Source organism: Pseudomonas sp. GW823-FHT06B06 (genome assembly GCF_058795195.1).
Window position 1 is genome coordinate 1 of record NZ_JBXAHO010000007.1, and the last position, 227,183, is coordinate 227,183.

Sequence of the window (227,183 nt, forward strand, 5' to 3'; positions counted from 1 at the left end):
ACTTCAACCACTTGCGCTTCAGATCTCTCATCAGCGGGAGGCGAATTCTACAGCGTTACACGCTGTTGTCAACACCTCTTTTTCAACTTCCTTGGCGCTTCGATGAACTGAAGCAACCTGCTGCCGAAAACTGCGTAACTCATTGTTTACCAAGGAGTTTTCCGTTTCGACTGCGCCGGAAGTGGGGCGAATTATAGGCCCCTGAAATCCGTCGTCAACCCTTTGTTACAGGTTTATTCAGATTTGAGCGTAATACGCGCAAATGCCTTCTTGCCGGCCTGGCAAACGTGGGTCGCTCCCAGTACGTATATAAAGGAGCGATCGACCACCTCGCCATCGATACGCACACCACCGGAACCGAGCAGATCACGCGCCACAGCCGAGTTCTTCACCAGGCCAGCCTTATTAAGGACGGCGGCGATCGGCATATCTTCGGCTGCAGTCAATTCGATTTCAGGCAGATCGTCCGGCAGCTCGCCATCCTTCATACGATTACCTGCCGCACGATGAGCGTTGGCCGCAGCCTCCTCACCATGGAAGCGGGCAACGATCTCTTCAGCCAGCTTGATCTTGATGTCACGCGGGTTGGCACCCGCCTCGACATCGGAACGGAAGGCATTGATCTCATCCATGGAACGGAAGCTGAGCAGCTCGAAGTAACGCCACATCAACGCATCCGGAATGGAGACCAGCTTGCTGTACATCACTCCCGGCGCCTCCTGGATACCGACATAGTTGCCCAGGGACTTGGACATCTTCTTCACGCCATCCAGACCTTCAAGCAGGGGCATGGTCAGAATGCACTGGGCTTCCTGGCCGTAACCACGCTGCAACTCACGCCCCATCAACAGGTTGAACTTCTGATCGGTGCCGCCGAGCTCAACATCCGCGCGCAACGCGACCGAGTCGTAACCCTGGACCAGCGGATAAAGGAACTCATGGATGGCGATCGGCTGATTGGTCGTGTAGCGCTTGTCGAAGTCATCGCGCTCGAGCATGCGAGCCACGGTGTACTGCGAAGTCAGGCGGATGAAGTCGGCGGGACCCATCTGATCCATCCAGGTGGAGTTGAATGCCACTTCAGTCCTGGCCGGATCGAGAATCTTGAACACCTGGGACTTGTAGGTCTCGGCATTTTCGAGAACCTGCTCACGAGTCAGCGGAGGACGCGTTGCACTCTTGCCGCTCGGATCGCCAATCATCCCGGTGAAGTCGCCAATCAGGAAGATCACCTGGTGACCCAACTCCTGGAACTGGCGCAGCTTATTGATAAGCACGGTGTGGCCCAGGTGCAAGTCCGGGGCGGTCGGATCGAAGCCGGCCTTGATACGTAGCGGTTGGCCACGCTTGAGTTTTTCGATCAGCTCGGACTCGACCAACAGTTCTTCCGCACCACGTTTAATCAGCGCTAGCTGCTCTTCAACCGACTTCATAACAGACCCGCAAGGCTCGAATTCAAAGGGGACCAACCATACAAGATCGCGCGTCAAATACAAAGTTCGGCCGGCACAATGACGCCAATCCGCTGACAGAGCGTCCACGGACTTGCTTCAGGGATGATTTGGTTATATTTTATACAGTTATTTCATCTTCATCATGTCATTCATCTTTTCCAATTCATCTTTTTCAAAGTCAAAACACTACTTATGACCAAAGAATCGTCTAAAGCGCCACCGCTTTACCCGAAAACCCACCTGCTCGCAGCCAGTGGCATCGCCGCCCTGCTGAGCCTGGCGCTTCTGGTATTTCCTTCCAGTGATGTAGAAGCCAAAAAGACAACCCTGAGCCTTGAACTGGAAAGCCCTGCCGAACAACTGACACAAGAACAAGACGCTGCCCACGCCGTCCAAGCCACAAATGAGCCGGTCGAGTCTCCTTTTGCACAGATCGAAGACAGCCCCCAGGAGCCGCAGGAAACTGCTCAAGCGGCTCCCGCTCCTGCAGCGGTACCTGCACCGGTTGCAGAAGAAAAGAAGGCGCCAAGTCACAGGGAAGTGATCGTCAGCAAAGGCGATACGCTCTCCACGCTGTTCGCAAAAGTCGGCCTTCCAGCCACTTCAGTGCATGACTTGCTGGCCAGCGACAAACAGGCCAAGCAGTTCAGTCAGCTCAAGCATGGGCAGAAACTCGAATTCGAACTGGGTCCGGACGGCCAGCTGACCAGCCTGCATAGCAAGGTCAGCGACCTCGAAACCATCACCCTGACCAAGAACGACAAGGGTTACAGCTTCAACCGCACGACCGCCAAGCCCACCGTGCGTTCCGCCTACGTACATGGCGTGATCAACAGCTCGTTGTCACAGTCCGCTGCGCGTGCAGGCCTGTCGCATAGCCTGACCATGGACATGGCCAGCGTGTTTGGCTACGACGTCGACTTTGCCCAGGATATTCGCCAGGGCGACCAGTTCGACGTGATCTATGAACAGAAAGTGGTCAACGGCAAAGCGGTCGGCAACGGTCCGATCCTGTCCGCACGCTTCACCAACCGCGGCAAGACCTACACCGCCGTGCGCTATACCGACAAGCAAGGCAACAGCAGCTATTACACGGCTGATGGCAACAGCATGCGCAAGGCATTCATCCGCACCCCGGTGGATTTCGCCCGCATCAGCTCGAAATTCTCCATGGGCCGCAAACACCCGATCCTGAATAAGATCCGCGCCCACAAAGGCGTGGACTACGCGGCACCGCGTGGTACGCCAATCAAGGCGGCTGGTGATGGTAAAGTACTACTGGCAGGTCGCCGCGGCGGTTACGGCAACACGGTCATTCTGCAGCACGGCAATACCTACCGCACGCTGTACGGCCACATGCAAGGCTTCGCCAAAGGCGTCAAGACCGGAGGAACAGTCAAGCAAGGCCAGGTCATCGGCTACATCGGTACTACCGGCCTTTCCACTGGCCCGCATTTGCATTACGAATTCCAGGTCAATGGCGTACACGTCGATCCGCTGGGCCAGAAAGTAGCGATGGCCGATCCGATTTCCAAAGCTGAACGCGCACGCTTCCTGGCGCAGAGCCAACCACTGATGGCCCGCATGGACCAGGAAAGAGCCACCCAGCTAGCTTCGGCCAAGCGCTAGGCCATGGCGCTCTATATAGGTGTGATGTCCGGGACCAGCCTTGATGGCCTGGACATAGCGCTGATCGAGCAAGCCCCGGCGATCAGGCTGATTGCCACCCACTACATCCCGATGCCCGACTCACTGCGCGCCGAGCTGCTTGGCTTGTGCGCCAGCGGTCCGGACGAGATCGCCCGCTCCGCCATTGCCCAACAGAACTGGGTGAAACTGGCAGCGCAGGGTGTTAACGCCCTCCTTGCCCAGCAGCACCTCAAGCCTGACGACATTCGCGCGATTGGCAGTCACGGCCAGACCATTCGCCATGAACCCGCACGCGGCTTCACGGTGCAAATCGGTAATCCGGCCCTGCTGACCGAGCTGACCGGCATCACGGTGGTCAGTGATTTCCGCAGCCGCGACGTTGCCGCTGGCGGGCAAGGCGCACCGCTGGTTCCAGCCTTTCACGAAGCACTTTTTGAAGAGCAGCCTGGCAACCGCGCCGTGCTGAACGTGGGTGGTTTCAGCAACCTCAGCCTGATTGAACCCGGCAAGCCTGTCGCAGGTTTCGACTGCGGCCCGGGAAACGTGTTGCTGGACGCCTGGATTCAGCAACGGCGCGGGGACAACTTTGACCGTGATGGCCAATGGGCTGCCAGCGGCAAAGTCGAACCAGTACTGTTGAAGGCACTGCTCAGCGACCCCTTCTTTGTAACAAAGGGTCCGAAGAGTACCGGCCGCGAAGTCTTCAACCTGCCATGGCTGACCCGGCATCTGGCAGCGCTGCCAGCCTTCGCGGCCGAGGACGTCCAGGCAACGCTGCTGGAACTGACGGCATTGACCATCGTCGAATCGCTGCGCAGTGCCCAGGCCGATACTCAGGAGCTGCTGGTCTGCGGTGGGGGCGCGCACAATGCTGCACTCATGAAGCGCCTGGCCAGCCTGCTACCAGATGCGACCGTCAGCAGCACCGCCACTCACGGCGTAGACCCTGACTGGGTCGAAGCCATGGCTTTCGCCTGGTTGGCTCACTGCTGCCTGGAAGGTATCGCGGCCAATCGCCCGAGCGTCACCGGTGCCCGTGGGCTGCGCGTACTTGGCGCCATCTACCCTGCATAGTTAAATGCCGGACAGCAAAACGCCGCAGGGCCCTGAGGCCATGCGGCGTTTTGATGATTCAGATGCGCTGATCAGATCGAGAACGAAGAGCCACAGCCACAGGTGGTGGTAGCGTTCGGGTTCTTGATGACGAAACGCGAGCCTTCCAGACCTTCCTGATAATCCACCTCGGCTCCTGCCAGGTACTGGAAGCTCATCGGATCGACAACCAGACTCACACCTTCGCGCTCAACGATGGTGTCGTCATTGGCCACTTCCTCATCAAAAGTGAAGCCGTACTGAAAACCTGAACAACCGCCGCCCGTAACGAATACGCGCAGCTTCAAGCGATCATTCCCCTCTTCATCGACCAGGCTCTTCACCTTGTGCGCGGCACCGTGGGTGAATTGCAAAGCCGTGGGGGTGAAGGATTCGACGCTCATGCTGACTATCTCCCGGCGTTAAGCCGTCATATTGCGTGATGACGCGCATTATCCGCTTCTCCTAGAAAAGCGGTCAACTATTGTTATGGTATATCAAGCAACCCAGTCGCTCGGCCGGAAATGCAAAAAGGCCCGTTCAACGGGCCTTTTGCTGAGTGCAATATAGCCTTACGGCAACATGCCCGCGTGGGACAAGCCCAGACGTTCGTCCAGCCCGAACAGGATGTTCATGTTCTGCACGGCCTGACCCGACGCGCCTTTGACCAGGTTGTCGATCACCGACAGCACGACCACCAGATCGCCGTCCTGAGGGCGGTGCACGGCAATACGGCACACGTTGGCGCCTCGCACGCTGCGGGTTTCCGGATGGCTGCCGGCAGGCATGACATCGACGAACGGTTCGTTCGCATAACGTTTTTCAAACAGCGCCTGCAGGTCCACCGAGCGATCCACGACGGTCGCGTAGAGCGTGGAGTGGATGCCACGGATCATCGGGGTCAGGTGCGGCACGAAGGTCAGGCCAACGTCCTTGCCCGCCGCACGACGCAAACCCTGGCGAATTTCCGGCAGGTGGCGATGCCCTTTGACTGCGTAAGCCTTCATGCTTTCCGATGTCTCGGAGTACAGCGAACCCACAGCAGCACCACGACCGGCACCGCTGACGCCGGACTTGCAGTCGGCGATCAGGCGCGAAGCATCGGCCAGGCCCGCTTCGAGCAATGGCAGGAAACCCAACTGCGTAGCGGTCGGATAGCAACCCGGCACAGCGATCAGGCGCGCCTTCTTGATCTGCTCGCGATTGACTTCCGGCAGGCCATAGACCGCTTCATCCAACAGTTCAGGAGCACCGTGTGGCTGGCCGTACCATTTCGCCCACTCATCAGCGTCTTGCAGACGGAAGTCCGCAGACAGGTCGATGACCTTGGTGCCGGCTGCCAGCAATTCACCCGCCAGGGCATGCGCTACGCCGTGAGGGGTGGCAAAGAACACCACGTCGCAAGCGCCCAGGGTCTTGATGTCCGGGACACTGAACGCCAGGCCGTCGTAGTGGCCTCGCAGGTTCGGGTACATGTCGGCCACGGCCAGGCCGGCCTCGGATCGGGAAGTGATCACCACCACTTCAGCTTGCGGATGTTGTGCCAACAGACGCAACAGTTCGACACCGGTGTAACCCGTGCCGCCGACGATACCGACCTTGACCATAAACCTGCCCTCAACGAACCCACTGGAAAGCCGTCGATAATAGGGCCCGTATCGTCCTGCGACAACCGGCAACGTGACGTGCGGGACCGCAAGCCTCTACTATCCGGACTACCGTGAACCTGGGAATAACCAAAAATGCTTTATCTGTGGCTCAAAGCTTTCCACATCATCAGCGTCGTGTGCTGGTTTGCCGGCCTGTTCTACCTGCCGCGCCTGTTCGTCTACCACGCCCAAAGCGAAGACACCATCAGCAAGGAGCGCTTCAGCATCATGGAGCGCAAGTTGTACCGGGGCATCATGGGACCGGCGATGATCGCCACGCTGATCTTCGGTGGCTGGCTCATCTACCTCAATCCAGGCATCTTCAGCCAGGGTGGCTGGATACACGCCAAACTGACCTTGGTCGTGTTGCTGATCGGCTACCACCATATGTGCGGCGCGCAGGTAAAGCGCTTTGCCCGTGGCGAAAATACCCGCAGCCATGTCTTTTATCGCTGGTTCAATGAAGTGCCGGTTCTGATATTGCTGGCGATCGTAATTCTGGTCGTCGTTCGGCCGTTCTAAATCCAATAGTTATCACTCACCGGGGTACTTCAAATGTCGCTGCCCGCTCTGCTTGAACAACGCTTGCGCTTGCCCGTAGTGGCCGCGCCGATGTTCCTGATTTCCAACCCGCAACTGGTGCTTGCCTGCTGTCGCAACGGCGTAGTGGGCAGTTTTCCAGCGCTGAATCAACGCGAGAGCAGTGGTTTCAAGGCTTGGCTGGAGGAAATCGAGGCGCAGCTGGCGACTCTGGAAAACCCTGCGCCCTACGCGGTGAACCTGATTGTGCACAACAGCAATCCGCGCTTGCAGGCGGACCTGGATATCTGCATCGAACACGAAGTGCCGATCGTGATCACCAGCCTCGGCGCCGTTAAGGAAGTAGTCGATGCGGTCCACGGCTATGGCGGCCTGGTTTTCCATGATGTGACGACCCGTCGTCATGCCGAGAAAGCCGCCGAGGCGGGTGTGGACGGGCTGATTGCCGTCGCAGCGGGTGCCGGCGGACATGCTGGCACCTGGAGCCCGTTCTCGCTGATCGCCGAAATCCGCCAGTTTTTCGACAAGACGCTACTGCTGGCCGGGTGCCTGAACCACGGCCACGAAATTCTCGCAGCACAATTGCTCGGTGCGGACCTGGCCTACTTCGGCACACGATTTATCGGTACCACTGAAAGTCACGCGCCTGACGCCTACAAAGAGATGCTGCTGACGTCCAGAGCCGCCGATATCATCCATACTCCAGCAGTGTCGGGGGTACCGGCAAGCTTCATGCGCCAAAGCCTGGAGGCCGCCGGATTCGACACGGCAGCGCTGCAAAACAAGGGAGAGGTCAATTTCGGCTCCAAACTCAAACCCATCAGCGATGAAGCCAAAGCCTGGAAAACTGTGTGGTCCGCGGGCCAGGGCGTCGGTGAAATCGATGACTTGCCAAGCGTCGAACAATTGATCGCACGTCTCGACGCCGAGTACCGCAAGGCACAGGAGCAAGCAGAGCAACTGCGCCAACACTGGCCGCGCTGAGCAACCACTCAAGCAGCGGCTGGCCATTCGTATCGATGACTTGCGACAAGGACGCCTGGGCAATGAGCGAAAACCATTACAAGATCGTGTTTGACGGCACTTTGTTGCCGGGGGTTGATATCAACACGGCTAAACTCAATCTCGCTGCGCTGTTCAAGAGCGACGTCAGCGCCATCGAGCGCCTGTTCAATGGTCGACCGATAGCATTAAAGAGCGACCTGTCACAGGCTGATGCACAGGCCTATCTTCAAGCCCTGAGGAATACGGGTGTCGATGCCCGGATCGAGGCGCAACCTACGATCGAGCTAGACCTGGCCGATGTTCACGATCCTGTCTCTGCAGCGCAGCCGCAGTCCCCGTATTCGCCACCACAGGCAAGCCTTGGCGAAAGACAGCCGGAATTCGCCGCACTCAAACCCTTCGCCGTCGAAGGTCGCATCGGGCGCCTGCGTTTTCTGGCGTGGACGATGGTGCTGAGCCTGGTGACCCTTCCCGTTGTCGGCGTGTTTGCGCTCATCGGCCTGGGCCTGGTCAGTGGCGACTCCACCACCGGACTGATCATCGGCGGCATCTTCGCCTTCTTCCTGTTCTTGGCGTTCGTGGTGATCAGTGTTCTGTTCACCATTCAGCGTTTGCACGATATAGGCTGGTCGGGCTGGCTCTGGCTCCTGAACCTGGTTCCGTTCGTAGGCAGTTTCTTCCCGCTGGTGATCATGGTCATGCCAGGCAACATCGGCGCGAACCGCTATGGCCCGCCTCCCCCGCCCAACAGCACGGCGGTCAAGGTTTTGTGCGCGTTGTGGATTGTGTTTATCGGGTTATTTACCGTCGGTGCAATGGTGGGTGGAATCTCGGCAATCCAGCAAGAGTATGAAGACACCCTCGAAAGCAGCTACCAAAGCAGCTCGATGAGCACTGACGAAATCGATGTCGAAGTCGAACCGCAAGCAAATTCGCCAGCCGAGGCAGCCGAAGAAGCCCCGCCCCCTGTAGACTCTGCGAAAGAATGAACAGCGCTCCCCGCCCGTGACACCTGCGTCGCGGCGCGGAGCTGTTGCGATGGAGAATGGCATGACCCGTTACGCTCTGATCACTGGCGCTTCCAGCGGCATCGGCCTGGCGATGGCTGAAGCGCTGGCCCGGCGCGGCCGCAGCCTGATTCTGGTGGCTCGACAGCGTGATCAGCTGGAAAGCATTGCGATTGAACTGACCCAACGTTTTGGCGTGGAAGTGTTGTTCCGTGCCTGCGATCTGGGCGAGCCACTGCGCCTGTCGGGCTTCCTGCTGGAACTGGAGGAAGGTGACCGGCAAATCGACCTGCTGGTCAACTGCGCCGGCATTGGCACTTGCGGCCCGTTCCTGGCTCAAGACTGGATGACCGAACAGGATTTGATTGAAGTGAACATTCTGGCACTCACTCGCCTGTGCCATGCCATCGGTAACAGCATGGCGTTACAGGGTGGCGGTCAAATTCTGAACGTCGCTTCGGTCGCGGCGTTCCAGCCCGGGCCGTGGATGAGCACTTACTACGCGAGCAAGGCCTATGTACTGCACTTTTCCGAAGCCCTGCGCGTCGAGCTGAAAAAATGCGCGGTCAAGGTCTCGGTGCTCTGCCCCGGCCCGACTCGCACGGCGTTTTTCCGCACCGCGCAACTGAACGACGACAAACTGTCCAACAGTAAAATGCTGATGAGTCCGGAGGAAGTCGCGCTCTATACCGTGCGAGCCCTGGAGAAAAATCGCGCAATCATTATTCCGGGGCGACGCAACCGCTGGTTCGCCACCCTGCCCCGGTTCGGCTCGCGCTGGCTGATCAGGACGATCACCGGCATGGTCATCAAGGCTCACTGCCCGCGCTGAAGGTAAAACACTGGGCGGGTACACCCGGCATGGGTACACTCGGGCCAGCCCAAACAACGGAGAAAACAGCTGTGGATACTCTGTTCACCAAGATCATCAACCGGGAAATCCCGGCGAAGATCATTTACGAGGACGACCAGGTACTGGCCTTCCACGATATCGCCCCGCAGGCACCGGTGCACTTCCTGGTGGTCCCGAAGAAGCCGGTACGTACCCTGAACGACCTGACCGAGGACGACAAGGCCCTGGCTGGACACATCCTGTTCACCGCCCAGCGCCTGGCCCTGGAACTGGGTTGCGAAAAAGGTTTCCGAGTTGTCATGAACTGCAATGAAGAAGGTGGGCAGACTGTCTATCACATTCATATGCATGTACTGGGACAGCGTCAGATGCACTGGCCGCCGGGCTGATTCAATACACACTCCCGTAGGAGCCAGGCTTGCCGGCGATGACGTCATTGAGATCGCCATCGCCGGCAAGCCTGGGTCCTACAAGGCGAGCCTGCGTCGAAATGACCCAACGCAAACCTTCCCCGGCCGATTGGGTTAAACTGGCCGCCGAGATTCCTCCGGAGGTCAGCATGACTACCCAACGTCACTACTCGCCAATTGATCGCCTTCTGCTGCAAGCCGATGCCGCGATGCGGACCCTGCTGCCCTTCAGCGGCCAGCCCTACCGTCCGTCGCCGGCCATTGTACAGCCCGATGCGAAATTGAGCGATGAAGACACTCGCCACGTTGCCGGGCTGATGCGCATCAACCATACCGGTGAAGTCTGCGCCCAAGCGCTGTACCAAGGGCAGGCCCTGACTGCCAAGCTGCCGCAAGTGCGCATCGCGATGGAGCACGCCGCCGAAGAAGAAGTCGACCATTTGGCGTGGTGTGAGCAACGCATCCATCAATTGGGTAGCCACACCAGCATTCTCAATCCGCTGTTTTATGGAATGTCATTTGGGATAGGCGCTGTTGCAGGCCTGATCAGCGACAAAGTCAGCCTGGGTTTTGTCGCAGCGACAGAAGATCAGGTGTGCAAGCACTTGAATGAACACCTGGAGCAACTGCCGGCCGAGGATGAAAAATCCCGGGCGATTCTCGAGCAGATGCGCATCGATGAAGAACAGCATGCCGAAAGCGCACTGGAGGCTGGCGGCTTTCGCTTTCCGGCACCGGTAAAGTTCGGGATGAGCTTGATGGCCAAGGTCATGACCAAGAGTACTTATCGGATCTGACCGGCTACACCGGAAACAAAAAAGGCGACGGCCCTGAGGCAGTCGCCTTTTTTTGATCTCGATTCAACCCAGCTCGATGATCTCGTAGTCGTGGGTGATCTCTACACCTGCCGCACCGAGCATGATCGAAGCCGAGCAATACTTTTCAGCGGACAGTTCGATAGCCCGCTTGACCTGCGCTTCCTTCAGGCCACGCCCCTTGACCACAAAATGCATGTGGATCTTGGTGAAAACCTTCGGATCTTCAGTCGCACGCTCAGCTTCAAGGAACGCCTCGCAGCTCTCGACCGCCTGACGGGACTTCTTGAGGATGCTGACCACATCGAAATTGCTGCAACCGCCGACACCCAGCAGGAGCATTTCCATCGGCCGGACACCCAGGTTACGGCCGCCGGCATCGGGCGGACCGTCCATGACCACGACATGACCGCTGCCGGATTCGCCGAGGAACATGGCTTCGCCAGCCCATTGGATGCGTGCCTTCATCGCCAAGACTCCACTGTCTAAAAAAGGGTCGCCAGCTTAGCACAGGCCCCTTGGTTGACAGTGATTGGCGTCCTAGGACATAACCATCAGCGCTGTAGGTAAAATCTCGAATATTGCAAGAAGTGTCTGGTAAGCTGGCGCCAATTCGCTGGCGCTTGGCCAGCTGAGCCGCAATGTCCGCAATTCATAAAAACCCAACACACCGTGCAGTCTTTTCGGGATACAACCATGGTTGCTATTGCCCCCACCCTCAAGATGAAAAACCTCGACAAGCTGTTGATGCATTGCCAGCGCCGTCGCTATCAGGCCAAGAGCAACATCATTTGCGCCGGTGACCGCTCGGAGACGCTGTTCTTCATCATCAAGGGTTCGGTCACCATCCTGATCGAAGACGACGACGGTCGGGAAATGATCATCGCCTACCTGAACGCCGGGGATTTTTTCGGTGAGTTGGGTCTGTTTGAGCAGGCCGGCCACGAACAGGAACGCAGTGCCTGGGTGCGGGCCAAGGTCGAATGCGAAGTGGCAGAAATCAGCTACGCGAAATTCCGCGAATTGTCTCAGCAGGATCCGGACATTCTTTACGTACTAAGCGGACAGATCGCACAACGCCTGCGCAACACCACCCGCAAGGTCGGTGACCTGGCGTTTTTCGACGTCACCGGTCGCGTCGCCCGCTGCCTGCTTGAACTGTGCAAGCAGCCAGATGCCATGACCCATCCCGATGGCATGCAGATCAAGGTGACCCGTCAGGAAATCGGACGGATCGTTGGCTGCTCCCGGGAGATGGTCGGACGTGTGCTCAAGGATCTGGAGGAGCGCAACCTGGTGGATGTCAAAGGCAAGACCATGGTGGTCTTCGGTACGCGCTGAGCACGTAAATCTAGCCGTTGAACATGTGCCCAAGCATTCGACGGTAGAGTTCATCAAGACGTTCCAGCGCATCCGGCGCGGTGAACTTCTCATGCAAGGCGATGTGGCTTTCTGCCCGCACCCGTTGCTCCAGACCGCAGGCCTCATTAAAGCGATTGACCGCCGCGACCATCGATTCGCGCTCGTTATCCAGCAACATCGCACCATGAACCAGCCCTACTGGACGCTGACCACCTTGGCTCTGGCGCCAGCGCTGGGCAGTACCAACCATCTTGCGCCCATCCAGATTGACGTTGAAGCGGCCATCACAGAAGGCACCGTCGATTTCGCCCAGGGACGAAGTGCCCCCCAGCTCATCCAGCAACTGGCAGATCGGATCACATAGACGCCGGTAGCCGGTCTCGATACGGTTCAGATCCCCTTCGCTACGCGGTGGCGCGTAAACCAGAGCGATGTTGAGGGTTGTCGCTGATTGCGGAACGGGTTCACCACCGGTATCGCGCAACAGCACCGGCCAGCCTGCAGCGGCGGAGACTTCGCAGGCGTGTTCGAAACCTGGCAAGCGATTCAAGCGGCGCGGCATTACCAATGCCTGGTCGCTGGGCTGCCAGAACAGCAGCCCAAATTCCGCGTCGCCAGCACAGACCGAGGCCAGCAGATCCTGCTCGGCCTGAAGGCCGCCTTCGATGGTCAGAGAAACAGGTGAGGTCACAAGGTACTCCGTAAGACAAAAAGTCTGTGGTGTTTCTTATGCCGCTATCGCGAGCAGGCTCGCTCCCACAGTTGATTGTGGTTACCCTCAAACCCTGTAGGAGCAAGCTTGCTCGCGATGCTTTTCAGTCGAGAGTCGAACCGCTGACAGGAATGCCGCGCTCAGGGAAGAACAGTCGTTGCAGTTCAGTGCCCGGATTTTCGGCGCGCATGAACGCCTCGCCAACCAGGAACGCGTAGACATCGCTGATTTCCATCAACTCGACATCGGCGCGATTGAGGATGCCGCTTTCAGTGATCACCAGACGATCTCGCGGGATACGCGGCAACAGGTCGAGGGTAGTTTCCAGGCTAACCTCGAAGGTGTGCAGGTTGCGGTTGTTGATGCCGACCAGCGGCGTGTCGAGGGTTTTCAAGGCCCGCTCCAGCTCATCGCCATCGTGGACTTCCACCAGCACATCAAGGTTGACGCTTTTGGCCACGGCCGCCAGCTCGGCCATTTTCACGTCGTCCAGCGCGGAGACGATCAACAGCACGCAGTCGGCGCCAAGGGCACGGGCTTCGACGATCTGGTACGGATCGATCATGAAGTCCTTGCGAATGACCGGCAGTGTGCACGCCGCGCGGGCCTGCTGCAGGTACAGGTCAGCGCCCTGGAAATAATCAATATCGGTAAGCACCGACAGACAGGTCGCGCCGCCCTTCTCGTAGCTCTTGGCAATATCGGCAGGAACGAAGTTCTCGCGGATCACGCCTTTGCTCGGCGAAGCCTTCTTGATTTCAGCAATGACTGCAGGCTCTTTCAGCTTGGCCTGAGCCAGCAAAGCCTTGGCAAAACCACGGGGTGCATCGGCCGCCTTGGCCAGACTTTCCAGCTCGGCGAGGCTGACGCGAGCGCTACGCTCGACAACTTCCTCGGCTTTGCGCGCCAGAATGTTTTCCAAAACCGTCGGTACACTCATCCCTCATTCTCCACTTTGAATACCGCGGTAAACGCACCCAGTTCCTCGAGTTTTTCCCGAGCAAGGCCGGTGTGCAGCGCATCGTGCGCCAAGGCAACGCCTTCTTTCAGGCTGCTGGCATGGTCAGCCGCGTACAGCGCGGCACCAGCATTGAGCATGATCATCTCGGCAGCTTTCTGACCGTTTTCGGTCTTTCGCTTGCCCAGGGCGTCGCGAATCAGCTCCAGGGAGGCCGCCGGGCTTTCCACCGCCAGGCCATGCAGGCTCTGGCTTTTCATGCCCAGGTCTTCCGGTTCGACCCAATATTCAGTGATCTGATCGTTTTTCAGTTCCGCGACAAAGGTCGGTGCTGCCAGGCTGAATTCGTCCAGACCATCCTTCGAATGCACCACCAGCACATGTTTGCTGCCCAAACGCTGCAACACTTCAGCAAGCGGCCGGCACAACGCCTGGGTGAATACACCCACTACCTGATGTTTCACACCGGCCGGATTCGTAAGCGGGCCAAGCATGTTGAACAGAGTGCGCAAGCCAAGCTCCTTGCGCGGGCCGGCGGCATATTTCATGGCACTGTGATGAGTCTGGGCAAACATGAAGCCGATGCCGACGTTATCGATGCAGCGCGCCACCTGGACCGGGGTCAGGTTCAGGTAGATGCCGGCTGCCTCCAGCAAATCGGCACTGCCGCTTTTACCCGAGACCGCGCGGTTGCCGTGCTTGGCCACCGTGCAACCGGCCGCCGCGACCACAAAGGATGACGCAGTCGACACGTTGAAGATGTTGGCACCGTCACCGCCAGTACCGACCACATCGACCACGCCGTCGAGGGTCTTGAGTTCGACCGTGTCTGCCAGTTCACGCATGACCGACACCGCGCCGACGATTTCGTCGATGCTTTCGCTCTTCATGCGCATGGCCATCATGAACGCGCCGATCTGCGCGTCCGTGCATTGCCCGGTCATGATTTCGCGCATCACGTCGCGCATTTCATCGGTGCTGAGGTCGAGCTGTTCGACGATACGGCCCAGGGCTGTCTTGATGTTCATGAAAGGTCCTTAGCGCGTGCCGCCGGTTTGTTTGAGGAAGTTAGCGAACAACTCGTGTCCCTGTTCGGTAAGAATCGACTCAGGGTGGAACTGCACGCCTTCGATGTTCAGGGTCTTGTGGCGCAGGCCCATGATCTCGTCGACCGAACCATCTTCCAGTTGGGTCCAGGCGGTCAGCTCGAGGCAATCAGGCAGGGTTTCGCGCTTGACGATCAATGAATGATAGCGGGTAACCGTCAGCGGCATGTTCAGGCCTTCGAAGACACCTTTGTCTTCATGGAACACCGGGCTGGTCTTGCCGTGCATGACCTGGCGCGCGCGAACCACATCGCCACCAAAGGCCTGGCCGATGGACTGATGGCCCAGGCAGACACCGAGGATCGGCAGTTTGCCGGCGAAATGCTTGATCACATCAATCGAGACGCCGGCTTCAGTTGGAGTGCAAGGACCGGGAGAAACGACGATGCGCTCAGGATTGAGGGCTTCGATTTCGGCGACGGTAAGTTCATCGTTGCGCACGACTTTGACCTGGGAGCCCAGCTCACCAAGGTATTGCACAACGTTGTAGGTAAAAGAGTCGTAGTTATCGATCATCAGCAACATGGCGTTAAGAACCTCTTGAATTCACTGACTTGATTCAGCCTTCGAATGATTTACCCGCAGCGTCCTGCACTTTGGCGGACGCTGGATTCGCGCAGCAAAGCGGTGTGTCTGACGGGTAAAGAAGGCAAAGCGGTAAAGATCCGGTCGGGCCGGCAGAAGGATTCAGGCGCGCCAACGCCAGCGGGCGTGTGCCTTGATGACTTGATCCAGGAGTTTGCTGACGATCAACACGGGGAAGGTCTCATTTATACGTCTTGGCACAGTAACTTAGCTGGGCAGAGCGTGCAATATGGGGCGATCGAAGCAAGTGAAACATTCGGCAAGTTCGCGCCGAATGGCATGAGGCTCTATAGTTTTTTGGCACTGTCGTTTACCCCACTAAAACAAGAAACAAACGGACTTGCTCATGATCAGACAGACGCTGTTTGCACCGCTTGCCGGTTGCTTGCTCGCCTTGGCTTACGCTCAGGCGATTGCGGCGCCCAATCCTTACTCCAACTTCATCGTCTTCGGTGACAGCCTCAACGATGCGGGGCAGTTTACCGACGCGGGCGGCCCTCCCGGTTCGACTCTGCGCTTCACCAACCGGGTAGGGCCGACTTATCAGGACGGCAGTGGCGAAGTCTATTCCGCCAACTCAACCCAGTTGCTCGGGGGCAGGCTTGGCTTCTCAGCGGACCAGACTGCCGCTTCGACTTCAGCCGCACGCGCCGTCCAGGGCCTGCCAGACGGTAACAACTGGGCCGTCGGCGGCTACCGCACCGACCAGATCCTCGATTCAATCACCACGTTATCCGCCACCGGCGAACGTGCACGAGCGGGCTATTTGCCGACCAACAACTTCCGCGCCGATCCGAACGCGCTGTATTACCTCTCCGGCGGCGGTAACGACTTTCTTCAGGGACGTGTGCAAAGTGGCGCCCAGGCGAATGCCGCGGCGGACCGACTGGCCAACAGCGTTCAGGTTCTGCAAACAGCCGGCGCCCGCTACATCATGGTCTGGCTGTTGCCTGACCTGGGCTTGACCCCTGCCATCAATGGCAGCCCTCTGCAGGGACCGACCTCGCAACTGAGCGCGGCCTTCAACCGGCAACTGGTCACTCGACTGGCGGGCATCGATGCCGAAATCATCCCGCTGAACATTCCACTGTTGCTGCAGGAAACCTTCGCCGATCCCGCGCGATTCGGTTTTGCCACCGGGCAGAACCTGACCGCGACTTGCTTCAGCGGCGACGGCTGCACCGAAAACGCCGCCTTTGGCATCAACAGCGCCACCCCCGACCCCAGCAAGCTGGTTTATAACGACGGGGTTCATCCGACCGAAGCCGGGCAAAAGCTGGTGTCCGACTACGCCTATTCCTTACTCGCTGCACCCTGGGAACTGACGCTGCTGCCGGAAATGGCCCACGCCACGCTACGCGCGCATCAGGATGAACTGCGCAGCCAATGGCAATCCGACTGGGAAAGCTGGCAGGCGGTCGGCCAATGGCGGGCCATTGTGGCCGGGGGCGGCCAGCACCTCGATGTGGACCATCAAAGCAGCGGCGCCGATGCCGATGGCAACGGCTACAGCTTGAACATTGGCGGCAGCTATCGCCTCAATGAAGCCTGGCGAGTAGGTGTGGCGGCAGGCTTCTATCGTCAGAATCTGGAGGCAGGCAATAACGATTCGGACTACAAGCTCAACAGCTACCTGGCCACGGCATTCGCCCAATTCCAGCAGAACCGGTGGTGGGCCGATGCCGCATTGACCGGCGGCAAGCTGGATTACGACAATCTCAAACGCAAATTTGATCTAGGCGCGGGTGAGGGTGCGGAGAAAGGCGACACCGATGGCTATCTCTGGGCATTCAGCACACGCCTGGGCTATGACATTGCGCAGCCGGGCAGTGAATGGCACCTGTCGCCGTTCATCAGTGCCGATTACGCCAAAGTGGAAGTCGACGGTTATTCGGAAAATACCAGTCGCTCCACGGCGCTGACCTTTGATGATCAGAAACGCGATTCGAAACGTCTCGGTGCCGGGCTTCAGGGTAAGTATCAGATCACCTCGCAGACCCAGGTGTTTGGCGAATATGCCTACGAGCGTGAGTATGAAGATGACGTACAGAAGGTGAACATCGCCCTCAATAGCTTGCCGTCACTCGATTTCACGCTTGCTGGCTATACACCGCAGAGCCACTTGAACCGCGTGAGCCTGGGGATCAGCCACAAGTTGACGGCCGATCTTGCGCTGCGTGGCGGGTATACGTTGCGCAAGGATGATGACTTTACCCAGCAAGGGATTTCCGTTGGGGTTGCGCTGGACTTCTGATCAAGCAAACAGCCAACATAAAAAACGCGGCGCCTTTACGGGCGCCGCGTTTTTTTTATGCTGGTGAAGCCATTGTGGGAGCGAGCCTGCTCGCGATAGCGGTGGATCAGGCTAAATCAAAGTTGGCTGTGCCGGCTCCTTCGCGAGCAGGCTCGCTCCCACATTGTTAGTGGCGAATTCAGGCGTCCGGGGTTTGTTCCGCCAGGGCCACTGCACGGAACATCGCGCGGCGTTTATTCAGGGTTTCTTCCCATTCCAGCGCCGGCACCGAGTCGGCAACGATGCCGCCACCGGCCTGCACATGCAGCTCGCCGTTCTTGATCACCGCCGTACGGATCGCAATGGCGGTGTCCATGTTGCCGTTCCAGGCGAAGTAGCCGACGGCGCCGCCGTAGACACCGCGCTTGACCGGTTCCAATTCGTCGATGATTTCCATCGCACGGATCTTCGGTGCGCCAGACAAGGTGCCCGCCGGCAGAATCGCCCGCAGTGCGTCCATCGCCGTCAGGCCGGCCTTCAGTTGGCCGGTGACGTTGGACACGATGTGCATCACGTTGGAGTAACGCTCGATGACCATTTTCTCGGTGAGTTTCACCGAACCGATTTCCGATACGCGACCCGTGTCGTTACGACCGAGGTCGATCAGCATCAGGTGCTCGGCAATTTCCTTGTCGTCCGACAGCAGGTCCTTTTCCAGTGCCACATCGGCCTCTTCGTTGGCCCCGCGTGGACGGGTGCCGGCGATCGGGCGCACGGTGATCAGATTGTCTTCGACCCGCACCAGCACTTCTGGCGAACTGCCGACGACATGGAAGTCGCCGAAGTTGAAGAAGTACATGTAAGGCGTCGGGTTGAAGCAGCGCAGCGCTCGGTAAAGATCGATGGGGGCTGCCTTGAAGTCGATCGACATACGCTGGGACGGCACGACCTGCATGCAGTCACCGGCCAGGATGTATTCCTTGATGGTGTCGACGGCTTTTTCGTAATCGTTCTGGGTGAAACTGGAACGGAACACCGGATCGGCTGACTGCTGCTTGCTGAAGTCCAGGCCACGGCGCGGGGTAATTGGCTGACGGAGTTTTTCCAGCAACTCTTCCAAGCGCGTGCGGCCTTGCTCGAAGGCGTCTTCCTGGGCCGGATCGGCCAGGACGATTGCATGCATCTTGCCGGCGAGGTTATCGAACACCACCACCGCGTCGGACACCATCAGCAGAATGTCCGGCACGCCCAACGGGTCCGGGTTCGGGCATTTGCCCAGACGCTTTTCCACATAACGCACGCAGTCATAACCGAAGTAGCCCACCAGGCCGCCGTTGAAGCGCGGCAGACCGGCAATCGTCGGCACGTTGTAACGGGCCTTGAAGGTTTCGACGAAGGCCAGTGGGTCTGCTACATCGTGGCTTTCAGTCTCGACACCGTCGATGGTCACGCTGACGTGATGGTCGTGCACCCGCAGCACAGTGCGGCACGGCAGGCCGATGATCGAGTAACGACCCCACTTCTCGCCACCCTGCACGGACTCCAGCAAATAGGAGTTGGGCTCGTCGGCCAGTTTCAGGTAGATCGATAGCGGCGTATCGAAGTCGGCCAGGGTTTCGCAAGCAAGCGGGATGCGGTTATAGCCGGCAGCGGCCAAACGCAGGAATTCTTCGCGGATCATGAGGTGCCTCGTGGCTTGAGGGTCAAACAGTCAGGTATGCAAACGCGCCGGACAACCGGCAAGGATCAGTCAGGCGCGCCAACGCCAGCGGGCCAGGGCCTTGATGACTTTCATCCAGAGTTTGCGAGTGACCACCACGATGGCGTTTCCAGAAGGGGGTTGGACAGCGTCGGCCAACGTTATCTCAGCGGCCGGGTCCAGGCAACCGCGAATTAGCTTGCGCAGGTCGTCGATCACCAACGCCGGTGACTCTTCGGCAATCGGCCGGCCGTGGTTGTAGCCGTAGCTCAAGGCCACGCACTTGACCCCCGCCGCTTTCGCCGCCTGCACATCACTGCGCGAGTCGCCGACAAACAAGGATTGCGAGGCCGGGATATTGGCCATCTTCATTACGAAAAACAGCGCAGCCGGGTCGGGTTTTTTCTGTGGCAGGGTGTCGCCGCCAATGATCCACTTGAAATATCGGCCGATTTTCATCTGATCCAGCAGCGGCGCGACGAAGCGCTCCGGCTTGTTGGTAATCAGCGCCATCTCGACGCCCTGCTTTTGCAGCCATTTAAGGGTATCGCGCACACCGGGGTAGACCACGGTCAACCCATGGCTATCGGCATACGCCTGCATGAAAATCTCCAGCGCGCTGTCAGCCTCGGCGTCATCGACCTTCGAGTGGTCGATACCGCCGGCCAGGGCACGGCGCACCAGCACCGGCGCGCCATTACCCACCCATTCACGCACCGCTTCGATACCGGCCGGTGCTCGACCGAGCTTGAGCAGCATCTTGTCCACCGCCACCGCCAGGTCCGGGACCGAGTCGACCAAGGTGCCATCCAGGTCGAACATCACCAGTCGAGGCAGGGTTCCGGGAAACAGCTGCTCAAAGCCACTCATGGGCGGGCCAGCGCCAGTTCGGAACGCATTTTTTCAATCACTTCCTGGTAGTTCGGTGCATTGAAGATCGCCGAACCAGCAACGAAGGTATCAGCACCTGCCGCAGCGATTTCACGAATGTTGTTCACGTTGACGCCACCGTCGATTTCCAGGCGAATGTCACGACCCGACGCGTCGATCAGCGCCCGCGCCTCACGCAGCTTGTCAAGGGTGCCAGGGATGAACTTTTGCCCGCCAAAGCCCGGGTTGACGCTCATCAGCAGGATCATGTCGACCTTGTCCATCACGTACTTGAGCACGTCCAGCGGCGTTGCCGGGTTGAACACCAGGCCCGACTTGCAACCGCCCTCACGGATCAGTTGCAGGGAGCGGTCGATGTGCTGGGTAGCCTCCGGGTGGAAGGTGATGTAGGTCGCGCCGGCTTCGATGAAGTCACCGACGATGCGGTCCACCGGGCTGACCATCAGGTGCGCGTCGATCGGCGCGGTCACGCCGTACTTGCGCAGCGCCGAGCAGACCATCGGGCCGATGGTCAGGTTCGGCACGTAGTGGTTGTCCATGACATCGAAGTGCACGAAGTCGGCGCCGGCGGCCAGGACGTTGTCCACTTCTTCGCCCAGGCGGGCGAAGTCGGCGGAAAGAATCGACGGAGCAATTACGAAGGGCTGCATGACGCACCTTTTCTGAGCAGAATCACGATGGCGCGCATTGTATACCTCATGCTTTGGCCCGCGCACCGAAAGCGCGATGATCAGTAGGCCGCCCGGTAGATTTTCTCGATATCGACAGCACTCAACCGGCGCGGATTGTTGCGCATCAGGCGCTCGATCCCCGCTGCCTCCACGGCCATCGCCGCAATCGCATCCTCGGGAACCCCGACACTGCGCAGGCCTTGGGGGATTTCCACCGCCGCGCACAACGCGGTCATGGCCTCTACAGCTTTGTCGGCCGCTTCATTGGCGCTCAGATGAGCCGTCCTCACCCCCATGGCTTCGGCGATATCCTGCATGCGTTCAATGCAGGCCATCTTGTTCCAGGTCATGACATGGGACAGCAGCAAGGCATTGCTCACGCCATGGGCGATATTGAAGCGCCCTCCCAAGGGATACGCCAGCGCATGCACCGCACCCACCCCGGCATTACCGAATGCCATGCCCGCCATCAGGCTCGCGGTGGCCATGTCTTCACGGGCCTGCAGGTTGGACGGGTTGGCGTAGGCCTTGGGCAGCGCCTTGGCGATCAGTTTTATGGCGCCGATGGCCAGGGCGTCGGTAATCGGCGAGGCATTGACCGACAGATAGGATTCGATGGCATGCACCAGCGCATCGACGCCGCTGGCCGCCGTGACCCCGCGCGGACAAGTCAGCGTCATCTGCGGGCTTACCAATGCCACGTCCGGCAACAAGTAATCGCTGACGATGCCTTTCTTCAACTGCGCGACCTTGTCGGAAAGGATCGCCACGTTGGTGACTTCCGAACCGGTGCCGGCCGTGGTGGGGATGGCGATCAGTGGCGGGCCTTTGCGTGGCACCTGGTCAACCCCGAACAAATCTTCGAGGGCGCCGTGGTAACCGGCGTAGGCCGCCACGCTTTTAGCGATGTCGATGGCACTCCCACCGCCCAGGCCAATCAAGCCGTCATGCCCCCCATCGCGATAAACGCGCATGCAGTCTTCGACGATGGCGATTTCCGGGTCCGGCAACACCCGGTCAAAAATCTCATAAGTGCGCCCCCCAAGCTGGGCCAGCGCCAGCTCTACCGTGCCGGACTTGACCAAGGCAGCGTCGGTGACGATCAGCGGGTGGTCGATGTCCAGGCGCATCAGCTCGACGGACAACTGCTCGATGGCCGCTGCGCCGGTGATCAGTTTGTGGGCGATCTTGAAGGAGGAAAGACTCATGTGCGCAGCCTCTTATGGATGTGGGAGCTGGGCACAAGAGTAGCTGGGGTTTGAGGGTTGGCTGATATTCAGGTAGTGAATGAACCATGCTCGCGAATCAGCACAAAAACAACGGTGGGAGCGAGCCTGCTCGCGAAGACGGCTGAGTGCTCGACATTTGAGTCGACTGACACTCCGCTTTCGCGAGCAGGCTCGCTCCCACAGTGGATCGGTGTGAAGTTTTAGACCTGCGCAGTACGCAGTTTCTCGCTGCGCCCACGCAGCCACTCCAGGGTCAGGAGCAGGATCACCGAGAAGGCGATCAGCAGCGTCGCGGCGGCGGCGATGGTCGGGCTGAGGTTTTCGCGGATGCCGCTGAACATCTGCCGTGGCAAAGTCGCTTGCTCGGGGCCGGCGAGGAACAGCGTCACCACCACCTCATCGAAGGAAGTGGCGAAGGCAAACAAAGCACCGGAAATCACCCCGGGCGCAATCAACGGCAAAGTCACCCGACGGAACGCCGTCAGCGGCGAAGCGCCGAGGCTGGCCGCCGCGCGCACCAGGTTCTGGTTAAACCCTTGCAAAGTCGCCGACACGGTGATGATCACGAACGGCACGCCCAACACCGCATGCACCACAATCAGCGAAAAGAAGCTGTTGCCCAGGCCCAACGGCGCAAAGAACAGATAGCTGGCCACACCAATGATCACCACGGGCACCACCATCGGCGAAATGACCAGCGCCATCACCAGCGGTTTACCGGGGAAGTCGCCACGGGTCAGGCCGATGGCCGCCAGCGTACCGAACACCATGGCCAGCACCGTAGCGGCCGGCGCGACGATGATGCTGTTCTTCAGGGCGCGCATCCATTCCGCCGAGGCGAAAAAGTCGTGATACCACTGCAGCGAGAAGCCTTGCAGCGGGTACACCAGGAAACTGCCGGAGTTGAACGACAGCGGGATGATCACCAGCACCGGCAGGATCAGGAACAACAGAATCAAGCCGCAGAGAATCCGCAAGCTGTAGAACCACACCCGCTCGATGGGCGACATATAAGGACTCAGCATTTCATTCTCCCCTTAGCTCAGGCGCAGGCGACTGGCGCCCACCAGCCAGCTGTAAATCAGATAAAGCACCACGGTCGCCAGGAGCAACAGGCCACCGAGTGCGGTCGCCATGCCCCAGTTGATGCTGGTGTTGGTGTAGAAGGCGACGAAGTAGCTGACCATCTGATCGTTCGGGCTGCCCAGCAACGCCGGGGTGATGTAGTAGCCGATGGCGAGGATGAACACCAACAGGCAACCGGCGCCGACACCGGCATAGGTTTGCGGGAAGTACACCCGCCAGAAGCTGGCGAATGGATGGCACCCCAGGGAAATCGCCGCACGCATGTAGGTCGGCGAGATGCCTTTCATCACGCTGTAGATCGGCAGGATCATGAACGGCAGCAGGATGTGCACCATCGAGATGTAGACACCGACGCGGTTGAACACCAGCTCCAGCGGCTTATCAATGATGCCCATGGCCATCAGGCCGCTGTTGATCAAGCCACCCGATTGCAGCAATACGATCCACGCGGCAACCCGAACCAGGATCGAGGTCCAGAACGGTAGCAGCACCAGAATCATCAGCAGGTTGCTCTGGCGCGATGGCAGGTTCGCCAACAGGTAAGCCAGGGGATACGCGAGTACCAGGCAGATCACGGTGATGATCAGGCCCATCCAGAAAGTTCGGGCAAAGATGTCGAGGTAGATCGCCTGGTCCGGGGTGGCCGGGGCGATTTCGCCGAGGTCGTCGATGCGGTGATCGACCGCGGCCAGCAGATAGTACGGCGTAATGTTGCTGGTATTGCGGCGTACGGCTTGCCAGTAGGCCGGGTCACCCCAGCGCTCGTCGAGACCTTCCAGCGCTTCTTTATAAGAGGCCGGTTCAGCGGCGAACGGCAAGGCGCGGGCGGTTTTGGTCAGCAGGCTACGATAGCCGGCCAACTCCATGTTCAAGCGCTTGGACAAATCGCCCAGGGTCTGATTCTTGCGCGCTTCGGCGAGGTCTTCGCTGGCCGCCTTGTAGACCGGTTCGGCAGGCAGGCCTCGGCCGTCCCAACTGGCGATGGCCGCCACGGTGCGCGGCATGCCACCGACCACTTCCGGGTTACCCACGCTTTTGTAGAGCAGCGCCACGATTGGCACCAGGAACACCAGCAACAGGAACAGCACCAGCGGCGCGATCAACGCCTGGGCCTTCCAGCGGTTGACCCGCTCGGCGTGCTTGAGCCGCTGCTTCAAGGTGGGGTCAGTGCCCGCGTTCACGGGAACGGCGATAGCCATGGCGTACTCCGGAAATCTTTGGATGGGCGGCATCAAACAGCGCGATGCCGCATTACATCAATGTTCTTGAACCATTCACTGGCCCCTGTAGGAGCTGGCGCAGCCTGCGATCTTTTGGCGGCTTAGAGACCGCTGAAGATCAAAAGATCGCAGCCTTCGGCAGCTCCTACAGCGTAAGCCCGCGCTGCGGTCTTACTTCGCAGCCCAGGAATTGAAGCGCTGTTCCAGTTGCTCGCCGTTGTCAGCCCAGAAGCTGACGTCGATCTGTACCTGGTTGGCGATGTTTTCCGGGGTGGTCGGCATGTCCTTCAGGACATCCTTGGCCAGCAACGGTACGGCCTGGGTATTGGCTGGGCCGTAGGCGATGTTTTCCGAGTAGGTCTTCTGCTGCTGTGGTTGTACCGAGAAGGCGATGAATTTCTTCGCCGCTTCTGCACGCTTGGCATCCAGACCTTTTGGAATGGCCCATGCGTCGAAGTCGTAGATTCCGCCGTTCCACACCACTTTCAGGTTGCTTTCTTTCTGCACGGCGGCGATGCGGCCGTTGTAGGCCGAGCTCATGACCACGTCACCGGAAGCGAGGTATTGCGGCGGTTGTGCGCCAGCTTCCCACCACTGGATGTTGGGCTTGAGTTCGTCGAGTTTCTTGAACGCGCGATCCTGTCCATCTTTACCGGCCAGCACTTTATAGACGTCTTTTGGCGCAACGCCGTCAGCCATCAGTGCGAACTCCAGGGTGTACTTGGCGCCTTTACGCAGGCCTCGCTTGCCTGGGAATTGCTTGGTGTCCCAGAAATCCGCCCAGCTGGTCGGCGCGGTTTTCAGCTTGTCGGCGTTGTAGGCCAACACGGTCGACCACACGAAGAAACCTACGCCGCATGGCTGGATAGCGCCTTTGACGTAGTCTTCGGTCTTGCCGAACAGGGCCGGGTCGAGTTGCTCGAACATGTCTTCGTCGCAACCACGGGACAGTTCTGGTGATTCGACTTCTACCAGATCCCAGGACACGCTCTTGGTGTCGACCATGGCCTTGACCTTGGCCATCTCACCGTTGTATTCGCCCGCCACGATCTTGCCGTTGCCTGCCGCTTCCCACGGTGCGTAGAAGGCTTTGACCTGCGCCGCCTTGTTCGCCCCGCCAAAGGACACCACGGTCAGGTCCGGGCCAGCTGCCATTGCGCTTGCTGCCCCCATCATGCCCAGTGCCAGAGCGGTGAATTTCAGGGATCTCAACATTTATTGTTCTCTCCACGTGCAGGGTTTGTGTTGTTGAAGCCGGGGCGATCAGTTCGCCTCTAGAATGGGATCGAGCGCGCGAACGTGTTCGACCTGCCAGCCAAGCGGAACCACGTCACCGACCGCGAGCGCAGGATCGAGCTCGGCAATCGGTTGTTTCACGAAGAAGTCGGTCTTGCCACAGACCTCCAGGCGAACCCGGACGTGGTCGCCCAGATAGATGAATTCCGCTACCCGTCCCGAGAAGCGGTTGATGCAAGACTCGCTGGAGCCATTGAGACTCACGCGTTCCGGGCGAATGGACAAGGTCACCGGTTCACCGGTCTTGCCGACGTTCACCGCCAGGGCTTCAACTTTTTCACCACGGCCCAGTTCGACCACGCAACGGTCGCCGGTCTGGCTGTGCAGACGGCCGTTAAGACGGTTGTTTTCGCCAATGAAGTTGGCGACGAAGGTGTTTTTCGGCTCTTCATACAACGTACGTGGAGGCGCGATCTGCTGGATCTCGCCCTGATGGAAAACGGCCACACGATCGGACATGGTCAGGGCTTCGCCCTGGTCGTGGGTCACGTAGACCACGGTCACACCCAGACGCTGGTGCAGGTGCTTGATTTCCATCTGCATGTGTTCGCGCAACTGTTTATCCAGTGCGCCGAGGGGTTCGTCCATCAGCACCAGTTGCGGCTCGAACACCAGTGCGCGGGCCAGCGCCACGCGCTGCTGCTGGCCACCGGACAGTTGTGCCGGATAACGCTGGGCAAAGGCATCGAGCTGCACCATGCACAGGACTTTCTTGACCTTATCGCTGACGTCGCTTTTGTTCAGCCCGCGCACAGTCAGAGGGAACGCCAGGTTCTCGGCAACCGTCATGTGCGGGAACAACGCATAGTTCTGGAAGACCATGCCGATGTCACGCTTGTGCGGCGGCACGTTGTTGATGGCGCGTCCGGCCAGCAGGATCTCACCTGCTGTCGGAGTTTCGAAACCGGCGAGCATCATCAGACTGGTGGTTTTGCCGGAGCCTGAGGGGCCGAGCAAGGTGAGGAATTCGCCTTTGCGAATGTCCAGGTTGAGGTCCTTGACGATCAGGTTCTCGCCATCGTAGCTCTTCTGCACTCCACGAAAGCTGACCAGAACATCATTGGCCCCTGCGCTTGAATCGACCTGGCTCATACCCACACCTTTGTTGTTGATGACTGCTGTGGACTAAGCCTAGTGGACGCTGGGACCTGCGCAAATCGGGGGGCAAGAGAGAATCGCCTCAGCCATATGGAAGGCTGGGGGTAGGGATTGCCCTACAAGGATGGCGCGCTTTGGCAAGCGCAGCGGCGAGCGGTGAGCTGCACGCCGCAAGAACGAGCAATAGCGGTTGATCAGGCATGTCGCAAATGGACATGGCGACGCGCGCAGGGGGTGGGGGTGTTTTTCAGAGGAGCTTGTGTTCCATCGCGTACTTCACCAGCTCCGCCAGCGAGGTGATATTGAGTTTCTGCATCAACCGCGCCTTGTGGGTACTGATGGTTTTGCTACTCAACGCCAGTTGCTGGGCAATGTCGTTGACGTTGGCGCCCTGGGCCAGGCGTTCGAACACCGAAAACTCACGCTCCGAGAGCAGTGAGTGCAGCGGCCGCGAATCGGTCAGGCCGACTTCGAAGACCATTCGGTCGGCCAGGTCCGGATCGATATAGCGCCCTCCCGCTGCCACCCGGCGGATGGCCGTCAGCAACAGCGCCGGATCACTGTCCTTGGTGGCATAGCCTGCCGCACCGACTTTCAAGGCCCGTGCCGCCATTTGTGCCTCGTCATGCATCGACAACACCAGGATCACCGGCGGATTGTTCAAGGCACGGATCCGCGGGATCGCCTCAAGGCCGTTGACACCCGGCATGGAGATATCCAGCAGCACCACTTCGCAGGGCACATGCCGCAAGGTTTCGAGCAGCTGTTCGCCATTGCTCGCCTCCCCCACCACCAGCAGGTCCTTGGCCAGGCCGATCAATTGCTTGATGCCTTCGCGGACAATGGTGTGGTCTTCGGCAACCAGTACACGGATCACTTACGTCTCCTTATCCAAGGGTACTCGCACAGTCAGGGTCGTGCCCTCACCCGGCTCACTCTCAAGGGACAGTTGCCCGCCCATGATCAACACCCGCTCGCGCATGCCGACCAACCCAAAGGATGTTGGCCTGCCGCTTTCGGCGACAAATCCTACGCCATCATCGCTGACGGTCAGGCACAACTCGTCGCCTTCAAGAGTAAGTGTCAGTTCGACAGTATGCGCCTGGGCGTGGCGCATGACATTGGTCAGCGCTTCCTGAAGTATACGAAACAGGCCGATGGCCTTGGCATCACTGAGCACGGGCAAGTTTTCCGGCACCTGTACCAGGCACGGAATCTGCGTACGCGCCTCAAACCGGCGTGCCTGCCATTCGATGGCCGAGGCTATCCCGGCATCGAGGATCGGTGGCCGCAACGCCGTCGCCACATCGCGTACCAGCTGGAACAGCTGTGCGATCAAACGCTTCATGCTGTTCAGGCGCTCGTTCAATCCGGGGTCGAGTTGCGCATAAGCCAGCTCGCACATGGACGTTTCCAGCTTGAGCACCGTCAACATCTGGCCCAATTCGTCGTGAACTTCCCGGGCAATGCGCGCCTTCTCCTCTTCGCGCACGCTTTCAAGGTGCGCCGACAATTCGCGCAGTTGCTCACGCGAGCTCGCCAGTTCCAGTTCGATGCGCTTGCTCTCGCTGATGTCCCAGACAATGCCATCCCAAACGTAGGCGCCGCCCTCGAGTCGACGGGTTATCGCCTTGATTTCCGCCCAGCGTTGTTCCCCCTGACGCGTAAGGATCCGCCCTTGCCAGGACCAGTCGCTGTCAGTGTCCAGCGCACGATCCTGGGTCTGGTGATAGCTGGCCTTGTCGTCCGGATGCACCAGGCTGCGCAGGCCTTTGTCACGATGGGCCAGGGTCGCTGGCGAGTAACCCACCAGGCTCTCGCTGCCCTCACTGATGTAGGCAAAGTCGATCTGGCCGGTCACCGGCGCCCGTTCCAGGCGAAAGACCAGGCCCGGCACATTCGCCGCGATCCCTTGCAAGCGTGCTTCACTTTCCTGCAACGCCGCCAGGGCGCGACGACGTTCAGTGACATCGGTCAGGTAGACCACCAGGTACTCGCCATCGCGAAAGCGCAAAAAACTCAGGGAGACATCGGCCGGCAGGATGCTGCCATCGGCCCGCAGGCAATTGGATTCAAAACTTTGCGGCGCGTCGTCGCTGGCCCTGGCGCGCTTCCACAGGTTCAACCAGCGATCCATGTGCAGTTCGGGTTCGAACTCGATCAATGGCCGGTCGATAATCCCTCCGGGCGGATAGCCCAGCATGGTTTCGGCAGCGCGGTTGGCGTAGCGCACGTGGCTGTCCCAATTCACCCAGAGAATGCCGACGGTACTCTGGTCGATGGAAAACTGCGTGAGCCGCAGGGCCTCTTCACTGGCGGCACGCAGGGCAATGTCTGCCTGCGCCGCCGCCAGTCGTTGCTCCAGACTGTGCTGCTGGCGTCGTTGCCAGAACACGATGGCCATGGCGCTGAGCGCCAGTACCAACAGCAGCAGGCAGAGGTTTTGCCAGAATCCCGGGGATTCGGTGAGCCGCGGGTACTTGGGTTGCAGCCACTGGTTGTGCAGCGCCTCCAGGTCCTTCGCCGGGATCGCCCGCAGCGCGCTTTCGACAATGCCGGCCAGCTCCGGCAGGTCGCGACGCGTGGCCACCCGCAGCAGCTGTGGCAAGCCGATATCACCGACCACCACCAGCCCGGAGAACTCAGGTTCAACGGACAGGCGCCCCAATTGTGCCTCGTCGACCACCGCGTAGGCGGCTTGCTGGCTTAGCAACAGTTGCAAGGCCTGGCGTTCGGCCGGTACACCCTGCAGGTTCAAATGCGGATAGTTTCCACGCAGGTAGTCGGCGGTGGCACTGGGCATGCGCACGGCGACGCGGGTTTGGCTGTCGAGTTTTTCCAGCTCAACCGCCCCAGTGCTTTTCTGGTCGCTGACCACCAGCTGTGGCACCCGCATATACGGATCGGAAAACTGCCAGAGGCGCAGGCCGCCAGGAGTCTGGGTCAGCCCCGGGGCGAGATCGATTTCGCCGGCGCGAGCGGCCGCCTCCAATTGCTCGAGATCGGGAAAGTTGCGCCAGCTCAGTTCGACCTTGAGCGACTTGGCCAGCCACTTCATCAGCTCGACATTGACCCCGGACAGGCGCTGCAAGCGGCGGTCGTACTGGGCGTAGGGCGCTTGCAACACCAGTCCCACCCGCAAATCGCCCTGCTGCGCCAACCACTGTTGCTGGCCTACCGACAATGGCGCGACATGCGCCGGTGGCGCGGCCGCCGCCCAGCCCATCAAGGGCAACCACAAACAGCCGATAACCCACAGGCAGCGAAAACGCATCATCGAACTCTCACACACTGACAAAAACTGACCAACCCATTAGGCTGCCGGAATAACTTCTGGCCTGGAATATCCAATGCTCCCTGTCTACCGCCTGGCACTGCCAGCATTGTGCCTGTCGCTGGTCCTGCCATGGGCTTTTTCCGTTGAAGCAGCCGACCCGACGCCTGCCGCGGCAGAACCCCCCTCCGAAACAAAACCACTCGAACGCCAGCCGTTGCCTGAGCGTAGTCAGGAAGAAGCCATTGCACTGGAGCGAAAAATTCCGCGCCAGGAACAACAGCAATTGCAAGCAGGCTCCGATACGTTCCTGGCCCTGTGGAAGGCGGCCAATACCGCCGACCCCAAAGGTGCGGTCATTATCATTCCTGGCGCTGGCGAAACCGTTGACTGGCCGCAAGCAATCGGCCCGCTGCGCCGCCAATTACCGGATGCCCAATGGAGCAGCCTGAGTATCACCCTGCCTGATTTGCAAAGCGAAGCCATGACACCGCGCGGGGTGCAAGCCACTCCAGCAGCCAAAGCGCCAGACGTCGGCAGCAAAGACTCGACCACCGCAGCGCCCATCGAACAGGCCGCGGGCGGCGAAGCCGAGGTGGCGGACAAGGCCGTCGCCGAAACGCCTGACGAGCAGAGCAAGGCTGACGCCGAGCGAATCTTCGCCCGCATCGACGCAGCCATCGCTTTTGCTGAACAGCAAAGTGCTCGCAGCATGGTGCTGCTGGGGCATGGTACGGGCGCCTATTGGGCTGCGCGGTATTTGAGCGAGAGGCAGACGGCGCAGGTCGAGCGCTTCGTCATGGTCGCCGCGCAGACACCGAACACCGCGGCCCCTGAACTGGACGAACTCGCGCCAACCCTCAAGCTGCCCACCGTCGACTTCTTCTATATGGACAAGCCGCTGGACCGCAACGCGGCGCTGGCCCGCCTGCAGGCCAGCAAACGCCTGAAGACTTCGGCCTTCAGCCAGGTCTCGCTCAAGGCTTTGCCAGGTAATAACAAGGCACAACAGGAACAATTGGTACGCCGGGTGCGGGGCTGGTTGAATCCGCAGAATGCGTCGAACTGATGGACTGAGTCGCCCCATTTTCGGGGCGACGCAACGCTTCGCTGCTAACGAAAGTCCCGCCGTTGACGAATCAACGTATAGGCGTTGTGCAGCTCGCGCGTCTTATCGGTGGCCTCTCGAACCTGCGACGCCGTTGCACCACTGCCGGCAATCTTGTCCGGGTGATGACGACTGAGCAGGCGTCGATAGGCGCGCTTGATCTGGGCGGGCTCACTGGTGGCAGTTACACCCAACAGCCGCAAAGCGTCCTGATAGGTTGTCACGCTGCTGACCAACGGACGATGCTGTGGCTCGTAATCGGCCGCCAACGCCCTGACCTGCCGTTCGGACCACCCCAGCCAATTACCCCACTGAAAGAGCAGCTCACGCTCGCGATTGCCCGCATGCCCATCAGCCCAAACCATCCGCCAACAAGCGCGCAAGACCCCTTCTGCCGCATAGGGTTGAGACCTTAGCCTGCGCAAATGGCCACGCAACCGGTCACTGCCCGACTTGCCACGATTGAACGCGGCAATCGCCCGGCGCTGTGCCGATTCGGACATTTCCAAGGCACGCATCTCCGCGCGAGCCTGCTGGATATGCCCCTCCACGACCCGTCCATCACACTTGGCCAGGCGTCCCAGCAACACAAACAACAATTCGTCGTTGCGCAGGACAGGTCGCCCCCCGAGCTTTTCGCGCAAATGCGCCAGGCTTTGCAGGTGCAGGTGCCGATCCAGCACCTGCCCCAACAAGGCGCCAAGCATGGCTCCCGGAATGCTGGCGATGGCAAAGCCCACTCCGGTTCCGATCAGCGTCCCTGGCCACAGCATGTCAGCGGCTCGCTTCGATCAGGGTTTCAACTTCGGCCAGGCGCTCGTGAGTGCCGACATCGACCCAATGCCCTCTCAGGCGTTCGCCGCTCACTAGCCCGTCTGCCATGGCCTTGCGCAATAGCGGCGCGAGCTTGAACGCTCCTGCCGAGCAACCATCGAACAACTGTGGATGCAGCACGGCGATACCGCTGTAGGTCAGGGTTGCGGTGTCCGGCTGACCGTCCCGGACCTGGCCGTCGCTCAGGCTGAAGTCTCCGGCGAGATGATGGGGTGGGTTGTCGGCCAGCACCAGATGCGCCAGCCCGGTAATGGGTTGATGCAGCACGCTGAAGTCGTAGTCGGTCCAGATGTCACCGTTGACCACCAGGAAAGCTTCGTCACCCAACAAAGGCAAGGCGCGGAAGATTCCGCCACCGGTCTCCAGGGGTTCACCTTCGGCCGAGTAGCGAATGCTCACGCCGTAGCGCGAGCCATCGCCCAGATAGTCTTCGATCTGCTGGCCCAGCCAGGCATGATTGATCACGATCTCGGTAAAACCTGCCGCCGCCAGGGCTCGCAGGTGATACTCGATCAGCGGCACGCCACCGGCGCGCACCAGCGGCTTGGGCGTGGTCAGGGTCAAGGGACGCATGCGCTCGCCCTTGCCTGCCGCCAGAATCATCGCCTTCATGCGGTCACTCCGGCACGCAGGCTGGCCAGCAATACATCCAGCCCAGCCAGTTCAGGACGACGCGCAATCACTGCATCTATATAGGCAAAGAAGCGTGGTACATCGCCCAGGTAGCGCGGTTTGCCGTCGCGGTGGCAAATGCGGGCGAAGATACCGATCACTTTCAAGTGACGCTGCACGCCCATCAGGTCGCTGGCGCGCAGGAAGTCTTCGAAGTCTGGCTGCACCGGAATGTCCAGCGCAGCCGCTTGCTGCCAGTAATTTTCCAGCCAGCCGCGCACGCGCTCCTCGGGCCAACTGAGGAAGGCATCCTTGAACAGGCAGGTTACGTCGTAGGTGACAGGACCATAGACGGCGTCCTGGAAATCCAACACGCCCGGGTTGGGTTCGCTGAGCATCAGGTTACGTGGCATGTAGTCGCGATGCACCAGGACCTTCGGCTGGGCCAGGGCACTGTCGATCAACAGATCGCTGACCTGCTGCCAGAGCACTTGCTGCGCCGCATCAAACTCGACGCCCAACTCATGCTTGACGTACCACTCGGGAAACAATTGCAGCTCGCGTCGCAACAGCGCCACGTCGTAACTCGGCAATGGCGCAACCATCGGCAATTGCTGGAACGCCAGTAGCGCTTGCAGGGCATCGTTGAACAAATCGTCGGCGTTTTCGCTGTCGATCACGTCCAGGTAGGTCTGGTTGCCCAGGTCATTGAGCAAAAGAAATCCGCGCTCAAGGTCTTCGGCGTAGATTTTCGGCACATTTATCCCGGATTTCGCCAGCAGAAAAGCGATATCCACGAAAGGCTTGCAGTTTTCCTGGGGCGGAGGTGCGTCCATCACGATCAAGCTTTGACCTGCACCCTCCCACCGAAAATAGCGCCGAAAACTCGCGTCGCTGCTTGCCGCAGTCAACGTGGCCGGGGGTACGGCACCCCATCCATGTTGTGCAAAAAGAATTGCCAATTGCTCATCGAGCCAAACTTTCAGGTGTTGCAAACGTATATCTTGGTCAGGCATTGCAAGGGTCTCCGACGGCGCTAGCCGTCAAGCGGGTCATGCTTTATTATCCAGCATCTTTTTCAGACCATCGAGAGGCGTGCGGCCCACACCGCGGGCAGATGGCACGCAGGAAGCCCGGACTATTAAGATGGCATTGAAATCCCCCGCGTTTCGTAAAAAATTTCCGTTGTTGATGACCGGCAGTTTGCTGGCTCTGCAACCCTTGGCCAGCCCTTTCGTGGTCGCCGCGGAACAGTATGACTGCTCGGTCTCCGCTTCGGGTGCCTGGAATTGTGCGCCAAAATCGCCGGCGGCTGCATTGCCACCGCGTCCAGTCCACGAGGGCAGCGCAGTCTCCGCCACCGGCGAGTCACCCGCCGAAACGGGCGCCAGCGAAGACACGGGGGCCAAACCTGCACTGGTCACCGAATCCAAAGGCCGTGGCCTGAAGTCGCGTAGCGCAGACTACAGCCACCTCGACTGGGTTCCGCGCGAGCAGCTCACTGCAGCACAATTGGCTGAAACCGGTCCTTATTGCTCTGGTTCCTATATCGAACCGATTCGTCCTGGCATGAATGACAAGACGAATAAAAGTGACGCCCCGACCTTTGTCGGCGCCAAAGCCTCCCGCTACAAGCAGGATGAGCAGGTCGCCAGCCTGGCCGGTGACGTGGTCATGCGCCAGGGCAGCATGCAGGTCGAAGCCGATGAAGCCAACCTTTACCAGGCCGAGAGCCGTGGCGAGCTAAGCGGCAACGTGCGCATTCGCGACAACGGTGCACTGATCGTAGGTGACCACGCCGACGTGCAGCTCGATACCGGTGAAGCCAAGATCGACAACGCCGAATACGTGATGCACAAATCGCGTATCCGCGGTAACGCGCTGTACGCCAAGCGTGCCGAGAACGCGATCATCCGCCTCAAGGATGGCACGTACACCACGTGCGAACCGAACAGCAACGCCTGGCAACTCAAGGGTAACAACATCACCTTGAACCCGGCGACCGGCTTCGGCACCGCGACCAACGTGACACTGCGGGTCAAGGACATTCCGGTCCTGTACACGCCGTATATCTACTTCCCGATCGACGACCGCCGTCAATCCGGCTTCCTGCCGCCGACCATCGGCACCGGCACCGATACCGGTTTCCTGCTGGTTACGCCGTACTACTTCAACCTGGCACCAAACTACGATGCCACGTTGTACCCACGCTACATGAGCGATCGCGGCCTGTTGATGGAAGGCGAATTCCGCTACCTGACCAAGTCCAGCGAAGGTCAGTTCGGCGCGGCGTACCTGAACGACGAGAACGACGATCGTAAGCTGCAGACCGATTACGATAAAACCCGCTACATGTACAACTGGCAGCACAAGGGTGGTCTTGATTCGCGTGTCCTGACCCAGGTCGATTACACCAAGATCAGCGACCCTTATTACTTCCAGGATCTGCAGACCGACCAGATTGGCGTGAAGAGCGCCGACTACGTCAACCAGCAGGGTGTTGTTACCTACCGTGGCGACAGTTACACCGCCCGCGTGAATGCCCAGGCCTATCAACTGGCGACTGTGTCGAACATCACTCCGTACGACCGTTTGCCGCAGATCACCTTCAACGGTGCGCTACCGGATCGTCCAGGTGGTCTGAATTTCACGTATGACACTGAGCTTGTGCGGTTCGATCGGGATTTGAAGAACGGCGACTACACCGATGAAGACGGCAATGTTGAGCCGCGCCTCGACCAAAACGTTCAAGGCCTGGCCCGTGCCAATGGCGATCGCCTCAACCTTGCGCCAGCGGTCAGCTTCCCGATGGAGGCGAGCTACGGCTTCCTGACGCCTAAACTCAAGTACCAGTACACGCAGTACCAACTGGACCTGGACAGCATCGGCAAAAGCCAGATTGCCGCGCAGAGTGCAGAACAGGACCGGCTCAATGGCACGTTCGACAGCAACCAGAACCGTGGTGTGCCAATCGCCAGCATCGACAGCGGCCTGTATTTCGATCGCAAGACCAACTGGTTTGGCAAGAACTATAACCAGACCCTCGAACCACGCCTGTTCTACCTCTACGTACCCGAGAAGGACCAGGAAGACATTCCGGTATTCGACACCAGCGAATACACCTTCAGCTATGCATCGCTGTTCCGTGACAACCGTTTCTCTGGCTCCGATCGTGTCGGCGACGAGAACAAACTGTCCCTGGGCGTGACCAGTCGCTGGATCGAAGAAAACGGCTTCGAACGCCAACGCATCAGCGTCGGCCAGGCCCTCTACTTCAAGGACCGCGAAGTCCAGCTGCCGGGCATCGATGCAAAAACCCGCGAAGATGCGCACTCTGACGTCTCTCCTTATGCGCTGGAGTACGAATACCGCTGGAACCGCGACTGGCGGACCACGGCCGACTACAACTGGGACCCGGACAGCCGCAGCCCTCGTTCGGGCAGCGCGATGTTCCACTACCAGCCTGAGGACAACCCGAACAAGGTCATCAACGCCGGCTATCGCTATCGCAATGACCAGGTTCGTTACGACCAGAACTCCGGTACATGGCAGGTCGGCGGCGGTGACTATGGCACCCCGGGCCAACCTGGCTACGTGAAGGACTACTACAAGATCGAACAGCACGACTTCTCGGTGATCTGGCCTGTCGTGCCGCAATGGAACGTCATCAGCCGCTGGCAGTACGACTACAACCGCAACCGTACCCTGGAAGCCTTCGGTGGCTTCGAGTACGACAACTGCTGCTGGAAACTGCGCCTGATCAACCGTTACTGGGTCGATTATGACGAAACCAGTCAAGACGCCCCGGAAAACGAAAAAGGCGACCATGGCGTCTTCCTCCAAATTGTTCTGAAGGGACTCGGCGGCCTCACTGGCTCCAAAGTAGAGAGTTTCCTCGACAAAGGCATCCAAGGTTATCGTGAACGTGAAGACCAAGCTTTCTGATTGTCTGCGCCCGCTGTTGCTGGGCGCGCTGTTCCTGGGTACCGCGGCCAACGCCGCGGTACAGTCCATCGATAAAGTGGTGGCCATTGTCGACAACGACGTGGTCATGCAGAGCCAACTGGACCAACGGGTCCATGAAGTCCAGCAAACCATCGCCAAGCGCGGCACCGCCGTGCCACCGGCCAGCGTATTGGAGCAACAGGTGCTTGAGCGCCTGATCGTCGAGAACCTGCAACTGCAGATCGGCGAGCGCTCCGGCATCCGCATTACCGATGAAGAACTGAACCAGGCCGTCGGCACGATTGCCCAGCGCAACAACATGTCGGTCGAGCAGTTCCGCGCCGCCCTGACGCGTGACGGCCTGTCCTACGACGACGCACGTGACCAGATTCGCCGCGAAATGGTCATCAGCCGTGTGCGTCAGCGCCGCGTCGCCGAACGCATCCAGGTCTCCGAACAGGAAGTGAAGAACTTCCTGGCCTCGGATCTTGGCAAAATGCAGCTGTCCGAAGAATTCCGCCTGGCCAACATCCTGATTCCTACGCCGGAAAGCGCCAACTCCGACGCCATCCAGAATGCCGCCAAGCAGGCCGACGCGGTTTACCAGCAGCTCAAGCAAGGCGCTGACTTCGGTCAGCTGGCAATCGCCAAGTCCGCCAGCGAAACCGCACTGGAAGGTGGCGACATGGGCTGGCGTAAAGCCGCTCAACTGCCGCCACCCTTCGATCGCCTGCTGAGCACCATGGCTGTGGGCGACATCACCCAACCGATGCGCACGCCGGGGGGCTTCATCATCCTGAAGATCACCGACAAGCGTGGCGGTGAGGCGCAAGTGCGTGACGAAGTGCACGTACGCCACATCCTGGTCAAACCAAGCCCAATCCGTGACGAAGCAAAGACCAAGGCCCTGGCCGAGTCGCTCTACGCCCGCATCGAAGCAGGCGAAGATTTCGGCGAACTGGCGAAAAGCTTCTCGGAAGATCCGGGTTCCGCCCTCAATGGCGGCGACCTGAACTGGATCGACCCGAATGTACTGGTTCCGGAGTTCCGCGAAGTGATGGCCAAGACCCCGCAAGGTCAGCTGTCCAAGCCATTCCAGACCCAATACGGCTGGCACGTGCTGGAAGTCCTTGGTCGTCGCGCCACCGACAGCACGACCCAGGCTCGCGAACAGCAAGCAATGACCGTGCTGCGTAATCGCAAGTACGACGAAGAGCTGCAAACCTGGCTGCGTCAGATCCGTGACGAAGCGTATGTGGAAATCAAACTCCCTGGCGCCGACCAGGCAGCACAGTGAAACCCAAGCGTTTCGCGCTGACACCCGGCGAACCGGCCGGCATAGGTCCCGACCTGTGCCTGCTGCTCGCCGCGCACGCCCAGCCACACCCCCTGATAGCCATTACCAGCCGCGACCTGCTCCTTGAGCGGGCCGCGCAGTTGGGCGTGGCTGTCGATGTGCTGCCCGTCACGCCGGACAACTGGCCGGATGCTCCCGCTCCCGCCAACAGCCTGTATGTGTGGGATACACCGCTCAATGCCAAGGTGGTCGCCGGGCAACTGGACAAGGCCAACGCCGCTTTCGTCCTGGAAACCCTCACCCGCGCTGGTCAGGGCTGCCTGGACGGGCATTTTGCCGGCATGATCACCGCTCCGGTGCACAAAGGCGTAATCAATGAATCCGGTATCGCTTTTTCCGGGCACACGGAATTCCTCGCCGACCTGACCCATACCGCGCAAGTGGTCATGATGCTCGCCACCCGTGGTCTGCGCGTGGCGCTGGTCACCACCCACCTGCCGCTGCGCGAGATTGCCGATGCGATCACGCCGGAGCGTCTGGAGCGGGTGACGCGAATCCTGCACACCGACCTGAAAGAAAAATTCGGCATCGCCCAGCCACGCATCCTGGTCTGTGGGCTCAACCCCCATGCCGGTGAAGGCGGACACCTGGGCCATGAAGAAATCGATATCATCGAACCCACACTAGAGCGCCTTCGCGGCGAAGGCATGGACCTACGCGGCCCGCTGCCCGCCGACACTCTGTTTACCCCCAAATATCTGGAGCACTGCGATGCAGTGCTGGCGATGTACCACGACCAGGGCCTGCCTGTGCTGAAATACAAAGGCTTTGGCGCAGCAGTCAATGTGACTCTCGGCTTGCCGATCATCCGCACTTCGGTCGACCACGGCACCGCCCTGGACCTGGCCGGTAGCGGCAAGATCGACACCGGCAGCCTGCAAGTCGCCCTGGAAACCGCCTACCAGATGGCCGAGACCCGTTTATGACCGAGCAATACCAACACAAGGCGCGCAAGCGCTTTGGCCAGAACTTTCTGCACGACGCCGGCGTTATCGACCGCATCCTGCGCTCCATCCATGCCAAGACCGAAGACCGCCTACTGGAAATCGGCCCTGGCCAAGGCGCGCTGACCCAGGGCCTGCTCAGCAGCGGCGCCCAGCTCGACGTTGTGGAACTGGACAAGGACCTGATCCCGATCCTCAACCAGCAGTTCGCTGGCAAGAGCAACTTCAACCTGCATCAGGGTGATGCGCTGAAGTTCGATTTCACCAGTTTGAATGCGGCACCTGGCAGCCTGCGCGTAGTCGGCAACCTGCCATATAACATCTCTACACCGCTGATTTTCCACCTGCTGCACAACGCCCACCTGATTCGCGACATGCACTTCATGCTGCAAAAAGAAGTGGTCGAGCGTCTGGCGGCAGGGCCTGGCGGCGGTGATTGGGGCCGGCTGTCGATCATGGTCCAGTACCACTGCCGGGTCGAGCATCTGTTCAACGTAGGTCCTGGCGCGTTCAACCCGCCACCAAAAGTCGACTCGGCCATCGTGCGCCTGGTGCCCCATGCAGTACTGCCGCACCCGGCCAAGGATCACCGCCTGCTTGAGCGCGTAGTGCGCGAGGCTTTCAACCAGCGCCGCAAGACCCTGCGCAACACCCTCAAGCTACTGCTGAGCAACGCCGAAATCGAAGCCGCTGGCGTCGATGGCAGCTTGCGTCCCGAGCAGCTCGATCTGGCGGCGTTCGTACGCCTTGCTGACAAGCTCAGCGAACAAGTCCTACAGAAAGCCGCGGACGCCTGACAGAACTGAAGCGTTATCGGGTAGGACACCAGCGCCCATGTCTGGTTTACTATCCGATACCTGGCCTAGACTGACTTATCAGCTACGTCCCGCGTTCCGCTTCGTTTTTAAGGCCCTTTGCATGTCCGATCCTCGTTATCAGGTCGACGTCAGCGTCGTCACCCGCTATCTGGCAGAACAATCGCAACCCGAGCAAGAGCGTTTTGCCTTCGCGTACACCATCACCGTGCGAAATAACGGCCTGCTACCGGCCCAACTGTTATCACGGCATTGGGTCATCACCGATGGCGATGGGCATGTCGAGGAAGTTCGCGGTGAGGGCGTAGTTGGCCAGCAACCGCTGATCGAACCGGGTAAGAGCCATACCTACAGCAGCGGCACTGTCATGACATCCAAGGTCGGCACCATGCAAGGCACCTACGAGATGCGCGCCGACGACGGCAAGCATTTCGAGGCCATCATCGCCCCATTCCGCCTGGCGGTCCCCGGAGCCTTGCACTGATGGCAACCTATGCCGTCGGCGACCTGCAAGGCTGCCTCGATGCCTTGCAATGCCTGCTCAGAAAGGTTGCCTTCGACCCGGCAACAGATCGTCTGTGGCTGGTAGGCGACCTGGTCAACCGCGGCCCGCAGTCGCTGGAAACCCTGCGCTTCCTCTATAGCATCCGTCACTCACTGGTGTGCGTACTCGGCAACCACGACCTGCACCTGCTGGCAGCCGGCAAGAATATCGAGCGCCTGAAGAAAGCCGACACCCTGCGCGAGATTATCGAAGCCCCGGATAGCGCCGAGTTGCTGGAATGGCTGCGCCAGCAAAAACTCATGCACTACGACGAGCAGCGCAACGTGGCGATGGTACATGCTGGCATTCCGCCGCAATGGTCGCTGCGCAAAGCACTGAAATGCGCGGCCGAAGTCGAGACGGCCCTGCGCGATGACAACCTGCTGCCGCCATACCTCGATGGCATGTACGGTAACGATCCGGCGAAATGGGACAGTGACCTCAAGGGCGTCACGCGCCTGCGGGTGATTACCAACTATTTCACGCGCATGCGCTTCTGTACGGCCGAGGGCAAACTCGATCTGAAGAGCAAGGAAGGCCTGGGCACGGCACCTGCAGGCTACAAGCCGTGGTTCCAGCACAAGGAACGCAAGACCAGGGACGTAAAGATCATCTTCGGCCACTGGGCAGCACTGGAAGGCAAGATCCAGGAGCCGGGCATCTCGGCCCTCGACACTGGCTGTGTCTGGGGCGGTGCCCTGACCCTGATGAATGTCGACACGGGTGAACGCCTGGCCTGCAAATGCGACGAACACGGCCATACCGCCGAGCCGCCAGTCGCCCCACAGATTTCCGAACCATCGCCAGCCAGCGCCCCGCGCTAGACTGCACTTTCTGCCGAGCCACAGGAGCCCGCCATGAGCGAATTCAAACGTATCCCCCCGGAACAGGCCCAGGCCCTGCGAGAACAGGGCGCAGTGGTGGTCGACGTCCGTGACCCTGCAACCTTCGCCGCCCTGCACATCAGCGGCTCGAAGCATCTGGACAACCACTCCCTGCACGCCTTCATCCAGGGTGCTGATCTGGACGCGCCTACCGTGGTGGTTTGTTATCACGGCAACTCCAGCCAGGGTGCCGCCGCCTACCTGGTCAGCCAGGGTTTTTCCGACGTCTACAGCATGGACGGCGGATTCGAGCTATGGCGTACGACTTATCCTTCAGAAACAGCGCAAGGCACCACCGAATAATTTTTTTGTCATGCGCAAGGCCCCGCCCCCCGCGGGCTAGCGCGGTGGCAGACGAACGGTCTGCCACAACTAATTACGTATCTCGCCTTTACCTCCCAAATTCCCAACTATCCTTAAGCGCAGGCCATCCAAAACAGGGGAGAGCCGGTACACCGGCGCACGGGTCATCGGGAGTAGCTTTCGGGGTAGTCAGCTCCGAAAGAGTTCTGGGGGGTAAACAGCGACCGCCTGTTCGGTTGCTGCCAGCATCGACTGAGTGATCCGGCGTCGGCTCCACGTATCGAGCGAGGTGACGTCATGAGTATCTTTAGCCACTTCCAACAACGTTTCGAGTCCACACGCCAGGAAGAACTCTCTCTGCAAGAGTATCTGGAGTTGTGCAAAAAGGACCGTAGCGCCTACGTTTCCGCAGCCGAGCGTCTGTTGCTGGCCATCGGTGAACCGGAGCTGCTCGACACCTCGACCAACTCGAGGCTGTCGCGAATCTTCTCCAACAAGGTAATCCGTCGCTACCCGGCCTTTGAGGACTTCCACGGGATGGAAGAATGCATCGACCAGATCGTGTCGTATTTCCGCCATGCCGCCCAAGGCCTGGAAGAGAAGAAACAGATCCTTTACCTGCTCGGCCCCGTCGGCGGCGGTAAGTCGTCCCTGGCCGAAAAACTCAAACAACTGATGGAAAAAGTGCCCTTCTACGCGATCAAGGGCTCGCCAGTATTCGAATCGCCCCTGGGTCTGTTCAACGCCACTGAAGATGGCGCGATCCTCGAGGAAGACTTCGGCATCCCACGGCGCTACCTCAACACCATCATGTCGCCATGGGCCACCAAGCGCCTGGCCGAATTCGGCGGCGACATCAGCCAGTTCCGCGTGGTCAAGCTCTATCCGTCGATCCTGAATCAGATCGCCGTGGCCAAGACCGAGCCGGGAGATGAAAACAACCAGGACATCTCGGCACTGGTGGGCAAGGTCGATATCCGCAAACTGGAAGAATTCCCGCAGAACGACGCCGACGCCTACAGCTATTCGGGCGCACTGTGCCGGGCCAACCAGGGCCTGATGGAGTTCGTCGAAATGTTCAAGGCCCCGATCAAGGTACTGCACCCCTTGCTGACGGCCACCCAGGAAGGCAACTACAACAGCACCGAAGGCCTCGGGGCGATTCCGTTTACCGGGATCCTGCTGGCCCACTCCAACGAATCGGAATGGCATACCTTCCGTAACAACAAGAACAACGAAGCGTTCATCGACCGGATCTACATCGTCAAGGTGCCGTACTGCCTGCGGGTCAGCGACGAAGTGAAGATCTACGACAAGTTGCTGTTCAACAGCTCGCTGGCCAAGGCCCATTGCGCGCCCGACACCTTGAAAATGCTCGCCCAGTTCACCGTGTTGTCACGCCTGAAGGAGCCGGAAAACTCCAACATTTACTCCAAGATGCGTGTGTATGACGGCGAAAACCTCAAGGACACCGATCCGAAGGCCAAGTCGATCCAGGAATATCGTGACAACGCCGGCGTCGATGAAGGCATGAACGGCCTGTCCACCCGCTTCGCGTTCAAGATCCTTTCCAAGGTCTTCAACTTCGATCCCCACGAAATCGCTGCCAACCCGGTGCACCTGCTCTACGTGCTGGAGCAACAGATCGAACAGGAACAGTTCCAGGCCGAAACCCGCGAACGCTACCTGCGCTTCCTAAAGGAGTACCTGGCACCGCGGTACATCGAATTTATCGGCAAGGAGATCCAGACCGCCTACCTCGAGTCCTACAGCGAGTACGGCCAGAACATCTTCGATCGTTATGTGCTGTACGCGGATTTCTGGATTCAGGACCAGGAGTACCGAGACCCGGAAACCGGCGAGATCCTCAACCGCGTAGCATTGAACGAAGAGTTGGAGAAAATCGAAAAACCGGCCGGCATCAGCAATCCGAAGGATTTCCGCAACGAAATCGTCAACTTCGTGCTGCGTGCCCGTGCCAACAACAACGGCAAGAACCCGACCTGGCTCAGCTACGAAAAACTGCGGGTGGTCATCGAGAAGAAAATGTTCTCCAACACCGAAGACCTGCTGCCAGTTATCAGCTTCAACGCCAAGGCCAGCAAAGAGGACCAGCAGAAACACAACGACTTCGTCACACGGATGGTCGAGCGGGGTTACACCGACAAACAGGTACGGCTGCTGTCCGAGTGGTACCTGCGGGTCAGAAAATCACAATAACCCGCTGCCGGTCAGACCGGTTGTCGTCAGCCAGAGACCTGTGCGTGCTTTTTCTGATACACAGGCCTCTGGAAGGTGTTCGAAAGTCGGTAGCGAGTTCAGGCAGCATCCAAAGCGCTTGGGGGAGCGTTGAATATCCCCTGGCTCTCGGTCCGATGCTGCATCACCGCTCGCCCCTTTCAGGACAGCTTCTAAGGAGCAGTCATGAGCTATGTGATCGACCGACGTCTCAATGGCAAGAACAAGAGCACGGTAAACCGCCAACGGTTTCTGCGGCGTTACCGTGATCACATCAAAAAGGCTGTCGAAGAGGCGGTCAGCCGGCGCTCCATTACCGATATGGAACACGGCGAGCAAATCAGTATCCCGGGGCGCGACATCGATGAACCGGTGCTTCACCATGGTCGCGGTGGCAAACAGACCATCGTGCACCCGGGCAACAAGGAATTCACCAGCGGCGAACACATTGCCCGCCCACCAGGGGGTGGAGGCGGCAGAGGCCCTGGCAAGGCTGGTAACTCGGGCGAAGGGATGGACGAATTCGTCTTCCAGATCACCCAGGAAGAATTCCTCGAATTCATGTTCGAAGACTTGGAGCTGCCGAACCTGGTCAAGCGCAACCTGACCGGCACCGACACCTTCAAGACAGTGCGCGCGGGGATCAGCAACGAGGGCAACCCGTCGCGGATCAACATCATCCGCACATTGCGCTCAGCCCATGCACGGCGAATCGCCCTCTCGGGCAGCAGCCGGGCGAAACTGCGCGAAGCCAAGGAAGAACTCCTGCGACTCAAGCAGGAAGAGCCTGACAATTTCGGCGATATACAGGAACTTGAGGCAGAAATCGAAAAACTCAGCGCCCGCATTCACCGCGTGCCGTTTCTCGACACCTTCGACCTCAAGTACAACTTGCTGATCAAACAACCCAACCCCAGCTCGAAGGCGGTGATGTTTTGCCTCATGGACGTTTCCGGCTCCATGACCCAGGCGACCAAGGACATCGCCAAGCGCTTCTTCATCCTGCTGTACCTGTTTCTCAAGCGTAACTACGACAAGATTGACGTGGTATTCATTCGCCACCACACCAGCGCTCGCGAAGTGGACGAGGAAGAGTTTTTCTACTCCCGCGAAACCGGCGGGACCATTGTGTCCAGCGCCTTGAAGCTGATGCAGGAGATCATGGCCGAGCGCTATCCGGCCAACGAATGGAACATCTACGCCGCCCAGGCCTCCGACGGCGACAACTGGAACGACGACTCGCCGATTTGCCGCGACATTCTCATCAACCAGATCATGCCATTCGTGCAGTACTACACTTACGTTGAGATCACTCCACGGGAACACCAGGCCCTGTGGTTCGAGTACGAGCGTATCGCCGAAGCCTTTTCCGACACTTTCGCCCAGCAACAACTGGTCTCGGCCGGGGATATCTATCCGGTCTTCCGTGAACTCTTCCAGCGCAGGTTAGTGACATGACCGCCAAAGAGCTGAAGCGCCAACCCATATCCACCGGATCGGAGTGGACGTTCGAGCTGATCCAGGCGTACGACCGTGAAATAAGTCGTATTGCAGCTCGCTACGCGCTCGATACGTACCCTAACCAGATCGAAGTGATCACCGCCGAACAGATGATGGACGCCTACGCCTCCGTCGGCATGCCGCTGGGCTATCACCACTGGTCCTATGGCAAACACTTCCTCAGTACGGAAAAGTCCTATACCCGCGGCCAGATGGGGCTGGCCTATGAAATCGTGATCAACTCCGACCCCTGCATTGCCTACCTCATGGAGGAAAACACCATCTGCATGCAGGCGCTGGTGGTGGCGCATGCGTGCTACGGGCATAACAGCTTTTTCAAGGGCAATTACCTGTTCCGCACCTGGACCGATGCCAGCTCGATCATCGACTACCTGGTGTTCGCCAAGCAGTACATCATGCAGTGTGAAGAGCGCCATGGCATCGATGCGGTTGAAGACTTGCTCGACTCCTGCCACGCGCTGATGAACTACGGGGTGGACCGCTACAAACGCCCCTATCCTATTTCCGCGGAGGAAGAACGGCGTCGGCAAAAGGACCGGGAAGAACATCTGCAGAAGCAGATCAACGATCTGTGGCGCACCATACCCAAGGGCGCGGACAAGTACAGCGACAAGGACAACGCGCGCTTCCCCGCCGAACCGCAGGAAAACATCCTGTACTTCATCGAAAAACATGCACCGCTGCTGGAGCCGTGGCAGCGGGAAATTGTGCGGATCGTACGCAAGATCGCCCAGTATTTTTATCCACAGCGCCAGACCCAGGTCATGAACGAAGGCTGGGCGACATTCTGGCACTACACCCTGATGAACGACCTGTACGACGAAGGCCTGGTGACCGACGGTTTCATGATGGAGTTCCTGACATCACACACCAGCGTGGTCTTCCAGCCTGGCTTCGACAGCCCCTACTACAGTGGCATCAACCCTTACGCCTTGGGCTTTGCCATGTACCGCGATATCCGTCGCATGTGTGAAGAACCTACTGAAGAGGATTACCGCTGGTTCCCTGACATTGCCGGCACCGACTGGCTCGCGGCCATCAAGTTCGCCATGAGCAGCTTCAAGGATGAGAGCTTCATCCTGCAGTACCTTTCACCCAAAGTGATTCGCGACTTGAAATTGTTCAGCATTCTCGATGACGACCAGAAGGACGACCTGCTGGTGCCAGCCATTCACGACGAAGGCGGTTATCGCATCATCCGTGAAACCCTGGCGGCACAGTACAACCTTGGCAATCGCGAACCCAACGTGCAGATCTACAGCATCGACAGGCGCGGCGATCGCTCCCTGACCCTGCGCCACCAACAACACGACCGTAAACCCCTGGGAGAGTCCACCGAGGAAGTGCTCAAGCATCTGCACCGTCTCTGGGGTTTCGATATTCATCTGGAAACCCTGCAAGGTGACCAGGTCATGAAAACCCACCATGTGCCACCTAAGGGGGAACACAGCGAAGGCGATTACGGACGGCTGGACCTGGCCGTCATCCATTTGTGATCCTGGTTGTGCCTCCGAACGCTCGACGTAAAGGTTATCCTGTCGAGCTAACGGAGGTTTTTCATGCGGATTTATAAAGTTGGCGGTGCCGTACGTGATCGCTTGCTCGGCATAGCAGTCACCGACATCGACCGCGTCGTGGTCGGTGCGACCACTGAAGAAATGCTCGCCAAGGGTTTTCGCCCGGTAGGCGCTGATTTTCCGGTGTTTCTTCACCCGAAAACCGGCGAGGAATATGCCCTTGCCCGGACCGAACGCAAAAGCGGGCGTGGTTACGGCGGGTTCACGTTCCACGCCAGCCCTGACGTGACACTGGAAGAAGACCTGATTCGCCGCGACCTGACGATCAACGCGATGGCCGAAGACGATGAGCAGAACCTGACCGACCCCTATCACGGCCAGCGCGATCTCGAGGCTAGAATACTTCGCCACGTTTCCCCCGCGTTCGCCGAAGATCCCCTCAGGGTTTTGCGCGTTGCCCGTTTCGCGGCACGCTACGCGGAGCTTGGGTTCACTGTCGCCACCGAAACCCTCGAACTGATGCGCCAACTCAGTGAGTCTGGCGAACTCCAGGCGCTGACGGCGGAGCGCAGCTGGAAAGAAATCTCCCGCGCCCTCATGGAAAATCAGCCACAAGTGTTTATCGAGGTGTTGCGCGCCTGCGGTGCGCTCAAAGTGCTGATGCCGGAAGTCGACGCGCTGTTCGGTGTACCGCAGCCCGCGATACACCATCCGGAAATCGACACCGGCGCCCACACCCTGAGCGTGCTTCAGCAAGCGGCACACCATAAACAACCGCTGACCGTACGCTGGGCCTGCCTGCTGCATGACCTGGGTAAAGGGCTGACGCCAAAGGAGCAATGGCCTCGCCATATCGCCCATGAGTCCAAGGGGCTGAAGCTGATCAAGGCGGTCAACGAACGCTTCAAGGCGCCAAGGGATTGCCAGGAGTTGGCGCTACTGGTGGGCGAATATCACACCCACGGGCATCGCGCGCTGGAGCTGAAGGCATCTACTTTACTCGAGCTACTGCAGAGCTTTGACGTTTACCGTCGACCGCAGCGGTTCGAGGAATTTATTGCCGCGTGCGAAATGGATGCACGCGGACGCAAGGGACTGGAGGAGAGAAGTTATCCACAGGCGGACTATTTGCGCGGGGCGGCGACGACAGCGCGCAGCGTTGCGGTTCAGCCTTTGCTGGAGCAGGGATTTAAAGGGCCTGAATTGGGTGAGGCGATCAAGCGAGAGCGGCTCAAGGCATTGAAAGCTTACAAAGAGGCGTCGTCCTGAAAGACTTCGCGAGCAGGCTCGCCCCCACAAGTGTTGCGCTGAACCCTGTGGGAGCGAGCCTGCTCGCGAAGGCGTCAGTTAAATCACAACAAATTCAAAGATGTCAGTTGCTCACCGCGCCATTCGAAAGCCACGGGTGCCAACACCTGATCAATCTGCGATTCAGCCCACAACTCGGCGAAACTTTTACCTACGCCCGGGTGCACGCGATCCGGAGCAATCAGCGACAGCGGCCACAACACAAAGGCATTTTTAAGAATTTCCGCCCTCGGCAGCACCAGGCCATCGAAGTTGCCCACCAAATCACCGAACAGTAAAACGTCGATATCCAGGGGCAAACCTCGGCGATCTGGTGCGTAACGCCCATTATCCGCTTCGATGAACTTCAGCCGGCGATCCAATTCCATCAGCGGCAAGTCGGTATAAGCCGACACCACGAAATTGAAAAACGGCCCGCTCTTGATCCCCACCGGCTGGCTTTCGAAGACCGCCGAGCAACGCATATCCACGAGAAAGCCCGCCAGGGCGTCCAAGCCGGCCTGCAAATGGGTTTCGCGCTCGATGTTGCTGCCGAGCCCGAGATACACCTGAGTCAGCGACATCCGCGCTCGATCTCCACACCCACGCCACCTGTAGCAGCAGGAACCGCACCTGGCTTGGTCAGTTTGAGACGCATCCAGGTAATCTTGAATTCGCTCATCAGTGCTTCAACCAGGCGCTCGGCAAAGGTCTCGACCAGTTGAAACTGTGCCTGTTCGGCAAAGGCCTGGATACGCGACGAAACGCTCGCATAATCAAGCGCCAGGGTCAGGTCATCGCCAGCGGCGGCTGGACGATTGTCCCAAGCGAAACTCAGGTCAAGCCGCAAGCACTGTCGGATGCCTCGCTCCCAGTCATAGGCACCGATCACGGTGTCGACTTCCAGGCCCTCGATAAACACTCTGTCCAAGCACTTTTCTCCGCTACACGACAAGGGCGCAATGCGCCGTTAGAATCAGGGCGTCCTCGCCCGGAATAGTTAGCATGTTTTGGTTACTGGCGATCCTCGCCTACCTGCTCGGCTCGCTGTCCTTCGCCATCTTGCTCAGCCGCCTGACCGGTAACCCCGATCCGCGAATGAGTGGTTCGGGCAATGCTGGCGCCACCAACATGTTGCGCCTGGCCGGCAAGAAACTCGCCATCCTGACCCTGCTCGGCGACTTCTGCAAAGGCCTGCTGCCTGTACTGGTCGCCAGTGCCGCCGGCCTGTCACTGCAGGATCAGGCCTGGGTCGGCGTTTGCGCCGTCATCGGTCACCTGTTCCCGCTTTACTTCCGCTTTCGCGGTGGCAAGGGTGTCGCCACCGCTGCCGGCATGTTGCTGGGGTTATACCCGCCTGCAGCCTTGATGGCGGTCTGTGCCTGGCTGCTGACGTTCTACCTGACCCGCACCAGCTCGCTGGCCGCCTTGATCGCCACGCCCTTGACCCTGCCACTGCTGGCCTGGCAAGAACCGGCAGCACTGCTGCCCATGTGCGCCCTGACCGGCATGATCGTCTGGCGCCACCGGGGCAATCTACGCGACCTGTTTGCGGGGCGCGAACGGCATTTTTAGCAGCCCGGCATGAGTACGCTTCATCACAGGGGCGACAACTGCTCCATCGGCCACCGCGCCTGCACACTGATCGCCAGGCTTTCCTGCTGACCAGCCTTCAGGCGTTGGCAGCCCGCAAACGCAATCATGGCGCCATTATCGGTACAGAACTGCGCACGGGCGTAAAAAACATCGCCCTTCATGTCGCCTAGCATCTTTTCCAGGGAAGAGCGCAACGCCTTGTTGGCACTGACGCCCCCAGCGATCACCAGGCGCTTCATGCCAGCCGCTTTCAGGGCACGCTTGCACTTGATGGTCAAAGTCTCCACCACGGCCTGCTGGAACGCCAGCGAGATGTCGCAACGGGCTTGCTCACCGTCGTCCCCGGCACTCACACACTGCTGCCAGGTGTTCAGGGCGAAGGTTTTCAAGCCGCTGAAACTGAAGTCCAGGCCAGGGCGGTCGCACATCGGACGCGGAAAGACGAAACGCCCTGCAACGCCTTGCTCTGCCAGCCGAGCGATTTCCGGCCCACCCGGATAATGGAGCCCCATCATCTTCGCGGTTTTGTCGAACGCTTCGCCCGCGGCATCGTCCAGGGTCTCACCCAGAAGCGTGTATTGGCCGATCCCGTCGACCTGAACCAACTGCGTATGGCCGCCCGACACCAACAAAGCGACGAACGGGAATTCCGGCGGTTGCGACTCCAACATCGGTGCCAGCAAGTGACCTTCCATGTGATGCACGCCGAGCGCCGGAATGCCCCAGGCAAAGGCCAGTGCCTGAGCGCAGGAAGCACCCACCAGCAAGGCACCGACAAGGCCAGGGCCCGCGGTATAAGCGATGGCGTCGATCTCGGTTGGCACACAGTCGGCTTCGGCCAGGACCTGACGAATCAAGGGCAGCATGCGCTTGACGTGATCACGCGAGGCCAGTTCCGGCACTACGCCACCATACGCACGGTGCAGGTCGATCTGGCTGAACAGCGCGTCGGCCAGCAGGCCTCGTTCACTGTCGTAGAGTGCGACACCAGTTTCGTCGCAAGAGGTTTCTAATCCCAGTACTAGCATGGGTTTGCGCCTTGTTTAGGCTGAATTCGAAGGCGCGCATAATAGTCGTCGCGTGATGCCCCGACCAGCGGTTTTCGATCAGAGGCTTTGCATTCCGTGCGATGAGGGGTTAACATCCGCAACCCTTAAAAACCGACGTCTTCAAGTGCTCTTTTGCCGCGAGGATGTTGACCCCGGTAATGAATGAAGGTAGCTCTGGATGCCAGCCGTCAAAGTAAAAGAGAACGAACCCTTCGACGTAGCTCTGCGTCGTTTCAAGCGCTCCTGCGAAAAAGCCGGTGTACTGGCTGAAGTTCGTAGCCGCGAATTTTACGAGAAGCCAACTTCTGAGCGTAAGCGCAAAGCAGCAGCCGCTGTTAAGCGTCACGCCAAGAAAGTTCAGCGCGAACAGCGCCGCGCCGTTCGTCTGTACTAATACACAGACGATCGTAGCAAGCTTCTGCCAAGCCCGGCTCTGAGCCGGGCTTATGGCATTTGCGTAAAACGCTTGATGCTTCACCGTCGAAGCCGCAGATGCGACTGAGACAAATCTGCTTCACCGCGTCAGACCTGGCTCTTTTGCCAGCGGTGCACGTCTTTTCTGACGAGCCTTTCAAGGCTACTGACGAGCACACCCACTGATTCCTCTCACGACGATCAGCCCAAGGCACCTGTTTGCGTGCCGAATTACGAGCTATCCGAGACCATTGACTGGTCGCAGCCGGATTCAGCGTAACATTTTCAAATAGTCGAATACTGATGAGCAGTAACGTCAGTGGATTTTCGACAGATACACTTCCCGACAGCGATCATGCAGGCGATACCGGTCGAGCCGCACACTTTGCGCGCCTCAAGTAATGACCCGCGCTCAGCTACCCTTCGCTTCGGTTCCTTTTCAGCGCAGATGACGAGAACGCCATGGCCGGGCTAATTCCCCAGAGCTTCATTGACGACCTTCTGAACCGCACCGACATCGTCGACGTGGTCAGCTCGCGCCTGCAATTGAAAAAGGCCGGAAAAAACCATACGGCCTGCTGCCCGTTCCACAAAGAGAAAACCCCCTCTTTCAGCGTGAGCCCCGACAAGCAGTTCTATTACTGCTTCGGCTGCGGCGCTGGCGGCAATGCCCTGGGCTTCATCATGGACCACGACAACCTGGATTTCCCCCAGGCTGTCGAGGAACTGGCCAAAGCCGCCGGAATGGAAGTCCCCCGCGAAGAAAGTGGGCGCTCGCACAAACCGCGGCAGCCAACCGACTCGCCGCTGTACCCACTGCTCACAGCCGCCGCCGATTTCTATCGCGCCGCCCTGAAAAGTCATCCGGCACGCAAAGCCGCCGTGGACTACCTCAAAGGTCGCGGGCTGACCGGTGAAATCGCCCGGGACTTCGGCCTGGGCTTTGCGCCACCTGGGTGGGACAACCTGTTCAAGCACTTGAGCAGCGATACCCTGCAACAAAAAGCCATGATTGATGCCGGCCTGCTGATCGAGAACGCCGAAACCGGCAAACGCTACGACCGCTTTCGTGACCGCGTGATGTTCCCGATCCGCGACAGTCGCGGGCGTATCATCGCGTTTGGTGGCCGGGTGCTGGGCGACGACAAACCCAAGTACCTCAATTCACCGGAAACTCCGGTCTTCCATAAAGGCCAGGAACTCTACGGCCTGTACGAAGCGCGCAAGAACAATCGCAACCTCGACGAAATCATCGTCGTCGAGGGCTACATGGACGTCATCGCCCTCGCCCAGCAAGGCTTGCGCAATGCCGTCGCGACCCTGGGCACCGCCACCAGCGAAGAGCACATGAAACGACTGTTTCGAGTCGTGCCCAGCGTGCTGTTCTGTTTCGACGGCGACCAGGCCGGCCGCAATGCGGCCTGGCGCGCACTGGAAGCGACACTGACAAGCCTGCAGGACGGTCGCCGCGCGCGATTCCTGTTCCTGCCCGAGGGTGAAGACCCGGACACCCTGGTCCGCTCCGAAGGCACCGACGCCTTTCGCGCACGGATCAACCAGCACGCGCAGCCGCTGGCCGATTACTTCTTCCAACAACTGACCGAAGAGGCCGACCCTCGCTCGCTCGAAGGCAAGGCCCACATGGCAACCCTCGCCGCACCGCTGATCGACAAGGTCCCCGGCGCCAACCTGCGCACCCTGATGCGCCAGCGGCTGCTGGAAATCACCGGACTGAGCGGCGAGGCGGTGAGCCAACTGGTACACAGCGCGCCTCAGGACGCGCCACCGGCCTATGACCCTGGCATGGATTACGATGCCATGCCGGACTACTCCGACTTCCACCAACCCCAGGAGGCCTACACGCCCCAGCAGGAGTGGACGCCGAAGAAATCCGGGGCCGGCGGCAAGAAATGGGACAAGAAACCCTGGAGCAAGAACGGCAAGCGCGGTGATCGCGACGAGCCTTACGCCCCACGCAAGCCAGTCGCAGTGGAAGCCCCGACGCTTATCGCTTTGCGCACACTGATTCACCACCCGCAACTGGCCAAAAAAGTTGAGAGTGCCGATCACTTTGCCAACGAGAGCAACACGTACGCTCAGGTACTAATCGCCCTGATCGAGGCTGTGCAGAAAAATCCTGGGCTAAACTCTATTCAGTTGATGGCCCGCTGGCACGGCACAGAGCAAGGACGCCTATTGAGAGCCCTCGCAGAAAAGGAATGGCTAATTGACGGCGATAACCTTGAACAACAGTTTTTAGACACCATTACTAGGTTATCCGCGGGCCAGCACACGCAGACCCTCGATGACCTCATCAAGAAAGCAAGGCAGCCGGGATTGTCGGCTGAAGAGCAAATTCAGATAGCTAAACAGATGCGCGACCTCTTAAAACAGAATGTTTCCGCATCAAACCCGACCTCAACTGGCGCGTGAGGTCATAGCTCAGGTATAATCCTCGGCTTGTTTTTTGCCCGCCAAGACCTTCAGTGGATAGGGTGTTATGTCCGGAAAAGCGCAACAGCAGTCTCGTATTATTGAGTTGATCAAACTGGGTCGTGAGCAGAAGTATCTGACTTACGCCGAGGTCAACGACCACCTGCCCGAGGATATTTCAGATCCAGAGCAGGTGGAAGACATCATCCGCATGATTAACGACATGGGGATCCCCGTACACGAGAGTGCTCCGGATGCGGACGCCCTTATGTTGGCCGACGCCGATACCGACGAGGCCGCTGCGGAAGAAGCCGCCGCCGCGTTGGCAGCGGTGGAGACCGATATCGGTCGCACCACTGACCCAGTGCGCATGTACATGCGCGAAATGGGTACGGTCGAGCTCCTCACGCGTGAAGGCGAAATTGAAATCGCCAAGCGTATTGAAGAGGGTATCCGTGAAGTGATGAGCGCAATCGCGCACTTCCCTGGCACGGTTGATCATATTCTCTCCGAATACACTCGCGTTACCACCGAAGGTGGCCGCCTGTCCGACGTCCTGAGCGGTTATATCGACCCGGACGACGGTATTGCGCCGCCTGCTGCGGAGGTTCCGCCGCCGATCGACACCAAGACCGCGAAAGCGGATGACGATTCCGACGACGATGACGCCGAAGCTTCCGATGACGAAGAAGAAGCCGAAAGCGGTCCGGATCCCATCATCGCCGCCCAGCGCTTTGGTGCTGTCGCCGATCAGATGGAAATCACCCGCAAGGCGCTGAAAAAGCACGGTCGCCACAACAAGCTGGCGATTGCCGAGCTGTTGGCCCTGTCCGACCTGTTCATGCCGATCAAACTGGTTCCGAAGCAATTCGAAGGCCTGGTCGAGCGTGTGCGCAGTGCCCTGGATCGTCTGCGCCAGCAAGAGCGTGCAATCATGCAGCTCTGCGTTCGTGATGCACGCATGCCGCGTGCCGACTTCCTGCGCCAGTTCCCGGGCAACGAAGTCGACGAAAGCTGGAGCGATGCACTGGCCAAAGGCAAAAGCAAATACGCTGAAGCCATCGGTCGCGTGCAGCCGGATATCATTCGTTGCCAGCAGAAGCTGACCGCGCTGGAAACCGAAACCGGTTTGACGATCGCCGAGATCAAGGACATCAACCGTCGCATGTCGATCGGTGAGGCCAAGGCCCGCCGCGCGAAGAAAGAGATGGTCGAAGCGAACTTGCGTCTGGTGATCTCCATCGCCAAGAAGTACACCAACCGTGGCCTGCAGTTCCTCGACCTGATCCAGGAAGGCAACATCGGCCTGATGAAAGCGGTAGACAAGTTCGAATACCGCCGCGGCTACAAATTCTCGACTTATGCCACCTGGTGGATCCGTCAGGCGATCACTCGCTCGATCGCCGACCAGGCCCGCACCATCCGTATTCCGGTGCACATGATCGAGACGATCAACAAGCTCAACCGCATTTCCCGCCAGATGTTGCAGGAAATGGGTCGCGAACCGACCCCGGAAGAGCTGGGTGAACGCATGGAAATGCCTGAGGACAAGATCCGCAAGGTATTGAAGATTGCAAAAGAGCCGATCTCCATGGAAACCCCGATCGGTGATGACGAAGACTCCCATCTGGGTGACTTCATCGAAGACTCGACCATGCAGTCGCCAATCGATGTTGCAACCGTTGAGAGCCTTAAGGAAGCGACTCGCGAAGTGCTGTCCGGCCTTACTGCCCGTGAAGCCAAGGTACTGCGCATGCGCTTCGGTATCGACATGAATACCGACCACACCCTCGAGGAAGTTGGTAAGCAGTTCGACGTTACCCGCGAACGGATTCGTCAGATCGAAGCCAAGGCGTTGCGCAAGCTGCGCCATCCGACGAGAAGCGAGCATCTGCGCTCCTTCCTCGACGAGTGATACCAGAACCCCCGGCCCAGGCCGGGGGTTTTGTTTTTGCAGATAATTCCCCCGCTCCACCCCACCCGCCGATTTGCCCGTCTACACTCGAAACATTCCCCGAGCCATAACGAGACCGTTATGCCCAGACTGCCGACCGTGTGTTTTTTGCTGTCGCTGATGACCTGGACCGCAACGGCTGGCGCGCTGACTCTCACTGACGAAGAACGTAGCTGGCTGGCGGCCCATCCGGACCTGCGCCTGGGTGTCGATGCATCCTGGCCGCCCTTTGAGTTTCGCGACGACCAGGGGCGTTACCAGGGCCTTGCTGCAGACTATATCGACCGTATTCGCCAGCGGCTGGCCATCAAGCTCACGCCCATTGAGCCCGTGAGCTGGACGGTGGTACTGGACCAGGCCAAGCAAGGCAAGCTGGACCTTTTGCCGGGCATCATGTCGACCCCGGAACGCCAGGCCTACCTGTCATTCACCCGTCCCTACCTGGACTTCCCGATCGTCATCCTGGCGCACGTCGGAGGCGCCCAACCGCGCAAACTCAAAGACCTGTACGGGCTAAAAATCGCCGTAGTGGAAAACTACGCACCTCACGAACTGTTGCGCACCCACCATCCCGATTTGAACCTGGTGGCGATGCCCAATGTCAGCTCCGCTTTACAGGCGCTGGCTACCGATGAAGTAGACGCCGTGGTAGGCGATCTCGCTTCCAGCGTCTGGAGTCTGCGCCAGCTCAAACTCGACGGGCTGTACGTCAGCGGCGAAACTCCCTACCGCTACCAGTTGGCAATGGGTGTACCCCGTGACAACAAAATGCTGGTCGGCATTCTGGATAAAGTCCTCGCCGACATGACACCTGCTGAAGTCAGTTCGATCCAGGAACATTGGGTCGGCAACGTACTGGATCATCGAACATTCTGGTCTGATCTATTGGTCTACGGCTTGCCTGGGCTACTTTTACTGATCGCCGTGCTCGCCGCCGTGATCCGCGTCAACCGCCGCTTGAGCTCGGAAATCGCCCGCAGGGTCAACCTGGAGCAGGAACTGCGCAGCAGCGAATACCACTACCGCGGGCTGGTGGAGAGCCTTTCGGCCATCGCCTGGGAAGCGCGGATGAGCGACTTCACCTACAGCTACGTGTCGCCCCATGCCGAAGACCTGCTCGGTTACCCCTTGTCGCATTGGCTGATCCCAGGCTTCTGGCGCAACATCATCCACCCCGCCGACCTCACCCGCGCGCAGAGTTTCTGCGACCACGAAGTGTTGGCCGGGCGTGACCACACTCTCGATTACCGGGTCATCACCGCTGACGGTCGTTGCATCTGGGTCCGCGACATCGTCAGCCTGATCGAACACGGTCATGAGCCGGTGATGCGCGGCTTGATGATCGACATCAGCGAGACCAAACGCACCGAAGAAGCACTGCGCTTGTCTGAACAGAAGTTTGCCTCGGTGTTCCAGCAGTGCCCAGACATCCTGGTGATCGCACGCCTGAGTGACGGTTGCCTGCTGGAGGTCAACGATGCGTTCGAAGAACAGATCGGCCTAAAGGCCGAAGACGTGATCGGCCAGACTGCCACCGACTTGAACATCTGGGGTATTCCGGGTGTCGGGCCCGGGCTGCTGCAGCGCTTGCAGGCCGGCAGCATTCGAAACCTGGAGATGCCCTTTCGTCGCAGCAATGGCCAGGTGTTCACCGGCCTGATCTCGGCCGAGCCCTTCGACCTCGATACCACCCCGGCGCTGGTCGTCGTGGTGCGAGACATCACCCAGCTCAAGGAAACCCAGCAACAACTGCAAACCTCCGAAGAAAAGTTCGCCAAGGCCTTCCACGCCTCCCCCGACGGCTTGCTGCTGTCGCGCCAGAGCGATGGCCTGCTGTTGGAGGTCAACGAGGGGTTCAGCCGCATTACCGGCTTCAACAGCGCGATGTCGGTGGATCGCTCGGCCCTTGACCTGGGGATCTGGGTCAACCTCAACGAGCGCAAACAAATGCTCGACCTGTTGCACCGGGATGGTTTCGTCCGCGATTTCAGCTGCCATATCCGCCGCAGCGATGGGCAGATCCGCCTCTGCGAAGTCTCCAGCCGTCCGCTACCGATCGGTGACGACGACTGCATGCTGACCATCGCCCGGGACATCACCGAACGCCACCTGATGCAGGAAAAACTGCAGCAGGCCGCGACGGTATTCGAGAGCACCGCAGAGGGCGTGTTGATCACCGATACCCAGCAGCACATCAGTGCGGTCAACCGCGCCTTTACCGAAATCACCGGCTACAGCGAAAGCGAAGCACTGGGGCACACCCCGCGCCTGCTTGCCTCGGGCCTGCATGACAGTGCGTTCTACGCGGCCATGTGGCATCAACTGACCGACGAAGGTCATTGGCAAGGCGAGATTTCCAACCGACGCAAAAATGGCGAACTCTATCCCAGCTGGTTGACCATTAGCGCCGTACGAAATCGTAACAACTTCATCACGCACTTCGTGGCTGTGTTCGCCGACATCTCCAGCCTCAAGCACGCCCAGGCCAAACTGGACTACCAGGCTCACCACGACCCGCTGACCGGTCTGCCAAACCGCACGTTGTTCGAAAGTCGCCTGCTCAACGCGCTGAATCACCAGAAGGAAAACGGCGGTCAGGGCGCAGTGCTGTTCCTGGATCTGGACCGTTTCAAACACATCAATGACAGCCTCGGTCACCCGGTCGGCGATCTTTTGCTCAAGGGGATTGCCGTGCGTCTCAAGGAGCAGTTGCGAGACATCGACACTGTCGCGCGCCTGGGCGGCGACGAATTCATCATCCTGCTCCCGGGCCTGCAGCAACCCAGCGACGCCGACAACATCGCCACCAAGCTGCTCAATTGCTTTACCGCGCCGTTCCAGGCGGGTGAGCATGAGTTTTTCATCAGCTCCAGCATCGGCACCAGCCTCTACCCCAAGGATGGCAGTGACGTAGCCACGCTGATCAAAAACGCCGACGCAGCGATGTACCGCTCCAAGGCCAAAGGCCGTAACCGCGTAGAAAGCTATACCTGCGACCTCACCGCTCAAGCCAGCGAGCGTGTGGCGCTGGAGCACGAACTGCGACGCGCCATCGAGCGCAATGAACTGCACCTGTGCTACCAACCCAAGATCAGCCTCGACGACTATCGCCTGGTGGGGGCCGAAGCGCTGATTCGCTGGCGTCATCCGACCTTCGGCGAAGTGCCGCCCGAACACTTCATCTCACTTGCCGAAGAAAACGGCATGATCCTGCAGATAGGCGACTGGGTACTCGAGACCGCCTGCCGGCAGATGTTCGAATGGAACCAGATGTACGAAGGCCTCGGCCCACTGTCGGTCAACCTCGCCGGTGCCCAGCTGCGCCAACCGAATCTTTTGGGGCGAATCGAACAACTGCTCAAGGACAACCGCCTCAATCCCGGTTGCCTGCAACTGGAGATCACCGAAAACTTCATCATGAGCCAGGCCGAAGAAGCGCTCGCCGTGCTGCACCAACTCAAGCATCTGGGTGTGCAATTGGCGATCGACGACTTCGGCACCGGGTACTCCTCGCTGAGTTACCTCAAGCGCCTGCCGCTGGACATACTCAAGATCGACCAGTCCTTCGTCCGCGGCTTGCCGGACGACCCCCACGACGCCGCTATCGTGCGCGCCATTATCGCGCTCGGTCGAAGCATGCAATTCACGGTCATCGCCGAAGGCGTCGAAACCCAGGCGCAGCAGCAATTCCTGGCTGCCGAAGGCTGTGAGCAGATCCAAGGCTACATCGTCAGCCTGCCCCTGCCCCCTGACGAATTCGCCGCGACGTTTCTTCGTACAGCAGTAATGGATTTTTCGGATAGCACAGCCGCGAAACCATCGCTATAATCCGCGACCAATGGGGCCTATAGCTCAGTTGGTTAGAGCAGAGGACTCATAATCCTTTGGTCCACGGTTCAAGTCCGTGTGGGCCCACCAAACAAGAAAGCCGCGCAATGCGCGGCTTTTGCGTTTCTGAAGGGTCCGATTGAGCGGCGACGAACTTCAAGGACCATCGGCGGCTCATCTATTAAATACACGCTCCGACCTTTCGGGGCCTCCAATTGTCATTGACGGAATGGCTTGCACTGCCCGCAGCCGCTCCAACGTTGGCCCGGTGTACACAACCTCATACGTATCCGCCGCCCGTCCCCACTGCTCCACGATAACCATGCCGTCAACCAAGACCGCTGCCAATTCGGCAATGATCCCAGACAGTTCTTCCACGATGTCTTGAGTTCGCTGCCACACGCGATCCGTCAGCATTTTAAGCTCAGCCGTTATACGCTCGGATGAAGCCGGATCGGTCTCGGGGTAGAGGATATTGCGCAGCAGGTGCTGCAACTCCCGGATCTTTGCGTAATCCTGATGTGCGCCCTGCTCGCCTTTAAGGATGGCTGTCGCTTTCAACCTGTCGACGCGCTGCCCGGCTGATTTTTTTAAAGGCAGGGTCTGCGCCATCGCGCCAGCCAGGAGGACCATCATCCGGGCCTCCAGATGTTGCTTCATGGCGTCTATCGACGGAATGGACCGCACCAGGCTGATGGACGCCCCGCCTTGGTGCCGCAAGTCCATGGTCACCGTCAGGTTCACGCTGCCCGTGGCAAAACCCAAGGCACGGGCCACGACGTAGTGGCCCATTTCGTGATGTGCGATCTGCCAGGCGTGATCCCTTACAGCGGGCGGCAACTTCTTCGTCATGACCTGTCCCCTCGCGCCACGGCCTCAATTGAGCGTTCCTTTACGATTTGTCATACATCACAGACCCAATGGGGGTCCAGGGTCAATCATCAAAACCCGAATCGAACCACCGTTCGCCAGATGTTCTCCAGCAGCCCCTTGGCACCTTCACAAACCTCTCCGCGATCCAGCGCCACGGAAAAATCAATGATAGGCAAGTGGACCCCGCCGTGTATGTCAGACACGACCTGAAATGGCGTTGCTTTTTTCCCTCCCAATTAGCGCCCACGAAAAAGCCGCGACATTGCGCGGCTTTTTCGTGGGCGGGTTCAGTCAGCTTGCCTGAATTGCCGAGTTATCGTTCTTCGCGGGCAAGCCTCGCTCCTACGGTTTGTGAGAATGGACACGTTATCTATGGCAATGCGTAGGCAATCACATAATCACCACGGTCCGGCGACTGACGTGCACCGCCAACGGTGAGCAGGATGTACTGCTTGCCCGTTTTCGGCGAGACATAGGTCATCGGGCCGGACTGGCTGCCCACCGGCAACCGCGCCTTCCAGATTTCCTTGCCGTTGCCGGTATCGAAGGCGCGCAGGTAGAAGTCCTGGGTGCCGGCGAAGAACAGCAGGCCCGACTGGGTGGCGAGCGAGGCGCCCAGGGTCGGCATGCCGATCGGGATCGGCAGGTGCATGCGGATGCCCAGTGGGCCGGTGTCCTGTACGGTGCCGACCGGTACCTGCCACATCAGTTTGTGGGTCTTGAGGTCGATGGCGGACATGGTGCCGAACGGTGGTTTCTGGCACGGAATACCGACCGCCGAAAGGAAACGCTCACGCATGGCGCCGAACGGTGTGCCTTCCTGGGGTACCACGCCCATTTCGATGCCACTGGCCCCGGCTTTGATCTTGTCGCGCGGGATCATGTAGTTGGCCAGGCCCAGGCGCATGTCGTTGACGAACATGTAGTTCGTGTTCGGGTCGACCGAGACGCTGCCCCAGTTCATCCCGCCCAGCGAGCCCGGGAATTGCAGGGCGCGATCCATGCCTGGCGGGGTGTAGACGCCTTCATGACGCATGCCTTTGAACTGGATGCGGCACATCAACTGGTCAAACGGAGTGGCTCCCCACATGTCGGACTCGGTCAGGGTCTTGTTGCCGATTGACGGCATGTCCACCGAGAACGGCTGGGTCGGCGAGTAGCGTTCGCCAGGCACATTGCCCTGCGGCACTGGACGCTCTTCGACCCGCGCTATTGGCACGCCGGTTTCGCGGTTGAGCAGGAAAATCTCCCCCTGCTTGGTCACTTGCGCCAAGGCCGGCTGGGTGCCGCCCTTGTCGTCCGGCACGTCATACAACAGCGGCTGTGCAGGCAGGTCGAAGTCCCACAGATCGTTGTGGGTGGTCTGGAAGTGCCAGCGCACCTGACCGGTTTTCACATCGAGGGCAACGATGGACGAGTTCCATTTGTTGTCCATGTCGGTCCGCTGGCCGCCGAAGAAATCCGGTGTCGCGTTGCCGGTGGGCAGGTAGACAAGACCGAGCTTGGCGTCGTAGGACATCGCCGACCAGACGTTCGGCGTACCCCGGGTGTAGGTCTCGCCGGGCGGTGGGCGTTTGGTGGTGTTCGGGTTTCCCGGATCCCACGCCCACACCAACTCGCCGCTGCGCACGTCGTAGGCACGGACCACACCTGGCGGCTCGCCAGTGGAGTAATTATCGGCGACACGGCCACCGACGATCACCACCTCCCCTGCGACCAACGGGGTCGAGGTCTGCTGGTAGTAACCCGGTTTGACTTCACCCATGTCGGTGGTCAGGTCGACGGTGCCCTGGTTGCCGAACTCTTCGCACGGCTTGCCGGTTTCGGCATTGATGGCGATCAGGCGAGCATCGCCGGTCGGCAGGAACAGACGTTTCGTACAAGCGCTTGGCTGCTCGGCTACAGGCGCAGCGCCAGCATCGAAGTAACCCAGGCCACGGCAACGCTGCCAGTTGGGCGCGGTGCCTTGCGGGTCGAACTTCCAGCGCTGGGCGCCAGTGTCGGCGTCCAGGGCGAAAACCTTGCCGTACGCGGTGCAGGTGTAGACCGTGTCACCGATCTGCAACGGGGTGTTCTGATCTTCGGCACCGGCGCCGGTGCTTTGCGGGATATCGCCGGTGCGGAAGGTCCAGGCCACCTGCAATTTGTCGATGTTGCCTTTGTTGATCTGGTCCAGCGCGGCGAAGCGGTTGCCGGCGGTGGTATTGCCCCAGTGCGCCCAGTCTTTCTGTTCGGTACCTGGTACCACCGGCGTGACGGCCGGTTCAGTGGTGGCCTTGACCACCGGGGTCGGTACGAACATGTAGGCCAGCGTCGCGACGACACCGACACCCAGCAGCCCGGCCAGGCCATAGGCGCCTCGACCTGCGGTTGCGCCGGAAGCGCGCACCAGCGCCGGATAAATCAATGCGACGACCAGGCCGATGACGGCAAAGGTCAGCACGCGCGAGACCAATGGCCAATATTCGAGACCGGCATCCCACACGGCCCAAACGGCCGTGAGGATCAGCGCCAGACCATAAAGCCACGCCCCCAGCGGTCTACGCCGGGCAATCATCAGCCCCGAGACCAGCATCGCCAGGCCCATCAGCAGGAAATACCAGCTGCCACCGAGGGTGATCAGATACCCGCCGCCACCAGCCAAACCGAGTCCGATCAGTGCAATCAGGACACCCAGCCCCGTCAGCAGCCATTTGCTGCCGCCGGCAGCCCCAGAATTATTCATGTCGGAATTTTTCCCCATTTGTGACAAGGGCGGAATAATGTACTACCTAGTTACTTATGGCAATTTGTCGCAGGCACAAATGTCATGAACGGTATTGAGGCTAGTCCAGATATCCGTCGCGAGCGCTGCGCGGGATGTGCCTGTAACATGCCTGGACATTGATTCCATGCCGCTGGAGACCGCCCTTGCCTGACACTCGCCCGCCCGTTCTCGACGAAATCGACCGTCAGCTGATTGCCGCCCTGCAGATCAACGCCCGCGAGAGCGTGGCCATGCTCGCCCGGCAATTGGGCATCGCCCGGACCACCGTCACCTCGCGCCTGGCTCGGCTGGAAAAGGCCAAGGTCATTACCGGTTATGGCGTACGGCTTGGCCAGCGCGTGGTGGATGGTGGGTTGCAGGCGTATGTGGGGATTACCGTACAGCCTCGCTCCGGCAAGGAAGTGTTGCGGCGCTTGAGTGCGATGGGCCAGGTGCAGCAGCTGTGTGCGGTAAGTGGCGAATTTGATTATGTCGCCTGGTTGCGCAGCGATTCGCCAGAGCAGCTGGACCAACTGCTGGATCAGATTGGCAGTGTCGATGGGGTGGAGAAGACAACGACGTCGATCATCTTGAGCAGCAAGATCGATCGGGGGCAGCCGGTTTGAAAACTATCCAATGTGGGAGCGGCGGTGGACAGTATGCACAGCGCTATCGTCATATTGATCAATTAATTGGCAAAACGACGACACATTGAGTCTTATTAACGTGTTCTACGCTCTCTAGAATGGCTGGCATCTTTTCCTATACTCAGATGCGCACTCCGCGTCGGGTCGACAGCAAGGTCAGCCATGAACAAGAACAATCGCCATCCTGCAGACGGTAAAAAACCAGTCACCATTTTCGGTCCGGACTTTCCTTTCGCCTTCGACGACTGGATCGAACACCCGGCTGGCCTGGGCAGCATTCCCGAACACCATCACGGTGCCGAAGTGGCGATCGTCGGTGCCGGTATCGCCGGACTGGTAGCCGCGTACGAACTGATGAAGCTCGGCCTCAAGCCGGTGGTCTATGAGGCCTCGAAGCTGGGTGGCCGCCTGCGCTCCCAAGCATTCAATGGCACCGACGGCATCGTCGCGGAACTGGGTGGCATGCGTTTTCCAGTGTCATCCACTGCGTTCTATCACTACGTCGACAAGCTGAATCTTGAAACCAAACCCTTCCCCAACCCGCTGACACCAGCCTCAGGCAGTACTGTCATCGATCTGGAAGGCAAGACCCATTACGCACAGAAACTGGCGGATCTTCCTGCCCTGTTCCAGGAAGTCGCCGACGCCTGGGCCGACGCCCTGGAAGCGGGCTCGCAGTTCTCCGATATCCAGCAGGCCATCCGCGACCGCGACGTCCCGCGACTCAAGGAGCTGTGGAACACCCTCGTGCCACTGTGGGACGACCGCACTTTCTACGATTTCGTTGCCACCTCCAAAGCCTTCGCCAAACTGTCGTTCCATCACCGCGAAGTGTTCGGCCAGGTTGGTTTCGGTACCGGTGGCTGGGACTCTGACTTCCCCAACTCGATGCTGGAAATCTTCCGCGTGGTGATGACCAACTGCGACGATCACCAGCATCTGGTGGTCGGTGGCGTGGAACAAGTGCCACAGGGCATCTGGCGCCATGTCCCGGAGCGCTGCGTGCACTGGCCGCAAGGCACCAGCCTCAAGTCATTGCACAGCGGTGCGCCACGTTCCGGCGTGAAGAAAATCGCCCACGCGCCGGACGGCCGCTTTGCGGTCACCGACAACAACGGCGATACCCGCGAATACGCGGCGGTGCTGACCACCTGCCAGAGCTGGCTTTTGACCACCCAGATCGAATGCGATGAAACCCTGTTCTCGCAAAAGATGTGGATGGCCCTGGACCGCACCCGCTACATGCAGTCGTCGAAAACCTTCGTGATGGTCGACCGCCCGTTCTGGAAGGATAAAGACCCGGAAACCGGTCGCGACCTGATGAGCATGACCCTCACCGATCGCCTGACCCGCGGCACCTACCTGTTCGATAACGGCGACGACAAGCCCGGGGTGATATGCCTGTCGTATTCGTGGATGAGCGACGCCTTGAAAATGCTCCCTCACCCGGTGGAAAAACGCGTCAAACTGGCGTTGGATGCTCTGAAGAAGATCTACCCGAAAGTGGACATCGCCGCGCGAATCATCGGCGATCCGATCACCGTGTCCTGGGAAGCCGACCCGCACTTCCTCGGTGCCTTCAAGGGCGCCCTGCCCGGTCACTATCGCTACAACCAGCGCATGTACGCGCACTTCATGCAGGACGACATGCCGGCCGAACAGCGCGGAATTTTCATCGCCGGCGACGACGTTTCATGGACGCCGGCCTGGGTTGAAGGTGCAGTGCAGACCTCGCTCAATGCGGTGTGGGGCATCATGAAACACTTCGGCGGTGCAACTCACGCCGAGAATCCGGGTCCAGGAGATGTGTTCAACGAGATCGGTCCGATCGCCCTGCCCGAGTAAGAGGAGTCCGAAATGCGCGTAGCCCTTTACCAATGTCCACCGTTGCCCCTGGATGTCGCCGGCAACCTTCAGCGCCTGCATCAGCTGGCACTGGAAGCAAAGGGCGCCGACTTGCTGGTATTGCCGGAGATGTTCCTGACCGGCTACAACATCGGCGTCGATGCCGTCAGTGTGTTGGCGGAAGTGTACAACGGTGAATCGGCGCAACAGATTGCGCGCATTGCCAAGGCCACCGGGATCGCCATCTTGTATGGCTATCCCGAACGCACCGGGGACGGACAGATCTACAACGCCGTGCAATTGATCGACGCCAATGGCGAGCGTCTGTGCAATTACCGCAAGACGCACCTGTTCGGTGACCTCGACCGTTCGATGTTCAGCGCCGGCACGGACGACTTCCCGATCGTGGAACTCAACGGCTGGAAGCTCGGGTTCCTGATCTGCTACGACCTCGAGTTTCCGGAAAATACCCGGCGCCTGGCCCTGGCTGGCGCCGAGCTGATCCTGGTACCGACCGCCAACATGACCCCGTTCGACTTCATCGCTGATGTCACCGTACGTGCCCGGGCCTACGAAAATCAGTGCTACGTGGCTTATGCCAACTATTGCGGGCACGAAGGCGATATCCAGTACTGCGGCCAAAGCAGCATCGCCGCACCGGACGGCAGCCGCATCGCCCAGGCGGGACTCGATGAAGCACTGATTGTCGGGGAGCTGGATCGTCAGTTGATGCTCGACTCGCGCGCCGCCAATCGCTACCTGAACGATCGCCGCCCCGAGCTTTACGGCGCGCTGAACAAGCGCTGAGCCACCGTTATCCGCTAGCATTGGCACTTCTCTGTTCTGGAAGTGCTCATGCCTGCGCTGAATCACCCTCGCCCCCACACTGAAACCCTGGCCAACGGCTTGCGGGTGACGCTGCGTCATGCCCCGGATTTGAAGCGCTGCGCGGGGGCGTTGCGAGTTGCCGCCGGCAGCCATGATGTGCCGTTGGCCTGGCCTGGACTGGCGCACTTTCTTGAACACCTGATGTTTCTCGGCACCGAGCGCTTTGCCGCCGATCGAGGGCTGATGGCTTTCGTCCAGCGCCATGGCGGCCAAGTGAATGCGCAAACCTGCGAGCGCACCACCGATTACTTTTTCGAGCTGCCTACCCAGGCGTTTGCCGAGGGTCTTGAGCGGCTGGCAGACATGCTCGCCCATCCCCGGATGGACCTGGACGACCAGCACCGGGAACGGGAAGTGCTCCACGCGGAATTCATCGCCTGGTCGCAAGATGCCGCGGCGCAACAGCAACTGGCCCTGCTGGACGGGCTTAGCGACGCGCATCCGTTGCGCGGTTTTCATGCCGGCAACCGCGACAGCCTGGCGGTGCCGCAACCTGAATTCCAGCAGGCCCTGCAGGATTATTACCAGCGTTATTACCAGACCGGACAAATGACCTTGAGCCTTGTCGGCCCCCAGAGCCTTGATGAGTTGAGGCTGCTGGCCGAAGCATTCGGCAACGTCATTGCCAAGGGCGAGAAGGTTGCGCAACAAGCGCCTACACCGCTGATGGCTGGGGCAGACAACCGTTATCAACAGACCGGCGAGCACCGGCTGGACCTGCTGTTTGCCCTTGAAGCATTACCCGACTCATCGCCCGAAGCACTGGACTTTCTGTGCCATTGGCTGAATTGCGCGAAACCTGGTGGGCTGTTGGCCGAACTGCGCAAACAGGGCCGGGCTGAACATCTCAAGGCACGCTCCTTGTATCAGTTCGCTGGACAAGCCCTGTTGCACATTGAGTTCACGCTGCCTGCCAATGCACCGGCGACCGGGATTGGCGAGCAATTGCAGGACTGGCTGGGCTTTTTCGCCCGACAGGATTGGCGCGGGTTACGCGAGGAATATGCGGCGTTGCGCAAGCGCCAGCAAGGTGTCAGCAGTGCCTTGCAACTGGCCCGACAGGACAGCGAAGAGCGCGAGACAGGGTTATCCGAAGTCGGATTGACCGCCCTCAAGGCGATCCTGGAAATAATCGGTGCTGTGGATAACTTCACCGGCCCGTGGCAACTGCCCGCGCCCAATCCGTTCCTGCAAAGCGAAGCAGCAGCACCCAATGCCGGCTTGATTCGCGGACAAACCAGCGCCCACCGGGGCCTGCGTACCTTTGCCCAAGACCGCTCACGCAGCCGCCGCGAACGTTCGCCAATGCAATTCAGCCAAGCGCTGCCGGATAACACCGCGCAAGGCGCGGTGTATCTGCGCTGGTGCCTTGAGGCGGCCCCCGGCGCCAGCCTTCAATCGCGTCTGGAAGACAACCTGCAAGCGTTGCGCGAAGACGCAGGTCAGGCCGGCGTGGACTTTTCCTTCGGTGCATCGGGCAATCAATGGCTGTTGAAAATGACCGGCCTGCAAGCACCGATGCCCAGCATCCTCGAACACGCGTTAGGCCTGCTGACCCAACCTGAGGCAGCACTATCACAGCAATCACCAGCCCGCCCCGCGTTGATGCCGATTCGACAGCTACTCAAGGTGCTGCCCGATCACTGCCTTGAGCCTACGCCCGAATCGGACAACCTGGCGCAACTGTGGGCGAGTGCTCGCTGGACAGGCCTGGCGAGCGGTTTTTCTACCCAGACTCAATCGGCCATGGGGCTGGTGTTGAGCCGCGTGCCGGGTACTGCGGATACGCAACAGGCACCCACACCGTCAATTCATGCGCAGCACCTGTGGAGCACTATAGAGACCGACTCCAGCGAACACGCACTGTTGCTGTTCTGTCCGACCGCCACCCAGGAACTGGCCGACGAAGCCGCCTGGCGTCTGCTCGCCCATCTCTGTCAGACGCCCTTCTATCAGCGCCTGCGGGTAGAGTTGCAGTTGGGCTACGCAGTGTTCAGTGCCCTGCGCCAGATCCACGGGCAGACCGGGATGCTGTTAGGAGTGCAATCGCCGAACGTTGTCGCTGCAGAGCTCGTGCAGCACATCGAACAATTCCTCAGCGCATTGCCGGCGTTGGTGCAGGCACTCGACGAGAATGCCTTCATCGCCCAACGCCAAGCCCTGGCAGATCAGTTTTCCAGCGCCGCCCTGACGACAATCCAGGCCGCGGAAATGCTCTGGCAGGGCAAACTGGCGGGCCGCCCGTCGGATTATCTGATGCAGTTGCCCCAGGCCATTCTCCTGACCGATCGCGCCGCACTACTGGCCGCAGTTGAGCGATTGATCCAGGCCGACGGTGGCTGGCGCTGCCTGGCGAACACCCCTGCACCCGGCGCACCTTGGCAAGCGATAAAATGATCATTGCCTAGACTGTAAGGAGCTTTTTCAAAGTTTCATGGGCAATCCCTGTGAAATTTTGAGTAACATAGCAGCCTAACTATTTGGAACATCTCTAACCGGAGGTGGACTATACATATAGATAGCGCTGTCCAACCTTACCTGAAGGAGTTCAACTGATGGCCTGGACCAAACCAGCTTACACCGACCTGCGTATCGGCTTTGAAGTCACCATGTACTTCGCCAGCCGCTGATCTCTGCCCTGGCAGAAATGTAGTTCAACGCCTCGGTTTATCCCGAGGCGTTTTATTTTCAGCGTTGAAATGATGGAGCATCCATGTTCGTCCAGATCCTAGGTTCCGCCGCCGGCGGCGGTTTTCCTCAGTGGAACTGCAACTGCGAAAACTGCGCAGGTTTTCGCAATGGCAGCCTGCGGGCCAAGGCACGCACCCAATCGTCCATCGCGATTTCCGATAACGGCGTGAATTGGGTGCTGTGCAACACCTCCCCGGACATCCGTGCCCAGCTCCAGAGCTTCGCGCCCATGCAACCGGGGCGCGCACTGCGCGATACCGGGATCAGCGCGATCATCCTGATGGACAGCCAGATCGACCACACCACCGGCCTGCTCATGTTGCGCGAAGGTTGCCCGCACCAGGTCTGGTGCACCGACATGGTCCATGAGGATTTGAGTACCGGATTCCCGCTATTCAACATGCTGACCCACTGGAACGGCGGCCTGAGCTGGAACCGCATCGAACTCGACCAGAGCTTCAGCATCCCGGCCTGCCCGAATCTGCGCTTCACCCCGCTGCCACTGCGCAGCGCCGCGCCGCCCTACTCGCCGCATCGCTTCGACCCGCATCCAGGCGACAATATCGGCCTCATCGTCGAAGACCTCAATACCGGTGGCAAGCTGTTCTATGCGCCGGGGCTGGGCAAGGTCGATGCGCCACTGCTGGAAATCATGGCTGCCAGCGACTGCCTGTTGGTGGACGGCACGCTGTGGGACGACGACGAAATGCAGCGCCGTGGTGTCGGCACCCGCACCGGCCGGGAGATGGGCCACCTGGCGCAGAATGGGCCTGGCGGCATGCTTGAAGTGCTGGAGCAACTGCCCAAACAGCGCAAGGTGCTTATCCACATCAACAACACAAACCCGATTCTCGACGAAGATTCGCCGCAGCGGGCGGAGCTGGAACGGCGCCAGGTTGAAGTGGCGTATGACGGCATGAGTATTGTGCTGTAACGGAGGGCCCCTTCGCGAGCAGGCTCGCTCCCACAGGGGGAAGGCGATCTACTGTGGGAGCGAGCCTGCTCGCGAAGAGGCCGGTAATAACGCCTCATTTCTACGGCTGTTCGTTGGAGAACCGCAATGACCGACACCCCCATGTCCCCCGCCGAATTCGAAGCCGCCCTGCGCGCCAAGGGCGCCTACTACCACATCCACCACCCCTACCACGTGGCGATGTACGAAGGCAGGGCCACCCGCGAGCAGATCCAGGGCTGGGTCGCCAACCGCTTTTACTATCAGGTGAACATCCCCCTGAAGGACGCGGCCATCCTGGCCAATTGCCCGGACCGCGAGGTCCGTCGCGAATGGATTCAACGCCTGCTCGACCATGACGGCGCCCCCGGCGAAGACGGCGGTATCGAAGCCTGGCTGCGCCTGGGCCAGGCCGTCGGTCTCGACCCGGACCAATTGCGTTCACAGGAACTGGTGCTGCCCGGCGTGCGTTTTGCTGTCGACGCCTACGTCAACTTCGCTCGTCGCGCCCGTTGGCAGGAAGCGGCCAGCAGCTCGCTGACCGAGCTGTTCGCCCCGCAGATCCACCAATCGCGCCTGGACAGCTGGCCGCAGCACTACCCGTGGATCGACCCCACCGGCTACGCGTATTTCCGCACGCGCCTGGGCCAGGCGCGGCGCGATGTCGAGCACGGCCTGGCCATCACCCTCGAGCACTACACGACCCGGGAAGGCCAGGAACGCATGCTGGAAATTCTCCAGTTCAAACTGGACATTCTTTGGAGCATGCTCGATGCCATGAGCATGGCCTATGAGTTGAACCGCCCGCCCTACCATACGGTGACGAGTGAACGGGTCTGGCACAAAGGAATCCCCCTATGAGTTTCGATCGCAGCAAGACCCCGACCTGGCGTCCTGGCTACCGTTTCCAGTACGAACCGGCACAGAAAGGCCACGTGCTGCTGTACCCGGAAGGCATGATTAAACTCAATGAAAGCGCGGCGCTGATTGGCGGCTTGATCGATGGCGAGCGCAATGTCGCCGCGATTATCAAGGAACTCAACCAGCAGTTCCCCGATGTGCCTGAGCTCGGTGACGACATCGAGCAATTCATGGAGGTTGCCCGTGCGCAGCACTGGATCGAACTTGCCTGATTCATCCAGGCAAGTGCCGCCCAAGCCCGAGATCGGCCTGCCCCTTTGGTTGCTGGCCGAACTGACTTATCGCTGCCCGCTGCAATGCCCGTACTGCTCCAATCCGCTGGATTTTGCCGAACAAGGCCAGGAGCTCAGTACCGAGCAGTGGATCAAGGTGTTCCGCGAGGCCCGCGAGATGGGCGCGGCGCAGCTGGGCTTTTCCGGGGGTGAGCCGTTGGTGCGCCAGGACCTCGCCGAGCTGATTGCCGAAGCGCGCCAGCTGGGGTTCTACACCAACCTGATCACCTCCGGCATCGGCCTGACCGAGCAGAAAATCAGCGATTTCAAAAAGGCCGGTCTCGATCACATCCAGATCAGTTTCCAGGCCAGCGACGAGCAGGTGAACAACCTGCTGGCGGGCTCGAAAAAAGCCTTCGCGCAAAAGCTGGAAATGGCCCGCGCCGTGAAAGCCCATGGCTACCCGATGGTGCTGAACTTCGTCACCCATCGGCACAACATCGACAAGATCGACCGCATCATCGAGCTGTGCATTGCCCTGGAGGCCGACTTCGTCGAACTCGCCACCTGCCAGTTCTACGGCTGGGCACAACTCAACCGGGTGGGGCTGCTGCCGACCCGGGAACAGCTTGTTCGTGCGGAGCGCATTACCAACGAATACCGCGCCAAACTGGAAGCCGAAGGGCATCCCTGCAAGTTGATTTTCGTCACCCCGGACTACTACGAAGAACGCCCGAAAGCCTGCATGAACGGCTGGGGCAGTATCTTCCTGACGGTCACACCGGACGGCACCGCCCTGCCCTGTCATGGCGCCCGACAGCTGCCGGTGCAGTTTCCCAACGTGCGCGAGCACAGCATGCAGCACATCTGGTACGACTCGTTCGGCTTCAACCGCTTTCGCGGTTACGACTGGATGCCCGAGCCATGCCGCTCCTGCGACGAGAAAGAAAAGGACTTCGGCGGCTGTCGCTGCCAGGCCTTCATGCTCACGGGGGATGCGCGCAACGCCGACCCGGTGTGCAGCAAGTCGCCTCATCACGGCGTGATCCTAAAGGCCCGCGAAGAGGCCGAGCACGCGACCCAGACCATTGAACAACTGGCCTTTCGCAATGAACGAAACTCACGCCTCATCGCCAAAAGCTGAACCCTTCAGCGCCGCCAACGCCGTCGCGGCCGGCATCGATTTTGCCGAGCTGCAGGTCGGCGCCCATGGTTTGTTCTGGAACGAATACCGCCCGGAGGATGCCGCGTGTCGGATCTGGCACTGGCGTGATGGTGTGGCCAGCTGCCTGACGCCACCCCCGTTCAGTGTGCGCAGTCGAGTGTATGAATATGGCGGTGGCGCGTTTTGCCTGACCGACGACGGCGTGGTGTTCGTCAATGAGGCGGATCAGCAGCTTTATCGCCAATCACTGCAAGGCGAGACGCCAGAGGTGCTGACCTCAGGTGTGTGTCGATATGGTGATCTGCAGTTCGCCAATGGCCAGGTACTGGCGGTAGAGGAAAACCGCAATGTACACCGCCTGGTGGCGATCGACCTGGTGGATGGCGCGCGGCATTTGTTGGCCGAAGGCGCGGACTTTTACGCCGCACCGACCTTGAGTCCCGATGCGCAACGACTGGCCTGGATTGAGTGGAGTCGCCCGGATCAACCCTGGACCGCGACCCGTTTGATGGTCGCCCGACGCCAGGCCGATGGCGGCTTCGCTGCCCCTTGCTGCGTGGCCGGCGACCAGGCGCAGGAATCGCTGCAACAACCTCGTTTCGATGCTGACAGTCGCTTGTTCTGCCTGACCGATCGCGGTGGTTTCTGGCAGCCCTGGATGGAATCGGCCGATGGCCTGACACCATTGCCCAGCACCGCCGCCGACCACGGCCCGGCACCCTGGCAACTGGGTGGTTGTACCTGGTTACCGCTAAGCGAAGGTACTTATCTGGCCAGCTGGACGGAAGGCGGTTTTGGCCGATTGGGGCTTTGCGGTACTTCGTGCAAAGACTTTACCGGCGATTACAGCCGCTTTCGCCATCTTGCCGTGGATGATCAATTCATCTACTGCATCGCTGCGTCCCCCGTCAGCTCAGCGGCGGTGATCGCCATCGATCGCCAGACCCACCAAGTGAAAGTCCTCGCCGGCGGTATTGCACCGCTGCCCGCCGAGCAAATCAGTCGCCCGCAAACGCTGCACTACCCAAGCGGTTCGGGTGAAGCCTACGGGTTCTTCTACCCGGCGATGAACGGCGACGCCAAGCCGCCATTGGTGGTGTTCATCCATGGCGGCCCAACCTCGGCGTGCTACCCGATGCTCGATCCGCGCATCCAGTACTGGGCGCAACGAGGTTTTGCCGTGGCCGATCTCAACTATCGCGGCAGCAGCGGATACGGCCGGGACTATCGCCAGGCCCTGCATTTGCGCTGGGGCGAAGTCGATGTCGAAGACGCTTGCGCGGTGGTCAGCCATCTCGCCGAACGTGGCTTGATCGATGGCCAGCGAGCTTTCATTCGCGGTGGCAGCGCCGGTGGCTATACGGCGCTGTGCGCGTTGGCGTTCCACCAGGTGTTTCGTGCCGGTGCCAGTCTTTATGGGGTCAGCGACCCTGTGGCGCTGGGCCGGGCGACGCACAAATTCGAGGGTGACTACCTGGACTGGCTGATCGGTGACCCACAACAGGATGCCGAACGCTACGCCGCACGCACGCCGTTATTGCATGCCAGCAACATTCGCGTGCCGGTGATCTTCTTTCAAGGTGAGCTGGATGCCGTGGTAGTACCTCAGCAAACCCGCGACATGGTCGAGGCCCTGCAGAACAACGGTATCCTGGTCGAAGCCCATTACTACGCGGACGAACGTCACGGCTTCCGCAAAGCCGGCAACCAGGCGCATGCGCTGGAGCAGGAATGGTTGTTCTATCGGCGGGTGATGGCGCTCACAAATTGAGAGCGCCACACAGGGAGAAACGCCTCACCGCTTGGCGATGATGTACACCGCATGCACGATCCCGGGAATGTAACCGCACAGCGTCAGCAGAATATTCAGCCAGAACGCTCCACCGAACCCCACTTGCAGAAATACACCCAGTGGTGGCAACAGAATGGCGATGATGATGCGGATAAAGTCCATGGACATAGCTCCTGATTGAAGTGGGCTCACGCGAGCCCATACCCTATCGACCTGTACCGTTGGTCAGGGTTCAGCCCGGCTGTTCAGGCCAATGTACCCAGGCCATGTTTCTGAACGATGCAACCGCCATAAAAAACGCCCCACGCCAAAAGAATCAGGCGTGGGGCGTGCGTTATACCGCGAGACGGTTCGGGAATTCGTGCAGCAAGTGTCCGCTCAGACGGCAATCCCTTTACGGCATTGCAGCTGTGCGGTGCGTACGCGGGAGAAGGCACGGGCCAGGCGCAGCAGCATTTCATCGATATTGGACTTGCTGACCGTCAGCGCCGGGGTAAATCGCAGGCAATCGGCTCGCGGCGCGTCCAGCAACAGCCCTTCGTACAACGCGGCCTTGACCACGGCGTCTGCCGAGTCGTCGGAAAGCGTCAACCCCCAGAGCAACCCTTGCCCGCGTAATTCGCCGTGTCCGTAACGATGGGACAAACGCTGCAGGCCTTCGCGCAGGTGCTGCGCCATTTCCCCGACATGCTCGAGAAAGCCTTTGTCCTGCACGCTATCGAGCACCGCCAGGCCGGCTGCAGTCAGCAGTGCGTTGCCATGATGGGTACCGCTCATTTCGCCGGTTTCCAGGCAGCAGGCCTTGCCCCGCGCCAGCAGCGCCGCCACCGGTACGCCACCGCCAAGCCCTTTGCCGAGCACGACGATATCGGCCCGCACACCGAAGGACTGTTCAGCCAGCAGGCTGCCACAGCGACCGACACCGGTTTGCACCTCGTCGAAGATCAGCAGGATGCCCAACTCGCGACACAGGCGCTCGACCCCCTTGAGGTAATGTGCGGTAGCCGCAATCACCCCAGCTTCACTCTGGATCGGCTCGAGCATGATCGCCACGGTCCGTTCATCCACCGCCGCATTCAGCGCCGCAAGGTCATTGAAGGGGACGCGACTGAACCCCGGAAGCTGCGGCTCGAAGCGGTTGACCAGGGTCGAACTGTCCGACGCCGAAATCGTCCCCAGGCTACGACCATGGCAAGCCTGATTGGCCACGATAATCCGCGAAGCCCCGCCGCGATGCCGTTGACCCCATTTGCGCGCCAGCTTGATCGCCGCCTCACAGGCCTCGCTGCCGCTGTTGAGCAGGTACGCCTGGTCGCTGCCGGTGATGGCACACAGGCGCTCGGCGAGCTTGAGCATGCCGCGGTTATGCAGGGCGAAACCGGGATTGATCAACGCTTGCGCCTGCGCAGTAATGGCGCTGACCAGTGCCTTGGGGCTGTGACCAAGGCTATTGGCACCGCTGCCCTGGGAGAAATCCAGATACGCACGGTCATCGCTGTCCCACAACCAGGAACCCTGGCCGCGGGCAAAAACCTGTTGGGGTCGATCGACACTGGGCATCAGGTACTCGCTGCAAAGATTGTCTGCGTTGGGGGCAGAGGAACTGTCCTCCAGCAAATCGTCGAGACTGGGCGCATGTCGGCGCAGGCTGAACAGATTCATAGGTGCAACCCTCGCAGAAGGTTTTTTGCGTTACCTATGCAAACGTCATCGAAGCGAAGGGAGTTCATCGCGTTCCGGGGCCCTGTAAGCCGTGTGAATACGGTTAGACTAGGCTCACCCAAGGCGATGAGCTATTTCGATTTCCCAGCATTTTCGATAAGAATTACTTATGGATTTCAAGCAACTGCGTTATTTCGTCGCGGTCTACGAAGAGGGCCATGTGGGCCGGGCTGCCGAGCGCCTGTCCATTTCACAGCCGGCGCTGTCTCAACAGATCCGCCACCTTGAACAAACCCTGGATGTGAGCCTGTTCGAACGCAGCAGCAAACGCCTATTGCCGACCCTTGCGGCCCATACGCTCTACAACCATGCCCTGCCCTTGCTCGATGGCCTGCAACGGGCACGTGAAGCACTGGGCAACTTCAAGGGGCATGCGCTGCGCACCCTGGCCATTGGCGTACTGCAAACCGTGCACACCAGCCTGGTGCCACAAATGCTCGAGCGGGTGCGCAAGGCGCAACCTCATCTGGTGGTGCAGATCTATGAACTGACGGGACTGGAAATCGAGCGACGCCTGCTCAATGGTTCGCTGGACATCGGCATCGGCTACTTGCCGCCTCGTCAGCCGGGTCTGCACGGAGTGCTGTTGTACGAAGACGAACTGACGCTGGTCATCCCGGCAGACCATCCATTGCGCGAATTCAAGAAAGTCTCCATGAGCCAGGCTGCCGAACTGCCGATGTTGCTGCTGGGCGAAGAGTTTCAGATACGGCAGATTTGGCAGGCGCAAATGGCCAGCCTGGGACGGCGTCCGCAAGTGCAGGCCGAGCTGAACAACATGGCCGGCATACTCGACAGCCTGCCGCACACACGACTGGCGACGGTGCTGCCCGGACGCTCGCAGAAGACCCATGGCAACCAGCAATTGTTGTGGAAACCCCTGAGCGAACCGCGGGTGCCGCTGAAAGTCGGGTTGGTCTGTCGCGATGTGCAACGGCAACAGGCATCGCTGGCCTTGCTGCGCACATTGCTGGAAGAGGTGATCAATCGGCCGGATGAACGCTTGAACAGCCCGCCGGCACTGGATGGCCTGAGCTGAACACTTTTCTCGAGGCAAAAGAAAACCCCGCCGAAGCGGGGCTTTGCAGACTGTTTCCCTGACATCCATTTCACTCCGCCGTCCTGGCAGAATCCTACGTGTCCGTGTTGTTGCTTTGCGCTTCCTGCGCTACGTCCATAAGCAGTAGATTAGCTGTGGATCCAATTTACGACTATGGGAGAACAGCAGCACGTCATGTAAGAGAATGCTTACATCAGGTTACAAACTCAGAATTGCCCGGCCTCCAACAGGAACAGCGATTCGCTACCGGCCTTCACCGACGCGTTCAGCGAGTGAATACGCGGTAGCAAACGGGCGAAATAGAAGCGCGCGGTGCCCAGCTTGCTGGCGTAGAAATCGTCCTGCGTTTCCTTGCCGAGAGCCGCCTTGGCCATCAAGGCCCACATGTAGGCATAGGCTACGTAGCCAAATACTTGCAGGTACTCGACCGACGCCGCGCCGATTTCATTCGGGTTGTTTTTCGCCCGGTCCAGCAGCCATGCCGTCAGCTCGTCGAGCGTCGTCACCGCATCGTTGAGCGGCTTGGTGAACTCCGCCAGGTCAGCACTGGCCGTTGCGGTGAAGTGACGAATCTCGTCGGCAAACAGATTGTAGAACGCCCCGCCGCTGCCGACAATCTTGCGTCCCACCAGGTCCAGCGCCTGGATACCGTTGGTGCCTTCGTAGATCTGGGTGATGCGCACGTCGCGCACCAATTGCTCCTGGCCCCACTCACGGATGTAACCGTGGCCGCCGAATACCTGCTGGCCGTGAACCGTGGTTTCCAGGCCCAGATCGGTGAGGAACGCCTTGGCCACCGGGGTCAGCAAGGCCACCAGGTCTTCCGCGCGCTTGCGGGTGGTGGCGTCTTCGCTGAACTTGGCGGTGTCCAATTGCATGGCGACGTAGGTCGAGAAAGCGCGGCCACCTTCGTTCGCGGCTTTCATGGTCAGCAACATGCGACGCACGTCCGGGTGGACGATGATCGGGTCAGCGACTTTGTCTTTGTTCTGCGCGCCGGTTGGCGAACGGCTCTGCAGACGATCACGAGCGTACTCGACAGCGTTCTGGTAGGAGCGCTCGCCGGTGGCCAGGCCCTGGATGCCGACGCCCAGGCGCTCGTAGTTCATCATGGTGAACATTGCCGCCAAGCCCTTGTTCGGCTCGCCGACCAGGTAACCCACGGCTTCATCGAAGTTCATCACACAGGTCGCAGAGGCCTGGATGCCCATCTTGTGTTCGATCGAGCCGCAGTTGGCCGGGTTGCGCGCGCCCAGGCTGCCATCGGCATTGACCATGAACTTGGGCACCAGGAACAGCGAAATCCCTTTAGGTCCAGCCGGCGCATCGGGCAGTTTGGCCAGCACCAGGTGGATGATGTTTTCGGTCAGGTCGTGTTCGCCGCCGGTGATGAAGATCTTGGTGCCGCTGACCTTGTAGGAACCGTCGGCCTGAGGCTCGGCCTTGGTGCGGATGATCCCCAGGTCGGTGCCGGCGTGCGGTTCGGTCAGACACATGGAACCCGCCCAGACGCCGGCGTACATGTTCGGCAGGTAGGCGGCCTTCAGTTCTTCACTGGCGTGGGCGTTGATCGACAGGCAAGCGCCGGCGGTCAGCATCGGGTACAGACCGAACGACAGGCTGGCCGAGTTGACCATTTCCTCGACCTGGGCCGAAACGGCCTTGGGCATGCCCATGCCGCCGTAGGCCGGATCTCCACCTACACCGACCCAACCACCTTCAGCGTAGGTTTGGTAAGCCTGTGGGAAACCCGCCGGCGTGGTGACAGCACCGTCCGCCCAGTGACAACCTTCCTCGTCAGCCGCACGGCTCAGGGGCGCAACGCTTTTACTGGTGACCTTGCCGGCTTCTTCGAGAATGGCTTCGACCGTTTCAGCATCAATGGAATCGGCCAATGCTGGCAGCTCGGCCCAGAGGTTGGCGACCTCGAACACCTCATTGAGGACGAAGCGCATATCGCGCAGGGGCGCTTTGTAGTCAGCCATGGCAAACCTCGCAAATCTAAACAGATGGCTCGTAGGAAAGATGCTTTTCTTTGGGTCCGAGTGTAACCCAACAACTTTTGCGACACATAGGGTCAGCACATGACTGTTTTGTAATTTTTAGTCATCGGTGAAATGTAGAGGGGAAACGCAAGAATTGTAGGAGCGAGCCTGCTCGCGATAAACCTGAGGACGCCTCGGGGCACCTGGCTTCCAACGTTATCGGTAACGACCATCGCGAGCATGCTCGCTCCTACAGAAAAGCCCATCAGAGCGCAAACAACTCCGCCGGTAACTGCATCAGGCAATCACTCCCCGCTTCGATCGCCGCCCGATGAGCGTCGGTACGCGGCAACAGGCGCTTGAAGTAAAACTCACTGGTCGCCAGTTTGGCCCGGCAGAAATCCGCGTCGCCGCTGCCAGCATCAAGCTGCGCCTGCGCCACCAACGCCATGCGCAACCACAAGTAGCCGAGGATGATGTAACCGCTGTACATCAGGTAATCCACCGATGCGGCGCCGACTTCATCCGGGTTTTTCATCGCCGCCATGCCGACCTTGGTCGTCAACTCGCCCCATTGCTGATTCAGCGCATCGAGCTGCGCCACATAGTTGCCCAACTGTGGATGCGCGACGTTGGCCGCGCAAAACTTGTGGACGATTTTAGTGAAGCCGCGCAACAGCTTGCCCTGGCTGCCGAGCACTTTGCGCCCGAGCAGGTCCAGCGCCTGGATGCCATTGGTGCCCTCATAGATCGGCGCGATCCGGCAGTCGCGAACCAGCTGTTCCATACCCCATTCACGAATGAATCCGTGGCCGCCGAATACCTGCATGCCATGGTTGGTCACTTCCAGCCCGGTTTCAGTCATGAAGGCTTTGCAGATCGGCGTCAGGAAGGCCAGCAGGTCTTCGGCATCCTGGCGCGCCGTTGCATCCGCGCTCAGGTGCGCTACGTCGAGCAACTGTGCAGTGAAATAAGTCAGTGCCCGATTGCCTTCGTTGAAGGCTTTCATGGTCAGCAACATCCGACGTACATCCGGATGCACGATGATAGGGTCGGCAGCTTTATCCGGGGCTTTCGGGCCTGTCAATGCGCGCATCTGCAAACGGTCGTTGGCGTACTTGATCGCGCCCTGGAAACTCGCTTCGCCCAGGCACAAACCCTGCATGCCCGTGCCCAGTCGCGCGTGGTTCATCATGGTGAACATGCAGTTGAGGCCCTTGTTCGCTTCCCCGATCAAAAAGCCCTTGGCCCCGTCGAAATTCAGCACGCAGGTGGCCGAGGCCTTGATCCCCATCTTGTGCTCGATGGCGCCGCAGGAAACCCCATTGCGCTCGCCCGCTTCGCCCTCGGTATCGGGCAGGAACTTGGGCACGATAAACAGCGAAATACCCTTGGTCCCGGCCGGCGCATCCGGCAGTTTCGCCAGTACCAGATGAATGATGTTGGCGCTCATGTCGTGCTCGCCGGCGGAGATGAAAATCTTGCTGCCGGTGATCGTATAACTGCCGTCGGCTGCAGGCACGGCGCGGGTCTTGATGATGCCCAGGTCGGTGCCGCAATGGGCTTCGGTCAGGCACATGGTGCCGGTCCATTGGCCGGCGGTGAGTTTGCTCAGGTAGGTTTGTTTCTGTTCTTCAGTGCCATGGGCGTGGATCGCCGACATGGCGCCGTGGGTCAGGCCTGGGTACATGCCCCACGACGTGTTGCTCGAACCCACCATCTCGCTGATGACCAGCCCCAGCGAGCCGGGCAGCCCCTGACCGCCATACGCCGGATCAGCCGCCAGGCCATGCCAGCCACCTTCGACGTATTGGGCGAAAGCCTGCTTGAAACCTGCAGGCGTCGTGACCACACCGTTGTCGAAATGGCAGCCCTCTTCGTCGCCGCTACGGTTGAGAGGCGACAGCACGTTTTCACAAAACCTGGCACCCTCTTCGAGGATCGCACTGACCATGTCCGGACTGGCCTCGGTGGCGCCGAGCGCTGCGTAGTTGCTGTGGAAATCGAAGACGTGGTCAATCAGGAAGCGCATGTCGCGCAGGGGAGCCTTGTAGGCGGGCATGGTCGTTTCTCCGGCAGTAGATGACTCAAACCTACTGCCGCCGCCCCGCCCTTCACAATGACAGTCCAGACGCTGAATGCGCCGTCATCACTCAACCGCAGCAGCGTCCATGCGCACGGCGCCACGGCGGTTCTGACCGAACGCCATCACGCAGTTGCGTCCGGCGCCCTTGGCGCTGTAAAGCGCCTGGTCGGCGGACTTGAGCACTTTCTCGGGCGTGCGTTGTTCCACCCGTTCGGCAACGCCGATGCTGACAGTCACCGACACACTCGAGGCACTGGCGCCGGCGCGACGCTGGCGGCCCTGATTGTCATCCTGTGGACGGCTGTCCTGATTGCGCAGATGAATGTTGTAGGTGGCAATGGATTCGCGAATGACCTCCAGGTGCGGCATGCACTCCTCGAGGGTCTTGCCGGCAAACACCAGGGCGAACTCCTCTCCACCATAACGATAGGCCTTACCGCCTCCGCCGATTTTCGACAGTTTGCTGGCGACCAGTCGCAGCACCTGGTCACCGACGTCATGGCCGTGGGTGTCATTGAATTTCTTGAAGTGGTCGACGTCACTCATGGCCAACACATAGTTGCGCCCCAGGCGCTGCATGCGCTCATTCAACGCGCGGCGCCCGGGCAGGCCGGTGAGTTCGTCACGGAAGGCCATTTGATAGGCCTCATGAGCAACGGCGGCCGCGATCATCAGCATCACCTGGCTGCACATGATGTTCAGGGTGAAGGGCAGGATGAAGGTTTTCGGCAACATCCAGAACAGCCCGAGCAACCCCACCAGCTGTGCCGCATGCAGCGGTCTTGGGTGACGCCAGTACTGGTAGGCCAGCAGCGCGAACGATGCGATGAACACGGGATAGGACAGCTGGATCAGGCTCATCCAGGCGCCGTGCAAGGCAGGCCAGCGAATCTGCGACAGCCACCCCAGCAAGGCCTGTGGGTAACTTTGTTCCAGTGCCAATGCGACGCTACCGACGGCCAGTAAAACGGCGAAACGGGCGACCATGTCCTGGAACAGATGCGTACGCTCCTGCCACGCGGCGAATACGCCGAACAGCAATGGCAACAGCAGGCAACACAAATGAAAGACCACTGCGGCGTCGTCCCGCACCTTGCCATTGTCACGGTAGTAATCGGTCTGGGTGTCGAGCAGGAAGTAGGCGATGTACACCGTGGCCATCAGAAACAGCTCGCGCTGGCGTCGGTAAACCGCACAGTAGGCACCGCCGAGCAACAACACCAAGGTTGGAAGCACCTGGAACAACGACGTGAAGAACACGTTCAGGTCCTTGATGTAGGCAGCCGCGAGTCCCGCCAGTAACAGCACTGACGACGGCAAAAAATGACCCACACGGACAGCGGATGAACGCGGCAAAGGTAAAGCTCCGACCCGTCATTTCGATTGATGGCAATGTGCCAACAACTGTAACGGCACCGATCTCGACTTGCTGAGTCAATTACCAAGAAATTTTTAAGACAGCGTCTGCGGCTTGCCGGGTGGTGCAGCGTTGCATCGCGAGCAGGCTCGCTCCTACAAAGAGCATCAACCAACAGGCAAAAAAAAAACCGCTGCCCCCGAAGGAGCAGCGGTTTTCTTGAAGTACCGCGTTAAGGCTTAGTAGCCCAGCGCGAAGTCCTCTTCCTTCATGTCCATCAGGTTGTTGGCGCCCGACAGCATGGTTGCAACGTGAGTGCGGGTGCGCGGCAGGATACGCTGGAAGTAGAAGCGCGCCGTCTGCAGCTTGGCGGTGTAGAACGCCTCGTCAGAAGTGCCGGCAGCCAGTTTCTCGGCGGCCAGGCGTGCCATGTCAGCCCAGAAGTAGGCCAGGCAGGCGTAACCCGAGTACATCAGGTAGTCCACCGAGGCCGCGCCGACTTCTTCGCGGTCTTTCATGGCAGCCATACCGACCTTCATGGTCAGCTCGCCCCACTCCTTGTTCAATGCAGCCAGCGGTGTGACGAACTCTTTGACAGCTTCGTTGCCTTCGTTGGTCTGGCAGAACTTGTGCACGATCTTGGTGAAGCCCTTGAGGGCCTCGCCTTGAGTCATCAGCACTTTACGGCCCAGCAGGTCGAGTGCCTGGATGCCGGTGGTGCCTTCGTACAGCATCGAAATACGGCTGTCGCGAACGTTCTGCTCCATGCCCCACTCGGCGATGAAGCCATGGCCACCGTAGATTTGCACGCCGTGGTTAGCCGATTCGAAACCGACTTCGGTCATGAAGGCCTTGGCGATCGGAGTCATGAACGCCAGCAGCGCATCGGCCTTCTTCTTCTCTTCCTCGTCCACGCCGTACTTGACGATGTCGACTTGCTTGGCGGTGAAGTAGACCATCGCACGGTTGCCTTCGGCGAATGCCTTCATGGTCAACAGCATGCGACGTACATCCGGGTGCACGATGATCGGGTCAGCGGCTTTTTCCGGCGCTTTCGGGCCAGTCAGCGAGCGCATTTGCAGACGATCACGAGCGTATTTCAGGCCACCCTGGAAACCGATTTCGGCGTGGGCCAGGCCTTGCAGCGCGGTACCCAGACGTGCGGTGTTCATGAAGGTGAACATGCAGTTCAGGCCTTTGTTCGCCGGGCCGATCAGGAAACCGGTGGCCGCGTCGAAGTTCATCACGCAGGTGGCGTTACCGTGGATGCCCATCTTGTGTTCCAGGGAGCCACAGGACACGGCGTTACGCGCACCGATCGAACCATCGGCGTTTGGCAGGAACTTTGGCACGATGAACAGCGAAATGCCTTTGGTGCCAGCCGGCGCATCGGGCAGGCGGGCCAGCACGATATGAACGATGTTGTCGGCCATGTCGTGTTCACCGGCCGAGATGAAGATCTTGGTGCCGGAGACTTTGTAGGAACCGTCGGCCTGAGGTTCAGCCTTGGTGCGCAACATGCCCAGGTCGGTGCCGCAGTGCGGTTCGGTCAGGCACATGGTGCCGGTCCATTCACCGGAAACCAGCTTGGTCAGGTATGCCTCTTGTTGCTCAGGCGTGCCGTGCTCGGAAATGGTGTTCATCGCGCCGTGGGACAGGCCCGGGTACATGCCCCACGACCAGTTGGCTTCGCCAACCATTTCGCTGACTGCCAGACCCAGAGACTCCGGCAGGCCTTGGCCACCGTGCTCAACGTCGTGGGCCAGGCTTGGCCAGCCGCCTTCGACGAATTGCTTGTAGGCCTCTTTGAAGCCAGTCGGGGTTTTAACGCCGGACTCGCTCCAGGTGCAGCCTTCGGTGTCGCCCACGCGGTTCAGCGGAGCCAGTACCTGCTCACAAAACTTGGCGCCTTCTTCGAGAATGGCGTCAACCATGTCCGGAGTTGCGTCTGCACAAGCCGGAAGGCTCTGATAGTGCGCTTCGTAGCCGAGCAGTTCGTCACGAACGAAGCGAATATCACGCAAGGGGGCCTTGTAGTCAGGCATAGCGATAAACCTCTGCTGATGTAACCGGGAATGAGCGACCGTTGTCGAAACGATCAAACAGTTGTTTGAAACATACGTTTACGCCCAAATCTTGTCAAGCACCGATCTTTTGCCATTCGTCATCCAACCAATAAACAGCGCGCACGCGAGCCTGACGCTATTGCACGAGCAGCGCGCAGCGCGAGAAAAGAAGATGGGTACAGGAACTCACGCTGAAAGCGTACCGCCAGACGGTGCGCTTTCAGCGTGAGTTCAGGCGTAGGTGTCGATCAAGGTGCCGAGCATTTCATCGGAAGCCTTGGCGACTTTGGCGCCCAACTCCACCTGAAACCGGCCTTCGGCCATTTCGATTTCATGGCTCACGAGGTCCGACTGCCGACTACGGTCGACCGAACGCAGGCGATCGACCTGAGCCTCGGAGGACTGGCTGCTCACCGAACGCTCGATCGTCGCGTTGGCGATTTTTCCGGCGGCTTGATCAATACGGTCTTGCCCCGCCTGAACAGTGCTCAGGCCGGCATAGAAAGCGGTATTTCCCGAGATTTCCATGGAAGTGCTCGTCCTTGCAAAGAGTCATCAGTGTTCATTGAAGCAGACATACCGAGAAATCGCCCGTCAAAAACACTAATGGCACAGTGCCGCACCATAGCCAACATCTAGTCCAGGAGGTCGAGTTGCAGGTGCTCCGCGACTGCTTCGGCCGTGACCACCTTGAGCTTCGGCACCCGCCCCAGGCAGGGCGCTGGCAAGCGTTCAGCGAGGGTCGCTAGATTTTCTTCAAGGCGCGAAGTCTTCGGATCGATGATGTTCGCCACCCATCCCGCCAGCTGCAAACCGTCCCGGGCAATCGCTTCGGCCGTCAGCAACGCGTGGTTGATGCAGCCCAAGCGTACGCCGACCACCAGGATGACCGGCAGACCCAGCGCCATCGCCAGGTCCGACAGGTTGTCCTGGTCGGCCAATGGCACGCGCCAGCCTCCAGCCCCCTCGACCAGGGTGAAGTCGGCCTGCATGTCGAGTATGTGCTGCATCGGAGTCAGCAGCGATTGCACGGTTAACGCGATGCCGGCCTCACTCGCGGCCAGGTGCGGCGCAATCGCCGGCTCCAGCGCCACCGGATTGACCTGGGTGTAGGTCAAGGGCAGCGAGCACTCCGCCAGTAACGCCAGCGCGTCAGCATTGCGCAGCCCCTTGGGCGTCACCGAACAACCAGAGGCCACCGGCTTGCCTGCTGCCGTGCTTAACCCGGCTGATCGCGCGGCATACAACAGACCGGCGGCGATCGTGGTTTTCCCGACATCGGTGTCCGTACCGGTGATGAAATACGCGGAGCTCATAAGGGTTTCTCCAAAACGGCGTACACCACTTGATAAGTCGCCGGCAGGCCTTGGGCCTGACGAAACTGCTCGTAAGCCTCGACCAGGCCGAGAATCCGCGCCCGACCGGTCAAGCCGCCCGGACGCCCAGGGTTGAGGTTGTGCGCCCCCAAGGCCTTGAGCTCATGGGTCAGGCTGCGCACGTCCGGGTAATGCAGCACATGTGCCTGGTTTTCCAGGCTGATTGCGCGCAAGCCGCTGGCCGCACACAGCTGTTGATAAACGTTGAACTCGCGGAAGCGGTTGACGTGCACCATGCCATCCACCTGACGCCAGCTGTCACGCAACTCGAACAACGTGCCTACACAGAGACTAGCAAATGCAAAGACACCGCCCGGCTTGAGCACCCGATGCGCTTCGCTGAGCACCGACGCGAAGTCCGCGCACCACTGCACGGCCAGGCTGGAGAAAATCAGGTCGCACGTCGCATCGCGCAATGGCATCCGCTCGGCGTCGCCGGCGATGAAGTGCGCGGCGCCGCCCAACGGTCGGGCGTGATTGAGCATGCCTTCGGCGATGTCCAGCGCCACGCCCTGGCCGTCGGGAAACCGCTCGCCCAGCGCACGACTGAAATAACCGGTGCCGCACCCGAGATCGAGCCAGCGCCGGGGTACGAACGCCTGCGGCAAACGGTGCAACAACTGGCCACCGACATCACGTTGCAACTCGGCCACGCTGTCGTAGCTTGCCGCGGCACGGGAAAACGACGCGGCTACCTGGCGCTTGTCGGGCAAACCACCGGGCAACTTCGGAAAGGATAAATCAGTCATCGCCGCACTCATGCAAAAAGGCCTGGATCGCCCCCGCGACACCGTGGGGATTTTCCAGGAGAAACGCGTGGCCGGCCTGTTCGATCAGACCGATTTCGACATCGGGTAGCAACGCCAGCAAGGCCTCGGCGGCTTCGGCCGGCACCAGCCCGTCGAGGCCGGCAAACAGATGCAATTGCGGACCGCGGAATGTCTGCAGGGCTTGGCGAGTGTCCATCTGCGCGAGCAATTCCAGGCCACTCAATAGCACTGCCGCCGTTGAGTGCGGCGCCCCTGCGAGCAACAGGCGAGACAAGCCGCGCGGGTCTTCGGCACCTTGGGCGCAGAGCAATGAAAAACGCTTCAAGGTCATGCGTGGATCGGCAGCGCAGCCTGCCAGAAAGGCATCGAACGTTTCGCCAGGCATTGCGTTTGGCCATTGGTCGTGGCTGACAAAAGAAGGATTGCTCGCCAAGGTCAGCAGACCACAGCAACGGTCGCCACGGCGCGCCGCCAACTCGGACGCGAGCATGCCACCCAGTGACCAGCCGCCGAGCCAGGCGTCCTGCGGCACGCTGGCGTCGAGTTCATCGAGCCAATGTTCAAGATTGCTCGAATCCAGCTCGGGCAGCGGCTCGATTTCGACCCGCATGTGTTCGTCCAGGCCCTGCAGGGCAGCGCCCAATGGTTGCAGCGGCGAAATTCCGAGGCCCCAACCGGGCAACAGAATCAATCGATCACGCATGGCCAGGCTCCGCTCCCAGTCGTTGATAACAATCGGCCAGTCCCTCCAACAATAGCTGCACTTGCGCCTCGCTATGGGCGGCAGTCAGGGTTACGCGCAGTCGGGCACTGCCGGTCGGCACGGTTGGCGGACGGATCGCACTCACCATCAAGCCGCGTTCGCGCAGCATCTGCGACAAGCGCACCGCGCGCCCGGCGTCACCAATCATGATCGGCTGGATCGGCGTGAAACTGTCCATCAGCTCCAGGCCGATTTGCTCGGCGCCCTGCCGGAACTGGCGGATCAGCGTCTGCAAATGCTCGCGGCGCCAATGCTCGCTGCGCAGCAGTTCCAGGCTTTTGAGGGTCGCACAGGCCAGGGCCGGTGGTTGGCTGGTGGTGTAAATGTAGGGGCGAGCGAACTGGATCAGGCTCTCGATCAACTCTTCGCTGCCGGCTACGAAAGCCCCCGCCGTTCCGAACGCCTTGCCGAGCGTGCCGACCAGTACCGGCACGTCGTCCTGGCTCAGGCCGAAATGTTCGACGCTCCCGCCGCCATTGGCGCCCAGCGGGCCGAAACCGTGCGCATCATCGACCATCAGCCATGCACCTTTGGCCTTGGCTTCTCGCGCCAGCGCTGGCAGATCGGCGATGTCACCGTCCATGCTGAAGACGCCGTCAGTCACGACCAGCGTATTGCCGGTGGCTTTCTCAAGACGATTGGCCAGACTCGCCGCATCGTTGTGCAAGTAGCGATTGAAACGTGCCCCTGACAAGAGGCCCGCATCGAGCAACGAAGCATGATTGAGCCGGTCTTCGAGCACCGTATCGCCCTGCCCCACCAACGCCGTGACCGCCCCGAGATTGGCCATGTAGCCCGTGGTGAACAGCAGGGCGCGCGGACGACCGGTGAGGTCGGCCAAGGCTTCTTCCAAGGCATGATGCGGACCGCTGTGGCCGATGACCAGATGCGACGCCCCACCCCCCACGCCCCACTTGGCAGCCCCTGCGCGCCAGGCTTCGATCACTTGGGGGTGACTGGCCAGGCCCAGGTAGTCGTTGTTGCAGAACGCCAGCAATGGCTGACCGTCGACCACCACTTGCGGCCCTTGCGGGCTTTCGAGCAACGGACGTTGGCGGTAGAGGTTTTCGGCACGACGGGCAGCCAGGCGTGCGGCGAGATCGAAAGACATGCAGGCCTCGACTATCAAATGACACATCTCCACTGTGGGAGCGAGCCTGCTCGCGAAGAGGCCTTCACATTCAACATAAGTGTCGACTGTTACATAGCTTTCGCGAGCAGGCTCGCTCCCACAGGGTTTTGCCTTCCTTCAGAAGGATCAAACAGCCGCGTTATAGAACTGCTCGCTGCTCTTTTGCTCCACCAGCGCCTGTTCAATGGCGGCCTGGTGCACTTCGTCGGCGTGTTCTTCGCGGGCTTCCGGCAAAATCCCCAAGCGCCCGAACAGTTGCATGTCCTTGTCGGCCTGCGGGTTGGCGGTGGTCAGCAGTTTTTCGCCGTAGAAAATCGAGTTGGCACCGGCAAAGAACGCCAGTGCCTGCATCTGCTCGTTCATGGCTTCGCGGCCAGCGGACAGGCGCACGTGGGATTTGGGCATGAGGATCCGCGCGACGGCGAGCATGCGGATGAAGTCGAACGGGTCGACGTCGTCGGCATTCTCCAAGGGCGTGCCGGCGACTTTCACCAACATGTTGATCGGCACCGACTCCGGGTGCTCCGGCAGGTTGGCCAGCTGGATCAGCAGGTTGGCACGGTCATCGAGGGACTCGCCCATGCCAAGGATGCCACCGGAGCAGATCTTCATCCCCGATTCACGGACGTAGGCCAGGGTTTGCAGGCGCTCGCTGTAAGTGCGGGTGGTGATGATGCTGCCGTAGAACTCAGGCGAGGTGTCGAGGTTGTGGTTGTAGTAGTCAAGGCCAGCCTTGGCCAGCGCTTCGGTCTGGTCTTGATCGAGGCGACCGAGGGTCATGCAGGTTTCCAGGCCAAGGGCCTTGACGCCTTCGACCATCTTCAGCACATACGGCATGTCTTTGGCCGACGGGTGCTTCCACGCCGCGCCCATGCAGAAACGGGTCGACCCGATGGCCTTGGCCCGCGCGGCCTCTTCGAGGACCTTCTGCACTTCCATCAGCTTTTCTTTTTCCAGGCCGGTGTTGTAGTGACCCGACTGCGGACAATATTTGCAATCTTCCGGGCAAGCACCGGTCTTGATCGACAGCAAGGTCGATACCTGGACGCGGTTAGCGTCGAAATGCGCGCGGTGCACCGTCTGCGCCTGGAACAACAGGTCATTGAATGGCTGAACGAAGAGTGCTTTGACTTCGGCCAAAGACCAGTCATGACGCAAAGTTGCAGAGGTGCTGGCGCTCATGGGCGTTTCCTTTGTTTTATGCTTTGGCAGGCGACCGGGAAATGGAATTTCCACCGGCGCATCACAGGTGTTTCGGCATATTTAAGGAAGAGTCATGCGCTGTCAACCACGATACGATAGGCCGGTTTACATCTGGTTAAAAAATAACCACTACTGTTTACTGTGTGATGAAGTAGCCGATGGCACCACGCCCGTTTGCATGGCTTGCGAAACCGAGTTGCCATGGCTCGGCGATCATTGCCAGCGCTGCGCAGTGCCCTTGCCCGCTGCGGGCATGACGTGCGGCCAATGCCTCATGCAGCCACCGGCCTTCGAGCGAGTGGTCGCGCCCTGGACTTACAACTTCCCGATCGACAGCCTGATTACTCGCTTCAAGCACAGCGCGAAATGGCCGTATGGCCATCTGCTCGGCGACCTTCTCGCTCAATCACTGCAACATCGCTTCAACGATGACCTGCCGCGTCCCGATGTGCTGGTACCCGTGCCGATGTCTACCCGGCGCCTGCGCCAACGCGGCTTCAATCAGGCTGCCATGCTGGCGCGCTGGCTCAGCGAACGCCTCGACGTGCCTATTGATGAACGATTGCTATTGAGGCCTCAAGACACCAACGCCCAGCAAGACCTGAACGCCGAGGCACGCAAACGCAACCTGCACCACGCCTTCGCCATGGCAAGCGACGCATCAGTGAAGGGTCGCCACCTGGCGCTGGTGGACGACGTTCTGACCACCGGTGCCACGGCGCAGGCACTGGCCCTGCTGCTGCTGGACGCAGGCGCCATACGGGTCGACGTCTATTGCCTGGCGCGCACCCCCAAACCTGGCGAGTCGCCGTGACTTGACTCCCGGGTCCCGAGCCGCCAACGTCCTCACCACCGTCATAGCCAAAGCGTCTTGCCATGTCCTTGCCTACGTTGTTGTCCCAGCACATTGTCCGTCGCCCGCAACGCATTGCCTTGCTGCAACACATCGCCGAGCAGGGATCGATCACCCGCGCGGCGAAAAGCGCGGGCCTGAGCTACAAGGCCGCTTGGGATGCTATCGATGAGCTGAACAACCTGGCGCAGAAACCGCTGGTGGAACGCAGTGTCGGCGGCAAAGGAGGGGGTGGCGCCAAACTGTCAGCTGAAGGCGAGCGTGTGCTGCGCCTCTATCAAAAGCTGCAGGCGCTGCAAGCCCAGGTACTGGAAGCCGCTGAAGACGCAAGCGACCTTGACCTGCTCGGTCGCCTGATGCTCAGGACCAGCGCACGCAACCAGTTGCATGGAAAAGTCGCGGCCATTGAAACCCAGGGCCATAACGATCGGGTTCGCCTTGAGCTGCCCGAAGGCCTGAGTATCGCGGCGCAGATCACCCACGACAGTACCGTGCGCCTGGACCTGCAAACCGGCACTGAAGTTGTCGCCCTGATCAAGGCCGGTTGGCTCGATCTGCTGGGCGGCCGCGACGAGGCAACACCCGGTCACAATTGCCTCGAAGGTGTCATCGAGGAAATCCTCGACGCCGAAGACGGCCCCTGCGAAGTGCGAATCAGTTTGCCTAATGGCCAGACGCTCTGTGCTCTGGACGAACCCCGGCATTTGCAATCACGCAAGCTGACCCGCGGAACATCGGTACGCGCGCAGTTCTCTCCCTCCAATGTATTGCTCGGCACTCCGTTGTAGGAGCTGCCGCAGGCTGCGATCTTTTGACTTTGCTTTTCAAGATCAAGATCAAAAGATCGCAGCCTGCGGCAGCTCCTACTGCAACAAAAGCTTCATCACCCACCATTAAGGTGACTGCAAAATTCGCAGGGAGCCTGATGTGAGCCTATTAGAAGAAAACCAGTCCACCGACCTCGAACAGATGGTCGGCCTCAGCCGTCGTGGCTTTATCAGCGCAGGCGCCTTGTGCGGTGCCGCCATGTTCCTCGGCGGCAACCTGCTGAGCCGCAGCGTACTGGCCGCCAGCGTCAGCGCCGGCACCAGCCAGTTGCTGGGTTTCGAAAGCATTCCCGCCGCGACTGCCGACGCGATCAGCTTGCCCCCCGGCTACAAATCTTCGGTACTGATCAGTTGGGGTCAGCCCCTGCAGAAAAACGGCCCGGCGTTCGACATGAGTGGCAACGGCACCGCCGAGCATCAGGAAGTCCAGTTCGGCGACAACAACGATGGCATGAGCCTGTTTGCCTTCCCGGATGACAACAATCGGGCGCTGATGGCGATCAACAACGAATACACCAATTACCGCTACCTCTACCCCCACGCGGGCATGCCGCAATCGGCGCAGGAAGTGCATAAGGCCCTGGCTTGCGAAGGCGTGTCGGTAATCGAAGTACAGCGTGAGAATGGTCATTGGCAGTTTGTGCAGGGCTCGCGCTATAACCGGCGCATTCACGGTAACTCGCCGATCCATCTGAGCGGCCCGGCCGCCGGTCACGAACTGTTGAAAACCCGTGCAGATGCACAAGGTAAAACGGTCCTCGGCACGTTCCAGAACTGCGCCAACGGCAAGACGCCATGGGGCACCTACCTGACCTGCGAAGAGAACTTTACCGACTGCTTTGGCAGCAGCGATGCCGAACAGAAATTCGATGCCGCACAGAAACGCTACGGCGTGGTGGCAACCAGCAAAGACATCAACTGGCATCAACACGACTCGCGCTTCGACATGGCGCACAATCCCAACGAGCTCAACCGTCATGGCTGGGTCGTCGAGATCGACCCGTTCGACCCGCAGTCGACCCCGGTCAAGCGCACTGCACTGGGCCGCTTCAAACATGAAAACGCAGCCCTGGCTGAAACCACAGACGGCCGCGCCGTGGTTTACATGGGCGACGATGAGCGCGGCGAATTCATCTATAAGTTCGTCAGCCGCGACAAGATCAATCACCAGAATCCCAAGGCCAACCGCGATCTGCTGGACCACGGCACCTTGTACGTGGCACGTTTCGACGCGGGCGACGGCAATGCCGATCACCCCAAGGGCCAAGGGCAATGGATCGAATTGACCCATGGTAAAAACGGCATCGACGCCAGCAGCGGTTTTGCCGACCAGGGCCAAGTGCTGATTCACGCGCGCCTGGCAGCCAGCGTGGTGAAGGCCACGCGCATGGACCGCCCGGAATGGATTGTCGTCAGCCCCAAGGACAGTCAGGTTTACTGCACCCTGACCAACAACGCCAAGCGTGGCGAAGAAGGGCAACCGGTAGGCGGGCCAAACCCGCGCGAGAAGAACGTCTACGGGCAGATCCTGCGCTGGCGCACCGACCGCGACGACCACGCCTCGAACACCTTTGCCTGGGACCTGTTCGTGGTCGCCGGCAACCCGCAAGTGCACGCCGGTACGCCGAAGGGCGGTTCGTCGAACATTACCCCGCAGAACATGTTCAACAGTCCGGATGGCTTGGCGTTCGATAACGCTGGGCGGCTGTGGATTCAAACCGACGGCGATTCGAGTAATGCCGGTGACTTCGCCGGCATGGGCAACAATCAGATGCTCTGCGCCGACCCGACGACCGGCGAGATCCGTCGGTTCATGGTCGGGCCGATTGGTTGTGAGGTAACGGGGATCAGCTTTTCGCCGGACCAGAAGACCTTGTTCGTCGGCATTCAGCACCCGGGGGAGAACGGCGGTTCGACCTTCCCTGAGCACTTGCCGAATGGAAAGCCGCGGTCTTCGGTGATTGCCATTTCGCGTGAAGACGGAGGGGTCGTCGGCGCCTGATCGGCCATCATCGCGGGCAAGCCCGCTCCCACAGGTTTAGTGAACGACACAAATCACTGTGGGAGCGGGCTTGCCCGCGATGGCGTCAGTCCAGACAACACACATCTCAACCCACCCCCTAAAGCAGCCCCGTCTGCGCTACCATGCCTGGCCGGACGCAGCAGCCTGCTGCGCGCAGGAGTCAGCATGGCCCACCCGTTTGAAACGCTCACCCCAGACCTCGTGCTCGATGCCGTCGAAAGCATCGGCTTTCTCAGCGATGCCCGCATTCTGGCGCTCAACAGCTACGAAAACCGTGTCTACCAGGTTGGTATCGAAGACGCCGAACCGTTGATCGCCAAGTTCTATCGCCCGCAGCGCTGGACCAACGAAGCGATTCTGGAAGAACACCAGTTCACCTTCGAGCTCGCCGAGGTCGAGGTACCGGTCGTCGCGCCGCTGATCCACAACGGTGAAACCCTGCACGAGCACAACGGCTTCCGTTTCACCCTGTTCCCCCGCCGCGGCGGACGCGCGCCGGAACCTGGCAATCTCGATCAGCTGTATCGCCTGGGTCAACTGCTCGGCCGACTGCATGCAGTGGGCTCGACCAAACCGTTTGAGCACCGTGAGGCGCTGGCGGTGAAAAACTTTGGCCATGATTCGCTGACGACTTTGCTCGAAGGCAACTTCATTCCCCGCAGCCTGCTGCCGGCCTACGAGTCCGTGGCCCGCGATCTGCTCAAGCGTGTGGAGGATGTCTACAGCAATACGCCGCACCAGAACATCCGCATGCACGGCGATTGCCACCCCGGCAACATGATGTGCCGTGATGAGATGTTCCACATCGTCGACCTCGACGACTGCCGCATGGGCCCGGCGGTACAGGACATCTGGATGATGCTGGCCGGCGATCGCCAGGAATGCCTGGGCCAGTTGTCGGAATTGATGGATGGCTACAACGAATTCCACGATTTCAATCCCCGGGAACTGGCGCTGATCGAACCCCTTCGCGCGCTGCGCCTGATGCACTACAGCGCCTGGCTCGCCCGTCGCTGGGACGACCCGGCATTCCCGCGCAGCTTTCCGTGGTTCGGCACGGAACGCTATTGGGGCGACCAGGTGTTGGCGTTGCGCGAGCAGCTCGCGGCGCTGAATGAAGAACCGCTGAAGCTTTTTTAATCCGGGATCAAAAGATCGCAGCCTGCGGCAGCTCCTACGGGTGTACACCATTCCCTGTAGGAGCTGCCGCAGGCTGCGATCTTTTGCTTTCAGAAGCGACACATCTATACAACCGCCCTACAATCCCTCCTTTGTTAGCTGCCTAAGCAAGGATTCTGCATGCAAGCCGCCAACCTGCGTCGCGGGTACATTCTGGGCCTGAGTGCCTACATCATCTGGGGACTTTTCCCGCTCTACTTCAAGGCCATCGCCAACGTGCCCGCCGTGGAGATCATCATTCACCGCGTGCTGTGGTCGGCGTTGTTCGGCGCCTTGTTGCTGATGGTCTGGAAACATCCGGGCTGGTGGCGCGAGCTACGGGAGAACCCACGTCGGCTGGCGATCCTGGCCCTGAGCGGTACGCTGATCGCCGCCAACTGGCTGACGTATGTGTGGTCGGTGAACAACGGGCGCATGTTGGAGGCCAGCCTCGGTTACTACATCAACCCCTTGGTGAACGTGCTGCTGGGGATGCTGATCCTCGGTGAGCGGCTGCGACGCATGCAATGGATTGCCGTGGGGCTGGCGGCGGTTGGCGTGGCGCAACAAGTATGGCAAGTGGGCAGCCTGCCTTGGGTGTCGCTGGTGCTGGCATTGACCTTCGGTTTCTACGGGTTGATTCGCAAGCAGGCGCCGGTCAAGGCGCTCCCGGGATTGGTGGTCGAAACCTGGATGTTGGTGCCGATAGCGCTGGCCTGGTTACTGCTCAATCCAACCGCCAGCAGCGCCCAGGCTGAATTCTGGACCACCTCCGAAGCCTGGTGGCTGGTGGCTGCCGGTCCGGTAACGCTGGTGCCGCTGGTCTGCTTCAACGCTGCCGCGCGGCATTTGCCCTACACGACCCTGGGATTCCTGCAATACCTGGCACCGACCCTGGTGCTGCTGCAGGCCGTCCTGCTGTTTGATGAGCACCTATCGTCGAGTACGCTGGTTGCGTTCATCTTCATCTGGGCAGGCCTGGCGGTTTACAGCGTCGATGCCTGGTTCAGCCTGCGCCGCCGCAGCTGATCAAAAAATACACAACTCTCTACAGGCCACGTTATCCGTGGCCTGCATAGATCCTTCCCAAGGTTATCCACAGCGTGATCCCCGCCGTTTGTGCGCAAGTTACTGAAACTGCTGGTTTTTTGATCAATCTTTGAAGAGCCACGGCCGGCGTGGCCTGGCGGGCTGTCTCTACAGGTTATCCACAGGCAGGTGCACGTTTAAACTGGATAACCTGATCAAGGTTCACTGCGCAGCACCAATTCCACCATCAGGTCGTCCGCCAGGGTTTCCAGGCGCGATTGCAGCACGTCCAGAGACAGCGTCAGGGGCACCGCCAGTATCGCTTCGGCGTGGAACAGCGGCTCGCTGCTCATGGGGGCCGGACGCACCTCCGTCACCAGCCGCTCCAGGTTCACCCCCTGCTCACTGAGCAAGCGCGTGATGTCGCGCACGATCCCCGGCCGGTCATTGCCCACCAGCTCCATGGCGATCGGCTTCCAGGTGCACGACTGTTCGATACCGCTTTCGGCGATCAAGACGCGAATGCCGTGGGACGATAATCCTTGCAGGGCGTCGACCAGTGAGTCGTAGGCTTCCGCCGGGACCCCCACCCGAAGAATCCCGGCGAATTGCCCGGCCATGCGCGACATGCGGCTTTCCAGCCAGTTGCCACCATGCTCGGCGATGCATTGGGCTATGCGCTCGACCTGCCCAGGCTTGTCCGGTGCAAAAACAGTGAGTACGAGGTGGTCCATGGCGCAGCCCTCTTTTGTTATTGAAAGAGAAGTATAGGCAAGGGTTGATTCGGCGCTGGCAGGTCCTACCTCTTCGCGAGCAGGCTCGCTCCCACAAGGTCGGCGCAGGGCTTTGTGGGAGCGAGCCTGCTCGCGAATGAGTCCCGCCCAAGAACCTGCGCAACATAAATCGTGTACAACTTTTTATATTTAACTGGAACAATCTCATGCTTTTTTGAGAACATCCTCATCCCCAGCGTGACTGCAATGCGTCATGGGGTCGCAGAACGACGTCATTAGTCTAATTTTCACAACCGCAACTCATCATGTAGTATGCCGCTGCGCGCACTACATAACGTTGGATCGATGTCCGCCACAGGCGCAGACGCATCCCTGAAAGCCCTGTCAGCAAGGCCCTAAAGCCGTTGATTGGTCCCCACCCAGCCGTCAGAAATGGCATGTACTGGTCGCAGGGTTTGTGGTTTAAATGGCCAGAGGCTTCATTGTTAAATTGAAGAGCTGAAAAGCGAAATAGCTGAGCAGAGTGAGGCAAGCAATGACTGAACACGTTCAAGTCGGTGGCCTGCAGGTCGCCAAAGTCCTGTTCGACTTCGTGAACAACGAAGCCATTCCCGGAACCGGCCTCACCGCCGACCAATTCTGGGCCGGTGCCGACAAGGTCATCCATGACCTGGCGCCGAAGAACAAAGCCCTACTCGCCAAACGCGATGATTTCCAGGCTCGTATCGATTCCTGGCACCAGGAACGCGCAGGTCAAGCGCACGACGCCGTGGCCTACAAAGCCTTTCTGCAAGACATCGGTTATCTGCTGCCAGAAGCGGCCGATTTCCAGGCAACGACGCAAAACGTCGATGAAGAAATCGCCCACATGGCCGGCCCACAGCTTGTGGTGCCGGTGATGAATGCCCGCTTCGCGCTTAACGCTTCGAACGCCCGCTGGGGTTCGCTGTACGACGCGCTCTACGGCACCGACGCCATCAGCGAGGCTGACGGCGCGGAAAAAGGCAAAGGCTACAACAAGGTTCGCGGCGACAAGGTCATCGCCTTCGCCCGGGCCTTCCTCGACGAAGCGGCGCCATTGGCGGCCGGCTCCCACGTCGATTCGACACACTACAAAATCGTTGACGGCAAACTGGTCGTCGCCCTTAAAGGCGGTAGCAACAGCGGCCTGCGCAACGACGCCCAACTGATCGGTTTCCAGGGCGATGCGGCGGCACCCACCGCGATCCTGCTGAAAAACAATGGCCTGCATTTCGAAATCCAGGTCGATGCCAGCACCCCGGTCGGCCAGACCGACGCTGCCGGTGTCAAAGACATCCTGATGGAAGCCGCACTCACCACCATCATGGACTGCGAAGACTCCGTCGCCGCCGTCGACGCCGATGACAAGGTAGTGATCTACCGCAACTGGCTCGGCCTGATGAAGGGCGACCTGGCGGAAGAAGTCGCCAAGGGCGGCAAGACGTTTACTCGCACCATGAACGCCGACCGCACCTACACCGCCGTCGACGGCAGCGAATTGAGCCTGCATGGTCGTTCGTTGTTGTTCGTGCGTAACGTCGGTCACCTGATGACCATCGATGCGATCCTCGATAAAGATGGCAACGAAGTACCGGAAGGCATCCTCGACGGTCTGGTGACTGTTCTGGCGGCGATGCACAACCTGAACGGCAATACTTCGCGCAAAAATACCCGCACCGGTTCCGTCTACATCGTGAAGCCAAAGATGCACGGTCCTGAAGAAGCTGCGTTCACCAACGAGCTGTTCGGGCGCATCGAAGACGTGCTGGGCCTGCCTCGCAACACCCTGAAGGTCGGGATCATGGACGAGGAGCGCCGTACCACGGTCAACCTCAAGGCCTGTATCAAGGCTGCCAGCGAGCGCGTGGTGTTCATCAACACCGGCTTCCTCGATCGCACGGGCGATGAAATCCACACCTCCATGGAAGCCGGCCCGATGGTGCGCAAGGCCGACATGAAGGCCGAAAAATGGATTGGCGCCTACGAGAACTCCAACGTTGATATCGGCTTGAGCACCGGCCTGCAAGGCCGTGCGCAGATCGGTAAAGGCATGTGGGCCATGCCCGACCTGATGGCGGCGATGCTGGAACAGAAAATCGCTCACCCACTGGCGGGTGCCAACACCGCATGGGTGCCTTCGCCGACCGCTGCCGCGCTGCACGCGCTGCACTACCACAAGGTTGACGTGTTCGCCCGTCAGGCCGAACTGGCCAAGCGTGCTCCTGCGTCGGTGGACGATATCCTGACCATCCCGCTGGCAGTGAACCCACAGTGGACCGCAGAACAGATCCAGAACGAACTGGACAACAACAGCCAAGGCATTCTGGGTTATGTGGTGCGCTGGATCGACCAGGGCGTTGGTTGCTCGAAGGTGCCGGACATCAATGACGTCGGCCTGATGGAAGACCGTGCGACGCTACGTATTTCCAGCCAGCACATCGCCAACTGGCTGCGTCATGGCATCGTTACCGAAGAGCAGGTGATGGCCAGCCTTAAGCGCATGGCGCCGGTGGTGGACCGTCAGAATGCCGGTGATGCGCTGTACCGTCCGCTGGCACCGAACTTCGACAGCAACATCGCCTTCCAGGCGGCTGTCGAGCTGGTGGTGGAAGGTACCAAGCAGCCCAACGGCTACACCGAGCCGGTCCTGCACCGTCGTCGTCGCGAGTTCAAGGCCAGGAACGCGCTGTAAAAAATAGTCTGCCAGACAACAATCCCCCGGCCTCACGACCGGGGGATTGTAGTTTCTGACCGGTCATTTCCTGTGGCGCAAGGCGCTTTCAGCGATGCAGTTAGCGATTTTCGGTGCACACATGAACAAGGCAATACCCAGGACCGTAAGCACAAGGGCGAACAGTTTCTCGCCCCCAATGGGTTCGTCGAGCACATACCAGGAAGTCACGATGCCGGATATCGGAATGATGATCGACAATGGGGCAACCTGGCTCGCCGGATATTTCCTGATCAAGCGGTTCCATGCCCAATAACCGAAAATCGTCGCCACATAGGCCTGGAACAGAATGGACAGCAGCACCGGAGCCTTGAATTCCGTCAATAACGCCTGGAAAGGCGCAGCCCCCCTGGCCCAGTAGGTCATCAAGTACAACGGCGCAATTGCATACAGACTCGACCAGACAACGAAGGAAAAAATGTCGATTACCTTGCTTTTCTTGATCACGACATTGCAAAGACTCCAGCACAAAGCTGCCAGCAGTATCAGAAACAGACCATGGCTCTGGCCTTGCGTCTCGGTCACATTGATGATGAACATAAGCCCCACCAATGCCAGGAGAATTCCTGCCACCTGGATCCCCGACATTTTTTCGCCGAACAACATCACCCCCCAGATGACTGTAAAAAAGGCACTGAATTGCAGGAGCAGAGAAGTCACACCGGCACTGACCCCGAGAAACATGCCGTAGTTCATCAGCCAACACATCCCGACTCCGAACAAAAAACCATATAAAGCGATAGTTGAGGAACTGATGTTTTTCGGCTTGGGAACGAAGAACACCAACGGAAAGGCGCAGAAAGTTAAACGCAAGGCCGTCAGCATATACGGATCTATACCGTCGAGACTGATATCAATGACCGAGTAGTTACTTCCCCACATAACCGTTACAACAAGAATCAGGAGCAGGTCGCGCAAATCCATTTTTATCATGTTGTGTCCTGATTATCATTCACACGCATGCAAACCAGGAAAATCGCCTTTCCCGATCAAGCCATAGTTTTTCAGGCGCATGGAAACAAACGTTCGTTCAATGGTCCTCCTCAAGGAGGTCACAAGCACGGGCGTAAACTTCAGCGTGGAATAATAAATTAATATTTTCGAATTTGATTAAAACAAAGGCTAACTATAAACAGCCACCCGCACTTCAATCATCACGACGATATCTGAAACTACAGCCGCAGCTGACAGACATTTATGAATGGATATTTCTCAACCGCGGCAGAAAAACTTCATTACACCGAATAGACGCAGACTTAACTCGAATACCTCTCCGCGTTGGCTTTCAGGCAACTATCACTTACAAATCTTTGGTTACTCAATCCCCAACTCATGTCTGACCAGTGCTAACAACTTTCCGGTATCAATCGGTTTGAGCAAAAAGTCGACCACGCTCAAATGCATCGCGGCAATGGCGTCTTTAACGTCGGCATCGCCGGAAACGATGATAATCGGCAGCGCGGCTCGTACGGTTTCACGAATCTGCCGAACCAGTTCCAGACCATCCACATTGCCCATGCGCAAATCGGTAATCAGCAGGCCAATTGAAGGTTTCTTGATCTCCGCTTCTGCCACCAGCATCTTGAGTGCGGTCTCGCCACTGGCTGCCGTCATGCAACGAATGCCGTCCAGTGCCAGAATCTCCGACAACAGTTCCCGGGCATCCTTGTCGTCGTCAACGATCAGCACCCGCTGCGGCGGCAGGTCGGGTTCCAGCATGACGTCACTGAGCGCCTGGCGCTCGGCATCACTCAAAATATCGTGGTCGGACATGGCATTCTCTACATGTTCAATTCAATTCCCTAGCACAGTGGTAAGACATCGCTAAGCACACCATCAATGTGCACTCCGTCGGATAATTTTCCAATGGGGAAAGGTGAGGTTTTTCTCACATTTAGGTAGGTTCTTTCCGACAATGCATCACTTTTCCCGCCTACCTAGACTTACGTCCAATGGGCACCCCGACCGTAGGGGTCGACCATGGGTGAGTCATCCGACAACAACAATTCAAAAAAAGACTGCGGTAATGGTTATGAGTAAAGCGGACGCCTTCACCCAGGCAGGGAAAACCGCGGTGTTGCAGAACATCCAGGGCACTTTGCAATTCCTTCAGCGCTTCCCGCCCTTCGACCAGATGGAACATGCCCACCTGGCGTATCTGGTCGAGCAATGTCAGCTGCGTTTTTATGCCCCCGGCGAGAGCATCATCAAACCCGCCGACGGCCCGGTTGAGCATTTTTACATCGTCAAACAGGGTCGCGTTGTCGGTGAACGCCCGCACTCGGCCAAGGGCGGGACCGAAACCACCTTCGAAATCACCACGGGCGAGTGCTTCCCCCTCGCTGCGCTGCTGGGGGAACGTGCAACTCGCACCGAACACCTGGCCGCCGAAGATACCTTTTGCCTACAGCTGAACAAACTTGCATTCATCAAGTTGTTCGCCATTTCCGGCACCTTCCGCGACTTTGCCCTACGCGGAGTGAGCAGCCTGTTGGACCAGGTCAACCAGCAGGTCCAGCAAAAAGCCGTGGAAACCCTCGGCACCCAATACTCGCTTAATACCCGCCTGGGCGAATTGGCCATGCGCCATCCGGTGACATGCGCCCCAACCACACCCTTGCGTGAAGCCGTGACCCAAATGCACGAGCAGCAGGTCGGCAGCATCGTGATCGTCAATGAACATAAAGCGCCGCTGGGCATTTTCACCCTGCGCGATTTGCGCCATGTCGTGGCCAACGGTATCGGCGATTTCAGCGAGGCGATCGAGCGGCACATGACCCCGTCGCCGTTTTACCTGTCTCCAGACCATAGTGCCTTCGATGCCGCGATTGCGATGACAGAGCGGCATATCGCCCACGTCTGCCTGGTCAAGGATCAGCGCCTGTGCGGTGTGGTTTCGGAACGCGATCTGTTTTCCCTGCAACGGGTCGACCTGGTTCACCTGGCGCGCACCATCCGCAGCGCCCAGCGTGTGGAAAACCTGGTGCTGCTGCGTGGCGAAATTGGTCAACTGGTGGAGCGCATGCTGGCCCACGGTGCGTCTTCGACCCAGATCACCCACATCATTACCCTGCTCAACGACCACACCGTGTGCCGGGTGATCGAGCTGACCCTGGCTGAGAAAGGCGATCCGGGCATCCCGTTCAGTTGGCTGTGTTTCGGCAGCGAAGGTCGCCGCGAACAGACACTGCACACCGATCAAGACAACGGCATTCTGTTCGAAGCGCGGGACGCGGCCCACGCCGCCGAGATTCGTGGGAAATTGCTGCCCATTGCCCATCAGATCAACCAAAGCCTGGCGCTTTGCGGTTTCACGCTGTGCAAAGGCAACATCATGGCCAGCAATCCAGAACTGTGCCTGTCGCGGGTCGAATGGGCCCGACGCTTCAGCGCGTTCATTCGCGAAGCCACGCCGGAGAACCTGTTAGGGTCGAGCATCTATTTCGATTTGCGCGTGGTCTGGGGCAGCGAGCTAGGCTGCGAACAACTGCGCCGTGCGATTCTCGACCAGGTGGCCGACAACCGACTGTTCCAGCGCATGATGGCTGAAAACGCGTTGCGAAATCGTCCGCCTGTAGGACGTTTCCGTGAGTTCGTGCTGGCGCGTAAAAATGGCGAAAAAGCCACGCTGGACCTGAAGATCCAGGGCCTGACCCCCTTTGTCGACGGGGCGCGGTTACTCGCCCTCGCCCACGGCATCGAAGCGAACAATACCCTGGAGCGCTTTCGCCAACTGGTGGCCAAAGAGGTCATCGAGCCACTGGACGGTGCGGCGTATGAAGAGGCCTATCACTTCATCCAGCAAACCCGCATGCAGCAACATCAGCTACAGACCCGGGAGAATTTGCCCTACTCCAACCGGGTCGACCCCGACAGCCTCAATCATCTGGATCGACGCATCCTGCGCGAATCCCTGCGCCAGGCCCAACGCCTGCAAAGCAGCCTGTCCCTGCGATACCAATTATGAGCTACCAACTATGAGTCTTTTTTCATGGTTGCGCCCCGCCGGCCCGAGCTTGTCCGCGGACCTGCAACAACGCCTTCAACGCCTGCCTGTGGTCCAGGGATTAAGTGAATGCAGCCTGCGCGAACAGCGCTGGGTAGTGCTCGACCTGGAAACCACCGGGCTGAATATGAACAAGGACCGGGTACTGTCCATCGGCGCCGTGGTGATCGAGGATGGCGCGATCGATTTCAGCCGGCAGTTCGAGCGCACCTTGCAGTGCGACGAACTCAAACTCGGCCCCAGTGTGCTGATTCACGGCTTGGGGCCCAGTGCAATCGCCGCCGGCAGTGACCCGGCTGAGGCGTTGCTCGAGTTCATGGAGTTTGTCGGCGATAGCCCGGTGCTGGCCTTTCATGCGCCTTTCGACCAGCACATGCTCGGACGCGCATTGAAAGAGCACCTGGGCTACAAGTTGCAACATCGTTTTATGGATGTGGCGGACATCGCCCCGCTGCTGTGTCCGCAGGCCAATATCCGCGAGGCCGGCCTGGACGAGTGGATCGATTGGTTCAAGCTGGAAGTCTTCGAGCGGCATAACGCCAGCGCCGACGCCCTGGCAACCGCCGAACTGGCGCTGATCCTGTTCAGCCGTGCACGTCAGCAGCAGATTCACAGCCCGCTGAATCTGCAGCAGCGGTTGAACCAGTGGAAGCGGCGGCAGCAAACACATTCTTTCTAACGGTCACGCCGTCCCGTGTAGGAGCTGCCGCAGGCTGCGATCTTTTGATCTTGGAAATCAAAATCAAAAGATCGCAGCCTGCGGCAGCTCCTACAGGGTCATACGACAATCTCCTGCCCGACCAACGCCGATTGCTTTCACTCCCCCGCCTCTGACACAATCGCGAACAATTCTCGTTAGTTAACATTTCCCAATCGGTGATGCTGCGTGTCGTCAGTTCCAAGCCCCCAAAGTGAGCTCGTCGGTGCGTTGTATCGCGACCACCGTGGTTGGCTATTGGCTTGGCTACGTCGCAATGTCACCTGCCCGCAACGGGCCGAGGACTTGAGCCAGGACACTTTCGTGCGCTTACTCGGGCGCGAAGAACTGAAAGAGCCGCGCGAGCCGCGGGCATTGCTGGTGGCGATTGCCAAGGGCCTGCTGTTCGACTACTTCCGCCGCGCCGCGCTGGAGCAGGCTTATCTCACCGAACTGATGCTGATTCCAGAAGCCGAACAACCGTCGGTGGAAGAACAGCAAATGATCCTCGAAGACCTGAAAAACATCGATCGCCTGCTCGGCAAGCTGTCGAGCAAGGCCCGTGCGGCGTTCCTCTACAATCGACTCGATGGCCTCGGCCACGCGCAAATCGCCGAGCGCCTTGGTGTATCGGTGCCGCGAGTGCGCCAGTACCTGGCCCAAGGCATCCGTCAGTGCTACATCGCCTTGTACGGGGAGCCGACATGAACCCGGTTAGTTCCAAACCGGTGTCGGCACAGGTGCTCGACGCTGCCATCGCCTGGCAACTGTCCCTGGACTCCGGCAGCCCTGTGGAACGCGAAGAGTTCGCCAAATGGCACGCCGCCCACGAAGAACATGCCCGCGCCTGGCGTCAATTGGGCATGCTCGACCAGCGTTTCAGCGTCGCCAGCGGCCCCGCCCGCGCCGCCCTGCTGCAATCGCGCGAAGGCATTCGCCGCCGGGTGCGCAAGCTCGGCAGCGGCCTGGCCAGCATCGTTGCGGTGTTCGGGCTGGCACTGTTTGCCGGTGAGCGCTATTTGCCGATCGATTATTGGCTGGCCGACCAGCGCACTGCCACCGGCGAACAACGCACGATTCGCCTGGACGACGGCACCCGGATCAACCTCAACACCCACAGTGCCGTGGACGTGCGCTTCGATGACAAGCAGCGGCGGGTCATCCTCCAGGAAGGCGAAATACTGATCGAGACCGGCCACGGCGACGCACGGCCGTTCATCGTTGAAACCCGCGAAGGCCGCATGCGTGCCTTGGGCACAAGGTTCCTGGTCAAGCGTGAAGAGCAAGGTACGCGCCTGAGCGTGTTGCAATCGGCGGTGGCTGCCCATCCGCAATCGAGTCCTGAAGAGCAGGTCCTGCGCGAAGGCCAGCAAATGCTGATCCGCAGCGACGGCCTGGGCCCGATTGTCGCGCTCAACCTCGGCGCCGATGCCTGGACCCGCGGCATGCTGGTAGTGGACAACGCGCGACTGGAAGATCTGGTGCGTGAAATCGGTCGCTATCGCCCTGGTCTACTGGGTGTGGCACCGGAAGTGGCCGACCTGCGGATCACCGGTAGCTTCCCGTTGCAAAACACCGACCTGGCCCTGAGCGCGCTGTTGCCAACGCTGCCGGTGCAGATTGAGCATCGTACGCAATGGTGGGTGACGGTGGTGGCGAAGACCGAGGCCAAGCCCTAAAAGGTGCTGTGTCAGTGAAGCCGCCTTCGCGGGCAAGCCACGCTCCCACAGGTTTCGTGTCGGTCACAAAATTACCGGTCAGTGCGGAACCTGTGGGAGCGGGCTTGCCCGCGGTGAGGCCATCAGATCCGCCACAAAACCCAACTTTGTTTACTGAATCGAAATTATTTCCATCCAGCCCTATCACTTTTTGATTTTCGTTCGGTACTTAGGCAATTGAGAAGTATTCACTTTCAGGAGCCGCTGTATGTCCCGTTCGTTAGACGCCTTGTTGCGCCCCGGTTTGCTGGCGCTTGCCATTGCTCTTTGCACGCCTTTGGCCAGCAGCCAATTGATCGCCGCTGAACAGGCGTCCAGCGTTCGTGCCTACAACCTGCCGGCCGCACCACTGGCCAGCACCCTGAACCAGATTGCCAGCCAGGCCGGCCTGGCGTTGTCGTTGAACCCGTCGCTGGCAGCCGGCAAGAGTTCGGCCCCGGTCCAGGGCCAGTTCGACGCTGCCGGCGCCCTGCGCGAAGCCCTGCGTGGCACCGGGCTGCAACTGGAGCAAAGCGGCGGCACCTACACCCTGGTGGCCGTGCCTGAGGGTGTGATGGCTTTGCCGGCAACCAGCGTCATCGGTGTAGAAGCAGAGACTGAAAACGCCTGGGGTCCGGTGCAAGGTTACCTGGCCAAGCGCACCGCTGCCGGCACCAAGACCGACACGGCACTGGCAGAAGTACCACGCTCGATTTCTGTTGCCACCCGCGAGCAGATGCAAGACCGTGCCGTACAGAATCTCGATGACGCTGTACGCTACATGCCCGGGGTCATTGCCAGCAGCTACGGCAGCGATAGCCGTGCCGAGTGGCTGAAAGTTCGTGGATTTGAGCCCACTCAGTTCCTCGATGGATTGCCGCTGCCAAAGGGCACTTACACCATGCCGAAAATAGAGACCTGGGACCTTGAGCGAGTAGCACTGCTGCGTGGCCCTGCCTCCTCGCTTTACGGCCAGACACCGCCTGGCGGCTTGCTCGACATGGTCAGCCGACGCCCTGATGCGTTGGCCAGCAACGAAGTGCAATTGCAAGTTGGCAGCTACGAGCGTAAGCAGATCAGTTTCGACAGTACCGGTCCGGTCGATGACGAAGGGCGTTTTTTGTACCGCGTCAGCGGTGTGGTGCGTGATAGCAACACCACCATCGAGCACATCGACGACAAGCGTTACAACATCGCTCCCAGCCTGACCTGGAACATCGATCCCGATACCACGCTGACTTTCCTCAGCCAGTACAACCGTGACGATACCGGTACCACCAGCCAGTTCCTTCCGCTACAGGGCACCAAACTGTCCTCGCCCGCTGGAGAAGTGAAGTTCCACAAGAATCTCGGTGATCCGGAATGGGAGTTCTACGACAAGACCTATTACGCGTTGGGATATGCCTTTGAGCACCGGATGAACGACGTTTGGCAGTTCCGTCAGAACCTTCGCTATACCAAGAGCGATCTGTCCTTCCAGAGCATTACCGCGGGCGGTTTCTATGGTTCGGTCGAAGACGACGGCACCCTGTCCCGGGGTGCCAACGTAGTTGACGAAGACCTCAGCCAGTTTGCCGTGGATAACAATTTCCAGGCCGATTTCGACACCGCTGCCATCAGGCACACACTGTTGCTGGGGCTGGATCACCAACGCGTCAACACCAACTACAAATGGCTGTTCGGCAACGCGCCAACCAGCAACATCACCCACCCGATCTACGGGCAGGACTTCAGTAACGTCCAATACACCGCGTTCAATGACTACAACCAGAAGACCCATGACACAGGCCTTTATGTCCAGGACCAGATGGCCCTCGACAACTGGCGCCTGACCCTGGGTGGTCGTCAGGACTGGCTGCACACGGAATCGACGTTCTACAACATGAACAATGCCAAGGACACCCGCGACGACACCAACTTCAGCGGCAACGCGGCCATCAGCTATGTGTTCGACTCCGGCTTCACTCCCTACATCTCCTACGCCGAATCCTTCCAGGCAGAAGCAGGTGGCGCCAACGGCGAGGCATTCCGCCCTGGCACCGGCAAGCAATATGAAATCGGACTCAAGTACCAACCACCGGGCACCGACATGCTGTTCACGGCTGCCGCCTATGACCTGACCCGCAAGGACATCGTACTCAGCGACACCCTGGGCGTTTCTCGCCCGCTGGGTGAAGCGAAAGTCCGAGGCTTCGAGCTGGAGGCAACCGGCAACGTCAACGAAAACCTGAATCTGACGGCTTCGTACACCTACGCCAACAGCAAGATGACCAAAGTCACCGATCCGCTGGACAAAAATCGCCCGCTGCCACTGACCCCGGAAAACCAGGCCGCGGCATGGGCTGACTACACCTGGCATACCGGTGTTCTGGATGGCTTTGGAATCGGCTTTGGTGTGCGCTATATCGGCGAAACCGACAACATCGCCATCGGCAGCATGGCCTTTGTACGCGATCCGTCAGACGGCCACAGCGATTCCTATACCGTCTATGACGCGGCCGTTCATTACGACCTGGGCCGCCTGGACAATGCACTCAAGGGCGTCAGTGTCAGCGTCAACGCCAACAACGTATTCGACAAGGAATACATCTCGACCTGTGACGGTTTCTACTGCTACTACGGCGACCGTCGCAACGTCATGGCCAGCCTTGACTACAAGTGGTAACGACTTGATCTGACACGCCCGGTACCCAGGCCGTCCTTCGAGGACGGCCTGGGTATTTCTGGAGGCTACGAAATGAAAAGTAAAACAATTCGCCGCTGGTCCTTTGTCCACACCTGGACCAGCCTGATCTGCACGGTGTTCCTGCTGATGCTGGCACTCACCGGCCTGCCGTTGATCTTTCACCATGAGATCGACCATTTGCTGGGCGATGCCGCCGAATTGAAGCAAATGCCGGCAGACACACCGCAACTGAATCTGCAACAGCTTGTGCAGGCGGCTGAAAAGCATCGTCCCGGTGACGTCATGCAGTATTTCGGTTTCGACGATGATGAGCCCAACGGCGCAATCGCGATCATGGCGGCCACCGCCGGCACCGAGCCGAACTCTTCCCACACCTTCATGCTCGACGCCCGCACCGGCGAAGCGCTGGAGATGCCATCGGCCAATGGCGGCTTCATGATGGTCATGCTGCGCTTGCATGTAGACATGTTCGCCGGGCTGCCGGGCAAGTTGTTGCTGGCGTTCATGGGTTTGCTGTTCGTCGTCGCGATCGTTTCCGGCACGGTGCTGTACCTGCCGTTCATGCGTCGCCTGAAATTCGCCACCGTGCGCCAGGACAAATCCACCCGCCTGCGCTGGCTCGACCTGCACAACCTGATCGGCGTGGTGACCCTGACCTGGGCCCTGGTGGTCGGCGTAACCGGCGTGATCAGTGCCTGCGCCGACCTGTTGATCGCCGCGTGGCGCAACGACAGCCTGAGCGCGATGGTTGCGCCGTATCGCGATGCGCCCCCGCTGTCGCAACTGGCGTCGGCTACACGTTTGCTCGATATCGCCAAGGAAGTCGCACCCGGCATGCAACCGGACTTCATTGCCTTTCCCGGCACGCGGTTCTCCAGCGAACACCATTACGCTGTGTTCATGAAAGGCAGCACGCACCTGACCTCGCACTTGCTGACACCGGTGCTGATCGACGCCAGCACCCTGAAAGTCACCGCCGTGGCCGAGCGTCCCTGGTACATGGACGCCATGGGCATGTCGCAGCCTTTGCATTTCGGTGACTACGGCGGCATGCCGATGCAAATCCTCTGGGCCACCCTGGATGTGCTGACGATCATTGTGCTCGGCAGTGGCGTTTACCTGTGGGTGGTGCGGCGCAAGGCGGTGAAACCCGTACTGGAGAAAGCGGAGAGCGTGGCATGAGGCCCCGCCAGTCGAGTTTCTGGAAGGTGTTCGCCACCCCAACTGTTATCGCCTTGTTCAGCGCGGGCGGGTTATTTGCCGCGTTGCTCGGCGATGGCGTTTGGGATGCCCTGAGCTGGCTTGGATTAGGCATCCCTGCCGTCCTCGCCCTGCGCGGCCTCCTGCAATGCCGGTAACGGACATCCCCCTGTAGGAGCGAGCCTGCTCGCGAAAGCGGTGTGTCAGAGAGCATTGATGTCAACTGACACGGCCTCTTCGCGAGCAGGCTCGCTCCCACAATTGAATGTGATCTTGAGCTCTCGCCTCCACACGTTATGCTGCGTGACACCGCCACCAACCGAGTCACTGCCATGTCCACCCCGAGCATGACCCTGTACCACAACCCCCTCTCCCCCTTCGTCCGCAAAGTCATGGTGCTCTTGCACGAAACCGGTCAACAGGACCGCGTTGCCCTACAGAATTGCGTGCTCACACCGGTTGATCCGGACCAGACCCTGATCGACGACAACCCCTTGAGCAAGATCCCCGCCCTGCGACTGGCCGATGGCAGCATCATCCACGACAGCCGGGTGATCCTCGACTATCTGGATCACCAGCACGTCGGCAACCCGCTGATCCCCCGCGAAGGCTCGGCCCGCTGGCGGCGCCTGACACTCGCCTCCCTGGCCGACGGCATCATGGACGCCGCGGTACTGGTGCGCTACGAAGTCGCCCTGCGCGCCCCGGAAAAACACTGGGACCAATGGCTCGACGGCCAGCGCGACAAAATCCGCCGTGCCCTGGCGTTGCTGGAAAAAGATGCGATGGCCGAGCTGGCCAGCCATTTCGACATCGCCGCGATCGGAGTGGCCTGTGCGTTAGGGTATCTGGATTTGCGCCATCCGGACCTGGACTGGCGATCGGCCAATCCGCAGTTGGCGGCGTGGTATTTCGAGGTGAGTCAAAGGCCTTCGATGTTGGCGACGATGCCGAAGGTTTGATGAAGCTACACCAACACCCTGTGAACCGATCAACAATCCGGCTTGTCCGCCGTAAACCTGCGAGCCGGATTCACCGCCGCGCCAAACTCGCGCAAGGCCTTGGCGCCGATCAACAATGGGTAATTGAAGCTACTGCGATCGGTGAGGTTAACCTCGACCGTGCGTTTGACATTGCCCAGGCACAACTCCAGATCCACCACCGGTCGCTTGGTGGGCGCGATCACTTCGCTGTCATCTTCGTCCTCTTCGGAACGGGTCTTGATCTTGCTGATCCGCGCGACCTTGTGTTCGTAAACCTTATTGCTCGCGCCCTTGGTGGCGAGACGGAAGCGCACCCAGTCTTCGCCGTCGCGGGTGAAGGTTTCGATGTCCTTGGCCGACAGCGACGCGGTCAGGGCGCCGGTGTCCATCTTGGCCTTGAGCACTTCGCCGCCGATTTCCGGTAGCGCGATGTATTCGTAGCGACCGTACAGGGTCGGCTCGGCGGCCATGACCGGCAGGGCGATGAGTGAAAACAGTGCAAGAAGGGATTTCACGTACGGGGAGTCCTTGAGAGATGGGCAGCGCAATTTTAGACCGTTGTCGAATAGATCGTTCCCACGCAGCGCAAAGGATTGCCTCAACGTACGCTCTGCGTTCGGCCCCTGATTTGGGACGCAGCGCGTCCCGGGCTGCATTCCCACGCGGAGCATGGGAACGATCGGTGTCAGGAGGTTAGCGCGTCAAAGGTGAAACATTCGTCACCGGTGATTTGGCCTGTCGCCCGAAGCTGCTTATCATGGCGCGCCCAAACGCTTCCAAGAGTTCTTTATGCGCCGCCTGCTCACCGGCTGTTTTGTCACATTGCTGCTGTTACTTAACACCCTGGTCCTGATCGGACCCTTGATGGTGTTTGCCCTGCTCAAGCTGGTCCTGCCCGGCCGCTTTCGCGATTATGCGTCCTGGGTGGTGATGTGGATTGCCGAGACCTGGTCGGAAATCGACAAGCTGATCTTTCGCCTGTGCATTCCCACCCGATGGGATATCCGCGGCGGTGACGATCTGCGTCGTGACACTTCGTATCTGGTGATCAGCAATCATCAGTCCTGGGTCGATATCCCGGCGCTGATCCAGACGCTGAACCGACGCACACCGTTTTTCAAATTCTTCCTCAAGAAAGAACTGATCTGGGTGCCGTTCCTCGGCCTGGCATGGTGGGCGCTGGATTACCCATTCATGAAGCGCTACACCAAGGCTTTTCTGGCGAAGAACCCGGAACTGGCCGGCAAGGATCTGGAGATCACCAAACAGGCCTGCGAACTGTTCAAGCGCCAGCCCGTGACCGTGGTCAACTATCTGGAAGGCACTCGCTACACCAGCGCCAAAAGCACCCAGCAACAATCACCCTTCACTCACCTGCTCAGGCCCAAGGCCGGTGGGGTAGCCTTTGTGCTGGCAGCGATGGGCGAACAACTGGATGCCATTCTCGACGTCACCGTGGTCTATCCACAGCAAGCGATTCCGGGGTTCTGGGACTTGATCAGCGGCAACGTTCCGAGGGTCATCATTGACATCAAGACCCGCGAACTCGACCCGGCGCTTTGGCAGGGCGACTACGAAAACGATCCACTGTTTCGCGAGAAAGTCCAGAACTGGGTCAACCAGCTCTGGAACGAGAAGGACCGGCGTATCGACGATTTGCGCGCCGAGAGTCGCTGAATCAGCTACCGGTGCTGGTGCCGAATCCTGTGCCTGTGCCTGTGCCTGTGCCTGTGCCCCAGATGCTGCCCAAGCTACTCAGCAGGGAACCGCCGACGCCTTGTTGACCTAGGTACTGCAGGATCACCGGGGTAAACATCCCGATCATGCCGGTGTCCATGCCCAGGGCGCTGAAGGCGTTGTTCAGGTCATTGGTGTCCTTGACGTTGCCCAGGGCGTTATCCAGCCCTGCGGCCTTGCCGCTCGAACCGAGCAAACCGGCGAGCGCCCCCAACTCTCCCCCACCCGAGAGAATGTCGATGCCCGGCACGCTTTTGGCCAGCTCCGAATAATCGGTCGAACTCAGCTGATTCTTCGCCAACCCAAGCATCGCCCCGGCGCCGCCGACGGCTTGCTCTGGCGTGATGTTCAATTGGGTGAGCGCGCCCAGCAGGTCTGCTGTCTCAGAGGTCGGCGCAGCCTCCGTGGCCGCGTTGCCCTTCATGCCGGAAATGGCACTGGCCGCATCGCTCAGGCTGAATTGTGCAAAAGCCGGGCTGACCACCAGGGTCATGAGCGATGCCAGGACAAAACCGCGTGAAATCTTCATTCAGACATCCTCTTGCGTCGAGAAAAAACACCCGGCTTTCGGGCGCAAAGCTGCCGGTTTGACCGGGTAGCCGCGGGCATGTTCCTCAGGCCTGCATCCATTTCTCATCCGTTCGTCACAAAGGAGCCCTGAAGCCTGCGGCAATATCAGATTTTCAAACGAAAAAGTGATGTGCACACGCAGCTCTAAAAAACGCGCATTGAGCAAATGCAACTTACAAAAAAAGGGCGATCCAAGATCGCCCTTTTTTACCTATACAGCGTTTACGCCGCGCTGAACAACTTATGCGGATCAATCACAAATTTCTTCGGCACGCCCGCATCAAACTCGCCATACCCTTCCGGCGCCTGATCCAGGCTAATCACCTGCACACCCACCACTTCAGCAATGTTGATACGGTCCCACATGATCGCCTGCATCAGCTGGCGGTTGTACTTCATGACCGGGGTCTGGCCGGTGTGGAAGCTGTGGGATTTGGCCCAGCCCAGACCAAAGCGAATGCTCAGGCTGCCCATTTTCGCGGCGGCGTCCACGGCGCCCGGGTCTTCGGTGACGTAGAGACCTGGGATACCGATCTTGCCGGCTACGCGTACTACGCCCATCAGCGAATTGAGCACGGTGGCCGGAGCTTCGTGTTTCACGCCGTCATGGCCGTGACCGCGGGCTTCGAAGCCTACGGCGTCGATGGCGCAATCCACTTCTGGCTCGCCCAGCAGTGCGGCGATTTGCTCGTGCAGTGGAGTGTCAAGGGACAGGTCGGCGATTTCGAAACCCTGGGCCTTGGCGTGGGCCAGGCGCACGGTATTGACGTCACCGACGATTACCACCGCCGCACCCAGCAGGCGAGCGGAAGCGGCCGCCGCCAAGCCGACCGGGCCAGCACCGGCGATGTATACGGTGCTGCCTGGGCCAACGCCGGCGGTCACTGCGCCGTGGTAGCCGGTCGGCAGGATGTCGGAGAGGCAGGTCAGGTCGCGGATTTTTTCCATCGCGCGATCGCGGTCCGGCAGTTTCAGCAGGTTGAAGTCGGCGTAAGGCACCATCGCGTATTCAGCCTGGCCACCGGTCCAGTCACCCATGTCGACGTAACCATAAGCACCACCGGGACGCGCCGGGTTAACGCTCAGGCACACGCCGGTATGCATTTCCTTGCAGGAACGGCAGCGCCCGCAAGCCACGTTGAACGGAACAGACACCAGGTCGCCGATCTGCAGGTTCTCGACGTCGCTGCCCTTCTCGATCACTTCACCGGTGATCTCGTGACCCAGGACCAGGCCGGTTTGCGCAGTGGTACGGCCGCGCACCATGTGCTGGTCGGAACCACAGATATTGGTGGAAACCACGCGCAGGATGACGGCGTGGTTGATTTTCCTGCCGCGCGGGTCCTGCATTTTCGGATAGTCGATTTTCTGTACTTCGACCTTGCCAGCGCCGAGATACACCACACCACGATTGCCAGACATGCTTTCACCTCGCTGTTGTTTTTATGGAACCGCGTTGCCCAGGCAGGCAGCGCGTTAAGTGCTCGGGTACAGATGCTGTTTCTTGTGTTGCCTGTTATGGCCTCTTCGCTGGCAAGCCAGCTCCCACAGTGATCCGGGATAAATATCGGATGTGTGAACGACACAAAACCCTGTGGGAGCGGGCTTGCCCGCGATAGCGGTCTAAAGAACGACGGTTCTATTGGCGTTCAAAAACACTCTTCTCTCAATGTGATAACCGACCGCCCGCGCCAGGGTCAGCCCTTCGATATCGCGCCCCTTGGCGATCAGGTCTTCCGGGTAATGACTGTGATCCACCACCTCGACGCCTTGGGCGATGATCGGTCCTTCGTCCAGGTCGTTGTTGATGTAGTGCGCCGTGGCACCGACCAGTTTCACGCCTTTGTTGTAGGCCTGGTGATAGGGTTTGGCACCCTTGAAACCCGGCAGCAGGGAGTGGTGGATGTTAATCGCCCTGCCGTCGAGCTTGCGGCACAGCTCCGGCGACAGCACCTGCATGTAGCGGGCAAGGATCACCAACTCGGCACCGGACTCCTCGATCACCTGCAAGACCTGACGCTCTTGGGATGGTTTGTCGTTCGGGTCCAGCGGGAAATGGTAGTACGGGATCTGGTGCCAGTCGGCCAGCGGCTTGAGGTCCGGGTGGTTGGAGACCACGGCGACTACGTCCATCGACAATTGGCCGATGCGTTGGCGGTAGAGCAGGTCGTTGAGGCAGTGATCGGCCTTGGAGACCATGATCACCACTTTAGGCCGGTAATGCGGCGGCGTCAGTTCGAAGACCATGCCGAAAGATGCACCGCGTTCAGCGAGGCCTGCGCGAAACGACTGTTCGTCGAAACCCTCCGGCTGGCGGAACTCCACCCGAATGAAGAAACGGCCCGAGAGCCGGTCATCGAAGGAGTGGTGCTCGGTGACGTAACAGCCCTGCTCGAACAGAAAGCGCGTCACCGCGTCCACGGTGCCGAGCACGCTGGGGCAGTCGGCGGTCAAGATCCATGTGTCTGGGGCGCGGCTCATAGTGCGGTGACTCCTGAGGCATCGATAAACGAAAGCTGCATCTTGTGGGAGCGAGCCTGCTCGCGATGGACGTTAACGATAACGCGTATTTCCTGAATCAACGCGTTGCCCTCAAGTTCATCGCGAGCAGGCTCGCTCCCACAGTTGATCGCCTCCATGACTGGCTCTAATCAAGCCTGGACGCTAAGCCCGTATTCGGCAGACGCATCCTGCAACCACAACCACCAGTAATCCGAGAAGCTGCGACGGATCAGCAGCTCCCAGGTGTCTTCAGCGGTGTGACGGATCACCAGTTGCGATTTGGCGAACACCGTGCCAACAGCCTTGCCCACCGGGAAGTTGTTGGGGTGCACGTCGTAGCTGGTGGACTTCATCAATACCTGGCGCACGTTCGGGCCGCTCAGTTCGAGGATCTGCTGGCCACCGCTGACGTTGACGATCTGGATGTGCAGGTCGCCCAGCGCTTTGCGCAGTTTTTGCTCGGCGGCGAATTCTTCGCCGGTCGGGACGATCAGCAGCCACTCATCCGGCCCCATCCATTGCAGGCTGGTCTCGCCTTTGACGATGACGGTCAGAGCGCCCGGCAATTCGATGCCCAGGGCCTTGTGCACGCCCGCGGCAAATGCAGCGTCGTGGCCATCACCACGGATGGTCAGGTGACCAAGGAGTTTTTTCTCACGCACGGTCACGCCGGCGTTCTTGCGACCCTTGCCCACGAGGCTGGCGAGGTCGGCGTGATGCAGCGACGACTCGGCCTTGGCCCCGTTGGTTGGGCGCTGTTGGTAAACATTGGCTGCGGTCATAAAGCACCTGTTCCTGAATTCTGTTGGCCCTGTGGAGGCTGTTCCGCCGCCTTCGCGAGCAGGCTCGCTCCCACAAGGGTTACGCAATCTCTGTGGGAGCGAGCCTGCTCGCGAAAGCGTCGGCAGGCTCACCACAGGGCCTGGGCAATTACACGTTCTGGCGTTCGCCTTTCGGATCGAAGAACACCGAAGAAACGATTTCCGCCTCGATCACGCTGCCATCCGCCAGTGGCGCGAACACACGTTCGCCCATGCGGTTCAGGCCGCCCTTGACCACGCCCATGGCAAACGAATAGCCCAGGGAGTTGTGCAGGTAGCTGGAGGTCACGTGACCGACCATGGTCATCGGGATGGCCTGCTTGGTGTTGAACACCAGCTGCGCACCTTCCGGCAGCCACTTGTTCGGATCGATCGGCTTGAGGCCGACCAGCTGCTTGCGCTGATCACGCACGCAGTCTTCACGGTTCATCCCGCGCCAGCCGATCCACGAGAACGGTTTGTTGCGACCGACACACCAGCCCATGTTCAGGTCGTCCGGGGTCATCGAGCTGTCAGTGTCCTGGCCGACGATGATGAAGCCCTTCTCGGCCCGCAGCACGTGCATGGTTTCGGTGCCGTACGGCGTCAGGTTGTACTTCTTGCCCGCGTCGACGATTTTTTCCAGCACGCCCATGGCGTAGTCGGCTTGCACGTTGACCTCGTACGACAGCTCACCGGTAAACGAAATCCGGAAAATCCGCGCCGGCACGCCACCGACCAGGGCTTCTTTCCAGGTCATGAACGGGAAGGCTTCGTTGCTCAGGTCGGCGTCGGTGACTTCGCTGAGCAGCTTGCGGCTGTTCGGCCCGGACAGGGTCATGGTCGCCCAGTGATCGGTCACGGAAGTGAAGTACACCTTCAGGTCCGGCCATTCGGTCTGGTGGTAGATCTCCAGCCATTGCAGCACGCGTGCAGCGCCGCCAGTGGTGGTGGTCATCACGAAATGGTTGTCGGCGAGGCAGGCGGTTACGCCGTCGTCGAAGACCATGCCGTCTTCTTTGCACATCAGGCCGTAGCGGGCCTTGCCCACGTCGAGCTTGGTCCAGGCGTTGGTGTAGATGCGGTTGAGGAACTCGCGTGAATCCGGGCCCTGGATGTCGATCTTGCCCAGGGTCGAAGCATCCAGCAGGCCGACGCTGTCGCGCACGGCTTTGCATTCGCGCTTGACTGCCGCGTGCATGTCTTCACCGGATTTCGGGAAGTACCATGGACGTTTCCACTGGCCAACATCTTCAAACTCGGCACCATTTTTCAGGTGCCACTGATGCAGCGCGGTGTAGCGCACAGGCTCGAAAATGTGCCCACAGTGACGACCAGCCACCGCGCCGAAGGTCACCGGCGTGTAGTTCGGACGGAACATGGTGGTGCCCATCTGCGGGATGGTCACGTTCAGCGAACGGGCAGCAATGGCCAAGCCGTTGACGTTGCCGAGCTTGCCCTGATCGGTGCCGAAGCCCAGCGCGGTATAGCGCTTGACGTGCTCGACCGACTCGAAGCCCTCGCGGGTCGCCAGTTCGATGGCGGCGGCGGTGACGTCATTCTGCAGGTCGACGAATTGCTTCGGCGCCCGTGCGGTGTTCTTTTCGTGCGGCACCTGGAACAGCGCCAGCGTCGGCTCTTCCAGACGGGTCAGGGCTTTTGGCAAGGTCGCTTCGACCGCACCGAAACCGGCTTCGCTGGCAGCGCGAACACCGCCTTCAAAACCGTCAGCCAGGGAATCGCCGAGACCGTAGACGCCGTTGATGCCACCGACGCATACACGTTTCTGCGGTGCTTCGCCCGGTACGAAACCAAGTATATCTTCGCGCCAGATCGGCTTGCCGCCCAGGTGCGAGGCCAAGTGAACCACCGGGCTGTAACCGCCGGAACTAGCGACGATGTCGCAGTCGAGCCATTCACCAGGGCTGGTGACTTTGTGGCCTTTGACATCGATCGCGGCCACGCGGGCAGCAGTCACGTGCTTGGTGCCACGGGCCTCGATCACGGCGCTGCCGGTGAGGATGCGGATGCCCTTGGCGCGTGCTTCTTCCACCAGCGCACCGCGCGGGTTGCTGCGGGCGTCGGCGACGGCCACCACTTGCAGGCCGGCATCGAGCCAGTCCAGGGCCACGCGATAGGCGTGGTCGTTATTGGTCGACAGCACCAGTTTCTTGCCCGGTGCTACACCGTAGCGGCGCACATAAGTCGAGACGGCACCGGCCAGCATGTTGCCCGGCACGTCGTTGTTGCCGTAGACCAGTGGACGCTCGTGAGCGCCGGTCGCCAGCACGACACGCTTGGCGCGAACACGGTGGATGCGCTGACGTACCTGGCCAATCGGCGCGCGGTCACCGAGGTGATCGGTGAGGCGTTCGTGAATGGTCAGGAAGTTGTGGTCGTGGTAGCCGTTGACCGTGGCGCGCGGCAACAGCAGCACGTCCGGGGTGTTCTTCAGCTCGGCGATGACGCTGGCAACCCACTCGGTCGCAGGCTTGCCGTCGAGGCTTTCGCGGGAGTCGAGCAGACTGCCGCCGAACTCTTCCTGTTCGTCCGCCAGGATCACCCGGGCACCGCTGCGCGCAGCCGCCAGTGCAGCGGCCAGGCCTGCAGGGCCGGCGCCAACGATCAGCACGTCGCAGTGCTGGTTCATGTAGTCGTAGGTGTCCGGATCGTTCTCGGTCGGCGAGCGGCCAAGACCGGCTGCCTTACGAATGTACTTCTCGTAGGTCATCCAGAACGATTGCGGGTACATGAAGGTTTTGTAGTAGAAACCCGGTGGCATCAGCTTGCCGCCGACCTTGCCGAGAATCCCCATCATGTCGTTGTTCACGCTTGGCCAGCCGTTGGTGCTGGTGGCGACCAGGCCCTGGTACAGCGCTTGTTGCGTAGCGCGCACGTTCGGGATTTGCGTGGCTTCGGTGGCACCGATCTGCAGCACCGCGTTCGGCTCTTCGGCACCGGCGGCGAAAATGCCGCGCGGACGGGAATACTTGAAGCTGCGACCGATGATGTCGACGCCGTTAGCCAGCAGTGCTGCGGCCAGGGAGTCGCCTTCAAAGCCTTTGTAGCTCTGACCGTTGAAGGTGAACGTCAGGACTTTGTTGCGGTCGATCCGTCCGCCGTTGGACAGGCGATTGATCTGGCTCATACCTTCTCTCCCAGAGCCGTGGTGGCCGCTTTCGGGCTATCGGTCTTGTCGGTGAATTGTGGCTTGGTGCCGATCTTGTAGGTTTCGAGAATCTCGTAGGTCACGGTGTCGCGGGTGACGTTGAAGTATTGGCGGCAACCGGCGACGTGATCCCACAGCTCGTGGTGCAGGCCGCGAGGGTTATCGCGGAAGAACATGTAGTCGCCCCACTCCTCGTCGGTGCAGCTGTTGGGGTCCAGTGGACGCGGGATGTGCGCCTGGCCGGATGCATGGAATTCCTCTTCGGAGCGCAGTTCGCCGCAGTGAGGACAGAAGATATGCAACATGGGGATTTCTCCTGTTAGTGGGCAACCGCAGCAGCGCCGTGTTCATCGATCAACGCACCGTTGTGGAAACGGTCGATGGAGAAAGGTGCGGCCAACGGGTGCATTTCACCCTTGGCCAGGCTTGCGGCAAACACGTTGCCCGAGCCAGGTGTTGCCTTGAAGCCACCGGTACCCCAACCGCAGTTGAAGAACATGTTCGGGACCGGGGTTTTCGAAATGATCGGGCACGCATCCGGCGTGGTGTCGACGATGCCGCCCCACTGACGGTTCATGCGTACGCGGGACAAGACCGGGAACATCTCGACGATGGCCTGGATGGTGTGCTCGATCACCGGGTACGAACCACGCTGGCCATAGCCGTTGTAGCCATCGATACCGGCGCCGATCACCAGGTCGCCCTTGTCGGACTGGCTGATGTAGCCGTGTACGGCGTTGGACATGATCACGCTGTCGATAATTGGCTTGATCGGCTCGGACACCAGCGCTTGCAGCGGGTGGGATTCGATCGGCAGACGGAAACCGGCCAGCTTGGCCATGTGCCCGGAGTTACCGGCGGTCACTACGCCAACGCGCTTGGCGCCGATGAAGCCCTTGTTGGTTTCCACGCCGATGCACACGCCGTTTTCCTTGCGGAAACCGATCACTTCGGTCTGCTGGATCAGGTCCACGCCCAAGGCGTCGGCGGCACGGGCAAAGCCCCAGGCCACGGCATCGTGACGGGCCACGCCGCCGCGACGCTGGACGGTAGCGCCCATCACCGGGTAGCGGGTGTTCTTCGAGCAGTCGAGGTACGGGATCTCATCGGCCACTTGCTTGGCATCGAGCAGCTCGCCGTCCACGCCGTTGAGGCGGTTGGCGCTGACCCGACGCTCGGAATCACGGATGTCCTGCAGGGTGTGGCACAGGTTGTAGACGCCACGCTGGGAGAACATCACGTTGTAGTTGAGGTCCTGGGACAGGCCTTCCCACAGTTTCATCGCGTGTTCGTACAGGTGCGCAGACTCGTCCCACAGGTAGTTGGAGCGAACGATGGTGGTGTTGCGCGCGGTGTTACCGCCACCCAGCCAGCCTTTCTCGACCACGGCCACGTTGGTGATGCCGTGCTCCTTGGCCAGGTAGTAGGCCGTGGCCAGACCGTGCCCGCCACCGCCGACGATGACTACGTCGTAGACCTTTTTAGGGGTCGGCGTGCGCCACATGCGCTGCCAGTTTTCATGGTGACTGAGAGAGTGTTTGAAGAGGCCGAAGCCCGAATAGCGTTGCATAGTCATTTACTCCAAAACCGCACTCAGCGATAAACCGGGAAGTCCGCGCACAGAGCCGACACTTGCTGCGCAACATTGGCCTCGACGTCGGCATCGCCGAGGTTGTCGAGGATGTCGCAGATCCAGCCGGCCAGCGTCACGCACTGGGTCACCTTGAAGCCGCGAGTGGTCACCGCCGGGGTGCCGATACGCAGGCCGGAGGTCACGAACGGCGACTGTGGATCGTTCGGGACAGCGTTCTTGTTCACGGTGATGTGGGCGCGACCGAGGGCTGCATCCGCCTCTTTGCCGGTGAGGCCCTGACGGATCAGGCTGACCAGGAACAGGTGGTTGTCGGTGCCGCCGGACACTACATCGTAGCCGCGTTTGATAAATACGCCGGCCATGGCCTGGGCGTTGTCGATCACTTGCTGCTGGTAGGCCTTGAAGCCTGGCTCCAGCGCTTCCTTGAAGCACACCGCCTTACCGGCGATCACGTGCATCAGCGGGCCGCCCTGGGCACCGGGGAACACTGCAGCGTTGAGTTTCTTCTCGATTTCTTCGTTGGACTTGGCCAGGATCAGCCCGCCACGTGGACCGCGCAGGGTCTTGTGGGTGGTGGTGGTGACCACGTCGGCGTAAGGCAGCGGGTTCGGGTACAGGCCGGCGGCGACCAGGCCGGCAACGTGGGCCATGTCGACGAACAGCAGCGCACCGACTTTGTCAGCGATCTGACGGAAACGTGGGAAGTCGAGGGTCTTGGAGTAGGCCGAGAAGCCGGCGACGATCATCTTCGGCTTGCACTCGACGGCCAGGCGCTCGACTTCGTCGTAGTCGATCAGGCCGGTCTTGGTGTCGATGCCGTACTGCACGGCGTTGTACAGCTTGCCCGAGGACGACACTTTCGCACCGTGGGTCAGGTGACCACCGTGGGCCAGGCTCATGCCGAGGATGGTGTCGCCGGCTTGCAGCAGCGCCAGGTACACGGCGCTGTTGGCCGAGGAACCGGAGTGCGGCTGGACGTTGGCGTAGTCGGCGCCGAACAGTTGCTTGGCGCGTTCGATGGCCAGTGCTTCAACCTTGTCCACGTGCTCGCAGCCACCGTAGTAGCGCTTGCCCGGATAGCCTTCGGCGTATTTGTTGGTCAGGCCGCTGCCTTGCGCTTCCATCACACGTTTGCTGGTGTAGTTCTCTGACGCGATCAGCTCGATGTGATCTTCCTGGCGTTGCTCCTCGGCATTCATCGCCGCCAGCAGTGCATCGTCGTAACCCTGGATCTGGTCTTGCTTGCTGAACATCGCGTCTCTCCCAGCGGCGGCACTGCGCCATTCGTCTCGGTGAGGCACTGGCTTTTCGGCAGTGCCCTTTGATAGCGATGGTATGACCGGCTTCGAGTCGTCAAATGCCTACGCGCGCCACGTAAAGGTGCGTTTACGACATGGCGGGAAAAGGCAGGTCGGACACGACCCGCGAACCAACTGCAATCCCCTGTGGGAGCGAGCCTGCTCGCGAAGGCGATGAGTCAGAAACATTGATGTCGCCTGACACTCCCTCTTCGCGAGCAGGCTCGCTCCCACAAGCTTTCCCGGGGTTATGCGAGGGCTTGGCGCAGTGCTAGCAACACCAGGAAATGCACGGGATACAGCGCATACGCCCAGCGCCGCATCGGCGGTGGTTTTACGTCACTGGCATGTCGCAACAGGAACAGCCCCAGCCATGGCGCAATCAGACAAGTGGCGATGGCCGCCATCGCCACCTCATTACCCTGTCGAACGGAGTAATAAAGCACCTGCCATTGATTGGCCGCCAGACAAACCACCCCCGGTAACAGCGCGAAATACCAGGGACGCCGGATCACCAGCAGCATCGCCAGCGGCAACATCACGCCGAAAAATCCGAACATCAGTTGTCGCGCAAACAGTGCCGCCAGCACGACGGCGCCGGCCGCGACCAGACGCGCCTGCAGGGTCCGGTCCTGCCAGCCGAGCACCACCAGCAGACCGAGTGCCAGCGTGGGCATCACATTCAACGTGTCGGGGCTGGGAATGAACATTCGGTAGGGAATTTCACTCACTGCGCTAAACATCAGTAACCAACTCAGATAGCGCCACTGTCCGCTGGTCGCCACCGCCGGCTTGCGCGTCAGATTGATCACTATCGCCAGGCAAAACCACGGGAACGCCAAGCGCCCCGGCACATACAGCCAATCGGCGGAGTAACCGACATATCGCAGGTGATCGAGCACCATGCTCAAAAGCGCCAGCCACTTGAGCAAATCCAGTGCACGGTCGCGCTGCTTTAAGTGTGTAGCCGTGTGCATAATTGCCCGACATCCTTGTAATGTTCTGACAGTGACATCCCGTGCGCTCCCCGGATGATCTTCGGTACAGTGCGCACCATCATTGACCACGAGACGCTTCACCATAAGCGTCCCGACCACGGAAGCAGGCCATGACCGATAAGAGCCAACAATTCGCCAGCGACAACTACTCCGGCATTTGCCCTGAAGCCTGGGCTGCCATGGAGCAGGCCAACCATGGCCACCAGCGCGCTTACGGCGACGACGAATGGACCGCCCGCGCGTCCGACGATTTCCGCAAATTGTTCGAAACTGACTGCGAAGTGTTCTTCGCCTTCAACGGCACTGCCGCCAACTCGCTGGCCTTGTCGTCGTTGTGCCAGAGTTACCACAGTGTGATCTGCTCGGAAACCGCCCACGTCGAAACCGACGAATGCGGCGCCCCGGAATTCTTCTCCAACGGCTCCAAGCTGCTGATCGCCCGTACCGAAAACGGCAAACTGACGCCGGAATCGATCCGCGAAGTGGCCCTCAAGCGCCAAGACATTCACTACCCCAAACCCCGCGTCGTGACCCTCACCCAGGCCACCGAAGTCGGCAGTGTCTACACCCCGGACGAAATCCGCGCCATCAGTGCCACCTGCAAGGAGCTGGGCTTGAACCTGCACATGGACGGCGCGCGGTTCTCCAACGCCTGTGCGTTCCTCGGGTGTACGCCAGCGGATCTGACCTGGAAGGCCGGTGTTGATGTGCTGTGTTTCGGCGGTACTAAAAACGGCATGGCCGTGGGCGAAGCGATTCTGTTCTTCAACCATAAGCTGGCTGAAGACTTTGATTACCGCTGCAAACAGGCTGGGCAACTGGCGTCGAAAATGCGCTTCCTCTCGGCGCCGTGGGTCGGCATCCTGGAAAACGATGCCTGGCTCAAATACGCGCGCCACGCCAACAGCTGCGCGCAATTGCTGGCTGAACTGGTGAGCGACATTCCAGGTGTGGAACTGATGTTCCCGGTGCAGGCCAATGGCGTATTCCTGCAACTGTCGGAACCGGCCATCGCTGCACTGACCGCCAAGGGCTGGCGTTTCTACACCTTCATCGGCAACGGCGGCGCACGCTTCATGTGTTCGTGGGATACCGAAGAAGAGCGTGTGCGGGAACTGGCGGCGGATATTCGCGAAGTGATGTCGCACTAATCTCACACGCCTGCCCGCCCGCGACGCACTCTCTGTAGCAGCCGCCGAGTGCAGGCTTCGCCAGCTGCTACAGATTTGGCCGTTTGTCGGCACTGGTATTTCTGACAGTACCGTCACCAGACTTCGGGCGAGTAGTTTTAGACGACCTGAAAAGGAGCCTAAGCAGTCTTTCGGGATCCACCGCAAGGCCTGTCGAGACTCGACAAGCCATAGTGTTCAACCCTGGGAGAACGAAAAATGGAAGCTGAACGCACCACGCTCAAATCTGAACCCATCGATCGGCAACGGTACTTGGAACTTGCTCAGCCAGGTAACTTTTACAAGTACCAAGGCATGACTTTCGAAGTAAAGGAGAAAACGTTTTTGAGTCTTGGTGGTGACCAGTACGAGATTGAGGTTAAAACCACACCCGTCAAGTAACTACTCTCACGCCTCTACTTCTTGTAGGAGCCGCCGAAGGCTGCTCCTACCGAAGTTGTTCGACACTCCTTTCGAATGATCTAAAACTCAATCCGCACATCCCCCTTCGGCACGCTGCAGCACGACAGGATGTACCCTTCGGCTTCGTCTTCCTCGGTGATCCCGCCGTTGTGCTCCATCTCCACTTCACCTCCCAGCTTCAGCACCTTGCATGTGCCACAGATGCCCATGCCGCAGGCTTTGGGAATCAGCAAACCGACCTTGGCCGCTGCCGCATGCACGGTTTCGCCAGGCGCCACGCGAATGCTCTTGCCGGACGAGATGAACTCCACCTGATGCAGATCCGCCACGTCGACTTCCGGTGCTTCGGCCGCTTGTTCGGCGTGTTCCACAGCGTCGGCACGCGCCTCTGGCGGCGTCGCGCCGAAGGATTCCTCGTGATAACGCTTCATGTCGAATCCGGCGGCTTCCAGCAGGCGCTTCACCGCATTCATATACGGTGTCGGGCCGCAGCAAAACACTTCCCGTTCCAGGAAGTCCGGCGCCATCAATTCAAGCATTCTATGGTTGAGGTAACCGCGATAGCCGGCCCAAGGCTCACCCATACCGTGCTTCTCGCAGATCAGGTGCAGGCTGAAGTTGTCGATCCGCGACGCCATGTGTTCCAGCTCGCGGTGGTAAATGATGTCCTTGGGCGAACGGGCGCTGTGGATAAACACCATGTCGACATTGCCGTTGGTGTCGTAGAACCAGCGCGCCATGGACATGACTGGCGTGATACCAACGCCGCCGCTGAGGTAAAGCACCTTTGGCGCAGTGAAATCCATGGCGTTGAACAGCCCGACCGGCCCGTGTACCGCCAGCTCCTGGCCTTCGTGCAAGGTGTCGTGCAGCCAGTTGGAAACCTTGCCGCCCGGCACTCGCTTGATGGTCACCGAAAAGCTGTACGGCACCGACGGCGAGCTGGAAATGGTGTACGAACGCATGATCTGCTGGCCTTCGATTTCCAGCTCCAGGGTGACAAACTGCCCCGGCTTGAAGAAGAACATGATCGGCTGGTCGGCCATAAAGCAGAAGGTGCGCACATCCCAGGTTTCCTGGATGACTTTGACACAACGGACGATGTGCCGACCATTGGCCCAGGTCTGGGTGGTTACCGGGTTCAGGAAGCTGTTGGACATGCTGATCTCCACGGCCGACTGTCGGCCTTCATGTTGGCGATTCTGCGTATAGCGCGAAACAGCCATTTACCTATCTGCGACATTCACATGCTTATCGCGACCAGCCCCCAACGACCGGGGCTTGCGCGTCGGGAACAGATTGCACCATGTCGCCCATGGATAAGGTTCTGGCCAGCGCCGGCCCCACACTCGCCCCATACCAAGACACAATCTTTACACCTTGCGTAGCACCCTTAGCAGTACACCTGATTAGCCACTTTCGCCGGCCACGCAGATGGCCTTGAGGATTAAACGATGGACGTCACTACTACCCTGAGCCTGGGCGATCCGCTGGAACCCGCACGCAAGGCCACCGCGCAGATGCTGCAAGAGCGCGAACGCACGTTCTCGCTGCCGCAGCCTTTCTACTCTGACGAGCGCCTGTTTGATATCGACATGCAGGAAATCTTCCAGAAAGAGTGGTTGATCGCCGGCATGACCTGCGAAATCCCAGCCAAGGGCAACTACCTGACCCTGCAAGTGGGCAAGAACCCGATCATCGTGATTCGTGGTGCCGAAGGCGTGGTGCATGCCTTCCATAACGTCTGCCGCCACCGTGGTTCGCGCCTGTGCACCAGCGAAAAAGGCAAGGTCGCCAAACTGGTCTGCCACTACCACCAGTGGACGTATGAACTGGACGGTCGCCTGCTGTTTGCCGGTACCGAAATGGGCGCCGACTTCGACATGAAGCAGTACGGCCTCAAGCCGGTGAACGTAAAGACCGCCGGTGGCTACATCTTCATCAGCCTGTCGGAGAATCCGCCAGCCATTGATGACTTCCTGTCGACGCTCAGCCATTACATGGAACCGTACGACATGGAAAACACCAAGGTGGCAATCACCACCACCTTGATGGAGAAAGCCAACTGGAAGCTGGTGCTGGAAAACAACCGCGAGTGCTACCACTGCAATGCGTCGCACCCGGAACTGCTGAAAACCCTGCTGGAATGGGACGACGTCACCGACCCGCGCGCCGACCAGGCGTTCAAGGACCACGTGGCCGCCTCTGCCGCTGCCTGGGAAGCCGAAAAGATCCCTTACGCCCACGCCAGCTTCGGCCTGCGTAACCGCATCGTGCGCATGCCTTTACTCAAGGGCACCGTGTCGATGACCCTGGACGGCAAACAAGGCTGCGCCAAACTCATGGGCCGCATCAAGAACCCGGATCTGGGCTCGATGCGCATCCTGCACCTGCCACACTCGTGGAACCACTGCATGGGCGACCACATCATCGTGTTCACCGTGTGGCCGATCAGCGCGCAGGAAACCATGGTCACCACCAAGTGGATCGTGCACAAGGACGCCGTTGAAGGTGTGGATTACGACGTTGACCGCATGCGGCAGGTCTGGGACGCCACCAACGACCAGGACCGTCGCCTGGCCGAAGAGAACCAGCGTGGCATCAACTCCACGGCATACCAGCCAGGTCCGTACTCCAAGACTTACGAATTCGGCGTGGTGAACTTCGTGGATTGGTACAGCGAGCGCCTGCTGAGCAACCTGGGCGCCGAGCCTGCGCCGTACCTCAAAGGCGTCCCTGTCCAGGGCTAACGCCCACGCCCCCTGTAGGAGCGAGCATGCTCGCTCCTACAGGGACGGGTTCTCTTCCGAATTCATATCTCATATCACCTCTTTAGCACTGTACGAAATATGATCTATTGCGTTCAGAGCTATACCCTGTGTGCCTCCCAGCCTTCCGCAAACAAGTTATCCACATATCCACCCACAGCAAATGGGGACAACTGTGGAAATGTCGATAACTTTCTCCACAGAACTCAAAGAAAATCCGTGACTTATCCAGAATCAAGGTTTTTCACAGAGCCTGATCACTTATTGATCAAACCTCTATAAAGCACGAAATACGTGGCCTTCAGAGGATGGCGAACACCTTATCCACAGAAGCGCCAACAGACTTTGGGGGCAACTATTGTTCATCTGTGGAAAAGCGCTGAAAGCCGCGATTTTTGAGGGTTTACGCAGGGGATAACCGTTAAAAAGCCATCTTTGATCAATTTTTAACCAGAAGCCTGAAAGCCGCTGTTTATAAGGCCCTCAGCGGTAAGCGAACATCTTATCCACAGAATCGCCAACAGACTTTGGGGGCAACTAGGGGCCTGATTTGGATAAAAAAGTGTGAAAAAACCGTATCTTATGCTGGTTATAATTTGACCTATGGCTTGCAGCCCACGGTTTTAGAGAGGTATAGCGAGGGGCGAACATGTTATCCACAGAAGAGCTAACAGGGATTGTGGGTAAACCAGGCAATATCTTGTTAAAACGACTCACTGTGTTTTAACGGCACTGCCGAAGATGGTGGGTACAAACTGTTAACTACCCTAACAAAGCGCCACTAAAGCCAACACTATCAGATCTGATAGGACCGCCCGCCACCGGGCAGCCCGTCAAGGCCGATACATCAAATAGGCTTCTCCCGTGACTCGAATCATCGGATGCGGCGCAATCTGGCAGGTATCGACAACACGGAAACCATGGCGCTCATAGAACCGTCGGGCACCGGTGTTTGCGGCGTAGTCGATCAGGCTCAAGCCATTGAGCCCGAGCCGGTTTGCGCGGTCGTAGGCGTAGGCAAGGAACTGCTTGCCCAGCCCCTGGTTGCGCCAGCCTTCGTGCAGCGCCAGGCTGGAAATATAAAGGGTGTCGGGGATTTCCATCTTGGCGTACGGCGCCAGCACCGGGTCGGTCACCGGTGCCGCGAACGGATCGTGACGCATCACGTAGCTGTGCAGCATGCCAATGACCTTACCTTCAGCTTCGGCGATCAGGCAGTTCTGCCAGGAGAAATCCACATCGTCGCGGGCGTAACGCAGGGCTCCGACGTCCAACAGATCCTGCCCCGGTTCTGCTATCTGGCTCCAGATGTAATCCGCAGCACCCTCCGATGAAATCTGGAACAAACGCGCAATCTCGCGCGCATCCGCGCGCACTGCCGGACGAAATTCTACTGCCATTGACCTGCCCCCAAACGGACCGCTAGCGGACCACACCTTCTTCGATCAGCAACTTAAGGATGGCTTCAGCCCCCGCCTGTGCCGTCACGCCCTTGAGCACTTGTCCGCCACCACCACTGGCTTTCGCCGTTGCGGCTTTCATGCGATCGGCGCCGCTCTTGGCCTTGATTACCTTCAAGCGCTTCGGCCGTGGCTTGGCCGGTTGCAGGGTGGCGACCGCGAGCAATTCATCGTCGACGATTTCCACCTCATTGGCTTGCAAAACTCCGCGCCGGGCCGGACCGTAGGCGCTTTGCCGAGGCTTTGGCGCAGCGTTATCCACAGTGGCGAGAAACGGCAAGCGAACCTTCAAGCGACGCCGCTGACCGCGCGGCAGAGCCTGCAGTACCAGCGCCGAACCCCCATCAATCGACTCGACCTGCGCCAATCCCACCACCAGCGGCCAGCCAAGGCCTTCGGCCAGCAGGAACGGCAGCATGCCCGAGCCCTCGCCGGTTTCCGCCTGGCTACCGGTCAGGACCACCTGTGCCCCGGCATCGCGCAAATAAGCGGTCAACGCCGGAAGCGCATCGGCGCCCTGCGGTTGTTCAAGCACATGCAATTGTTCCAGCCCCATGCCCAGATAAGCGCGCAAGGCCGGTTCGCCAACGTCGCCGGCGTGCAGCACCTGCAAGTTATCCCCAGCCAGCTGCAAGCCCAACTCCACCGCCCGTGCATCCTGTTCCGCGCGACGTGGTCGACCGGAAGTCGGGTGGGCGCCGATGGACACCAGGCTGATGATTTTCGTGCTCATAACCCTTTCCTTCCCTTAAGCCGCATCGCGCTTGGCGTCGTTGCGGTAGGCTTCTACCGCCGCGATCAAGGCCCGAAGAATCTCCGCACTTTCGCCGATTACCGACAGGTCGGCCCGTTTGATCATGTCGCAACCCGGGTCGAGGTTGATCGCCACCACCTTGTCGCAGGCACCGATGCCCTGCAGGTGCTGGATTGCCCCGGAAATCCCCACCGCCACATAGACCCTCGCGGTGACCCAGGTGCCGGACGCGCCGACCTGACGGTCGCGCGCCATGAAGCCGTCGTCCACTGCCACCCGCGACGCGCCTTCGGTGGCGCCAAGGGCGGCGGCGGCCTGGTGGAACAAGTCCCAATCCTTGACCCCATTGCCGCCGGAGAAGATGAATTCGGCTTCGGCCATGGGAATCGCCGCCGGGTCCACTGCCACCGCCCCCAGGTCCTCGATGCGCGAGAGACTGCGGGCGACGGCTGTGGATAACTCCACCGGCAAAACTTCGTGACGAGTTTCGCTGACCGGCTCGGCGCATTCGACGGCGGCCAGGATCAACCGTGCAACCGGACGCGCCAGATCTTGCAAACCGGCACCGGCGCGACCAATACACTCCTGATCCTTGACCTGCCAGACCCGCGTGGCCGGGCGTTCGCCCAAGGCAGCGGCAAAGCGCCGACCCAATTCGCCACCGCCGCTGCGACTGTCCGGCAGCAGCCAGTGACGTGGGTTGAACTGGTTATCCACAGCCCGCAGGCCCTGGACACGTTGTTCCGGTGCATAACCGCTGAACTCTTCGCCTTCCAGCACCAGCAGGCGATCGACGCCGGCTGTGGAAAACGCGTTTTCCTTATGTTCGCCAAAGACCACGGCCAACACCGCGCCGTCGCTGCCGGCCAGTTGATGGGCCAGTCCCAGCAGATCTCGGTCGTGACTGCTCAAGCGGCCGCCGACCATGTCCGGCACCACGCAGATGAAGAATGCCGGCGCAGAGACTTGATGCAGCGGTAATTGCACTTCAACGGCGGCCGAACGTTTCGTCGTCCCGCCCTGCTGAGCGCCGCTACGGTCGATTCGCTTGATGCCGTTAGGGCCGATGAAACCGATGCCGTGCGGGTTCTTGCGAATGACGCCGTTAGGCCCCATCCAACTGTGCTGCGCCGGTTGCATGGCGGCGTGCAGAGGGTGCAAACGGTTACGGGCGATCCATTCGGCACGGGGGTCGCGGCGGATAATGTCGCTCATCAGTGCACCTCCGCGGGTTCACGTTTGGCCGGCGTAGCCGACTTTGGGGCCTGATCCTCCAGGAGCGCGTCGGCCACCAGTTCGGCAATGTCCTTGATCAACGGTCGTGGTTCGACCACACCTTCAAGCATCGCGGTGCACTGCGGGCAGCCCACGGCCACCAGTTCGGCGCCCGTCTCGCGGATGTCTTCCATGCGCATGTCGGGGATACGCTGCTTGCCCGGAATGTCGGTGATCGGCGCACCGCCGCCACCGCCGCAGCAGCGCGAGCGGAAACCGGAGCGTTGCATTTCCTTGACCTCGATGCCGAGCGCGCGCAGAACCTGGCGCGGCGCTTCGTACTCGCCGTTGTAGCGGCCGAGGTAGCACGGATCGTGATAGGTCACGCTGTCGCCCTTGTGCTGGCCAAGGTTCAGCGCGCCGGCGTCGATGATTTCCGCCATGTAGGTGCTGTGGTGCTGCACCAGGTAGTTTCCATCGAAAGCGCCGTATTCGTTTTTCAGCACGTGGAAGCTGTGCGGATCGCAGGTGACGATGCGGTTGAAGCTGTACTTGGCCAAGGTCTGGATGTTGCGCTTGGCCAGCAACTGGAAGGTTGCCTCGTCGCCCAGGCGGCGAGCCACGTCACCGCTGTCGCGCTCTTCGAGGCCAAGCACGGCGAAGTCGATTTTTGCCGCTTTCAGCACTTTGACGAACGCACGCAAGGTGCGCTGGTTGCGCATGTCGAAGGCGCCATCGCCCACCCAGAACAGCACGTCGGTGGATTTCTTTTCGCTGAGCAGATTGAGGTTCAAGTCCGCCGCCCAGTTCATCCGCCCGCCTGGCGCAAAACCGCCCGGGTTATCGGTGGCGATCAGGTTTTCCAGGACTTCGGCACCCTTGTTCGGGGTAGCGCCTTTTTCCAGGGTCAGATGGCGACGCATGTCGACGATGGCATCGACGTGCTCGATCATCATCGGGCATTCCTCGACACAGGCGCGGCAGGTGGTGCACGACCACAGGGTTTCGGCGTCCACCAGACCGTTGACGATCGGTTGATGCGGATTACCGGCGTGTTCACCGATTGGCTTGCCCGGATACGGACTGCCGGCAAATTTGGCATCGGTGCCTCCAGCCAGGCCGACGACCATGTCCTGGATCAATTTTTTCGGGTTCAACGGCTGGCCGGCGGCGAAGGCCGGGCACGCGGCTTCGCATTTACCGCACTGCACGCAGGCGTCGAAGCCGAGCAACTGGTTCCAGGTGAAATCCTTGGGTTTTTCCACGCCCAGTGGCGCGCTTGGGTCGTTCAGATCCAAGGGTTTCAGACCGGTGGAACGACCGCCGCCAAAGCGCTCGGCACGACGGTGCCAGGCCAGGTGCAGGGCACCGGCGAAGGCATGCTTCATCGGCCCGCCCCAGGTCATGCCGAAGAACAGCTCGGACACGCCCCACAGCACGCCAATCCCGAGGATCACCGCCAACAGCCAGCCGCCGAAGTTTTCCGGCAGGATACCGGCCACCGGCAGGGTCACGAGGAAGAACGACACCGAAAATGCCATCAGGCTTTTCGGCAGGCGCATCCACGGACCTTTCGACAGGCGCGCAGGTGGATTGCGCCGACGCAGGTAAACAAAGACCGCACCGACGAACATCACCGCCGACATCAACAACAATGCATAACCGAGGAAGCGGTTATGCAATCCGAAACCATGCACCAGAATTGCCAGCACGATGGACGCCACTGCGCCGCCGGCCGTCGCGACGTGGGTGTTGGCAATGTATTTGTCCCGCGCCACTACATGGTGCAGATCGACCATGTAGCGCTTGGGCATGGCGAACAGGCCGCCGATCAGATCGACCTTCGAGGCCCGGCCTCGGCGCCACATGTTTACCCGTCGCAATGCACCGAGAGCCGCGAGGCCCAGGGCAGCAAAGATCAGGATGGGAAGAAGGGTGTTGAGCATGGTGAAGCTCCCAAAGACCGCGGGGTCTCATGTGGGAGCGGGCTTGCTCGCGAATCCGGCGACGCGGTGTATCAGGTGTACCGCGTTATCGTTCTTCGCGAGCAAGCCCGCTCCCACATTGGTTCGGTGTGATTTTAGAAGTCCTTGCACAGCCGCAGCGCGTCATAGATCGCCGCATGCACGTTACGCTGGGCCACACAGTCGCCGATGCGGAACAACAGGTAGCCGTCGCCTTTCTGCTCCAGGCATGGCTGCGGCTTGATCGCGAACAAGGCTTCGACGTCGATCTGGCCTTTGTTGCGCGAGCCTTCCTTCATCGCGTAGTAGATCTCCTCGTCCGGACGCACGCCGTTCTCGATGACCACCTGGTCCACCACCCGCTCCTCTTTGGCGCCGGTGTATTCGTTTTCCAGCACCGCTATCAGCTTGTCGCCTTCGCGGTAGACCTTCTCCAGCATCATGTCGCCAGTCATGATCACTTCTTTCGGATACATGCTGCGGTAGTAGGTCGGGAACGACGTACCGCCAATGGCCACGCCTGGCTTGATGTCATCGGTGACAATCTCGACCTGGCTGCCCTTGTCGGCGAGGAAGTCGGCAGTCGACATGCCGGTAAACTCGCAAATGGTGTCGTAGACCAGCACGTTCTTGGCGGGTGCAACCTTGCCGTCGAGAATGTCCCAGCTGCTGACCACCAGGCCTTCAGCCGCGCCCCAGTGCTCGTTCTGCTCGATGAACGGATGACCGCCGACGGCCAGCACCACCACATCCGGACGCAGGTCCATGATGGTCGGCGCATCCGCCGCGGTGCCCAGGCGCAGGTCGACTTTCAACCGCGCCAGCTCCAGCTGATACCAGCGGGTGATACCGGCGATCTGGTCACGCTGCGGCGCTTTCGACGCCGTGGTGATCTGGCCACCGATAAAGTCCTTTTTCTCGAACAGGGTTACGTCGTGGCCGCGCTCGGCAGCCACACGAGCGGCTTCCATCCCGGCAGGACCGGCACCGACCACCACCACTTTGCGTTTAACGCCGGTGGTTTTTTCGATGATGTGCGGCAGACCCATGTATTCACGGGAAGTCGCGGCGTTCTGGATGCACAGCACGTCCAGGCCCTGGTACTGGCGGTCGATGCAGTAGTTGGCACCGACACACTGCTTGATCTGGTCGATCTGGCCCATCTTGATCTTGGCGATCAGGTGCGGGTCGGCAATGTGCGCGCGGGTCATGCCGACCATGTCGACGTAACCGCCTTCCAGGATACGGGTGGCCTGGTTCGGGTCCTTGATGTTCTGCGCATGCAGCACCGGAACCTTGACCACTTCCTTGATACCGGCGGCCAAATGCAGGAACGGCTCCGGTGGATAACTCATGTTCGGAATCACGTTGGCCAGGGTGTTGTGGGTGTCGCAACCCGAGCCCACGACGCCGATGAAATCGAGCATGCCGGTGTCGTCGTAATACTTGGCGATCTGCTTCATGTCTTCATGGGACAGGCCATCCGGGTGGAACTCGTCACCGCAGATACGCATGCCCACGCAGAAATCGTCACCGACCTCCGCGCGCACCGCTTTCAACACTTCCAGGCCGAATTTCATGCGGCCTTCGAAGGTGCCACCCCATTCGTCGGTACGCTTGTTGACCCGCGGGCTCCAGAACTGGTCGATCATGTGCTGGTGCACCGCCGACAATTCCACGCCGTCCAGGCCACCGGCCTTGGCGCGACGCGCAGCTTGCGCGTAGTTGCCGATCACCCGCCAGATTTCTTCCGGCTCGATGGTCTTGCAGGTGGCGCGGTGCACCGGCTCGCGTACGCCGGACGGCGACATCAGCGTCGGCCAGTTGAAGCCGTCCCAACGCGAGCGACGGCCCATGTGGGTAATCTGGATCATGATCTTGGCGCCGTGCTTGTGCATGGCGTCCGCAAGATTCTGGAAGTGCGGGATGATGCGGTCGGTGGACAGGTTCACCGAGCTCCACCACTCCTGCGGGCTGTCGATGGCGACGACGGACGAACCGCCACAGATCGCCAGGCCGATCCCGCCCTTGGCCTTCTCTTCGTAATACTTGACGTACCGGTCGGTGGTCATGCCGCCGTCGGTCGCATAGACCTCGGCGTGTGCAGTGCTGAGCACGCGGTTACGGATGGTCAGTTTGCCGATCTGGATCGGCTGGAACATTGCTTCGAAAGCCATGGCGGGTTCCTCGACTTACAACGGCTTGACGGTGAACAAGCCGTCTTCGTGGCCCTCTTCGGAGCCACCGTAGACTTGTTCGGCCACGGTGCGGATCTTGCTGCCACGAGCGGCGAGGATCTGGTCCATCGCGCCGGCAAACCAACCGGTGAACATGTAGTCGACCTTGCGCCCGACCTTGCCGTACACGTAGACGAATGCCGAGTGTTCAAGCTTGACGCTGCAGGTGCCTTTGTCGAGGTCGATGTCCTGGATCTTGAACAGGCCCCAGCCGCGCTGCGACAGGCGCTTCATGTAGTGCTCGAACACCGCAACGCCTTCCAGGCCATGGCATTCGGCTTCTTTTTCACACCAGTGCCAGGCGGACTTGTAGCCGGCCTTGTAGAGAATCTCGGCGTAAGCTTCGGCGCCCAGCACTTCCTCGATGCCCATGTGGTTGTTGACGAAGAAATGACGGGGCACATACAGCATCGGCAGGGCGTCGGACGTCCAGACACCGGTTTCGCTGTCGACTTCGATAGGCAATTGCGGGGCGATCTTGGCCATGGAAACTTAACTCCAGAAAAATTTTGTTGTTGCCTGCGGCGCGGACGGCCGCAGGAAAGGATTCAGAAGAGCGGTGGCTTATTCGCCCCAGACATCTTTCAAGACGTTCACCCAGTTCTCGCCCATGATCTTGCGCACCACGCGCTCGGAATGGCCGCGCTTTAGCAGGGTTTCGGTGAGGTTCGGGAACTCGCCGACGGTGCGGATGCCCAGCGGGTTGATGATCTTGCCGAAGCTGGTCAGGCGGCGGGCATAGCCCTTGTCGTGGGTCAGGTACTCGAAGAAGTCCTGGCAGTGACCCTGGGTGAAGTCGGTGCCGATACCGATCGAATCTTCACCGACGATGTTCAGGGTGTATTCGATGGCTTCGGCGTAGTCGTCGATGGTCGAATCGATGCCCTTGGCCAGGAATGGCGCGAACATGGTCACACCGACGAAACCGCCGTGGTCGGCAATGAACTTCAGTTCTTCATCGGACTTGTTGCGCGGGTGCTCCTTGAGGCCCGACGGCAGGCAGTGGGAGTAGCACACCGGCTTTTTCGATTCGAGGATGACTTCTTCGGACGTCTTGGAACCGACGTGGGACAGGTCGCACATGACGCCTACGCGGTTCATCTCGGCTACGATTTCACGACCGAAGCCCGACAGGCCGCCGTCACGCTCGTAGCAACCGGTGCCGACCAGGTTCTGGGTGTTGTAGCACATCTGCACAATACCGACGCCCAGCTGCTTGAACACTTCGACATAGCCGATCTGGTCTTCAAACGCATGGGCATTCTGGAAACCGAAGAGGATGCCGGTCTTGCCCTGCTCCTTGGCCTTGCGGATGTCGGCGGTGGTGCGCACCGGAATCACCAGGTCGCTGTTCTCGCGGATCAGCTTCTGGCTGGCGGCGATGTTGTTGACGGTGGCCTGGAAGCCCTCCCATACCGACACGGTGCAGTTGGCTGCGGTCAAACCGCCCTTGCGCATGTCTTCGAACAGTTCACGGTTCCACTTGGCAATAATCAGCCCGTCGATAACGATGCTGTCGGCGTGCAATTCGGCTGGGCTCATCAGGCTGTCCCCTTGTTAGCGATTCATGCGCCGAATCGTCTGTCGGCGCTTTGGGGCCAGCATATGCCTCGGTGCATTGGTAGCCGGGTGCAAAAACGACAGGGGAATTGCCGAAAGCGTCAATCCGCGACAAAGGGTCGTCGCAAGGCACAATTGCCGACCTGTTCAAGGCAATCCGCTTGGGCCAGAATTCGCCACATCTCTTGATGCTTCACTGGATGGGAGCGGCAACCACATGAAATTCATCGTCCTGGCCTTGGCACTGATTGCGACCGGCGTACACGCCGCCGAGGAGTCTGAAGACACCCCCTGCGACAAAGTCGAAAACGACGTACAGACCCTGGAATGCTCCGCCTTCAGCAAAACCACCGCCGAAGACTTGCTGAGCGAAAACTACAAAAGCCTGAACGAACGCATGCAGTCGCTCTACGGCAAGAACCCGTCGCAATTGGCCGAGATCACCGCCAAGATCAAGGCCGCCCAGCAACAATGGCTGAAAACCCGCGACGCTGACTGCGCCATCGAAGCCTTCCCGGCCACCGCCGGCAGCAAGGCATTCACTATTGCGCAGAATGATTGCGTGGCGCGGATGAGTGACGAGCGGTCGGAGTTTTTGGAGACGATTGGGCAGGAGTAACGCCTGCTATTCAACTGGAGCTGTAAGCTTCACGCCTTCAGCCAGAAAAGGGATTCACCATGAAAGTCTGCGGCATCGAAATCAAAGGCAGCGAAGCGATCATCGCCGTGGCAGCTCTCGACGGTTCCACGCTGAGCCATGTCGCGCTTGCGACCAAGAAAATCGCCCTGGAGGATGACGACGAAGCCGCCAATGTCAAAGTGTTTGCCGCTCAGGTCGCATCCTTTGTTCGCGAGAACTCGATAGATCGAATCGTGATCAAGAAGCGCAGCAAGAAAGGTGAGTTTGCCGGTGGGCCGACCACGTTCAAGATCGAGGGCGTTTTCCAGTTGCTGGAGAATTGCGAGGTGACGCTGCTGTCGCCGCAGACGATCAATGCACAGGCCAAGAAGCATGGTTTTGAGCCGCCGGAGACGCTGAACAAGTATCAGCATGAGGCGTACAAGGCAGCCTGCTCGGCACTTCTGAAGAAATAAGTTGCCCATTGTGGGAGCGAGCCTGCTCGCGAAGGCGGCGGTTCAGTCAACATCCATGTTGAATGTGCCGGACTCTTCGCGAGCAGGCTCGCTCCCACAGGTTTTCGGGGTGGTTATGCTTTGGCGGTACGCCGATCCTCCCTCGGGCACCGCTCGAACTTTGCCCTATAACTGCGGGTGAAATACGACGGCGATTCAAACCCGCAGGCAATACTCACCTCCAACACACTCATATCGGTCTGGCGCAGCAGTTGCCGGGCTTTCTCCAGCCTCAGGCGCAGGTAGAAATTGCTCGGTGTGTCGTTCAGGTGCAGGCGAAACAAGCGCTCCAGCTGACGCCGGGTGACCTTGATCGATTCCGCCAATTCCAACGTACTCAGCGGCGGCTCGCTGTGCTGCTCCATCTCGCCAATCACGTGAACAAGCTTCTTGTTGCTGATGCCATAACGCGTCGCGACTTCCATGCGCTGGTGGTCTTTACGCGGACGGATGCGCCCGAGCACGAATTGCTCGCTGACCTGGATTGCCAGTTCCGGGCCATGGGACTGGGCGATCAGATCCAGCATTAAATCGATCGACGCGGTCCCGCCAGCGCTGGTGATGCGTCGACGGTCGATCTCGAATAACTCTTGGGTGACACTGAGCTGCGGATAGGACTCCTTGAAGGCGTCGATGGCCTCCCAGTGCAGGGTCAGGCGATGACCGTCGAGCAAACCTGCCTCAGCGAGGATGAAGCTGCCGGTGTCAATGGCGCCGAGCGTCACGCCTTCGTTGTCGAGGCGACGCAGCCAGTGCTCCAGCGCCGGAGTGGCGAATTTCAGCGGTTCGAAGCCGGCGACCACCCATAACGTCGCGCCTTTTTTCAACGGCTCCAGCGCCGCGTCGGCGTTGACCGACATGCCGTTACTGGCCAGCACCGCCCCACCATCGGCGCTCAATACATGCCAGCGATAGAGCTCGCCGCGAAAGCGATTGGCAACCCGCAATGGCTCGATGGCCGAGATAAATCCAATCGCCGAGAAACCCGGCATCAACAAGAAATAGAAATCCTGGGACATGGAGCGCACTCGTTCGACGGGTAGCGTGAAGACGTTGATACGCCACTTGCAGAAGGCATTCAAGAGCACAGGTCGCTGCAGTGCAAGAGTCGGTCGCCGCAGTGCGCTTTCATGACAGATTAGCTGCGTAACGTGACATCACCGGCGCACAGACGACCGGACCCACAATAATGAAACTGCCGAGGAACCTGAGAATGAAACGACTGATCAGCAGCTGTGTTCTTGCACTCAGTGGTACCGCTTTGCTGAGCGCCAGTGTCATGGCAGCCGAACCGGCGTCGTGCCAGAACGTGCGCATGGGCGTGGTGAACTGGACCGACGTGATCGCCACCAGTGCGATGACCCAGGTATTGCTCGACGGCCTCGGCTACAGCACCAAACAAACCAGCGCCTCCCAGCAAATCATCTTCGCCGGGATTCGCGATCAGCGCCTGGACCTGTTCCTGGGTTACTGGAACCCGCTGATGACCCAGACCATCACCCCGTTCGTCGACGCCAATCAGGTCAAGGTGCTTGAAGCGCCCAACTTGAAAGACGCACGTGCCACCCTCGCCGTTCCGACCTATCTCGCCGACAAGGGCCTGAAGACCTTCGCCGACATCGCCAAGTTCGAAAAAGAGCTGGGCGGCAAGATCTACGGCATCGAGCCAGGCTCAGGCGCCAACACCCAGATCAAGGCGATGATTGCCAAGAATCAGTTCGGCCTCGGCAAATTCCAACTGGTCGAATCCAGCGAGGCGGGCATGCTCGCGGCGGTGGATCGCGCCGTGCGCCGCAAGGAAGCCGTGGTGTTCTTCGGCTGGGCACCGCACCCCATGAACGTCAACGTACAGATGACCTATCTCACCGGCAGTGAAGACGCCCTCGGCCCTAACGAAGGCATGGCCACGGTTTGGACCGTGACCTCGCCGACCTACGCCGAGCAGTGCCCGAACATCGGTCGCCTGCTGAGCAACCTGACGTTCACCGCCGAAGATGAAAGCCGGATGATGCAGCCGCTGCTGGATCACAAGGACGCCTTCGAGTCCGCCAAACAGTGGCTGAAGGATCACCCGCAAGACAAGCAGCGCTGGCTGGAAGGCGTGACCACCTTCGACGGCAAGCCTGCGGCTGAAAACCTCAAGCTGACCAGCAAGTAACCCTCAATTGAACCACCGATTCGCGGCCCGAACGGGCTGCGAACGGGACCACCACGCCTGAAGGAAACCGCCAAATGAACCACGACGTCATCATCACCTGCGCACTCACCGGTGCTGGCGACACGACCGCCAAGAGCCCACATGTGCCGGTCACCCCGAAACAGATTGCAGCCGCAGCCGTGGAGGCCGCCAAGGCCGGCGCTACCGTGGTTCACTGCCACGTTCGCGATCCCGAAACCGGCAAGTTCAGCCGTGACGTGGCGCTGTACCGCGAAGTGATGGAGCGTATTCGCGAGGCCGACGTGGACATCATCGTCAACCTCACTGCCGGCATGGGCGGCGACCTGGAAATCGGCGCGGGCGAGAACCCGATGGAGTTCGGCCCGAACACTGACCTGGTCGGCCCGTTGACTCGTCTGGCCCATGTCGAGGAACTGCTGCCGGAAATCTGCACCCTCGATTGCGGCACCCTGAACTTCGGCGATGGCGACACCATTTACGTCTCTACTCCGGCACAGCTGCGTGCGGGCGCCAAACGCATCCAGGAACTGGGCGTTAAGGCCGAGCTGGAGATCTTCGACACCGGTCACCTGTGGTTCGCCAAGCAGATGATCAAGGAAGGCCTGCTCGACAACCCGCTGTTCCAACTGTGCCTGGGCATCCCGTGGGGCGCGCCGGCTGACACCACTACCATGAAAGCCATGGTCGACAACCTGCCGGCCGACGCCGTGTGGGCCGGTTTCGGCATCGGCCGCATGCAAATGCCGATGGCCGCGCAAGCCGTGCTGCTGGGTGGCAACGTGCGAGTTGGGCTGGAAGACAACTTGTGGCTGGACAAGGGCGTACTGGCGACCAATGGCCAACTGGTCGAACGCGCCAGCGAAATCCTCAGCCGCCTCGGTGCCCGTGTGCTCACGCCTGCTGAGGGCCGCAAGAAAATGGGCCTGAAACAGCGCGGTTAATCCTCCCCACCCTTTTTCCCCTTGTGGGTGTGGGCTTTTGTGGCAAGGGTCTGCCCCACAAGGGAATCATCGAATTCTTCAGGAAATTGCCATGACCTTCATTACCGAAATCAAAACCTTCGCCGCACTGGGCAGCGGTGTCATCGGCAGCGGCTGGGTGTCCCGCGCCCTCGCCCACGGCCTCGACGTGGTGGCCTGGGACCCGGCCCCCGGTGCCGAAGCCGCCCTGCGCAAACGCGTCGCCAATGCCTGGGGCGCCCTTGAGAAACAAGGCCTGGCGCCCGGAGCCTCGCAGGATCGCCTGCGCTTTGTCGCAACCATCGAAGAATGCGTGCGCGACGCCGATTTCATCCAGGAAAGCGCTCCTGAGCGCCTGGAACTAAAACTGGAGTTGCACAGCAAGATCAGCGCCGCGGCCAAGCCCAATGCATTGATCGGCTCCAGCACCTCCGGCCTGTTGCCAAGCGAGTTCTACGAGAGTTCGACCCACCCGGAGCGCTGTGTGGTCGGCCACCCGTTCAACCCGGTTTACCTGTTGCCATTGGTGGAAGTGGTCGGTGGCAAGAATACCGCCCCCGAAGCCGTGCAGGCGGCTATGAAAGTCTACGAATCGCTTGGCATGCGCCCGCTGCACGTGCGCAAGGAAGTGCCGGGATTCATCGCCGACCGCTTGCTCGAAGCGCTGTGGCGCGAGGCACTGCACCTGGTCAACGACGGTGTGGCGACGACCGGCGAAATCGACGACGCGATTCGTTTTGGCGCCGGTCTGCGTTGGTCGTTCATGGGCACATTCCTGACCTATACCCTGGCCGGTGGCGACGCCGGGATGCGCCACTTCATGGCACAGTTCGGCCCCGCCCTGCAGTTGCCATGGACCTACCTGCCGGCGCCGGAACTGACGGAAAAACTGATCGACGATGTGGTGGATGGCACCAGCGATCAGTTGGGCACACACAGCATTTCGGCGCTGGAGCGCTATCGTGATGATTGCCTGCTGGCGGTGCTGGAAGCCGTGAAGACCACCAAAGAGAAGCATGGGATGAGTTTCAGCGAGTAACCCGTACCACTGATCGTTCCCACGCTCTGCGTGGGAATGCAGCCCGGGACGCTCGGCGTCCCAAAAGATCGTGACGCAGAGCGTCACAGGAGGCGTTACCACGCAGAGCGTGGGAACGATCATCTCTGGAGAGCAAGATGCCCGCACTAACCACCTATCAAACCCGCATCATCCCCGATTGGGTCGACTACAACGGCCACCTGCGCGACGCGTTCTACCTACTGATCTTCAGCTACGCCACAGACGCCCTGATGGACCGCCTCGGCATGGACAGCAGCAACCGCGAAGCCAGCGGCAACTCGCTGTTCACCCTGGAACTGCACCTCAACTACCTGCACGAAGTGAAGCTCGACGCCGAGGTCGAGGTGCACACACAAATCATCGGCCACGACAATAAACGCCTGCACCTCTACCACAGCCTGCACTTGGTGGGCGACGCCAAGGAGCTGGCGGGCAACGAGCAAATGCTGTTGCACGTCGACCTCGCCGGACCACGCTCCACGCCATTCAGCGAGCAGACCCTGGGCCGGCTGCAAGCCATGGTCGCCGAACAGAGCGACCTGCCCGCCCCCGCCTGCATCGGCCGAGTGATCGCATTGCCGCCAAAAAAATAACAAGGAGATCCCATGAACACTGCCGCCGCTTTTGCCGACTTCCGTACTTATCCGCTGATCAGCGCGCTGACAGGCGTGCAGGCCATGGCCGATCGTATCCTGGTGACGTGGGCCGACAACCGCGTCAGTCCCTTCCACCACCCATGGCTGCGGGACAATTGCCCGTGTCCGCAATGCGTCTACACGGTGACGCGCGAACAGGTGCTGGAAATCGTCGATGTGCCGGAGAACCTTAAGCCTGTCCAAACCAGTGTCGACCCTGATGGTTGCCTGAGCGTGCAGTGGCAGGATGGCCACCTCAGCCGCTTCGACCCTGGCTGGCTGCGGGCCCACGCCTATGACGACGAGTCCCGCGCCGAGCGCCTGGCAAGCAAGCCCAAGGCCAGGCTTTGGCACAGTGATTTGCAGTTGCCGGTGTTCGAGTATCAAGCACTGATGAACGACAACCAGGCGCTATTGCAATGGCTGCTGGCCGTGCGTGACACCGGCCTGACCCAGGTCCGTGGCGTACCCACCGAGCCTGGCTCGCTGAAGCTGGTCGCCCAGCGCATTTCCTTCATCCGCGAGAGCAATTTCGGCGTGCTGTTCAATGTGCAATCGAAGGCCGACGCCGACAGCAACGCCTACACCGCTTTCAACTTGCCGCTGCACAGCGACCTGCCGACGCGCGAGTTGCAACCGGGGCTGCAGTTCCTGCATTGCCTGGTCAACGATGCCGAGGGTGGCGAGAGTATTTTCGTCGACGGTTTTGCCATCGCCGAGGCGTTACGCGAGGAGGACCCCGAGTCGTTCCGAAGCCTGTGCGAAATCCCCGTGGAATTTCGCAATAAAGACCGCCTCAGTGACTATCGTTGCCTGGCGCCGATCATCGCGCTGGATACCTTGGGGCGGGTCTCGGAAATCCGCATGGCGAACTTTCTGCGAGGGCCGTTCGATGCATCGGTGGAGCAGATGCCCAGGCTCTATCACGCCTATCGCCGTTTCATCGCGATGACTCGCGAGCCTCGATTCAGGCTGATGCAAAGGCTCAACCCCGGCGAACTCTGGTGCTTCGACAATCGCCGTACCCTGCACGCGCGCAACGCCTTCGACCCTGCCACGGGTGCCCGCCATTTCCAGGGGTGTTATGTGGATCGGGATGAGTTGTTGTCGCGCATCCTCGTGCTACAGCGTTAAACCGCGTCATCGTTCTTCGCGAGCAAGCCCGCTCCCACAGGGATTTGCGCATGACGCAGATCAAATGTGGGAGCGAGCCTGCTCGCGAAGGCGACTGTACAGACCACACAGAAACCACAGGCAAAAAAAAGCCCCGATCAAGCCGTGACAGGATCGAGGCAGAGGGTACTGTTGAGGAGCTGCCGCGGGAAGGTGACCAAACCCTCGTGAAGCAAGCTGGGTCCAGTGTGCCGACTCTCAGCGCAGGTAAATAGCCCGAAAACGACCTGTTCATAGTCAATGCTGCCATAACGACAAATCGCCCTTGCCGCCACTGCGTGCCACTACCAGAATCGACCCACGACATCATTCCCAGAAGAAGGATTTGCGTCATGATGCACGCCGATTTGATAGACCAGGAAGACCTGTTGGGCCAGCTCAAGTCATTGGGTTTTCAAGTGCCGAGCGGCGCGACGGCCGAACAGGCTTGCGAATGCGCGGTAAGGGGCCTGGACGATGCTCGGGCCTATGAACTTCGCAAGATGGTCAAGGAGATGTACACCAGCAGCGCGACGATCCTGCCGGCTGTGCGCCAGGCCATCGACAAGCAATTGCTGCCAGCGTTGGCGCAATACCAACAGAGCCACACCACCCGCTAAAACGCCTTCGCGAGCAGGCTCGCTCCCACATTCGACCGCATCCCAATGTTGGAACTCGGTCAATGTGGGAGCGAGCCTGCTCGCGAATGAAGCGACTCGCTATTAGAGCCTTACGCTGGCGAACGTCGACTCATTACGCGCCTGACTCAGCGCCGACAACGGCCCGGACAACGGTGAAAGCACCAATGCCTGTGGCAGCGGCATCATCGCCACTTGCTGCGTGGTGTTGGAACCTACGCGCTCGTCGCGTGGCGGAATGCCGAAGTACTCGCGGTAGCACTTGGAGAAGTGCGGCGTGGACACGAAGCCACAAACCGATGCCACTTCGATGATCGACATTGGCGTTTGCTTGAGCAGTTGCCGAGCGCGGATCAAGCGCAGCTTCAGGTAGTACCGCGAAGGCGAGCAATGCAGGTACTTCTGGAACAGCCGCTCCAGCTGACGACGGGACACGGCGACGTACACCGCCAGTTCGTCGAGGTCGATCGGCTCTTCGAGGTTGGCTTCCATCAGCGCGACGATTTCCTGCAGTTTCGGCTGGTTGGTGCCGAGCATGTGCTTGAGCGGTACGCGCTGGTGATCCTGTTCGTTGCGGATGCGCTCGTAGACGAACATCTCCGAGATCGCAGCCGACAGTTCACGACCGTGATCGCGGCTGATCAGGTGCAGCATCATGTCCAGCGGCGCGGTGCCGCCGGAGCTGGTGAAACGGTTACGGTCGAGGGTGAACAGGCGAGTACTCATGGCCACCCGCGGAAACGCTTCCTGCATCGCCGCCAGGCATTCCCAGTGCACGCTGCAATCGAAACCGTCGAGCAGGCCGGCGCACGCCAGGGCCCAGCTGCCGGTGCACACCGCACCCAGGCGACGGGACTGCCGCGCCTGGCTCTGCAGCCAAGACACGTGTTCGCGGGTAACCGTGCGTTGAATTCCGATACCGCCGCAGACAATCACGGTGTCCATTGGCGGGGCTTTGTGCATGGAGGCATCGGGGGTGATTTGCAGACCGTCACTGGCCCAGACTTGCCCGCCATCGACGGTGAGAGTGGTCCAACGATACAGCTCGCGACCGGACAGCTGGTTGGCCATACGCAGTGGTTCGACTGCGGATGCCAGGGAAATCAGCGTGAAATTGTCCAGCAACAGAAAGCCGATGGATTGTGGCGCACGGTTCTGGGGTTGGGCCCCGGAGTTGAACGTCGTCATCGCAGTATCTCCTCACACAAAGCGGGTGATGGCCTCAGGCGGAGGCTCTTGTTATTGCCATCGTTCTCGCATGGGAGACGGGCTTTGTAATGACAGAGCAAATGCCATGCCTAAATTTGAATACGCGTTCAATAACTCCTAAAAACGACGTCGGAATGTGTCTATATATGACGCGCAGGGAGTAAGGGTTATAAGTGCCATCAATGGCTGCAAGCGCTCTGCCCCGTTGCGTTTGAGCAAAACGGTAGCACTTGTGGGAACAGGGCTACAGGGAGCTCTGTAAGAGTGTCACCGCAGGCACGGGGTGACGGGTGGTCCGGGATGGGGAGGACCTGATCTTGAGGTCAGGTACTTATCTGTTAGCGACGCGCCAAAAGGAGGCGCATCAGGTATTACCTGTTCACTTAACGCGCAGTTTTGACTGGTCCGAATCACAAAGCCCCCCTCTGCCAAGCGTTATACTTCGCATCAGCGCATTATTTTGACGATCAAGAACGCCTCAACATCCTTATTACCTGCTCAGAGGCTGCCTCCAACCGCTCTTTAAATGCCTGAAGTTCCTTCACCTCAATCCCATCCCCATCCGCAGCGGGTAGATCAGCCATCGCTTTACGAAAAGAAAGATGAATGTCCAAGAATTGCAGGGTAGTCAAAGGCGTAGTCGAAGCACCATCTGCAAAAGACTCAACCAATGCAAGATCATCGCTCAAACGAGTATTGCCATTACCCAGACAGTCAGGCTCCGCGATGCGAAACCCGTTCATATGAGCGTTCCGAAACACATGGCCTGTACTTATCTCGACATTAGCGCTTCCCAACGCAGTGAATGCTCCAAATAGCTCATCGCGAACCTGCGTTTTTGAGGCCTTTGCGTCAAGCTCAGTGGGGATCAACTGTCGGACAGCTTTGATTTCCATACGCAACGATGACTTCGCTGTTTCACGATCCGGCAGCTTGCCAAGGATCAGCTCGATATCGTCTGCTGAAATAATCTCCCTTCCTGCAATGACCGTCCCTATATCGTTAAGGCTATTGAGTACATCAGCGACGATTGTGGCAGTTAACCCACCCCTGAGCTCAAGATGATAATGGGCCTGCATGCGACCATTTTCGGCAAAAGGAACGCCAAGAGTGTGGTAACGATCATAATCGTCGGGGTTACCCCGCCGGGGAATATTGCGGTCCTCGTAAACCAAACCATCACCGAGCAAGTGGTTTTCGTGAATCGTAATCAACGGTGATCCGGCGTCGCTCCTGGCCAAAACTTGGTTCAGCGCGGCTACCGTCGAGGTCACTGCGCGCTCAACCTCACGCTTGCACTCTTGACTGAGCGCCCCAGTGGCAAAATCCTTCGAAGCATTTAAATTCAACAGACCACGTTTGGCATGAACTTCGACACTATGCAACAACGTCGCTGGAGAGCAATCGTGCTTTACCCATGTCGACTTGCTGCTGCTAGCAAGATGAAGGGAGCCCGGATTGTTTGCTGTCGAAACCAATTGTTTGTGGACCAGCGTTGTTTTTGCGCGAAATCCCGGATCCAGAGGCACCACAGTGAGATTTGGAGCAGAACCGGATAGCGTTGTCGTCAGCATAAGTCCTCGATGCCAGGATATTGAGCCCGGCATTCTAGAATACGCTACTGCTGAAAAGGTTCTTCACGTGTATCCAAGTGATTCCTGAAGCTACATCAACACTCCACCGCACTCACCGCCAACCCACCCCGCGACGTCTCTTTATACTTGTCATGCATATCGGCCCCGGTATCGCGCATCGTGCGGATCACCCGGTCCAGGGAGATAAAGTGCTGGCCATCGCCGCGCAATGCCATCTGCGCCGCATTGATCGCCTTCACCGCGGCAATCGCGTTGCGCTCGATGCACGGCACCTGCACCAGGCCGCCCACCGGGTCACACGTGAGCCCCAGGTTGTGCTCCAGGCCGATTTCCGCCGCGTTGCACAGTTGTTCCGGTGTGGCGCCCAAAATTTCTGCCAAGCCCGCGGCCGCCATGGCGCAGGCCGAGCCGACTTCGCCCTGGCAACCGACTTCGGCACCGGAGATCGAGGCGTTCTTCTTGCACAGGATCCCGACCGACGCCGCGCCGAGCATGTAGTCGACGACATTGGCGTCGGTCACGTCCTCGCTGAACTTCATGAAGTAGTGCAGCACCGCCGGGATGATCCCGGCCGCGCCATTGGTTGGTGCCGTGACCATGCGCCCGCCGGCGGCGTTCTCTTCGTTGACCGCCAGGGCGAACAGGTTGACCCACTCCATGGCGCTCAGTGTCGAGCCGATCACGTTAGGCTTGTTCAGCTCCTGCAAGCTGCGATGCAATTTCGCCGCGCGACGGCGCACGTTCAGCCCGCCGGGCAGGATGCCCTCGTGCTTGAGGCCTTGTTCGACGCAATCCTGCATGGCGCGCCACAGGTGCATCAGGCCACTGCGGATTTCCTCTTCGCTGCGCCACACCTTCTCGTTGGCCATCATCAATTCGGCCACGCGCAGGTTGTGCTTTTTACACAACTCCAGCAGCTCGGCAGCGCTGGAAAAATCGTACGGCAGTTCGGTGTGATCCATGTCGACCACCCCGCTGCTGGCTTGTGCCTCATCGACGACAAAACCGCCACCCACCGAATAGTAGGTGTCGCGATGCAACTCGCCGTCATCGCCCTCGACAATCAGGGTCATGGCATTGGGATGGAATGGCAGGTTTTCGTCGATCAGGCGCATATCCCGAGCCCAGATGAACGGCACCGGCTGGCGGCCATCGAGTAGCAATGTGTCGGTTTCGCGCAGAGTGGCGATGCGGATGCCGATTTGCGACGGATCGATCGCGTCCGGCCACTCCCCCATCAAGCCCATGATCACCGCGTTGTCGCTGCCGTGGCCGATGCCGGTAGCCGACAGCGAACCAAAAAGCTGCACTTCGACGCGCCGAACCTGCTCAAGCTGCCCGCGTTCGCGCAAGCCCTGCACGAACAGCGCCGCGGCCCGCATAGGCCCCACGGTGTGTGAACTGGAAGGGCCAATGCCGATTTTGAACAGGTCGAAAACACTGATAGCCATTACTGCCGGACTCCTGGATGTGCCAACTCCAGGCGCAGAAGCGCCCGGTGACGGAGCTGCTACGCTCAAGCTGCAATCCGTCGTGATGGCCGCATCATCAGGCTTTTATCCTGTCGTTCGACGTCTCACACCGACGCACTCATGTCCACGAACGCCGCGTGTCTTTCACGTCGTGTTTTCGCCGTTTTTTTGCGGCTCAGACGGACAAAAGAGGCTGAAAAAATCTGTAAACGACGTCACCGACACTGGATGCGACCATCCCTGTACTGGTTACGACGCACCCTGTAGGCGTCAGATTTTCACTGGTACATGATCGTAACGACTCGATTGCAAGGCGCCGTGGTAGAGATGTCTCCAGAACGCCATCCAACCGCAACCTATAAGTGCGGTGGTTCCAGTCGGAAACTACTGCCAAAAAAAACACCAAGGAGTCCATCCATGAAAGGTTCCCCGTCGTTGTTGTTGGCCGCCCTGCTTAGTCTGCCGGTTATGGCGCAAGCCGCCGAACCGGCTCAATGCAGCACCGTAAACTTCTCCGATGTCGGCTGGACCGACATCACCGCAACGACCGCCACCACCAGCGTCGTGCTCAACGCCCTCGGCTACAAGACCAAGACCACCATGATTTCCGTGCCCGTGACCTACAAGTCCCTGGCCGACGGGAAGAACATGGACGTGTTCCTCGGTAACTGGATGCCGACCATGGAAAACGACATCAAGGCCTACCGCGACGCCGGCACCGTGGAAACCGTGCGCACCAACCTCAAGGGCGCCAAATACACCCTCGCCGTGCCACAAGCCCTGTACGACAAAGGGCTGCATGATTTTGCCGACATCGCCAAGTTCAAGAAGGAACTGGACGGCAAGATCTACGGCATCGAGCCCGGCAACGACGGCAACCGCCTGATCCAGAGCATGATCGACAAGAACGCCTTCGGCCTCAAGGACGCAGGCTTCAAGGTCGTCGAATCCAGCGAAGCGGGGATGCTCTCCCAGGTCGACCGCGCACAGAAACGCGACACCGCCGTGGTCTTCCTCGGCTGGGCGCCGCACCCGATGAACAAGCGCTTCAAGATTCAATACCTGACCGGCGGCGACGATTTCTTTGGCCCGGATTTCGGTGCTGCCACCGTGGCGACCAACACCCGCAAGGGTTACGCCGAGGAGTGCAGCAACGTGGGCCAACTGCTGAAAAACCTGGAGTTCACTGTCGACATGGAGAGCGAACTGATGGGCAACATCCTGGACGACAAGATGAAGCCTGACGCGGCCGCCAAGGCCTGGCTGAAAAAGAATCCACAGGTGCTCGATACCTGGCTCGCTGGCGTGACCACCATTGACGGTAAACCAGGCCTGGAGGCCGTGAAAGCCAAACTCGCGCCTTGAATCGGGGAGCATCGCTTATGCCGGGCGGCTCACGCCGTCCGGGCTGTTAATTTCCTTGCATGCGGACGTTCACTACCATGCTGATTGATCAGAAAATCCCTTTAGGCCAGCACATCGCGAGCTTTGTCGAATGGTTGACGCAACACGGCGCCAACACCTTCGACGCCATTGCCGTGACGCTGGAAACGATGATCCACGGCGTGACTTTCGCGCTGACCTGGTTCAACCCGCTGGCACTGATCGGCCTCATCGCCCTCCTGGCCCACTTCATCCAGCGCAAATGGGGGCTGACCGCTTTCGTCATCGCCTCCTTTCTGCTGATCCTCAACCTAGGGTACTGGCAGGAAACCATGGAGACCCTGGCCCAGGTGCTGTTTGCCACCCTGGTCTGCGTGGTCATCGGCGTGCCACTGGGCATCGTCGCGGCGCACAAGCCAATGTTCTACACTTTTATGCGTCCGGTACTCGATCTGATGCAGACCGTACCGACCTTCGTTTACCTCATTCCTACCCTGACCCTCTTCGGGCTGGGTGTGGTGCCAGGCCTGATCTCCACGGTGGTATTCGCCATCGCCGCGCCGATCCGCCTGACCTACCTGGGCATCCGCGATGTCCCGCAAGAACTGATGGACGCCGGCAAGGCCTTTGGCTGCTCGCGTCGCCAGCTACTAACACGGATCGAACTGCCCCACGCCATGCCGAGCATCGCGGCCGGCATCACCCAGTGCATCATGCTGTCGCTGTCGATGGTGGTGATTGCGGCACTGGTGGGCGCCGACGGACTGGGTAAACCGGTGGTCAACGCACTGAACACTGCTGATATCGCCCTGGGCTTCGAAGCGGGCCTGGCGATCGTACTGCTGGCGATCATGCTCGACCGTATCTGCAAACAACCCGACGCGAAAGTAGGGGGTGACGCATGAGCATAATTCGCTTCGAAGACGTCGACGTGATCTTCACCAAGGATCCACGCGAAGCACTGAAACTTCTCGATCAAGGCTTGACCCGCAGCGAGATCCTGAAAAAGACCGGGCAAATCGTTGGCGTCGAAAAGGCCAGCCTGGATATCGAAAAAGGTGAAATCTGCGTGCTGATGGGCCTGTCCGGCTCCGGCAAGTCCAGCCTGCTGCGTTGCATCAACGGTCTCAACACCGTCAGCCGTGGCAAGCTGTTCGTCGAACACGAAGGCAAGCAGATCAACATCGCGTCCTGTTCCGCGGCCGAGCTGAAAATGATGCGCACCAAGCGCATTGCGATGGTGTTCCAGAAGTTCGCCCTGATGCCTTGGCTGACGGTGCGCGAGAACATCAGCTTCGGCCTGGAAATGCAGGGCCGTCCGGAGAAGGAACGCCGGAAACTGGTCGATGAAAAACTTGAGCTGGTGGGCCTGACCCAATGGCGCAACAAGAAACCCGATGAGCTGTCCGGTGGCATGCAGCAACGTGTGGGCCTGGCCCGTGCGCTGGCGATGGACGCCGACATCCTGCTGATGGACGAACCGTTCTCGGCACTCGACCCGCTGATCCGCCAGGGCCTGCAGGACGAACTGCTGGAGCTGCAACGCAAGCTGAGCAAGACCATCGTGTTCGTGAGCCACGACCTCGATGAAGCCCTGAAGCTCGGCAGCCGTATCGCGATCATGAAAGACGGCCGGATCATCCAGTACAGCAAGCCTGAAGAAATCGTCCTCAACCCTGCGGACGACTACGTGCGGACCTTCGTCGCCCACACCAACCCGCTGAACGTACTGTGCGGGCGCAGCCTGATGCGCACCCTGGACAACTGCAAGCGCATCAACGGCTCGGTGTGCCTCGATCCGGGCGGCGATTCGTGGCTTGACCTCGCCGAAGGCAACACCATCAAGGGCGCACGCCAGAACGGTGCGAGCCTGGACCTGCAGAACTGGATTCCAGGTCAGGCGGTCGAAGGCCTGGGCCGTCGGCCGACGCTGGTGGATTCCAACATCGGCATGCGCGACGCATTGCAGATTCGTTATCAGACCGGCAACAAACTGGTGTTGCACGACAACAACAAAGTGGTCGGGATTCTCGGCGACAGCGAGCTGTACCACGCGCTGCTCGGCAAGAACCTGGGCTAAGGCCACAGACACAAAAACGCCGCGAGAGATCGCGGCGTTTTTATTTGTGTGAAATCGGGTAATGCAGCATTGCGGCTGATGACCCCTTCGCGAGCAAGCCCGCTCCCACAGGGGAATGCATTCCAAATGTGGGAGCGGGCTTGCTCGCAAAGAAGGCGACGCGGTGTCACTGAAACACCGCATCAGTTCAGAACTTAGCTATACACCCGGCCAAGAAGCTGGCGATGGCTTTCAAACTGATCGAGCACGTCACGGGTGATCTGATCCTGGGTGAAACCCATCAGGTCGTAGTCCTGGCTACCGTTGTGCAAGTACACCTCGGCGCGGTAGTAACGCTGACGCGCCTCATCGGACTGGGCTGACTCGGTTGGAGTGGCCAGATACCCGTCCAGGCTGACTTCGTAGACAAAAGGGTTGCCCTCTTCCATCTCGACCCGCACTCCCATGCAGCGCTTGGACTTGCCCAGCAGCGTCTGCACTTCGAGGCCTTGGGCACGCATTTGCGTCGTCGCATCCTGCAATGCCGGGCTCACATGCTTATCCATGAAGCGTTGTACCACCGACTGGCTCGGCTGCAGGTCCAGCTGCGTCAAACGCTCGCTGAAGCCACGACGACCGCGCGCTGCCAACTCCGCCTGCTCCTGTTCAATCTGCACGTCCTGGCGCATGGCCTTGTGCAAGCCGAACATGAAGAACACCAACACCACCGAGAACGGCAAGCCGGCCAGAACCACCATGGTTTGCATGGCTTCGAAGTTACCGGCGAACAGCAGGCCGATGGTCACCAGGGTGATCACCACCGACCAGAAGATCCGCAGCCAGTGCGGCGCATCTTCGTCGACGTTACCGCCCTTGCACGACAGGTTGGCCATCATCACCGCACCCGAATCCGCCGGCGTCAGGAACAACACGAAGCCCACGAAAATCGATACACCGATCACCACCTTCGATGCCGGGTAATGCTCCAGCAACTGGTAGATCGCCATGGACGGCTGTTCCAGCGCAGTCTTGCCGAGCTCCACCGCGCCGTGATTCATCACCAGGTCCAGCGCCGAGTTACCGAAAATCGACAGCCACGCCAGGGTGAAACCCAGCGGAATCAGGAGCACGCCAGCAACCATTTCACGCACCGTGCGACCACGGGAAATACGTGCGATGAACATGCCTACGAATGGGGCCCAGGAAATCCACCAGGCCCAGTAGAACAGGGTCCACAGGCCCAGCCAGCGGTCAGACTTCTCACTGTCGCCTTCGTACACATAAAGATCGAAAGTCTTCAGCACCACACCGTTCAGGTAATCACCAACGTTCTGCACGAAGCCGTTGAGCAGGTGCAGGGTCGGGCCGAACAGCAGCACGAAAATCAGCAGACCGCTGAACAGCACGATGTTGAGGTTGGACAGGCGGCGGATGCCGTTTTCCACACCCGACACGGCAGCGATGGTCGCCACGGTGCTCATCACGATGATCACGATCAGCAGGTTGGTGTTGCTGTGCTCCATGCCGAACAGGTTTTCCAGGCCCGACGACACTTGCAGCGAACCAATCCCCAGGTTGGTCACCAGGCCCAGCAGGGTCACGAACATGCCAAAGCCGTCCACCGCATGACCGGCCGCGCCTTTGACCCAACGCTCACCCACCAGCGGGTACAGCGCCGAACGCAGCGCCAGCGGCTGGTTATGCCGGTAGGCAAAGTACGCCACCGCCAGGCCGACCAAGGCGTAGATCGCCCAGCCATGCAGGCCCCAGTGCAGGAACGTCAGCTGCACGGCCTGACGTGCCGCCAGGTTGCTGCCGGCCACGCCTTCCGGCGGGTTGAAATAATGGTCCAGCGGCTCGGACGCACCGAAGTACAGCAGCGAGATGCCGATACCCGAGGAGAACAGCATCCCCGCCCAGGCGCCGTAACTGAAGTCCGGGGTGTCGTCCTTGCTGCCCAGCTTGAGCTTGCCGTAGGAGGAGAACGCCAGGCCGACCACGAAAATCAGGTAGGCGGCAATCACCACCATGTAGTACCAGCCGAAGCTGCGGGACAACCAGGCTTGCGCCGTACCGAGCAGTCTGCCGGCCTCTTGCGGGGCAATTATCAGAATGGCGGTCAACAACAGAATCAACGCGGTAGAGGTGTAGAACACCCAACCGTTGACCGTCACCTTCTCGGGTGGGGTCTTTATTAGCGAGGCAGAACTCATGGCACAGATGCTCCGGGCAGTGCGAGAGAAGAACGCAAGACAAACGAGGTACCCGACCAATCGCTTAGTGGGCAGCCGACCAGCGGGTGATATAAAGACAACCCGATAAAGCTCGAACCCCCTTTAACGCCGTGGCGCGTGGGTTTCGAGCAATTGCGGAAGTCGTTTTTTTTCGCCGCTACGCGTCGGAAAAATCTGTAGGCAGCGACGATTTGTCGCAGATCTTATTCTTTGTTGATTGAACGTTCAATCAAAACAAAATAGACTGGCCCTCAAACCGATAGACGTCTTGCGTCTGCCGGAAGGCCTAAGGAGATGTGCAAGATGCCCAAGGTCGGTATGCAACCCATCCGTCGCCAACAGTTGATCGAAGCCACCTTGCTGGCGGTCGACCAGGTCGGAATGGGGGACGCCAGCATTGCGCTGATCGCCCGTTTGGCCGGTGTCTCGAACGGCATCATCAGTCATTACTTTCAGGACAAGAACGGCCTGATCGCCGCCACCATGGGGTACCTGATGACCGTCCTGAGCGAGAACGTCACCGCGCGCCGATTGGCGCTGACAGATGACAGCCCGCGGGCGCATCTGCAGGTGATCATCGAAGGCAACTTCGACGCCAGCCAGGTCAACGGCCCGGCAATGAAAACCTGGTTGGCCTTCTGGGCTACCAGCATGCACCAGCCGTCTTTGCACAGGTTGCAGCGGATCAACGATCACCGTCTGTATTCCAACCTGTGCTGCCAGTTCCGCCGCGTGTTGCCGCTTGTCGAAGCGCGCAGTGCGGCTCGTGGCCTGGCAGCGTTGATTGACGGCTTGTGGTTGCGCGGCGCGCTGTCGGGAGATGCTTTCGACACCGAGCAGGCACAACGGATCGCTTACGAATACATGGATATCCAACTGGCCAAGCAGGTGAGTTAGAGCACACATAGAACGCTCGACACCTGCACCGTGCCAATAACCAATGCACTTGCGAGGACTTTATGGCCCGTTTCGAACTGCAAAAACTCTACATCGATGGCGGCTACAGTGACGCTGGCAGCGATGCCACGTTTGAAGCCATCAACCCGGCTAACGGTGAAGTCCTCGCAAAAGTACAACGTGCGACCAAGGAAGACGTCGAGCGCGCCGTAGTCAGCGCCGAAAAGGGCCAGAAAATCTGGGCTGCGATGACCGCCATGGAGCGTTCGCGCATCCTGCGTCGTGCCGTGGACATCCTGCGCGAACGCAACGATGAACTGGCCGCACTGGAAACCCTGGACACCGGCAAGTCGTACTCCGAAACCCGCTACGTCGACATCGTCACCGGCGCTGACGTGCTGGAGTACTACGCAGGCCTGGTACCCGCCATCGAAGGCGAGCAGATCCCTTTGCGCACCACTTCGTTCGTCTACACCCGTCGCGAGCCACTGGGCGTCGTGGCCGGTATCGGCGCGTGGAACTACCCGATCCAGATCGCCCTGTGGAAATCCGCACCGGCCCTGGCAGCCGGTAACGCGATGATCTTCAAGCCAAGCGAAGTCACTTCGCTGACCACCCTGAAACTGGCCGAGATCTACACCGAAGCCGGCCTGCCAGCGGGTGTGTTCAACGTCCTGACCGGCAGCGGCCGTGAAGTCGGCACCTGGCTGACCGAACACCCGCGCATCGAGAAAGTCTCGTTCACCGGCGGCACCGACACCGGCAAGAAAGTCATGGCCAGCGCTTCGAGCTCTTCGCTCAAGGACGTGACCATGGAACTGGGTGGCAAGTCGCCGCTGATCATCTGCGACGACGCCGACCTCGACCGTGCTGCCGATACCGCGATGATGGCCAACTTCTACAGCTCCGGCCAGGTTTGCACCAACGGCACTCGCGTGTTCGTACCGGCGCACCTGAAAGCCGCTTTTGAAGCCAAGATCGTTGAACGTGTTGCGCGCATCCGCGTCGGCAATCCGGAAGATGAAAACACCAACTTCGGCCCGCTGGTCAGCTTCGCCCACATGGAAAGCGTGCTGGGCTATATCGCCAAGGGCAAGGAAGAAGGTGCGCGCCTGCTGTGCGGCGGCGAGCGCCTGACCGAAGGTGAATTCGCCAAGGGCGCGTTCGTCGCACCGACCGTGTTCACCGACTGCACCGATGACATGACCATCGTGCGCGAAGAAATCTTTGGCCCGGTGATGGCGATCCTCACCTACGAGACCGAAGAAGAAGTGATCCGCCGCGCCAACGACACCGACTTCGGCCTCGCCGCCGGTATCGTCACCAAGGATCTGAACCGCGCTCACCGCGTGATTCATCAACTGGAAGCCGGTATCTGCTGGATCAACGCCTGGGGCGAATCCGACGCGAAGATGCCGGTTGGCGGCTACAAGCAGTCGGGTGTTGGCCGTGAGAACGGCATTAGCTCGCTGAACAACTTCACCCGCATCAAATCGGTACAGGTCGAGCTGGGCGATTACGTCTCGGTGTTCTAAGACCCGAGACCTGTATTGCTCGCGAGGGCCTCTTCGCGAGCAAGCCCGCTCCCACAAGGGGCCAGAGGTGGACACAGATCCTGTGTACACCAGAGATCAAATGTGGGAGCGGGCTTGCTCGCGAATCGAGTGCGCAGCACTCGCCGTGGCCTGACCTGACCAACTTTCAAGAGGGTGCATTCAATGTCCCAAGAATTCGATTACATCATCATCGGTGCCGGCTCGGCCGGTAACACCCTGGCGACCCGTCTGACTGAAGATGAAGGCGTCACCGTCCTGCTGCTCGAAGCCGGCGGCCCGGACTACCGCATGGATTTCCGTACGCAGATGCCGGCCGCCCTGGCGTTCCCGCTGCAAGGCCGTCGCTACAACTGGGCCTACGAAACCGATCCAGAACCACACATGGACGGTCGCCGGATGGAATGCGGCCGCGGCAAGGGCCTCGGCGGCTCCTCGCTGATCAACGGCATGTGCTACATCCGTGGCAACGCCATGGATTACGACGGCTGGGCAAAACTGCCAGGCCTCGAGGACTGGTCGTACCTGGACTGCCTGCCGTATTTCCGCAAGGCGGAAACCCGCGACATCGGCCCGAACGACTACCACGGTGGCGACGGCCCGGTCAGCGTGACCACACCGAAAGCCGGCAACAACCCGCTGTTCCACGCTATGGTCGAAGCGGGCGTACAGGCCGGTTATCCACGCACCGAAGACTTGAACGGCTACCAGCAAGAAGGCTTCGGTCCGATGGACCGCACCGTGACGCCCAAAGGCCGTCGTGCCTCCACCGCCCGCGGTTACCTGGACATCGCCAAGAAGCGTTCGACCCTGACCATCGTCACCCACGCCCTGACCGACAAGATCCTGTTCGAAGGCAAGCGTGCGGTCGGCGTGCGCTACCTGGTTGGCTCCGCCGAAGAGCGCGTTGAAGCCAAGGCGCGCAAGGAAGTGCTGCTGTGCTCCGGCGCCATCGCTTCGCCGCAAATCCTGCAACGCTCCGGCGTCGGCCCGGCCGAACTGCTGAAAAAGCTCGACATTCCGGTGGTTCACGACCTGCCGGGCGTCGGTGAAAACCTGCAGGACCACCTTGAGTTGTACCTGCAATACGCGTGCACCCAACCCGTCTCGCTGTACCCGTCGCTGCTCTGGTACAACCAGCCGGCGATCGGTGCCGAATGGCTGTTCAACGGCACCGGCATCGGTGCCAGCAACCAGTTCGAAGCCGGCGGTTTCATCCGTACCCGTCCGGAATTCGAATGGCCGAACATCCAGTACCACTTCCTGCCGGTAGCGATTAATTACAACGGCAGCAACGGTGTGAAAGAGCACGGTTTCCAGGCACACATGGGCTCCATGCGTTCGCCAAGCCGTGGGCGCATCCAGGCCAAGTCCAAGGATCCACGCCAGCACCCGAGCATCCTGTTCAACTACATGGCCACCGAGCAGGACTGGCAGGAATTCCGCGACGGCATCCGCCTGACCCGTGAAATCATGCAGCAACCGGCACTGGACGCCTTCCGTGGCCGCGAAATCAGCCCGGGCATCGAAGTGCAAACCGATGAGCAGTTGGACAAGTTCATCCGCGAGCACGCCGAAACCGCGTTCCACCCGTCCTGCTCGTGCAAGATGGGCACCGACGAAATGGCCGTGGTCGATGGCGAGGGTCGCGTGCATGGCATGCAAGGCCTGCGCGTGGTCGATGCCTCGATCATGCCGATCATCACCACCGGCAACCTGAACGCGCCGACGATCATGATGGCCGAGAAAATCGCCGACAAGATCCGTGGTCGCAAGCCATTGCCGCGCAGCAAGGCCAAGTACTACGTAGCAGGCGATGCGCCGGTGAAGGGCAAGCCTGTGCGGGAAGTCAGCGCCACCGCACAGTAAGCCTCCCCCTGATCGTTCCCACGCTCTGCGTGGGAACGATCAATCCCCGCTGACACCGCTCCATCCTTGATCCATCCCCCTCGCAGGCCTACTCTAGCGCCACGCAAATGCTTCACCCTCCCCGCGCAACATCGATGCTCCACACCAAGGAGGTTCCCGAATGTTCGATTTCCACCCCCAGCTCAAGCAGCGCTTTGCTGCCTTGCGCACGGGCGCCGAATTCTTTTCCCTGCGTTATGTGCGAGAGTCCGGCCAGTACCTGTCGGTGCGCAAGAACGTCGCCGAACCGCCGAGCCTGAGCCGCGACGAAGGCGCGATGCTGACCGTGCGAGTCAATGGCGTCGAAGCCTATGCGGCCACCAATGACCTGTCGCAACAGGGCCTGCAAGCCGCCCTCGAACGCGCCGAACAGCAGGCGCGCCGACTCAAGCCCCATGCCCTGCTGGACCTGCGCGAACACGCCGTTTCCAGCGACCGTGCCGACTATTTCTCGCCGACCCTCGACCAGCCTTTCCCCTCCCTGAGCGACTGCTATCAGCTGCTGGGGGCCGAATCCGCCGCCGTGCCCAAGGACGAGCGCCTGGTGAGCTGGCAGGTCAGCCTCGGCATCACCCACGTCGAGCAGATCTACCTCAACAGCGCCGGCGCCGAACTGCGCCAGGCCCAACGCTTCGTCTACCCGGGCCTCGATGTCACCGCCTACGACGGTAACGACAGCCAGACCCGCAGCCTGGGTCGCGAGAATTTCGGCCAGCAGGGTGGCGCGGATGTGATCAGCCGCTGCGGCCTGGTCGGTGCCGGCCCGCTGGTCGCCGATCAGGCGCTGCAACTGCTGCTGGCACCGAACACGCCGCAAGGTCCACGCGATCTGCTGCTGATGCCCGACCAGATGATGCTGCAAATCCACGAATCCATCGGTCATCCGTTGGAACTGGACCGCATCCTCGGCGATGAACGCAATTACGCTGGCACCAGTTTCGTCAAGGCAGAAGACTTTGGCCGCCTGCAATACGGCTCTAAACTTCTCAATGTGACCTTCGACCCCGATATACCCGAACAGCTCGCCAGCTATGGCCATGACGACGACGGCACGGCTGCCAGCAAACAATTCCTGATTCGCGAAGGCCTGTTGCTGCGCCCCTTGGGCGGTGCACTCTCGCAATTTCGCGCGGGCCTGGACGGTGTCGCCAACAGCCGTGCCTGCGGTTGGAACCGCCCGCCGATCGACCGCATGGCCAATCTCAACATCGAACCTGGCGATCAGCCGCTTGCGCAACTGATCGGCAACATCGAGCACGGCATCCTGATGAGCACCAACCGCTCGTGGTCCATTGATGATGCGCGCAACAAATTCCAGTTCGGTTGCGAATGGGGTCAGTTGATTGAAAACGGCGAATTAAAGGGCGTGGTGAAGAACCCGAATTACCGGGCGATTTCCGCGCAGTTCTGGAAAAGCCTCAGCGCGGTCGGCGATGCCAGCACCTTCAAGGTCCTGGGTACGCCCAATTGTGGCAAGGGCGAACCGAATCAAGTGATTCGCGTCGGCCATGCCTCGCCAGCCTGCGTATTCAGCAACGTTGATGTTTTTGGGGGAGACAGCTGATGACTACGTCGAAAGCACAGGCCGAGTCTTTCAAGGCATTGGTGGCCGGGTTAAGCGAAGCGTTGCGCGAACCGGAACAGTTCACCCTGAGCTACGCCGCCGAATCATCGGCCTTCGTGCGTTTCAACCACGCCAAGGTGCGTCAGGCCGGACAGGTGCAACAGGCCAGCATCGGTTTGAAATTGATCAACGATGGCCGCCACGCCGATCTGCAAATCACCTTGGCAGGCGACCCTGCAGTCGACCATCAGCGTCTGGCCGAAGGTCTGCAACAACTGCGCGAAACCTTGCCTTTGTTGCCCCAGGACCCCTACCTGCTGCTCAATCACAACGGCTGGCAAAGCCAGAACGTGCAGGAGCACCCGCTACCGGACACCGAGCAAGTGGTCGGCGAAATCACCCAGGCCGCCGAAGGACTGGACCTGGTCGGGTTCTATGCGGCAGGGCCGATCAGCCGCGGTTTCGCCAGTTCCGCTGGCGCCTTCGGCTGGCATCAGGCCAACAGTTTCAACTTCGATTTCAGCCTGTTCCATGAAAACGGCCAAGCGGTCAAGGCCAGCTATGCCGGGCACGACTGGAACACCGAAGGCTTTGCCAGACGCTTCCAGCAAGCACGTGAACAGCTGGAATACCTGGGACGGCCGCTGCGCACTTTGGCGCCGGGTCAGTACCGCGCCTACCTGGCGCCCGCCGCGCTGGAAGAAATCATGGGCATGCTGTGCTGGGGCGGTTTTTCGGCGCAGTCGATTGCCAGCAAAAGCAGTCCGCTGCAAAAGCTCTACGGGGGTGATCAAGCATTCAGCCCGTTGGTCTCGCTGGAGGAAAAAGTCAGTGGTTCGCTGAGCCCGGCGTTCTCCGACGAAGGTTATCCGCGCAGCGACCTGGGGTTGATCGTCGAGGGCAAGGCCGGCGCGCAACTCGTGGGCTCACGCAGCGCCGCAGAGTACGGCTTGAGCGCCAACGGCGCCAGTGGTGGAGAGTCGCCAACCGCCCTGAACATGCGCGCCGGGGATTTGCCTGAGGCAGAGATACTCGAGCAACTCGGTACAGGCTTGTACATCAGCAACCTGTGGTACCTGAACTTTTCGGATCAACCGGCCGCACGCCTGACCGGCATGACGCGGTTTGCGACCTTCTGGGTCGAAAATGGCAAGATCCAGGCTCCGGTCAGCACCATGCGCTTCGATGACAGCGCCTACAGTTTGCTGGGCTCACAGCTGGAAGCGCTGACCGCGGAACGCGAACTGCTGTTGTCGGCGAGCACCTACAGCCAGCGGGCGACGGCATCGGCGCTGTTGCCGGGGGCGCTTATTAGCCGGTTGACCTTGACCCTGTAAACACAAATCCCCAGCACACAGGGCACCCTGTGGGAGCGGGCTTGCTCGCGAAGGCGGTGGGTCAGTCAACATTGATGTTGAACGTGATGACCTCTTCGCGAGCAAGCCCGCTCCCACAGGGACTGCGACCGACGATGGCCTTGCATTAACAACTTCAACTACAAGAGGTCCCATGCCCAACCGCCCGCCTCTCGATCCTGTCACCGCCCGCTGGGTGCCCTGGGTCGTCGCCATTGCCTTCTTCATGCAGTCCCTGGACGGGACGATCCTCAACACCGCCCTGCCCGCCATGGCCCGCGACCTGGCGGAAGATCCCCTGCGCATGCAGGGCGTAATCATTGCCTACATGCTCACGGTCGCCTTGCTGATCCCCGCCTCGGGCTGGATCGCCGACCGCTTCGGCACCCGCAAAATCTTCTTCGGCGCCATCTTGCTGTTCAGCCTCGGCTCGTTGCTCTGTGCAATGTCGAACACGCTGAGCATGCTGATCGGCTCCCGGGTTATCCAGGGGTTGGGCGGCGCACTGATGTTGCCGGTCGGGCGATTGGTGGTGCTGCGCGCCTACCCGCGCTCGGAACTGGTGCGGATCATGGGCTTCATCACCATCCCCGGCCTGCTCGGGCCGTTGCTCGGCCCGACCATGGGCGGCTGGATGGTGGAATACCTGACCTGGCACTGGATCTTCCTGATCAACCTGCCGGTGGGACTCGTGGGCTGCTACGCCGTGTGGAAATTCATCCCGGACCTGCGCGGCTCCGAGCGTACCCGCTTCGATAGCCTGGGTTTCCTGCTGTTCGGCGCGGCGATGATCCTGATCACCATCGCCATGGAAGGCCTGGGCGAACTGCACCTGCCGCACCTGCGGGTGATGCTGCTGCTGTTCGGCGGCATGGCTTGCCTGGCAGCCTACTGGCTGCGCGCCGGCCACGTTGATAATCCGCTGTTTGCGCCGTCGCTGTTCAAGACCCGGACTTTTGCCGTTGGCATTCTCGGCAACCTCTTCGCCCGGCTCGGCAGTGGCGCCCTGCCGTTCCTCGTGCCGCTGCTGCTGCAAGTGGCGCTGGGTTATTCACCGTCCCAGGCCGGGATGAGCATGCTGCCACTGGCGGCCGCCGCGATGATCGCCAAGTGGGTGGCGCGACCGCTGATCGAACGCCTGGGCTACCGCATCGTGCTGACCGGAAATACCCTGGCGCTGGGGATCATGCTGGCGAGCATGGGCCTGGTCAGCGAGCAGACACCTTACTGGCTGCTGTTGTGCCTGCTGGCAATTTTGGGGGCGATCAACTCCTTGCAGTTCACCGCGATGAACACCGTGACCCTGATCGACCTCGACGACGCCAGTGCCAGCAGCGGCAATAGCCTGCTGTCGGTGGTGGCGCAATTGTCCCTGAGCCTGGGTGTGGCCTGCGCCGGCGCATTGCTAGGCGGTTTCACGGCAGGGATCGGCAATGACGGCGTGGAGACGGTGTTGGGCGCGTTCCAACTGACGTTTGTGACCGTCGGAATCATGGCCATGCTGGCGGCAGCGATCTTTTCCCAACTCTCAAAGGAAGACGGACGGCGCGTCAAGCGTCCGGAAGAGCACATCGAACCTTAGGGCGAATGGCCATCGGGCTGGTACACTGCGCGACATTTTGTTTTGCAGGCCAGTCCCGTGACCACCATCGCCACCGAATTTAATACTTTGCCGCTGTCCGCCGCCATGCTGGCTAACCTCGACTCCCTCGGTTATGCCCAGATGACGCCGATCCAGGCGCAGAGCTTGCCGGTGATCCTCAAGGGGATGGACCTGATCGCCCAGGCCAAGACCGGTAGCGGCAAGACCGCGGCCTTCGGCATCGGCCTGCTGAACCCGATCAATCCGCGCTACTTCGGTTGCCAGGCGCTGATCCTGTGCCCTACCCGTGAATTGGCTGACCAGGTCGCCAAGGAAATCCGTCGCCTGGCCCGTGCCGAAGACAACATCAAGGTCCTGACCCTGTGCGGCGGCGTATCCCTCGGCCCGCAGATCGCTTCGCTGGAACACGGCGCGCACATCATCGTCGGCACCCCGGGACGCATCCAGCAACACCTGCGCAAGGGCTCGCTGGTCCTGCATGGCCTTAACACCCTGATCCTCGACGAAGCCGACCGCATGCTCGACATGGGTTTCTACGACTCCATCGAAGAAATCATCATGCAGGCCCCCGAGCGTCGCCAGACACTGCTGTTCTCCGCCACCTACCCGGTGGGCATCAAGCAGTTGGCGTCGAAATTCATGCGTAACCCGCAGCAAGTGAAGGCCGAGGCGTTCCACGACGACACCCAGATCGAACAGCGCTTCTACGAAATTTCCCCGGACGATCGCATGAGCGCCGTGACCAAGGTGCTGGGCCACTTCCGCCCGGCGTCCTGCGTGGCGTTCTGCTTCACCAAGCAGCAGGTCCAGGAAACCGTCGATCACCTGACGGCCAAAGGCATCTCCGCCGTCGGCTTGCACGGCGATCTTGAACAGCGTGATCGCGACCAGGTGCTGGCGATGTTCGCCAACCGCAGCACTTCCGTACTGGTTGCCACTGACGTCGCCGCCCGTGGCCTCGACATCGACTCGCTGGACATGGTGATCAACGTCGAACTGGCCCGTGATTCGGAAATCCACATCCACCGCGTTGGCCGTACTGGCCGCGCCGGTGAAAAAGGCCTCGCCATCAGCCTGGTCGCACCGTCTGAAGCCCAGCGCGCCCAAGCCATCGAACAGCTACAGAAATCCCCATTGACCTGGGATCAGGTGGACAACCTCACCTCCCAGGGTGGCGGTCCGCTGCTGCCGCAGATGAGCACCCTGTGCATTGCTGCCGGCCGCAAGGACAAGGTTCGTCCGGGCGACATCCTTGGCGCACTGACCGGTGAAGCTGGCATCCCCGGCGCCCAAGTCGGCAAGATCGCGATCTTCGACTTCCAGGCCTATGTGGCAGTGGAGCGCGTTGTCGCCAAGCAGGCCTTGCAGCGCCTGAACGACGGCAAGATCAAGGGCCGCTCGTTGCGCGTGCGCATCCTGTAACAACAACGCATCTACCCCCTGTGGGAGCGAGCCTGCTCGCGAAGACTGAGTGTCAGATAACATTAAGGTGCCTGACACACCGCTTTCGCGAGCAGGCTCGCTCCCACAGTTTGCTTTGTGGTGACACATTTAGAGGACACCGTTTTGCGCTCTACCGAAGTCGTGATCATTGGCGCTGGCGCCGCAGGTTTGATGTGCGCACTGACCGCCGCCGGGCGCGGGCGCAAGGTACTGTTGCTCGACCACGCCAACAAGGCTGGCAAGAAAATCCTGATGTCGGGCGGTGGCCGCTGCAATTTCACCAACATGTACACCGAACCTGGCAACTTTCTCTCGCAGAACGCCCACTTCTGCAAATCCGCACTGGCGCGCTACACCCAGTGGGACTTCATCGGCATGGTGGCCAAGCACGGTGTGCCGTACCACGAGAAAAAGCTCGGCCAACTGTTCTGCGATAACAAGTCCAGCGACATCCTCGAAATGTTGCTCGATGAGTGCAATCAGGTCGGCGTCAGCCTGCACCTGGACACCTCGATCCAGACCATCGAGAAGCTTGAAAAGGGCTATTTGCTGGACACCACTTTGGGGCAGGTTACCTGCGAATCCCTGGTGATCGCCACGGGTGGCTTGTCGATCCCGACCCTGGGCGCCACCGGTTTCGGCTATCAAGTGGCCAAACAGTTCGGTCATGAGTTGCTGCCGACGCGCGCCGGGCTGGTGCCATTCACCATCACCGATCAGCTTAAGGAATTATGCACCGAGCTGTCCGGCACCTCGGTCGATTGCCTGGTCAGCTGCAATGACCAGAGCTTTCGCGAGAACATCCTGTTCACCCACCGCGGTCTCAGTGGACCGGCGATTTTGCAGATTTCTTCGTTTTGGGAATCCGGCGACACCGTCGAAATCAACCTGCTACCCGACCACGACGTACCAAGCTGGTTGCAACAGCAACAAGCCGAACGCCCGAACAGTGAACTGAAAACCCTGCTCGGTGAAATCTTTACCAAGAAGATGGCCAACCTGCTGGCGGACAACTGGTTCGTTTCCAAACCGATGAAGCAGTACACCCACGCCGAACTGGCGAACATTGCCGAAAAGCTGGCGAGCTGGAAAGTCGTGCCGGCAGGCACCGAAGGCTATCGCACTGCCGAGGTGACGTTGGGCGGCGTCGATACCAACGAGGTGTCGTCCAAGACCATGGAATCGCTCAAAAGCCCTGGCCTGTATTTCATCGGTGAAGTGCTGGACGTCACCGGGCACCTGGGCGGCTTCAACTTCCAGTGGGCCTGGGCCTCGGGTTACGCGGCTGCGCAGTACGTCTGACAAACACGAATCAAAACTGTGGGAGCGAGCCTGCTCGCGAATGCAATCTGTCAGCCTCCATTGATGTTGGCTGACCCACCGCTTTCGCGAGCAGGCTCGCTCCCACACTGACTGTGTACTGATCGATAAAGGAACAGATTTTGCTGTCAGATGTGATCGCCGCCATTGCGTCGGCGTCATTACTGGCTCAATTTAGCGTCATTGCCTCGGAAGGCCTTCGCACTTCATGTCATCGACCTCACTCCGTCAGTCTCTGCGCCGCCTTTGGGCACTGGATAAATTCAGCTACAGCGTGCGGGTATTCATCGCCCTGACCGGCACCATGGCCTTGTGCTGGTATCAGGATGAAATGGGGCTGCTGATCCCGTTGTTCCTGGGGATTATCGCCAGCGCCCTGGCCGAAACCGATGACAGCTGGCAGGGGCGCCTCAACGCGTTGGCAGTGACGCTGGTGTGTTTTGCCGTCGCCGCACTGTCGGTCGAACTGCTGTTCCCCTACCCCATACTCTTTATCATCGCCTTCGCCCTGGCCGCCTTCGCCCTGACCATGCTCGGCGCCCTTGGCGAGCGTTACGGGGCGATTGCCTCGGCGACGCTGATTCTTTCGGTCTACACCATGATCGGTGTCGATCAGCGCGGCGGCGCGGTTACCGATTTCTGGCATGAGCCGGTGCTGCTGGTGGCGGGTGCCGCCTGGTACGGGTTGCTCTCGGTGTTGTGGCAGGCACTGTTTTCCAATCAGCCCGTGCAGCAGAGCCTGGCGAAACTGTTCCGGGAGCTGGGTTATTACCTGAAGTTGAAGTCGTCGCTTTTCGAGCCGATCCGGCAGATGGACGTGGAGGCTCGGCGATTGGAGCTGGCCCAGCAGAACGGCCGCGTGGTTGCGGCACTCAACGCCGCCAAGGAAATCATCCTGCACCGGGTGGGCAACGGTCGACCGGGCTCGAAAGTCAGCCGTTACCTGAAGCTGTACTTCCTGGCCCAGGACATCCACGAACGCGCCAGTTCCTCGCACTACCCTTACAACGCCCTGGCCGATGCATTCTTCCACAGCGACGTGCTGTTCCGCTGCCAGCGCTTGTTGCGCCAGCAAGGCAAGGCTTGCCGGGCGCTGGCCGAATCGATCCAGATGCGCCAGCCGTTCACCTATGACGCGAGTTTCGCCGAAGCCCTGGGCGACCTGCACGCCTCCCTCGAACACCTGCGCATTCAGAGCAATCCTGCCTGGCGCGGGCTGTTGCGCTCACTGCGGGCACTGGCTGCGAACCTGGCCACACTTGACCGCCTGCTCAGCGATGCCAGCAACCCCGACACCCTTGCCGACGCCACCGACAGCAGCCTGCTCGACCGCTCGCCGCGCAATCTAAAGGATGTCTGGGTACGCTTGCGCACACAGCTGACGCCGACCTCGCTGCTGTTCCGCCATGCCCTGCGCCTGCCCCTGGCCTTGAGCATCGGCTACGCCATGGTGCACTTGATCCACCCGTCCCAGGGTTACTGGATCATCCTCACGACGCTGTTTGTTTGCCAACCGAACTACGGTGCAACCCGGCGCAAGCTCGGCCAGCGGATCATCGGCACCGCGATCGGCCTGACCCTGGCCTGGGCCCTGTTCGACCTGTTCCCGAACCCGCTGATCCAGTCGAGTTTCGCGATTGCCGCCGGGGTAGTGTTCTTTACCAACCGCACCACGCGCTACACCTTGGCGACGGCGGCGATCACCCTGATGGTGCTGTTCTGCTTCAACCAGGTGGGCGACGGCTACGGGCTGCTCCTGCCACGCCTGTTCGATACCCTGCTCGGCAGCCTGATCGCCGGGTTGGCGGTGTTCCTGTTCCTCCCGGACTGGCAGGGTCGTCGCCTGAACAAAGTGCTGGCCAACACCCTGACCTGCAACAGCATCTACCTGCGCCAGATCATGCAGCAATACGCCGCCGGCAAAAGCGACGACCTGGCGTATCGCCTGGCGCGGCGCAACGCTCACAACGCCGATGCGGCGCTGTCGACTACCCTGGCCAACATGCTGATGGAGCCGGGACATTTCCGTAAGGAAGCGGATGTCGGGTTCCGCTTCCTGGTGTTGTCGCACACCTTGCTCAGTTATTTGTCCGGGCTGGGCGCGCATCGGGAAACCCAATTACCGCAGGATGTACGCGAACACCTGATCGAAGGCGCGGGAGTGAAACTGGCCGCCAGCATCGATGAAATTGCCCAAGGCCTGGCGAGTAAATCCGCCATTGCCATTCAGAGCGATGAGGAGGAAGCGTTGGCCAATACGCTCGAGCAGATGCCCGATGAAATCGACGAGGGCCAGCGATTGGTGCAGACGCAACTGGCGTTGATCTGCCGGCAGTTGGGGCCATTGCGTACGCTGGCGGCGCATTTGATCAAGGACACCAGCGAAGATTGAGAGCGGTGGTGCCCGGACCAACAGCCACCGCCTACATGCCGTGTCGCTTCATCAGCCGCGCATAACTGCCGTCGGCCTTCATTGCCGCAATCGCGCGGTCAAAACCGGCGACAATCTGCTCATGCTGCGGATTCTTCAGGCTGACCAAAATGTGCAGGCCGTTCTCGCTCAGCGGTTTGGGCAAGAACTCCACGGCGTTACGGACTTTGGGAGATTCGCGGGCCAGGTAGTAACGAGCGACGTATTCGTCTTCCAGGGTCAACTTGACCCTGTCGGCAGCAACCATGCGTACGGCCATGGCGAAGTTATGTACCGGAATTTTCTGCAATGAAACATCTTGATCGAAGGCTTGAGAATAGGCGTAGCCACGCACCACCGAAATCGGATAGGTGTATAGCTGCTGCAAATTGCTGAATTCGATGGGTACATCCTTACGCTTGAGAAAACGCACGCGATTGATCAGGTACTCGCCCGAAAACTGGCCGAGCCGTGTGCGTTCCTCATCGAACCAGGCATTGACCAGAACGTCATAGCGACCCTCGCCCACCCCCAGCAGCGCCCGCGCCCAAGGCACCTGCTCGAAATCACTGGCATAGCCGGCTCGGGCCAAGGCGGTACTGACAATATCCGTGGCCAACCCACCGTTGTACAACGTGGCGTCGGTGAAAGGAGGCCAGGCGTCCGCCACCAGCCGCAACTTTTCTGCTGCCACCGCGTCAGTCAGCAACAGCAATCCAAACAAGGCAAAGGCTCGATGCAATCGCGGCATGCCAGAAAATCCTTAGCGGGCGGCTGCCCGACATGTTTTCAGCGAAAACGCCAAGACTCCGTACCGGCACCCCCAGGCACTCGATGTCAGCTCGTTGCAGCACTGCACATCGCTCCGTTTCAGATTACACAAAGAAGACAGCACCGCGATAAATGAATGATGGCATTTTGGTCTTTGTCACAGATTACTACGCCATGGAGACATCTATCGTCCAGGCGCCTAGTATCACAAGGACGTTTTCAGGGAATCGGCACATGACAATCAACTGGGTCTGCAAACACCACAGCGATCTGGGCAAAGAGCAGCTGTATGCCATTTTGCAACTGCGCGCCGAGGTGTTCGTCGTGGAGCAGAAATGCATTTATCAGGACATCGATGGCCAGGACCTGGAGGGCGACACCTGTCATTTGATGGCCTGGGACGAAGATCGGCTGGTGGCCTACCTGCGCCTGCTCGATCCCGAGCTACAGGGCGGCGATGTCGTAATCGGCCGCGTGATCATTGCGCCACAGGCGCGAGGCACCGGGCTGGGTCATGAAATGATGGCCCAGGCGCTGAAGCAGATTGAGAAGCGTTGGCCTGAAATGCCGGTCTATCTCTCGGCCCAGGTGCATTTGCAGGGGTATTACGGGCGGTACGGGTTTGAAGTCGCGGGCGAGGTGTATGTCGAGGACGGGATTCCACATATCGGTATGCGTCGTTCGTAAGGGCTCCTTTCGCGAGCAGGCCCACAGATCTTTGTCATGCCGAAGATCTACTGTGGGAGCGGGCTTGCTCGCGAAGGCGTCAGATCAAACACCGTAGAAACTCAGGGATACTCCAGCACCGCCTTGATCTGCCGAAGGTTACGCTCGATCCAGCCGCGATCGATTGCTCCCCACCCGCGAATCCGATAGCGCCCGGCGTGGTTGCGCGCGCCTTCTTCCTGTTCGAACTCGCAAACGATATCCAGATCCGCCAGGGCGGCGATGGTGTCCTGGGCTGTCCGCCGGGGCATCCCGGTGACTTCGGTCAATGCCGGAACGCTGCTGGCCAGGCCGCTGTCGATCAGGTATGCCACGTACAGGCGGCGGTAGAAGCTGCTCTTGGTCTTGCTTACGTCTGTCACGTTTGCTCCTGTTAAGATCAAAAGATCGTCCGATCGCGGCCCGAACCTGCGGCAGATCCTACACGCCTGTAGCCACCGGCATATCCCGCCAGGTCAGGTACACCCGAACATCGAATTCCACCTGGTGATACCCGGGCAACATGTGCTCGCACAACTTGTAGAATGCCTTGTTGTGGTCGGACTCCTTGAAGTGCGCCAGTTCATGCACCACGATCATTTTAAGAAATTCCGACGGCGCCTCCTTGAACAATGAGGCAATGCGGATTTCTTTCTTGGCCTTGAGCTTGCCACCTTGCACCCGGGAGATCGTGGTGTGCAGGCCAAGTGCACGATGGGTCAGGTCCAGACGGTTGTCGAAGAGCACTTTGTCGATGGAGGGGGCGTTACGCAGGTATTCCTGCTTGAGGTCCAGCGCGTAGGCATACAGCGCTTTGTCGCTCTGCACCGCATGCTTTTGCGGATAGCGTTGGTTCAGGTAATCGCCCAGCCGGCCTTCGGCGATCAACTGGCGCACTTGGTCCTGCAAAGTAGCCGGATAGGCCTGGAGGTACTTCAACGCGGTCATCGGAGCAGCAACGCAAATCAGCAAAAGGTAGCCAGTGTAGCGAATTCAGCGAGTCAGCGCGCCCCAGTCGAAGGGCTGCATAAAGCTTTCGGTGTCTTCGGCCATCATCGGCCGGGCTACCAGGAAACCTTGCACATATTCACAACCATTGGCCTGCAGCCACTGGTATTGCGCCATGGTTTCGACCCCCTCGGCAATCACCAGCATCCCGTACTCTTTGCACAGGTCGATCACATTACGCACCAGGGCCGCATCCCTTGAAGACTCAGGAATACGGCTGATCAGATGGCGGTCAAGCTTCAGCGTATCCATCTCCAAATCGCGCAAGTGGGATAAAGAACACGGGCCTGAACCGAAATCATCCAGCGCCACCCGCACCCCCAGATTGCGCAGCAAACGCAGCTGTTTGCGGGTTTCGTCAGGGTTGTGCATCAGGGCCGCTTCCGTCACTTCGACTTCCAGATGACGCGGCTTCAAGCCATGGCGCTCCACGACCTGGCGCAATTCGGTGACCAGATTGGGCATGGCAAACTGAGTGCTGCTCAAACTGACGCTCACCACCAGATCCTCGCCAAACAGAGCCTCCCAGGCTTTGCGCTGCCCGGCACTGTTCTGGTAAATCCAGCTGCCCAGGCGACTGATCAATCGCGCTTCTTCCAGCAGCGGCAAAAACAATCCTGGCGGAACGTCGCCGACGCTCGGGTGCTGCCAACGCAGCAACGCTTCGAACCCGCGAGTTCGCCCATCGGCAACAGCCACCTGCGGTTGATACACGAGATTGAAATCACGGTTTTCGATGGCCGTGCGTACGCTTTCTTCGAGCATCAGGCGCGATCGTGCCCGACCGTTCATTTCGTGATCGTAAAACCGATACTGTTGACGACCGGCGCGCTTGGCCTCGTACATGGCAATATCGGACGCACGCATCAAACCGTCGAGATTGGCACCACAATCGGGAAAGGTGGCAATACCAATACTGGCACCAAGGACGATATCCATACCGTCGATTTGCTGGCAGATCGATACCCGTTCGATGAGTTTTTCCGCAATTTTTGCCGCCTGTTCAGGAAATTCCAGGTCCAGCAGCGCCGTGAACTCATCGCCCCCCATGCGTGCCAGGATATCGAACGGGCGCAGACAGGCCTTCAACTGTTCTGACACCCAACGAAGAACCCGGTCGCCTGCATCGTGACCGAGAGAATCGTTAACCCGTTTAAAGCCATCGAGGTCCAGGTACAGCAGGACCCATGCGCTGTCCGAGCGCTCGCCGCGCAACAGCAGATTTTCCACGGTCTGGTAGAAGCCGCGACGGTTGAGCAGCCCGGTCAGCGGATCGGTGACCGCCTGGAATTCGAGTTGCTGGTGCAGGTGGCGCACCACCGACATGTCCAACACTGTCACGACCATCGCGTGCTGGTCAGAGGGCAGTGGCGCGCAAGACAGTGCCACCGGCACCTGTTGCCCGGGGGCGGTACGCAGCAAAGCGTCGTGCAGGCGCAAGGTCTCGCCGCGCTTGTAACCGCTCAACACGTCAGAATCGGCCCACACCGGTATGTGTGGTTTTTGCAGGAAATCCAGGAACTCCCTGCCCTCCAGCTCCTGCACCGTAGCACTGAGCAACCGCGACATCGCCGGGTTGGCAAAACGAATCAGGCCGTCCTCGCCAACGACCAGAATGCCTTCGGCGGCGTTGTCCAGCACCGAGGCGTTAAACGCGCGAGCGGCCTCCAGGTCATGACTCAGTCGCTGCAAGGCCCGGCGATTACGCTGATGTTCGAGCAGCGCCTGGACCTTGGGTTTGAGAATCTGCGGGTCGAAGGGCTTGAACAGGTAATCCACTGCGCCACTGGCGTAACCCTTGATCACGGCGTCCTGGGACTGTTCATTGGCGGTCAGGAAAATGATCGGCGTCAGGCGCGTCCGTTGGCTGCCGCGCATCAGGCGCGCCACTTCGAAACCGTCCATGCCCGGCATTTGAACGTCCAGCAACACCAGGTCGATATCGTGCTCAAGCAACAGCCCGAGCGCCTCGAAACCGGAGGCAGCGGTGATGACCTGCCAATCCTGGCGCTGCAGCAATGCGCGCATGCTGACCAAGTTTTCAGGGTAGTCATCGACGATCAACAGGGTTGAATGGCCTTCAGCTGGCATTGGGTGCGCGCATTCCATGCTGCTTCTCTAGGTCTGGAAGTCAGGCCGACTTCTCGTGAAAACCGGACAGATACTGTGCCTTCACTCTAGACGGTGATCAGTGAAAGCAGTAGGTGTCAGTGCGCCATCACTCGGCCGATGCAGATTTAGCCGACTAACGGTCGGCGCTACAGCCCGCCAAAACCGGGAGGGATGGCATTTCGACAGGATGTTGACGCCAAAAACCTGCCCAATGGGCGTTAACAAAATAGTTCACTGCGCTTATAAAGGCCGCCCAAAAAAGTGCGTGCCAGAGCGTTTGGCACGCCCGTGCAGTATGAATTCGTGGAAGCTTTTGACTATGATCGATCTCGCAACCTGGAACCTCAGCGTTCCCGTCGGCAGCCCGCCCTACACCGTTGAAACATCCAAACTGGTAGATGGCTTCAAGGATCAATACTTCCATTCCGACACCGGCACACTGATTTTCTGGACCCCGGTGACTGGCACGCGCACCGAAAATGCCAAATACCCACGTACCGAACTACGGGAAACCTACAGCAACGGCACCCTGAAAAACTGGTACTACCCCAATGCCGACAACTTCCTGCGTGCCACCCTGGCGGTGAACCAGGTGCCGAGCTCTGGAAAGATCGTCATTGGTCAGATCCACGCCTACCAAAGCCAGAAGCCTCTGGTCAAGGTCGAGTACCAATATACGACCAGCACTAAGAGCGGCAACATCGTCGCCAAAGTACGCATGCACCCCGATGACGACGAAGGTCGGGTAATCACTGTCGCCTCCGGCGTGAAACTGGACCAGGAGTTTTCCTACCTCATTCACCTCAGTCCTGGCGGCGCGCTGGGGGTCAGCGCCGCGGGTTACCAATGGGACACCAACATCAGCCAGACCTGGCGAGTCAAACCGCTGTACTTCAAGGCCGGGGTGTATGTGCAGGACAACACGGGATACACCACAGAGGGCGGTAAGGTGACATTCAGCAAACTCGATATCGATCACGATAAGTAAAAAGCACTTCCCATTGTTTCATTTCCGCTCACGCGGGAATGAACCTCGGGATAAAATTCGCTCTTAAACATAAACCTCCACCATTACTGTCTTGATTATATTTTCCTCAAAAAGCTGCTCAAGTTTAATCCGCATATCCACCCCTCATTTCGATTCGTGCAGATTAAGTTTTTCACCCAAACGAGAGTAGGGCTACCCCATTCCAAAATCACCTGTGCAAAATGACAGTCTAATAGACGATTTCGCAATAACAGCAAATACAGATTGAATTAACATTTACAGTCGCCACTGGCGTGAAACTCGAAGGGGAATCGACGCATTCTGCACAAACGGGAGTTCTTATTGCTAAAAATTCACATAACACAATAAATTCGAATAAGTAACTGTCATTTATAACAGGTGAAAATTCGCCATCTGCAAATTATTCTTGGCTGGCAACCCATTACCGTTTTCCTTCTGCAGATTACCCCAAGGAACAGACTCCATGAGTGCCAAGGAAGACATCAGCCTGCTGGGCCGCATCACTGCCGTTTATAACGCTACCGATAAAGCGAGAACAACCTACGAACTGAACATCACTTCCAGCACGGACAGAAGCGGCGCCATGACAGGTACTCTACGTATTGGCGTGATCGAATACGGTCTGGTCGGGGACTATCGCTTCAGAAATGCGAACGGCATTCAAACCGACATTTACTTTGCCGGGTCAAACACTCGTGACCACAACGCGCGCTCTGGATACTTCATCCTCGAAGCCATCAATCGGCGTTATGAATCCCTCAAGGGAAAACGCGTATATAGCGACCCTCATACCCAGTCGCTCTACATACTTGACATAGAATTTTTCAGAAAACCCGCTCTTTGAGAAAGAACCCCGTACAGCATCCTGAATTATTGACCACGATAAGTGAACACGACTTGCAAAGGCATCGTCCTGATCGACGGCCAGCGCCTGCCGGTAGCTGGCCGAGGTATACACGATGTGGGGCGCCGCCAACCCGAAATTCCTGGTCGATCGATAATCGGTAGCCCCAAGACTCGAGCTTCAGCTTAAACAACTAAAAGCCTGAACAATCAAGGCTTTTAGCTGACTTTGAGTTATTCTTTCATTCAATCAAACTTGAAAGCACACTGGCTTACACCAGCAGAACAGAAGTTATCTTTCCAGTCATTACCGACTGGCTTGGCTGGCGCAGGAATGCGCTGCGACATCCTCACACCTGCCTTACCTTCGCCCTCGTAATCACAGGCAACAAAATACACCGGGTTACCGTTATCAGTAGTTTGCCGAATGGCTGCCGAGGTGAACTTCACTTTATCCAGATATGACTCAGTCGCGGCCGGATTCTCACCTTTCCAGCCCCCTCTGATGGCATTGGCTGCATAGGTAAAACCGCGCTCCGGAGTAATTGACTGCGCCATGATTTGACTGACCTGTGGGCACATTTCATCAGCCGCATTTACATTACCAGCAAAGGCAATAACACCCAGAAGGCCCAGTGAAACCACTCCACGGCTCCAAAAGTGTTTCTTACTATTATTAGTATCAAAACTTAAGTAGTTCAATTTTTAAACTCCACACATTGAATTGAACCCAGATACTGAACACTAAAGAAAAACTTGTCCACCCTCAGTTTTGACAGGTTATTTCAAAACTCAACAACATTAATAATTACTAAAATATATAACCGAGAAACTACGAAATATAAGATTACGAAATTGCAAGAAACTTTCAACGAACATAAAAAATGCCCTTGTCTTTGCGACAAGGGCATTTTTTGTCAACCGCCAGTCATTCAAGGAAGCTTGCGAGGCGCTACCAAACTGAAGACTTAGTTAACCTTGGCGTTCAACTCACCTTTCAGATAACGCTGATACATCCCTTCCAGGGAGATCGGCTTGATCTTCGAAGCGTTGCCTGCGGTACCGAAGGCTTCGTAACGGGCGATGCACACGTCGCGCATGGCAGTCACGGTGGCGCCGAAGAATTTACGTGGGTCGAATTCGCTCGGGTTGGTGGCCATCAGGCGACGCATCGCACCGGTGGACGCCAGGCGCAGGTCGGTGTCGATATTGACCTTGCGCACGCCGTGCTTGATGCCCTCGACGATTTCCTCAACCGGTACGCCGTAGGTCTCTTTAATGTCGCCGCCGTACTGGTTGATGATCGCCAGCCACTCTTGCGGAACCGAAGACGAGCCGTGCATCACCAGGTGAGTGTTCGGAATGCGCTTGTGGATCTCTTTGATGCGGTCGATCGCCAATACATCGCCGGTAGGCGGTTTGGTGAACTTGTAGGCGCCGTGGCTGGTGCCGATGGCGATGGCCAGGGCATCGACCTGGGTGCGCTTGACGAAGTCAGCGGCTTCTTCCGGGTCGGTCAGCATCTGGCTATGGTCCAGAACGCCTTCGGCGCCGATTCCGTCTTCTTCACCGGCCATGCCGGTTTCCAGCGAACCCAGGCAGCCCAGCTCGCCTTCTACCGATACGCCGCAGGCGTGAGCCATGGCCACGGTTTGTTGAGTAACGCGTACGTTGTAGTCGTAGTCGGTCGGGGTCTTGCCGTCTTCGCCAAGGGAGCCGTCCATCATCACCGAGCTGAAGCCCAGTTGGATGGAACGCTGGCAGACGTCAGGGCTGGTGCCGTGGTCCTGGTGCATGCACACCGGGATGTGCGGGAATTCTTCGATGGCCGCCAGGATCAGGTGACGCAGGAACGGTGCGCCGGCGTATTTGCGAGCACCGGCCGAAGCCTGGACGATCACCGGGGAGTCAGTCTTGTCAGCGGCTTCCATGATGGCGCGCATCTGCTCAAGGTTGTTGACGTTGAAGGCTGGAACGCCGTAGCCGAACTCGGCTGCGTGGTCCAGCATCTGGCGCATGCTGATAAGTGCCATTGTGTGTCTCTCTCCCGGTTTGGGTCGTTAATCGTGCCAGCCTGCCGTAGCGGCGGCGGCTATTCAAGTTATTGCAGATCGGGGGTTGGTCCCGGGCTGCGAATTCGGTGTTACATCAATCTCAACGCCGCTCCTACAGGTACAGCACAGTCCGTTTATTGCGCCTTACAACCGCGGCCAATCAAATCATTGGTGGCGACCCAGTAAACCAGGCCTTCCTCACCTTTCATGTGAAACGCCAGCATGTTGTCGCTGTACAGCGAACCCGACGCGCCTGGCTCCTGCTTGAGGCGATGAACCTGATCGGCTCCGCCCAGGCGCACGTCGACTTCCTGGCGGCTGTCGTCGGTGTAGCGCCAAACCACCTTGGCCTGGCTGTCGCAGGTCCAGGTAGTCCAGTCATCCGCAGGGGTGGACGACTGGAACGGGTTCCAGTTCGCGCACCCGCCCAGCAACACCAACGCCGTAATGGCGATAAAGCCTTTCATCCGTGTCCCTCGACTGACGGCAGACACCGCCAGCGCTGAGTAAAGAGTCAGACCCGTCAAGGACAACCATGTTCCTTGGCGGGAGCCTGTGTCTCGTATTTGTCCAGGCCGTCAGGCCCGGAACGCTTGTTGAGCACCGGATTGGTTTCTGCCTGCCAGTCGGCTTGATAGCAACCGTTCTGGGGCGCCGACGGCGCGGGTTCCGACGTAGCCTTGGGATTACTCCCACAAGCCGCCAGCAATCCCGCTACGATCAACAGCGCTAAGGTCTTGACCATGTCAACACTCCCTTGCCTGGTCAAACGGGCGACCCTCAGGCCTTGGCCCGGCTTTCCAGGACTTCAACGGCTGGCAACACCTTGCCTTCGACGAACTCCAGGAACGCGCCGCCACCGGTAGAAATGTAGGAGATTTGCTCGGCAACGCCATATTTATCGATGGCCGCCAGGGTGTCGCCGCCGCCAGCAATGGAGAATGCGGCACTGTCAGCGATGGCCTGGGCCAGCACTTTGGTGCCGTTACCGAACTGGTCGAATTCAAACACGCCAACCGGACCGTTCCACAGGATAGTCTTGGATGACTTCAGCAGTTCGGCGAAGTTCGCCGCCGTCTGCGGGCCAATATCGAGAATCATGTCGTCATCGGCAACATCGGCGATCAACTTGACAGTAGCCGTCGCGCTTTCAGCGAATTCCTTGGCAACCACCACGTCCACCGGCAGCGGCACGCTGACTTTGGCGGCAATGGCGCGGGCGGTGTCCAGCAGGTCCGGCTCGTACAGCGATTTGCCGACCGGGTGACCAGCCGCCGCCAGGAAAGTGTTAGCGATACCGCCGCCGACAATCAGCTGGTCGCAGATCTGACTCAGGCTGTTAAGAACGTCAAGCTTGGTCGATACCTTGGAACCGGCAACGATCGCGGCCATCGGCTGGGCCGGTGCGCCCAGGGCCTTGCCCAGCGCGTCCAGTTCGGCGGCGAGCAGTGGGCCCGCGGCGGCAACCTTGGCGAACTTGGCCACGCCGTGGGTCGAACCCTCGGCACGGTGCGCGGTGCCGAAGGCGTCCATCACGAACACATCGCACAGAGCCGCGTACTGCTTGGCCAGCTCGTCCGCGTTTTTCTTTTCGCCCTTGTTGAAGCGCACGTTTTCAAACAGCACGATGTCGCCGGCTTTCACGTCGACGCCGTCGAGGTAATCAGCCACCAGCGGCACTTCGCGGCCCAGAGCCTTGCTCAGGTAGTCTGCCACTGGCTTGAGGCTGTTCTCGGCGGAAAATTCGCCTTCGGTCGGACGGCCAAGGTGCGAGCAGACCATCACGGCCGCGCCTTTTTCCAGGGCCAGCTTGATGGTCGGCAGCGAAGCCAGGATTCGCGCATCGCTGGTGACTACACCGTCCTTGACTGGGACGTTGAGGTCTTCGCGAATCAGTACGCGCTTACCTTGCAGATCGAGGTCGGACATCTTCAACACGGTCATGGGTCGCATTTCCTGAGTAGCTGTTCTTAGAGAGCAGGTTTTTTTGAGGCTGTGTGCAGATAGTGTTCCGCAACATCCAGCATTCGGTTGGCAAAACCCCATTCGTTGTCGAACCAGGCCAGGATGTTCACCAGCCTTGGGCCGGAAACTCGAGTCTGACTGGCATCGACGATCGCCGAATGTGGGTCGTGGTTGAAATCACAACTTGCATGGGGCAACTCGGTGTAGGCCAGAAGGCCTTTGAGCGGGCCGCGGGTGGCAGCCTCGCGCAGGATCCGGTTGACCTCGGTGGCGTCGGTGTCGCTCACGGTCTGCATCGTGATGTCGAGGCAAGACACGTTAACCGTCGGCACGCGTACGGCTTTGGCCTGAATTCGCCCGGCAAGTTCCGGCAGCAAGCGTTCAATGCCGCGCGCCAGACCAGTGGACACCGGAATCACCGACTGAAACGCCGAACGGGTGCGGCGCAGGTCTTCGTGATGATAGGCGTCGATCACTGGCTGGTCGTTCATTGCCGAATGGATGGTGGTAATCGACACGTACTCGAGCCCGATGGCCTGATCCAGCAATCGCAACAACGGCACGCCGCAGTTAGTCGTGCAAGAAGCGTTGGACACCAGCAACTCATCGCCCGTCAGGCAATCCTGGTTCACGCCGTAGACGATAGTGGCGTCGACATCCGCCTCGCTGGCCATCGGCTGGGAAAACAATACGCGCGGAGCGCCAGCGTCGAGGAACCGTTGGCCGTCCTCGCGGGTGTGGTAAGCGCCGGAGCATTCCAGCACCAGATCGACGCCCAACGACGCCCAATCGATGCCTTCGGGAGTAGCACTGCGCAGGACCTTCACGCAGTCGCCATTAATATGCAGACAATCGCCATCGACCCTGACCTCACCGGGAAAGCGCCCGTGGGTGGAGTCGAAGCGTGTCAGGTATTCGATGCTGGCCATGTCGGCCAGATCGTTGATCGCGACAATCTCGAACCCGGCCTTATCGCCTCGTTCAAACAACGCACGCAATACGCAACGACCAATCCGGCCGTAGCCGTTGAGTGCAACTTTGTAGGGACGCGGTTGAGGCATGGGGGTTCTCGATAGACGCAGTCAGACGAAATCTCTTTAACAACACACCCCACCTGTAGGAGCGAGCATGCTCGCGATGGACTTCAGGACAACGCGTTCATCCAGACAGCCAGCGTTATCGTTAACGACCATCGCGAGCATGCTCGCTCCTACAAGGGTTCGCGGCGGTCATTAGACCGCCGCGCTGTGCTTAGTCTTCCAGCAGCTCTTCAGCCTGACCCAGGATGTTTTCCAGGGTGAAGCCGAACTCTTCGAACAAGGCAGGCGCAGGCGCCGACTCGCCGTAGGTGGTCATGCCGATCACGCGACCTTCCAGGCCGACATACTTGTACCAGTAGTCGGCAATGGAAGCTTCGATGGCGATACGGGCGCTGACCTGCAGCGGCAGGACCGATTGCTTGTAGCCAGCGTCCTGAGCGTCGAACACGCTGGTGCAAGGCATGGAAACCACGCGCACCTTGCGGCCCTGCTCGGTCAGCTTGTCGTACGCCTGAACGGCCAGGCCGACTTCCGAACCAGTAGCGATCAGGATCAGCTCAGGCTCGCCTGCGCAGTCCTTCAACACGTAGCCACCGCGGCTGATGTCGGCGACCTGCAGGGCATTGCGGGTCTGGTGCTGCAGGTTCTGACGCGAGAAGATCAGGGCCGAAGGACCGTCTTTACGCTCCAGTGCATACTTCCAGCACACCGCCGATTCAACGGCATCGGCCGGACGCCAGGTGTCGAGGTTTGGCGTGCAGCGCAGGCTGGCCAGTTGCTCGATTGGCTGGTGAGTCGGGCCGTCTTCGCCCAGACCGATGGAGTCGTGGGTGTAGACGTGGATCACGCGCTGCTTCATCAGGGCCGACATGCGCACCGCGTTGCGGGCGTATTCCATGAACATCAGGAAGGTCGCGCCGTAAGGCACCAGGCCGCCGTGCAGGGCAACCCCGTTCATGATCGCGGTCATGCCGAATTCGCGCACGCCGTAGTACATGTAGTTGCCGCTGGCGTCTTCAGCGGTGACACCTTTGCAGCCTTTCCACAGGGTCAGGTTGGAACCGGCCAGGTCAGCCGAACCGCCGAGGAACTCAGGCAGCAGCGGGCCGAACGCGTTCAGGGCGTTCTGGCTGGCTTTACGGCTGGCGATGGTTTCGCCCTTGGCAGCCACTTCGGCGATGTAGGCATCGGCTTTTTCGCTGAAGTCGGCCGGCAGTTCGCCGCTCAGACGACGGATCAGTTCGTTGGCTTCGGCCGGGAACGCCGCGGAGTAGGCCGCGAAACGCTGGTCCCACTCGGCTTCGACCGCGCGGCCGGCTTCCTTGGCATCCCACTCGGCATAAATGTCGGCCGGGATTTCGAACGGGCCGTGGTTCCACTTCAGCGCCGCACGGGTCAGGGCGATTTCCGCGTCACCCAGCGGGGCGCCGTGGCAGTCTTCCTTGCCTTGCTTGTTCGGCGAACCGAAGCCGATGGTGGTCTTGCAGCAGATGAGCGTCGGCTGCGGGCTTTTACGCGCTGTCTCGATCGCAATCTTGATCTCTTCCGGATCATGACCATCGACGTTGCGGATCACTTGCCAGTTGTACGATTCGAAGCGCTTTGGCGTGTCATCGGTGAACCAGCCTTCGACTTCGCCGTCGATGGAGATACCGTTGTCATCGTAGAACGCGATCAGCTTGCCCAGGCCCAGGGTACCGGCAAGGGAGCTGACTTCGTGGGAGATGCCTTCCATCATGCAGCCATCACCCAGGAACACGTAGGTGTGGTGATCGACGATGTTGTGGCCAGGACGGTTGAACTGCGCCGCCATGACTTTTTCAGCCAAGGCAAAGCCCACGGCATTGGCCAGGCCCTGGCCCAGCGGGCCGGTGGTGGTCTCGACGCCCGGCGTGTAGCCGAATTCCGGGTGACCCGGGGTACGGCTGTGCAGTTGGCGGAACTGCTTCAGGTCTTCGATCGACAGATCGTAGCCGGTCAGGTGCAGCAGCGAGTAGATCAACATCGAACCGTGGCCATTGGACAGCACGAAGCGGTCACGGTCGGCGAACGATGGATTGCTCGGGTTGTGCTTGAGGTAGTCGCGCCAAAGCACCTCGGCGATATCCGCCATACCCATGGGGGCACCGGGATGGCCGCTGTTGGCTTTTTGCACGGCATCCATGCTGAGGGCACGAATGGCGTTGGCACGCTCACGACGGCTAGGCATCGCTGTTCTCCTGCGGGTTCTGAATCGAGAGTGATAAAAATGAAACGGAAAAAAGGCGAGCATTTTCCCTCACCCGGACGCCTCGGGGCAATGACAGAAAGTCATCTGAAGGCGTTTTTCCAACGCTTGGCGACGGATTAGGCGGGTGAAACCTTTCCGCTATCGGTTTGTAGAGTTGAGCAGCTCCTGAGAAGTGCCATCTATCGATCAATATCAAAACTTTTTGATATTGATCTTGCGGTGCTTCCGGTGCGTGACTAGACTGCCGGCCTATGAATTTACGCGCGCCCTCCATTCGCCAGGACGATTGTGATGAGCTGGCGGCCTTGTGCAAGGCCGGCGGCGATCCCTTGCGCCTGAATGTCTTGCGCGCTTTGACCAACGATTCGTTCGGCGTACTGGAACTGGCGCAGATCTTCGGCATCGGCCAATCGGGCATGAGCCATCACCTCAAGGTGCTGGCCCAGGCTGATCTGGTAGCGACCCGCCGTGAAGGCAATGCGATTTTCTACCGTCGCGCCCTGCCACACACTGAGTTGCCGGGGGGAAAATTGCACGCGGCATTGCTCGAGGAAGTGGATAACCTGCGTTTGCCGGTCGACGTGCAAATGCGCATCACCCAGGTTCACAAGCAACGCGAGGCGGCCAGCCAGGACTTTTTCTCACGGGTCGCCGAGAAATTTCGCGCCCAGCAAGACTTGATCGCTGGCCTGCCACAGTACCGCGAGAGCGTGGTGGCCCTGCTCGACAAGCTGAGCTTCGGCAGCGCTGCCACGGCGATCGAAGTCGGCCCCGGCGACGGTGCATTCCTGCCGGAACTGTCGCGCCGCTTCACTCAGGTCACGGCACTGGACAATAGCCAGGCCATGCTCGAACTGGCACGCCAGGTGTGCGAACGCGATTCGCTGACTAACGTTAACCTGCAACTGGCCGATGCCCTGAACGGCGTCAGTCTCAAGGCCGATTGCGTTGTACTGAACATGGTATTGCATCACTTTGCCGCGCCGGCCGATGCGCTCAAGCACATGGCCAATTTGCTGCAACCGGGCGGCAGCCTGCTGGTGACAGAATTATGTAGCCACAACCAGAGTTGGGCCAAGGAGGCCTGCGGTGATCTCTGGCTGGGGTTTGAACAGGACGATCTGGCCCGTTGGGCCACCGCTGCGGGGCTCGTCCCCGGAGAAAGCCTCTATGTAGGCTTACGTAATGGTTTCCAGATTCAGGTCCGCCATTTTCAGCGGTCGGCTGGCGACACTCACCATCGGTAATTTCAGGAAAACATCGAGATGAGCGAATACTCCCTTTTCACCTCCGAGTCCGTGTCTGAAGGGCATCCGGACAAAATCGCCGACCAGATTTCTGATGCGGTGCTGGACGCCATCATCGCTGAAGACAAGTTCGCGCGCGTGGCGTGCGAGACCCTGGTGAAAACCGGCGTGGCGATCATCGCTGGCGAAGTCACCACCTCGGCCTGGGTTGACCTGGAGCAGATCGTTCGTGACGTCATCACCAACATCGGCTACACCAGCTCCAACGTCGGCTTCGACGGTGCGACCTGCGGCGTAATGAACATCATCGGCAAGCAGTCCCCTGACATCAACCAGGGCGTCGACCGTGCCAAGCCTGAAGATCAGGGCGCCGGCGACCAGGGCCTGATGTTCGGCTACGCCAGCAACGAAACCGACGTGCTGATGCCTGCACCGATCACGTTCTCGCACCAGCTGGTGAAACGCCAGGCCGAAGCCCGTAAATCCGGCCTGCTGCCTTGGCTGCGTCCGGACGCCAAGTCGCAAGTGACCTGCCGCTACGAAAACGGCAAGGTTGTCGGCATCGACGCGGTTGTCCTGTCGACCCAGCACAACCCGGAAGTGTCGTACGCAGACCTGCGCGAAGGCGTGATGGAGCTGATCGTCAAGCACGTGCTGCCTGCCGAACTGCTGTCCAAGGACACTCAGTTCCACATCAACCCGACCGGCCAGTTCATCATCGGTGGCCCGGTGGGCGATTGTGGCCTGACCGGCCGCAAGATCATTGTCGACAGCTACGGTGGCATGGCCCGCCACGGTGGTGGTGCGTTCTCCGGCAAAGATCCATCCAAGGTTGACCGCTCGGCTGCCTATGCCGGTCGTTACGTGGCCAAGAACATCGTTGCCGCCGGCCTGGCCGAGCGCTGCGAGATTCAGGTGTCCTACGCCATCGGCGTTGCCCAGCCGACTTCGATCTCGCTGAACACCTTCGGCACCGGCAAGATCAGCGACGACAAGATCGTCAAACTGGTCCGCGAAGTGTTCGACCTGCGTCCTTACGCAATCACCACCATGCTTGACCTGCTGCATCCGATGTACCAGGAAACCGCTGCGTACGGCCACTTCGGTCGCACCCCGGCAACCAAGACGGTTGGTGATGACACCTTCACCACCTTCACCTGGGAAAAGACCGACCGCGCCGAACACCTGCGCACTGCTGCCGGCCTGTAAGACTTCCCGGCGGTACCTGAAGCCCCGCACGGTCCGCCGTGCGGGGCTTTTTTATGGGTGAAAACTTAGTAGGTTGAAACACTCCGAAAAACAGCGGCACACCCATCAGCCCGCCGCTGACTAACCTTCAGGCACCTCCATCGAGCAAGGAAGCTCACTATGCTGCCCCGCCTGCTGACCGGCTTACTCCTGACCTGCCTGTGCCTCGAAACTGTTGCTGGCGAATGCCCGGCCTGGCCGCCGACTCGTGCCGCGCAAGAACTCGCCGCCCTGCAAAAACAGATCGACCTCTGGGATGACAGCTATCACCGCGAAGGTCGTGCGCTGATCGCCGACGAACTCTACGATCAATCCTTCGCACGACTGACCCAATGGCGCCAATGCTTCAGTCCCGGCTCGACTACCGATCCATTGCGCACCGCGAGCGGTCCGCTGGCCCATCCAGTGCCGCATACCGGCCTGGAAAAACTGCCAGATGCGGGTGCCGTCGAGCATTGGCTGCGGGGTCGAACTCAGGTCTGGGCCCAGCCCAAGGTCGACGGCGTGGCGGTGACCCTGGTCTACCGCAATGGCCTGCTGGTCCAGGCGATCAGTCGCGGCGATGGTGTGCATGGTCAGGACTGGACCGACTCGGCCCGCCAGGTCGGCGCCATTCCTCAACGCCTGTCCGAGCCACGGGACCTGGTGGTACAGGGCGAGCTCTACTGGCGCCTCGCTGACCATGTACAAGCCATCGCCGGCAGCCTGAACGCCCGCGGCACGGTAGCCGGCTTGATGGCCCGCAAGACATTGAGCGTCGAGCAGGCCGAGGGGATCGGCCTGTTTGCCTGGGAATGGCCCCACGGTCCGACGAGCTTGCCGGCCCGTATCGCGGAACTGGAAAAACTCGGTTTTTCCAGTTCCGCACAGTACACCCAGGCCATCAGTTCAATAGCCGAAGTCGAGTACTGGCGTGATCACTGGTATCGCTCGCCCCTGCCGTTTGCCAGCGACGGGATTGTCCTGCGCCAAGAGCAGCGCCCGCCCGCCGAACGCTGGCAGGCAAAAGCGCCATACTGGATCGTTGCCTGGAAGTATCCCTTTGCCCAGGCACTGGCCGAGGTACGAAAAGTTCATTTCAAGATTGGTCGCACGGGACGGATCACCCCCGTGCTGGAGTTGATCCCGGTGACGCTCGATGACCAGCAGATCAAGCGCGTCAGCGTGAGCTCCTTGCAACGCTGGCAAACGCTGGATATCCGAGCGGGCGACCAGGTCGCCATCAGCCTGGCCGGCCTGACCATTCCCAGGCTCGATGGCGTTGTGCTGCGCAATACCGAGCGCCCTGAGATGAACGTACCGCTGGCTGCCGACTTTCACCCATTGAGCTGCTGGCAGCCGACGCCGGGATGCCAAAGCCAGTTTCTCGCACGCCTGACATGGCTCAGCGGCAAACACGGATTGGACCTGCCCCATGTCGGCCCCCGCACATGGGAAAAACTTCTTGAAACAGGTCACCTGAACGGCCTGTTGGATTGGTTGACCCTCGATGCCCAAGAGCTTGCTAACATTGACGGTTTCGGCGAGCGCAGCGCTACTCGGCTGGCCAGCAGTTTCGACAATGCCCGGCAACGCCCACTCGCCCGCTGGCTCAAAGCCCTGGGTATGCCGCCGATCGGCCAGGCACACCTGGGCGACTCATGGCAGGAGCTGGCACAACGAGACATCGAGCAATGGCAGGCCCAACCCGACATCGGACCAGGACGCGCCGCACAATTAAGCGCATTTTTTCGCGATCCGCAGGTCGTGGCGCTGAGTGAAACACTTCGCCGGGCTGCCATAGACGGTTTTTAGCTTTAGCCCCGGTGATGCCCATGCGCCCGGGAACCCTGACGTCCCGATGGGCTCAAACGTGCCATCGCTGCATCGACACGTATGCCTTTTCACCTGGAGCTTTTATGAAATTTCTTCCACCACTGGTCCTGTTGACCCTTTGCAGCGTTATGGCCACTCCATTGATGGCCGTCGAAGACGCCCCAGGCCTGACCGGCTGCGCCGCCAAGAAACAAGGCATCATCAATCAGATCGAACTGGCCAAATCCCACGGCAATGCCGACCAGCAGGCTGGCCTGGAGAAAGCCTTGAGCGAAGTCAGCGCCAATTGCACTGATGCCTCGCTGAAGAAAGAACGGGAAAACAAGGTGCTCGACGCCAAGCACGAAGTCAGCAAGCGTCAGGCCGACCTTGATAAAGCCATGAAACAAGGCGACCCCGAGAAGATCAACAAGCGCAAGGACAAACTCGCCGAGTCCCGCAAGGAATTGCAGGAAGCGGTGGACGAGCTGGATAAATAAGAACAGGTAAAGATCGGCAATCCCTGGTGCTGCAAAATCCGCCTTCGCGAGCAGGCTCACCCCCACAGTTGACCGCATGCCCCTGCTCGCGAAGACATCAGACCGGGTATCGTTGATCAATGATCCCGAAATTCTTTATGGCACGCACTGCAGGCATCTTCGACCTTCTGTACCGCCGGCCCCAGGTTACTGGCCTTGTAGGGTTGAACCTGACTGGCGATCACCAGCTCGCCCGTGGCCGCTTCAAGACTGCGAGCCATTTGCTCAAAGCGTGCCTGCTTCTCCCAGACATCATTCTTGGCACTGGTGTGGTCTTCTTCACGCACCTGCGGGAAATGTTTCCATGGCTCATGGGACAGCGCATCGAGTTTCACCGCGCCGTCGGCGAATTTGGGGCCATCGAACGCAATGCGGCCACGCAACATGCCACCCAGGTCTTCACCGGTCTTGAGCATCTGCTTGAAAATGGCCTTGCGCTGACCGAGGGGCGAGTTGGGATCGACGCCGCCACAAGCGCAAAGCGTCAGGCAGGCCAGCAATACAACAGAAAGTCTTTTAAGAGTCATGGTGGCTTCAGGTCACGGAAAACGGGGGCCAGTATCCTCGCGTCACCGGCAAACACCAATACCCCTATTATCAATACGGGTTGCATGAGTGCACACGACGCTCAGGCAACCGGCAAAGGAAATATTCCATGAACAGCCGTTTCAAGGCCTGGTGTCACCCCCTGGCCTGGACGCTTCCGATTGTGGCCGTGCTCGCTGGCTGCACCGGTGGCGAAGACAAACAACCGAAGACCCACGCCCTGGCCACCTACTCCAGCGCCACTTGGGAAGCGTTGCCGGCAGTCTCCGACAATGACCTCGTTGCCGGTTTCGGCTCCTGGCGCAGCGCCTGCACCCGACTCAAGGCTGACCCGGTCTGGGGCGCCACCTGCGCAGCGGCGACCAACGTGCCGCAGAGTGCCAGCGACATCCGTGGTTTTCTCAAGCAGAACCTGGATGTCTACGGCCTGCGCGCCGCCAACGACAATCCCAACGGTTTGATCACTGGCTACTACGAACCGGTCTACCCCGGCAGCCTGACCCAAACCGCAAAGGCGAACGTCCCGGTGTATGGCGTGCCTGAAGATATGATCATCGTCTCGCTGGACAGCATCTACCCGGAACTCAAGGGCAAACGCCTGCGCGGCCGACTTGAAGGCCGCGTGCTCAAGCCTTACGACGATGCAGCGGCCATCGGCAGCAAGGGGGTCAAGGCTCCCGTCGTGGCCTGGTTGACCGATCCGATGAACCTGCAGTTCCTGCAAATCCAGGGATCGGGTCGTATCCAGCTCGACAGCGGTCGTCAGCTGCGAATCGCTTACGCCGACCAGAACGGCCACCCTTATCGACCGATCGGACGCTGGTTGGTGGAGCAAGGCGAGCTGAAGAAAGAAGACGTGACCATGGGCGCAATCAGCAACTGGGCCAAGGCCAACCCAGCGCGTATTCCAGAACTGCTCGGCAGCAACCCAAGCTACGTGTTTTTCACCCAGAACCCGGACAGCAACGAAGGCCCGCGCGGCTCGCTGAACGTGCCGTTGACGGCCGGTTATAGCGCGGCGGTGGATCGCAAAGTGATTCCGCTGGGTAGCCTGTTGTGGTTATCCACCACAAAACCGGATGGCACTGCACTGGTACGCCCGGTGGCAGCCCAGGACACCGGCGGCGCCATTGCTGGCGAGGTTCGTGCGGATCTGTTCTGGGGTACTGGCGAGGCGGCCGGGCAACTGGCTGGCGACATGAAGCAGCAGGGGCAGATCTGGATGCTGTGGCCCAAAGGCGCGGCGCTGCCGCAAGTGCCGCAAGTCGCCGACAAGCTTTAAAGTCAAAAGATCGCAGCCTGCGACAGCGCCTACATTGACCTCATCCGCCGCATTATCGCGGATGCACTCAATCCCTGTAGGAGCTGTCGAGTGAAACGAGGCTGCGATCTTTTGATCTTGCCCTTAAACCGACACGACAAAGAAACTGACGATCAGCCCCATCCCCACAAACCACACCAACGACCGCAAGGTCGCCCAGTCCGCCAGATAGAAAATGATGAAGAGAAGGCGACTGGTGATGAACAACACCGCCAGCACATTGAGGGTCACGAGCTCCGCATTGCCGACCAGGTGCGCCACGAGCACTGCCGCCGCGAACGCCGGGGCCACTTCGAAGCTGTTCAGTTGCGCGGCATGTGCCCTCTTGCCCAAGCCCTCCAGGGAATCAAGAAATCCCCGGGGATCGTGATTGTGTCTCAAACCGTATCCACCGCTGATCTTGGCAACCGCCGTACACACATACGGCAGGATGATCGCAATTAAAATGCACCACAGAGCAACATTCATGAAGCAGTCCCTTTCTCACGTTTAGACCCGTCAAAATTTCATTACCAGCATGCCAACCAGAACCAGCCCGCAGGCCAGTAGCCTTGGCCCGCCGAAAGGTTCTTTCAGGTAACGCATGCCGAACAGCACCACCAGGATCACGCTGATCTCGCGCAAGGCCGCCGCTTCGGCAATGGAGCCCAGCTGCATGGCCCACAGCACCAGAGCGTAGCTGAACAACACGCAGAATCCGACCGCCAGGCCCAATCGCCATTGCTCACGCCAGAACAGCTTGAACGCCGGCCGCTTGCTCACCCAGGCCAGCAACGGAAACGGCCAGGCACTGAGCAATGTCACCCAGACCAGGTAATCCAGTGGATGCGACCAGCGCCGCAAGGCCTGGCCATCGATGAAGGTGTAGCAACCGATGCACAAGCCGATCAGCGCGACCACAGGCAGCATCGACCACGGCAAGCGAGCGCCGCCTCCCCCCTGCCAGAGCAGGCACAGCATGCCGAGCGGGATCAACAGAATGCCGAAGATCTGCTGGTGGGTCAGCACTTCCCCGGCAAAAACCAGGGTCAGCGCGAGCACCACCAGCGGCGACAACCCCCGCATCAGCGGGTAGACCAGCCCGAGGTCGCCGACCCGATAAGCCTGGATCAGCAAATAACGGTAGAGCAACTCGAAGGCTGCCGAGGCGAGAATCCACGGCCAGATGCCCAATGGCGGCAGCTCCACGAACGGCAACATAAGCGCGACGAAGAGCATTGCCACGCTGTCCATGCAGGCCACTACCAGCAAACGCTCGGCGCTGAACTTGATCAGGGTATTCCACGCCGCATGCAACAGCGCCGCCACCAACACTAACGCCGTCGCAAGCACGGCCTACTCCTTTTTTGTTGACCGCCCCCCCTTGTAGGAGCCGGCTTGCTGGCGATGGCGTTCCTGTGATTGCCATCGCCAGCAAGCCGGCTCCTACAAGGGCTGGGGAGAGAATTGATTCGCCATATGTCAGCAGCTGTTTATACTGCAACCGACCACGCCGCACTCAGTTGCGCACAGACTAATTCCAATAACAATGCCCTTGCCCGCTCTCATCGAGATCGGCCTTGGCATGCGTATGCCTGATCACAGCGTCAAGACTACCGACAGAGACCTTGCGCATGCCACTCGCCTTGCTTGCCCTTGCTGTTGCCGCGTTCGGCATCGGCACCACTGAATTCGTCATCATGGGCTTGCTGCCCGATGTTGCCCGCGACCTCGCGGTCAGCATCCCCCACGCCGGATTGCTGATCACCGGCTACGCCCTGGGCGTGGTGTTCGGCGCGCCAATCCTCGCGGTCGGCACTGCCAACATGCCGCGCAAAGCGACACTGCTGGGCATGACGCTGATGTTCATCTTGGGCAACATGCTTTGCGCACTGGCACCGAACTACGCCACGCTGATGGCCGCGCGCGTGGTGACTGCGCTGTGCCACGGCGCGTTCTTTGGCATCGGCTCGGTGGTTGCCGCCGGCCTGGTGGCGCCGAACAAACGCGCCCAGGCGATTGCCATGATGTTCACCGGCCTGACCCTGGCCAACGTTCTTGGAGTGCCGCTGGGCACCGCGCTGGGGCAGTACGCCGGCTGGCGCTCGACGTTCTGGGCGGTGTCGGTGATCGGCGTGATCGCGGCCATTGCGCAATGGGTCTGGCTGCCTAAGAACATTGTGATGGATAAAGCCAACCTGGCAAGCGAGTTCAAAGTGCTGGGCAAGGCCAACGTGCTGCTGGCATTGGGCATGAGCGTATTGGCCTCGACCAGCCTGTTCAGCGTATTCACCTACATCGCACCTATCCTGCAGGACATCACCGGTGTCAGCCCCCATGGCGTGACCATCATGCTGTTGTTGTTCGGCGTAGGCTTGACGGCGGGCAGCATGCTCGGCGGGCGATTGGCCGACAGCCGCCTGTTGCCTTCACTGGTCGGCATGGCGCTGGCCGTGGTGGTGGTCTTGGCCGCGTTCAGCCAGACCAGCCATTCGGTGATTCCCGCGGCAATCACCCTGGTGTTGTGGGGCATTTTCGCCTTTGCCCTGTGCCCGATCCTGCAACTGCTGATCATCGATCAAGCCCATGAAGCGCCCAACCTTGGTTCGACGCTGAACCAGAGTGCATTCAACCTCGGTAACGCAGCAGGTGCCTGGATCGGTGGGCTGGTAGTCGCCAGCGGTGCAGATCTCGCGGACCTGCCGTGGACCGGCGCCATGGTCAGTGGCTTGACGGTGTTGGCCGCGCTGTATTTCATCTACCTGCAACGGCGCAGTGCCGCTGCGGTAAATGTGCCGGGTTGATTATTTTTTTTGCGCTTGCGGATCAGGTTTTGCAGCCTGCTCCGCCGCGCTTTTGGGTGGCCCGCTCTCGCTGCGAATCTGCGCATGGCTGATCAATGCAAAGATGAAGCTACCACCAACAATGTTCCCCACCAGCGTGGGACCTGCGAACACCAGCCAGAAATCTTTCCACGGCAGCTCGCCAGCGAACACCAGATAACCGACCTCCAGTGAACCGACCACGATGTGCGTGAAATCCCCCAGCGCCATGAGATAGGTGATGAGGATGATGATCCACATCTTGGCGCTCTCCATCGACGGGATCATCCAGACCATGGTGGCGATCATCCAGCCCGAGACGATGCCCTTGGCGAACATCTGACTGGCATCGTTTTCCATGACCTTGCGGCCGATATCAAGGAAGGCCTCGTCGGTCTTGCTGTCGAAAATCGGCAGCTCGAGCATGACGTAAGCCACCAGCAAGGTGCCGCAGAGGTTGCCCACCAGCACCACCCCCCACAGTCGCAGCAATCGGCCGAAATTGCCGAGCGTGGGCTTGCTCATGATCGGCAGCACGGCGGTCAGGGTGTTTTCGGTGAAGAGTTGCTGGCGGGCAAGAATCACCGCGAGGAAACCGGCGCAGTAGCCGAAACTGGCTATCACCTTGAAACCTTCGCCGTCCGGCAGTCGGGAGTTGAGCAAGCCCATGCCCATCAACGACAGGCCCATGGTCAGGCCGGCAGCCAACGCCGACCACCACAGCGCAGCAACGCTGCGCTCCAGTTCCTGATCGCCCTGGGTGCGGATAATTTCGTGCAGCACCGCCGCGCGTGGCGGTTGGTTCTTTTCGACTTCGTGCTGCTCTTTTTCCGAAAGGTCGGGGGTCTTGCCGTCTTTTTTAGTGTCCATGGAACTCCTGAACCGCTGGCGTGCGATGTAGTTACGACCCGCGCGGTTCAGATTCCGTTCGTCATCCACAAATTATTCGACGGCGCCTTCATCCTTGAACTGGTCCTTGACGTACTTGATCTCGGTCCGCCCGTGTGGCGCAGGCAATCCGTCTTCGCCCAAATTGACGAAAACAATCTTCTCCACCGTCAGGATGCTCTTGCGAGTGATCTTGTTACGCACTTCGCACGTGAGGGTGATCGAGGTGCGACCAAATTCAGTGGCGGTGATACCCAGCTCGATGATGTCGCCCTGGCGCGAGGCGCTGACGAAGTTGATCTCGGAAATGTATTTGGTGACCACGCGTTGATTGCCCAGCTGGACGATGGCATAGATCGCCGCTTCTTCGTCGAGCCAACGCAGCAGGCTGCCGCCAAACAGTGTCCCATTGGGGTTGAGGTCTTCGGGCTTGACCCATTTGCGGGTGTGGAAATTCATATGCACTCCTGAGCGCCTTGCCGAATGATGGACGGTATATTGGCAGACCCCGGGCCAGAGCTCTATTCGGGATCTTCTATAGCCAGTATTACCGTTCGCACATTGACCGACAGAAACCCTTTGGAAGATCAGCATAGCCCGCTATAATCGCCCCCGTTTCAAAACGGTAATCTTCACTTGCTACCGTTTTCCCGCCACCTGTCCGAGGGGCGCTGCAGCAGGCTAGACCTGTCAGGCTCGGATGGGGCGTTGCTTGGCCATCAACGGCCAGACACTAAACGCACAACGGCGCCCATTCGCATACATTACGAATGGAGACTCTTCATGAGCGCTGTTATCACGCCTGCAGATTTTAACGATTACAAAGTCGCCGACATGTCCCTGGCTGCCTGGGGCCGTCGCGAAACCATCATCGCCGAATCGGAAATGCCAGCCCTGATGGGTCTGCGCCGCAAGTACTCCGAAGAGCAACCGCTCAAGGGCGCGAAGATCCTCGGCTGCATCCACATGACCATTCAGACCGCCGTGCTGATCGAAACCCTGGTTGCCCTGGGCGCCGAAGTACGCTGGTCGTCCTGCAACATTTTCTCGACTCAAGACCAGGCTGCTGCGTCCATTGCCGCTGCTGGCATTCCGGTTTTCGCCTGGAAAGGTGAAACCGAGCAAGAGTACGAGTGGTGCCTGGAGCAAACCATCCTCAAGGATGGCCAGCCATGGGACGCCAACATGATCCTCGACGACGGCGGCGACCTGACCGAACTGCTGCACAAGAAGTACCCACAGGTACTGGATCGCGTTCACGGCGTGACCGAAGAAACCACCACCGGCGTGCACCGCCTGCTGGACATGCTGGCCAAGGGCGAGCTGAAAATCCCGGCCATCAACGTCAATGACTCGGTGACCAAGAGCAAGAACGACAACAAGTACGGCTGCCGTCACAGCCTGAACGATGCGATCAAGCGCGGTACCGACCACCTGCTGTCCGGCAAGCAAGCGCTGGTCATCGGCTACGGTGACGTGGGCAAGGGCTCGGCCCAGTCCCTGCGTCAGGAAGGCATGATCGTCAAGGTTTCCGAAGTCGACCCGATCTGCGCCATGCAAGCCTGCATGGACGGTTTCGAACTGGTTTCGCCGTTCATCGACGGTATCAACACCGGCACCGAAGAAAGCATCGACAAAGCGCTGCTGGGCAAGATCGACCTGATCGTGACCACCACCGGTAACGTCAATGTTTGCGATGCGAACATGCTCAAGGCCCTGAAGAAGCGCGCTGTTGTCTGCAACATCGGCCACTTCGACAACGAAATCGACACCGCTTTCATGCGCAAGAACTGGGCATGGGAAGAAGTGAAGCCGCAGGTTCACAAGATCCACCGTACCGGCGCTGGCAGCTTCGATCCGCAGAACGACGACTACCTGATCCTGCTGGCTGAAGGCCGCCTGGTTAACCTGGGCAACGCCACTGGCCACCCGAGCCGCATCATGGACGGTTCGTTCGCCAACCAGGTACTGGCGCAGATCTTCCTGTTCGGCCAGAAATACGCCGACCTGTCGCCAGCCCAGAAAGCCGAGCGCCTGACCGTTGAAGTACTGCCGAAGAAACTCGACGAAGAAGTGGCCCTGGAAATGGTCCGCGGTTTCGGCGGCGTCGTGACTCAACTGACCAAGACCCAGGCCGACTACATCGGCGTGACGGTCGAAGGTCCGTTCAAGCCGCACGCTTACCGCTACTGATCGGTTCTGCAGCCTGCTCTCCCTTGTGGGAGCGGGCTTGCACGCGAAGGCGGTTTATCATTCGACATTAATGTTGTCTGACGCACCGCTTTCGCGAGCAAGCCCGCTCCCACATGGGGATGTGCATGTCTTCCAGGCTTACGTGTTTCCAAGGATATGACCATGTCCCAAGATCGTCGCTACAGCTTCGAGTTCTTCCCTACCAAGACCGATGCTGGGCATGAAAAGCTGCTTGCCACTGCCCGCCAGTTGGCCACGTACAACCCCGATTTCTTCTCCTGCACCTACGGTGCAGGTGGTTCGACCCGTGATCGCACGCTCAACACCGTGTTGCAGCTCGAGAGCGAAGTCAAAGTTCCGGCCGCACCGCACTTGTCGTGCGTCGGCGACAGCAAGGCTGACCTGCGCGGCCTGCTGAGCCAGTACAAGGCCGCCGGCATCCAGCGCATCGTCGCCTTGCGCGGTGACCTGCCTTCAGGCATGGGCATGGCCAGCGGTGAAATGCGCCACGCCAACGACCTGGTCGAATTCATCCGTGAAGAGACTGGCGATCATTTCCACATCGAAGTTGCCGCCTACCCGGAGATGCATCCTCAGGCACGCAATTTCGAAGACGACCTCAACAACTTCGTGCGCAAGGCCAACGCTGGCGCCGACAGTGCGATCACCCAGTATTTCTTCAACGCCGACAGCTACTTCTACTTCGTCGAGCGCGTGCGGGCCAAGGGTGTGAACATTCCGATCGTGCCGGGGATCATGCCGATCACCAACTACAGCAAGCTGGCACGCTTCTCCGATGCCTGCGGTGCGGAAATCCCGCGCTGGATCCGCAAGCAACTGGAAGCCTACGGTGACGATACCCAAAGCATTCAACGCTTCGGCGAGCAAGTCATTACCGAGATGTGCGAACGCCTGCTGCAGGGCGGCGCGCCAGGGCTGCACTTCTATACACTGAACCAGGCTGAAGCGAGCCTGGCGGTTTGGAACAACCTGAAGTTGCCGCGTTAAACACAGCAAGATCAAAAGATCGCAGCCTGCGGCAGTGCCTACATGGGAAATGTTTAATTCCTGTAGGAGCTGCCGCAGGTTGCGATCTTTTGCTTTCAAGCACTTTTATTGTGCGGCAATCCACGGAGTTAGAGCATCTGCTGCCAGTTTCTGGCTCTTTCGCGTTTCTCGTCGTAATCTCAAGCCCATGCCTTTGATCACGCAGTTCGTCGCCCTGCTTGTTTTCACTTGCCTTAGCTTTGCCGCTAGGGGCGAGAAGCTGCGCATTGTCACCGAACCCTGGGCACCATACGTGTACGAGGAGAACGGCAAGGCCCTGGGGCTGGACTACGAAACCACCGCCATCGTCTTCAAGCGCCTGGGCATCGAAGTGGAATGGCAATTCCTGCCATGGAAACGCTGCCTTTCGATGCTGGAAACAGGTCAGGCCGATGGCGCGCTGGACATTTTCCATAGCGATGAACGCGATGCGACCCTGCTCTACCCCAGCGAACCGCTCTCGGAAGTCCAGTTCGTGATGTTCTACGCCAACGCCAGGCCCCATCCGTTTCGCACCCTCGACGAACTGCGCGGCCTGACCATCGGCATCTCTCCTGGCTACCTGTACAGCGAGGATTTCAGGGACTCGACCCTGTTCACCCGGGAACCTGCGCCGAGCCACGAAGCGAACTTCGGCAAACTGGTGCGTGGGCGGATCGACCTGCTGATCACCGACCGCAGGGTGGGCCAGCATTTGCTCGACGAACTGAATATCCGCAACATAATTACCGAAAACCCCACTGTCATCAGTCAACAGAGCCAGTTTCTGGCGGTGCGCCGCAATGCCGGCATGGACTTGCTGGTGCAGCGTTTCGGCGCCGAGCTCAAACGTTTCAAGCGCGAACCCGCGTACGCCGAGCTCAGCGCCCGATATGGCGCCGCACCGGCCGCTACAATCAACGTCGGGCGGACCACGGCCAACACGGAAAAAACCGTTGAGCAGCAGGAAAGCGGCGCGCAGTGATTGCTCTGTTATACTCCGGCCTTCCCGCCAGGCTCACGCCCGGACGCTCGGAACCGTTCAAGGCATCTCGAACCCGCTACAGCGCAGCTTTTCAGCCCGCGCGAGCGCTCCAGACGAGCCTTCGTGACCGAAGCAGGACCGGACGGGATTGCGTTCCTCATAAACGCCATTCGCGCCAGGCAAGACTCCCATTGGGCCAAGCCCTAACTTAAAACAGGATTACTCATGTCCTTTGCTTCCCTCGGTCTCTCCGAGGCTTTAGTCCGCGCCATCGAGGCAGCGGGCTATACCGAGCCTACTCCGGTGCAACAGCGGGCCATTCCCGCCGTGTTGCAAGGTCGCGACCTGATGGTCGCGGCACAGACAGGTACTGGTAAAACCGGCGGTTTCGCCCTTCCGATCCTGGAGCGGTTGTTCCCCAACGGTCACCCGGACAAATCCCAGCGTCACGGCCCGCGCCAACCGCGCGTACTGGTCCTGACCCCTACTCGCGAACTCGCGGCGCAAGTGCACGAAAGCTTCAAGGTCTATGCCCGTGACCTGAAGTTCGTCAGTGCCTGCATTTTCGGTGGCGTCGGCATGAACCCGCAGGTCCAGGCCATGTCCCGTGGCGTAGACGTGCTGGTGGCCTGCCCTGGCCGCCTGCTCGACCTGGCCGGCCAAGGCAGCGTTGACCTGTCCCACGTGGAAATCCTCGTACTGGACGAAGCCGACCGCATGCTCGACATGGGCTTCGTCCATGACGTGAAGAAAGTCCTCGCCCGTTTGCCGGCCAAGCGTCAGAACCTGCTGTTCTCGGCGACGTTCTCCAAGGACATCACCGACCTCGCCGGCAAGCTGCTGCACAACCCGGAACGCATCGAAGTCACGCCGCCGAACACCACGGTCGAGCGCATCGAACAGCGCGTATTCCGCCTGCCGGCCAGCCACAAGCGTGCGTTGCTGGCGCACCTGATCACCGCTGGCGCCTGGGAACAGGTACTGGTGTTCACCCGTACCAAGCACGGCGCCAACCGCCTGGCCGAGTACCTGGACAAACACGGCCTGAGCGCCGTCGCGATCCACGGCAACAAGAGCCAGAACGCGCGCACCAAAGCCCTGGCCGACTTCAAGGCCGGTACCGTGCGCATCCTGGTTGCCACCGACATCGCCGCTCGCGGCCTGGACATCGACCAGCTGCCACACGTGGTCAACTTCGAACTGCCGAACGTCGATGAAGACTATGTGCACCGCATCGGCCGTACTGGCCGTGCCGGTCGTTCGGGCGAGGCGATCTCGCTGGTGGCCCCGGACGAAGAAAAACTGCTGAAAAGCATCGAACGCATGACCAAGCAGAAAATCGCCGACGGCGACCTGATGGGCTTCGATGCCAGCGCCGTGGAAGCCGAGAAACCCGAAGCTCGCGAGCGTCCGGACATGCGCAACCCGCGCAATCCACGTGGCCCGCGCGGCGATGGTCCGAATGGCGGCGGTGGTGGTGGCGGTCGCAAGGACAAAGGCAAGGACAAGGGCAAGGAAAAACCGGCGGGTGAGCGCGGTGAGCGTCCAGCCCGTCAGCAGAAGCCCCGTGAAGGCACCCCAGCCCGCGAACAGCGTCAGCCAAGCCAGCCGCCGCGTGCCGCAGCTGATCGTGCGCCGGACGAGTTCCTGGACGACGATATCGATAACTTCGGTAACCGCGTCGACTACGTTCCGCAGCAGAAACCGGCCCAAGGCCGCGGCCGTCGTCCGGGTGCTCCGGCACAAGGGACAGCCGCAGGCGCTCCACGTGGCGGCAAGCCGCAGGGCGGTCGCCAGAACGGTCCGCGCAACAGCGATGGCGCCAGCACCGGCACCCCGCCAGCCAAGCGCAGCGGTCCACGCAGCGGGGCTCCACGAGATGGCCAGGCCCGTCGCGAAGACTCCCGCAACCGCCGCCCGGCCCGTGACGATCAACCGCGTTCGGAACCGGCCGTGCAGAACCCGCGTGGTCCGGCGCCGAAGATCATGCACAAGGAGTCGAAGGCCGATCGCTTCCCGACACCTGAGCAACTGGATCAACTGCCAAGCCGTCCTCGTGGCGAAAAACCGGCATTGCTGACTCGTAATCGCTGAGTTATCGCTGAAATGAAAAATGCCCCGCATCGAAAGATCCGGGGCATTTTTTTGAGCGATACAAAACCTGTAGGAGCGAGCCTGCTCGCGATGGTCGTGAACGATAACGCGTTAAACCAGATGCCCAGCGGCGCCTATGGGTTTTTCGCGAGCAGGCTCGCTCCTACAGGGGTTTGTGTACGGCAATAAAAAACGCCCGCGCTCGTGAGAGCGGCGGGCGTTTTTGTCAGCGGCGAAAATTATTTCGCTTTGACACCTTCAAAGGTCACGTACATTTCAACTGCATCGGACGATGGGCCCAGGTCTTTCTGCTTGCCGAAATCGGAACGCTTGAGGCTGAAGGTACCCTCGAAGCCTGCACGGTAGCCGCCCCATGGATCCTTGCCTTCACCCAGGAAGGTAGCCTTGACCACGATTGGCTTGGTCACGCCAAGGATAGTCAGGTCGCCAGCCACGTCCGCAGTGTCCTTGCCAGCGGCGTTTTTGCCGGTTGGCTTGACGCTGGTGGAAACAAAGGTGGCTTTGCTCCCGTTCAGGAAGTCTTTGCTGGAGATGTGCTTGTCACGCTCAGCGTTGTTGGTGAACACGCTGGCGGTGTTTACGTTGAACTCGATCTTGCTGTCTTCAGGCTTGGCAGCGTCAAAGCTGAACTTGCCGTCGATGTCCTTGAAAGTACCGGTGATGAAGCTGTAGCCCAGGTGGCTGATCTTGAAGTCAACGAAGGCGTGCTGGCCTTCCTTGTCGACCACGTAGTCAGCGGCCATGACGCTACCGGCGGACAACAGGGCGGAACTGATTGCCAGAGCGGCCAGAGTCTTTTTCAACATACATTGTTTTCCTTTGGAGTCGAGGTTGAACTTCAGGCTTTGCGACCCAGCATTCGCTTGAGGGTCACATCACGGTCGATAAAGTGGTGCTTCAATGCTGCCAACGCATGGAGGCCGGAAAAAATTACCAGTATCCATGCCAGCCAGAGGTGAATCACACCGGCGGTATCTGCCTGGTCCGGTAGCCCGGACACCAGCGCAGGCACTTCAAACAAGCCAAACACCGGGATACCGACACCTTCTGCGGTGGAAATCAGGTAACCGGCAATCATCACAGCGAACAGACTGAGATACAGAAAGCCATGGCCGAACTTGGCGCCCAGGCGCGTCATGCGGCTGTAGCTGGACAGGGTCGGCGGCGGCGGACTGATGAAACGCCACACCACCCGCAACACCATCACACCCAACAACACCAGGCCGATGCTCTTGTGCAGGTCCGGTGCGTCTTTGCGCCAAGTGCTGTAGTAGTCGAGCCCGACCATCCACAACCCCAACGCGAATAGGCTAAAAACCGCCAGCGCCACACTCCAGTGAATGAAAATGCTGACCCAGCCGTAGCGGGAAGTAGAATTTCGTAGCTGCATTGCCCAGATCCCTGTAAGTGCTGGCCCAAGACTATCGATTTATCTATCGGATTAAAGCGGAAAATTTCGCTTTGAAATATCGAGAAATGCGATCAATAGCCTAAATCACGCGGGTTAAGGAAAGATTAAAGTCGAAATTGTGAAAAGAAGTGAATACAAACCAGAGAACACCTGTATCAAAAGGTTTATTCGATTTCTTGCCTCATTTTTTCAAGCGTAAAAAAAAACGCGGCCTTGAACCGCGCTTTTTTGTGCTTGAACGCTACGTAGACTTAGCGGGGCGATATCGACCTTCCTAATTGTGGTACACGGAAGGGGGCTGCAGACAGTCAGGATTGTACGGATCCATATCGCATTTATAGGCCAGTTCATGCCCGTATCCCCGGCGATATCCCTCATGAAATATCTCCGCATTTGCACAACCCAAAAGGGTTATCAATATGATGATTACTGTCAGTTCTTTCATATGCTCTCCAGTTTTTGAAGAGCATGGGCCCAAGATCAAGCTCTACCCATCACCCCCTTCTGATTCGCTTGTGGGAAGTCTCTGATATCGCTGGCGCATGTAGGACGGGAGACAACGCCGAGATCTGGCAAAAAAAAACGCGGCCCATGAGCCGCGTTTTTTACGCCTGAACGTTACTGGGCCTTGGTAACCGTGGTCGCCGCTGGCTTCTTGGTCGGTTCGGCCTTTTTCGCCGGTGCCTTGGCCGACGTTTTCTTCGCCTCGGTCTTCTTCACTGGCGCTTTTGCCGGTGCTTTCTTCGCAGGCTCGGCTTTCACCGGTGCCGCAGGCTTCGGCGCTTCGACCGGAGCAGGTGCAGGGGTCGGCGCCGGGGCTGGTGCGGGAGCCGGTGCGACGGGTTCTGGCGCCTTGATCGGCTGTGGCTTCTTCTCGTCATCCGAGCCGCCGAACAGGTTGCTGAAGAAGTTGCCCTTCTTCGCTGCCACCGCGCCGGCTGCAGCGGCAGCGGCTACTGGAGCGGCTTTCGCCGGGTCAAACGACTTGCCCGCCGCCAGGTCTTCAACCTGGCTGGCCGCACGCTGACCGGTGCGCAATGCGCCTTCCAAGGTGCCCGGGTACAGGGTGTCAGTGTGTTCGCCAGCAAAGGCTACACGCTGAACCGGACGCTCCCACAGACGCCAGAACTTGCTGATCTGACCCGGGCCGAAGGCCAGGTAAGCGCCGCCCATCGAAGGGTCGGTGCTGTAGCGACGGATTTCATAACCGGTAAACGAACCGCGTGCCTGTGGGTAAAACGCGTGCAGGCGGATCAGTACCTGATCGACCATCTGCTTGTCGCCGAACGCCTGCATGACCCGCGAGTTGTCGCCGGACAGGTTGATCACCACGTTGGCGCCGCCCTTCAGCGCCGGCTCGACCCACAACATGCCCAGGCCGGTGTTGCTGTAGATCTCACCGGACATGCGCGCCTTGCTTTCCCACACTGGCGTCTTGAACTTCAACATGATCTGGTCGCGCCAACCGTAGTTGGTGCCCTTGATCGCGGCCTGGTGCTGGGCGTCCAGTGCCGGGGTCATCTGGATCTTGTTCAGGGCACGCAAAGGCACGGCCACCACAACGTAGTCAGCCTGGTAGCCAACGCTGCCGACCTTGACGGTGACGCCGTCCTTGTCCTGGGTAATGGCTGAGACCGGGGAGCTGGTCTTGATGGTTTTCAGTTCTTTGACGAAGGCCTGGGCCAACACCGGGCTGCCACCGACCAGGCGCGACGCGCGCAGGTCACGGTCGGAAACGCCACGATAAACGCGACTCTGCTGTGCGAAGTACAGCAGCGAGATACGCGAAGGTTCGTCATAACGGGTACGAATCTGCTGGTTCACCAACTGACGGGCAGTGGCCGGCAGGCTCAGGCGATCGAGCCAGTTGGACACGTTGATCTGGTCCAGGGCGTGCAGCGTGTTGTTGGCTGACGGGTTTTGCGGGTCTTCGATCGAGCGCGCCAGGTCGTCCACCGTCTTTTCGTAGCGCTTGAGCGCTTCGGCAGTGGTTGGATCCTTGGTGGCCAGGTCGGCCGCGGTGTAATACACACCGTCGATCAGGTAGCCCGGGGTGCGCACGAATTCAGGTGCTGGCGTGGTGCTCAGCTTGAACGTCGAGATGTACTTGTTCAGGACCGGCTGGGTCTTGTCGTTGCCGATCCACTCACTGGCGGCCATGCCGGAGCGGCCGCCCAGGCTCGGCTTGGCTTCCAGCAGCGTGACCTGCCAGCCTTTTTTCTGCAGCTCGTAAGCAGCCGTGAGGCCCGAGACCCCGCCGCCGATCACGATCGCGGTTTTATCCTTGGCCAGCGCAGACACGCTGAACAGCCCCAACATCACCAGCGCACAGGCGCGCAGCCAACCGACAGACATTCAGCGAACTCCGGAAATACAGGAAAAATAGCGGTTTTTGCGAGCCAGGCGGCTCCAGAACCGCGAAGGATACGTCAGCCGCCAGACGCCTGCCAGCAACGTCTACCGTCCTATACAAAGTAGCTCAAACAACACAATGGGTTGTTCCCGAGGCACGCATTGCATAGGCTTGCGCGATTGTATGTCCGCGCACGACACGGACCGCCTCGAGGAGACTGAACATGGGCCTGAATAATCAGTGGATGCAACGCGATCTCGCGGTGTTGTGGCATCCCTGCACCCAGATGAAAGATCACGAACAACTGCCGCTGATCCCGATCAAGCGCGGTGAAGGCGTGTGGCTGGAGGATTTCGAAGGCAAGCGCTACCTCGACGCGGTGAGCTCCTGGTGGGTGAACGTGTTTGGCCATGCCAACCCGCGCATCAACCAGCGCATCAAGGACCAGGTCGATCAACTGGAACACGTGATTCTCGCCGGGTTCAGCCATCAGCCGGTGATCGAGTTGTCCGAGCGCCTGGTGAAGATGACGCCGGAGGGCCTGACTCGATGCTTCTACGCCGATAATGGTTCGTCCTGCATCGAAGTTGCGCTGAAAATGAGTTTTCACTATTGGCTCAACCGCGGCCTGCCGAACAAGAAGCGCTTTGTTACCCTGACCAACAGCTACCACGGCGAAACGATGGCGGCGATGTCGGTGGGCGACGTGCCGCTGTTCACCGAAACCTACAAGGCGCTCCTGCTCGACACCATCAAGGTGCCGAGCCCCGATTGCTATCTGCGCCCCGAGGGCATGAGCTGGGAAGAGCACTCGCGCAACATGTTCGCCGCCATGGAGCAAACCCTGGCCGAGAACCATGACACCGTTGCCGCGGTGATCGTCGAGCCGCTGATCCAGGGCGCCGGCGGCATGCGCATGTACCATCCGGTGTACCTCAAGCTGCTGCGTGAAGCCTGCGACCGCTATGGCGTGCACCTGATCCACGACGAAATCGCCGTGGGCTTCGGCCGCACCGGGACGATGTTCGCCTGTGAACAGGCGGGTATCCGGCCGGACTTCCTCTGCCTGTCCAAGGCCCTGACCGGCGGCTACCTGCCGCTGGCGGCGTGCCTGACCACCGATGACGTCTACAGCGCCTTCTACGACGATTACCCGACCCTGCGCGCCTTCCTGCATTCCCACAGCTATACGGGCAACCCTTTGGCATGCGCGGCGGCCCTGGCGACGCTGGATATCTTCGAAGAAGACAAGGTCATCGAGAACAACAAGGCGCTGGCGCAGCGCATGGCCTCCTCCACTGCACATCTGGTCGACCACCCTAACGTCAGCGAAGTGCGCCAGACCGGCATGGTGCTGGCCATCGAGATGGTCAAGGACAAGGCCAGCAAAGAGGCCTACCCATGGCAGGAGCGTCGCGGCCTGAAGGTGTTCCAGCATGCACTGGAGCGAGGTGCCTTGCTGCGGCCATTGGGCAGCGTGGTGTATTTCCTGCCGCCGTATGTGATTACCCCGGAGCAAATCGACTTCCTCGCCGAGGTCGCCAGTGAGGGCATCGACATTGCCACTCGCGATAGCGTCAGCGTGGCGGTGCCGAAGGACTTCCACCCCGGTTTCCGCGATCCGGGCTAGCGTTCGCCTGCTCGTTCCCACGCTCTGCGTGGGAATGCAGCCCGGGACGCTCCGCGTCCCAAAAGCGGACGCAGAGCGTCCGATGAGGCATTCCCACGCAGAGCGTGGGAACGATCCAACTACAGAGATTTAGCATGAGACTGTCCCGCTTCTTCATCGACGCCCCCCTGAGCACCGGCGAGCACGAATTGCCCGAAGCCCAGGCCCATTATATCGGACGCGTGCTGCGCATGGCCGAGGGCGATGCGTTGCAACTGTTCGACGGCTCCGGCCATGAATTTCGCGGCACGCTCGTTGAAGTCGGCAAAAAACGCGTGGTAGTCCAGATCCATGAGGAGTTTGCCGGCCAGGTGGAATCGCCGTTGCAGATCCACCTCGGCCAGGGCTTGTCCCGTGGCGAGCGCATGGACTGGGCGATCCAGAAAGCGACTGAATTGGGTGTCACGCAAATCACGCCGATTTTCAGCGAACGCTGCGAAGTGCGACTCAAGGACGAACGCGCCGACAAACGCCTGCTGCACTGGCGCCAGGTAGCGATCAGCGCCTGCGAACAATGCGGGCGCTCACGGGTGCCGGTGATTCATCCGCCGGTGCTGTTGGCCGACTGGTTGAAACAGACTGAGGCTGAACTGAAGCTGGTGCTGCACCCGGTGGCCGAGCCATTGGTCAGCCATGCCAAGCCTTCAAGCCTGGCCTTTCTGATCGGCCCGGAAGGTGGTTTGTCCGATGCCGAAGTCGATCTGGCCAAGGCCAGCGGCTTCCACGCCGCCCGCCTCGGCCCGCGAGTGTTGCGCACCGAGACCGCGCCGGTGGTTGCACTGGCGGTTGCCCAGCAGCTCTGGGGTGACTTCTAAAAAGATCGCAGCCTGCGGCAGCTCCTACAGGCTGGAGCGCAATCCCGTGTAGGAGCTGCCGAAGGCTGCGATCTTTTGACTTTATTGCACCGGATCACTCACCGGCTTGGCAATGATCGCCTTGAGTTCGCTGGTCATCGGGAACTCAAGGTTCAAACCCTTCGGCGGGATCGGCTGCTCGAACCAGCGCTGGTAGATGCCATTGATCTCGCCCGAGCTGTACAGATCCGCCAACACGCCGTTGACCAGGGCGAGGAACTGCGGGTCGTCCTTGCGTACCATGCAGCTGTAGATCTCCCGCGATTGCTCCTCCCCGACCACCACCCACTTGTGCGGGTCATTGGCCTTGGCACGCTCGCCGTAGAGCAGCGCGTCGTCCATGTAGAACGCCGCGGCCCGGCCCGATTGCAGCATCTGGAAGGCTTCCCCGTGGTCCTTGGCGCTGATCACGAACATGTCGATCTTGTGATCGACGTTGTAGCTTTTGAGGAAGCGCTCGTTGGTGGTGCCGGCGGTAGTCACCACGTTCTTTCCGCGCAGGTCGGCAAAACCTTTTATGCCGCTGTCCTTGGCGGTGAGCAACTGGCCTTTGACGTAGATGAAGCCATAGGAGAACGCCACCTGTTTCTGCCGTTCGGCAGTGACGCCGGTGGAACCGCATTCCAGGTCCACGGTGCCATTCTGTACCAATGGAATGCGGGTCTGAGAGGTTACCAGGTTGTACTTCACCTTCAGGTCAGGCCGCGCCAGTTGCTGCTGGATACGCTCGACGATCTTGCTCGCCAGATCCACCGAGTAACCCATCGGCTTGCCGCTATGATCACCCACGTAGGAAAACGGCACCGACGCATCGCGATAACCCAGGGTAATGCTGTTGGTGCTGGCGATCTTGCCCAGGGTGCCGGTCAGCGGCGTTTCATTGGCCTGTACCTGACTGCCTAACAACAGGCCGAGGCTGCAAGCGAGCAACGTGATTTTTTGCATTGTTATTCTCCGTTGTGGGTGTTGGTTTATCAGGCGCGTGCAGCGATGACGGTGATTTCCACAAGCACCTGCGGGCGGGCCAGTTCGGCCTGCACGGTGGTGCGGCTCGGGGCCTGCCCGGGCGATAACCAGGCCGACCAGACCTCGTTCATCGCGGCGAAATCCTCGGTGATGTTCTTCAGGTAAATGGTCGCGCTGAGCAGATGATCCTTGTCGCTGCCAGCCTCGGCCAGCAAGGCGTCGATTTTCCCCAGTACTTCCCGGGTCTGTCCGCTGGCATCCAGGGCATCGCCCGGTACCTGCCCGGAAAGAAACACCAGATCGCCAAAAGTCACGGCGCCTGACAGGCGCGGGTTGCTGTGCAGTCGGGTAATGCTCATTGCAGTGTCCTCTTCAGAAATGGCTATTCAGGCGGCCCGATGATTGAACCCCTGCAGGTCGATGGAAGGTGGACGCTCAGCGATCAACTCGCTGAGCAATCGCCCGCTGCCGCACGCCAGGGTGAACCCCAACGCACCGTGGCCGAGGTTGAGCCACAGGTTGCGATAGGCCGTCGCGCCCAGCAACGGTACGCCGCTGGGGGTGGCCGGGCGCATGCCGGCCCACTCGACGGCTTGGTCATAAGCGCCGGCATTTGGAAAGGTGTCCTGGGCCTGACGCTTGATCAGTGCCAGGCGCTTGGGGTCCAGCGCAGGGTCGAAGCCGACGATGTCGACCATCGCCGCCACACGCAATTGCTCGCCGATGCGGGCGTAGACGATCTTGCGGTCGTAGTCGGTGATGCTCACGTCGGGCACCCGGTGACCGACGCCGATGGGCACGGTCAAGCTGTAGCCCTTTAGCGGGTACAGCGGCAGTTGCAGCCCGGGCAGCGCCAACAGCGGACTGCGGTGGCCGGCAGCGATCACCAGTTGCTCAACCGGCAGCAGGTGTTCGCCCAACTCGATGGCGTTGACGCTGCCGTGGCCATGGCGAATCCCGGTCACTGCTTGCCCGAGACGAAACTCGCAACGACCGGACGCTTGCAGCCGGGCGGCCAGTTGCTGGCAGAAACCGTGGCAATCGCCGACCTCTTCGTCCGGGGTGTAGATCGCCCCGACGAAGGGGGCATCGATCAGCGCCGGCTCCAGCTGCGCGCATTCGGCCGCCGACAACACCTGCTGTTGTTGCGGGTCGGCCAGACCCTGGCGCGCATGTTCGAAGCTGCTGTTCTGGCGGAACGTCACCAGCTTGCCATTGCGCCGCCACTGGAAACCCGCCAGTCCATCGTCCTCGCGCCAGGACTTCAACGTACCCTGGCTCAGGAGCGCCAGGCGCAGCAAGTGGGCGGCGTTCGCGCGGTTGACCGAGTGGCGGCAGGCCCCGAGGAACGATGCCATCCAGCGCCATTGCGCCAGGTCGAAGCGCGGACGCAGCTTCAGCGGTGAATCGCCGCGTAACATCCAGCCGATGGCCTGTAATGGCACACCGGCGTCGGCCAGGGGTGCGACATAGCGATAAGACAACTGGCCGCCATTGGCGAAACTGGTTTCGCTGCCCAATGAGTCCCGAGCCTCGACCACCGTGACCTCAAAGCCGTCGCGCACCAGCGCATAGGCCGTAGCCAGGCCAATCACGCCACCGCCGATGATGCACACTCGCTGAGCCATGTCCGTCCTTAAAACCGTTGTGAAGACAAGGCCGAGGTTAGAGCCAGGTGACAGACGTTGAACAATGCATAAATATGTCAAACCCATAAACAAAGGTTATGGACTTGTCATGCGTCTTCGCCATATCGAAATTTTCCAGGCCATCCGCCAGACCGGCTCGATCAGCGCGGCCGCACAGTTGCTGCACGTCTCGCAGCCGGCGGTGAGTAAGGTGTTGCAGCACGCCGAGCAGCAATTGGGCTTCCCGTTGTTCCTGCGGGTGCGCGGCAAGTTGCAGGCGACGCCGGAAGCGCTGGAGCTGGAGCGCGAAGTGGACAAGGTCAGTGAAAGCCTGCAAGGCGTACGACGCCTGGCCCAGAGTCTGCGTCGCGAGCCGGGGCACAGCCTGCGCATCGGCGCGACCCCGGCACTGGCCCTGTCATTGCTGCCGCCGGCCATTCACGAATGGACCGGACGCTACCCGGACATCGTCTGCGAGTTGTCCAGCGCCCACAGTCGCGAACTGGTGCAGAACCTGTTGATGCGCGAAGTGGATGTCGCCCTGACCCTGCAACGCCCGGATCACCCGGGGCTCAAGGCCCAAGCCCTGGCGTGCGGCGTGCTGGTGGCGCTGGCGCCGATTGGTTACTGGCCGCCGCAAGAGGCAGGCAGGCCGTTACCGCTCATGGCGCTGGCGAATGCGCCCCTGATTGGTTTATCCAGTGCCGATCCGCTGGCCGCACGGCTCGACAGCTATCTGGAAGCCGTCGAACCACCTCCTCGCGTACGCATCGCCGTGCAGACCTACTCTCTGGCACGGGCGATGGTGGAATCTGGCGCGGGTGTAGCGGTGATCGATCCGTTCACCGCCCTTGGTGCGTCTCCCGACACCACAACGATTCGCCCTCTGGCGCCGCCGCTGCCCATCACCCTGTACGCAGTCACCCGCGCCGCCGAACCCCCACCCCACACGTTGAACGACCTGTTGCAGGTGTTCGGCCGCCAAGCCCAGGAGCAATTGGATCGCCTCTGCTGAGCCTGAAACCTGCAAGGCCGCTTCGCCTACAAGACGTAAAAAAATATCGCCACGAAGTGCAGCAAACTCCCGGCAATCACGAACAGATGCCAGACCCCGTGGGCATGGCGCAGGCGATGGTCGAGGGCAAAGAAGATAATCCCCACGGTATAAAAAATCCCGCCCGACGCCAGCCACGCAAATCCGGCGCTGCCGAGCGCCGCCAGCAAGGGTTTGACCGCCACCAGCACGATCCAGCCCATGACCGCGTAGATCACGATCGACAGGATCCGCGCTTCCGATCTCGGCTTGATCTCTTGCAGGATGCCGATCAGCGCCAGCCCCCAGACGATCCCGAACAACGTCCAGCCCCACGGCCCGCGCAGGGTCACCAGGCAGAATGGCGTGTAGCTGCCGGCGATCAACAGGTAGATCGAAAAATGATCGACCTTTTTCATGATCGCTTTCTTGCGTCCGCGCACGCTGTGGTAGACGGTCGATGCGCTGTAGAGCACCAGCAAGGTAAAGGCGTAGATCGCCATGCTGACAATTTTCCACGGACTTCCGTCGAGGCTGGCGAGCACAATCAGCCACACACCGCCGACAAAGGCTGCCACTGCTCCGACCAGATGCGTCCAGGCGTTCAATCTTTCCCCGTGATACATCGTTTACCCACCTCGAAAATCGATAAAGCTCAATAGGGTGCGCTCCTACATACACCCACATACGTGCACAATCAGGTTATTCCAATAAGAGTCCACCCCATGTTGATCGATGAAGAGTTGACCCTGAAAAAACTCGAGGTGTTCCTGGCCTTCATGCGCACTGGCAACCTGGCCCGCGCCGCTGCCGAATTGCAGACCAGTAACGTTAGCGTACATCGGGCCATCCACTCCCTGGAAAGCGCCCTGCGCTGCCCGCTGTTCAAGCACGAGGGGCGCAACCTCACGCCGCTGGAAAGCGCCTACGTCCTGGAAGAACGGGCGCAGAAGCTGATTCAGGATGTCGTGGAAACTGTGCGCCTGACCCGCGAAGCCGCCGGGTTTTCCGCCGAGCGCTTCAAGCTGGGCTCGCTGTATTCGCTGACGGTGAAGACCGTGCCGCAATTGATCATGGGCCTGAAGATCCGCCGCACCGAGCTCAATATCGACCTGATCCTCGGCTCCAATTTCGACCTGTTGTACAAGCTCAAGAACATGGAGGTCGATGCGATCCTGGTGTCCCTGGACGACAGCATCAACGATCCGGATCTGGAGCACTTGCCGTTATTCTCCGACGATATCTTCCTGGCCACCCCGGCGGATTCGAAGTTTGCACACAGAAGCGACGTCGACCTGGCCGAGGTCCGCGATGAAACCTTCATCACCCTGACCCAGGGCTTCGCCACGCATCAGGACGGTAAACGGGTTTTCGAGCAGGCGGGGTTCGAGCCGAAGGTGGCGATGCAGGTCAACGACATCTTCACCCTGCTGAGCATGGTCAGTTCGGGGGTCGGTTATGCGTTGCTGCCGGGCCGGATTGCGGCGGTGTACGAGAATCGCGTGAAGCTGATTGCGCTGCAGGAGAAGTACCGGTTGCAGCAGCACATTGGCGTGGTGTTCTTGAAGGCCAAGGAGCGTGATCCGAATCTGCTGGCGTTGCTGGCGGAATGCCGGATGTACGCCAATCGCCACGCCAACCAGTGATCGTTCCCACGCTCTGCGTGGGAATGCAGCCCGGGACGCTCCGCGTCCCATTCGAGAGCTGGAACGCGGAGCGTCCCTTGAGGCATTCCCACGCAGAGCGTGGGAACGATCAGTTAGCCAACAATCCCGCGAACAATGAAGTACAGCAACGAAGGCCCCAACAAGCACCCAAGCCCGGTGTGAAAGGTCGCCGTCAACGCCCCATAAGGCACCAGCCGTCGATCCGTCGCCGCCAGCCCCGCCGTCACACCGCTTACCGTACCGGCCAGGCCACCGAACACCATCGCCGAACGCGGGTTATCCAGGCCCATCCAGCGCGCTGCCATCGGCGTGCCGACCATCACCAGGATCGCCTTGATCAACCCGGTGGCAATCGACAGCGCCATCACATCCGAGGTCGCGCCAATTGCCGCACCGGTCACCGGCCCGACGATGTAGGTCACCGCGCCCGCGCCAATCGTGGTCATGCTCACCGCATCGCGATAACCGAATACCCAGGCCATGCATGCGCCAACAATGAACGGCAGCACCGTACCCAACAGCAGCGCGATCACGCCGATCAGCCCGGCTTTTTTCGCTTCGGTGGCCTGCACTTCGAAGGCCGTGGCGACAATGGCGAAGTCGCGCAGCATTGCGCCGCCCATCAGGCCGATGCCGGAGAACAGCGTCAGGTCCGCCAGGCCTTTTTGCCCGCCGGTCATGGTGCCGCCGACCCAGGCCAGCACCAGGCCGATGACGATGGCAATCGCTGAGCCGTGAATGCGTCCGTAGGTCAGGCGTTTGGAGAGGATGACCGACACCCACATGATCACGCCGACGAAGGCGAATGCGGTGACCAGGCCGTTGTGTTCCAGGCCTTTCTCGATGAGATCCCACATATCAGCGACCTCCTACTGGTGTGCCGACGGGGGTAATTTCCGTGGGCTCATCGGGCAAGGGTTCACCTTTATGGGTCCGGCTGATCAAGGCAATGGTGCAGCCGCAGACCACCACCGAACCGATCGCCGCCAGCACCGCCACCGGACCGCCATGCAAGGCCGTGACCACGTTCTGTTGCGCGGCCATCGCCACCACCACGGGGATGTACATGGCACCCCAGAAGCCCACGCCCATTTCGCAATCCCTGGTCATGCCACCGCGTTTTTGCATCCACAGCCGCGCGCAGATCAACAGGATCATGGCGATCCCGACCCCGCCGACGTTGGATTTTACGCCCAGCAGGACGCCCAGCATGTCACCCATGATCACCCCTGCCAGCGTACAGATCGCGAGCAGCGCCACACCGTAAATAATCATTGTTGTCGTCCTCAAAGTGCATCGTCGAATGTTGTTCTTGTTGTTCGAAGCCTCAGGGTTGCTCTAGGGGTGGCGACATCCCTCCTCACGCAACAGCGCCTGCAGGGTATCGAGCCTTGCACCGTCGAACGCAATCACGGTGCCCTGTTCGAAGACCCGGCGCGCCAGCCCGGTCAGCACTGCACCGGGCGGCAGTTCGATCTGTAGACGTACGCCGCGCTCATACGCGCTTTGCACCGTGCCGCGCCAATCCACCACGCGGCACATGTTGAAGGCCAGGTCGTCGCGCAAGGCGTCAACCTTGATCACCGGGCGGGCGCGACTGCCGCTCAGGTAGCCGATCTTCGGCGTTTGCAGCTTCACCCTGGCGAACGCTTCGGCCAGGGTTTGCGCCGGTACGTCCAGCAGCGGGCAGTGCGACGGCACACTCACCGCCAGACGCTTGACCATCCCCGCCCCACGCGCCCTTGCCAGCTCGGCCAGCGCTTTCATCCCAGCGTCGCTGCCGGCAATCACCACCTGGTTATCGGCGTTGATATTGGCCAGGTAAACCGGTGTATCGACGCTGTGAACCCGGGCCAGCAAGCCCTCCACCACCGCCAGTTCCAGGCCGATGATCGCGGTCATCCCGTAGCCATGTGGATAAGCCTGCTGCATCAACTCGCCGCGCAGGCTGACCAGATGCAACGCATCGCTGAAATCCAGGGCACCGGCGACCACCGCGGCCGGGTAGGCACCAATGGACAGCCCGGCGACGTAATCCGCCGGCAATGCCAACTGCCGCGCAGCCGCCACACCGGCGATCAGCAGGCAGAGCTGCACCGCCCTTGTCGATTGCAACGCCTGTGCAGAATCGAGCCGCCGAACGTCTTCGCCCAACAGGTCGCTGGCCTCGATCAGCGTGTCCCCAGGCAAACCCTGGAGCATGCCCGGCCGCTGCGCACCCTGCCCCGGGAACACCAGCAAACTGCTCACGCTGCCTGCTCCTGCGCGTTCCACGGGTCGACGACCAGGCAGGCCCCTGTTGCGTTCTTGAGCAAAACCCGAGAGGAAGAACCCGCCCACTCACGCAAGGCGACAGCGCCGAACGTGGTCTGCAATTGCATGTCCACCACACACGGCGCCGTATCGAGTAACGCCAGCAACTCTCGAGCCTGAACACGCGCCAGGGGTCGTGGTGTGCGCAGGATCAAATCCAGATCGCTGGCCTCCTGCAAGGCTGCGACGCCACTGGCCAACTCGAAGCCGGCACTGCCGCTGACACCCCAGGCCCAACCGCAGGCATCGAGTACAGGGCGCAATTGAGCCAAGGCCTCAAACGCCGGCAAGTCACGGTGGCTCTCGACGTGGCAAAGCGCTTCCGGGCTGACACAACGGGTTACCGCGGCAATTGCCATCGACGTCCCATAGCGCTGTTCACGTAAACGTCCACGCACGCCGACCGCAATCCGATCCGCCGTCGACACCGCACGGCGCACCACCACGGGCTGACCGGCGCCGATCGACTCGACCGCCCAGGCAGGCGCATCCTCAGGCAGCTGCCGAGGAGTCATGCCCCAGAGCAGGTCGTGGGCCAGAAACCGGCTCACCATTGTTCTCTCAGTAACTGGCGGACCTTGCTCGAGGCCGCCCGATTGGCCGCCCCGAGGCGAGCGCTCAAATCAGTGCCCTTGTGCGCGACATCGGCAATCGCCTGCGTCAGGCACTCGATCACCCGCGCCAGATCCGCCGAGGTGGGCTGTTCGATCTGCTGCACCGACAAGGTTTCCCAGAGCAGTCCGAGGCTGGCATAGCTGTCGATGTCATAGGCCATCGGTGGCACGCTGGCGGCCAGGGTTTCCAGCTCTTCGACACTGCGCAAGGTCACCCGCGCCGCCGAAGCCTTGCCCATGGCATGCACCATCACCCCTGGATCGCGCAGGGCAATCAAGCGGTTGGCCTGATAACCGTGAGCCAGAAACGCCCCGGACATCGCCTTGCCCACCAGCAAGCCAATCACGGCATGACCGGCCAGCCGGGCGCGGGCATAACTGTCGGCGGCACCGGCCAAGGCTTGATGAATACCGAGGGCTTCTTCGCGGCGCCCGTAGGCCTGGCTCGGCACATCGACGATGGCGATCAAGGCGCGTTTTTGCAGCTTGTCCTGATCGGCAACGATGACGTCATTCACCGCCTTGGCCAGGCCCCAGCCTTCGAGCAGCCCGACTTCACCATGGCGGGCACGCACGAACCGGTTGTCTGGATCGGCCACCACGGCGATGAAGCGCGCGGGCTGTTCACCCACAAATCCATCCGCCACTTTCAGCGAGGCCGGCAAACCAGTGACCGGCCTGGCATCGCCGCTCAAGGCGTTGAACCAGTTCAAGCCCCTCAGGGAATACGAACTCATGAGCGCTCTCCTTGATACAGGTCGCGAACCGTGGCCGGATCGATTTGCGGCTCGGCGTCCAGACGCGCCAGCCGTTGCAGAAACAGGTCGGCCTGAGTACTGCGTTGCTGCGCAGGCAAACCCTGCTTGAGCAATTCGCCGACCTGCCGACGAATCCGCGCCACGTCGTCTTCCACGTAGCGATCCACCAGACCCGTGGCGAAACGTTGCTCGCCGCCGGTCAGGCTCCAGATAAAGGGGCGATCGCGCGAGTCGTATTCCTCGAGCCCCGCCTCCTGTTCGATCACCTGGGGACCGTTCAGGCCCAGGCGAGCCTCCTGAGTCACCAGCAGGTAGCTGCACAAACCGGCGGCAATCGACATGCCGCCAAAACAACCGACGCTGCCCGCTACCACACCGATCACCGGTTGGTACTGGCGCAAATCGACGATCGCCGCATGGATATCGGCAATGGCCGCCAAGCCGAGGTTGGCTTCCTGCAGGCGCACACCTCCGGTTTCCAGTAGCAGCACGGCTCGGGTCGGGATGCCCTTGCGGTTATCCTCGGCAGCCAGTTCCAGTGCACCGGCAATTTTCGCCCCTCCGACTTCACCGAGACTGCCGCCCTGGAATGCCCCTTCGATAGCCGCGATCACTACTGGCAATCCGTCGAGGCTGCCCTTGGCGATCACCACGCCGTCATCGGCTTGCGGCACCACGCCCTGGCGCGCCAGCCACGGCGACATGATGCGTTGAAACGGATCGAGCAATTCGCGAAAGGTGCCGGTATCAAGCAAGGCTTTCGCCCGTTGCCGGGCACCGAGTTCAACGAAGCTGTGCTTGTTGAGAAGCGCTGCGCTGTCAGTCATGGCCGATCTCCTCGAAGCCCTGTTCCAGGCGCAGGCGGACTACCCCGGGGGTGGCGCCGAAATCGTGGATGTCGATGTCCATGGCCGGCGGGACCTGGCCGTCGAACATCCGTGCGAACAGGTGCTGCCAGCGTTGCTCGCTGCCGTTGACCGAGGTCTGCACGGTGATGCTCAGCTTGCCGGGTTGACCCGGTTCGATCAGCACTTCCAGATCGCCCGAGCCGACACAACCCACCAGCGTGCGACCGCGTGGCGGCTGCCCGGCGGGGAATTCAAAAGATAAGGTTTCCATTAAAACGCTCCCTGGGTAATGCGGTCGCCGGCCTCGATGCGGTCGATGAACAGGCAGGCTGCGAGCAAATCCGCAGCACCACCGGGCGAGGCATTCAATGCGATCAACTGTTGGTCCAGCTCATGCAGCCGACGACGCCCGGCGAGGCTGGCGCTGCCACCGGCGTCGAGCACGGCCTGGGCACCGAGTTGCATGGTGCTCAGGCCTTCCTCACCGGCGCGGTACAGCACGCAGGTGTCAGCCAGATTCGTCATGATCGCCAGCAACGCATCGAGCCGAGCGTTCTGTTCGCCATGGCCGACAGAGCGGCTGCGCTTGAGTTGCGGCAGTGCGCGTTGAATCACTGCCGGAAAACCGAGTTGCGCTTCCTCGCGGGCACCGCGCACACCGTAGCGTTGGGCGACTTGCGCACCGTGGCTCAGTGGACGCGGCGCATAACGGTCGTCGAGCAAGGCCAGGCGTGCCGCTCGCAAGGCGATGGCGCCAGCGGCGGTGGAATGCGGCTCCAGCGCAACAGCGGCGACCAGCAGGCCCAGCGCCCAGATGGCCCCGCGATGGGTATTCACGCCGTTGGTGGTGGCGAGCATCGCTTGTTCGCCTTCACGTCCGATCAGGCCAATCGCCTCGCGCAGCGGCAATCCAACCTCGCCCATCTCGATAGCGGCTTGCGCCATTTCCTTGAACGCCGGCCACAGGGCCAGCGCCGAGGCGTGCATCAGCCCCAGGTGCAAATCGGTGTGGGCGCCATTGCCGCGGCGGTCGACCAACGCCGGTTTTGGCGACAGGTCAGCCTCGTCGATGAGCGCATCCACCGCCAGGTCCGCCAGGCGTTCGGCCAGGCTCAGGGTTTTCGGTTGCAGGTTGAGTGCGTGCATTACCAGCTCCTGAACTTGGCGGGCGGGTTGTAGAGGCCACCAGACCACTCCACCAGGTCCGCTACGCTTTTGGCGGCGAGCAATTCACGGGTGGCGTCGGTACGGCGGATGCCGAGGTCTTCGGGCAAGGCGATCAAGCCTTCGCGGCGCATGCGCGCGGTGTCCTTGGGGTTGTGCCGCAGGCCGATGGCGGTCACGCCAGCGACGGCGGCGATCATGGCCTGGCGCTCTTGCAGCGTGCGGGCCTTGTACAAATAGGCGATGCCTTCTTCGGTCAGCAGGTGGGTGACGTCGTCGCCGTAGACCATGATCGGCGCCAGTGGCATGCCGCTTTTTTTCGCCACATCGATGGCGTCGAGGGTCTCGACGAAGGTCGGCTTTCCGCCTTCCTGAAAGGTCTCGACCATTTGCACCACCAGTTTTTTGCCGCGTTCGAGCATGGGTTGTGCAGTGTCGGTGTGGCGCATGTCGAGCCAGGCTGGCGTGCCGTGGCGGCGACCGCGCGGGTCATGGCCCATGTTCGGCGCGCCACCAAAACCGGCCAGGCGACCACGGGTCACGGTCGAAGAATGGCCGTCGCCATCGACTTGCAGGGTCGCGCCGATGAACAAGTCCACCGCGTATTGCCCGGCCAGTTGGCTGAACATCCGGTTGGAACGCAGCGAGCCGTCGCGCCCGGTGAAGAACACGTCGGGCCGGGCAGCGATGTAGTTTTCCATGCCCAGTTCGGTGCCGAAGCAATGCACGCTTTCGACCCAGCCACTTTCAATCGCCGGGATCAGGGTTGGATGGGGATTGAGTGTCCAGTTGCGGCAGATCTTGCCCTTGAGGCCCAGGGATTCGCCGTAGGTCGGCAGGATCAGTTCGATGGCGGCCGTGTTGAAACCGATGCCGTGGTTGAGCGATTGCACGTTGTGTTTTTCGTAGATCCCGCGAATCGCCATCATCGCCATCAGCACGTGCACCGGCTTGATGTGCCGAGGGTCTCGGGTGAACAGCGGCTCGATGTAGAACGGCTTGTCCGCCACCACCACGAAGTCGACCCAAGAGGCGGGAATGTCGACCCGCGGCAATTCACTGACATCGTCCACCAGTTGATTGACCTGGACGATGACGATGCCGTCGCTGAAGGCAGCCGGTTCGATCAGCGCCGGCGTGTCTTCGGTGCTGGGGCCGGTGTAGATGTTGCCGGCGCGGTCGGCCATGAAGCCAGCGCTGAGTACCACGTTGGGAATCAGGTCGACCACCAGCCGCGCATAGAGCTCGATGTAGGTGTGGATGGCGCCGATTTCCAGCAGGCCGTCTTCGAGCAACTGGCTGATGCGCAGGCTCTGGGTGCCGGCGAAGGAGAAGTCGAGCTTGCGCGCAATGCCACGCTCGAACAGGTCCAGGTGCTCGGAACGACCGACGCTGGGCATGATCATGTGAAGGTCATGCAGCTTGCCCGGATCGGCCTTGGCCAGGGAACGGGAGAGAAAATCCGCCTGCTTCTGGTTATTGCCCTCCAGCACCACTCGATCGCCCGGCAGGATCAACGCCTCCAGCGCCGCCACGATCTTGTCGGTGGGCAACACCACACCGTCGGCCAGGTCTCGCACCAGCGCAAGACGTCGCTGCTTCTCGCTGCGCCGCCGCGTCCATCGCGAGTCGGGGGATATTGTTGTTGTCATGACCACTCCACGGGTTCGCTGTCGTGGGGTCACAGTAGGAGTGTTGGTGGGGGGTATCAATCAAGCAGAGGGGTGGATTGTTACGCTTAGGTTAATGGTTGACTATTCTGACGCCTTCGCGAGCAGGCTCGCTCCCACATTGGTTTTGCGGCGAACACCAACCCTGTGGGAGCGAGCCTGCTCGCGAAGGGGCCGCGATGGTCACAACTGCTGTCGAAGGCCGGAATAAAATTGTCGAAAAGTCCCAAAAAAGGACCGATCAGTCCCTTTTTGGGAATCTTCAACCATTGGACATCTTCGCCAACTGATCGGGTTTTGTGTTTAAACATTTGTCCGCAGAAAGGATGGAAGGCTACAACGCCTGACATCGCTGCCTACAGAAATGCCGGAACCCGCTGACTGGTGCGCTTTTGCGCGGATCTTTATCGTTTGTGCGTCGCTGCAAATTCAGCGGCCGGGTTTGGAACCCCGAGGTGTAAAGGGCGAAAAAGCGCCATTCATAACGTATGCTTGCGCACCTTCATAGTGTGCATTCCGTTATGGCGGCTGTGCGCGGGAGACCTTCGGGTCTACCGGGTTTTCTCCATTTACCTCGGGTTCCAACCTGCGTACAGCTGCCACCCTAATTCGTTTGGAACCGAATGGGGCAGCTGAAACTCGTCAAATGGAGATTCAGTATGTTCAAAGTAACTCCCAATCCCCCGGAAACCGATCCCGATTTCCAAGCTGCCTTGGAAGCCGAGAAGCTCAGCGAAGCCGCAGACCGCGCCCTCTCTCATTACTTCCCGCCCCCTCACGAAAAACCGGCCAAGCGCCGAAAATTCCAGCTGTTCACCGTCTCTCCTGACATCGGCACTGAAGCACTTCTGGCCAATGCCTCCGAAGACCTGCTGTCCATCAGTGCCATTGCGGCCGATCTGGCGGACGGCGTGGAGGGTTCGCGCCGTTCGGTAGCCTTGGCGCTCAGCCGCATGGCCGATGGTGTGCATTTGTTGGTGGAGCGGGCGTTGGATCACCATGAGGCGTTGGCTCAGGCCAAGGTTTAGCCGTCAGATTTTTGGTGAATTGGAGGCCGCTTTCGCGAGCAGGCTCGCTCCCACAGGGTTTGGTATTCGCCGCAAAACCATTGTGGGAGCGAGCCTGCTCGCGAAGGGGCCCTTCAGACGAGCGCAGCACCTACCAACAACTCCTCCAGCGCCAACAAATCCGGCACCTTGGCCACTTGGTCCGCCACCTGCACCGCTGCTTTCTCCAGCGGGCACAACGGCACATCCACGTAGCTCAATTGACTGTCGAGCTTGTACGAGCGCGGTATCCCTTGGACCAGTAGCGCGATGAACTTCAGCTCGGGCCGACCGCCGAGCGCGTTGAGAATGACAATTCGCGCGCGTTCGCCGATGACGATTTTCTGCCCGCACGCCGACTCGAAGCTGAGCAATGGTATCTGCCGGTCGCGCCACGCTACCCTTCCCAGATACCAGGGTGGTGAGTCCAGGTCGATGGCTGCGGGTTGGTAACCAATCAGTTCAGCCACCGCGACGTTAGGCAGGATCAGGTGGCGGTCAGCCAAAGGCAGTAGCAGGCCGGTGAGTTGGCTGTCGCGCGGGTCGTGGCGACGCTCATGCATGGGTCTTGCTCCACAGGGCAATGCTTTCAAGCAATACCGATTCCTGGTACGGCTTGCCAAGGTAGTCGTTGACGCCAATGGCCATGGCCCGGTCGCGGTGTTTCTGGCCCGTGCGGGAGGTGATCATGATGATCGGCAGGTGCCGCAGACGCTCATCGTTGCGCACCTGGGTCGCGACTTCGAAGCCATCCATTCGCGGCATTTCGATGTCCAGCAGCATCAGGTCCGGGATGTGCTCTTCCAGCAGCAGCATGGCGTCGACACCGTCCTTGGCGGTCAGCACGTTCATGCCGTGGCGTTCAAGCAAACGGCTGGTGACCTTGCGCACGGTGACCGAGTCGTCGACCACCATCACCAGCAACGGCCGCTGCGGCTCGACCTCGACGTCGTGACTGACCGGACGCTGCGGCGCGCGGGCTTGCATGGCGCGAACCGGCGCCAGCAGGTCCAGGATCAGCACCACCCGACCGTCCCCCAGAATCGTCGCCCCGGACACCCCTTGCACAGCGGCAAACTGCGGGCCGAGGCTCTTGACCACGATCTCGCGCGTGCCGGCCATGGCATCGACCTGCACTGCAATATGCCGCTCGTTGCATTGCACCAGCAATACCGGCAGCGGCAGGCTCTGGCCCAACAGCCGTGGACGCGGGCTGGTTTTCAGCAGCTCGCCCAGGTAACACAGTTCATAGCACTGACCGGCGTATTCGTAGGTCGGCGGATCAAGGCGGAAATGCCCTTCAAGTTCGTTGGGCAACACGCGGACAATCCCATCAATGGTGTTCAGTGGAATGGCGTATTGATCCTCCCCGCATTGCACCATCAGCGCCCGGTTGACCGACACAGTGAATGGCAGGCGAATGCGAAAATGCACACCCTGCCCTGGCACTGAGTCGATACTCATGGTGCCGCCCAGTTGCCGCACCTCTTCGTGCACAACGTCCATGCCGACCCCACGCCCGGAGATCTGGGTGATTTTCTCGGCGGTGGAAAACCCCGGCTGCAGGATGAATTGCAACACGTCGTGGTCGCTGATGACACTGTTCGGGTCGAGCAGGCCGCGTTTGATCGCCTTGCGCCGCACCGCCTCCAGTGGCACGCCGGCACCGTCATCGCGAATATCGAAAATGATGTCGCCACCTTCGCGCAACAGATCCAGGGTGATCCGCCCTTGCGCCGGCTTGCCCGCCGCTAACCGCACAGTGGCGGATTCCAGGCCGTGGTCGACGGCATTGCGCAGCATATGCTCCAGTGGCGCCGCCATGCGTTCGAGCACATTGCGATCCATCTCGCCTTCGGCGTTGCCGACGATGAACTCGACGTCCTTGCCCAACTCACTGGCAACCTGGCGAACAATGCGCTTCAAGCGCGGCAGCATCCGCTCGAACGGCACCATGCGCGTGCGCATCAGGCCTTCCTGCAATTCGGTGTTGATGCGGCCCTGCTGTTGCAACAGGTTTTGCGCATCCTGGTTGCGGCGGTCGAGGGTTTCCTTGAGATCAAGCAAGTCGGAGGCGGATTCGAACAGCGCTCGCGACAGTTGTTGAAGTTGCGAGTGGCGATCCATTTCCAGCGGGTCGAACTCTTCGTAGCCCAGGCGCTCGGCATCGACTTGCTGACGACTGAGAATCCTGCCCTGGGTTTCGGTATCGAGCCTGCGCAACTGGTCGCGCATGCGCTCGATGGTGGTTTCCATCTCGTTGAGGGCGACCTGCGCGTCGTTGACCTGCTGTTCGATGCGACCGCGAAAGATCGAGGTTTCAGCGGCCAGGTTGACCAGGTCGTCGAGCAGTTCCGCCGAGACCTTGACCATATCCGCCCCGGCATCGGACTGCAGCGGTGGTGTCTCGGTTTTTGCCGTAACGGTGAGTGGCGCCGGGGCTTCAGGCAGCACCGGGTGACTGAAGTTCTGGATGGCATCGATCAGCCGGTCGGCCGGCGGCAATGGCTCACCGGCGCGCGCCGCGTCGAGCATCTGCGCCAGCCGGTCATGGCTGCGCTGCAGCAGCTCGAACAAAGCCGACGTGGGTTGCAGCATGCCGGTGGATAAACCTTCGTAGAGAAACTCCAGCTCGTGGGCCAAATCGCCAATGGGAGCGATTTCCACCATGCGCGCACCGCCCTTGAGGGTATGCAGGTCGCGCAGCAGGGTTTCCATTTCCTGCCGGTTCGACGGCTCGGCCTGCCAGCGCAGCAGTGCCGCCCCGGAGCTTTCGATGATGTCGAAGCCTTCTTCAAGAAAGATGTCCAGCAACTCGCTGTCATGGTGGGCCGAGTCGACGCCAGCGGCAGCTTCGATTACATCGGCATTGTTTGCGTGGCTTTGCCTGAACGCGCGAATCGCTTCGATCAGTTCCCCGGGATCGCCCAGGGCCTGATGGTCGTGCAACTGCTCAAGCAACTGCGCCAGATGGTCATGGCTCAGTTGCAGCAATTGCGTCAACACTTCGTTGTGGCTGTAACGGCGGTCCGCCAGGCCCTCATAGAGGTTTTCCAGTTCCTGTGCCAGGTCTGCGACCGGTTCGACCTCGGCCATCCGCGCGCCCCCCTTGAGGGTGTGCAAGTCGCGCTGCAACGAGGACAGCGGCGCGGGGTTATGCGGGTCACTGACCCAGCGTTGCAAGGAATGGTTGGCGCTTTCGAGGATATCCTCGGCTTCCTCAAGGAAGATCGAAACGATGTCGTCGTCCAGTTCGGCTGCGCGGTCTCCTGTAGGAGCGAGCCTGCTCGCGATGGGCTCATAGGCGCCGCGTTTATCCAATGAAAGCGCGTCATCGTTAGCGTCCATCGCGAGCGTGCTCGCTCCTACAGGGGGGAGCGTGCGCTCGAGTTCGGCGGTGGCGGCGCCCAGCTCGCGGATGCTCAAGGTGCGACTGCCGTCACTCCGGATCAGGCCCATGGCCGAAGGGTCCAGGCTCTGATCGAGCAAGCCGTGCAAGGCCCGAATCCTTTCCGGGCGCGGGCTGACTTCCTGGCCGGCAGCCAGCTCATCAAGCATGTTGATCAGCGCTTCGTGGGCACTTTGTGCTTCCTGGAAAAATTCCTCGCTAACCGCCAGGCTGCTCTCTTCCACAGCCCCGTAGAGGTCGAGCAAGGCTTCGCAGAGCTCATCCACCGGATGCAGGTCGGCCAGGTGCGCGCCTTCGCCGAGGGTGGTCAATTCGTCCAGCAGTGCACTGAGCTCCTGGCGTTCGCCTGGATGCTGCTGCCAGCGCCGCAACAGGCTTTCGGCGTCGAGCAGGATGTCCATGCCCTGGGCCAGGAAGTTGTTGATCAACTGCGGGTCGCGCTTGATCCTCAGGCCGGCACTGGGCGTGCTCAAGTGACTTTGCAGGCGTTCGGCGAGCAGCGCCCTGGCGCGCTCGATCAGGGCCCCGGAGCCGGGGATTTCAGCCAACGGGTCGGTCTTGAGCTGACGCAAGCCAAGACGGAACAGACCTTCGGCCTCCAGCAGCACCTCGACTTCGTCCAGGTCGAGCGCGATCAGATGAGCCTTGTACTCCCGGGCCAGTTGGTCGAGCGTCGTCGCCAGCTCGGCAATCGGCACCACCCCGGCCATCGACGCACTGCCCTTGAGGGTGTGCAAAGCACGCTGCAGCTCATCGCTGGCCTGCAGCGGCAGGCGTTCGGCGGCCTGGTCGAGAAAGCGGTTGAGGCTGCTCAAATGGGTTTCGGCTTCCTTGCGGAAGATTTCCAGCAATAGCGGGTCGAGGGCCGCGACGTCCTGGGTATCCTCGTCCGCTGCCAGGGTATCGCCCTTGGCCAGGGCGTGGGCACGGGCCGCCAACTGGTCGACATCATTGCGCTGACGCTGGGCATCGGAGGCATATTCGGCCACCAGCTCCGGCAGCAGATCGAGCACATCGTCGAGCAGTTGCTGCACGCTGGCGCCAGGCTCCACGCTGTGTTCCAGCACGCGGTTAAGCAGGTTTTCCACCGCCCAGGCCAATTCGCCAAGCACCAGGGCTCGCACCATCCGGCCACTGCCCTTGAGGGTATGAAAGGCACGGCGCAATTCACTCAGGGCCAAGCGGTTGGTGGGATCCGCCGACCAGCGTGGCAAATGCTCGCGAAGGATCTCCAGCACTTCATCCGTTTCTTCGAGGAATACTTCGCGCAACTCCTCATCCACCGGCTCTTCGCCTGAAGGTGGCGGCAGCAGGCTATCCGGGGTGTCGAGCGCGGGCGGGTTCAGGGCCGAAACCGGGCTGGCCAGCACATCAGCCAGGGCCTGGGCGATGGCCGGGGCATCCCGCTCCTGCTGTTGCCGCAGGGACTGCGCTTCGCCGGGGCTCAGGACATCCGCAAGCACTGGCACCTGTCGTTCGCTGGGGAAAAACCCGAGTGAGGCCAGGCTACTTTGCGCCACGTCGAGCAGACCCTCACCGGGTGCTTCGGGGTCGTCGTTGAGGCGTTCAAGGTAATACTCGATGCTGGTGATCACGTCGGCCAGGCTGTCCAGCGCCTGCCAGCCGGGCTGATCCGGCTCGAGCAGCAGGTGTTCATGAATGTAGTGATTGCAGGTTTCGATCAGGCCCGCCGCCCGGGTCAACGGGATCATCGCCAGCGCACCCCGAACCTGGGTCAGCAGGGCCGGCAGCTCCTGCAGGTGCTGTCGGTCCCAATCGGCATCGATGTAGTCGACGATCATGTCCTTGGCTTGCTGCAGACAGATGCGCGCTTCCTTGATGACGATCTGGTGGATCTGCGTCAGGTCGGTGGTGGGCAGCCGACTGTCTTCCTGGCTTTCAGGCTCTACGGTGCCGACCATGCCGGCCAGCGTCGCTTCGACGTAAAGCAAGGCCCCGGCCACGTCCATGAGGATCGCATCATCGGGTACGCGCTGGCCTTGGGCCAGGCTCAGCACCACGGCCAGTTGATCGATGATGACCTTGCGGGGTTGGCCGAAACCCAGCACCGCCAGGGTGTCAGCGATTTGCCGCAGGGGTGCCAGCAGGCTGTCGAGGTCCGAAGTGTGTTGCCGGTCGCTGCGCACGAACAGGTCCAGGCGCTCCTTGACCCGCACCAGCTCTTCGCACAATGCCGCCAATACCGAGCGCATGGCATCACGATCAGGACCGGCCAGGCGGGCGCGTTCTTCGTCGACCATCGCGCTGTCAGGCAATGCATCGTCCAGTGCGTAGCGATCTTTCATGGTCAGCATCTGCCCGGTGGGATGTTCGGCCTTGGCAATGTAGAACAGCAAACTCTTCAGCAACTCGGGTGGCGGCGGCTGATTGATGCCCTGAATGCCCTGTTCGAGCAGACGCTTGAGCTCTTTGTCGGCCTCCTTGAACAGGCTGCGCAAGGCCGGACTGTTGGTAATGACGCCGGCGCGCATGCCTTCGACCAGCGCTGAAGCTACCTGCCACAGTGGGCTCAGGGGCGCTGAATCGCACAAGCCTTCCAGACGCGTAAAGACCTTGGCCAGGTACTCCAGGTGCGTGTCGTCATCCTGCTCGCGCAGCAACCCGACCAGGGCCATCTGCAACATTTGCCGCAACTTGCGCAGTACATTCGGCAGGTCCGCCGGCTCCAGCCGCGCCAGGGACGCTTGATCCAGGGCAGGCAGGTCTGGCAACTGCGGGCTGAACAGGCTGGTTTCCGACAACAGGCTTTCGCCGCGGGCGCTGCGCAGGTCGTTGATCAGCGGCAACACGACCAAAGGCAGATCGCGGCGGGCACCTTGCACGCGATCCAGATAGATCGGCAACTGCCCCAGCGCTTGCAGCATTAGGTGCAGCGCCTCGTCACGATGATGGACGCGATTGTGTTGCAAGGCGGTGACCAGTTGCTCCATTTCTTCGGCGAGCAAGGCCGCGCCGTAGAATTCGACCATCTGCAGACTGCCGTGAACCTGATGGATGCACGCCAGGCATTCGCTCAGGGCGTGCGTCGCCTGCGGGTCATCAAGCTGGGTTTCGATCGCGTGATGAGCCTGCTTCAGCGTTTCGGCAATTTCGCCTTTGACCCATTCGAGGGCCACATAGTCGTGCCGATCACCCATAACCACTCCAATCCCCACTTCTATCAAGATAGCCATGCCCGGGGGCGGTTCAAGCTTTGTCCGCGACCTGCGCCTGGGTGGCCGGCAAGGTGAAGCCAGACACCGAACGCCGCAACTGGCTGGCCATTTTTGCCAGGTTGCCGATGCTCTCGGCGGTGGCGGTAGAGCCGGACGAGGTCTGCGAAGTGATCTGCTGGATCACGTTCATCGTCAGGGAAATCTGACCGGCAGACGACGTTTGTTGTTGCGCCGCGTTGGATATGCTCTGGATCAGCGCCGCCAGGGTCTTGGACACCCCTTCGATTTCTTCCAGGGCCACACCGGCATCCTGCGCCAGACGCGCGCCGCGCACCACTTCGGTGGTGGTCTGCTCCATGGAAATGACCGCTTCGTTGGTGTCGGCCTGGATCGCCCGCACCAGGGTCTCTATCTGCCGCGTTGCGGCCGAAGAACGCTCCGCCAGGCGCTGCACCTCGTCGGCGACCACTGCGAAACCACGCCCGGCATCACCGGCCATGGACGCCTGGATCGCCGCGTTGAGGGCGAGGATGTTGGTCTGGTCGGCAATGTCATCGATCAAGCTGACGATATCGCCGATTTCCTGGGAGGACTCGCCAAGGCGCTTGATTCGCTTGGCGGTGTCCTGAATCTGTTCGCGGATGTTGTCCATGCCATGGATGGTGTTGTGCACCACTTCGTTGCCCTTGTTGGCGATTTCCACCGAACGCTCGGCCACCGCCGAGGATTCCGCAGCGTTGGCCGACACCTGATCGATGGACTCAGCCATGTCGTTGATCGCGGTGGAGGCTTCGGAAATCTGTTGGGCCTGATGTTCCGAGGCCTGCGCCAGGTGCATTGCGGTAGCCTGGGTTTCCTGCACGGCGGCTGCAACCTGGCCCGCCGTCAGGTTGATCGTTGCCACCAGATCGCGCAGTTGGTCCACGGAATAGTTGATCGAGTCGGCGATGGTCCCGGTGAAGTCTTCGGTTACCGTGGCGGTCACGGTCAGGTCGCCGTCGGCCAAGTCTTCGATTTCGTCGAGCAGGCGCATGATCGCGTTCTGGTTGCGCTCGTTTTTTTCAGCGGTCTCGCGCAGCTGGCGATTGGTTTCGCGCACCATCACCAGGCCGATGAGGATGATCGACATCAGCGCCCCCAGGCCCAGGACATAACCGCCGATGGTGTCGGTGTCACGCCCTCCGGCGAGGTTTTCAAAGCCGCTGGCCAAATGGGAAGCTTCGTCGAGCAGGGTTTGCGAAAGGCTGAAAATATTGGTGGCCGACTCACGAACCTTGAACAGCTCCGGTGAGGTTTCGAGGATTTCGTCCACTGAGCCTGAGACGAATTCGAACAGCTCTGATATCTCGATCAGCCGCGCGCGCGCGTCACGGTCCTCGACCTGGCTGACCCGCAGAGATGCGTTGCCCTGGAGCATGCCGTTGAGCACCTGGCCGAACCGCGCCGCATCACGGCCGAACGCATCGGCGGCCTGCTGTGAGTTTTCGTCGCCGGACAACACGGTATTGACCGCCCCTAAAATACGCTCGGCCAACAGTGATTGACGCTGCGCCATCGCCACCTGAGCCGCCGGGGCGCCACGTTGCAGCAGGGTTTCCACCACCTTTTCGTATTCAACCTGCAACTGCGGCACGGTTTCGGCCAGGGTCGCGGCGACTTGATGCAGCGACAGCACCGTCTGTTCACTGGACAGGATCGCATCAGTGTTTTTCAGCAGGCGCTCCCAGTCCAGTTGCACGGCGCGCATTTCCGGGCGCACGCTGGGCGGTGCCGGAGGCAGGCCGGTGGCGGGGTCGCCTTTTTTCAGATAGCTCCAGCGCCGGGCGAAATCGTTGCGCGCATCGCTGAGCAACTTGAATGCCGCAGCCTTGCCGGCCGCGGCTTCGGTAGCATTCTTGGCGATGCGCTGGGACAACACGCGCAGCTCACCGGCGTGACCGATGTACTGTTTGTCGTAGGTGGCCTGGGTGTTGAGGTACGCGAAGTTGGCGAACAACAACATGATGAAGATGATCAGGGCGATGAACAGCGCGATGATCTGCGATCGACTGCGCGACGCCTCCATTGGCTTGCCTGTTTTTGCTTTTATCATCGGTCTTCGCCTGTTAACCCACTTCTGGGCCTGACAGAATCCCCTGTGGGAGCGGGGGGGGGGGGGGGGGGGGGGGGGGGGGGGGGGGGGGGGGGGGGGGGGGGGGGGGGGGGGGGG

Annotated in this window: 194 protein-coding genes, 1 tRNA gene and 1 riboswitch; of the genes, 95 read left to right on the forward strand and 100 right to left on the reverse strand. The window is 60.0% G+C overall.

Annotated elements, in window-relative coordinates; translation table 11 throughout:
* Positions 1 to 233: 233 nt before the first annotated feature.
* Complete coding sequence (gene tyrS, locus AC1Q8Q_RS08045; RefSeq protein ID WP_168759024.1) at positions 234 to 1,433, reverse strand: tyrosine--tRNA ligase; 1,200 nt, start codon at positions 1,431 to 1,433, stop codon at positions 234 to 236.
* 213 nt (positions 1,434 to 1,646) lie between these two features.
* Between tyrS and AC1Q8Q_RS08050 the strand changes: the two genes are divergently transcribed.
* Positions 1,647 to 3,083: a peptidoglycan DD-metalloendopeptidase family protein gene (locus AC1Q8Q_RS08050; protein ID WP_033038769.1), complete on the forward strand. Its 1,437-nt coding sequence runs from the start codon at positions 1,647 to 1,649 to the stop codon at positions 3,081 to 3,083.
* 3 nt (positions 3,084 to 3,086) lie between these two features.
* Entirely contained in the window at positions 3,087 to 4,178 is a 1,092-nt protein-coding gene (locus AC1Q8Q_RS08055; RefSeq protein WP_033038772.1) for an anhydro-N-acetylmuramic acid kinase, read from the forward strand.
* 71 nt (positions 4,179 to 4,249) lie between these two features.
* Here the strand turns inward: AC1Q8Q_RS08055 and erpA are convergent, their stop codons facing one another.
* Entirely contained in the window at positions 4,250 to 4,600 is a 351-nt protein-coding gene (erpA, locus tag AC1Q8Q_RS08060) for an iron-sulfur cluster insertion protein ErpA (RefSeq protein ID WP_492614955.1), read from the reverse strand.
* A 168-nt stretch (positions 4,601 to 4,768) separates the two neighbouring features.
* Positions 4,769 to 5,803, reverse strand: a complete 1,035-nt coding sequence (argC, locus tag AC1Q8Q_RS08065; RefSeq protein WP_020798783.1) for an N-acetyl-gamma-glutamyl-phosphate reductase — start codon at positions 5,801 to 5,803, stop codon at positions 4,769 to 4,771.
* Between the two features lie 135 nt (positions 5,804 to 5,938).
* On the opposite strand from argC, the gene hemJ reads away from it, so the two are divergent.
* From hemJ to coq7, 6 genes are all read left to right on the forward strand, one after another.
* On the forward strand, positions 5,939 to 6,367 hold the full coding sequence (gene hemJ, locus AC1Q8Q_RS08070) for a protoporphyrinogen oxidase HemJ (protein WP_020798784.1): 429 nt from the start codon (positions 5,939 to 5,941) through the stop codon (positions 6,365 to 6,367).
* A 33-nt stretch (positions 6,368 to 6,400) separates the two neighbouring features.
* Positions 6,401 to 7,369 (forward strand): NAD(P)H-dependent flavin oxidoreductase, encoded by a 969-nt coding sequence (locus tag AC1Q8Q_RS08075; RefSeq protein ID WP_083349807.1) that lies wholly within the window; start codon positions 6,401 to 6,403, stop codon positions 7,367 to 7,369.
* Between the two features lie 62 nt (positions 7,370 to 7,431).
* Entirely contained in the window at positions 7,432 to 8,379 is a 948-nt protein-coding gene (locus AC1Q8Q_RS08080) for a DUF805 domain-containing protein (RefSeq protein WP_492614956.1), read from the forward strand.
* 61 nt (positions 8,380 to 8,440) lie between these two features.
* Positions 8,441 to 9,229: an SDR family NAD(P)-dependent oxidoreductase gene (locus AC1Q8Q_RS08085; protein ID WP_033038784.1), complete on the forward strand. Its 789-nt coding sequence runs from the start codon at positions 8,441 to 8,443 to the stop codon at positions 9,227 to 9,229.
* 71 nt (positions 9,230 to 9,300) lie between these two features.
* Entirely contained in the window at positions 9,301 to 9,639 is a 339-nt protein-coding gene (locus AC1Q8Q_RS08090; protein WP_007986008.1) for a histidine triad nucleotide-binding protein, read from the forward strand.
* Positions 9,640 to 9,809: 170 nt separating this feature from the next.
* Positions 9,810 to 10,457, forward strand: coding sequence for a 2-polyprenyl-3-methyl-6-methoxy-1,4-benzoquinone monooxygenase (coq7, locus tag AC1Q8Q_RS08095; RefSeq protein WP_008061601.1), 648 nt, complete (start codon positions 9,810 to 9,812; stop codon positions 10,455 to 10,457).
* Between the two features lie 63 nt (positions 10,458 to 10,520).
* Here coq7 and AC1Q8Q_RS08100 read toward each other — a convergent pair whose 3' ends face one another.
* On the reverse strand, positions 10,521 to 10,943 hold the full coding sequence (locus AC1Q8Q_RS08100) for an OsmC family protein (protein ID WP_008061600.1): 423 nt from the start codon (positions 10,941 to 10,943) through the stop codon (positions 10,521 to 10,523).
* A 228-nt stretch (positions 10,944 to 11,171) separates the two neighbouring features.
* On the opposite strand from AC1Q8Q_RS08100, the gene crp reads away from it, so the two are divergent.
* Positions 11,172 to 11,816: a cAMP-activated global transcriptional regulator CRP gene (gene crp, locus AC1Q8Q_RS08105; RefSeq protein ID WP_020798789.1), complete on the forward strand. Its 645-nt coding sequence runs from the start codon at positions 11,172 to 11,174 to the stop codon at positions 11,814 to 11,816.
* 10 nt (positions 11,817 to 11,826) lie between these two features.
* On the opposite strand, the gene AC1Q8Q_RS08110 is transcribed toward crp, so the two are convergent.
* The 4 genes from AC1Q8Q_RS08110 to AC1Q8Q_RS08125 form a co-directional block, all read right to left on the reverse strand.
* On the reverse strand, positions 11,827 to 12,528 hold the full coding sequence (locus AC1Q8Q_RS08110; RefSeq protein ID WP_020798790.1) for a lipoate--protein ligase family protein: 702 nt from the start codon (positions 12,526 to 12,528) through the stop codon (positions 11,827 to 11,829).
* A 124-nt stretch (positions 12,529 to 12,652) separates the two neighbouring features.
* Positions 12,653 to 13,489 carry an indole-3-glycerol phosphate synthase TrpC gene (gene trpC, locus AC1Q8Q_RS08115; RefSeq protein ID WP_020798791.1) on the reverse strand — a complete coding sequence of 279 codons (837 nt, stop codon included), beginning with the start codon at positions 13,487 to 13,489 and terminating at the stop codon, positions 12,653 to 12,655.
* Entirely contained in the window at positions 13,486 to 14,535 is a 1,050-nt protein-coding gene (gene trpD, locus AC1Q8Q_RS08120; protein WP_020798792.1) for an anthranilate phosphoribosyltransferase, read from the reverse strand. Before trpD ends, trpC begins: the two co-directional genes overlap by 4 nt.
* Before the next feature lie 9 nt (positions 14,536 to 14,544).
* A complete protein-coding gene (locus AC1Q8Q_RS08125; protein ID WP_020798793.1) occupies positions 14,545 to 15,138 on the reverse strand; it encodes an aminodeoxychorismate/anthranilate synthase component II in 594 nt (197 codons plus the stop codon).
* A gap of 406 nt (positions 15,139 to 15,544) precedes the next feature.
* Between AC1Q8Q_RS08125 and estP the strand changes: the two genes are divergently transcribed.
* Positions 15,545 to 17,452, forward strand: coding sequence for an esterase EstP (gene estP / locus AC1Q8Q_RS08130; RefSeq protein WP_083349808.1), 1,908 nt, complete (start codon positions 15,545 to 15,547; stop codon positions 17,450 to 17,452).
* 178 nt (positions 17,453 to 17,630) lie between these two features.
* On the opposite strand, the gene trpE is transcribed toward estP, so the two are convergent.
* From trpE to AC1Q8Q_RS08180, 10 genes are all read right to left on the reverse strand, one after another.
* Positions 17,631 to 19,112 (reverse strand): anthranilate synthase component I, encoded by a 1,482-nt coding sequence (trpE, locus tag AC1Q8Q_RS08135; protein WP_492614957.1) that lies wholly within the window; start codon positions 19,110 to 19,112, stop codon positions 17,631 to 17,633.
* Between the two features lie 69 nt (positions 19,113 to 19,181).
* On the reverse strand, positions 19,182 to 20,000 hold the full coding sequence (locus AC1Q8Q_RS08140; protein WP_033044298.1) for a phosphoglycolate phosphatase: 819 nt from the start codon (positions 19,998 to 20,000) through the stop codon (positions 19,182 to 19,184).
* Entirely contained in the window at positions 19,997 to 20,671 is a 675-nt protein-coding gene (rpe, locus tag AC1Q8Q_RS08145; protein WP_033044299.1) for a ribulose-phosphate 3-epimerase, read from the reverse strand. The genes AC1Q8Q_RS08140 and rpe overlap by 4 nt, the downstream gene beginning before the upstream one ends.
* Before the next feature lie 80 nt (positions 20,672 to 20,751).
* Positions 20,752 to 21,900, reverse strand: coding sequence for an iron-containing alcohol dehydrogenase (locus AC1Q8Q_RS08150; RefSeq protein ID WP_151143548.1), 1,149 nt, complete (start codon positions 21,898 to 21,900; stop codon positions 20,752 to 20,754).
* A 221-nt stretch (positions 21,901 to 22,121) separates the two neighbouring features.
* Complete coding sequence (locus tag AC1Q8Q_RS08155; protein WP_008061581.1) at positions 22,122 to 22,946, reverse strand: ABC transporter permease; 825 nt, start codon at positions 22,944 to 22,946, stop codon at positions 22,122 to 22,124.
* Positions 22,947 to 22,958: 12 nt separating this feature from the next.
* Positions 22,959 to 24,206, reverse strand: coding sequence for an ABC transporter permease (locus tag AC1Q8Q_RS08160; RefSeq protein ID WP_033045294.1), 1,248 nt, complete (start codon positions 24,204 to 24,206; stop codon positions 22,959 to 22,961).
* 192 nt (positions 24,207 to 24,398) lie between these two features.
* Complete coding sequence (locus AC1Q8Q_RS08165; RefSeq protein ID WP_020798800.1) at positions 24,399 to 25,442, reverse strand: ABC transporter substrate-binding protein; 1,044 nt, start codon at positions 25,440 to 25,442, stop codon at positions 24,399 to 24,401.
* 48 nt (positions 25,443 to 25,490) lie between these two features.
* On the reverse strand, positions 25,491 to 26,615 hold the full coding sequence (locus AC1Q8Q_RS08170; RefSeq protein WP_492614958.1) for an ABC transporter ATP-binding protein: 1,125 nt from the start codon (positions 26,613 to 26,615) through the stop codon (positions 25,491 to 25,493).
* 253 nt (positions 26,616 to 26,868) lie between these two features.
* Entirely contained in the window at positions 26,869 to 27,498 is a 630-nt protein-coding gene (locus tag AC1Q8Q_RS08175) for a response regulator (RefSeq protein ID WP_020798801.1), read from the reverse strand.
* Complete coding sequence (locus AC1Q8Q_RS08180) at positions 27,499 to 29,898, reverse strand: PAS domain-containing sensor histidine kinase (RefSeq protein WP_489326586.1); 2,400 nt, start codon at positions 29,896 to 29,898, stop codon at positions 27,499 to 27,501.
* A 73-nt stretch (positions 29,899 to 29,971) separates the two neighbouring features.
* On the opposite strand from AC1Q8Q_RS08180, the gene AC1Q8Q_RS08185 reads away from it, so the two are divergent.
* Positions 29,972 to 30,964, forward strand: coding sequence for an alpha/beta hydrolase family protein (locus AC1Q8Q_RS08185; RefSeq protein ID WP_168759030.1), 993 nt, complete (start codon positions 29,972 to 29,974; stop codon positions 30,962 to 30,964).
* Between the two features lie 44 nt (positions 30,965 to 31,008).
* Here AC1Q8Q_RS08185 and AC1Q8Q_RS08190 read toward each other — a convergent pair whose 3' ends face one another.
* The 3 genes from AC1Q8Q_RS08190 to AC1Q8Q_RS08200 are packed head-to-tail and all read right to left on the reverse strand — an operon-like array spanning position 31,009 to position 33,465.
* The gene (locus AC1Q8Q_RS08190; protein ID WP_151143554.1) at positions 31,009 to 31,776 is read right to left on the reverse strand and encodes a TerB family tellurite resistance protein; all 768 of its coding nucleotides are present in this window, start codon (positions 31,774 to 31,776) and stop codon (positions 31,009 to 31,011) included.
* 1 nt (position 31,777) lies between these two features.
* Positions 31,778 to 32,449: an N-acetylmuramate alpha-1-phosphate uridylyltransferase MurU gene (murU, locus tag AC1Q8Q_RS08195; protein WP_110754840.1), complete on the reverse strand. Its 672-nt coding sequence runs from the start codon at positions 32,447 to 32,449 to the stop codon at positions 31,778 to 31,780.
* Positions 32,446 to 33,465, reverse strand: coding sequence for an aminoglycoside phosphotransferase family protein (locus AC1Q8Q_RS08200; protein WP_492614959.1), 1,020 nt, complete (start codon positions 33,463 to 33,465; stop codon positions 32,446 to 32,448). Before AC1Q8Q_RS08200 ends, murU begins: the two co-directional genes overlap by 4 nt.
* Before the next feature lie 130 nt (positions 33,466 to 33,595).
* Between AC1Q8Q_RS08200 and AC1Q8Q_RS08205 the strand changes: the two genes are divergently transcribed.
* From AC1Q8Q_RS08205 to AC1Q8Q_RS08255, 11 genes are all read left to right on the forward strand, one after another.
* Positions 33,596 to 36,394 carry an LPS-assembly protein LptD gene (locus AC1Q8Q_RS08205; RefSeq protein ID WP_020798807.1) on the forward strand — a complete coding sequence of 933 codons (2,799 nt, stop codon included), beginning with the start codon at positions 33,596 to 33,598 and terminating at the stop codon, positions 36,392 to 36,394.
* A complete protein-coding gene (gene surA, locus AC1Q8Q_RS08210) occupies positions 36,375 to 37,691 on the forward strand; it encodes a peptidylprolyl isomerase SurA (RefSeq protein WP_020798808.1) in 1,317 nt (438 codons plus the stop codon). The genes AC1Q8Q_RS08205 and surA overlap by 20 nt, the downstream gene beginning before the upstream one ends.
* Positions 37,688 to 38,677 carry a 4-hydroxythreonine-4-phosphate dehydrogenase PdxA gene (pdxA, locus tag AC1Q8Q_RS08215; RefSeq protein WP_020798809.1) on the forward strand — a complete coding sequence of 330 codons (990 nt, stop codon included), beginning with the start codon at positions 37,688 to 37,690 and terminating at the stop codon, positions 38,675 to 38,677. The genes surA and pdxA overlap by 4 nt, the downstream gene beginning before the upstream one ends.
* Entirely contained in the window at positions 38,674 to 39,492 is an 819-nt protein-coding gene (gene rsmA, locus AC1Q8Q_RS08220; protein WP_492614960.1) for a 16S rRNA (adenine(1518)-N(6)/adenine(1519)-N(6))-dimethyltransferase RsmA, read from the forward strand. The genes pdxA and rsmA overlap by 4 nt, the downstream gene beginning before the upstream one ends.
* A 121-nt stretch (positions 39,493 to 39,613) precedes the next feature.
* Positions 39,614 to 39,994, forward strand: a complete 381-nt coding sequence (gene apaG, locus AC1Q8Q_RS08225) for a Co2+/Mg2+ efflux protein ApaG (protein ID WP_168759031.1) — start codon at positions 39,614 to 39,616, stop codon at positions 39,992 to 39,994.
* Positions 39,994 to 40,878, forward strand: coding sequence for a symmetrical bis(5'-nucleosyl)-tetraphosphatase (locus AC1Q8Q_RS08230; RefSeq protein ID WP_492614961.1), 885 nt, complete (start codon positions 39,994 to 39,996; stop codon positions 40,876 to 40,878). Before apaG ends, AC1Q8Q_RS08230 begins: the two co-directional genes overlap by 1 nt.
* A 33-nt stretch (positions 40,879 to 40,911) precedes the next feature.
* Positions 40,912 to 41,241, forward strand: a complete 330-nt coding sequence (glpE, locus tag AC1Q8Q_RS08235) for a thiosulfate sulfurtransferase GlpE (protein WP_110754832.1) — start codon at positions 40,912 to 40,914, stop codon at positions 41,239 to 41,241.
* A 297-nt stretch (positions 41,242 to 41,538) separates the two neighbouring features.
* A complete protein-coding gene (locus tag AC1Q8Q_RS08240) occupies positions 41,539 to 43,461 on the forward strand; it encodes a PrkA family serine protein kinase (protein ID WP_020798814.1) in 1,923 nt (640 codons plus the stop codon).
* Between the two features lie 204 nt (positions 43,462 to 43,665).
* Positions 43,666 to 44,937: a YeaH/YhbH family protein gene (locus tag AC1Q8Q_RS08245; RefSeq protein WP_020798816.1), complete on the forward strand. Its 1,272-nt coding sequence runs from the start codon at positions 43,666 to 43,668 to the stop codon at positions 44,935 to 44,937.
* Positions 44,934 to 46,496 carry a SpoVR family protein gene (locus AC1Q8Q_RS08250; protein WP_020798817.1) on the forward strand — a complete coding sequence of 521 codons (1,563 nt, stop codon included), beginning with the start codon at positions 44,934 to 44,936 and terminating at the stop codon, positions 46,494 to 46,496. The genes AC1Q8Q_RS08245 and AC1Q8Q_RS08250 overlap by 4 nt, the downstream gene beginning before the upstream one ends.
* A gap of 63 nt (positions 46,497 to 46,559) precedes the next feature.
* Positions 46,560 to 47,786 carry a multifunctional CCA addition/repair protein gene (locus tag AC1Q8Q_RS08255; protein ID WP_492614962.1) on the forward strand — a complete coding sequence of 409 codons (1,227 nt, stop codon included), beginning with the start codon at positions 46,560 to 46,562 and terminating at the stop codon, positions 47,784 to 47,786.
* 83 nt (positions 47,787 to 47,869) lie between these two features.
* On the opposite strand, the gene folK is transcribed toward AC1Q8Q_RS08255, so the two are convergent.
* Positions 47,870 to 48,388, reverse strand: coding sequence for a 2-amino-4-hydroxy-6-hydroxymethyldihydropteridine diphosphokinase (folK, locus tag AC1Q8Q_RS08260; protein ID WP_168759034.1), 519 nt, complete (start codon positions 48,386 to 48,388; stop codon positions 47,870 to 47,872).
* Positions 48,379 to 48,735, reverse strand: coding sequence for a dihydroneopterin aldolase (gene folB, locus AC1Q8Q_RS08265; protein ID WP_110754828.1), 357 nt, complete (start codon positions 48,733 to 48,735; stop codon positions 48,379 to 48,381). The genes folK and folB overlap by 10 nt, the downstream gene beginning before the upstream one ends.
* 74 nt (positions 48,736 to 48,809) lie before the next feature.
* On the opposite strand from folB, the gene plsY reads away from it, so the two are divergent.
* On the forward strand, positions 48,810 to 49,379 hold the full coding sequence (gene plsY, locus AC1Q8Q_RS08270; RefSeq protein WP_033043881.1) for a glycerol-3-phosphate 1-O-acyltransferase PlsY: 570 nt from the start codon (positions 48,810 to 48,812) through the stop codon (positions 49,377 to 49,379).
* A 23-nt stretch (positions 49,380 to 49,402) separates the two neighbouring features.
* Here plsY and tsaD read toward each other — a convergent pair whose 3' ends face one another.
* On the reverse strand, positions 49,403 to 50,428 hold the full coding sequence (gene tsaD, locus AC1Q8Q_RS08275; protein ID WP_020798822.1) for a tRNA (adenosine(37)-N6)-threonylcarbamoyltransferase complex transferase subunit TsaD: 1,026 nt from the start codon (positions 50,426 to 50,428) through the stop codon (positions 49,403 to 49,405).
* 199 nt (positions 50,429 to 50,627) lie between these two features.
* Here tsaD and rpsU point away from each other — a divergent pair, with 199 nt between their 5' ends.
* The 5 genes from rpsU (at position 50,628) to AC1Q8Q_RS08300 (ending at position 59,168) form a co-directional block, all read left to right on the forward strand.
* Positions 50,628 to 50,843 (forward strand): 30S ribosomal protein S21, encoded by a 216-nt coding sequence (rpsU, locus tag AC1Q8Q_RS08280; protein ID WP_002551877.1) that lies wholly within the window; start codon positions 50,628 to 50,630, stop codon positions 50,841 to 50,843.
* A 482-nt stretch (positions 50,844 to 51,325) separates the two neighbouring features.
* A complete protein-coding gene (gene dnaG / locus AC1Q8Q_RS08285) occupies positions 51,326 to 53,296 on the forward strand; it encodes a DNA primase (RefSeq protein WP_033043880.1) in 1,971 nt (656 codons plus the stop codon).
* Between the two features lie 67 nt (positions 53,297 to 53,363).
* On the forward strand, positions 53,364 to 55,211 hold the full coding sequence (gene rpoD / locus AC1Q8Q_RS08290) for an RNA polymerase sigma factor RpoD (RefSeq protein WP_020798824.1): 1,848 nt from the start codon (positions 53,364 to 53,366) through the stop codon (positions 55,209 to 55,211).
* Between the two features lie 120 nt (positions 55,212 to 55,331).
* Complete coding sequence (locus AC1Q8Q_RS08295) at positions 55,332 to 59,078, forward strand: bifunctional diguanylate cyclase/phosphodiesterase (protein WP_168759036.1); 3,747 nt, start codon at positions 55,332 to 55,334, stop codon at positions 59,076 to 59,078.
* A 13-nt stretch (positions 59,079 to 59,091) separates the two neighbouring features.
* Positions 59,092 to 59,168: transfer RNA gene (locus AC1Q8Q_RS08300), tRNA-Ile, on the forward strand.
* Positions 59,169 to 59,252: 84 nt separating this feature from the next.
* On the opposite strand, the gene AC1Q8Q_RS08305 is transcribed toward AC1Q8Q_RS08300, so the two are convergent.
* Both AC1Q8Q_RS08305 and AC1Q8Q_RS08310 read right to left on the reverse strand, forming a co-directional pair.
* Complete coding sequence (locus AC1Q8Q_RS08305) at positions 59,253 to 59,930, reverse strand: zinc metalloprotease (RefSeq protein WP_042955514.1); 678 nt, start codon at positions 59,928 to 59,930, stop codon at positions 59,253 to 59,255.
* A 391-nt stretch (positions 59,931 to 60,321) separates the two neighbouring features.
* Positions 60,322 to 62,676 carry a glucose/quinate/shikimate family membrane-bound PQQ-dependent dehydrogenase gene (locus AC1Q8Q_RS08310; RefSeq protein WP_492614963.1) on the reverse strand — a complete coding sequence of 785 codons (2,355 nt, stop codon included), beginning with the start codon at positions 62,674 to 62,676 and terminating at the stop codon, positions 60,322 to 60,324.
* A 185-nt stretch (positions 62,677 to 62,861) separates the two neighbouring features.
* Here AC1Q8Q_RS08310 and AC1Q8Q_RS08315 point away from each other — a divergent pair, with 185 nt between their 5' ends.
* From AC1Q8Q_RS08315 to AC1Q8Q_RS08360, 10 genes are all read left to right on the forward strand, one after another.
* The gene (locus tag AC1Q8Q_RS08315) at positions 62,862 to 63,323 is read left to right on the forward strand and encodes an Lrp/AsnC family transcriptional regulator (RefSeq protein ID WP_008061529.1); all 462 of its coding nucleotides are present in this window, start codon (positions 62,862 to 62,864) and stop codon (positions 63,321 to 63,323) included.
* 183 nt (positions 63,324 to 63,506) lie between these two features.
* Complete coding sequence (locus tag AC1Q8Q_RS08320) at positions 63,507 to 65,189, forward strand: flavin monoamine oxidase family protein (RefSeq protein WP_020798843.1); 1,683 nt, start codon at positions 63,507 to 63,509, stop codon at positions 65,187 to 65,189.
* Between the two features lie 12 nt (positions 65,190 to 65,201).
* Positions 65,202 to 65,996 (forward strand): carbon-nitrogen hydrolase family protein, encoded by a 795-nt coding sequence (locus AC1Q8Q_RS08325; protein ID WP_020798844.1) that lies wholly within the window; start codon positions 65,202 to 65,204, stop codon positions 65,994 to 65,996.
* Between the two features lie 48 nt (positions 65,997 to 66,044).
* A complete protein-coding gene (gene pqqF / locus AC1Q8Q_RS08330) occupies positions 66,045 to 68,474 on the forward strand; it encodes a pyrroloquinoline quinone biosynthesis protein PqqF (protein WP_492614964.1) in 2,430 nt (809 codons plus the stop codon).
* A 158-nt stretch (positions 68,475 to 68,632) separates the two neighbouring features.
* Positions 68,633 to 68,707 carry a pyrroloquinoline quinone precursor peptide PqqA gene (gene pqqA, locus AC1Q8Q_RS08335; protein WP_003444522.1) on the forward strand — a complete coding sequence of 25 codons (75 nt, stop codon included), beginning with the start codon at positions 68,633 to 68,635 and terminating at the stop codon, positions 68,705 to 68,707.
* 83 nt (positions 68,708 to 68,790) lie between these two features.
* Entirely contained in the window at positions 68,791 to 69,702 is a 912-nt protein-coding gene (pqqB, locus tag AC1Q8Q_RS08340; protein ID WP_020798846.1) for a pyrroloquinoline quinone biosynthesis protein PqqB, read from the forward strand.
* Positions 69,703 to 69,828: 126 nt separating this feature from the next.
* Positions 69,829 to 70,581: a pyrroloquinoline-quinone synthase PqqC gene (gene pqqC, locus AC1Q8Q_RS08345; protein ID WP_033043061.1), complete on the forward strand. Its 753-nt coding sequence runs from the start codon at positions 69,829 to 69,831 to the stop codon at positions 70,579 to 70,581.
* Positions 70,578 to 70,853 carry a pyrroloquinoline quinone biosynthesis peptide chaperone PqqD gene (gene pqqD, locus AC1Q8Q_RS08350; RefSeq protein ID WP_168757662.1) on the forward strand — a complete coding sequence of 92 codons (276 nt, stop codon included), beginning with the start codon at positions 70,578 to 70,580 and terminating at the stop codon, positions 70,851 to 70,853. The genes pqqC and pqqD overlap by 4 nt, the downstream gene beginning before the upstream one ends.
* Positions 70,825 to 71,997, forward strand: coding sequence for a pyrroloquinoline quinone biosynthesis protein PqqE (gene pqqE / locus AC1Q8Q_RS08355; protein ID WP_492614965.1), 1,173 nt, complete (start codon positions 70,825 to 70,827; stop codon positions 71,995 to 71,997). The genes pqqD and pqqE overlap by 29 nt, the downstream gene beginning before the upstream one ends.
* A complete protein-coding gene (locus tag AC1Q8Q_RS08360) occupies positions 71,963 to 73,789 on the forward strand; it encodes a S9 family peptidase (protein WP_492614966.1) in 1,827 nt (608 codons plus the stop codon). Before pqqE ends, AC1Q8Q_RS08360 begins: the two co-directional genes overlap by 35 nt.
* A 24-nt stretch (positions 73,790 to 73,813) precedes the next feature.
* Here AC1Q8Q_RS08360 and AC1Q8Q_RS08365 read toward each other — a convergent pair whose 3' ends face one another.
* Positions 73,814 to 73,972, reverse strand: coding sequence for a YqaE/Pmp3 family membrane protein (locus tag AC1Q8Q_RS08365; protein ID WP_003228885.1), 159 nt, complete (start codon positions 73,970 to 73,972; stop codon positions 73,814 to 73,816).
* Positions 73,973 to 74,188: 216 nt separating this feature from the next.
* Positions 74,189 to 75,472, reverse strand: a complete 1,284-nt coding sequence (locus AC1Q8Q_RS08370) for an aspartate aminotransferase family protein (protein WP_083349828.1) — start codon at positions 75,470 to 75,472, stop codon at positions 74,189 to 74,191.
* A gap of 169 nt (positions 75,473 to 75,641) precedes the next feature.
* Here AC1Q8Q_RS08370 and AC1Q8Q_RS08375 point away from each other — a divergent pair, with 169 nt between their 5' ends.
* Positions 75,642 to 76,571 carry a LysR family transcriptional regulator gene (locus AC1Q8Q_RS08375; protein ID WP_020796023.1) on the forward strand — a complete coding sequence of 310 codons (930 nt, stop codon included), beginning with the start codon at positions 75,642 to 75,644 and terminating at the stop codon, positions 76,569 to 76,571.
* Positions 76,572 to 76,798: 227 nt separating this feature from the next.
* Here AC1Q8Q_RS08375 and AC1Q8Q_RS08380 read toward each other — a convergent pair whose 3' ends face one another.
* The 10 genes from AC1Q8Q_RS08380 to bioB all read right to left on the reverse strand — a co-directional run bounded on the left by AC1Q8Q_RS08380 (position 76,799) and on the right by bioB (position 89,309).
* Positions 76,799 to 78,577, reverse strand: coding sequence for an acyl-CoA dehydrogenase C-terminal domain-containing protein (locus tag AC1Q8Q_RS08380; RefSeq protein WP_020796024.1), 1,779 nt, complete (start codon positions 78,575 to 78,577; stop codon positions 76,799 to 76,801).
* 265 nt (positions 78,578 to 78,842) lie between these two features.
* Positions 78,843 to 80,639: an acyl-CoA dehydrogenase C-terminal domain-containing protein gene (locus AC1Q8Q_RS08385; protein ID WP_168759043.1), complete on the reverse strand. Its 1,797-nt coding sequence runs from the start codon at positions 80,637 to 80,639 to the stop codon at positions 78,843 to 78,845.
* Positions 80,640 to 80,726: 87 nt separating this feature from the next.
* Positions 80,727 to 82,019 carry a GGDEF domain-containing protein gene (locus AC1Q8Q_RS08390; RefSeq protein ID WP_168759044.1) on the reverse strand — a complete coding sequence of 431 codons (1,293 nt, stop codon included), beginning with the start codon at positions 82,017 to 82,019 and terminating at the stop codon, positions 80,727 to 80,729.
* Between the two features lie 240 nt (positions 82,020 to 82,259).
* Positions 82,260 to 84,065 carry a phenylacyl-CoA dehydrogenase gene (locus AC1Q8Q_RS08395; protein WP_020796028.1) on the reverse strand — a complete coding sequence of 602 codons (1,806 nt, stop codon included), beginning with the start codon at positions 84,063 to 84,065 and terminating at the stop codon, positions 82,260 to 82,262.
* 252 nt (positions 84,066 to 84,317) lie between these two features.
* The gene (locus tag AC1Q8Q_RS08400) at positions 84,318 to 84,614 is read right to left on the reverse strand and encodes a hypothetical protein (RefSeq protein ID WP_020796029.1); all 297 of its coding nucleotides are present in this window, start codon (positions 84,612 to 84,614) and stop codon (positions 84,318 to 84,320) included.
* Positions 84,615 to 84,721: 107 nt separating this feature from the next.
* A complete protein-coding gene (bioD, locus tag AC1Q8Q_RS08405; RefSeq protein ID WP_492614967.1) occupies positions 84,722 to 85,402 on the reverse strand; it encodes a dethiobiotin synthase in 681 nt (226 codons plus the stop codon).
* Positions 85,399 to 86,211 (reverse strand): malonyl-ACP O-methyltransferase BioC, encoded by an 813-nt coding sequence (bioC, locus tag AC1Q8Q_RS08410; RefSeq protein ID WP_020796031.1) that lies wholly within the window; start codon positions 86,209 to 86,211, stop codon positions 85,399 to 85,401. The genes bioD and bioC overlap by 4 nt, the downstream gene beginning before the upstream one ends.
* A complete protein-coding gene (locus AC1Q8Q_RS08415) occupies positions 86,204 to 86,935 on the reverse strand; it encodes an alpha/beta fold hydrolase (protein ID WP_020796032.1) in 732 nt (243 codons plus the stop codon). Before AC1Q8Q_RS08415 ends, bioC begins: the two co-directional genes overlap by 8 nt.
* The gene (gene bioF, locus AC1Q8Q_RS08420) at positions 86,928 to 88,106 is read right to left on the reverse strand and encodes an 8-amino-7-oxononanoate synthase (protein ID WP_168759046.1); all 1,179 of its coding nucleotides are present in this window, start codon (positions 88,104 to 88,106) and stop codon (positions 86,928 to 86,930) included. Before bioF ends, AC1Q8Q_RS08415 begins: the two co-directional genes overlap by 8 nt.
* 147 nt (positions 88,107 to 88,253) lie before the next feature.
* Positions 88,254 to 89,309, reverse strand: a complete 1,056-nt coding sequence (bioB, locus tag AC1Q8Q_RS08425; RefSeq protein WP_020796035.1) for a biotin synthase BioB — start codon at positions 89,307 to 89,309, stop codon at positions 88,254 to 88,256.
* A gap of 94 nt (positions 89,310 to 89,403) precedes the next feature.
* Here bioB and AC1Q8Q_RS08430 point away from each other — a divergent pair, with 94 nt between their 5' ends.
* From AC1Q8Q_RS08430 to rarD, 5 genes are all read left to right on the forward strand, one after another.
* The gene (locus tag AC1Q8Q_RS08430; protein WP_168759047.1) at positions 89,404 to 90,144 is read left to right on the forward strand and encodes a ComFC family protein; all 741 of its coding nucleotides are present in this window, start codon (positions 89,404 to 89,406) and stop codon (positions 90,142 to 90,144) included.
* Between the two features lie 62 nt (positions 90,145 to 90,206).
* Positions 90,207 to 90,971 (forward strand): TOBE domain-containing protein, encoded by a 765-nt coding sequence (locus AC1Q8Q_RS08435; RefSeq protein ID WP_492614968.1) that lies wholly within the window; start codon positions 90,207 to 90,209, stop codon positions 90,969 to 90,971.
* 139 nt (positions 90,972 to 91,110) lie between these two features.
* Positions 91,111 to 93,012, forward strand: coding sequence for a PhoX family protein (locus AC1Q8Q_RS08440; protein WP_020796038.1), 1,902 nt, complete (start codon positions 91,111 to 91,113; stop codon positions 93,010 to 93,012).
* Between the two features lie 186 nt (positions 93,013 to 93,198).
* Entirely contained in the window at positions 93,199 to 94,173 is a 975-nt protein-coding gene (locus AC1Q8Q_RS08445) for a serine/threonine protein kinase (protein WP_020796039.1), read from the forward strand.
* Positions 94,174 to 94,332: 159 nt separating this feature from the next.
* The gene (gene rarD, locus AC1Q8Q_RS08450) at positions 94,333 to 95,220 is read left to right on the forward strand and encodes an EamA family transporter RarD (protein WP_083349832.1); all 888 of its coding nucleotides are present in this window, start codon (positions 94,333 to 94,335) and stop codon (positions 95,218 to 95,220) included.
* A 215-nt stretch (positions 95,221 to 95,435) separates the two neighbouring features.
* On the opposite strand, the gene AC1Q8Q_RS08455 is transcribed toward rarD, so the two are convergent.
* Positions 95,436 to 95,954 (reverse strand): glycine cleavage system transcriptional repressor, encoded by a 519-nt coding sequence (locus AC1Q8Q_RS08455; RefSeq protein WP_020796041.1) that lies wholly within the window; start codon positions 95,952 to 95,954, stop codon positions 95,436 to 95,438.
* A 535-nt stretch (positions 95,955 to 96,489) separates the two neighbouring features.
* Here AC1Q8Q_RS08455 and AC1Q8Q_RS08460 point away from each other — a divergent pair.
* On the forward strand, positions 96,490 to 98,667 hold the full coding sequence (locus AC1Q8Q_RS08460) for a malate synthase G (protein WP_151143584.1): 2,178 nt from the start codon (positions 96,490 to 96,492) through the stop codon (positions 98,665 to 98,667).
* A 63-nt stretch (positions 98,668 to 98,730) separates the two neighbouring features.
* On the opposite strand, the gene AC1Q8Q_RS08465 is transcribed toward AC1Q8Q_RS08460, so the two are convergent.
* Positions 98,731 to 99,630 carry an EamA family transporter gene (locus AC1Q8Q_RS08465; protein WP_492614969.1) on the reverse strand — a complete coding sequence of 300 codons (900 nt, stop codon included), beginning with the start codon at positions 99,628 to 99,630 and terminating at the stop codon, positions 98,731 to 98,733.
* 390 nt (positions 99,631 to 100,020) lie between these two features.
* Positions 100,021 to 100,479: a response regulator gene (locus AC1Q8Q_RS08470; protein ID WP_492614970.1), complete on the reverse strand. Its 459-nt coding sequence runs from the start codon at positions 100,477 to 100,479 to the stop codon at positions 100,021 to 100,023.
* A 259-nt stretch (positions 100,480 to 100,738) separates the two neighbouring features.
* Between AC1Q8Q_RS08470 and AC1Q8Q_RS08475 the strand changes: the two genes are divergently transcribed.
* From AC1Q8Q_RS08475 to AC1Q8Q_RS08510, 8 genes are all read left to right on the forward strand, one after another.
* Entirely contained in the window at positions 100,739 to 102,673 is a 1,935-nt protein-coding gene (locus AC1Q8Q_RS08475) for a putative nucleotidyltransferase substrate binding domain-containing protein (RefSeq protein WP_492614971.1), read from the forward strand.
* Positions 102,674 to 102,683: 10 nt separating this feature from the next.
* Positions 102,684 to 103,391 carry a 3'-5' exonuclease gene (locus tag AC1Q8Q_RS08480; protein WP_492614972.1) on the forward strand — a complete coding sequence of 236 codons (708 nt, stop codon included), beginning with the start codon at positions 102,684 to 102,686 and terminating at the stop codon, positions 103,389 to 103,391.
* A 207-nt stretch (positions 103,392 to 103,598) separates the two neighbouring features.
* Entirely contained in the window at positions 103,599 to 104,117 is a 519-nt protein-coding gene (locus AC1Q8Q_RS08485; RefSeq protein WP_033045381.1) for an RNA polymerase sigma factor, read from the forward strand.
* Positions 104,114 to 105,088, forward strand: a complete 975-nt coding sequence (locus AC1Q8Q_RS08490; RefSeq protein ID WP_492614973.1) for a FecR domain-containing protein — start codon at positions 104,114 to 104,116, stop codon at positions 105,086 to 105,088. The genes AC1Q8Q_RS08485 and AC1Q8Q_RS08490 overlap by 4 nt, the downstream gene beginning before the upstream one ends.
* A 247-nt stretch (positions 105,089 to 105,335) precedes the next feature.
* Positions 105,336 to 107,771, forward strand: coding sequence for a TonB-dependent siderophore receptor (locus tag AC1Q8Q_RS08495; RefSeq protein WP_168759051.1), 2,436 nt, complete (start codon positions 105,336 to 105,338; stop codon positions 107,769 to 107,771).
* A gap of 72 nt (positions 107,772 to 107,843) precedes the next feature.
* The gene (locus AC1Q8Q_RS08500; RefSeq protein WP_168759052.1) at positions 107,844 to 108,974 is read left to right on the forward strand and encodes a PepSY-associated TM helix domain-containing protein; all 1,131 of its coding nucleotides are present in this window, start codon (positions 107,844 to 107,846) and stop codon (positions 108,972 to 108,974) included.
* Positions 108,971 to 109,150 (forward strand): hypothetical protein, encoded by a 180-nt coding sequence (locus tag AC1Q8Q_RS08505; protein ID WP_020796051.1) that lies wholly within the window; start codon positions 108,971 to 108,973, stop codon positions 109,148 to 109,150. The genes AC1Q8Q_RS08500 and AC1Q8Q_RS08505 overlap by 4 nt, the downstream gene beginning before the upstream one ends.
* Before the next feature lie 174 nt (positions 109,151 to 109,324).
* Positions 109,325 to 109,954, forward strand: coding sequence for a glutathione S-transferase (locus tag AC1Q8Q_RS08510; protein ID WP_033045382.1), 630 nt, complete (start codon positions 109,325 to 109,327; stop codon positions 109,952 to 109,954).
* A gap of 29 nt (positions 109,955 to 109,983) precedes the next feature.
* On the opposite strand, the gene rloA2 is transcribed toward AC1Q8Q_RS08510, so the two are convergent.
* Positions 109,984 to 110,490: a retropepsin-like aspartic peptidase RloA2 gene (gene rloA2 / locus AC1Q8Q_RS08515; protein ID WP_020796053.1), complete on the reverse strand. Its 507-nt coding sequence runs from the start codon at positions 110,488 to 110,490 to the stop codon at positions 109,984 to 109,986.
* 274 nt (positions 110,491 to 110,764) lie between these two features.
* Between rloA2 and yihG the strand changes: the two genes are divergently transcribed.
* The gene (gene yihG / locus AC1Q8Q_RS08520) at positions 110,765 to 111,652 is read left to right on the forward strand and encodes a 1-acylglycerol-3-phosphate O-acyltransferase, YihG family (protein ID WP_020796054.1); all 888 of its coding nucleotides are present in this window, start codon (positions 110,765 to 110,767) and stop codon (positions 111,650 to 111,652) included.
* A 1-nt stretch (position 111,653) separates the two neighbouring features.
* On the opposite strand, the gene AC1Q8Q_RS08525 is transcribed toward yihG, so the two are convergent.
* The 10 genes from AC1Q8Q_RS08525 to AC1Q8Q_RS08570 all read right to left on the reverse strand — a co-directional run bounded on the left by AC1Q8Q_RS08525 (position 111,654) and on the right by AC1Q8Q_RS08570 (position 122,622).
* A complete protein-coding gene (locus tag AC1Q8Q_RS08525) occupies positions 111,654 to 112,241 on the reverse strand; it encodes a DUF2780 domain-containing protein (RefSeq protein WP_151143597.1) in 588 nt (195 codons plus the stop codon).
* A gap of 263 nt (positions 112,242 to 112,504) precedes the next feature.
* Positions 112,505 to 113,704, reverse strand: a complete 1,200-nt coding sequence (fdhA, locus tag AC1Q8Q_RS08530; protein ID WP_020796056.1) for a formaldehyde dehydrogenase, glutathione-independent — start codon at positions 113,702 to 113,704, stop codon at positions 112,505 to 112,507.
* A 201-nt stretch (positions 113,705 to 113,905) separates the two neighbouring features.
* The gene (gene purU, locus AC1Q8Q_RS08535; RefSeq protein WP_020796057.1) at positions 113,906 to 114,763 is read right to left on the reverse strand and encodes a formyltetrahydrofolate deformylase; all 858 of its coding nucleotides are present in this window, start codon (positions 114,761 to 114,763) and stop codon (positions 113,906 to 113,908) included.
* The gene (locus AC1Q8Q_RS08540; protein ID WP_020796058.1) at positions 114,760 to 114,921 is read right to left on the reverse strand and encodes a hypothetical protein; all 162 of its coding nucleotides are present in this window, start codon (positions 114,919 to 114,921) and stop codon (positions 114,760 to 114,762) included. Before AC1Q8Q_RS08540 ends, purU begins: the two co-directional genes overlap by 4 nt.
* 12 nt (positions 114,922 to 114,933) lie before the next feature.
* Entirely contained in the window at positions 114,934 to 115,566 is a 633-nt protein-coding gene (locus AC1Q8Q_RS08545; RefSeq protein ID WP_020796059.1) for a sarcosine oxidase subunit gamma, read from the reverse strand.
* A 148-nt stretch (positions 115,567 to 115,714) separates the two neighbouring features.
* Positions 115,715 to 118,732, reverse strand: coding sequence for a sarcosine oxidase subunit alpha (locus tag AC1Q8Q_RS08550; protein WP_492614974.1), 3,018 nt, complete (start codon positions 118,730 to 118,732; stop codon positions 115,715 to 115,717).
* Positions 118,729 to 119,058, reverse strand: a complete 330-nt coding sequence (locus tag AC1Q8Q_RS08555; RefSeq protein ID WP_008057118.1) for a sarcosine oxidase subunit delta — start codon at positions 119,056 to 119,058, stop codon at positions 118,729 to 118,731. Before AC1Q8Q_RS08555 ends, AC1Q8Q_RS08550 begins: the two co-directional genes overlap by 4 nt.
* 14 nt (positions 119,059 to 119,072) lie before the next feature.
* A complete protein-coding gene (locus tag AC1Q8Q_RS08560; RefSeq protein ID WP_007980419.1) occupies positions 119,073 to 120,323 on the reverse strand; it encodes a sarcosine oxidase subunit beta in 1,251 nt (416 codons plus the stop codon).
* A 23-nt stretch (positions 120,324 to 120,346) separates the two neighbouring features.
* Complete coding sequence (gene glyA, locus AC1Q8Q_RS08565) at positions 120,347 to 121,600, reverse strand: serine hydroxymethyltransferase (protein WP_020796061.1); 1,254 nt, start codon at positions 121,598 to 121,600, stop codon at positions 120,347 to 120,349.
* A 293-nt stretch (positions 121,601 to 121,893) separates the two neighbouring features.
* Positions 121,894 to 122,622: a TraX family protein gene (locus AC1Q8Q_RS08570; RefSeq protein ID WP_168759237.1), complete on the reverse strand. Its 729-nt coding sequence runs from the start codon at positions 122,620 to 122,622 to the stop codon at positions 121,894 to 121,896.
* Between the two features lie 131 nt (positions 122,623 to 122,753).
* Here AC1Q8Q_RS08570 and AC1Q8Q_RS08575 point away from each other — a divergent pair, with 131 nt between their 5' ends.
* Positions 122,754 to 123,794, forward strand: a complete 1,041-nt coding sequence (locus AC1Q8Q_RS08575; protein WP_168759055.1) for a threonine aldolase family protein — start codon at positions 122,754 to 122,756, stop codon at positions 123,792 to 123,794.
* A gap of 237 nt (positions 123,795 to 124,031) precedes the next feature.
* Entirely contained in the window at positions 124,032 to 124,214 is a 183-nt protein-coding gene (locus AC1Q8Q_RS08580; RefSeq protein ID WP_168759056.1) for a hypothetical protein, read from the forward strand.
* Between the two features lie 80 nt (positions 124,215 to 124,294).
* On the opposite strand, the gene gbcB is transcribed toward AC1Q8Q_RS08580, so the two are convergent.
* Positions 124,295 to 125,395, reverse strand: coding sequence for a glycine betaine monooxygenase reductase subunit (gene gbcB, locus AC1Q8Q_RS08585; RefSeq protein ID WP_020796065.1), 1,101 nt, complete (start codon positions 125,393 to 125,395; stop codon positions 124,295 to 124,297).
* Positions 125,396 to 125,689: 294 nt separating this feature from the next.
* On the opposite strand from gbcB, the gene gbca reads away from it, so the two are divergent.
* Complete coding sequence (gbca, locus tag AC1Q8Q_RS08590; protein WP_020796067.1) at positions 125,690 to 126,985, forward strand: glycine betaine monooxygenase oxygenase subunit; 1,296 nt, start codon at positions 125,690 to 125,692, stop codon at positions 126,983 to 126,985.
* A gap of 851 nt (positions 126,986 to 127,836) precedes the next feature.
* Here the strand turns inward: gbca and AC1Q8Q_RS08595 are convergent.
* The 7 genes from AC1Q8Q_RS08595 to AC1Q8Q_RS08625 all read right to left on the reverse strand — a co-directional run bounded on the left by AC1Q8Q_RS08595 (position 127,837) and on the right by AC1Q8Q_RS08625 (position 136,175).
* Complete coding sequence (locus AC1Q8Q_RS08595; protein ID WP_020796068.1) at positions 127,837 to 128,403, reverse strand: GNAT family N-acetyltransferase; 567 nt, start codon at positions 128,401 to 128,403, stop codon at positions 127,837 to 127,839.
* A gap of 22 nt (positions 128,404 to 128,425) precedes the next feature.
* Complete coding sequence (gene etfB / locus AC1Q8Q_RS08600) at positions 128,426 to 129,196, reverse strand: electron transfer flavoprotein subunit beta (protein WP_020796069.1); 771 nt, start codon at positions 129,194 to 129,196, stop codon at positions 128,426 to 128,428.
* 15 nt (positions 129,197 to 129,211) lie between these two features.
* Positions 129,212 to 130,432, reverse strand: a complete 1,221-nt coding sequence (etfA, locus tag AC1Q8Q_RS08605; RefSeq protein WP_168759057.1) for an electron transfer flavoprotein subunit alpha — start codon at positions 130,430 to 130,432, stop codon at positions 129,212 to 129,214.
* Entirely contained in the window at positions 130,432 to 132,378 is a 1,947-nt protein-coding gene (dgcB, locus tag AC1Q8Q_RS08610) for a dimethylglycine demethylation protein DgcB (RefSeq protein ID WP_168759058.1), read from the reverse strand. Before dgcB ends, etfA begins: the two co-directional genes overlap by 1 nt.
* A gap of 134 nt (positions 132,379 to 132,512) precedes the next feature.
* On the reverse strand, positions 132,513 to 134,573 hold the full coding sequence (dgcA, locus tag AC1Q8Q_RS08615) for a dimethylglycine demethylation protein DgcA (protein WP_033044081.1): 2,061 nt from the start codon (positions 134,571 to 134,573) through the stop codon (positions 132,513 to 132,515).
* A 15-nt stretch (positions 134,574 to 134,588) separates the two neighbouring features.
* Positions 134,589 to 135,119, reverse strand: a complete 531-nt coding sequence (locus tag AC1Q8Q_RS08620; RefSeq protein WP_020796073.1) for a DUF5943 domain-containing protein — start codon at positions 135,117 to 135,119, stop codon at positions 134,589 to 134,591.
* A 78-nt stretch (positions 135,120 to 135,197) separates the two neighbouring features.
* Positions 135,198 to 136,175, reverse strand: coding sequence for a dipeptidase (locus tag AC1Q8Q_RS08625; protein WP_492614975.1), 978 nt, complete (start codon positions 136,173 to 136,175; stop codon positions 135,198 to 135,200).
* A 235-nt stretch (positions 136,176 to 136,410) separates the two neighbouring features.
* Between AC1Q8Q_RS08625 and AC1Q8Q_RS08630 the strand changes: the two genes are divergently transcribed.
* Both AC1Q8Q_RS08630 and AC1Q8Q_RS08635 read left to right on the forward strand, forming a co-directional pair.
* Positions 136,411 to 136,812, forward strand: coding sequence for a lysozyme inhibitor LprI family protein (locus tag AC1Q8Q_RS08630; protein ID WP_033044083.1), 402 nt, complete (start codon positions 136,411 to 136,413; stop codon positions 136,810 to 136,812).
* Between the two features lie 59 nt (positions 136,813 to 136,871).
* Positions 136,872 to 137,288 (forward strand): DUF3010 family protein, encoded by a 417-nt coding sequence (locus AC1Q8Q_RS08635; RefSeq protein WP_020796076.1) that lies wholly within the window; start codon positions 136,872 to 136,874, stop codon positions 137,286 to 137,288.
* A gap of 113 nt (positions 137,289 to 137,401) precedes the next feature.
* Here the strand turns inward: AC1Q8Q_RS08635 and AC1Q8Q_RS08640 are convergent, their stop codons facing one another.
* Positions 137,402 to 138,346 (reverse strand): GlxA family transcriptional regulator, encoded by a 945-nt coding sequence (locus AC1Q8Q_RS08640; protein WP_020796077.1) that lies wholly within the window; start codon positions 138,344 to 138,346, stop codon positions 137,402 to 137,404.
* A gap of 194 nt (positions 138,347 to 138,540) precedes the next feature.
* Here AC1Q8Q_RS08640 and AC1Q8Q_RS08645 point away from each other — a divergent pair, with 194 nt between their 5' ends.
* From AC1Q8Q_RS08645 to AC1Q8Q_RS08670, 6 genes are all read left to right on the forward strand, one after another.
* Complete coding sequence (locus AC1Q8Q_RS08645; protein ID WP_020796078.1) at positions 138,541 to 139,485, forward strand: choline ABC transporter substrate-binding protein; 945 nt, start codon at positions 138,541 to 138,543, stop codon at positions 139,483 to 139,485.
* A 74-nt stretch (positions 139,486 to 139,559) separates the two neighbouring features.
* The gene (gene cdhC, locus AC1Q8Q_RS08650; RefSeq protein ID WP_020796079.1) at positions 139,560 to 140,447 is read left to right on the forward strand and encodes a 3-dehydrocarnitine:acetyl-CoA trimethylamine transferase CdhC; all 888 of its coding nucleotides are present in this window, start codon (positions 139,560 to 139,562) and stop codon (positions 140,445 to 140,447) included.
* A 91-nt stretch (positions 140,448 to 140,538) separates the two neighbouring features.
* Positions 140,539 to 141,504, forward strand: coding sequence for an L-carnitine dehydrogenase (locus AC1Q8Q_RS08655; protein WP_020796081.1), 966 nt, complete (start codon positions 140,539 to 140,541; stop codon positions 141,502 to 141,504).
* Positions 141,505 to 141,641: 137 nt separating this feature from the next.
* On the forward strand, positions 141,642 to 142,118 hold the full coding sequence (locus AC1Q8Q_RS08660; protein ID WP_020796082.1) for a thioesterase family protein: 477 nt from the start codon (positions 141,642 to 141,644) through the stop codon (positions 142,116 to 142,118).
* A 12-nt stretch (positions 142,119 to 142,130) separates the two neighbouring features.
* Complete coding sequence (locus AC1Q8Q_RS08665; protein WP_492614976.1) at positions 142,131 to 143,294, forward strand: gamma-butyrobetaine dioxygenase; 1,164 nt, start codon at positions 142,131 to 142,133, stop codon at positions 143,292 to 143,294.
* 371 nt (positions 143,295 to 143,665) lie between these two features.
* Positions 143,666 to 143,932, forward strand: coding sequence for a hypothetical protein (locus AC1Q8Q_RS08670; RefSeq protein ID WP_020796085.1), 267 nt, complete (start codon positions 143,666 to 143,668; stop codon positions 143,930 to 143,932).
* Positions 143,933 to 144,034: 102 nt separating this feature from the next.
* Here the strand turns inward: AC1Q8Q_RS08670 and gbdR are convergent, their stop codons facing one another.
* The 3 genes from gbdR to AC1Q8Q_RS08685 all read right to left on the reverse strand — a co-directional run bounded on the left by gbdR (position 144,035) and on the right by AC1Q8Q_RS08685 (position 148,205).
* Positions 144,035 to 145,138: a choline metabolism transcriptional regulator GbdR gene (gbdR, locus tag AC1Q8Q_RS08675; protein ID WP_007975492.1), complete on the reverse strand. Its 1,104-nt coding sequence runs from the start codon at positions 145,136 to 145,138 to the stop codon at positions 144,035 to 144,037.
* Positions 145,139 to 145,626: 488 nt separating this feature from the next.
* Positions 145,627 to 146,733, reverse strand: coding sequence for a hypothetical protein (locus AC1Q8Q_RS08680; protein WP_168759061.1), 1,107 nt, complete (start codon positions 146,731 to 146,733; stop codon positions 145,627 to 145,629).
* A gap of 95 nt (positions 146,734 to 146,828) precedes the next feature.
* On the reverse strand, positions 146,829 to 148,205 hold the full coding sequence (locus tag AC1Q8Q_RS08685) for an L-serine ammonia-lyase (protein WP_020796087.1): 1,377 nt from the start codon (positions 148,203 to 148,205) through the stop codon (positions 146,829 to 146,831).
* Positions 148,206 to 148,643: 438 nt separating this feature from the next.
* On the opposite strand from AC1Q8Q_RS08685, the gene AC1Q8Q_RS08690 reads away from it, so the two are divergent.
* The 3 genes from AC1Q8Q_RS08690 to choV all read left to right on the forward strand — a co-directional run bounded on the left by AC1Q8Q_RS08690 (position 148,644) and on the right by choV (position 151,689).
* Positions 148,644 to 149,591, forward strand: coding sequence for a choline ABC transporter substrate-binding protein (locus AC1Q8Q_RS08690; protein WP_020796088.1), 948 nt, complete (start codon positions 148,644 to 148,646; stop codon positions 149,589 to 149,591).
* Between the two features lie 77 nt (positions 149,592 to 149,668).
* Positions 149,669 to 150,514, forward strand: coding sequence for a choline ABC transporter permease subunit (choW, locus tag AC1Q8Q_RS08695; RefSeq protein WP_020796089.1), 846 nt, complete (start codon positions 149,669 to 149,671; stop codon positions 150,512 to 150,514).
* Positions 150,511 to 151,689 carry a choline ABC transporter ATP-binding protein gene (choV, locus tag AC1Q8Q_RS08700; protein ID WP_020796090.1) on the forward strand — a complete coding sequence of 393 codons (1,179 nt, stop codon included), beginning with the start codon at positions 150,511 to 150,513 and terminating at the stop codon, positions 151,687 to 151,689. The genes choW and choV overlap by 4 nt, the downstream gene beginning before the upstream one ends.
* Positions 151,690 to 151,883: 194 nt before the next feature.
* Here choV and AC1Q8Q_RS08705 read toward each other — a convergent pair whose 3' ends face one another.
* On the reverse strand, positions 151,884 to 153,824 hold the full coding sequence (locus tag AC1Q8Q_RS08705) for a BCCT family transporter (RefSeq protein ID WP_225441959.1): 1,941 nt from the start codon (positions 153,822 to 153,824) through the stop codon (positions 151,884 to 151,886).
* Positions 153,825 to 154,205: 381 nt separating this feature from the next.
* Between AC1Q8Q_RS08705 and betI the strand changes: the two genes are divergently transcribed.
* From betI to yccS, 9 genes are all read left to right on the forward strand, one after another.
* Complete coding sequence (betI, locus tag AC1Q8Q_RS08710) at positions 154,206 to 154,799, forward strand: transcriptional regulator BetI (RefSeq protein WP_020796092.1); 594 nt, start codon at positions 154,206 to 154,208, stop codon at positions 154,797 to 154,799.
* Between the two features lie 62 nt (positions 154,800 to 154,861).
* The gene (gene betB / locus AC1Q8Q_RS08715; protein WP_020796093.1) at positions 154,862 to 156,334 is read left to right on the forward strand and encodes a betaine-aldehyde dehydrogenase; all 1,473 of its coding nucleotides are present in this window, start codon (positions 154,862 to 154,864) and stop codon (positions 156,332 to 156,334) included.
* 183 nt (positions 156,335 to 156,517) lie between these two features.
* Positions 156,518 to 158,221 carry a choline dehydrogenase gene (gene betA, locus AC1Q8Q_RS08720; RefSeq protein WP_020796094.1) on the forward strand — a complete coding sequence of 568 codons (1,704 nt, stop codon included), beginning with the start codon at positions 156,518 to 156,520 and terminating at the stop codon, positions 158,219 to 158,221.
* 160 nt (positions 158,222 to 158,381) lie between these two features.
* Entirely contained in the window at positions 158,382 to 159,824 is a 1,443-nt protein-coding gene (locus AC1Q8Q_RS08725; RefSeq protein ID WP_020796095.1) for a TldD/PmbA family protein, read from the forward strand.
* A complete protein-coding gene (locus tag AC1Q8Q_RS08730) occupies positions 159,824 to 161,161 on the forward strand; it encodes a TldD/PmbA family protein (RefSeq protein ID WP_020796096.1) in 1,338 nt (445 codons plus the stop codon). The genes AC1Q8Q_RS08725 and AC1Q8Q_RS08730 overlap by 1 nt, the downstream gene beginning before the upstream one ends.
* 172 nt (positions 161,162 to 161,333) lie before the next feature.
* Positions 161,334 to 162,761, forward strand: coding sequence for a multidrug transporter subunit MdtD (mdtD, locus tag AC1Q8Q_RS08735; RefSeq protein WP_168759062.1), 1,428 nt, complete (start codon positions 161,334 to 161,336; stop codon positions 162,759 to 162,761).
* Between the two features lie 105 nt (positions 162,762 to 162,866).
* On the forward strand, positions 162,867 to 164,204 hold the full coding sequence (dbpA, locus tag AC1Q8Q_RS08740) for an ATP-dependent RNA helicase DbpA (protein ID WP_240963564.1): 1,338 nt from the start codon (positions 162,867 to 162,869) through the stop codon (positions 164,202 to 164,204).
* 144 nt (positions 164,205 to 164,348) lie between these two features.
* A complete protein-coding gene (locus AC1Q8Q_RS08745; protein WP_020800868.1) occupies positions 164,349 to 165,527 on the forward strand; it encodes a BaiN/RdsA family NAD(P)/FAD-dependent oxidoreductase in 1,179 nt (392 codons plus the stop codon).
* A 226-nt stretch (positions 165,528 to 165,753) separates the two neighbouring features.
* A complete protein-coding gene (gene yccS / locus AC1Q8Q_RS08750; protein WP_020800870.1) occupies positions 165,754 to 167,937 on the forward strand; it encodes a YccS family putative transporter in 2,184 nt (727 codons plus the stop codon).
* A 31-nt stretch (positions 167,938 to 167,968) separates the two neighbouring features.
* Here yccS and AC1Q8Q_RS08755 read toward each other — a convergent pair whose 3' ends face one another.
* Entirely contained in the window at positions 167,969 to 168,706 is a 738-nt protein-coding gene (locus tag AC1Q8Q_RS08755; protein WP_083349844.1) for a substrate-binding periplasmic protein, read from the reverse strand.
* Positions 168,707 to 168,960: 254 nt separating this feature from the next.
* On the opposite strand from AC1Q8Q_RS08755, the gene AC1Q8Q_RS08760 reads away from it, so the two are divergent.
* The gene (locus AC1Q8Q_RS08760; RefSeq protein ID WP_020800872.1) at positions 168,961 to 169,413 is read left to right on the forward strand and encodes a GNAT family N-acetyltransferase; all 453 of its coding nucleotides are present in this window, start codon (positions 168,961 to 168,963) and stop codon (positions 169,411 to 169,413) included.
* Positions 169,414 to 169,514: 101 nt separating this feature from the next.
* Here the strand turns inward: AC1Q8Q_RS08760 and AC1Q8Q_RS08765 are convergent, their stop codons facing one another.
* Genes AC1Q8Q_RS08765 through AC1Q8Q_RS08775 form a run of 3 tightly spaced genes read right to left on the reverse strand, consistent with a single transcriptional unit; the run spans position 169,515 to position 172,548 of the window.
* Positions 169,515 to 169,814 carry a winged helix-turn-helix domain-containing protein gene (locus tag AC1Q8Q_RS08765; protein ID WP_020800873.1) on the reverse strand — a complete coding sequence of 100 codons (300 nt, stop codon included), beginning with the start codon at positions 169,812 to 169,814 and terminating at the stop codon, positions 169,515 to 169,517.
* A 58-nt stretch (positions 169,815 to 169,872) separates the two neighbouring features.
* Positions 169,873 to 170,379, reverse strand: coding sequence for a M48 metallopeptidase family protein (locus AC1Q8Q_RS08770; RefSeq protein WP_020800874.1), 507 nt, complete (start codon positions 170,377 to 170,379; stop codon positions 169,873 to 169,875).
* Between the two features lie 45 nt (positions 170,380 to 170,424).
* The gene (locus AC1Q8Q_RS08775) at positions 170,425 to 172,548 is read right to left on the reverse strand and encodes a putative bifunctional diguanylate cyclase/phosphodiesterase (RefSeq protein ID WP_168759066.1); all 2,124 of its coding nucleotides are present in this window, start codon (positions 172,546 to 172,548) and stop codon (positions 170,425 to 170,427) included.
* A 322-nt stretch (positions 172,549 to 172,870) separates the two neighbouring features.
* On the opposite strand from AC1Q8Q_RS08775, the gene AC1Q8Q_RS08780 reads away from it, so the two are divergent.
* Complete coding sequence (locus tag AC1Q8Q_RS08780) at positions 172,871 to 173,539, forward strand: polysaccharide lyase family 7 protein (RefSeq protein WP_020800876.1); 669 nt, start codon at positions 172,871 to 172,873, stop codon at positions 173,537 to 173,539.
* A 484-nt stretch (positions 173,540 to 174,023) separates the two neighbouring features.
* Positions 174,024 to 174,404: a hypothetical protein gene (locus AC1Q8Q_RS08785; protein WP_168759067.1), complete on the forward strand. Its 381-nt coding sequence runs from the start codon at positions 174,024 to 174,026 to the stop codon at positions 174,402 to 174,404.
* A 245-nt stretch (positions 174,405 to 174,649) separates the two neighbouring features.
* Here AC1Q8Q_RS08785 and AC1Q8Q_RS08790 read toward each other — a convergent pair whose 3' ends face one another.
* The 7 genes from AC1Q8Q_RS08790 to tkt all read right to left on the reverse strand — a co-directional run bounded on the left by AC1Q8Q_RS08790 (position 174,650) and on the right by tkt (position 181,671).
* Complete coding sequence (locus AC1Q8Q_RS08790) at positions 174,650 to 175,105, reverse strand: DUF3757 domain-containing protein (RefSeq protein ID WP_168759068.1); 456 nt, start codon at positions 175,103 to 175,105, stop codon at positions 174,650 to 174,652.
* Between the two features lie 266 nt (positions 175,106 to 175,371).
* Positions 175,372 to 176,436: a class II fructose-bisphosphate aldolase gene (gene fba / locus AC1Q8Q_RS08795; RefSeq protein WP_007975467.1), complete on the reverse strand. Its 1,065-nt coding sequence runs from the start codon at positions 176,434 to 176,436 to the stop codon at positions 175,372 to 175,374.
* A 155-nt stretch (positions 176,437 to 176,591) separates the two neighbouring features.
* Positions 176,592 to 176,924: an MliC family protein gene (locus AC1Q8Q_RS08800; RefSeq protein ID WP_020800879.1), complete on the reverse strand. Its 333-nt coding sequence runs from the start codon at positions 176,922 to 176,924 to the stop codon at positions 176,592 to 176,594.
* A gap of 56 nt (positions 176,925 to 176,980) precedes the next feature.
* Positions 176,981 to 177,202, reverse strand: a complete 222-nt coding sequence (locus AC1Q8Q_RS08805) for a putative periplasmic lipoprotein (RefSeq protein ID WP_020800880.1) — start codon at positions 177,200 to 177,202, stop codon at positions 176,981 to 176,983.
* A gap of 35 nt (positions 177,203 to 177,237) precedes the next feature.
* Positions 177,238 to 178,401: a phosphoglycerate kinase gene (locus tag AC1Q8Q_RS08810; RefSeq protein WP_020800881.1), complete on the reverse strand. Its 1,164-nt coding sequence runs from the start codon at positions 178,399 to 178,401 to the stop codon at positions 177,238 to 177,240.
* A gap of 26 nt (positions 178,402 to 178,427) precedes the next feature.
* Positions 178,428 to 179,483, reverse strand: a complete 1,056-nt coding sequence (gene epd, locus AC1Q8Q_RS08815) for an erythrose-4-phosphate dehydrogenase (protein ID WP_033044723.1) — start codon at positions 179,481 to 179,483, stop codon at positions 178,428 to 178,430.
* 190 nt (positions 179,484 to 179,673) lie between these two features.
* The gene (gene tkt, locus AC1Q8Q_RS08820) at positions 179,674 to 181,671 is read right to left on the reverse strand and encodes a transketolase (protein WP_033045622.1); all 1,998 of its coding nucleotides are present in this window, start codon (positions 181,669 to 181,671) and stop codon (positions 179,674 to 179,676) included.
* A 272-nt stretch (positions 181,672 to 181,943) separates the two neighbouring features.
* Between tkt and AC1Q8Q_RS08825 the strand changes: the two genes are divergently transcribed.
* The 4 genes from AC1Q8Q_RS08825 (at position 181,944) to AC1Q8Q_RS08840 (ending at position 186,481) form a co-directional block, all read left to right on the forward strand.
* Positions 181,944 to 182,939 (forward strand): ArsR/SmtB family transcription factor, encoded by a 996-nt coding sequence (locus tag AC1Q8Q_RS08825; protein WP_033045623.1) that lies wholly within the window; start codon positions 181,944 to 181,946, stop codon positions 182,937 to 182,939.
* Positions 182,940 to 182,957: 18 nt separating this feature from the next.
* Positions 182,958 to 184,148 carry a methionine adenosyltransferase gene (gene metK, locus AC1Q8Q_RS08830; protein WP_020800885.1) on the forward strand — a complete coding sequence of 397 codons (1,191 nt, stop codon included), beginning with the start codon at positions 182,958 to 182,960 and terminating at the stop codon, positions 184,146 to 184,148.
* 159 nt (positions 184,149 to 184,307) lie between these two features.
* Positions 184,308 to 185,981 carry an NAD-dependent DNA ligase LigB gene (ligB, locus tag AC1Q8Q_RS08835; protein ID WP_492614977.1) on the forward strand — a complete coding sequence of 558 codons (1,674 nt, stop codon included), beginning with the start codon at positions 184,308 to 184,310 and terminating at the stop codon, positions 185,979 to 185,981.
* Positions 185,982 to 186,085: 104 nt separating this feature from the next.
* Entirely contained in the window at positions 186,086 to 186,481 is a 396-nt protein-coding gene (locus tag AC1Q8Q_RS08840) for a DUF1090 domain-containing protein (RefSeq protein ID WP_020800887.1), read from the forward strand.
* A gap of 116 nt (positions 186,482 to 186,597) precedes the next feature.
* On the opposite strand, the gene AC1Q8Q_RS08845 is transcribed toward AC1Q8Q_RS08840, so the two are convergent.
* On the reverse strand, positions 186,598 to 187,047 hold the full coding sequence (locus AC1Q8Q_RS08845) for a c-type cytochrome (protein WP_020800888.1): 450 nt from the start codon (positions 187,045 to 187,047) through the stop codon (positions 186,598 to 186,600).
* A 128-nt stretch (positions 187,048 to 187,175) separates the two neighbouring features.
* On the opposite strand from AC1Q8Q_RS08845, the gene mltA reads away from it, so the two are divergent.
* Positions 187,176 to 188,348, forward strand: coding sequence for a murein transglycosylase A (mltA, locus tag AC1Q8Q_RS08850; RefSeq protein ID WP_492614978.1), 1,173 nt, complete (start codon positions 187,176 to 187,178; stop codon positions 188,346 to 188,348).
* Between the two features lie 123 nt (positions 188,349 to 188,471).
* Here mltA and AC1Q8Q_RS08855 read toward each other — a convergent pair whose 3' ends face one another.
* Both AC1Q8Q_RS08855 and AC1Q8Q_RS08860 read right to left on the reverse strand, forming a co-directional pair.
* The gene (locus tag AC1Q8Q_RS08855; protein ID WP_020800890.1) at positions 188,472 to 188,855 is read right to left on the reverse strand and encodes an MAPEG family protein; all 384 of its coding nucleotides are present in this window, start codon (positions 188,853 to 188,855) and stop codon (positions 188,472 to 188,474) included.
* A gap of 30 nt (positions 188,856 to 188,885) precedes the next feature.
* Positions 188,886 to 189,719, reverse strand: coding sequence for an EamA family transporter (locus tag AC1Q8Q_RS08860; protein ID WP_492614979.1), 834 nt, complete (start codon positions 189,717 to 189,719; stop codon positions 188,886 to 188,888).
* Positions 189,720 to 190,000: 281 nt separating this feature from the next.
* On the opposite strand from AC1Q8Q_RS08860, the gene AC1Q8Q_RS08865 reads away from it, so the two are divergent.
* Positions 190,001 to 191,170: an MFS transporter gene (locus tag AC1Q8Q_RS08865; RefSeq protein WP_492614980.1), complete on the forward strand. Its 1,170-nt coding sequence runs from the start codon at positions 190,001 to 190,003 to the stop codon at positions 191,168 to 191,170.
* Here the strand turns inward: AC1Q8Q_RS08865 and AC1Q8Q_RS08870 are convergent, their stop codons facing one another.
* Positions 191,171 to 192,058: a formate/nitrite transporter family protein gene (locus tag AC1Q8Q_RS08870; RefSeq protein WP_020797419.1), complete on the reverse strand. Its 888-nt coding sequence runs from the start codon at positions 192,056 to 192,058 to the stop codon at positions 191,171 to 191,173. It lies immediately after the preceding gene.
* Positions 192,059 to 192,130: 72 nt separating this feature from the next.
* Entirely contained in the window at positions 192,131 to 192,535 is a 405-nt protein-coding gene (locus AC1Q8Q_RS08875; RefSeq protein ID WP_020797418.1) for an acyl-CoA thioesterase, read from the reverse strand.
* A gap of 198 nt (positions 192,536 to 192,733) precedes the next feature.
* A riboswitch (S-adenosyl-L-homocysteine riboswitch) is annotated at positions 192,734 to 192,836 on the forward strand.
* A gap of 23 nt (positions 192,837 to 192,859) precedes the next feature.
* Between AC1Q8Q_RS08875 and ahcY the strand changes: the two genes are divergently transcribed.
* The 4 genes from ahcY (at position 192,860) to rhlE2 (ending at position 198,374) form a co-directional block, all read left to right on the forward strand.
* A complete protein-coding gene (gene ahcY / locus AC1Q8Q_RS08880) occupies positions 192,860 to 194,269 on the forward strand; it encodes an adenosylhomocysteinase (protein ID WP_020797417.1) in 1,410 nt (469 codons plus the stop codon).
* 162 nt (positions 194,270 to 194,431) lie between these two features.
* The gene (metF, locus tag AC1Q8Q_RS08885; RefSeq protein WP_020797416.1) at positions 194,432 to 195,277 is read left to right on the forward strand and encodes a methylenetetrahydrofolate reductase [NAD(P)H]; all 846 of its coding nucleotides are present in this window, start codon (positions 194,432 to 194,434) and stop codon (positions 195,275 to 195,277) included.
* Between the two features lie 187 nt (positions 195,278 to 195,464).
* Positions 195,465 to 196,280: a substrate-binding periplasmic protein gene (locus AC1Q8Q_RS08890; RefSeq protein ID WP_020797415.1), complete on the forward strand. Its 816-nt coding sequence runs from the start codon at positions 195,465 to 195,467 to the stop codon at positions 196,278 to 196,280.
* 225 nt (positions 196,281 to 196,505) lie between these two features.
* Positions 196,506 to 198,374, forward strand: a complete 1,869-nt coding sequence (gene rhlE2 / locus AC1Q8Q_RS08895) for an RNA helicase RhlE2 (protein WP_020797414.1) — start codon at positions 196,506 to 196,508, stop codon at positions 198,372 to 198,374.
* Positions 198,375 to 198,613: 239 nt separating this feature from the next.
* Here the strand turns inward: rhlE2 and AC1Q8Q_RS08900 are convergent, their stop codons facing one another.
* The 3 genes from AC1Q8Q_RS08900 to AC1Q8Q_RS08910 all read right to left on the reverse strand — a co-directional run bounded on the left by AC1Q8Q_RS08900 (position 198,614) and on the right by AC1Q8Q_RS08910 (position 202,161).
* Positions 198,614 to 199,201, reverse strand: a complete 588-nt coding sequence (locus AC1Q8Q_RS08900; protein WP_008057034.1) for a YceI family protein — start codon at positions 199,199 to 199,201, stop codon at positions 198,614 to 198,616.
* 32 nt (positions 199,202 to 199,233) lie between these two features.
* A complete protein-coding gene (locus AC1Q8Q_RS08905) occupies positions 199,234 to 199,785 on the reverse strand; it encodes a cytochrome b (RefSeq protein WP_020797412.1) in 552 nt (183 codons plus the stop codon).
* A 639-nt stretch (positions 199,786 to 200,424) separates the two neighbouring features.
* Positions 200,425 to 202,161, reverse strand: coding sequence for a flavin monoamine oxidase family protein (locus AC1Q8Q_RS08910; RefSeq protein WP_492614981.1), 1,737 nt, complete (start codon positions 202,159 to 202,161; stop codon positions 200,425 to 200,427).
* Between the two features lie 221 nt (positions 202,162 to 202,382).
* Here AC1Q8Q_RS08910 and AC1Q8Q_RS08915 point away from each other — a divergent pair, with 221 nt between their 5' ends.
* Positions 202,383 to 203,789, forward strand: coding sequence for an adenosylmethionine--8-amino-7-oxononanoate transaminase (locus AC1Q8Q_RS08915; RefSeq protein WP_020797410.1), 1,407 nt, complete (start codon positions 202,383 to 202,385; stop codon positions 203,787 to 203,789).
* Between the two features lie 134 nt (positions 203,790 to 203,923).
* Entirely contained in the window at positions 203,924 to 204,643 is a 720-nt protein-coding gene (locus tag AC1Q8Q_RS08920; RefSeq protein ID WP_168759071.1) for a 16S rRNA (uracil(1498)-N(3))-methyltransferase, read from the forward strand.
* 81 nt (positions 204,644 to 204,724) lie between these two features.
* On the opposite strand, the gene AC1Q8Q_RS08925 is transcribed toward AC1Q8Q_RS08920, so the two are convergent.
* The 3 genes from AC1Q8Q_RS08925 to AC1Q8Q_RS08935 are packed head-to-tail and all read right to left on the reverse strand — an operon-like array spanning position 204,725 to position 207,276.
* Positions 204,725 to 205,627, reverse strand: coding sequence for a transporter substrate-binding domain-containing protein (locus tag AC1Q8Q_RS08925; RefSeq protein ID WP_020797408.1), 903 nt, complete (start codon positions 205,625 to 205,627; stop codon positions 204,725 to 204,727).
* 29 nt (positions 205,628 to 205,656) lie between these two features.
* Positions 205,657 to 206,007 (reverse strand): RidA family protein, encoded by a 351-nt coding sequence (locus tag AC1Q8Q_RS08930; RefSeq protein WP_168759072.1) that lies wholly within the window; start codon positions 206,005 to 206,007, stop codon positions 205,657 to 205,659.
* Positions 206,008 to 206,034: 27 nt separating this feature from the next.
* Positions 206,035 to 207,276, reverse strand: coding sequence for a D-amino acid dehydrogenase (locus tag AC1Q8Q_RS08935; RefSeq protein WP_454866341.1), 1,242 nt, complete (start codon positions 207,274 to 207,276; stop codon positions 206,035 to 206,037).
* A 109-nt stretch (positions 207,277 to 207,385) separates the two neighbouring features.
* Between AC1Q8Q_RS08935 and AC1Q8Q_RS08940 the strand changes: the two genes are divergently transcribed.
* A complete protein-coding gene (locus AC1Q8Q_RS08940; RefSeq protein ID WP_020797405.1) occupies positions 207,386 to 208,291 on the forward strand; it encodes a LysR family transcriptional regulator in 906 nt (301 codons plus the stop codon).
* 26 nt (positions 208,292 to 208,317) lie between these two features.
* On the opposite strand, the gene trhA is transcribed toward AC1Q8Q_RS08940, so the two are convergent.
* A complete protein-coding gene (trhA, locus tag AC1Q8Q_RS08945; RefSeq protein WP_033043069.1) occupies positions 208,318 to 208,935 on the reverse strand; it encodes a PAQR family membrane homeostasis protein TrhA in 618 nt (205 codons plus the stop codon).
* Positions 208,936 to 209,034: 99 nt separating this feature from the next.
* Here trhA and AC1Q8Q_RS08950 point away from each other — a divergent pair, with 99 nt between their 5' ends.
* On the forward strand, positions 209,035 to 209,955 hold the full coding sequence (locus AC1Q8Q_RS08950; protein ID WP_492614982.1) for a LysR family transcriptional regulator: 921 nt from the start codon (positions 209,035 to 209,037) through the stop codon (positions 209,953 to 209,955).
* Positions 209,956 to 210,068: 113 nt separating this feature from the next.
* Here AC1Q8Q_RS08950 and madM read toward each other — a convergent pair whose 3' ends face one another.
* From madM to mdcA, 9 genes are all read right to left on the reverse strand, one after another.
* Entirely contained in the window at positions 210,069 to 210,833 is a 765-nt protein-coding gene (gene madM / locus AC1Q8Q_RS08955) for a malonate transporter subunit MadM (protein WP_432668689.1), read from the reverse strand.
* Position 210,834: 1 nt separating this feature from the next.
* Positions 210,835 to 211,251 carry a malonate transporter subunit MadL gene (gene madL, locus AC1Q8Q_RS08960; RefSeq protein ID WP_020797400.1) on the reverse strand — a complete coding sequence of 139 codons (417 nt, stop codon included), beginning with the start codon at positions 211,249 to 211,251 and terminating at the stop codon, positions 210,835 to 210,837.
* A gap of 63 nt (positions 211,252 to 211,314) precedes the next feature.
* Positions 211,315 to 212,226, reverse strand: a complete 912-nt coding sequence (gene mdcH / locus AC1Q8Q_RS08965; RefSeq protein ID WP_432668690.1) for a malonate decarboxylase subunit epsilon — start codon at positions 212,224 to 212,226, stop codon at positions 211,315 to 211,317.
* Positions 212,223 to 212,843 (reverse strand): malonate decarboxylase holo-ACP synthase, encoded by a 621-nt coding sequence (locus AC1Q8Q_RS08970; RefSeq protein WP_432668691.1) that lies wholly within the window; start codon positions 212,841 to 212,843, stop codon positions 212,223 to 212,225. Before AC1Q8Q_RS08970 ends, mdcH begins: the two co-directional genes overlap by 4 nt.
* A complete protein-coding gene (gene mdcE / locus AC1Q8Q_RS08975) occupies positions 212,837 to 213,640 on the reverse strand; it encodes a biotin-independent malonate decarboxylase subunit gamma (protein WP_432668692.1) in 804 nt (267 codons plus the stop codon). The genes AC1Q8Q_RS08970 and mdcE overlap by 7 nt, the downstream gene beginning before the upstream one ends.
* Positions 213,637 to 214,488, reverse strand: a complete 852-nt coding sequence (locus tag AC1Q8Q_RS08980) for a biotin-independent malonate decarboxylase subunit beta (RefSeq protein WP_492614983.1) — start codon at positions 214,486 to 214,488, stop codon at positions 213,637 to 213,639. Before AC1Q8Q_RS08980 ends, mdcE begins: the two co-directional genes overlap by 4 nt.
* On the reverse strand, positions 214,481 to 214,780 hold the full coding sequence (locus tag AC1Q8Q_RS08985; RefSeq protein WP_020797395.1) for a malonate decarboxylase subunit delta: 300 nt from the start codon (positions 214,778 to 214,780) through the stop codon (positions 214,481 to 214,483). The genes AC1Q8Q_RS08980 and AC1Q8Q_RS08985 overlap by 8 nt, the downstream gene beginning before the upstream one ends.
* Complete coding sequence (locus tag AC1Q8Q_RS08990) at positions 214,780 to 215,655, reverse strand: triphosphoribosyl-dephospho-CoA synthase (RefSeq protein WP_168759075.1); 876 nt, start codon at positions 215,653 to 215,655, stop codon at positions 214,780 to 214,782. Before AC1Q8Q_RS08990 ends, AC1Q8Q_RS08985 begins: the two co-directional genes overlap by 1 nt.
* On the reverse strand, positions 215,655 to 217,325 hold the full coding sequence (gene mdcA / locus AC1Q8Q_RS08995) for a malonate decarboxylase subunit alpha (RefSeq protein ID WP_083349852.1): 1,671 nt from the start codon (positions 217,323 to 217,325) through the stop codon (positions 215,655 to 215,657). The genes AC1Q8Q_RS08990 and mdcA overlap by 1 nt, the downstream gene beginning before the upstream one ends.
* Before the next feature lie 677 nt (positions 217,326 to 218,002).
* On the opposite strand from mdcA, the gene AC1Q8Q_RS09000 reads away from it, so the two are divergent.
* Entirely contained in the window at positions 218,003 to 218,371 is a 369-nt protein-coding gene (locus tag AC1Q8Q_RS09000; RefSeq protein WP_020797391.1) for a DUF6124 family protein, read from the forward strand.
* A gap of 113 nt (positions 218,372 to 218,484) precedes the next feature.
* On the opposite strand, the gene AC1Q8Q_RS09005 is transcribed toward AC1Q8Q_RS09000, so the two are convergent.
* From AC1Q8Q_RS09005 to AC1Q8Q_RS09015, 3 genes are read right to left on the reverse strand one after another with little or no spacing between them, the layout of a single operon-like run.
* A complete protein-coding gene (locus tag AC1Q8Q_RS09005) occupies positions 218,485 to 218,952 on the reverse strand; it encodes a chemotaxis protein CheW (RefSeq protein WP_083349853.1) in 468 nt (155 codons plus the stop codon).
* Positions 218,945 to 224,956: an Hpt domain-containing protein gene (locus tag AC1Q8Q_RS09010; protein ID WP_492614984.1), complete on the reverse strand. Its 6,012-nt coding sequence runs from the start codon at positions 224,954 to 224,956 to the stop codon at positions 218,945 to 218,947. Before AC1Q8Q_RS09010 ends, AC1Q8Q_RS09005 begins: the two co-directional genes overlap by 8 nt.
* A gap of 49 nt (positions 224,957 to 225,005) precedes the next feature.
* Positions 225,006 to 227,066 (reverse strand): methyl-accepting chemotaxis protein, encoded by a 2,061-nt coding sequence (locus AC1Q8Q_RS09015; protein WP_020797388.1) that lies wholly within the window; start codon positions 227,064 to 227,066, stop codon positions 225,006 to 225,008.
* Between the last annotated feature and the right edge of the window lie 117 nt (positions 227,067 to 227,183).

Coding starts and splice junctions, on each gene's coding strand:
- tyrS (WP_168759024.1), bottom strand. CDS start 1,433: ATGAAGTCGGTTGAAGAGCAGCTAGCGCTGATTAAACGTGGTGCGGAA.
- AC1Q8Q_RS08050 (WP_033038769.1), top strand. CDS start 1,647: ATGACCAAAGAATCGTCTAAAGCGCCACCGCTTTACCCGAAAACCCAC.
- AC1Q8Q_RS08055 (WP_033038772.1), top strand. CDS start 3,087: ATGGCGCTCTATATAGGTGTGATGTCCGGGACCAGCCTTGATGGCCTG.
- erpA (WP_492614955.1), bottom strand. CDS start 4,600: ATGAGCGTCGAATCCTTCACCCCCACGGCTTTGCAATTCACCCACGGT.
- argC (WP_020798783.1), bottom strand. CDS start 5,803: ATGGTCAAGGTCGGTATCGTCGGCGGCACGGGTTACACCGGTGTCGAA.
- hemJ (WP_020798784.1), top strand. CDS start 5,939: ATGCTTTATCTGTGGCTCAAAGCTTTCCACATCATCAGCGTCGTGTGC.
- AC1Q8Q_RS08075 (WP_083349807.1), top strand. CDS start 6,401: ATGTCGCTGCCCGCTCTGCTTGAACAACGCTTGCGCTTGCCCGTAGTG.
- AC1Q8Q_RS08080 (WP_492614956.1), top strand. CDS start 7,432: ATGAGCGAAAACCATTACAAGATCGTGTTTGACGGCACTTTGTTGCCG.
- AC1Q8Q_RS08085 (WP_033038784.1), top strand. CDS start 8,441: ATGACCCGTTACGCTCTGATCACTGGCGCTTCCAGCGGCATCGGCCTG.
- coq7 (WP_008061601.1), top strand. CDS start 9,810: ATGACTACCCAACGTCACTACTCGCCAATTGATCGCCTTCTGCTGCAA.
- AC1Q8Q_RS08100 (WP_008061600.1), bottom strand. CDS start 10,943: ATGAAGGCACGCATCCAATGGGCTGGCGAAGCCATGTTCCTCGGCGAA.
- crp (WP_020798789.1), top strand. CDS start 11,172: ATGGTTGCTATTGCCCCCACCCTCAAGATGAAAAACCTCGACAAGCTG.
- trpC (WP_020798791.1), bottom strand. CDS start 13,489: ATGAGTGTACCGACGGTTTTGGAAAACATTCTGGCGCGCAAAGCCGAG.
- trpD (WP_020798792.1), bottom strand. CDS start 14,535: ATGAACATCAAGACAGCCCTGGGCCGTATCGTCGAACAGCTCGACCTC.
- AC1Q8Q_RS08125 (WP_020798793.1), bottom strand. CDS start 15,138: ATGTTGCTGATGATCGATAACTACGACTCTTTTACCTACAACGTTGTG.
- estP (WP_083349808.1), top strand. CDS start 15,545: ATGATCAGACAGACGCTGTTTGCACCGCTTGCCGGTTGCTTGCTCGCC.
- trpE (WP_492614957.1), bottom strand. CDS start 19,112: ATGATCCGCGAAGAATTCCTGCGTTTGGCCGCTGCCGGCTATAACCGC.
- AC1Q8Q_RS08140 (WP_033044298.1), bottom strand. CDS start 20,000: ATGAGTGGCTTTGAGCAGCTGTTTCCCGGAACCCTGCCTCGACTGGTG.
- rpe (WP_033044299.1), bottom strand. CDS start 20,671: ATGCAGCCCTTCGTAATTGCTCCGTCGATTCTTTCCGCCGACTTCGCC.
- AC1Q8Q_RS08150 (WP_151143548.1), bottom strand. CDS start 21,900: ATGAGTCTTTCCTCCTTCAAGATCGCCCACAAACTGATCACCGGCGCA.
- AC1Q8Q_RS08155 (WP_008061581.1), bottom strand. CDS start 22,946: ATGCTGAGTCCTTATATGTCGCCCATCGAGCGGGTGTGGTTCTACAGC.
- AC1Q8Q_RS08160 (WP_033045294.1), bottom strand. CDS start 24,206: ATGGCTATCGCCGTTCCCGTGAACGCGGGCACTGACCCCACCTTGAAG.
- AC1Q8Q_RS08165 (WP_020798800.1), bottom strand. CDS start 25,442: ATGTTGAGATCCCTGAAATTCACCGCTCTGGCACTGGGCATGATGGGG.
- AC1Q8Q_RS08170 (WP_492614958.1), bottom strand. CDS start 26,615: ATGAGCCAGGTCGATTCAAGCGCAGGGGCCAATGATGTTCTGGTCAGC.
- AC1Q8Q_RS08180 (WP_489326586.1), bottom strand. CDS start 29,898: ATGATGCGTTTTCGCTGCCTGTGGGTTATCGGCTGTTTGTGGTTGCCC.
- AC1Q8Q_RS08185 (WP_168759030.1), top strand. CDS start 29,972: ATGCTCCCTGTCTACCGCCTGGCACTGCCAGCATTGTGCCTGTCGCTG.
- AC1Q8Q_RS08190 (WP_151143554.1), bottom strand. CDS start 31,776: ATGCTGTGGCCAGGGACGCTGATCGGAACCGGAGTGGGCTTTGCCATC.
- murU (WP_110754840.1), bottom strand. CDS start 32,449: ATGAAGGCGATGATTCTGGCGGCAGGCAAGGGCGAGCGCATGCGTCCC.
- AC1Q8Q_RS08200 (WP_492614959.1), bottom strand. CDS start 33,465: ATGCCTGACCAAGATATACGTTTGCAACACCTGAAAGTTTGGCTCGAT.
- AC1Q8Q_RS08205 (WP_020798807.1), top strand. CDS start 33,596: ATGGCATTGAAATCCCCCGCGTTTCGTAAAAAATTTCCGTTGTTGATG.
- rsmA (WP_492614960.1), top strand. CDS start 38,674: ATGACCGAGCAATACCAACACAAGGCGCGCAAGCGCTTTGGCCAGAAC.
- apaG (WP_168759031.1), top strand. CDS start 39,614: ATGTCCGATCCTCGTTATCAGGTCGACGTCAGCGTCGTCACCCGCTAT.
- AC1Q8Q_RS08230 (WP_492614961.1), top strand. CDS start 39,994: ATGGCAACCTATGCCGTCGGCGACCTGCAAGGCTGCCTCGATGCCTTG.
- glpE (WP_110754832.1), top strand. CDS start 40,912: ATGAGCGAATTCAAACGTATCCCCCCGGAACAGGCCCAGGCCCTGCGA.
- AC1Q8Q_RS08240 (WP_020798814.1), top strand. CDS start 41,539: ATGAGTATCTTTAGCCACTTCCAACAACGTTTCGAGTCCACACGCCAG.
- AC1Q8Q_RS08245 (WP_020798816.1), top strand. CDS start 43,666: ATGAGCTATGTGATCGACCGACGTCTCAATGGCAAGAACAAGAGCACG.
- AC1Q8Q_RS08250 (WP_020798817.1), top strand. CDS start 44,934: ATGACCGCCAAAGAGCTGAAGCGCCAACCCATATCCACCGGATCGGAG.
- AC1Q8Q_RS08255 (WP_492614962.1), top strand. CDS start 46,560: ATGCGGATTTATAAAGTTGGCGGTGCCGTACGTGATCGCTTGCTCGGC.
- folK (WP_168759034.1), bottom strand. CDS start 48,388: ATGTCGCTGACTCAGGTGTATCTCGGGCTCGGCAGCAACATCGAGCGC.
- plsY (WP_033043881.1), top strand. CDS start 48,810: ATGTTTTGGTTACTGGCGATCCTCGCCTACCTGCTCGGCTCGCTGTCC.
- tsaD (WP_020798822.1), bottom strand. CDS start 50,428: ATGCTAGTACTGGGATTAGAAACCTCTTGCGACGAAACTGGTGTCGCA.
- rpsU (WP_002551877.1), top strand. CDS start 50,628: ATGCCAGCCGTCAAAGTAAAAGAGAACGAACCCTTCGACGTAGCTCTG.
- dnaG (WP_033043880.1), top strand. CDS start 51,326: ATGGCCGGGCTAATTCCCCAGAGCTTCATTGACGACCTTCTGAACCGC.
- rpoD (WP_020798824.1), top strand. CDS start 53,364: ATGTCCGGAAAAGCGCAACAGCAGTCTCGTATTATTGAGTTGATCAAA.
- AC1Q8Q_RS08295 (WP_168759036.1), top strand. CDS start 55,332: ATGCCCAGACTGCCGACCGTGTGTTTTTTGCTGTCGCTGATGACCTGG.
- AC1Q8Q_RS08305 (WP_042955514.1), bottom strand. CDS start 59,930: ATGACGAAGAAGTTGCCGCCCGCTGTAAGGGATCACGCCTGGCAGATC.
- AC1Q8Q_RS08310 (WP_492614963.1), bottom strand. CDS start 62,676: ATGAATAATTCTGGGGCTGCCGGCGGCAGCAAATGGCTGCTGACGGGG.
- AC1Q8Q_RS08320 (WP_020798843.1), top strand. CDS start 63,507: ATGAACAAGAACAATCGCCATCCTGCAGACGGTAAAAAACCAGTCACC.
- AC1Q8Q_RS08325 (WP_020798844.1), top strand. CDS start 65,202: ATGCGCGTAGCCCTTTACCAATGTCCACCGTTGCCCCTGGATGTCGCC.
- pqqF (WP_492614964.1), top strand. CDS start 66,045: ATGCCTGCGCTGAATCACCCTCGCCCCCACACTGAAACCCTGGCCAAC.
- pqqB (WP_020798846.1), top strand. CDS start 68,791: ATGTTCGTCCAGATCCTAGGTTCCGCCGCCGGCGGCGGTTTTCCTCAG.
- pqqC (WP_033043061.1), top strand. CDS start 69,829: ATGACCGACACCCCCATGTCCCCCGCCGAATTCGAAGCCGCCCTGCGC.
- pqqD (WP_168757662.1), top strand. CDS start 70,578: ATGAGTTTCGATCGCAGCAAGACCCCGACCTGGCGTCCTGGCTACCGT.
- AC1Q8Q_RS08360 (WP_492614966.1), top strand. CDS start 71,963: ATGAACGAAACTCACGCCTCATCGCCAAAAGCTGAACCCTTCAGCGCC.
- AC1Q8Q_RS08365 (WP_003228885.1), bottom strand. CDS start 73,972: ATGGACTTTATCCGCATCATCATCGCCATTCTGTTGCCACCACTGGGT.
- AC1Q8Q_RS08370 (WP_083349828.1), bottom strand. CDS start 75,472: ATGAATCTGTTCAGCCTGCGCCGACATGCGCCCAGTCTCGACGATTTG.
- AC1Q8Q_RS08375 (WP_020796023.1), top strand. CDS start 75,642: ATGGATTTCAAGCAACTGCGTTATTTCGTCGCGGTCTACGAAGAGGGC.
- AC1Q8Q_RS08380 (WP_020796024.1), bottom strand. CDS start 78,577: ATGGCTGACTACAAAGCGCCCCTGCGCGATATGCGCTTCGTCCTCAAT.
- AC1Q8Q_RS08385 (WP_168759043.1), bottom strand. CDS start 80,639: ATGCCCGCCTACAAGGCTCCCCTGCGCGACATGCGCTTCCTGATTGAC.
- AC1Q8Q_RS08395 (WP_020796028.1), bottom strand. CDS start 84,065: ATGCCTGACTACAAGGCCCCCTTGCGTGATATTCGCTTCGTTCGTGAC.
- AC1Q8Q_RS08400 (WP_020796029.1), bottom strand. CDS start 84,614: ATGGAAATCTCGGGAAATACCGCTTTCTATGCCGGCCTGAGCACTGTT.
- bioD (WP_492614967.1), bottom strand. CDS start 85,402: ATGAGCTCCGCGTATTTCATCACCGGTACGGACACCGATGTCGGGAAA.
- bioC (WP_020796031.1), bottom strand. CDS start 86,211: ATGACTGATTTATCCTTTCCGAAGTTGCCCGGTGGTTTGCCCGACAAG.
- AC1Q8Q_RS08415 (WP_020796032.1), bottom strand. CDS start 86,935: ATGCGTGATCGATTGATTCTGTTGCCCGGTTGGGGCCTCGGAATTTCG.
- bioF (WP_168759046.1), bottom strand. CDS start 88,106: ATGTCTTTCGATCTCGCCGCACGCCTGGCTGCCCGTCGTGCCGAAAAC.
- bioB (WP_020796035.1), bottom strand. CDS start 89,309: ATGAGCGCCAGCACCTCTGCAACTTTGCGTCATGACTGGTCTTTGGCC.
- AC1Q8Q_RS08430 (WP_168759047.1), top strand. CDS start 89,404: ATGCGCTGTCAACCACGATACGATAGGCCGGTTTACATCTGGTTAAAA.
- AC1Q8Q_RS08435 (WP_492614968.1), top strand. CDS start 90,207: ATGTCCTTGCCTACGTTGTTGTCCCAGCACATTGTCCGTCGCCCGCAA.
- AC1Q8Q_RS08445 (WP_020796039.1), top strand. CDS start 93,199: ATGGCCCACCCGTTTGAAACGCTCACCCCAGACCTCGTGCTCGATGCC.
- rarD (WP_083349832.1), top strand. CDS start 94,333: ATGCAAGCCGCCAACCTGCGTCGCGGGTACATTCTGGGCCTGAGTGCC.
- AC1Q8Q_RS08455 (WP_020796041.1), bottom strand. CDS start 95,954: ATGGACCACCTCGTACTCACTGTTTTTGCACCGGACAAGCCTGGGCAG.
- AC1Q8Q_RS08460 (WP_151143584.1), top strand. CDS start 96,490: ATGACTGAACACGTTCAAGTCGGTGGCCTGCAGGTCGCCAAAGTCCTG.
- AC1Q8Q_RS08465 (WP_492614969.1), bottom strand. CDS start 99,630: ATGGATTTGCGCGACCTGCTCCTGATTCTTGTTGTAACGGTTATGTGG.
- AC1Q8Q_RS08470 (WP_492614970.1), bottom strand. CDS start 100,479: ATGTCCGACCACGATATTTTGAGTGATGCCGAGCGCCAGGCGCTCAGT.
- AC1Q8Q_RS08475 (WP_492614971.1), top strand. CDS start 100,739: ATGAGTAAAGCGGACGCCTTCACCCAGGCAGGGAAAACCGCGGTGTTG.
- AC1Q8Q_RS08480 (WP_492614972.1), top strand. CDS start 102,684: ATGAGTCTTTTTTCATGGTTGCGCCCCGCCGGCCCGAGCTTGTCCGCG.
- AC1Q8Q_RS08490 (WP_492614973.1), top strand. CDS start 104,114: ATGAACCCGGTTAGTTCCAAACCGGTGTCGGCACAGGTGCTCGACGCT.
- AC1Q8Q_RS08495 (WP_168759051.1), top strand. CDS start 105,336: ATGTCCCGTTCGTTAGACGCCTTGTTGCGCCCCGGTTTGCTGGCGCTT.
- AC1Q8Q_RS08500 (WP_168759052.1), top strand. CDS start 107,844: ATGAAAAGTAAAACAATTCGCCGCTGGTCCTTTGTCCACACCTGGACC.
- AC1Q8Q_RS08505 (WP_020796051.1), top strand. CDS start 108,971: ATGAGGCCCCGCCAGTCGAGTTTCTGGAAGGTGTTCGCCACCCCAACT.
- AC1Q8Q_RS08510 (WP_033045382.1), top strand. CDS start 109,325: ATGTCCACCCCGAGCATGACCCTGTACCACAACCCCCTCTCCCCCTTC.
- yihG (WP_020796054.1), top strand. CDS start 110,765: ATGCGCCGCCTGCTCACCGGCTGTTTTGTCACATTGCTGCTGTTACTT.
- AC1Q8Q_RS08525 (WP_151143597.1), bottom strand. CDS start 112,241: ATGAAGATTTCACGCGGTTTTGTCCTGGCATCGCTCATGACCCTGGTG.
- fdhA (WP_020796056.1), bottom strand. CDS start 113,704: ATGTCTGGCAATCGTGGTGTGGTGTATCTCGGCGCTGGCAAGGTCGAA.
- purU (WP_020796057.1), bottom strand. CDS start 114,763: ATGAGCCGCGCCCCAGACACATGGATCTTGACCGCCGACTGCCCCAGC.
- AC1Q8Q_RS08540 (WP_020796058.1), bottom strand. CDS start 114,921: ATGGAGGCGATCAACTGTGGGAGCGAGCCTGCTCGCGATGAACTTGAG.
- AC1Q8Q_RS08545 (WP_020796059.1), bottom strand. CDS start 115,566: ATGACCGCAGCCAATGTTTACCAACAGCGCCCAACCAACGGGGCCAAG.
- AC1Q8Q_RS08550 (WP_492614974.1), bottom strand. CDS start 118,732: ATGAGCCAGATCAATCGCCTGTCCAACGGCGGACGGATCGACCGCAAC.
- AC1Q8Q_RS08555 (WP_008057118.1), bottom strand. CDS start 119,058: ATGTTGCATATCTTCTGTCCTCACTGCGGCGAACTGCGCTCCGAAGAG.
- AC1Q8Q_RS08560 (WP_007980419.1), bottom strand. CDS start 120,323: ATGCAACGCTATTCGGGCTTCGGCCTCTTCAAACACTCTCTCAGTCAC.
- glyA (WP_020796061.1), bottom strand. CDS start 121,600: ATGTTCAGCAAGCAAGACCAGATCCAGGGTTACGACGATGCACTGCTG.
- AC1Q8Q_RS08570 (WP_168759237.1), bottom strand. CDS start 122,622: ATGCACACGGCTACACACTTAAAGCAGCGCGACCGTGCACTGGATTTG.
- AC1Q8Q_RS08575 (WP_168759055.1), top strand. CDS start 122,754: ATGACCGATAAGAGCCAACAATTCGCCAGCGACAACTACTCCGGCATT.
- AC1Q8Q_RS08580 (WP_168759056.1), top strand. CDS start 124,032: ATGGAAGCTGAACGCACCACGCTCAAATCTGAACCCATCGATCGGCAA.
- gbcB (WP_020796065.1), bottom strand. CDS start 125,395: ATGTCCAACAGCTTCCTGAACCCGGTAACCACCCAGACCTGGGCCAAT.
- gbca (WP_020796067.1), top strand. CDS start 125,690: ATGGACGTCACTACTACCCTGAGCCTGGGCGATCCGCTGGAACCCGCA.
- AC1Q8Q_RS08595 (WP_020796068.1), bottom strand. CDS start 128,403: ATGGCAGTAGAATTTCGTCCGGCAGTGCGCGCGGATGCGCGCGAGATT.
- etfB (WP_020796069.1), bottom strand. CDS start 129,196: ATGAGCACGAAAATCATCAGCCTGGTGTCCATCGGCGCCCACCCGACT.
- etfA (WP_168759057.1), bottom strand. CDS start 130,432: ATGAGCGACATTATCCGCCGCGACCCCCGTGCCGAATGGATCGCCCGT.
- dgcB (WP_168759058.1), bottom strand. CDS start 132,378: ATGCTCAACACCCTTCTTCCCATCCTGATCTTTGCTGCCCTGGGCCTC.
- dgcA (WP_033044081.1), bottom strand. CDS start 134,573: ATGGCTTTCGAAGCAATGTTCCAGCCGATCCAGATCGGCAAACTGACC.
- AC1Q8Q_RS08620 (WP_020796073.1), bottom strand. CDS start 135,119: ATGGCCAAGATCGCCCCGCAATTGCCTATCGAAGTCGACAGCGAAACC.
- AC1Q8Q_RS08625 (WP_492614975.1), bottom strand. CDS start 136,175: ATGAGCCCAGCCGAATTGCACGCCGACAGCATCGTTATCGACGGGCTG.
- AC1Q8Q_RS08630 (WP_033044083.1), top strand. CDS start 136,411: ATGAAATTCATCGTCCTGGCCTTGGCACTGATTGCGACCGGCGTACAC.
- AC1Q8Q_RS08635 (WP_020796076.1), top strand. CDS start 136,872: ATGAAAGTCTGCGGCATCGAAATCAAAGGCAGCGAAGCGATCATCGCC.
- AC1Q8Q_RS08640 (WP_020796077.1), bottom strand. CDS start 138,346: ATGTCCCAGGATTTCTATTTCTTGTTGATGCCGGGTTTCTCGGCGATT.
- AC1Q8Q_RS08645 (WP_020796078.1), top strand. CDS start 138,541: ATGAAACGACTGATCAGCAGCTGTGTTCTTGCACTCAGTGGTACCGCT.
- cdhC (WP_020796079.1), top strand. CDS start 139,560: ATGAACCACGACGTCATCATCACCTGCGCACTCACCGGTGCTGGCGAC.
- AC1Q8Q_RS08655 (WP_020796081.1), top strand. CDS start 140,539: ATGACCTTCATTACCGAAATCAAAACCTTCGCCGCACTGGGCAGCGGT.
- AC1Q8Q_RS08660 (WP_020796082.1), top strand. CDS start 141,642: ATGCCCGCACTAACCACCTATCAAACCCGCATCATCCCCGATTGGGTC.
- AC1Q8Q_RS08665 (WP_492614976.1), top strand. CDS start 142,131: ATGAACACTGCCGCCGCTTTTGCCGACTTCCGTACTTATCCGCTGATC.
- AC1Q8Q_RS08670 (WP_020796085.1), top strand. CDS start 143,666: ATGATGCACGCCGATTTGATAGACCAGGAAGACCTGTTGGGCCAGCTC.
- gbdR (WP_007975492.1), bottom strand. CDS start 145,138: ATGACGACGTTCAACTCCGGGGCCCAACCCCAGAACCGTGCGCCACAA.
- AC1Q8Q_RS08680 (WP_168759061.1), bottom strand. CDS start 146,733: ATGCTGACGACAACGCTATCCGGTTCTGCTCCAAATCTCACTGTGGTG.
- AC1Q8Q_RS08685 (WP_020796087.1), bottom strand. CDS start 148,205: ATGGCTATCAGTGTTTTCGACCTGTTCAAAATCGGCATTGGCCCTTCC.
- AC1Q8Q_RS08690 (WP_020796088.1), top strand. CDS start 148,644: ATGAAAGGTTCCCCGTCGTTGTTGTTGGCCGCCCTGCTTAGTCTGCCG.
- choW (WP_020796089.1), top strand. CDS start 149,669: ATGCTGATTGATCAGAAAATCCCTTTAGGCCAGCACATCGCGAGCTTT.
- choV (WP_020796090.1), top strand. CDS start 150,511: ATGAGCATAATTCGCTTCGAAGACGTCGACGTGATCTTCACCAAGGAT.
- betI (WP_020796092.1), top strand. CDS start 154,206: ATGCCCAAGGTCGGTATGCAACCCATCCGTCGCCAACAGTTGATCGAA.
- betB (WP_020796093.1), top strand. CDS start 154,862: ATGGCCCGTTTCGAACTGCAAAAACTCTACATCGATGGCGGCTACAGT.
- betA (WP_020796094.1), top strand. CDS start 156,518: ATGTCCCAAGAATTCGATTACATCATCATCGGTGCCGGCTCGGCCGGT.
- AC1Q8Q_RS08725 (WP_020796095.1), top strand. CDS start 158,382: ATGTTCGATTTCCACCCCCAGCTCAAGCAGCGCTTTGCTGCCTTGCGC.
- AC1Q8Q_RS08730 (WP_020796096.1), top strand. CDS start 159,824: ATGACTACGTCGAAAGCACAGGCCGAGTCTTTCAAGGCATTGGTGGCC.
- mdtD (WP_168759062.1), top strand. CDS start 161,334: ATGCCCAACCGCCCGCCTCTCGATCCTGTCACCGCCCGCTGGGTGCCC.
- dbpA (WP_240963564.1), top strand. CDS start 162,867: ATGCTGGCTAACCTCGACTCCCTCGGTTATGCCCAGATGACGCCGATC.
- yccS (WP_020800870.1), top strand. CDS start 165,754: ATGTCATCGACCTCACTCCGTCAGTCTCTGCGCCGCCTTTGGGCACTG.
- AC1Q8Q_RS08755 (WP_083349844.1), bottom strand. CDS start 168,706: ATGCCGCGATTGCATCGAGCCTTTGCCTTGTTTGGATTGCTGTTGCTG.
- AC1Q8Q_RS08760 (WP_020800872.1), top strand. CDS start 168,961: ATGACAATCAACTGGGTCTGCAAACACCACAGCGATCTGGGCAAAGAG.
- AC1Q8Q_RS08770 (WP_020800874.1), bottom strand. CDS start 170,379: ATGACCGCGTTGAAGTACCTCCAGGCCTATCCGGCTACTTTGCAGGAC.
- AC1Q8Q_RS08775 (WP_168759066.1), bottom strand. CDS start 172,548: ATGGAATGCGCGCACCCAATGCCAGCTGAAGGCCATTCAACCCTGTTG.
- AC1Q8Q_RS08780 (WP_020800876.1), top strand. CDS start 172,871: ATGATCGATCTCGCAACCTGGAACCTCAGCGTTCCCGTCGGCAGCCCG.
- AC1Q8Q_RS08785 (WP_168759067.1), top strand. CDS start 174,024: ATGAGTGCCAAGGAAGACATCAGCCTGCTGGGCCGCATCACTGCCGTT.
- fba (WP_007975467.1), bottom strand. CDS start 176,436: ATGGCACTTATCAGCATGCGCCAGATGCTGGACCACGCAGCCGAGTTC.
- AC1Q8Q_RS08800 (WP_020800879.1), bottom strand. CDS start 176,924: ATGAAAGGCTTTATCGCCATTACGGCGTTGGTGTTGCTGGGCGGGTGC.
- AC1Q8Q_RS08805 (WP_020800880.1), bottom strand. CDS start 177,202: ATGGTCAAGACCTTAGCGCTGTTGATCGTAGCGGGATTGCTGGCGGCT.
- AC1Q8Q_RS08810 (WP_020800881.1), bottom strand. CDS start 178,401: ATGACCGTGTTGAAGATGTCCGACCTCGATCTGCAAGGTAAGCGCGTA.
- epd (WP_033044723.1), bottom strand. CDS start 179,483: ATGCCTCAACCGCGTCCCTACAAAGTTGCACTCAACGGCTACGGCCGG.
- tkt (WP_033045622.1), bottom strand. CDS start 181,671: ATGCCTAGCCGTCGTGAGCGTGCCAACGCCATTCGTGCCCTCAGCATG.
- AC1Q8Q_RS08825 (WP_033045623.1), top strand. CDS start 181,944: ATGAATTTACGCGCGCCCTCCATTCGCCAGGACGATTGTGATGAGCTG.
- metK (WP_020800885.1), top strand. CDS start 182,958: ATGAGCGAATACTCCCTTTTCACCTCCGAGTCCGTGTCTGAAGGGCAT.
- ligB (WP_492614977.1), top strand. CDS start 184,308: ATGCTGCCCCGCCTGCTGACCGGCTTACTCCTGACCTGCCTGTGCCTC.
- AC1Q8Q_RS08840 (WP_020800887.1), top strand. CDS start 186,086: ATGAAATTTCTTCCACCACTGGTCCTGTTGACCCTTTGCAGCGTTATG.
- AC1Q8Q_RS08845 (WP_020800888.1), bottom strand. CDS start 187,047: ATGACTCTTAAAAGACTTTCTGTTGTATTGCTGGCCTGCCTGACGCTT.
- mltA (WP_492614978.1), top strand. CDS start 187,176: ATGAACAGCCGTTTCAAGGCCTGGTGTCACCCCCTGGCCTGGACGCTT.
- AC1Q8Q_RS08855 (WP_020800890.1), bottom strand. CDS start 188,855: ATGAATGTTGCTCTGTGGTGCATTTTAATTGCGATCATCCTGCCGTAT.
- AC1Q8Q_RS08865 (WP_492614980.1), top strand. CDS start 190,001: ATGCCACTCGCCTTGCTTGCCCTTGCTGTTGCCGCGTTCGGCATCGGC.
- AC1Q8Q_RS08870 (WP_020797419.1), bottom strand. CDS start 192,058: ATGGACACTAAAAAAGACGGCAAGACCCCCGACCTTTCGGAAAAAGAG.
- AC1Q8Q_RS08875 (WP_020797418.1), bottom strand. CDS start 192,535: ATGAATTTCCACACCCGCAAATGGGTCAAGCCCGAAGACCTCAACCCC.
- ahcY (WP_020797417.1), top strand. CDS start 192,860: ATGAGCGCTGTTATCACGCCTGCAGATTTTAACGATTACAAAGTCGCC.
- metF (WP_020797416.1), top strand. CDS start 194,432: ATGTCCCAAGATCGTCGCTACAGCTTCGAGTTCTTCCCTACCAAGACC.
- AC1Q8Q_RS08890 (WP_020797415.1), top strand. CDS start 195,465: ATGCCTTTGATCACGCAGTTCGTCGCCCTGCTTGTTTTCACTTGCCTT.
- rhlE2 (WP_020797414.1), top strand. CDS start 196,506: ATGTCCTTTGCTTCCCTCGGTCTCTCCGAGGCTTTAGTCCGCGCCATC.
- AC1Q8Q_RS08900 (WP_008057034.1), bottom strand. CDS start 199,201: ATGTTGAAAAAGACTCTGGCCGCTCTGGCAATCAGTTCCGCCCTGTTG.
- AC1Q8Q_RS08905 (WP_020797412.1), bottom strand. CDS start 199,785: ATGCAGCTACGAAATTCTACTTCCCGCTACGGCTGGGTCAGCATTTTC.
- AC1Q8Q_RS08910 (WP_492614981.1), bottom strand. CDS start 202,161: ATGTCTGTCGGTTGGCTGCGCGCCTGTGCGCTGGTGATGTTGGGGCTG.
- AC1Q8Q_RS08915 (WP_020797410.1), top strand. CDS start 202,383: ATGGGCCTGAATAATCAGTGGATGCAACGCGATCTCGCGGTGTTGTGG.
- AC1Q8Q_RS08920 (WP_168759071.1), top strand. CDS start 203,924: ATGAGACTGTCCCGCTTCTTCATCGACGCCCCCCTGAGCACCGGCGAG.
- AC1Q8Q_RS08925 (WP_020797408.1), bottom strand. CDS start 205,627: ATGCAAAAAATCACGTTGCTCGCTTGCAGCCTCGGCCTGTTGTTAGGC.
- AC1Q8Q_RS08930 (WP_168759072.1), bottom strand. CDS start 206,007: ATGAGCATTACCCGACTGCACAGCAACCCGCGCCTGTCAGGCGCCGTG.
- AC1Q8Q_RS08935 (WP_454866341.1), bottom strand. CDS start 207,276: ATGGCTCAGCGAGTGTGCATCATCGGCGGTGGCGTGATTGGCCTGGCT.
- AC1Q8Q_RS08940 (WP_020797405.1), top strand. CDS start 207,386: ATGCGTCTTCGCCATATCGAAATTTTCCAGGCCATCCGCCAGACCGGC.
- trhA (WP_033043069.1), bottom strand. CDS start 208,935: ATGTATCACGGGGAAAGATTGAACGCCTGGACGCATCTGGTCGGAGCA.
- AC1Q8Q_RS08950 (WP_492614982.1), top strand. CDS start 209,035: ATGTTGATCGATGAAGAGTTGACCCTGAAAAAACTCGAGGTGTTCCTG.
- madM (WP_432668689.1), bottom strand. CDS start 210,833: ATGTGGGATCTCATCGAGAAAGGCCTGGAACACAACGGCCTGGTCACC.
- madL (WP_020797400.1), bottom strand. CDS start 211,251: ATGATTATTTACGGTGTGGCGCTGCTCGCGATCTGTACGCTGGCAGGG.
- AC1Q8Q_RS08970 (WP_432668691.1), bottom strand. CDS start 212,843: ATGGTGAGCCGGTTTCTGGCCCACGACCTGCTCTGGGGCATGACTCCT.
- mdcE (WP_432668692.1), bottom strand. CDS start 213,640: ATGAGTTCGTATTCCCTGAGGGGCTTGAACTGGTTCAACGCCTTGAGC.
- AC1Q8Q_RS08980 (WP_492614983.1), bottom strand. CDS start 214,488: ATGACTGACAGCGCAGCGCTTCTCAACAAGCACAGCTTCGTTGAACTC.
- AC1Q8Q_RS08985 (WP_020797395.1), bottom strand. CDS start 214,780: ATGGAAACCTTATCTTTTGAATTCCCCGCCGGGCAGCCGCCACGCGGT.
- AC1Q8Q_RS08990 (WP_168759075.1), bottom strand. CDS start 215,655: ATGCACGCACTCAACCTGCAACCGAAAACCCTGAGCCTGGCCGAACGC.
- mdcA (WP_083349852.1), bottom strand. CDS start 217,325: ATGACAACAACAATATCCCCCGACTCGCGATGGACGCGGCGGCGCAGC.
- AC1Q8Q_RS09000 (WP_020797391.1), top strand. CDS start 218,003: ATGTTCAAAGTAACTCCCAATCCCCCGGAAACCGATCCCGATTTCCAA.
- AC1Q8Q_RS09005 (WP_083349853.1), bottom strand. CDS start 218,952: ATGCATGAGCGTCGCCACGACCCGCGCGACAGCCAACTCACCGGCCTG.
- AC1Q8Q_RS09010 (WP_492614984.1), bottom strand. CDS start 224,956: ATGGGTGATCGGCACGACTATGTGGCCCTCGAATGGGTCAAAGGCGAA.
- AC1Q8Q_RS09015 (WP_020797388.1), bottom strand. CDS start 227,066: ATGATAAAAGCAAAAACAGGCAAGCCAATGGAGGCGTCGCGCAGTCGA.